Genomic DNA, 223134 nt, shown 5'->3' with positions numbered 1-223134 from the left:
CGAAGTTCTCGTGGTTGTTGGCGATGACCTTGTTGTTGTACACGCGGATGTTGCCGCCCTGCTGGGACAGGCCCGGCATGTTGAACACCAGGATGCCGCCGGTGTTGCCGGTGGCGACGTTTTCGTAGACGTCCGCGTTGATCGTGTTCTCGACCTCGATGCCGGCGACGTTCTGTTCGGCGCGGCTGCGGCGCACGATCACCCCGTCGGACTGGCCCACGTAGATCCCTGCATCGGACGCACCGATGGACACCGTGTCCTCGATCAGCACGTTCTTCGTCAGCACCGGGTAGATGCCGTAGGCACCGTTCTTGGTGCTCGGCCCACCGGTCCACTGCACTTTCACGCCCCGGATGGTGATGTTCGCGGACTCGCTGATCTTCAGGCCGTCGCCCTTGGAATCCTCGATGGTGAGGTTCTCGATGGTGAAGTCGTTGCCGTTCACCAGCAGGCCTTCCGCGCCCGCCTTCTGCCCCTTGAAGCTCAGCACGCTCTTGTCCATGCCGGCGCCCCGGATCGTCACGCCATCGGCGCGCAGGCTCAGGCTGCGGTCGAAGCTGTGGCGGCCGGCCGGGATTTCGATGACATCACCCCGCTTGGCATCCAGCAGGCGCTCCTGCAGGGTGGCGGCGAAGCCTGTATCGGCGGCCGCGACGGTGTCGGTCCCGGATGTCCCGGGCTGGCAGCCCACCGCCAGCAGCGCCAGCGCGCCGGCTATCGCCAAGGAAATGCTGCGTTGCATGAGTCTCCCCTCCCATACGCCTGCGTAGTGCAGGCCAGTCTGGTGTGCGGGCACGTATGACACGGAGGGCGGGAGCGGCATACTAAGGGGGGCAAAGCGGACAAGCTGGAGGGGCTTCGATGCGCTGGAAAACCGGACTGGGCAATCCCCTGTCGATCGCCAATCTGCCCACCAACATGCTGTGCGGGCTGGTGCTGCTGGCCGGCGAATTCGGTGTGAATGCCGAGAGCTGGTTCGCCGGCATGCGCTTGAACGTGCAGGAAATCCACGACCCGCAGGCCCGCGTGTCCTACCGCCAGGCCAGCGAGATCATCCGCCGCGCCCTGCCCACCTTGCCCATCGATGGCGTCGGCCTGGCCATGGGCGGCAAGCAGAACGGCGGCAACTTCGGCCTGCTCGGGCTGGCGATGAAGACCGCGCCCACGTTCGGCGATGCGGTGCAGATCGGCCTCGAGTACCAGCGCAACCTGGGGCCGCTGATGGATCTGGAACTGGAAGACCGTGATGAAGGCGCGTTGGCCGTGATCGCGACGGCACCGGAAGAGGCCACCGACCTGCTGCCGTTCCTGTGCGAGGAAATGTTCGCCAGCACGCTGATGCTGGCGCGCGAACTGGCGGGCCCGGACTTCCGTCCGTTGCGGCTGGAACTCGGCTATCCCGCACCGCGCTACGCTGCCCGCTACGACGACCTGTTCGGTTGCGAGGTCCGCTTCAACCAGCCGCGGCACGCCATGGTGGTGGACCGTCGCTGGCTGGAGCTGCCGTTCGCCAGCTACAACCCGGTGACGTCACGGCAGGCGCTCGCGCTGTGCCAGGCACAGCTGACGGCGATGTCGTTGCGTGGCGAGACCACGGCGGCGGTGGAGCGGCAGTTGCGTCCGCGCCTGCGCGAGAATCCGCAGATGACCGACGTGGCCACCGCGCTGCACCTCAGCGAACGCACGCTGCGCCGCCAGCTCGCCGAGGAAGGCACCAGCTTCAGCGCGGTGCACGACCGCGTCCGCACGGAGCGTGCACTGGAACTTCTGCACGACGAAGAAACCACCATTGCCACCGTCGGTAGCCAGATAGGATTCAACGATGTGCGGGAGTTCCGCCGCGCGTTCAAACGCTGGACCGGGCACACACCCAGCGACACGCGACGGCGCCCCGCGTAGAGCGCAGATTGCTCCACTGCCCCTCTGCCGACGGGATACAGGATGTCCGTGCAGCGCAGAGAAAATTCAGCGCTGCGCGGACACCGCGGTCACTCCAGCACCATCACCGCATCGACTTCGAAAGCCGCACCCTTCGGCAGGCCGGACACTTCAATCGTCGAACGTGCGGGGTAAGGCGCGGCGAAATATTCCTGCATCACCGCATTGACCGCCGCGAACTGCGACAGGTCGGTCAGATACAGACCCAGGCGCACGATGCGGTCCAGCGAGCCGCCCGCCGCTTCGGTGACCGCCTTGAGGTTGTCGAAAGCACGGTGGGCCTGCGCGCCGATGTCGCCTTCCACCAGGTTGCCGGTGGCCGGGTCCAGCGGAATCTGCCCGGAGAAGTACACGGTATTGCCCGCGCGCACGGCCTGCGAATACGGACCGATGGCAGCGGGGGCGTGATCGGTGTGGATGATCTGCTTGGTCATGGGCGACTCCTCAGTGGATAGCCGATTCTACGTAGGGCGGGCCCAGGCCCGCCATCGCGCGCGACCCGATCACCTTCGCATTGATGAAAACAGGCAACCCAAGCAGATCGCCAACACTGCGAACATGGGCGCCACGACGGCGGGCCTGGGCCCGCCCTACTTCACTGCCGGCGCACGCCGTGCACGACGTTGAGGCGCCGCAGCCGCCGCATCACTTCCGCCAGGTGGTTGCGGTCGCGGACCTGGATCGAGAAGCGCAGCACGGCGACGTTGATGTCGCGCTCCAGATATTCCACGCGCTCGATGTTCGACTGGCTCTTGGCGACCGCCGCGGCGACCTGCGCCAGCACGCCGGGACGATTCTCCACGTCGATCAGCAGGGCGGCGTCGTAGTCGCCGGTGACGCGCGCATCCCAGGCGATCGGCACCCAGCGTTCCGGCGACTTGCGGAACTCGGTGACATTGGGGCAATCCAGCCGGTGCACCACGATGCCCTTGCCGGCCGTGTGGTAACCCATGATCTCGTCGCCCGGGATGGGTTGGCAGCATTGCGCGAAGCTGACCACGCCGCGCTCGCCACCGGTGATCAGTATCTTTTCCTGCGAGTGCTTGGAGTGGCCGCCGGCACGCAGCTCGGCGAACGCGGTCAGCGCCTGCGCCGCCTGCGCCGGCATCCAGTTGCCCAGCGCCACGTCCGCCAGGAAGGCTTCCAGGCGCGGATACTTGTGCTCGGCCAGGAAGGCTTCCAGGCGCTGCTGCGGCAGGCGCTCGAGCGAACTGTCGAGGTCCTCCAGCGCGCGGTCCAGCATGCGGTGGCCGAGCTGCACGGCATCCTCGTGCTCCAGTTGCTTGAGCTGGTGCCGGATCGCGGTACGTGCCTTGCTGGTGACGACGAACTCCAGCCACTGCGGCTTGGGCGCGGCCGACTTGGCGGTGATGATCTCCACGCTCTGCCCGCTGGCGAGCTTGGTGCGCAGCGGCACCAGTTTCTTGTCCACGCGCGAGGCCACGGCCTGGTTGCCCACGTCCGTGTGCACGGCATAGGCGAAATCCAGCGCGGTGGAATTGCGCGGCAGCGACAGGATCTTCCCCTTCGGCGTGAACAGGTAGACCTCGTCCGGGAACAGGTCGACCTTGACGTTCTCCAGGAACTCCAGCGACGAGCCCGCCGCGTGCTGGTTGTCGATCAGCTCGACGATCCAGGCGTGCGCGCGGTTCTGCGCGCTGTTGGGCGTATCGGTACCGAACTTGTAGGTCCAGTGCGCCGCGATGCCGCGTTCGGCGATCAGGTCCATCTCGGTGGTGCGGATCTGCACTTCGATCGGCGAGCCGTAGGGTCCGAACAGCACCGTGTGCAGCGACTGGTATCCGTTGGCCTTGGGGATGGCGATGAAGTCGCGGAAGCGACCATCCAACGGCTTGTACTGCGCATGCACGGCGCCGAGCGCGTGGTAGCACGACGGCACGGAATCGACCACGACGCGGAACCCGAACACGTCCATCACCTGGTCGAAGCTTTTTCCTTCGCCCTGCATCTTGTTGTAGATGCTCCAGGGCGTCTTGACCCGACTGACCAGGCGATGCTCGAGGCCTTCCTTCGCCAGCCGCTGCGACAGGTGCGCCTCTATCTGCGCCATCGATTCGCGACGCATCACCGGCTGGCTGCGGATGTGCTTCTCGATCACGGCGTGCCGCCAGGGATGCAGCGCGCGGAATCCCAGGTCCTGCAGCTCGGACTTGACCAGGTTCATGCCCAGCCGCTGGGCAATGGGCGCGTAGATCTCCAGGGTCTCGCGCGCGATGCGGCCACGCGCCTCGGCACTCTGCGCGCCGAGGGTCCGCATGTTGTGCAGGCGGTCGGCCAGCTTGATCATAATCACGCGCAGGTCGCGCGACATGGCCAGCAGCATCTTGCGGAAGCTCTCCGCCGCCGCCTCCTGCCGGTCGCGGAACTTCAGCTTGTCCAGCTTGGTGACGCCTTCCACCAGTTCGGCCACCGACTCGCCGAACTCGGCCGCGATCTCCGCACCGGTCAGCGGCGTGTCCTCGATGGTGTCGTGCAGGATGGCCGCGATCAGCGTTTCCGCGTCCATGCCCAGTTCGGCCAGCACACCGGCCACCGCCACCGGATGGGTGATATAGGGCTCGCCCGACTTGCGGGTCTGGCCGACATGCGCGGCGGCACCGACCTCCCAGGCGCGCCGCAGCAACGGCAGCTGGTCCTTCGGCAGGTAGCGCGCGGTCTTCTCGAACTGCGCGACGTACTCCGGCACCGTTTCGTCGTGCGGCGAAGCGGGGGTGCGGACTGCCTTGGCGATGCGACCTGAACTCATGCCGCCAGCCTATGCCAGTCACGTCGCAACGGCAACGCGCGCGCGCCTGCCTGAAACGCAGAAAGCCCGCTTGCGCGGGCTTTCCGGTCATCGCGGGTTTCGGTGGAAACCCGAGGCGGGATCGATCTCAGTCGTCGCCCTTGGACAGGTCGTCGTCGGCGACCACTTCGGCGGCGGCCCATTCCAGCGCCTCGCGCTCGGCGCGCTCGCGCTCGGCCTTCTCGACGCGGTCGATCAGGTCGTTGTCGATCCTGCGGGCGGCGATTTCACGCAGCGCCAGTACGGTGGGCTTGTCCTGGTGTTCGCTGTTGTCGATGGTCGGCTCCACGCCGTTCGCCAGCTGGCGGGCGCGCTTGGCAGCCATCGTGACCAGGTCGAAACGGTTATCGACGACTTCCAGGCAATCTTCAACGGTGATGCGGGCCATGCGGGCTCCCGGCAGCCTGTTGGCCGCCCAGTGAATGGGGAAAGGGGCGGCGATTGTAGGTTGGCGGCCCAGGCAATGCAAGCCTTTCCTTGAAAATCAGTTAGTTAGAAGCCAATCCCTTGCAGGCGGAGGCTTCAGCCCCGACCAGCGGCCAGCGGCCAGCGGCCAGCGGCCAGCGGCCAGCGAACACCATTGCCTTGCGGTTGGGGCTGACGCCCCTCCTGCAGCTGGACCGCTACTCGGCCAGAAGGGTGGCAATCAGGCCGGCGTGCCGGACATCCTGGGCCTCCCGGCGCAGGCGGCTGGCGGTGAAGATCGCGTGCATCTGCTCGACGGCGGTCTCGAACACATCATTGACGATCACGTAGTCGAACTCCGCGTAGTGCGACATCTCCTCGCGGGCGGCGGCCAGCCGGCGCTGGATGACTTCCTCGCTGTCCTGGCCCCGTGCACGCATGCGCTGCTCCAGCGCATCGCGCGACGGCGGCAGGATGAACACGCTGACCGCGTCCGGCACCTTCTCGCGCACCTGGCGGGCGCCCTGCCAGTCGATTTCAAGCAGCACGTCCTTGCCGGCGTCGAGCTGAGGCTCCACCGACTGGCGCGCCGTGCCCTTCCAGTCACCATGCACCTCGGCGTACTCGAAGAAGTCGCCGGCGCGGATCATCGCCTTGAACTCGTCGGCGCTGATGAAGTGGTAATGCTGCGCATGGCGCTCGCCCGGACGCGCGCCGCGCGAGGTGAACGAGATCGACAGCGCGATGTCCGCGTCCCGCGCCAGCACGGCGTTGACGATGCTGCTCTTGCCCGCGCCCGACGGCGCCGCGACGATGTAGAGGGTTCCGCGCTTCATTCGATGTTCTGCGCCTGCTCGCGGATCTGGTCGATCAGCACCTTCAGTTCCACCGCGATGTTGGTGGTGCGGATGTCGACGGACTTGGAGCCGAGGGTGTTCGCTTCGCGGTTGAATTCCTGCAACAGGAAGTCCAGCCGCCGGCCCTGCGGCTCCTTCTGGGTGAACACGCGGCGGATTTCCTTGACGTGGCTGTCGAGGCGGTCGAGCTCCTCGTCCACGTCGAGCTTCTGCAGCCACAGCACCAGTTCCTGCTCCAGCCGTCCCTGCTCCATGTTCTGCGCCACATCGGCGAGCCGCACTTCCAGCTTCTGCCGCTGGCCCGCGCGGATCTGCGGAATCAGGGTCCGTACTTCGGCCGCCAGCGCGGCGATGCCGTCCACGCGCTCCAGGATCGCCGCCACCAGCTTGCCGCCCTCGCGTTCGCGCGCCGCGACGAACTGGTCCAGCACCGCGTCAAGCAAGGCCAGGGCCTCGGCCTGAAGCGCGTCCATGTCCACGCCCTTGCTCTGCAGCACGCCAGGGAACTGCAGCAGGTCGGTCAGCTCGGTACGCAGGTTGGGCAGGCGCGAAGACAGTTCCAGCGCCAGTTCCGACAGGTGTGCGATGACGCGGGGATTGATCTGCAGCGCACCCTCGCCTTCGGGCGCCCGCAGGCGCAACGTCAGGTCCAGCTTGCCGCGCGAGACGCGCGAGGCCACCCGTTCGCGCAGCGCCGGTTCGAGCACGCGCAGTTCATCCGGCAGGCGGACACCCAGTTCCAGGAAGCGGTGGTTGACCGCGCGCAGTTCGGCGGCAAGCGAGCCGCCATCGGTGGCGCGCTCGGCGGTGGCGAACGCCGTCATGCTGCGGATCATGCAGGAGCCCATCGGACCAGTGAGCGGCGCATCTTAGCAGTACGCGTGGCGCGGACCGGGGCCGGCGGGACCAACCGGGCCAAACGGCTTGGACTGCTAGACTTCGCCCCCCTCATCGCGGATGCCCCCATGTCCTTCTCCCGCCCCAGCGCCCGCCTTCCCGACCAGATGCGTGACGTCGGCATCCAGCGCAACTACACCCGCCATGCCGAAGGCTCGGTGCTGGTCAGCTTCGGCCACACGCGCGTGCTGTGCACCGCGACCGTGGAGAACAAGGTGCCGGGCTTCCTGCGCGGCAAGGGCGAAGGCTGGGTGACCGCCGAATACGGCATGCTGCCGCGCTCCACCCATACCCGCAGCGACCGCGAAGCCTCGCGCGGCAAGCAGGGCGGGCGCACGCTGGAGATCCAGCGCCTGATCGGCCGCACCCTGCGCGCCTGCGTGGACCGTGGCGCCCTGGGCGAACGCACCATCACCCTGGACTGCGACGTGCTGCAGGCCGACGGCGGCACCCGCACCGCCGCCATCACCGGCGCCTACGTGGCGCTGGTGGACGCGGTGAACTGGCTGAAGTCGCGCAACGAGATCAAGCGCGACCCGATCCATGGCGCGGTGGCTGCGGTGTCGGTGGGCATCTACCGCGGCGTGCCGGTGCTGGACTTGGATTATGCCGAGGACAGCGACTGCGACACCGACATGAACCTGGTGATGAACGACGGCGGCGGCTTCATCGAGCTGCAGGGCACGGCCGAAGGCCACGCGTTCCGCCGCGATGAACTGGATGCGCTGCTCGCCCTGGGCGAGAAGGGCATCGGCGAGTTGTTCGCCGCGCAGCGGGCGGCGCTGGCGGGCTGAGATCCGCGGTGGGAGCGACGTCAGTCACGACGAGGCTTCACCGATAGACCTTCGCGACTGACGTCGCTCCCACAACCGGGCACCACCACGGAAGCCGACATGAAACAACGCCTCAGCCTGGTCACCCTGCTGGTCGACGATTACGACCGCGCCATCGCGCATTACTGTGGCGCGCTGGGCTTCGAACTGCGCGAGGACACGGATCAGGGCCGCAAGCGCTGGGTGCATGTCGCCCCGCCGGGCAGCACCGAAACCGGCCTGCTGCTGGCCGTGGCCAGCACCGACGAACAGCGCGCGCGCATCGGCGACCAGACCGGTGGGCGCGTGGGTTTCTTCCTGCAGACCGATGACTTCTGGCGCGACCACGCACGCATGGTCGCCGCCGGCATCGAGTTCCTCGAAATCCCGCGCGAGGAGAGTTACGCCACCGTCGCCGTGTTCCGCGATGCCTACGGCAACCGCTGGGACCTGCTGCAACCCAAGGACTGATCCGACATGAAGCTCGTTCTCGCCTCGTCCAACCACGGCAAGCTGGAAGAACTGCGCAGCCTGCTGGCCGACACCGGCATCGAACTCATCGCGCAGTCCGACCTGGGCGTGGAGGATGCCGACGAAACCGGCGCCACGTTCATCGAAAACGCCCTGATCAAGGCGCGCCATGCCAGCCTGCAGACCGGGCTGCCCGCACTGGCTGATGATTCCGGCATCTGCGTGGACGCGCTGAACGGTGCGCCCGGCCTGTATTCGGCTCGCTACGCCGGCGAGCACGGCCATGCCGACCGCAACATCGACAAGTTGCTGGACGCCCTGAAGGACACGCCTGGCGAACAACGTGGCGCGCACTTCTATTGCGTCCTGGTGCTGCTGCGCCATGCGCACGATCCGCAACCGCTGATCGTCGAAGGCGAGTGGCAGGGCCGCATCCTGCATGAGCGCCGCGGCACCGGCGGACATGGCTATGACCCGGTGTTCTTCGACCCCCAGTTCGGCCAGTCGGCAGCGGAAATGCCGCTGGACGAGAAGAACCGCATCAGCCATCGCGGCAAGGCGCTGGCCGGATTGAAGCAGCGGCTGCGGACGATCCTGTAGGCGCGCCCTTCATGCCCCATCGGGGTATTCATGCCCCATCGGGGCAAATGGGCGCGATGTATTGCCCTGCGGCCACGCACGAAGCGTCTCTGGCATGTACCCCATGCGGGGCATGAAGCCCGCTCCTACAATAGACCCATGCTGATCCCGCCTCCCCTGTCGCTGTACGTCCACATGCCGTGGTGCGTGCGCAAATGCCCTTACTGCGATTTCAACTCGCACCAGGGCAAGGGCGAGCTACCGTTCGATGCCTATGTCGACGCCTTGCTGCGCGACCTGGACCACGACCTGCCGCTGGTCTGGGGGCGCACGGTGCACAGCGTCTTTTTCGGCGGTGGCACGCCCAGCCTGTTCCCGCCGGAGGCCATCGACCGCTTCCTGCAGGCCGCCAGCAGCCGGTTGCGCTTCGCACCGGGGCTGGAAGTGACGCTGGAGACCAATCCGGGCACCGCCGAGCATGGCCGTTTCGAGAGCTACCGCGCGGCCGGCGTGAACCGCATCAGCTTCGGCATCCAGAGCTTCGACGACGGGAGCCTGGAGAAGCTGGGCCGCATCCACGACAGCCGCGAGGCCGAGCAGGCCGTGAAGCTGGCGCAGGATGCCGGCTTCGACAACATCAACCTCGACCTGATGTACGCCCTGCCCGGCCAGACCCTGGCCATGGCCGAACATGACCTGCAACGCGCCTTCGCGCTGCGACCCGCGCACATCTCCCACTACCAGCTGACGCTGGAGCCGAACACGGTGTTCTTCTCGCGGCCGCCCCAGGGCATACCCGACGACGACCACGCCTGGGACATGCAGGAACACTGCCAGGCACTGCTTGCCGCTGCCGGCTATGGCCACTACGAAGTCAGCGCCTACGCGCAGCCCGGCCGTCGCTGCGCGCACAACATGAACTACTGGCGTTACGGCGATTACATCGGCATCGGCGCCGGCGCGCACGGCAAGATCACCGTGGGCGCCACCGCGCAGATCCTGCGTCGCTGGAAGGTGAAGCACCCCACGAGCTACCTGGCGACCGCTGGCACGCCGCAGGCCATCGGCGGCGATGACGACATCACGCCGGAGCGCCGCCCGTTCGAGTTCATGCTCAATGCACTGCGGCTGCAGGAAGGCTTTGCGCTGGCGGATTTCACCGCCACCACCGGACTGCCCGTGGCAACGATCGAGGCGGCGCTGGAACAGGCCAGGCGGCATGGCTGGCTAGACCTGTCCGACACCCACGTGCGGCCCACGGCTCTGGGCCGCCGGTTCACCAACGACGTGATCGAACTGTTCCTCGACGCCTGAAGCCCACGTCCTCTCCGCGTGGCGACGGATGGATGCGCAGGCAACGCAGGGTGTGATAATGATGGGGCTACAGGGGAGCTCACTGCACCGATGACCGCGCCACGATCGCCTTCGCCTGCCGCCGCGCCGACCACCATCGCATCGGCCGCGCTGCCGCCGCGCGTGCGCCGCGTGCTGCAGAACCTGTTCGACCATGTCTCGCCGGACTTCATCACCGCGTTGAATGCAATGCTGGTGGAGTTCGAGCAGCAGCTGTTCAAGCAGGCGGAGCACGCCCGCAGCAACCACCTGCAGACACAGATCTTCGTCGACCTGCGCGCCCTGCAGAAGCACCGCACCGAACTGGTCCCGCATTACATGTTCGGCCTGGAAGGCGAACTGGCGGGCCTCCGCGCGCCGCGCGCCGAAGCGAATGCGTCGACGGCGCCCCGCCTTGACTACCAGACACTGACGCTGGTGGAAGATGCGGTGATGGACCAGGAGATCGTGCTGCGCGAAGTCGCGCGGCGGCATGAGCAGCGCGGCAACGCACAGATCCTGATGCTGGGCCAGCGCTTTGGCGTCCTCGCCCGCGCGCCCGCCTACGACGCGGACACCCTGCCGCTCGGGCCGAACCGCCTCTGCCACGTGCTGAAGGACGCTGCGACGTGCCTGGAACTGTCGCTGGATGCGCAGCTGGTGCTTTACCGCACCTTCGACCACAAGGTGATGCTGAACTACAGCGAGTGGGCCAGCACGGTGAACCAGTTCCTGTCGCGCGAGGGCATCCTGCCGGGGCTGGTCTACATGCCGCGCCGGGGCCGCGTGCAGGAAGCGATACGGCGGCACCCGCTCGACGAGGGCAGTGCTGAACCACGCCCGATGACCGCCTGGCAGGGCCAGGCCGGTGCCTCGCACTGGGCCACGCTGACGCCGGACCAGCTGCAGGCTGTCGCCGGCGCCATGACCGACGGCAGGGCACCCGAACCGGGCCACGGCGGGTCATCGCCGCCGGCACCGTCGAGCGCCGCCGCGACACCGGCTGCGGCGGAAACACCGGCGGCCGACAACACCGCAGGTTCGTTCGAAGTGCTGCAGAAGCTGCTCGCCATCCGGCGCGGCGGTCTGCAAGCCGATGCCCATGCCCTCGCGACCTCCGGCGGATACGGAAGCGCGGGTGGCCTCGGCGGCCTGGGTGGCCACGAAGGACAGGGTGGCCAGGGAAGGGGCACTGGCACCGGAGAAGGCAGTGACCAGGGCGGCGGCCAGGGCAGCGCCCCGACGGGCGATGCCACCGGCGCGACCGCACCGGCCGCACCGACCCACCGGCTGCTGCCCACGCCCGATGTGTTGAGCACGTTGCAGGCCCTGCAGACGGCACCGCTTCCACCGCGTGCGCCCGACCAGCCGCGCCGCACCGTGGCCGACCTGCAGCAGGCCATGCTGGCCGAAGTACGTGCCAAGCACGGCCCCAACGCCACCCTGGCCAGCGCGGATTCGGACACCTTCGAACTGCTGGACCTGCTCTACAACGAAATCGAGCGCGAGGTGCAGCACGACGCACCCGCCGCCGACATGCTGGTGCGGCTGCAGGTCCCGGTCGTGCAGGCCGCCTTGCGCGACCGCAACTTCTTCCTGCGCGCGCAGCACCCGGCGCGCGACCTGCTCAACACGGTGGCCGAATCCGGCGCCACCTGGCTGGGCGACGAGGACGTGGATCCGCAGCTGGTGCAGAAACTGCATCGCGCGGTCGAGGCGGTGGTCGAGACCTACGAAGGCGACGAAGCCGTCTTCGAGGACGCCAACCGCGATGTCCAGCAGCACCTGCAGGCCGCCGCGCGCAAGGCCGAACTGGCCGAGCGCCGGCAGATCGAGGCCGCACGCGGCAAGGACCGGCTGGAAGTCGCCAAGCAGCGTGCCGCGGAGACCATCGAATCCGCGATGGCCGAGGCCAAGCCACAGAAGTTCGTGCAGGCCCTGCTCAGCCAGGCCTGGGCCGACGTACTCACGCTCACGCAGCTGCGCAACGGCGAATCGTCCACCGAGTGGACCGACCAGCTGCAGACCACGCTGGAGATCGTCGCCGCCACCACCACCTCGCAGGAACCGAGCCCCGCGCTGGCCGACAAGATCGAGAAATCGCTGGTGCAGGTGGGCTACCACGAAGACGAAGCGGCCGCGATCGCGCGTCGCCTGTCGAGTGCCGAGGAGGATGAAACCACGTCGCGCACCGAGCTGACCGCGCGCCTCAAGGCACGTGCACGGCTGGGTGGCCAGGGCGAGATCAAGAAGAAGCCGGCGCAGCCGCGCACGCCGCAGGAACAGGAGTGCTACGACTACCTGCGCACGCTGCCGTTCGGCACCTGGTTCGAGTTCACCCGCAACCAGCAGGGCGACCTGCAGCGGCAGCGCCTGTCGTGGTTCAGCCCGGTCACCGGCAATGCGCTGTTCGTCAACCAGCGTGGCCAGCGCGTGGGCGAGCACTCGCTGGACACGCTCGCGCACCTGATGGCCAAGGGTCAGGCGCAGGTGGTCACCGAAGACCGCGGCCGCCTGATCGACCGTGCATGGAACGCCACCCTCAGTGCGCTGCGCAGCCTCACTGGCCGCCGTGGCGAGACCGAAGCCGCAGGAGACGCCGCATGATGCGCGAGTTCCGCCGTGCCCGCCGACGCAGCGTGCCCAAGTCCGTTCCCGTGTTCGACCTGATGACCGAACAGGTCATCGGCCGCCTGGGCAACCTCTCCGAGTCGGGCATGCTGCTGGTCGCCACCGAACCGGTGGTGGACGATGCGCTGTACCAGCTACGCTTCCACCTGCGCGATGAACGTGGCCAGGACGTGCCGATCGACGTGGGCGCACACCTGCTGTGGTCCGCCCAGGCCAATACGCCCGGGCAGGCCTTCGCCGGCCTGCGCTTCCTGACCATTGACCGCGAGCCGCTGGAGCGTCTGCGCCAGTGGGTCAATGCCGGGCCCGAGGCCGAGTAGGCTCCACGCCACGGCCTGCGCGGGCCGGATGCGGCAAAATGGCGGCTCTTTCGCACGAGCCGCCGCCATGAACGCCCCCGCCTCCTTCGACACCGACCTCGTCCCGCTCTACGCCGACCACCTGGCGACGATGAAGCGCCGCGCCGACGAAGCCCTGGTGCGGGGCGGTTTCGATCACCTGGTCGTACCCAGTGGTACGCAGCACTGGCAGGTCTTCGACGACCGCGACTATCCGTATGCGGTCAACCCGCAGTTCAAGGCCTGGCTGCCGTTGACGCGCGTGCCGTACAGCTGGCTGGTGTACACGCCGGGCGAACGCCCGAAGGTGATCTTCTACCAGCCGTTCGACTACTGGCATGTGGTACCGGACGCACCGAGCGGCTGGTGGGTGGACCACTTCGACATCCACATCATCCGCAAGCCCGACGAAGCGCTCGCCCTGCTGCCGCCCGCCGCGCGCAGCGCGATCCTTGGCGAGCCGCAGAGCGCGCTGGGCGCAGCTCCCGGCCCGCATTACGCACCGAACAATCCCGAGCCGGTCATCCAGTACCTGGAGTACCAGCGCTCCTACAAGACGCCGTACGAGATCACCCTGATGCGCCAGGCGCAGCGCCTGGCCGTGCGCGGCCATCGCGCCGCCGAGGCGGCGTTCCGCGCGGGCCAGAGCGAGTTCGGCATCCACATGGCCTACTGCTCCGCGGTGGGCCAGGACGCCAACGACCTGCCCTACGGCAACATCATCGGCCTGAACGAACATGCCGCGGTGCTGCACTACACCGAACTGCAGCGCGTCGCGCCCGACCCGTTGCGCAGCTTCCTGATCGATGCCGGCGCGAGTTTCCACGGCTATGCCAGCGACATCACGCGCACGCATGCCTACGACACCGGCAGCGAGTTCCAGGCGATGATCGATGCGGTCGATGCCGCGCAGCAGGCGATGTGCGCCGGCGTGCGCAGCGGCGTGGACTACAGGCAGCTGCACGTGGATGCGCACCTCACCCTGACGGGCATCCTGAAGGACTTCGGCGTGATCACCGTGTCGCCGGAAGCCGCCGTGGCCACCGGCGTGAGCGCGGCGTTCTTCCCGCATGGCCTGGGCCACCCCATCGGCCTGCAGGTGCACGATGTGGCCGGCTTCGCCGCCAGCGACCGCGGCGGCCGCATCGAACGCCCCGCCGGCCATCCCTACCTGCGCATGACCCGCGTACTGGAGCCGGGCATGGTGGTGACCATCGAACCGGGTCTCTACTTCATCGACCTGCTGCTGGACGAGGTGAAGAAGAACGGCCACGCCGCCAGCGTGGACTGGTCGCGCGTGGATGCGTTCCGCCCGTATGGCGGCATCCGCATCGAGGACGAAGTGCTGTGCACGGATGGTGATGCGGACAACCTGACCCGGCCGGCGTTCGCGGAGGCGGGCTGAGCCTGCGCACAGGCAGCTGTTTGACGGCGCTACGGTGCGGTCACAGAATCGTGCTGCCCATGGGGAATGGGCATGCCGCAAGGGAACCGCACGCATGATGTTCATGATCGGCCAGGGTGAGCGCACCGTGCCGGTGGGCGAGCCGGAACCGCAGCATTGCCCACGCTGCGATGAGATGCGCGATTTCGAGCCGCAGCTCGCATACAAGTACGGCGAGTTCGACCTGCTGTTCGGCTTCGTCTATGGCAGGCGCTATCAGCTCGCTTGTCCGGCGTGCAACCACGGCTGGCGGCTGGACCGGCGACAAGCCGAACAGCGGTATGGCAAGCCCTCCATCCCATTCCGGCTGCGCTTCGGCTTCATCATCCTGCTGGGACTGTGCGCCGCCCTCGGCGCGGCATACCTGTCCACCATGCCGGTGTAAGAGGCCATGGCCATGGATACGACCCTGCTGCTGCCGATGACGGCGCACGTCACGCTCGCGGCGTTGCTGTACGGGCTGCTGACGGTGGCGCGTGCACCGGCGATCTGGGGCATCGGCCGGCGCGCCGACGGCGGCAATCCCTTCGCGACGATGGAACCCCGCATCAGCGCCAACCTCTCCAACCAGTTCGAGTGGCCACTGTTCTTCCATGTGGCCTGTGTGCTGCTGATGCTGCTCGGCACCAGCCGCACCGCCGTCGCGCTGGCCTGGTTCTTCATCGGCGGCCGCCTGCTGCACAGTGGCGTGCAGATACTGACAGCGAACGTTCGCCTGCGCGGCCTGGTGTTCACCGTGAACTTCCTGGCGGTGCTGGGGCTGTGGGGTGTGTTGCTGGGCATGGCACTGGGACGCGCATAGCCTGTGGACCCTGGCTGCCACTCGACAAATCGATACGCGCATTGCGCTGTGACGCAATCGATCGCGAGTGGGCAGACACCCACGGAATTGTGAGACGCGCAACATTGATGGATGCATTGCACGCTGGCATCGCCGAGGACCTGCTTCGCTCTCTCACGGACTGATATGCTTCTGGCGTGCCACTACGCAGGAGCGGCACGAGGGGAGACGAGGTGATGCATGAGGACGCAAGCCTCGACCGACTGCTGTGATCCTGCGATACCTCACTTGCCATGGAAGTCGAGTCGATGTCGCTTGCCGCACCTGTATCCACCGCTTTTCCTTCCTCCGCCAACGACGATACACCTGCGCATTTCCTACAGCGCCTGGCACCGGGCTCGATCCCGCGCCCGCCCACCAAACCGCTGTACACCTTTTTCCTGTGGCTGGTCGCGTTGCTCTCCTGCCTGATGCCCTTGTTTTACCTCGGCCTGATCGTCGGCCTGGCATCACTGGGCTACCACTACTACGCAGACTGGGCACCGCGCGGACGCTTCAACCTGCTCGTGGCGATGGCATGGATCGTCCCTGGCTTCGCCATCGGGGTGATCATCCTGTTCATGCTCAAACCATTGTTCGCGCCTCGCGCACAGGAACCAGATGCCGTACCGCTCTCGCCCCACGACGACATGCAGTTCACGAGCGCGGTCCATGCACTCAGCCAGGCCATTGGCATCCCGCCACCGCGCGAGATACGACTCAGCCACCAAGCCAATGCCTGGGTGCAGTTCAGCCCCGGCTTGGCAGGCCTGTTGGGTGGACACAAGACGCTGACCATCGGCCTGCCGCTCGTGGCGGGCATGAATGCCCGGCAGTTGGTCGGCGTATTGGCGCACGAGTTCGGGCACTTTGCCCAACAGGGCGGCATGCGTGCTGCCGTGCTCATCCACGGCGTGAACCGCTGGTTGGAATCGCGCGCCTACCATCCCGATGACTGGGATGAGCGACTGCGTCGCTGGGCCGCCGACGAGAGCAACGGCGGCTACGCGCAACTGACCTGCGCGTTCACGCTTTGGTGCCTGTGGCTGACGCGGATGCTGATGCGCGGCCTGTTCCAGGTGAGCTTCCGCATGAGCCAACGGCTGTCGCGGGAAATGGAGTTCGATGCTGATCGCTACGAGGCCATCGTGGCCGGCAGCGACGGCTTCGCGGACACGGCACTGCGCCTGCGTGCGCTTGCGCGCTCGCTGCATGAAGTGGATCAACTCAATCGCAAGATCTGGCGCGAGGGCAAGCTGGTCAGCGACCTGCCAGCCACGGTGGGCCTTCGACTTGCCCAGTGGACTGACGATGACTGGCGCCTGGTGACGGAACAGCTCGATGCGGACGATGAAACGCGCTACTGGGATTCGCATCCCGCCGACCAGGCGCGTATTGCCAACGCGCAAGCATTGCGGGCGATGGGACTGTTCCGCGACGAACGCCCCGCTGCCGCGCTCTTCGCCGATTTCCCCGCCCTGTGCCGCAGCGTGACCGAACATTTTTACCGTGGGCTGGAGCTGGACTTCGGTCCGCGCAACCTGGTCGACGGCTCGCAGTTGCTGGGGCTGGGCAGGCTTCCTGAGACGTTGACGCGGGCCTGGGATCGTTACACCAACGGCATGATCGGCTTGGCACCTCTGCTCGATCCGTCGGAGGGATCGCGACTGCCAGCGTCGGCCTTCGGTTGGCAGGCCTGCGTGGATGAGCTTCGCCGTCTGGGGCCCGATGCCAGCGGCCTCTGGCAACGACTGGACCGCCGACGTGAAAAAGCTGGGCAGCTCTCCTTGTGGGTGACGTTGATCGACCTGCAGGTCGACTTCCTCATGCCCGACGGGTCGTTGCCCGATGGCGTCAAGTTGCGGGGAGACCATGCCGCCTGCGTGGCGGAAGACACGCCCGACCGCAAGCTGGCCGCCCGCATCCTAGCCGTGTCCGCACGCCGGCTGCAGCATGCCATCGCCACGCTGGACGATGCGGCACGCAGTGACGCCCAGGCACGCCTCGCCGTGCTGCAGCACCTGCACGATGCCTGGCCCCGCCTGCAACGCGTCTTCAACGAGGGACGCGTTTGCCTATGGCTGCATAGCGGCATGCGCGGCAACGATCCTTCCCTGCGCCAGCACGTCAGTCGGTTGGGCGTGCGCTATCGCGAGCAGACGGAACGGCTGCTCGCCGACCTGGACGGCATCCTGCTGCGGGAAGGACTTTCGCTGGGACAGCATCTGCGCGGACGCTGCGGACGACTCTCCAGCGCTGGCGGCGACGATATCCAGTTCATCCAGGTAACCTCGCCACTGGAAGACGCGTTCCTGGAGCTCTACCAGTTGAATATCGCGGAATTGGCCGTCATTGCCCATGCGGCCGAGCAACGGCACGGCATAACGCCGATAAGGCTTCTGGCACCGCGCCCGCAGTCACCGCCCCAGCGTCCATAAGCCCGCATAATCTGGCCTCGGCATACCTCACTCCGGATAGGCACGCCCATGACGAGCTCCGACTATCTCCTCATCTCCCGTGGCCAGTGGGACGAAACCGCATCGAAAGAAGACGTGCAGGACGCCATCGACCGCTTCTACATCTGGTATGAGCGCGGCGTGGCGGAGGGCGTGCTCAAGCCCGGCAGCCGGCTGGAAAACCGCGGCAAACAGGTATCGCGCGACGGGGTCACCGACGGACCGTTTGCCGAGGCGAAAGAACTCGTGGGCGGCTACTGGTTCATCGTCGCCGACTCGCTGGACGCCGCCGCACGGATCGCCGCCGAGAATCCCTGCCTCGCGTACGGCCTGACGCTGGAGATCCGGCCGCTGGAAGCCGCCCGTGCCCGCGCGCAGGATGTGACCAACGAGACGCCCCCGGCCTGGCGTCCGGACGAAGGCTGATCCACGCCCATGACCGCGGCACATCCCACGCTTGAAGGCGGCTGCCATTGCGGCGCGATCACCCTCGCCTTCTCCACCGCCCTGACACCGGAAACGACTTCGCCGCGCGCGTGCGACTGCAGCTTCTGCCGGGCGCACGGCGCCGCATGGATATCCGATCCCGCCGGCCAACTGGTCATCCGCGCACAGGCCGATCGCCTTCGCCGGTACCGACAGGGCTCCCTGGCGGCTCAGTTCCTGCTGTGTGGCGAGTGCGGCGTGCTGGTGGGCGTGCTGTTCCAAGAAGGCGCACACCGGTATGCCGCGGTCAACGCCGTATGTCTGGCAGCCCGCGAGGCCTTCGCCCCGTCGGTGTCCTCCTCGCCCCAGATGCTGGCGCCCGACGACAAGGCGTTCCGTTGGCGGCAGCTGTGGGTCCGTGATGTACGGGGATTGGACTGAGTCACCCCATGTCGCGCAACGGATGGCGGGGGCAGCGAGCCTGGACGCGGGTCTTTATTTGGGACCAGCCAGATTCAATGGCACACGGGCCGGTACGGACAGGTCATGCGCAAGCTTTGGACGCGTGCACGCGTGGCGTGCTTGCTCGTGAATGAGACTCGCCGGAAGAAGAGCGACACATCCGGGCAAGGAAGGGTCGCAGTGGTACACGACCTCGACGAGCATGTAGGCTTTGAGCTGGACGGTTCAATCGATGAGAGAAGTCTGCGTGAAACGTGGATATGTTAAGTACGTGATCCTCGCCGCAGCACTGCTGGGCAGCGCAGCAGTTGTCTCCCAGCTATTGAGCAATAGCGGAAACCAGTCGCTATCGGCCAAGACACAGGCAGAGCCCACTTCTCCGAGGAGTGGTTCACTTCAAGATCGCCCTAAGGATAGGGCTCACGAATCGACTACGGTCAAAACCATCGTTGCACATCAAACCACGCAAGTGCCGACTGACTACAGCGAGATAAAGTCGTGCCATTCGTACAAGCGACTGAAGGAGTTCTATGCATCGAAGATGAGCGACCCCTCATCTCCACTCGGAAACCCAGAGCTCTTCCAAAAGTTGCCAAGGGACCAGCAGGAGTTCGCCAAGAACGTCATGCAGCGTCTGGAGAGAGACGAGAGTCGGTGTTCCCATTGGGCATCAAGTACCGACGCTACCCAAGCGTCCCTGCAGATTTATGCTGCGGCGAGACGAGCGGCGTCGAATGGAGACGTGGATGCCATGACTTGTTACGCCTTGGCGGGATGGCAGACGCCGCCGGAAGATCACAAAGAGTACGAGGAGCTTGGCCAGAATTATCGCGAGGACGTGCCCAGGCTGCTCGACAGAGCAATACATCAAGGCCATTGGCGCCCCATCATCGCTCTGGCATCGAATCTCGGTGAGCAGAGAGGATTGTCAGCAAACACGGGGCTTCGGCCTGATCAGAAGTACATGATCGCCAGGCTTGCCGAGCTGGGAGCATCAGATAGTCTCAAGGCTTCGCAGTACGCGCTCCATGCCGCTGAGCAATCACGGCACCTCAAAGGCGATGAACTGAACGTCGTAGAGATGCGCGCCAACGCTCTCTATGTTGAAAAGTTCGGGCGGTCCAGATACGAACGACAAGACATCCTGGATGGATGTGTCAACTGACAAGGTGTAGATCGCCTCGTCTTCAGAACCATAGGCCGGGGTGAGCGCAGCGAAGCCCGACACCGTCAGCCTTCTTCTGCACGGAAGGTACTCCCGGACGACATAGCCCCTCTGCGGGGTTAACCGCGCTCAGCACGCCGCCACGGTGAGACCCCGACCCAAGAAGGGGCGCACGCAAGACATCGAACTTCGACGGCGAGGCTTTTTTCCTCGACCGCAAGGCACGCTGGAACGCCGCCAAGGAAAATTTCCTCGGCCGCGCACCTCGAAGGTGGGATGACAAGGAAGTTTGCCTCGGCATCGGGATGCTTTCAGGTCAGGCGAGAAGGCAGTTCGCCTTGCGGTCGATCCATTCCGGTTCGGGCGCAAGGCTTGTCGCCTCGACGTTGAACCACCGAGGTGCGGGCGCGAGGCTCAACGGCTCGGCAGCGAGGAAAATTTCCTTGGCCACGCCGTGCCCCTCACCCCGCCATCGCCGCCTCGATCTCATCGGCGCTGCGTGCCAGCGCGTCGGTCAGCACGACGGGCTCGCCGTCGGTGACCAGCACGTCGTCCTCGGTGCGGATGCCGATGCCGCGCCACTTCGGGTCAACGGTCTCGTCATCGTGGCCGACGTACAGGCCGGGCTCGATGGTGAACACCATGCCCGGCTCCAGCAGGCGCGACTCGCCCTCGATGCGGTAGTCGCCCACGTCGTGCACGTCCAGGCCCAGCCAGTGGCCGGTCTTGTGGCGGTAGAAGCGGCGATAGGTGCCTTCGGCGAGGTTCTTTTCCAGCTTGCCTTTCAGCAGGCCCAGCCTGAGCAGGCCTTCGGTGAGGGTTTCCACGGCCGCGACGTGCCCGGCCTCGTAGGGCACGCCGACGCGCGCGCACGACAACGCGGCGCGCTGGGCGTCGCCGACCAGGTCGTGCAGCGCGCGTTGCGCGGCGGTGAAGCGGCCATTGACCGGAAAGGTGCGGGTGATGTCGGCGGCATAGCCACGGTATTCGGCGCCGGCGTCGATCAGCACCAGCTCGCCATCGCGTGCCTGTGCGGTATTGGCGCGGTAATGCAGCACGCACGCATTGCGGCCGGCGCCCACGATGCTGTTGTAGGCCGGCCAGGCGTCGTGGGCTCGGAACACGCGCTCCACGTCGGCCTGCAGTTCGTACTCGCGGATGCCGGGTTTCGCGGCGCGGTAGGCGGCCTGGTGCGCCAGCACGCTGATGTCGGCGGCGCGCTGCATCAGCTTGATTTCTTCCTTGGACTTGAACAGCCGCAGGTCGTGCAGCAGGTGGCCGAGCTCGAGGAATTCGTGCGGCGGCTGCGCACCCTGCTTGACGTGCGCGCGCACGTGGCGCACCCAGCCGATCAGTTTGAGGTCGAAATCGGCATCGCGGCCGAAGTGGTAGTAGACGCGCGAGCGCCCTTCCAGCAGGCCGGGCAGGATCTCGTCCAGGTCGTCGATGGGATAGGCATCGTCCATGCCGTAATCGCTGACCGCACCCTCCTGGCCGGCACGCGGGCCGTCCCAGCCTTCGCGTTCGGGGTCGCGTTCGCGGCAGAACAGGATGGTCTCGCCGTGCTTGCGGCCCGGCACCAGCACCAGCACGGCATCCGGCTCGGGAAACCCGCACAGGTACCAGAAGTCAGAATCCTGCCGGTACGGATAGTGCGTGTCGTGGCTACGGACGCGCTCCGGCGCCGCGGGCAGGACGAGGATGGCATCGTTGCCGGCCAGCCGCATCAACTGCCTGCGGCGGCGGGCGAACTCGGCCGCGCTGATCCCGGCCAGTGCCTTCATCAGTTCAGGCTCCGGCGATGCCGGGGCCCGAGCACGCAATCGCCATGCAGCAACAGGACGGCGACGCGGACGAACTCTTCCAGTTCGGCCAGCGCGTCTTCATCTTCATCGTCGTCGCTGCTTTCGGCCGACGCCTGGGCCAGCCGCGCGAGGTCCTGCAACGCTTCCTGTCCTTCCTCGGACAGGGGCGGCGAAGCGCCCGTCGCCAGCCCGAAGGCGCCCAGGAAACCCTGGCACCACGAGAACAGCGCTTCGGCACGCTCGTCCAGCGGACGGTCGGCGGCCGGCAACAGCAGGTCGAAGGCGAAGCTGCGGTCTTCGAGCTGCGCCACGGCGGTCTGGCGCAGCTGGTCCAGGGCACTGCCGCCGGCCGGGGCAGGCAGTTGATCGTCGGCCAGCGCACGGGCCAGCCAGGTGCCGTCGGCGGCACCGCCACCGGCCAGCCAGCCACACAGTGCGCCATGCAGTTCCGGCGCCTCCATGGCCAGTCCCAACTGGCGGGAAGCGGCGGTCACGTCGGCGATATCGGGAAGGTCGGGCATAGAAGAACGCAATCCGCCAAGGGTTTCGGACAACCTCGCAAGTGTAGCAACGAAAACCCGCGTCCCGGCTTGTTGTGCGTGTGTACGCATGCCTACACTCCAGCATCGCTCAGGCTCGGCACGGTCCGTCCACCCGCATGCACGCCCTCTCTGTCGTCGCACTCCTCGCAACGGCGTCCCCGCTGTCGTCCCGGGTGCCGGTCATGCTGCTTGCCGGCGTGGTGCTGGCGGGCGTGGTGGTGATCGGCACGCGCCGCTGGTGGCAGGCCTGGCTGGCGGCCCGGCAGTTGCCGCAGGAACCGCTGCGCAGCGAATCCCTGCGCAACCGCGACGAGCGCCTGAAGCTGGCGCTATGGGCATCCGGCGAACAGTTCTGGGACTACGACCTGGTGCAGCGCAGGCTGTACCGCATGCGCGCCGACGAGACCGCCGTGCAGACGGGCGACATCACCGTGCTCACGCGGCAGGGCGAAGTGCCGACCATCCACGAGGAAGACCTGCCCCTGGTGATGGAGCGCCTGCGCCTGCACCTGCAGGGCAAGGCGCCGATCTTCACGTCCGAGCACCGCATGGACATGCACGGCAACGGCACGTGGGTGTGGGTGCGCGCACGCGGCCGGGTGGTCGATCGCGACAACGAGGGCCAGCCGATCCGCATCGCCGGCACCGCGCGCGACATCACCGCCAGCCGGAATGCCGAATACGAGCACCGTATCGCCGGCGAGGTGATGCGCAGCATGAACGAGGCCGTCGCGGTGCTGGACTGGGCGCACCAGTTCATCACCATCAACCCGGCGTTCACCCGCATCACCGGCTACGCCGAAGAAGAGATCATCGGCCAGCCGATGACCATGCTGGACAGCGACCAGCACGAGGATGCGTTCTTCGAACGGATGAACCGCGAGCTGCGGCTCACCGGACGCTGGTCCGGCGAGATCTGGAAGGTACGCAAGGACGGCGAGGAGATCCTCTGCCGCATCGAGACCAACGTGGTGCCCGATGCCAGTGGCGAACGCCCGCTGTACGTGCAGGTGCTCACCGACATCACCGAACAGAAGCGGGCCGAGCAGGAACTGCGCTACCTGGCCAACTACGACACGCTGACCAGCCTGCCGAACCGTTCGCTGCTGTCCGAACGCCTGTCGCGCGCCATCGTGCGTGCACGCCGCGAGCACGGGCACGTCGCGGTGCTGTTCATCGACCTGGACCGGTTCAAGGACATCAACGACTCGCTGGGCCACGCCACCGGCGACCGCATCCTGCGCGCCGCCGCCGCGCGCGTGCAGCAGACGGTGGGCACCCAGCACACGGTGGCGCGCCTGAGCGGCGACGAGTTCACCGTGGTGCTGGAGGACATCAACGGCATGCCCGACGCGGAGGCCGTGGCACAGCGCATCATCCAGGCGTTCCGTGCCCCGCTGAATTTCGGCGAACGGCTGGAGCTGGCGGTGTCGCCGTCGATCGGCATCAGCCTGTATCCCGAGCACGCGCAGGTGCCGACCGAACTGCTGAAGCATGCCGACACCGCCATGTACCAGGCCAAGGCGATGGGCCGGCACACGTACGAGATGTACTCCGAGTCGATGGACGAGAAGAATCGGCACCGCGCGATCCTCGCCAGCGCACTGCGCCGCGCGATCGACCGCAACGAGTTGTCGCTGGTGTTCCAGCCACGCCTGTCGATCTCGCGCCAGCGCATCACCGGCGTGGAGGCGCTGCTGCGTTGGGACAGCAAGGAATTCGGCATGGTCTCGCCGGCACAGTTCATTCCCCTGGCCGAAGAATCCGGGATGATCCTGGAGATCGGCGCCTGGGCGTTGCGGGAAGCCTGCCTGACCCTGCGCAACTGGCATGACCAAGGCCTGGAAGAACTTTCCATGGCGGTGAACGTGTCCGCCACCCAGCTCCAGCGCGGCGACCTGCAGAAGGTGGTGGCGCGCACCCTGCAGGAGACGGGCGTTCCCGCCGGCAGGCTGGAGCTGGAACTGACCGAAAGCGTGGTGATGGCCAGCCCCGAACAGAACGCGGACACGCTGCGCGCCTGTCGCCGGCTGGGCATTTCGCTGGCGATCGATGATTTCGGCACCGGCTACTCATCGCTGGCGTACCTGAAGCGCCTGCCGCTGACGACGCTCAAGATCGACCGGGAGTTCATCAGCGACCTCACCCACGATACCGACGATGAAGCAATCACCAGCACCATCATCACGATGGGCCAGTCGCTGGCGCTGAAAGTGGTGGCCGAGGGCGTGGAAACGTGGGACCAGTACGAGTTCCTGCGCAACCACGGCTGCGACGAAGTCCAAGGCCACTGGGTCTCGCAGGCGCTGAGCCCGGACCAGTGCCTGCGCTTCATCCGCGACTACTACCCCGGCTCGGGCATGCGCGTCGCCTCCTGAATTCCCTTGCGGGAGCGACGCCGGCGGCGATCAGGGTCCCGGTATCGCGACGGGCGTCGCTCCCACGCCCCCGGCCGCCCTTGACCGCCCGCCAAGCGCATGCCTAATGTGCCCGCCATGGACAACGCCGACCTCCTCGACCAGCTCCGCGCGCTCAGCACGCGCATCCAGGACCTGGCGGACCGCTGCCATCGCCTGGCGGACGAGAACCGCAGCCTGCGCCAGCAGCAGGAACAGCTGGTCGGTGAACGCTCGCAATTGCTGGCCAAGAACGAACAGGCGCGTTCGCGGGTGGAAGCGATGATCAGCCGCCTGAAATCCCTGGAGCAGCACACGTGAGCGCCAACGAACCGGTCAGCGTCCACCTCCTGGACCGCGAGTACACCGTCGGCGTCGCGCCCGATGAACGTTCCAGCCTGATGGCGGCCGCCAAGCTGCTCGACAGCCGCATGCGCGAGGTGCGCGGCAGCAACCGCATGGCCGCGGTCGACCGCATCGCCGTGCTGGCCGCGCTGAACCTGGCACACGAATTGCAACAGTTGCGCGATGAACAACACGCACGCAACCGCGATGTCGAACGCACGCTGCAGGACCTGCACCGCAAGCTCGACGGCGTGCTGGGTACGCCGTAACAGCATGTGCATGTCGCCGACCGCGCACTGAATCGGCCGACGAACGGGCTAGGCAAAAAGTCCTCAATCGCTATACTGGCCTCGCGTCCTCTGCTGTACTCGACAGTGAGCGCAAACATTCGCCTTGTCCCTTAATTACGACCACGGGATGGTGACGGTTACCGGGAGTGCAGGTCTGCCTCGCAGCGGAAAGCCCGATGGTTGCCCAACCTTCCCACTTGAACCCCGGGTTCAAGGTCGTTTCGCGAACATCGTGCATGGCGGAGGACGTATTTTTCCCGCGGCAGCGGCATCAGCCGCGACCCGGCCGGTCCTGTTGCACCCGCCCTTGAGCGGGATGACTTCGAAACGAAGCCGACTGCACTAGGGATCCGACGCCCAGGGCCGTGACTGACGCCGCTCCCGCGGTCCCACCGGCAACGCCGGTGTGCATGCCGTAAAATTCACGCATGCCCGACTCCCCGTCTTCCGCCATGGCCGCCGAGCGCAATGCGCTGCGCCGTGAACTGCGTGCGCGCCGCCGCGCCCTGCCCGCCGCCGAGCGCATCGCCGGCGCCGACGCACTGGCCACGCGCCTGTTCGCACTCCCCTTCTTCCCCGCCACAGGTTACGTCGCCGGCTATTGGGCGATGGACGGCGAAATCGGCCTCCACAGCTGGCAGCTGCGCCTGCCGCCGGGCCTGGTCTACTGCCTGCCTGTATTGGCCGACGACGAAACACTCCGCTTCGCACCCTGGCGGCCGGGCGACGAGCTGGTGACCAACCGCTACGGCATTCCCGAACCGGATGCCGATCCACGCGCCGGCCTGGTCGCCACGGACATGGCGTTGATCGTCGTGCCACTGGTGGGGTTCGACGCCGCGGGCCACCGTCTCGGCATGGGCGGCGGGTGGTACGACCGCACGCTGGCGCCACGCCTGCAACGCCCCGCGCCGCCGTGGCTGGTCGGCGTCGGCTTCGAGGCGCAGCGCATCGGCACGGTCGGCGCGCAGGCCTGGGACGTACCGCTGGATGCCATCTGCACCGAGCGCGACACGCTGCTTCCTTCCTCCTCTTTGCCGGACGCCCCACCATGACCGCCCGCAAGCGCTACTGGCTGATGAAGTCGGAACCGGATGCCTTCTCCATCGATGACCTGGAAAAGGTCGGCACCGAGCCGTGGAACGGCGTGCGCAACTACCAGGCGCGCAATTTCATGCGCAGCATGCAGGCAGGCGATGGCGTGCTGTTCTATCACTCCAACTGCAAGGAGCCGGGCATCGTCGGCACGGCCACCGTGTCCAGTACCGCCTATCCGGACGAAACGCAGTTCGATCCGAAATCCGACTACCACGACCCCAAGAGCACGCGCGAAGATCCGCGCTGGTCGCTGGTGGACGTGACGTTCGAGCGCAAGCTCAAGCGCACCATCACGCTGGAAGAGGTCAAGCAGCATGCCGATGCGCTGGGGGAAGGCTTCGCGCTGACCCAGCGCGGCAGCCGCCTTTCCGTATCGCCGGTGACGGCCGCACAGTGGAAGTTCCTGCTGGCGCTGGAGTAGCCATGCCCCTGTAGGAGCAACGTAAGTCGCGACCGCACGCCCTGCAGACCGGGGGAGAATGACAGCACCGCGCTTCCCACGTCCCCTGCCTTCCCCTGCATCCCCACCCTCCCGGTCGCGACTTACGTCGCTCCTACAACAACCCCATCCTGTACACGAGTGTTGAACCCATGAGCGAAGCAAAGCGCCTGGCCGGCGAGAAGGCCATCGAGTTCGTCGAGGACGGCATGATCGTCGGCGTGGGCACGGGCTCCACCGTGGCCTTCTTCATCGATGCGCTGGCCGGCATCAAGGACCGCATCAAGGGCGCAGTGTCCAGTTCCGAACAGAGCACGGCGCGCCTGAAGCAGCACGGCATCGAGGTGCTGGACCTCAATCACACCGGCACGCTGTCGCTGTACGTGGACGGTGCCGATGAGTGCGACCCGCACAAGCGCCTGATCAAGGGCGGCGGCGCGGCGCTGACGCGCGAGAAGATCATCGCCGAGGCCAGCAAGCAGTTCGTCTGCATCATCGACCCCAGCAAGCAGGTGCCCGTGCTGGGCAGGTTCCCGCTACCGGTGGAAGTCATCCCGATGGCGCGCAGCCTGGTGGCGCGCGAGATCCTCGCGCTGACCGGCGGCCAGCCGGTGTGGCGCGACGGCGTGACCACCGACAACGGCAACGTGGTGCTGGACATCCACAACCTGTCGATCACCGACCCGGTCGCGATGGAACGCGAGATCAACCAGATCCCCGGCGTGGTCAGCGTGGGCCTGTTCGCCCGCCGTCCGGCAGATATCGTCATCGTCGGCGGCGAACCGCCGGTCGTGCTGCGCTAGGCGACCGGCCCAGGCGGCCGAGCGCTTTTACGCCTCGTCCGCCAGCGCTTTCACCAGTTCGCCCACGAGTTCGCGCTTCTTCGGCGGCAACCGCAGGAAGGCATCGATCACCTGGCGCTCGCGGCTACCGGCGCCGGCAGGCCACGTGGCCCGCGTTTCGGCCACGCGTGAGCGCGTGCTCGTGCCGAAGCGCAGGGTATGCGGATCCGCCCCCAGCAGGTCCGCCAGCACCTGCAGCTTGTCCTGCGCGGGAATCGCGCGGCCACCGAGCCAGCGTGACGTGGTCTGGAAAGTGACAGAGCGGCCGCGATAGCGGGTGTTGAACAGATGGAACAACACCGTCGGGCGTGGCTCGTAGCCAGCCTGCTGCATGGCGTGCGCCAGTCGCTGCGAGAATTTTTCACGCTCGTTGCCCATGCGGGGAACGTTAGCGGCGGCGAATCACACTAATTAACCAATTAAGTTAATTGACGTGAACTTATCGAGTTCATAAAGTCGGTACCGATCGCGTGGCGGCGTTCCTGCCCACGGAAGCCGGGCCACGGCGAGCCTTCCCACAGACACAAGGAGATGTCGATGCCATTGATGGAAGCCAACGGGCACGAAGCGCCCGCCGCCGATACATACGATGTGGCGATGTCCGCACCGCCCCTCATCCCGCTGGATGACGCACTGCACGTACTGCAGGCCGATCCCGGCCACAGCCTGGCGGACCCGGGCCTCGCCAGGCTGCCGCCGGCCGGGCTCGACAGGCTGTTCCTCGCGGCACGCAGGCAGGCCGAACGCAACCATGACGGCATCCTGCTGCTGCTCGACCTGCTGCAGGTCGCCCAGCGCGCGGACGGCGCCCGTCATCACCAGCTGATGCCGGGCGTCGTCCGCCAACTGCGCCATCACGTGGAAGACCAGCAGCGCTGGCACGCGCTGGCGGAGAACGCCGCCTACTATCGCGACAACCGGCTCGCGGCGGAGAGGATCGCCGCGAAGCTGCGCACGGACTGAACCCGCTGCGGCGCGCGCACCCATCACCGCAGACCGACAGGCTCCGGGCACGGCGCTACACTACGGCCCTCCTCGAACAGCGGACTTCGACATGCGCCTCCCCCAGCTGACCGTGCTCGCTTTTACCCTTCTCCTCAGCGGCTGCGCCAACGGCGGGCCATGGGTCGAAGTGGGCGGCGAGCGCTTCACGGTGGAGATCGCCGACGACGATGCCGAGCGTGCGCGCGGGTTGATGTTCCGCGATGCGATGGCCGATGGCACCGGCATGCTCTTCATCCACGACGCCGAAGAGCCGCAGGCGTACTGGATGAAGAACACCCGCATCGCATTGGACATCCTCTACTTCGACAACAGCCGCAAGCTGGTGTCGCAGCAGCGCAACGTGCCGCCCTGTTCCGGCGGCAATGCCTGCCCGTCCTACCCCAGCGCCCGGCCGGCCCGTTACGTGCTTGAACTCAATGCCGGCGAAGCGGAACGGCTGAAGCTCGAGGACGGCGCGGAACTGGGCCTCGGCGATGGCATTCCGCCCGTCCGCTGAGGCTTGATTGTCGGCGCGAACGGCCGCACTCTGTGGCCATGGGGGATCGACTGACATTGCCGGAATGGAATGCGTTGGCCAGCCAGGCGGATGAAACCGTGCCGCTGCTGGAAACCGCGCTGCTGATCGCGCGCGACGAGTACCCCGACCTGGACCCGGACCTTTACGACACGCTGGTCCAGAGCCACGCCGAACACCTGCGCCATGAGATCGACACGATCGAGCCGTGGCCGCTGAAGATGGCGGCGATCAACCGGCACCTGTTCGACGAACTGGGCTATACCGGCAACCACGACGAGTACTACGACCCGCGCAACAGCTACCTCAACCAGGTGTTCGAGCGCCGGCTGGGCAACCCGGTGTCGCTGGCGATGGTGCAGATGGAAGTGGCCCACCGGCTGGGCGTGCCCCTGGACGGTGTGTCCTTCCCCGGTCATTTCCTGGTGCGCCTGCCGGTGGACGACGGCCTGCTGGTGATGGATCCCTTCAACGGTGGCCGTCCGCTGGGCGTGGACGAACTGCGCGAACGCGCCAAGCCGCATCTGGGCGGCGATGTTCCCGACGATGCAGCGCTGCTGCACATCCTCAACCCGGCTTCACCACGCGCGATCCTGGTGCGTACGCTGCGCAACCTGCACGGTGTGTACGCCGAGCGCGAGGAGTGGGACCGCGCCGCGCGCAGCGTCGATCGCGTGCTCAAGCTGACGCCCGATCAACCGGATGCCCTGCGCGACCGCGGCCTCGCGTACCTCAAGATGGATCACCGCCATGGCGCCCAGCGCGACCTGACGCGCTATCTGCAGCTGGCGCCGGAGGCGAACGACACGTCGGCGATCCGCGAGCAACTGGTGGAGCTCAGCGCGGTGCGTTCGTCGCGGATGCATTGAGCGTCAGGAGCAGGCCACTTCCTGCGTCCCCTGCAGGAGCGACGTGAGTCGCGACCGCACAACATGAACTCCATCGTCCCGGCTTTGCGCGCGTTACCTCACGCTGTTTCGCCGTAAACAACCATCCCCTGCCGGGGTCGCATTACGGACATCCGACGCCTCCGGTCGCGACTCACGTCGCTCCTACAGGGGCGCAGGAAGCATGTCAGTCCAGCTCCACCATCTCGAAATCGTCCTTGCCCACGCCGCAATCCGGGCAGGTCCAGTCGGCCGGGATATCTTCCCAGCGCGTGCCCGGGGCGATGCCTTCTTCCGGCAGGCCATCGGCCTCGTCGTAGATGAAGCCGCAGACCACGCACATCCAGGTGCGGAAGATGGTGGCGGTGGCGTCGGTCATCGGATAATGCACGCTGGAAGGAGCGGCCATTGTCCCACCGCCGCCCGTGCACCGGAAGTTCACCCATGACAGCCCTGCCGCCGTCCGTCCGCACTGCCCGCGGGCTGTACCTGATCACGCCGGAAGAGCCGGACACCGCCCGCCTGCTGGCGCGCGTGGCGGCCGTACTCCCCTATGCCACGTGGCTGCAATACCGGCAGAAGGCTGCCGGCGCTGACCGCCGGGGCGAACAGGCCACCGCGCTGCACGCGCTGTGCGTGCAGGCCGGCGTGCCGCTGATCATCAATGACGATGTCGCCCTGGCCGAAGCGGTGGGGGCAGCGGGGGTCCACCTGGGCGAGGACGACGGCGATATCGCTACCGCGCGCGCGCGACTGGGTGAAGACGCCATCGTCGGGGCCTCCTGTTACGACGAGGCCGTGCACGCACAACGCGCGGTCGCCGCAGGCGCCAGTTACGTGGCCTTCGGCGCGTTTTTCCCCACCACCAGCAAGGTGACCACTCGCCGCGCGGCATCGGCCCTGCTGACCGGTGCCGCGGCGCTGGGCGTGCCGCGGGTGGCGATAGGTGGCATTACCCCGGACAATATGGGGCCGCTGGTCGCCTCCGGCGCCGACCTGGTTGCCGTGATCGGCGGCGTGTTCGAGGCGCCCGATCCGGCGGCGGCGGCGATCGCCTATCGACGTGGCTTCGGCATCTGACCCGTGTAGGAGGGGCTTTAGCCCCGACCGCCTTCGTTGCCGAAGCTCTCGGGGCTAAAGCCCCTCCTACAGATATCCCTTACTGGAACCCCCCATGAACCACGACCAGTCCCACGCCCTCTTCACCCGAGCCAAGGCCTTGCTGCCCGGCGGCGTCAATTCGCCGGTGCGCGCGTTCAAGTCGGTGGGCGGCGAACCGTTCTTCGTGCAGCGCGCCGATGGCGCCTGGCTGCATGACGTGGATGGCAACCGCTACATCGACTACGTGGGCTCGTGGGGCCCGATGATCGTCGGCCACAACCATCCGGTCGTGCGCGAGGCGGTGCAGGCGGCGATCCAGAGCGGCCTGTCGTTCGGCGCGCCCTGCCCGGCCGAAGTGACGATGGCCGAAACGATCACGCGGCTGGTGCCTTCGTGCGAAATGGTACGCATGGTCAATTCCGGCACCGAGGCCACGCTGTCGGCGATCCGCCTGGCGCGTGGCGCCACCGGCCGCAACCGCATCGTCAAGTTCGAAGGCTGCTACCACGGGCACGGCGATTCGTTCCTGGTGAAGGCCGGCAGCGGCATGCTCACGCTCGGCGTGCCGACCTCGCCCGGCGTGCCGGCCGGCCTGAGCGAACTGACCCTGACGCTGAGCTACAACGACTTCGAGGGCGCGACCGCGCTGTTCGAGCAGTACGGCAGCGAGATCGCCTGCCTGATCATCGAACCCGTCGTCGGCAACGCCAACTGCCTGCCGCCGCGCGAAGGCTACCTGCAGCACCTGCGCGCGCTGTGCACGCAGCATGGCGCGCTGCTGATCTTTGACGAAGTGATGACCGGCTTCCGCGTGGCACTGGGCGGCGCGCAGGCGCACTACGGCATCACGCCCGATCTGACCACGTTCGGCAAGATCATCGGCGGCGGCATGCCGGTGGGCGCCTACGGTGGTCGCCGCGACCTGATGCAGCAGATCGCGCCGGCCGGTCCCATCTACCAGGCCGGTACGCTGAGCGGGAATCCGGTGGCGATGGCCGCCGGCTTGGCCATGCTGGACCTGATCCAGGCGCCGGGCTTCCATGACGCACTGGCCGCCGCGAGCGCTATGTTGTGCGAAGGCATGGAGGCCGCCGCGCGTGCTGCCGGCGTGCCGCTCACCACGACCCGCGTCGGCGCGATGTTCGGCCTGTTCTTCACCGACCAGCAGGTGGATACCTACGCACAGGCGGTGGCCTGCGACACGGCGGCGTTCAACCGCTTCTTCCACGCCATGCTGGAGCGTGGCGTGTACCTGGCACCGTCCGCATTCGAAGCCGGCTTCATGTCCAGCGCACACACACCCGAGGTGATCGAGGCCACGCTCGCCGCCGCTCGCGACGCATTCAAGGTGGTCGCGGCCGGATGAAGCCGCGCATCCGGCAGGTGCTGTTCGATTTCGATGGCGTCCTGGCGCATTACCGGCACGAAGTCCGGATCGCACACCTGGCCGCGCATGCCGGCTGCGAACACGCGCGCGTGCGCGAGGTGCTGTTCGTGTCGGGGCTGGAAACCGAGTACGACAGCGGCAGTGTCGACACGGACACTTACCTGCAGCGGCTGGGCGAAGGGATCGGCGCTGCCATTGACGAGGACGCATGGATCGCGTCGCGGATGGCCGGCAGCACGGCCATGGACGACGTGCTGACCCGCATCGCCACGCTGCACGCGGACGTGGCGATGGGCGTGCTGACCAACAATGGCGCGATGATGATGCAGGCCATCCCGCGCATCGTCGCGCCACTGGCGGCGCGGATCGAGGGTCGGATACTCACCAGCGGCGGGTTGCAGAGGCGCAAGCCGGCCCCGGCCACCTTCACGCATGCGCTGGAACTGCTCGGCTGGGATGCCGCCAGCACGCTGTTCGTCGACGACAAGTTCACCAACGTGCAGGGCGCGCGCGAAGCCGGCCTGCACGCGGAGACCGTCACCGACGGGCGCACGCTCGGCAAGGCGCTGAAACGCTACGCCTTCGGCCCCCAGACCGGCTGGTGACCGGCCTGGTTTGAAGCTTGATTGATCCGGCGACAGGACACTGGTGCCCACCCACCGGAGAACCGTCGTCATGCGCTTCATTCCACGCACGTTCCACCTGGCCTGCACACTCCTGCTGGCCACCCTCGCCACACCGCTGCACGCGGCGGATGCGGGCAGGATCCTGATCGTCGTCAGCGGCGAAGGCCGCGACCAGGGCAAGACCCGACCGGGCTACGAGTTCGACGAGCTGTCGCAGGCGTGGCTGATCTTCAAGGCGAACGGCTTCGCCATCGAGGTCGCCAGTCCGCAAGGGGGTGCCGTGGAAGCCGACAAGTACAACCCGCAGGAGTCGTTCAATGCGGCCCTGCTCGCCGATGCGGACGCCACACGCGTGCTCGCGGACACACGGAAAACCCGGGACGTGAAGGCGAGTGACTACGCCGCCATCTACGTGGTCGGCGGCAAGGGCGCGATGTTCGACCTGCCGCGCGATGCTGCGCTGGCATCGCTGCTGGCCGATGCGTACGAACACGGCGCCGTGATCGGCGCGGTCTGCCATGGACCGGCCGCGCTCGCTGACGTCCGCCTGCGCAATGGCGCGTCGCTCGTGGATGGCAAGGCCCTGACCGGCTTCACCAACGAGGAGGAAGCCCTGTTCGGCAAGCGCTGGGCGAAGGAGTTTCCCTGGTTGCTGGAAGACAGGCTGCGCGAGCGCGGTGCACGCTGGGAGGAGGCGCCGCTGATGATGCCGAAGGTCGTCGTCGACGGCCGTCTCGTCACCGGGCAGAACCCCTACTCCACCCCTGGTGTCGCCGAGGCCATCGTGCGCGCCACGGGCCGTACGCCGGTCGCGCGCACGGCGTGGCGCGACGAACTGACGATGGCACTTGCAGCGCAGGCACGCGCAGGCGACACCCGGAGCGCCGCGACCGCCCTGGCCGCCGAGACCGCGCGCTACCACGTCGACCTGCTCGGCCTGCTCGGCTACTACCAGGCGCAGGCCGCTTCCCGCGACGACGACATCCGCCACGCGCTGCAGCTGATGCAGCTGGCGATGCCGTACATGGCGCAACCGGAGCTGAAACTCGGTGCCGCCGAAGCGCACCTGCGGCTCGGCGAACATGCGCAGGCCAGGGCACTGGTGCAGCACGTGCTGGAAGGCAAGCCCGACATGGAAGAAGCTAGGGCCCTCCTGCAACGCATCGACGGTTGAACCGATGAAGGCCTCCGCGCTCCGCGTCCTGGTGATCGAGGACAACCCGTTGCTGCGCGCGCAGCTCGATGGCCTGTTCGCAGCGGAGGGGATCCGGGCCGAGTTCGCCGGAGATGGACGGAGCGGATTGCAGATGGCCCTGGACGCGCCGCCCGACGTGGTGGTGCTGGACCTGGGACTGCCGGGGCTCGACGGCGTCCGTCTCTGCGAGCGCCTGCGGGCAGAAGCCGACCGGCATGTCCCCGTGCTGATGCTGACCGCGCGCGATGCGCTGGAGGACAAGCTGCAGGGCTTCCGGGCCGGTGCCGACGACTACCTGGTAAAGCCGTTCGCGGGCGCGGAACTGCTGGCGCGCTGCATCGCACTGTCGCAACGGCATCGTGCCGGGCAGACGCATGTGCTGCAGATCGGCTCGCTGCATATCGACCGTCGCAACGGCCGGGCGCGACGGGAAGGTCACGACCTGGACCTCCACCAGACCAGCTACCAGATCCTGCTGGCGTTGGCCGAGGCCTGGCCGCGCACGCTGACGCGCAGCGAACTGATCCAGCGCCTGTGGAATGACGCGCCACCGGAGTCCGATCCGCTGCGCACGCACCTGTATCTGCTGCGGCAGGCATTGGACAAGCCCTTCACCACCCCGATGCTGAAGACCGTGCACGGCGTGGGCTTCCGCCTGCAGGCCGACGCATGAGCCGCAACGCCCACGCGCCCCGCAGGCGCCTGCGCAACCGCCTGATGCTGGCGTTCGCCACGTTCACCGTGGTGGTCGCGGCCGTGTTCGCGCTGTACGTACTGCTGTTCGTCTACACGGTCGAAGACCACCTCTTCGAGGCGATGCTCGAACGCGAGGTGGCCGCGCAGTTGCAGCATCATCGCGACCACGGGACGTGGGCGACGCCGCGCGACGGCTTCATGTCCGTGGTCACCGACATGTCCGCGCTCCCGGACGGCATGGCCGACGTCCTGCGCCAGGAAACGCGGCGGCGGGAATTCTCCGGTGCCGCGGGCCGGCACTACCACCTCCGTCCCCTCGATCCGCCCGGCGCGGCGGGTCCGCGTGCGTGGCTGGTCGCCGAAGTGAGTTCTCTGCTGGCGGTCCGGCCGATGCGGACGCAGATCCTGCACCTCCTGTTCTGGACAGGCGTCGCAGTGGTGACCCTGGCCCTGCTGCTCGGTGGCTGGCTGGCCCATCGCATCACAGCGCCCCTGTCGCGACTGGCCCAGGCGGTGGGAGACGCCACGCCGGAGCGACTGCCGCCGAATTTCGCCGCCGCATTCCCCGACGATGAAGTGGGTTTGCTCGCGCGCCGGCTGGACGACCTGATCGCGCGCGTGCGCGCCTTCGTCGAGCGCGAACGCGAGTTCACCCGCGATGCCAGCCATGAACTGAGGACGCCGCTGACGGTGATCCGCACCGCGACCGAGCGCCTGGGCACGGAGCCGGGGCTGTCGGAGGCGGCGCACCGCAGCCTGGACCACATCGCGCAATCGTCGCGGCAACTGGAACAGACGGTGATGCTGCTGCTGTCGCTGGCGCGCGAGCAGGCAGCGCCGGGGCCCGCGAACGCCACCGCGGTGCTGCCGGTCCTGGAACGCGTCGTCGTCGAGCAATCGCCGTTGCTGGACAACAAGCAGGTGGACGTCCACGTCGATGTCGCCAGCCACCACGCGACGAACCTGCCCACCACGGTGCTGAACATCCTGCTGTCCAACCTGGTCGGCAACGCGTTCGCGCATACCCGCGAAGGTCGCATCGCCATCGCCATGGACGGCGACACGCTGTGTGTCTCCAACCCGGGCGCCGGCGTGCGCGACGTGGATTTCCAGCCCTTCATCAAGCATGACGACAGTGCAGGCTTTGGCCTGGGCCTGTCGATCGTGCAGCGACTCTGCGAACGCCACGGCATCGACCTGCGGATCGAGAGTGTGCCCGGCCGTACCGTGGCGCGCCTTACCCTGCCGGCCGCCTGATCATGCCCGCCATCGGGAGGGCTGCACCGCTCAGGCAGCGAACGCCCGCAGCGCCGCATGCAGGCGCCGGAGGCCCTCGGCCACTTCCTCGTCGGTGATGTTCAGCGCGGGCACGAAGCGCAGCACGTCGGGGCCTGCCTGCAACAGCAGCAGGCCTTGCGCCGCCGCCCGGTCCAGGACCTCGCCGGCCCGGCCGGCATGCTTCGCGCCGAGCACCGCACCCAGCATCAGGCCGCGTCCACGCAGCTGCGAGAACAGACCGAGTTCCGCATTGATCGCATCCAGCCCCTTGCGCAGCGCTGCGGCCTGTCGCGCCACGTTGTTGGCGATCTGCGGGGAGGCCAGTTTGCGCAGCGCGACGCGCGCGACGGCCGCCGCCAGGGGATTGCCGCCGAAGGTGGTGCCATGTGCGCCGAACTGCATCACCTCGGCCACTTTCGGGCCGGCCAGCATCGCGCCGACCGGAAAACCGCCGCCCAGCGCCTTGGCCAGCGTCACGATGTCGGGCACCACGCTGTCCTGCCAGTGCGCGAACAGCGTACCGGTGCGCCCCATGCCCGCCTGGATTTCGTCCAGCACCAGCAGCGCCCCATGGTGATCGCACAGCGCGCGCACGCCGGCCAGGAAGCCGGGCGCGGCCGGCATCACGCCGCCCTCGCCCTGCACCGGCTCGACCATCACCGCCGCCACATCGCCGCAGGACATGGCGATCTCCAGCTGGGTCAGGTCGTTGAAATCGACGTAGCGGAACCCGGCGGGCAGCGGCTCGTAGCCTTCCTGGTACTTCGGTTGCGCCGTCGCCGTCACGGTGGCCAGCGTGCGGCCATGGAAGCTGCCACGGAACGTCACGATCACGCGCTGGTCCGGCGCGCGGCCCTGCGCGGCGGCCCACTTGCGCACCAGCTTGATCGCCGCCTCATTGGCCTCCGCGCCGGAGTTGCACAGGAAGACCCGCTCGGCAAAGCGCGACGCGGTGACCAGTTCCTCGGCCAGGCGCAGCGGCGGCTCGCTGTAGAAGACATTGCTGGTATGCCACAGCTTGCCCGCCTGCTCGGTCAGCGCCGCGACCAGGTCGGGGTCGTTGTGGCCCAGCCCGCAGACGGCGATGCCGGCGGACAGGTCGATGAATTCGCGTCCCTCGCTGTCCCAGACGCGCGCGCCCTGGCCGCGCTCCAGGATGACGTCGCGCGGACGATACACGGGCAGGTAGTAGCGCTGGCCGTTGGCCAGCAGGTCGGCGGCGGTCGTGGCGCTCATGGCAGCGGCTCTGCAGCGGAAATGGCCGTGTATTGTCGCCGATCGCGGGGTCCGCGCCAGCGGGCGCCGCAGCATCCCGCCGCTCAGGCGGTGAAGGCGATCCCGTCGGCCGGCAGCGCCCGGATGCTCACGCCGAAACTGCGGATCGCCGGCAGCGTGGCGTTGTGGTGCGTGCGGATCTGGTCGGCCGTCGCGTGCGCCTTGTCGTGGGTGGTGTGCGCGTCGGCGGCCAGCACCACGTGGTACCCATGCGCCGCCGCGCTGCGCGTGGTGGTGTCCACGCAGAACTCCGTGGCGTAACCGCACAGCACCACACCTTCCACGCCGCAGAACGACAGCACCTCGTCCAGTCCGGTGCGCAGGAACGAATCCGGCGTGCTCTTACGGATGCGGTGGTCGCCCTCGGCCACCGACAACGCGGGATGCAGCGCCCAACCGGTGGATTGCGGCTCCAGGTCGCCTGCGCGCTCATGCTGCACGAAAACAACGGGCATGCCGGCTTCGCGGGCCTTCGCCGACAGCGCGTTGATGCGCTCGATCACGCCATCGGCATCGGCCGGCGACGGTTGCGGCTCGAACAGGCCACGCTGCACATCGATCACGACCAGGGCGAGGTTCATCGGGCACCTGCATTGAGGGAACAGGCTGCCAGCTTCCCTCATCGCGCCCGCACTGCCAAGGTGCGGGCTCGGAGGTCGTTCACTTCCTCATTATCGGCGGGGCCGCCACCGTCCCTCAGCGCGCCAGCTGCGCGATGTTGCGCGCCAGCAGCGCATCGCCCGGAAGCCCCTGGCGCGCCTCGAGCGCGAGGCGCCCGGCGTCGTCGGCCCGTTCGTCCGCGCGCGCCACCAGCGCAGCGGCGAAACGCAGCGAAGCGTCCTGCGGCCGCAATGCCACGGCCTGGGCCATCCGCACGCTGCCGTCTTCGCGTGCCAGTTGCGCGCGCAACGCGGCGACATCGATCCGGCCGGTCCGCGGCATGTCATACCGCTGCAGGCGCAGCAGGTCCTGCAGGGTTTCGCGGAAGTAGCCCGCATCGAACAGCGCGAGCGCGAGCGCCGACGCGCCGGTGGCTGCGGCGACGCGCGCTTCCAGTCGCGCGGACAGGTCGCGCAGCACAGCGCCGTCGCGACTGGCGTAGATCGCCGCGCGGCGGAGCGTTTCCATCCGCGCGATGACCGGCGTGTCGGCGGCCAGCAGGCGCTGGGTGTCGGCGACGAGGCGGTCGAGGCCATAGGCCGGCGACGGCGTGTTCCACCCCGCGCCCCAGGGCAGCGATGGCGCATCCGCGGTGTCGAACGGTTCGCACAGCAATGGCGGGCCGGCATGCGCGGGCATGGACAGGGCACTGAGGCCCAGCAGGACGGCACAGGCGCGCAGGTGCAGCGGGACGATCTTCATGACGGTTCTCCGGTGATGGGGCAACGCCGTGCGGCGTGCCGCGCGACGTTGCCGCGCATGGGAAAAGACGCCACCGGTGCGCGCCGCGTTAACCCGTGCTCGTCACTCAGCGTGGTGTTTCCCGCAGCAGCGTCCTCGCGTCGGCACGCGCCTCGAACACGTCCGGCCACTGCATCCACCAGTGCTTGATGCGCGGATACGGCAACGCGTCCCACCACGGCGACAGCGCCAGCGCGCCCTGGGCGCGGATGCCGGCGCGGGTGACGCGCGCATCCGCAGGCATCCATGACGACAGGCGATCGAAGACCGGCCCGTCGGCAAGAGCGGGGTGCGCCTGCACCAGCGACAGCAGGCTGATCGCATCCTGTGGACGGGCATGCGCCAGCAGGCGCGCAACCGCTTCCTGCGTATCGCCCTCCTGCCCCTGCGCCACGCGTGCATCAACATCGCGCAAGGCCGACAGGAAAGCCGCGCTCGCGCCCAGGTCGTAGGGCATGCCGGGCCGGCCGCCCGCTTCGAAGTCGACGCGGGCGCCCTGCGGAACCAGCACTTCGCGCCACGCGTTGTCCACCTGCACCCAGCCGCTGCGCACCGTCAGTGATCCCGCGCCCTCCTGGCCCGCCTCCAGTACGAATTCGCACCCGAGGTCGAAGACCTCGCCCGCGTGCGTATCCACGCCGAAGGAGCCCGGTGGCGCCCAGATGCGCGCCCACATGCGACCGTGCTCAAGCCGGGTGCGATGGCGGCCGCTGCGTGTTTCCACCAGCCGCAGGCGCGCGCCTTCGCCCACCACCAGCTCGCCGATGCGGGCCACGCGCACGCGCGCATGCGCGCCTCGCCCGGTTTCCAGCACGCTCCCCGGACTGAAGGACGCGTGCGCGCCTGCCGTCGCACCATCGATGCGCACCTGGCCCGCAACTTCCGCGACCTGCCATGCCTGATCCACCGGCCAACGCAGGCGGCGCTCGTAACCGCCAAGCAGGCCCACCGCCAGCATCGCCAGGGTGGCAGCCATCGCCCAGCCGATACGCGCGCGCAGCGGGCGTCGGGGGGCGGACGCGGGAACACGCGCGACCCGCACGGAAGAGACGTCACGCCAGCGGTAGAGCGACAGCTGCCGCTCCAGTCTCGCAACGTCGTCGTCGATCGCGCCACTGCGATCCCACAGGTAGTCGTCGCCGGGCGAAGCGTCGTCGGTCGGGGTCATGTCGATGCTCCTCGTATAGGCGTGGACAGCGCGGCGCGCAGCAGGGCCATGCCACGATGCAGGTTCACCCGCACGCTGCCGGGCGCCAGGCCGGTGCGTTCTGCGATCTCCTGCCCCGTCAGGCCCTCCACCAGGCGCAGCAGCAGCGTCTCGCGATAGGCTTCCGGCAAGCTGCGGATGGCCTCCATCGCGCGCCGGGCTTCCACGTGGGCTTCGACGTCGGTGCCGTCGGTGAGATCGTCCATCGCGATGCCCGTCAGCGGCACGCGCCGGCGCGCGGCGTCGAGCGCCGCATGGCGGGCGATGCTGGCGATCCACCCCGGGAACGCGGCATCCTCCCGCAGGGAAGACAGGCGCGCGAGCGCGGTCTCGAATACATCCTGCGTCAGGTCATCGGCATCGGCCGGCTGCAGGCGCGCCAGCAGGATGCCGTGCACCACCGGCGCGAAACGGCGATACAGGGCCTCCAGCGCCGCGCGCTGACCGGTCCGTGCGGCCTTCACCAGTGCCGCGAGGGTCTCCGTCGCGTCCACGCCACTCCCTGCTCGTTCTTCCTGCGTAGGACGTCGTGGGCGCCGCGGGTGTTAACAGGCAGAGGGCGCGGAAGTATCCGGCGGCCGTCCCCGGCCGTCACCAGACGCCGGTATTGCCCATCGACAGCCAAGGCTCCTGCGGTGGCAGCGCGGCTCCCTTCTGCAGCAATTCGATCGAGATCAGGTCCGGCGTGCGGACGAAGGCCATGCGGCCATCGCGCGGCGGGCGGTTGATGGTGATGCCCAGCGACTGCAGGTGTGCGCAGGTCGCATGGATGTCGTCGACCTCGAACGCGAGATGGCCGAAGTTGCGCGCACTGCCATAGTCCTCGGCGGGCGATCCGTCTTCCGGCGGCCAGTTGTAGGTCAGTTCGATCTCCGTCTCCGGGTTGGCCGGCGCGCCGAAGTAGACCAGGGTGAATCGCCCCTGGGGACTGTCCATGCGCCGGGTTTCCACCAGGCCCAGGCCTTCGGTGAGGAAGCGGCCGGTGGCCTCCAGATCGTGGACGCGGATCATCGCGTGCAGGTATTTCATGACAGCCTCATGTCGGAACGGAAGAACGGGTGCGGTGCGCCCACGCATTGGCCAGCAGGCAGGCGATGATCAGCAGGCTGTACTCGGCGCCATTGCGGCCAAGGCCCACCACGAACCAGCCCGCCGGCGCGTGCACCAGCCAGATGCCGCAGGCGTAGATCGCGCTGAACACCAGCGCGATCGGCGTGATCCATCGGCCCGCCGCGAACACCGGTGCCGCGACCAGTTCGAACACCGTCACGAACCATGCGATCCCCAGTCCGAACGGAAATCCGCGCGACTCCAGGAAAACGCCGAAGGGTGCCACGCCATCGGCCAGCACGCGCGCGATGCCGTGGACGAAAAGCAGCGTGGCCAGGGCCATGCGGATGAACGCCAGCGCCTGGCGTCCTGCGGTTTCAGATGGCGACATCGTCGTGGCTCCTCTTCATGACCGGCATCGAAGACAGGTTGCGCAACGCACCTGCCCGCTATTCCAGGAACAGGTCCGGCAGCAGCGGTTGCGACGGATCAACGGCATACGGCGCGAAATCCGCGACGCCGGCTTCGCGCAGCACATCCTCATCGATCAGGAAGTGACCGTGGAAACCACGCGCATCACGGGCCAGCACGGCATGCGCGGCGTCGGCGACGATCTGCGGCGTGCGGCAGCGCGGGATCTCCACGCCGGGAATCATGTTCAACGCATCCGTGGCGATGATGGTACGCGGCCACAGCGCGTTCACGGCGATGCCCTGCGGACCGAATTCGCCTGCCAGTCCGAGAGTCACGAAGCTCATGCCCATCTTCGCCAACGTGTAACCGGTGTGCGGCGCCCACCACTTCGGGTCCAGCGTGGGCGGCGGCGCGAGCGTCAGGATGTGCGGATTGGGGGCCTGCTTCAGGTAGGGAAGCGCGGCCTGCGCGCACAGGAAGCTGCCGCGCGCGTTGACCTGCTGCATCAGGTCGAAGCGCTTCATGGGGGTTTCCAGTGCGCCGGCCAGCCAGATGGCGCTGGCATTGTTGACCAGGATGTCGATGCCGCCGAAGGCATCCGCCGTGGCCGCCATGGCGGCTTTCACGTCGTCTTCTTCGCGGATGTCGCACTTCAGTGCGAGTCCGCGTCCCCCCGCCGCGTTCACCGCCTCGGCCGCCGTGTGGATGGTGCCCGGCAGCTTGGGGTTGGGTACCGAGGACTTGGCGGCGATGGCCACGTTGGCGCCATCGCGCGCCGCGCGCAGGGCGATGGCCAGGCCGATGCCGCGCGAGGCACCGGTGATGAAGAGGGTCTTGCCGGACAGTGGATTCATGGTGCATCCCGTGGGAAAGGGGCGGAGGCGTCGCACAGCCGACGCGCGTAGCGTTGCAGCAGGTGGGGCACGATCAACCGATGGATCGGATCCACCGGCAGCATGTAGAGCCGACCCAGCCAGTTGGGGTGTTCGACCACCGTGGCGCAGTAGAGATGCGCGGCATCGTGCTGCCGTCTGACTTGCAACGACAGCGACACCCGCAGGTGCCGGTCCTGGTCACCCAGCACGATCTCGTCCGGGGCGTGGCTGAGCACGGTGAAGATGCCGACCTTCTCGCCGACCCGCACATCGGGTGCCCGGCCTGCGGCACGGATACGCCCCAGGTCCTTCATGCCCAACCACCGCATCACGCAGTTGCGTGCCGTCATCATTCCCTCGAACCAGGCGGGCACCAGATGCGCGATGTCCTGGTACACCTGCAAGGCGGACACGGGCGCGCGCGACAGTCCGATGGCGGCGCAATGCACGAAGTAGGCATCGTCGGCCGTGGCGCGCAGCGTGCTGTCCGCAGGCACCGCACAGGAGACCGCGCGTGCTCGCCGGAAGCTCACGGCTTCGGTCCCTGCCCTTCGTTGTCTTCCCACTTCAGCAACCGCCGGGTGATGAAGCGGTAGACGGGCTTGCCGGTGCGGAACCAGAGGTCACGCAGCCAGGACGTGCGCTTGAGCACCCGCTTCTCGATGGGGGTGAGCGACGCGCCGCAATACATGCGCTTGTGCTTGAGCAGATGGCGCAGGTCCTGGCGCGCCAGCAGGCGCATCCAGCGCGAGCGCGGGTCGCCGCGGGTGGCGAGCTGGAAATCGATGATCGCCGGGCGGCCGTCTTCCAGCACCAGCCAGTTCGCCTCCTTGGCGAGATCGTTGTGGGCGATGCCCCGGCGGTGCAGGTGCTGGAGCAGGCGGCGTGCGGCGCGGAAGTAGGCCAGGTCGCCGCGTGGCGGGCGCTGGTACATCGCCGCCCCCTCCATGTAGCTGCGGTCGAGCCGGCGGCCGGTCCAGTCGAGCAGCTGGGGCACGTCGGCCATCCCCGCGACCTTGCGCAACGCCAGAGCCTCGCGCCGCGCCAGCCACCAGGCGGGCAGCCGCAGCCACAGGGGCACGTGCGCGAGATCGCGGCGCACGAACGGACCCGACGGTCCCTGCATCAGGGAGATGCGACCGAAGCTGTCGGCCTTGAGTGCGGTGATTTCGGAGGGCGAGCGCAAGTCCACGACGTCATTCTACTGCCCGGGGGTGGCAGACGCGGGTCAGGAACAGCCGCCTATAATCCCGCGATGGAATCTTCCTGGTTCGACAACCTGCTGGCCTGGATCAGTGCACATCCTGTCGCCGCGGGCCTGGTGATCTTCGCCATCGCGTTCTGCGATGCGGCGATCATCATCGGCGCCATCGTGCCCGCCCTGCCGCTGCTGTTCGCGGTGGGCGTGCTGATCGGCCTGGGGGAGATTTCCGGCCCGTATGCGGTTGCCTGCGCCACGCTGGGCGCCCTGATCGGCGATGCGACCAGTTACTGGATAGGACACCGCTGGGGACAACAGCTGCGGACGGTCTGGCCGTTCCGCAAATACCCGCAATTGCTCGATCGCGGCGAACTGCTGTTCCGGCGCAATGCGTGGAAGAGCATCTTCGTCGCGCGCTTCGTCGGGCCCATCCGCCCTTTCGTGCCGGCCGTGGCCGGTATCTCGCGGATGCCGCTGCGCCGTTACCTGGTGGCCAGTGGCGCAGCCAGCGTGGCGTGGGCGGCGGCGTTCCTGCTGCCCGGCTGGGTGCTGGGCCATGCCTACGATGCCGTCGCCGCCGTGGCGGGCCGGCTGGCCCTGGTGCTGGGCCTGCTGGTACTGGTGCTGACGCTGGCCTGGGCGCTGGTGCTCTATACCTACCGCTGGTTCGCCGCGCACGCCGACGCCCTGCTGGCGCGCGCACTGGCGTGGTCGCACGCGCACCCCGTGCTGGGGCGCTACACCGCGGCCGTGTTCGACCCCTTCCGGCGCGAGTCCGTGCCGCTCGCGCTGCTGGCGATCCTGCTGCTGGCGATCGTGTGGGTGTGGTTCGCGTTTCTCATCATCGTGATCGGCCACGGCGAACCGCTCGCCATGGACCTGTGGGTCCACGAACTGATGCGTGCGCTGCGCAATCCGCTGGCGGACTATCCGCTGGCCGCAATCGCTTCGCTGGGCGACGAACAGGTGCTGGCACCGGCGTCGCTGCTGGTGCTGGTCTACCTGTGCTGGCGCAGGCGCTGGATGGCGGCCGGGCACTGGCTCGCGGCGCTCGCCTTCGGCCTGGCGCTGACCGCATGGCTCGGCGCGTCGGTGGACATCCCCAAGCCGCCCAGCGTCAGCAGCGGCTTCGGTTTTCCCTCCATCGCGGTGACGATGTCGACGATCACCTTCGGCTTCTTCGCTGTGTTGATCGCGCGCGAACTGCCGGGCCGCACGCGCGTGTGGCCTTACCTGGTCTCGGGCATCGTGGTGGCGCTGATCGGTTTCGCGCGCATCTATCTGGGCGCGCACTGGCTCAGCGACGTGGTGGGCGGCATGTTGTTCGGCCTGGTGTGGCTGCTGGTGCTGGGCATCGCGTACCGCCGCCGCATGGTGCGTTCGTTCTGGATCAAGCCCATCGCATGGTTGTTCTACGGCAGCTTCGTGCTGGCCGGACTGTGGCATGCGCCGCGCAACGTGGAGCCCATGCTGGCGCAGTTCCAGGCACCGGTGATCGAACGGACGATTGCGCTGCAGGACTGGTGGCAACGCGACTGGCAGTCACTGCCGGCGCGCCGGAACGAATTCGATGACGAACAGCGCTGGCCGCTGGACGTGCAGGTCGCCGGGCCGCTGGCGCCATTGAAGGCCAGCCTGACGGCCGCCGGTTGGCGCGAACAGCCGCAGGCCGGGTGGGAGGAAGCCCTGAACCTGCTGGACAGCGACCTGCCCGACGATGAGCAGCCGGTGCTGCCGGCCACGCTGGATACCCGCGCGGAGAGCCTGCTGATGCTGCGCGACGGCGACCAGCCCGGCGAAGTGTTCGTGCTGCGCCTGTGGCCGGCGGACACGCGGCTGCAGCCGGGCAATGTACCGCTGTGGATCGGCAGTGCGCAGGTGCTGCAGCAGCAGCGCGCCTTCAATCTGGTGCGCCTGTGGCGGCCACTGCGCGAAGCGCGCACGGCGCTCGACGCGGTGACGCAGGCCACGCCGGATCTCGCTCACGCGATCGCGCCGCATCCGGATTCCGGGCTGCCGGTGCTGCGCTTGCGCACCGGCGGCGAGGCGGTCCCGCCCTGACTCACCGGGAAGGTTCCTGCAGGAGGGGCTGACCAGCCTTGCTGGCTGTTGAAAGCCACCCCCGACGCCCTCCCGTCAGGCATCCCGAAATCCAGCATGTGCGGTCGAGGCTAAAGCCCTCCCTGCCGGGCCGGTGTCAGTCGATCCACTCCAGCAGGCGCTGCAGGCGCGCGTGCACGTCGTCTTCCTGCAGGATCGACACGCGCTGTTCCGGGGTGATCGGCAGCACCTGCGCCAATCGCCATCCCACCCAGGCGGCGTGCTCGAAGATCCGCGGCGGCAATCCATTCAGATCGCTGCCCACCTTTTCCATCATGGTCTGCAGCAAGGTGCCCAGCAGTGCGTGCTCGGGACGGATCTCCCAGTCCTCGTCGGCGCACAGCCATTCCACATCCGCCATCACCAGCCCGTTGTCGCGAACGCGCGTGCGGACCACGTGGAAACGCCGGTGGCCGCGCACGCGCAGCGACAGCAGTCCGTCCTCGCCCATGTCGAAGTTCTCGATACGCGCTTCGACGCCGTAAGCCGCGGGCGTCGCGGGCGCCCCCGCTTCGGAGCCCTCCAGGATCAGGCAGACGCCGAACCCGCTCCCGGCGCGTCCGCAATCACGCACCAGGTCCAGGTAACGCCGCTCGAAGATGCGAAGATCCATGGCGGCACCCGGCAACAGCACCTTGTGCAGTGGGAACAGCGGCAGGGATTCCAGCGAGTGCATGCAGGCAGTTTAAAGGCCGATGTTCCGCGCGGGGAAGCGGAAACGAAAGGGCCACGCCGTGACAGGCGTGGCCCTCGCGTCTGGCAGCGTGGAGGTCAGCGCATCACTGCGTGACGGCACGCTGCGCGTTCACGCGTCCCGCACCGAATGTCGCGTCGTTGCCCGGTTTGCCGAGATCGTCCGCCGATGCGCGCAGGATGCGCTCCACCGCGGCCGGCGAGAGCTCGCCACCGTGCTTGCCGATGATCAGCGCCGCGACGCCGGAGACGTGCGGTGCCGCCATGCTGGTGCCGGCGGACCAGCCGTAGCCCGAGGTGCCGGACGTGGTGCTGAACACCATGTCCCACACCCAGCACGCGCGCAGGATGCCCTTGAAGGTGCAGTTCTCGGTCCCCGGGTAGTCGTAGTTGCCGCCCGGAGCGCCGAAGTGGATGGCCGACTGGCCATAGTTGCTATAGCTGGCGCGGATGTCGAAGTCGGTGCCGGTGGGATTCTTCAGCCAGGCCAGCGGGCCGAGCGCGCTGACGGTGATGACGCCCGGCAGTTGGCCGGGGAACGAACGCAGGTTCACCGTGGTGCAGGTGCCATCGGTGTCGCAGACCCGACCGCTGTCGTGATCCAGGTCGCGGCCATCATTGCCGGCCGATGCGACCACGGTCGCGTTCTGCTTGTTGGCGTATCGCACCGCACGGGCGGTGGCGTTGACCAGTTCCGCCACCTCGCTGCCACCCACCTGCAGCCCGCCGTTCACGCCCAGGCTCATGTTGATGACATCAGCATCCGCATCGGCGGCGTGCACGATGCCCTGGATGATGGCGGCGAACGAGCCGCTGCCCGTCACCGGATTCAGTACCTTCACTGCGATCAGTTCCGCCTCCGGGGCGACGCCGATGGTACCGATGCCGTTGTCGGCCGCGCCGATGGTGCCCATCACATGCGTGCCGTGCGTGCTGCCACTGGTGTTGCAGTACGTCTGCCCCGCGACGAACGACGCCGACTTGGCGGTATTGAGATTGGGGATGATGTCCAGGTGCGCGCAGTAGACGCCGGAATCCAGCACGGCGACCGTCGCGCCAGCGCCCCGGTAACCTGCGTTCCAGGCGCCCGCAGCATCGATGGCGGCGTGGCCCCACTGGAAATCGAAGAAGCTGTCGTTGTCACCGGATGCCGGCGGATTGGCGTAGTCGGCGGTGATCTGTTCCGCCGCGGCGGGCAGGTCGTAGTGGATCGCAACATCGGCCACGGCCGAGCGCACGGCCGGAATGCGGCCCGCAAGCGAGACGAACGCGGGATTGTCCGATTCGACGATCGCCACGCCGATCTGCGGCAGCGTCGCCACGATGCGTGCGCCCGTGGCCTCCAGTTTCCTGGCGAGCTGGCCGTCGAAACTGTTCGAGTTGGCGGTCACCACGTACGTGGTCGCGTGGGCGCCGCCAGCGTAGCCGAACACACCAAGCGCCATGACGATGGCGCGGGCAATCTGCTGCATGAAATACCTCCGAGTGTGATTGGAAGCACGGCATCCACCGTGCCGCGCCACTCTAGGGTCCGCGTTCGCTTGCTGCCGCCCACGTAAAGCAAGGCAAGACCGGTCACGCACTCGTCAGGTCACACTTCATCTGGAAACCCACGCCACGGCGAAATCCGCCACGCGCCCTTTGTCGGCCGCGCCGGCATGGACGACGCTTCCGTGTTGCGCCGCCGCAGCGCCACGCGCGAGCGCGTGGCTAGCCCCGTGTCGCCGACAGCGCGGCGAGAAAGCGTCGGGGCGCACCGTCGAAGCCGCCGTTCGACATGAACACCACGTGGTCACCAGGCCGCACCTGCGTCTTCAACGCCGCGATCAGCGCATCGGCGTCGGGGACGGTGCGTGCGTCGCCGCGGATGGCGCCGACGACCTTGCCTGCATCCCACGCGAGTTCCGGCCGGTGCAGGAAGACGACCAGGTCCGCGATGTCGAGCGAGGGTGCCAGCGCCTCGGCATGCGCGCCGGAACGCATCGAGTTGCTGCGCGGCTCCATCGCCACCAGGATGCGCGCATCGCCGACACGCGCACGCAGACCTTCAAGGGTCGTGTGGATGGCGGTGGGATGGTGGGCGAAGTCGTCGTAGACGGTGATGCCGTCGTGCTGGCCGATCACTTCCAGCCGCCGCTTCACGCTGCGGAACGCCGCCAGCGCCGGCAGCACGGTGGCGACATCGACACCGACCGCATGGCAGGCGGCGAGCGCGGCCAGGCCATTCAGCACGTTGTGGCGGCCGAGCATGGGCCAGTGCACCTCGCCGATCTCGTTGCCGTGGTGGCGGACGGCGAACGCGCTGCCGTCGTCGCGGATCAGGCGCGCGCTCCACTCCAGCGCGGCATCGAAGCCGAAGCGCTCCACCGGGGTCCAGCACCCCATTGCGAGCACCTCTTCCAGCTTCCGGTCTTCGCCGTTGACGATCAGGCGACCACGGCGCGGCACGGTACGCACCAGGTGGTGGAACTGGCGCTGGATCGCCGCCACGTCCGGGAAGATGTCGGCGTGGTCGTATTCCAGATTGTTGAGGATGGCGACCAGCGGGCGGTAGTGGACGAACTTGCTGCGCTTGTCGAAGAAGGCGGTGTCGTACTCGTCGGCCTCGACGACGAACTCGCGGCCGCCACCAATGCGCGCCGATACGCCGAAGTCCTCGGCCACGCCGCCGATCAGGAAGCCCGGCGAACGCCCGGCCGCTTCCAGCAGGTAGGTCAGGATGGTCGTCGTCGTGGTCTTGCCGTGCGTGCCCGCCACGGCCAGCGTGTCGCGGCCGGGCAGCACGCGTTCGGACAGCCATTGCGCGCCGGAGATGTAGCGCCGGCCCTGGTCCAGCACCGCCTCGACCGCGGGGTTGCCGCGCGAGAGGGCATTGCCGATGACGATCTCGTCGCAGTCCGGCGCGATGTTCTGCGGCTGGTAGCCCTGCGCCAGCGCGATGCCGAGCTGCTCGAGCTGGGTCGACATGGGCGGGTAGATGGCCTGATCGCTGCCTTCGACGGTGTGGCCGAGTTCGCGGGCCAGGGCGGCCACGCCGCCCATGAAGGTGCCGGCGATGCCGAGGATGTGGATCTTCAAGACTGCGGTTCCGGAATGAGTCCGCGAACTTTAGCCGAGCGCGCCGGGTTCGGCACGTCCTGCAAGGCGTGGACGTGACGCGGGTTCAGCGGGAAAAATGCAGGGCCTGCAGATCCAGGCCATCGCTCTCGGCCTTCACTACCAGCGTGTTGCGCCCGGGTGCGAGTCGCAGCGCACGGAATCCGCGGGCGCGTTCGGCGGCCTTCACCGGTACCCCGTTGAGCACCAGCGAGACACGGCCCGTGCCGCGCCCGTCCAGCGCCAGCCGATAATGGCCGCCGGCACCGGCATCGAAGGTGTATTTGAGCCACTCGCCGCGTCGCATGCCCGCCACATGGAGTGCACCGTCGTCGCCCTTGCCCAGGTCGACACCGTCGTTGCGGTAGGTCATGGCCGGGTTCCACACCACGCGCTCGCCACCGTCGGAAATATGGTGATTGGCCGGCGTGAGATCGTGGTAGGCCACGCCGTTGCGGCCCATGTCGAAATCGACCGCCGCGATGATGCCGCCCTGCGCGCCGATCGCGTGCGCCTTGAACGGCACCGACTGGTCCGAATGCGGCGCGCGGAACAGCGCATCGACCACGTCCGGGTGCTGCACGTTGTTCTCGTAGCGCACGTCATGCGAGGCGAAGCGCATCAACGCAGCTTCGGCATCCTCCCGCGAAGGCCTGGGGCCTTCCCCCTTCCAGTACGCCAGCACCTTGCGATAGCCGTCGTTCGGCACCACCTGCAGCGGGTTGTTGTAGCGGATCTTCTTCAGCGGCCACCACGCCCAGCCGATGCCCTCGCCTTCGACAAGGGCCACGGTGCGGGCGAACCAGTCGTTGGAGTTCTCGCCGGTTTCGCCCAGCCACAGGGGCATGCGGTGCCTGTCGCGCAGCGCCAGCAGGTCGGCGATGCTCGCGCGCGTGGTGACGTTCCAGTACTTGTGGAAGCTGATCACCAGGTTGTCGTCCCACGGGCCGTCGTCCAGCACGCCGCGGTAGTTGTTGCCCCAGCAGTTGCCCTCGATGACGATGATGTGGCGTTTGTCCACCTCGCGGATCGCGCGCGTGGTGCGGACCAGCAGGTCCTTCAACGGCACGTTGCCGTCTTCCTTGCAGCCGTTGCTGTCGGCCTTGTCGGCGAAGCCCCAGTTGGGCTCGTTGATGATGTCGTACGCGGCGATGTACGGCTCGTCCCTGTAGCGCTGCGCCAGCTTCTTCCACAGTGCCTCCATCTTGTCCTGGTGGCGCGGGTCGTCCCACAGCGAGGGCTGCGTGGGATCGCGGTCGGCGATGTTGTGGTCGTTGCCCTGCCCGCCGGGCGCGGCGTGCAGGTCGAGGATCAGGTACAGATCATTGGCCTTGGCCCAGGCCAGCAGTTCGTCGGTACGGCGGAAGCCTTCTTCCACCCAGGTCTGCCGGCCGGCGACCGGCTCCTGTTCCACCGGCAGCGTGTACAGCGCGTAGTGCATCGGCAGGCGCACGGAGTTGAACCCCCAGCGCGCCATCGCGTCGATGTCGGCCTTGGTGGTGTGGTTGTCTCGCCAGGCCTGGTAGAAGGCATCGGCCTTCTCCGGCCCGATCAGCTCGGCGATGCGCGCATGGATGCTGCGCTGCGTGCCCGTGCCGTCGATGTCCAGCATGTAGCCTTCCTGCAGCATCCAGCCGCCCAGCCCCATCCCGCGCAGGATCACCGGCCTGCCCGCCTCGTTGACGATCTGCGTGCCCTGCGCGCGCAGGAAGTCCCTGGCTTCGGCGGCCGATGCGGTGAGCAGGCTGGCAAGCAGCAGGCAGGCGATGCGCTTCATCGACGACTCCGGGCGTCCCCTCGGGACCCGGACCATAACAGCCGGCCCCTGCGGCCCGCGATGCCCGCCATCACAGCCCTCAACGAAGAAGCCCCGCATGGCGGGGCTTCGTGGAGTCGCGTCCGGGAATGCGGGGACGTCAGCCCACTTCCTTGGCCGGTGCCAGCGCCTCGGTGATGCGGGTGAACACCTCGTCCAGCGAACCCACGCCGTCCACCACGGTCAGCTGGCCGTGCTGGCGGTAGTAATCGATCACCGGCGCGGTCTGGGTGGTGTATTTGTCCAGGCGGTTGCGCACCACCTCGGGCGTGTCATCGTCGCGGCCTTCGGCGGCGGCACGGCCGGCGATGCGTTCGACCAGCAGGTCGGCCGGCACTTCCAGTTGCACCGCATAGTCCATGGGCTGGCCAAGCCGGGCCAGCAACGTGCCCAGCGCATCGGCCTGGGCCTGGTTGCGCGGATAGCCGTCCAGGATGAAACCGTTGGCGGTGTCGGGGCGTGCGAAGCGGTCTTCCAGCATGCCGAGCAGGATGTCGTCGCTGACGAAGTCGCCGCGCGCCATGATTTCCTTGGCCTGCAGGCCCAGCGGGCTGCCGGCGGCCACTTCGGCGCGCAGAAGGTCGCCGGTGGAGATGTGTGGTACCTGCAGGTAGTCCTTCAGGCGCGCCGCCTGAGTGCCCTTGCCCGACCCGGGTGGGCCCAGTAGAACCAATCGCATGCTGTAACTCCCAAACTGGAATCCTGCGGGCGGTGGACCGCGCCGGGCGCCGGGCGCCGCGCTGCACCGCGTCATCTGTGTGAAGCTTACCGCATCCCGGCAACCCGGAACGAACCCCACATGGCATCTGGCACCCTACTTTATGCGCAGTCCGGCGGTGTCACCGCCGTCATCAACGCCTCCGCATCGGCGGTCATCACCGAAGCGCGGGCCCGGAAAATCAAGGTCTTGGCGGCACGCAACGGCATCCTCGGCGCCCTGCGCGAGGAGTTGATCGACACCAGCAAGGAGTCGGCCGCCGCCATCCGCGCCCTGGCCCACACGCCGGGCGGTGCCTTCGGCAGCTGCCGCGTGAAGCTGAAATCGCTGGAGGCCGACCGCGCGAAGTACGAGCGCCTGCTGGCCGTGCTGAAGGCGCACGACGTGCGCTGGTTCCTCTACAACGGCGGCAACGATTCGGCCGACACGGCGTGGAAGGTCTCGCAGCTGGCGCAGGCGTTCGACTACCCGCTGACCTGCATCGGCGTGCCGAAGACGGTCGACAACGACCTGGCTGTCACCGATACCTGCCCCGGCTTCGGCTCGGCGGCGAAGTACACGGCGGTCTCCGTGCGGGAAGCCGCGCTGGACGTGGCGGCGATGGCGGAAACCTCCACCAAGGTCTTCGTCTACGAGGCCATGGGCCGGCACGCCGGATGGCTGGCCGCGGCGGCGGGCATGGCCGGCCAGTCGCCCGACGAGGCGCCGCACATCATCCTGTTCCCGGAGCGCGCCTATGACGAGACGCAGTTCCTCGCGCAGGTGAAGAAGGTCGTCGACCGCGTGGGCTGGTGCGTGGTGGTGGCCAGCGAAGGCATCCAGCATGCCGATGGCCGCTTCGTCGCCGATGCCGGCGGGGGCAGGGACTCGTTCGGCCATACGCAGCTCGGTGGCGTGGCGTCCTACCTGGCGGGCCGGGTGAAGGACCAGTTGGGCCTGAAAGTGCACTGGACCCTGCCCGACTACCTGCAGCGGTCGGCGCGCCACATCGCCTCGAAGACCGATTGGGAGCAGGCGCAGGCGGTGGGCAAGGCCGCCGTGCAGTTCGCGCTCAAGGGACAGAACGCGGTGATGCCGGTGATCGTGCGCACGTCCGACGCACCGTTCCGCTGGAAGATCGAGGCCGCGCCGCTGTCGAAGGTGGCCAACCACGAGAAGAAATTCCCGCCGGGCTTCATCCGCAAGGACGGGTACGGCATCACGCCCGCCGCGCGGAAGTACCTGCAGCCGCTGATCCGCGGCGAAGCCTATCCGCCCTATGGCACCGACGGCCTGCCCAAGTACGTCGCGCTGAAAAACGTGGCGGTGAAGAAGAAACTGCCGGCGTGGGAAGGCTGACGGACGCGTGACGCTGCGCATCGTCCGGCTTGGCAGTCCGCGCGCGAAGGACGAAGGCCTGCGCATCGGCACGGTGCGCAGGCCGCCACGTGGCGTGCCGAAGGCGGAGTTCGCGGCGCAGGACTGGTACGACGTCTGGTATCCCAATCTCGCGCCCAGCACGGAGCTGGTGAAGCAGGCGCAGGAGGCGACGACACCCAAGGCCTGGGCTGCCTTCGCCAGGAAGTATCGCGCCGAGATGGCCGTGCCCGACAATGCCCGCACGCTGGACCTGCTCGCCGCGCTGTCGCACGGCAGCGACTTCTCGGTCGGCTGCTACTGCGAGGACGAAGCACACTGCCACCGGTCGGTGCTGCGCGCGCTGCTGGCCGAACGCGGCGCCAGCATCAAGGCAGGATGACTTCAGGCACCGTCGCGGCTTGCGCGGTGGTGCTAGCGTGGATCCGTCGCCACGCCACCGGGTGCTCCCATGTTCCGCAAAGTGCTCATCGGACTGCTTGCCGTCGCCATCGGGCTCGCTGTAGCAGGCGCCGGCTACCGTTTCGGGCAGTATCTCGCGCACAAGGACGCGGCAAGCTCCACCCTGCGCACAACGTCCTGACCGCCGTCTCCTCGCGCTAGCATGGCCCGATGGATGATCTGCTCGCCGAACTGTCGGCCCTCGAATCCGAACTCCATCACCCCGGCGTGACCTGCACGCGCGAACGGCTGGAGCGCCTGTTGCATGCCGACTTCCATGAGGTGGGCCGTTCGGGCACGCGCTACACGCGGCAGACCGTCATCGACTTTCTCGCCGATCGCCCGTCTCCGCCCCGCGTCCTCGCCTACGATCACCGCATCGAGCGGCTCTCGGACGGCGTGGCGTTGCTGCACTTCGCCTCGCACGGAATCGCTGGCGACGGCACACGGCACAGTGCCGCGCTGCGCATGTCGGTATGGCGACATACCGCGCTCGGCTGGCAGCTGTCCTATCACCAGGGTACCCCTGCCGCTTCGTAGCGGGCGCCTGCGGCACCCGGCCCTGGCCACGGAATGGCCGCTTCCCCCGCTTGGCGACCCCCTTCTGTTGCGCTAGCGTTGCCGCCAGGGGGGAACATGCTAAGACAATGGACATGCGTGGCCGCGGGCCTGCTCGCGGTACTGTGCGCCTTGCCGTGCGGCGCGCAGGACGCGCCGGTGCCACCTGCTCCCGTCAGCGGTGAAGCAGCGCAGCCTGCGTGCTGCGTACTGCCTGATGGCACGCTGCTCGTCATCGAGATACTCGACCCCATCAGTTCCGCGCACGCCCACCGCGGCGACGCCTTCCGTCTGCGCCTGAAGGAACCGGTGGTCGTGGACGATGCGGTCGTGATCCCCGCCGGCATCGAAGGCACCGGCGAGATCGTGCATGCCGAGCCCTCGCGCGGTGGAGGCAAACCCGGCGAACTCATCCTCGCGGCGCGGCGCCTCCAGATCGGCGACCACACCATCCGGCTGCGCGGCTTCAAGCTGGGAGGTGCAGGACGCGACACCAGCGGCGCCGCACTGGGCGCGTCGCTAGGCATCGGACCCTTCGCGCACTTCATCCACGGCAAGGAAATCGAAATACCCGCGCTGACGACGGCGACGGCCAAGCTCGCCGGCTCCTTTTCCACGGAAGCCACCACGAGCGGCATCGCGCCAGACGCGGCGGCCCCGACGCCCTCGACGTCCGACATCCCCTCCACCCCGAAACCACCCGACACACAGGAGTAACCCATGCGTCATCCGTTGAACCGTTCGCTGCTCTGCCTCGCCCTGCTGCTGCCGATGGCGGCCGGCCACGCCCAATCGCAGGAGGCCGCTGCGCCTGCCGCCACGGAAGCACCCGAGGCAGCGCCCGCGCCTGCGCCGGCAGCGGGCGACAGCCTGATCGGCGCACCGTCCGAAGGCATGGGCCAGATCGTGTTCTTCCGCGAGAAGAAATTCGCCGGCGCCGCGGTGAAGTACAAGGTCCGCGAAGGCGAAACGGAGCTCGGCAAGCTCAGCAGCGGCACGTACTTCGTCGCCTCCGTCGCGCCGGGCACCCATCAGTACACCGTGCACTCCGAAGCCAAGGACGTGCTGACACTGGAAGTGGAAGCAGGCGAGACCTACTACGTGCTCGGCTCGATCACGATGGGCTTCATGGCCGGTCGCCCGAACCTGTCGCCTTCCGACGAGGCCGCCTTCAACGGCATGGCGAAAGAGCTCAAGCCCGCGAAGAAGTAAGCGCGGAAGCGGACCCCGCGGCGACGGTCTCCCCCAGGGAGATCGTCGCCGTCCTTATTTGCAGGCCTTGCCTTCCACCTCAAGCTTCGCCGCATACACCGTCAGCGACGGCGCCTGTGCCGCAGCGCCTGCCTGCTGCTTCGCTTCCTGCAGGTAGATGCGCGACTGGCCCTGTCCATCCAGCGGCGGCGGCGTGGCGCTGCCGGGCTTGCGCCACACACGCACGACCGCCTGCTGCGAGGGACACGCGGCGTTCGGCACGCGGATCACGTCATTGAGTTTCCAGCCTGTCGCGACCGATGGCTTCGCTTTGTCGAAATCGATGAAGCGCGCGCGCGGCTGGCACTGCGGACTCGTTCGCACCGGGGCATAGCGATAAGGCTGCGTCGCGTCGCCGGTGAAGGCGCCTTCCAGCCGCGCGCAAGCCTCGGGGATCTGCCGCAGGCTGTGCACCGCACCGACCGCCTGCGGCGCGCCGGCAGGACGCTGGATCTCGGGCGCCGGATCGGCCGCCTGTGCGGGCAGCGCCAGTGCGAGGCAGGCGGCGAGCAACGGTAGTGCGACGGTCTGGCGCATGGCAACTCCTTGAAACGGATGCGAAAACAGGATCGGGGGCGAAAGGCTGGCATGGAATGCCTGAACCGGCCCGTCACCGCTGGCGGCACGCATCGCATCCGGTCATACTCGGGCCAGCTCCAGGGATGTCTGAACAAGGGTTTCGTGCTGCAGTCCATCGCAGCGGTCGAGTGCGCTCAATCGTTCAACAGGCTCCACCGGGATTGGGTTGCGTGTTCAAGCGTTCTGCTGGACGACATCCATCAACCTTGGGAGGGGTCATGCTGGAACAACACGGTTTGACGCTGGCGCTGATCTGCGCCGGCGTGGCGATCATCTACGGCGTGGTGGCTGCGCGCTGGATCATGAAACAGCCCGCGGGCAATGCCCGCATGCAGGAAATCGCGGCGGCCGTGCAGGAGGGCGCCAGCGCCTACCTCAACCGGCAGTACACCACCATCGGCATCGCCGGCATCGTGCTGTTCGTGCTGATCGGTTTCTTCCTTTCCTGGGCCAGCGCCATCGGCTTCCTGATCGGCGCCGTGCTGTCCGGCGCGGCAGGCTACATCGGCATGAACGTCTCGGTGCGCGCCAACGTACGCACTGCCGAAGCGGCGAGAAAGGGCATCAGCGCGGCGATGGACGTGGCCTTCAAGGGCGGCGCCATCACCGGCATGCTGGTGGTCGGCCTGGGCCTGCTGGGCGTGGTCGGCTACTTCGCGGTGCTCCACCTGCACATGGGCTACACCGAGGCCGAAGCGCTGCATGCGTTGATCGGCCTGGCCTTCGGCTCGTCGCTGATCTCGATCTTCGCCCGCCTGGGCGGCGGCATCTTCACCAAGGGCGCCGACGTCGGCGCGGACCTGGTGGGCAAGGTGGAAGCCGGCATCCCCGAGGATGATCCGCGCAACCCCGCCGTGATCGCCGACAACGTCGGCGACAACGTCGGCGACTGCGCCGGCATGGCGGCCGACCTGTTCGAGACCTACGCGGTCACCATCATCGCCACCATGCTGCTGGGCAGTCTGATGGCGGCGCAGGCCGGCGAGAACGCCGTGCTATATCCCCTGGTGCTCGGTGGCGTGTCGATCATCGCCTCGATCATCGGCGCCTTCTTCGTCAAGGTGAAGGCGGGCGGCTCCATCATGGGGGCGCTGTACAAGGGCGTGATCGTGTCGGCGGTGCTGGCGGCCGTCGCGTTCTACCCCATCACCACGCAGCTGATGGCCGATTCCAGCTACGGGGCGATGAACCTGTACTTCTGCGCGCTGGTCGGACTGGTGCTGACCGGTGTGATCGTGTGGATCACCGAGTACTACACCGGCACGCAGTACGCGCCGGTCAAGCATGTGGCCGCTGCATCCACCACCGGGCACGGCACCAACATCATCGCCGGCCTGGGCGTATCGATGCGCTCCACCGCATGGCCGGTGGTGGCGGTGTGCGCCGCCATCCTCGGTGCGTATGCGCTGGGCGGGCTGTACGGCATCGCCATCGCCGCGACGGCGATGCTGTCGATGGCCGGCATGATCGTGGCGCTGGACGCCTACGGCCCCATCACCGACAACGCCGGTGGCATCGCGGAAATGGCGGAACTGCCGCCGGAAATCCGTGCCATCACCGATCCGCTGGATGCGGTGGGCAACACCACCAAGGCGGTGACCAAGGGTTATGCGATCGGTTCTGCCGCACTGGCCGCGCTGGTGCTGTTCGCCGATTACACGCACAACCTGCAGACCGCGCACCCCGGCACGGTGTTCACCTTCGACCTGTCCAACCACCTGGTGATCGTCGGCCTGCTGATCGGCGGCCTGATCCCGTACCTGTTCGGCGCGATGGCGATGGAAGCCGTGGGCCGCGCGGCGGGCAGCGTGGTGGAGGAAGTGCGCCGGCAATTCCGCGAGATCCCCGGGATCATGGCGGGCACCGGCAAGCCGGACTACAGCAAGGCCGTGGACATGCTGACCAAGTCGGCGATCAAGGAAATGATCGTGCCGTCGCTACTGCCGGTGATCGTGCCGATCATCGTCGGCCTGCTGCTGGGACCGCAGGCGCTGGGGGGCCTGTTGATCGGCACCATCGTCACCGGCCTGTTCGTGGCCATCTCGATGACCACCGGCGGCGGCGCATGGGACAACGCCAAGAAGTACATCGAGGACGGCCACCATGGCGGCAAGGGCAGCGAGGCGCACAAGGCCGCCGTCACCGGCGACACGGTCGGTGACCCCTACAAGGACACCGCCGGCCCCGCGATCAATCCGCTGATCAAGATCATCAACATCGTCGCGCTGCTGCTGGTGCCGGTGCTGCCGGTCAACGGCTGGCTGGGCAGCGCCACGTCGACGGAGGTCGCCGCGCATGCCGCGCCGATGGCCGCCGGTGAGGTGGTGGACGGACGCAGTGCGCGCATCCTGTTCGACAGCGGATCGGCCGTGGTGCCCTCGGATACCAGCGCGCGGATGGCCGGCGTGCTGGGCACGCTCGGTGCCGATCCGGGCAAGCGTGTCCGCGTGTCCGGCTTCCACGATGCCAGTGGCGATGCCGCTGCGAACGAGGCGCTGGCGAAGCAGCGCGCCGAGGCCATCCAGCAATGGCTGGTGGTCAATGGCGTGGCGGTGGAGCGGATCGCGCTCGACAAGCCGGCGCAGACCACCGGCGGCGGCGATGCCGATGAAGCGCGGCGCGTGGATGTGCTGGTGGAATAAGCGAAGCACGATGCGTCAAGAAGAAGGGCGGCCATTGGCCGCCCTTTCTCAATCCCCTGTAGGAGCGACGCGAGTCGCGACCGCACGCTATCGGCGCACGTAAGCCGAACCCACTAAGACAAACAAAGGAACATCATCATTCGGTCTGTTCCTGCCGATTGGGCGCTTCCCGGCGCTACACCGTGCGGTCGCGACTCGCGTCGCTCCTACAGGGACCTTAATTCGCGAGGGCAATGATCGGATCAGGACGTCGGCTGCAGCGCCACCACGCGCACGTCGACATCCTTGCACGCGTCATCCTTGCAGATGCCGTTCACCCAGGCTTCGCCGTTGCCGAACATCACGCCCTTGTAGTTGACCATCAACTGCGAGTACTTCTGCCGCGTGATGGCCTCGGCGATGGCCGGCAGCATGATCCTGTCGTAGTCGCGCACGAACGCTTCGGCATCCGCCACCTTCATCGGCTGCCCTTCCCGCACGGTGGAGAACGGATAGTCCACCAGCGCGGCCACGGCCGCCGCGTCGTTCGCTGCGACCGCCTGCTGCAGTTGGCGGATCACGGCTTCATAGCGCGCGTGCTCGCCCAGCACTTCATCGATCGTCTGGTTGACCGCCGCAGGGTCGTCCGCAACCTCGGCGGGAGGTGCCGCCGTCTTGACCACCGCCGCCTGCGCGGGCGCCGCCGCGGGCGTGGCCCGGGTATCCACCTCGGGCGCAGATGGCGCACAGGCCGCGAGGCACAGCACCATCGATGCTGTCATCAGCTTGTTCATCGTTCGGATTCCTGGTCAGGTGGCAGACGCGGTGCGGTGGTCCATCCATGGCGCGACAACCCAGCTCCGGCGATGCGCCTCCATCCTAGCCAGCCGCACGCCGGCTTGCGTTCGGGAATCGTTAGCCGGAACCCGACCGCATCCACCGTCGTCCCGGCGAACGCCGGGACCCAGCTTGCCTTTGCTCGTGTTCGCAAGCCGCGGGGGGAGCCGCAACCGCCAACGGGACGCAACGAACGTTGGGCCGACGTTGCGCGGCTGCCGTCGTCAACTCAGCACGTCGGCCAGCACCTTGCGCCCCACCGCTGCCGCGGCTTCGGCCTCGGGCGCCGTCCCGGCGGCGGCGCGCGCTTCGGCCTGCTGCTTCAGGTAGACCGGGCAGTGTTCCATCATGTAGTCCACGTCGAACTTCATCCGCTCGACCAGGAAATCGACGAACGCGCGCACCTTCGGCGACTGCACGTGGCCGCGCGGGAAGACCGCGTTGAACTCGTACTCCTGCCCGGTCCAGCCAGCCAGGACACGCTGCAGGTGGCCCTGCTCCAGGTACGACTTCACCATGACATCGGCGCCCAGCATCAATCCCTCCCCGCACAGCAATGCGCCCTTGAGCGCGGCCGGGTCGTTCGCGACCAGGATGGGGTTGATCGGGTAGTCGCGCTCGCCGCTCGCATCACTGAGCGTCATCGCCCACCCGTTGCCGCGGCGGTGCTTCTGCATGGCCAGCACGCGATGGTGCTGCAGGTCGTCGGGATGCAGCGGCTCGCCATAACGCGCCAGGTACTTCGGGCTGGCATACACCTGCGTGCGCAGAGTGCTCAGCCGGCGCGCGACGAGGTTGGAATCCGGCAGGCTGCCTATGCGCAGCGCCACATCGATCTCGCCAGAGATCAGGTCGAGCGTGTCGTTGGCGAGCACCATCTCCACGCGGATCTCGGGATACTGCGCATGGAATTCGCCCAGCAGCGGCGAGATCTTGTCGATGCCGATCGAGTACGGCGCGGTGAAGCGCAACCAGCCGCGGGGACCGGCGTGCAGCTGGCTGACCGCACTCGCGGCCTCGTTCAATTCGCGCGCGATGCGCTGGCAGTGTTCGTAGTAGACGTTGCCGGCTTCGGTGAGGCCCAGCTTGCGCGTGGTCCGGTGCAGCAGTTGCGCGCCGAGGCGCGTCTCCAGCTCCTGCACCTTGCGGCTGACCGTGGTCTTGGGCAGGCGCAGCACATTGGCAGCGGCGATGAAGCTGCCCTGCTCCACCACCTTGACGAAGATCAGGGTGTCGTTGAGATCGTGGCTCATCGTATGACTCCAGAGGACGAAGGGCACATTGGCCCGCTGACGGGATGATTATTCCCCTAAATCAGGACTAATCAAGTCCTCATTGGGGGCGTAACGTGGCGCCTATCGTCCTCCACCGGGTACCGCCCCCATGCTGTTCGCCCGCCTCTTCCAATCCCTGGAACACCCCGAAGATCCGCAGGAAGCCCCGGCACCACGCGCTTTCCGTCGCGGAAAAAGCCTGTTGTTGCGGGATCTCCCGGGCCACGTGGCCGCGCCGCGGTCGCAGCGTGGTGGCGTGCTGGGTGGTGGACGCCGCATGGGCGGGTTTGCCTCGCTGGCTGGGATTATCCCGGTCGCGGGAGGATTCATCCCATGAGCGGGACACTAGCCCGTCTCCTTCCGACGAACGGCGTCGCCCCCGGTGCCGATGACCGCAGCACCCCCGCGCTGCGCCTTGGCACCTGCCAGGCGTTCGTGGCCCCCCCCCTCGAGGGCGTGCAGGATCAGGCAATCGCGCAACAGGATCCGGATATCGCGATCACCGCACCGGTCGCCAGACTGGCGCCCATGCCTTTTTCCTTTCCGAGTGCCGCCATGCGCTGGCTCCGTGCCGTTGCGCGTGCGCTGGCCGAACGCTTCCGCAGGCCGGCCGACCCGTCGTCATCCTCCCCCGCGACGGGTCGGTCCGCCGTGCGCCTGCCGTTCGCAAGCAAGGCCACCGGCTTCCGCGAATTCACGCTGCCCCGCCATCTGGCCGATGGCGGTCGTCTGCGCCTGCGGGTGAAGGCGGCCGGTGCCAGCGCGCGTATCGCACCGCTTTCGATGCGGAGCAAGCAGTGAACACGATGAAGGACACCCTCACCCCGGGCGCGCTGGTGCTGGGCGCAGGCGGCAACGTCGGATTCGGCGTGGTCGGTGCGCTGCTCGAAGCCGGCAGCCCGGTGCTGGCGGTCGGTCGCGACGGCCCGCGCATGAGTGCGCTGGCGGAACATTTCGAGGACGAGCCAGGACTGGAGCTGATCCATTCCCCGTGCATCCACGACGACCGCGATGCCGCGCGCCTGGCCGAGCAGGTGCGCGAACGTGGTCGCCCGCTGCGTGCGGTGTTCGCCAGCATGGGCACGCCGCTGCAGAGCGGACGCCTGCTGGATCGCCCGGCATCGTTCCTGCTGGAAAAGCTCGAAGCCGACCTGATCCCGCATCTCGCCGCCGCCCGCCACCTGCTGCCGGTGCTGGCCGAAAGCCAGACCGCCGCCAACTACGTGCTGATCGGCGGGCCGTATGCGGAGCGCGGCTGGTCCGGCTATGGCCATGCCTCGGTCACCGGCGCCGCGATGCGCATGCTGGCGCAGGTGCTGCACGAAGAAGCGCATGCCCTCGGCGTGCGCGTGCAGCTGCTGTCGGTGGACAAGCCGGTATGCACGCCTGAAAACGCGATCAACGCGTGCGCGGAATGGCCCGATGCGCTGGCCGTCGGACGCAGCGCGGTATCGCTGCTGACGCGCACCGGCCGCTCTTCGCAATCCATCGTCACCTGGTCCGCGCGCGACGCGAAGCCGCCGGAGCAGACCGTGGCGTGCGACTTCGAGGACGCGTTGTGGGCCGTCGCCGGCGCCCGGCGCAATGGCCGCGCATCCGCCTGACTGTCACGCCGCAACGCACCGCTCCGTCTCCGCCTGCATCGATCCGATCCGCCGCTTGACCTCAACCTGACTTCAGGTCGCAGTCTTGGCCCCCGTTTCCTCCTCTCCCCCAAGAGACCACCACCCATGAACACGAATCTCCCCACTCCCCCGCGCGCCCGCCGTCTGCTGGCGCTGGGTGCGTTCAGTGCGCTCGCCCTTGCCGTGCTGGCCGGCTGCAGCGGACAGGCCGCCGAACACGGCGCGCCGCCCCCGCCGGAGGTCAGCGTCGCGGCCGTACCCGTGAAGTCGGTCAGCCAGTGGGACGAATTCAGTGGCCGCGTCGAGGCCATCGAGCACGTCGACCTGCGTCCGCGCGTATCCGGCTACATCGATCGCGTCAACTACACCGAAGGCCAGGAAGTGAAGAAGGGCGACGTTCTCTTCACCATCGACGCGCGCAGCTACCGTGCCGAACTGGCACGCGCGCAGGCCGAACTGGCACGCGCCCGCACGCTGGCCGAACTCGGCCGCAGCGAGGCCTCGCGCGCCAAGCGCCTGTCCGACCTGCAGGCCCTGTCCACCGAGGAGTACGAACAGCGCCGCGCCAACGCCGACCAGGCACAGGCGAATGTCGCCGCCGCGCAGGCCGCGCTGGAAAGCGCGCGTCTGAACCTGGAATGGACCCAGGTGCGCGCCCCCATCAATGGCCGCGCCGGTCGTGCGCTGGTCACCGCCGGCAACCTGGTCAGCGCCGGCGATGCCGCCAGCGTGCTGACGACCGTCGTCTCGCTGGACAAGGTGCACGTGCACTTCGATGCCGACGAACGCGCCTTCCTGCGCTACGCCGAGATGGCCCGCAACGGCGAGCGTCCCAGCGAACGCGACGGCAAGGTGCCCGTGCAGGTGGCACTGGCCGACGAAACCGACTTCCCGCATGCGGGCGTGGTCGACTTCCTCGACAACCAGGTGGACCGCAGCACCGGCACCATCCGCGCCCGCGCGCTGCTGGACAACGCCGACCGCGTCTTCACCCCCGGCCTGTATGCCCGCGTACGCCTGCTGGGCAGCGGTGAATTCAAGGCCGCGCTGGTGGACGACAAGGCGGTACTGACCGATCAGGACCGCAAGTACGTCTACGTGGTGGACAAGGAAGGCAAGGCCCAGCGCCGCGACGTGCAGGTCGGCCGCATGGCCGACGGCCTGCGCATCGTGGAGAAGGGCCTGTCGGCCGGCGACCGCGTGATCGTCAGCGGCGTGCAGAAGGTCTTCTTCCCCGGCATGCCGGTGCAGGCCAAGGCCGTGGTGATGGGGGCGGCCGACGCGCCGCCGACCCAGGCCGTCGCCAAGAACTGACGCTCCGCGCATCGCCCTGATTGACCCCACGCCTGCCACTCCCCTGGCAGGCGACGGGGACGCTCTTTCTTCTTTCCAGGAAATCCACCCATGGACTTCTCAAGATTCTTCATCGACCGGCCGATCTTCGCCGCCGTGCTGTCGATCGTGATCTTCGCCGCCGGCCTGATCTCGATCCCGTTGCTGCCGATCGGCGAATACCCCGAAGTGGTACCGCCGTCGGTCGTCGTCCGTACGGTCTACCCCGGCGCCAACCCCAAGGTGATCGCCGAAACCGTCGCCACGCCGCTGGAAGAGGCCATCAACGGCGTCGAGGACATGATGTACGTCAAGTCCGTCGCCGGCTCGGATGGCGTGCTGTCGCTGACGGTGACCTTCAAGCCGGGCACCGATCCCGACGAAGCCGCCGTGCGCGTGCAGAACCGCGTGGCGCAGGCACAGGCGCGCCTGCCCGAGGACGTGCGCCGGCAGGGCGTCACCACACAGAAGCAGTCGCCCGTGTTCCTGATGGTCGTGCACCTGACCTCGAAGGACGGCAAGTACGATTCGCTGTACCTGCGCAACTACATGCGTCTGCACGTCAAGGATGAGCTGGCTCGCATCCAGGGCGTCGGCGATGCGCAGCAGTTCGGCGGCGGCGACTACGCGATGCGCCTGTGGCTGGACCCGGACAAGGTGGCCGCCCGCGGCATGACCGCCGGCGACGTGCTGCGCGCCGTGCGCGAACAGAACGTGCAGGTCTCGGCCGGCCAGCTCGGTGCCGAGCCGATGCCGAACGGCAGCGACTTCCTGCTGCCGATCAACGCCAAGGGCCGTCTGGAAACCGTCGAGGAATTCGGCAACATCGTGCTGAAGAGCGGCACCGACGGCGAGATCGTGCGCCTGGCCGATGTCGCCCGCATCGAACTGGCCGCCGGCGACTACACGCTGCGCGCCCGCCTGGACGGCAAGAACGCCTCGGCCATCGGCATCTTCCAGGCCCCCGGCGCCAACGCGCTGGAGATCCGCGACGCCGTGGTCGCCAAGATGGACGAGATCCGCCCGACGCTGCCGCCGGGCGTGGAGATCCAGTCGATCTACGACACCACCATCTTCGTCCGCGACTCCATCAAGTCCGTCGTCATGACCCTGCTGGAAGCCACCCTGCTGGTGGTGCTGGTGGTGATCCTGTTCCTGCAGACCTGGCGCGCTTCCATCATCCCGTTGCTGGCGGTACCGGTCTCGGTGGTCGGTACGTTCGCCGTGCTGTACCTGCTGGGCTACTCGATCAACACCTTGACCCTGTTCGGCCTGGTGCTGGCCATCGGCATCGTGGTGGACGACGCCATCGTGGTGGTGGAGAACGTCGAGCGCCACATCGAACTCGGCGCCACGCCGCTGGAAGCGGCCCACCTGGCAATGAAGGAAGTCTCCGGCCCGATCATCGCCATCGCGCTGGTGCTCTGTGCGGTGTTCGTGCCGATGGCCTTCCTGACCGGCGTGACCGGCCAGTTCTACAAGCAGTTCGCCGTCACCATCGCCATCTCCACGGTCATCTCGGCGATCAACTCGCTGACCCTGTCGCCGGCGCTGGCCGCCAAGCTGCTGAGATCGCACCATGCGCCGAAGGACGGCCCGTCGCGGCTGATCGACCGCCTGTTCGGCTGGCTGTTCCGTCCGTTCAACCGCTTCTTCAACCGCAGCTCGCAGCGCTACGAAGGCGCGGTGTCGCGCGCGCTCGGCAAGCGCGGTGCGGTGTTCGCGGTCTACATGGTGCTGCTGATCGGTGCGGGCCTCATGTTCAAGGCGGTGCCGGCGGGCTTCATTCCCGTGCAGGACAAGCTGTACGTGATCGCCGGCGTGAAGATGCCGGAAGGCGCCTCGATCGAACGTACCGACACCGTGCTCAAGAAGATGGCGGCACTCGCCAACGAAGTCGACGGCGTCGCCAGCGAGATCGCGTTCCCGGGCCTCAACCCGCTGCAGTTCACCAACACACCCAACAACGGTGTGATCTTCTTCACCCTCGACCCCTTCGGTGAGCGCTCGCGTTCGGCCGAGGAGATCACCGCCGAACTCAACCAGAAGTTCTCCACCATCCAGGAAGGCTTCACTTTCGCCTTCATGCCGCCGCCCATCCAGGGCCTGGGCAACGGTTCCGGCTGGTCGCTGTTCATCGAGGACCGCACCCGCCTGGGCTATGGCGAACTGCAGAACGCCGTGCAGGCGTTCCAGGGTGCGGCGTCGCAGACGCCGGGCCTGGGCTTCCCGATCAGCAGCTACCAGGCCAACGTGCCGCAGCTGGATGCCGAGGTCGACCGGGTGAAGGCGAAGGCGCAGGGCGTGCCGCTGACCGAGCTGTTCGACACGCTGCAGACCTACCTCGGTTCGGCCTACGTCAACGACTTCAACATGTTCGGCCGTACCTGGCAGGTGATCGCCCAGGCCGACGGTCCGTTCCGCGACAACGTCGAGGACATCGCCAATCTGCGTACCCGCAACGGCAATGGCGAGATGGTGCCGATCGGCAGCATGGTCAGCGTCAAGCAGACCTACGGCCCGGACCCGGTGATCCGCTTCAACGGGTATCCCGCCGCGGACCTGCTGGGCGACGCCGATCCGCGCGTGCTGTCCTCCGGCGAAGCCATGGCCAAGGTCACCGAGCTGGCGCAGCAGGTGCTGCCGACCGGCATGGGCATCGGCTGGAGCGATCTGAGCTACCAGCAGATGACGCAGGGCGGCGCCGCGCTGGTGGTGTTCCCGCTGGCAGTGCTGCTGGCGTTCCTGGTGCTGGCCGCGCTGTACGAAAGCTGGACGCTGCCGCTGGCGGTGATCCTGATCGTGCCCATGACGCTGCTGTCCGCCCTGTTCGGCGTGTGGCTGGCCGGTGGCGACAACAACGTGTTCGTGCAGGTGGGCCTGGTGGTACTGATGGGCCTGGCGTGCAAGAACGCCATCCTGATCGTCGAGTTCGCCCGCGAGCTGGAGCTGCAGGGCAAGGGCATCGTCGAATCAGCACTGGAATCCTGTCGCCTGCGCCTGCGTCCGATCATCATGACGTCGGTGGCCTTCATCGCCGGCACCGTGCCGCTGGTGCTGTCCAGCGGTGCCGGCGCCGAAGTCCGCTCGATCACCGGCATCACGGTGTTCGCCGGCATGCTGGGCGTCACCCTGTTCGGCCTGTTCCTGACGCCGGTGTTTTACGTGGCCCTGCGCAAGCTGGCCAACCGTCCGCTCGTTTCCCATGCGCCGGCCACCGATGCCACGGCATCCCACTGACGCTTCCTCTCCTCACTCACGAGGCAATGCCATGAACACTTCATCCAACAAGATCGCCCTCGTCACCGGCGCCACCCGCGGCATCGGCCGCGAAACCGTCCGCCAGCTGGCCGAAGCCGGCGTGCACACGATCCTTGCCGGCCGCAATCGCGACAAGGCCGTCGAAGCCACGCTCGACCTGCAGGCCCAGGGCCTGCCGGTGGAAGCCATCGCGCTGGACGTCACCGACGCGGCCAGCATCGCCGCGGCCGTGAAGGAAATCGAACAGCGCCACGGCAAGCTCGACATCCTGGTCAACAACGCCGGCATCATGGTCGACGACATGACCAAGGGCGTGTCCGGCCAGTCGCTGGACACCTGGCGCACCACGTTCGACACCAACGTGTTCGGCCTGATCGAAACCACGCAGGCCTTCCTGCCGCTGCTGCGCAAGTCCGACGCGGGCCGCATCGTCAACGTATCCAGCCTGCTGGGCTCGATCTCGGAGCACCAGAACCCGGCCTCCTTCATCTACGAGTTCAAGGGCGTGCCGGCCTACAACGTGTCCAAGAGCGCGGTGAACGCGTGGACCGTGCACCTGGCGCACGAGCTGAAGGACACCGGCATCAAGGTCAACACCATCCATCCGGGCTACGTGCAGACCGACATGAACAAGTCCGGCGACCAGCAGAACGGCGAACTGTCCGTGCCGGAAGGCGCGCGCACCAGCGTGCAGCTGGCCCTGATCGGCAACGACGGCCCGACCGGCGGCTACTTCTACTTCGACCAGGTGCTGCCATGGTGATCCGTTCCCTCACGCTGGGCGTGGCAGCCGCGCTGCTCGCCGGCTGCGTCACCGTGGGCCCCGACTACACAGCACCGCAGACCGCACCGGCGGCACTGCAGCATGCGGCATCGGCCGGCTACGTGGCGGACCATCCGGTCGCCACGTGGTGGGGCCAGTTCGACGACCCGGTGCTGGACCAGCTGGTGCGCGATTCGCTGCTGGCCAATCCCGACGTACGCATCGCGATATCGCGCGTCAACGAAGCGCGCGCGGTGTTCTCCGAACGCCGGCTGGACCTGGCCCCGCATGTCACTGCCGGCGTGGAAGGCACGCGCACCAAGCAGCCCGTGGAAGGACAGGGCCGCGTGGAGACCGACAGCTACTCCGCCGGCTTCGATGCCGCGTGGGAGCTGGACCTGTTCGGTCGCGTGCGCCGCAATACCGAAGCCGCGCACGCGGACCTGCAGGCGCAGCGCAATGACCTGCAGGCCGCGCAGGTGAGCGTGGCTGCGGAGGTGGCACGCAACTACTTCGAACTGCGCGGTACGCAGAAGCGGCTGGAAGTGGCGCACCGCATTCTGCAGACGCTGGGCGACACCCAGCGCCTGACCGAATCGCGTTTCGACCTGGGCGCCGGCAGCCAGCTGGAAGTGCAGAGCAGCCTGGCGCGCGTGCGTGCGGTGGAAGCCGACGTGCCCGCACTGGAAGCGAGCGAAGGCCAGTCGCGGCATCGGCTCGCCGTGCTGGTGGGCAAGCGCCCCGGTGAACTGGACGCATTGCTCGCCCCGCGCGAGGCCCCGGCGTTCGCCAAGGCCCTGCCGATCGGCGACACCACCGAACTGCTGCGCCAGCGCCCCGATGTGCGCGCGGCCGAACGTCGCCTGGCGGCGGCCACGGCCCGCGTCGGCGTGGCAACGGCCGATCTGTTTCCGCGGGTCAGCCTGCGCGGCTTCATCGGCTTCCTGTCCGGCGGCTGGGGCAACCTGGTGAGCGGCGACAACCGGGCCTGGCAGGTCACGCCCTCGATCAGCTGGGCCGCATTCGACATGGGCAGCGTGCGCGCACGCCTGCGTGCCAGCGAAGCCCAGGCCGATGGTGTGGCGGCGCAGTACGAAAAGACCGTGCTGGGTGCCCTGGAGGAAACGGAAAACGCACTGCTGTCCTATGCCAAGCAGCAGGCACAGCTGAAATTCCGGCTGGAACAATCCGTTGCCGCGCGCCGTGCAGCAGAACTGGCCGAAGTCCGGTATCGTGCCGGCTCGTCCGACTTCCTCACCCTGCTGGACGCGCAGCGTACCCAGCTGGCCGCCGATGACGCGCTGGCACAGGCAGAGGCTGGCGTGAATGTCGGGGTGGTGGCGATCTACAAATCGCTGGGCGGCTGGGGCGAACAGGACGTGGCCCCCGCGTTGGCGGCGCAGCCCTGAGCCTGACGCGTCGCCTTCACTCGCCCTGACCCAACCTGGAAAATGTACCGCCGCGCCCACGGGCGCGGCTTGTTCCCCTTGATCGAGTGTGTCCGTGTCCAACCAGAACCTTGCCGTCACCCCCTCACGCGCCCGTCGCCCCTCCCCCCTTCCCCTGCTGAGCCGCTGGTCCGTGGCCGGCCTGCTGGCGCTTGCCGCCGGTACCGCCACCGCCGCCGAGCCGCGCGCGGCCTGGTTCGTGCAGGGCGGCGTCGCCGAAGACGCGCACGCGCTGACCATCGGCGCGAGCCGCGACTGGCGCTGGGAAAAGCAGTACCGCTACGGCCACGTCAGCGGCCAGTGGCAGGGCGAGATCGGCCGCTGGCACAGCGACAGCGACAACAGCACGCAGGTCGGCTTCACGCCCGCGCTGCGCTGGCGTCCGAATGGCTGGAGCGAAGGCTGGTTCGTCGAAGGCGGCATCGGCGTGAACGTGATCTTCCCGAAGTACAACACGCGGAAGAAAGAGTTCGGCACCACCTTCAACTTCGGCGACCACATCGCCGTGGGCAAGGCCTTCGGCGCGGATCGCCAGCACGAATGGTCGCTGCGCTTCCAGCATTTTTCCAACGCACGCATCGAGAAGCCGAACCCGGGCGAGAACTTCCTGCAGTTCCGCTATACGCACAGGCTTTGACGTTTCGGCTTTTGTAGGAGCGACGTAAGTCGCGACTGCACGGTGTGATGGTCTTTGTAGCGCCAGTACCCCCGCGCTTACCGCAGGTTCCCTGGAGCCTCAGTTCTCGCGGTCGCGACTCACGTCACTCCTACAACGGCAACATGCATCCTCTATCTCAGCGGCGCTGCCATGATCAACGGGGCCAGGTCGTACCCCATCGCTTCGGCCTTCGCCTTCAGCTGCTCGAACTGCGCGCGCTCCATCGACGGCTCGCGCGACAGGATCCACAGGTAGTCGCGGCCGGGTTCGCCCACCATCGCCCACTGGTATTCCGGGTCGAGCGCGATCACCCAGTAGTCCGCCCATACCCAGGGCAGCCATGACAGCCATTCGGGGGCGAAGCGGACCTCCAGCCGACCCGGATGACCTTCCACCGGACGTGCCACGCCCTGGGCCTGGTCGATGCTGCCGTCCTTCGTCCTGCACGCATTGAGCACACCGACCTTCCCCGGCGCATCCAGCGAATAGCGCGCGGTGATGTCGCCCACGCACTGCTTCTGGAATGCCATCGGCAGGTGCGCGATCTCATGCCACTGACCGGCATAGCGCGAGATGTCCAGCTGTGGCACCGAGGTGACGGGGGCGGCAGCCTGCACGGAGAACATGCTGCACGCCAGCAGCGCGGCAGCGGTGATCGGACCCAGGTGTCGGCGGTTCATCGGTCACGCCCTCGATGGATGAGAAAGGTGGAAGGCATACGGCAGAAACAGAGGAGCGGATGCACCCTACGCTGGAGTACATCCGCTCCGTGCCACACCTCGGGACCGCGGCTTACTTCGCGGCGAGTGTCAGGCCACTGGCGTCAACCTTGGAAACGCCCTTGATCTGCTTGGCCACTGCGATGGCCTTGTCCTTCTGCGCCTGGTTGGAAACGGCGCCGGTGAGCGTCACCACGCCATTGACGGTCTCGACCTTGATGTCGAGGCCGGACACGTTTTCCGTAGCCAGCAGGTCGGCTTTCACCTTGGTGGTGATCCAGGTGTCATTGACGGGCTGCGAGGAGTCGTTCTGCGTGTTCTCCTCGGGCTCGTTGGGGGGATTGTCGGCCAGCACATGGGCGCTGGAGAACAACAGGGCCGTCGACAGAGCGGCGGTCAACATCGAACGTGTGCGTACATGGTTCATGGTTCTTTCTCCTTTCGTGGTGCGTTCGGAGTGTCGGGGCGCGGGGGTACAGCGCACGTGAAGAGGATCCGTACTGTTCAGTTAAGCGTTGCGTGACGTTCATGCAGGTGGACGCGTGATCAACGCGCGTGTTGCACCTACTATGTCCGCTGGCTCCCGGACACTGCCCGCATGACTGACTCACTCAACGTCGCGCTGGTCGGCTATGGCTTCGTGGGCAAGGTGTTCCACGCGCCCCTGATCCAGGCCACGCCCGGCCTCGCACTGCATACGGTGGTTTCGCGCGACGCCGGCAAGGTGCACGCCGACTGGCCCCGTACGCATGTCACTCCCGATGCACACGCTGCCTTCTCGGATCCCGCCGTGGACCTGGTGGTCATCGCCTCACCGAACGATTCGCACGCACCGCTGGCGATCGCGGCACTCGGCCTGGGCAAGCACGTGGTGGTGGACAAACCGTTCACCCTCACGCTGCGGGAGGCGCGGGAGGTCGTGGCGGCCGCGGCGCACGCAGGGCGCATGGTCAGCGTGTTCCAGAACCGTCGCTGGGATGCGGATTTCCTGACCGTGCAGCGTCTGATCGATGAAGGTGCGATCGGGCGCGTGGCCGAATTCCACTCGCACTTCGACCGCTTCCGCCCCGCCGTGCAGGACCGCTGGCGCGAGCGCGACGAACCCGGCGGCGGGCTGTGGTACGACCTGGGCCCGCACCTGCTGGACCAGGCAGTGCAGCTGTTCGGTCTTCCCGAGTCGATCACGGCCGACATCGCCCGCCTGCGCGACGGCGCGCGCGCACCGGACTACTTCGACGTCACGCTCCGCTATCCGCACCACCGTGCCCTCCTGCATGCGTCCGCCCTCGTCGCCGGCAACGGCCTGCGCTTCGCGGTGCACGGCACGCGCGGCAGCTACCTCAAGCACGGGCTGGACGTGCAGGAGGACCAGCTGCGTGCCGGCGTGGTGCCGGGCGCGCCGGGCTGGGGCGTGGATACGCGTGCGGGAGAACGGGTGGCCGAACGCGAAGGCCGCCTCGTCGCCGGCGTCGCGCAGGCCGAGGCCGGCGACTATCGCCGCTATTACGGCGGCATCCGCGATGCGATCCTGCTGGGCACCGCGCCCCCGGTGACGACACAGGAAGCGCTGGACGTGATGCGCCTGATCGAGTCGGGCGTGCAGAGCAGCGAGGAGCAGCGCGCGATCCCGCTGGGCTGACTGCTTCCCTGTAGGAGCGGCGCGAGTCGCGACCGCATGGCCGGATCACCCAAGGCACCAGGTGCATTGCGCTCACCCAGACGACGGGTCGGGAGCGCGCCCGGGATCCTGTGTTGCGGATGGCGTGCGGTCGCGACTTACGTCGCTCCTGCAGGAACGCAGATTCAGGCCACCGTCTTGCCGCGATACGTCCGATGGTGCGCCATCGCCAGCATGGCCTGGTCTTCAGGCGTATCGCCGTAGGCATGGATGGCGGCATACGCCCGTGGATCGCACAGCGCGTGCACGCGGCGCACCTTTTCTTCGCCGACGCATTGCGGCCCCGCATAGCCGGTAATGCGTCCATTCCGCTCGGCCAGCACCGAGCACAGCAGGTCGACGCCGTGTGTCGCGCACCACGGGGCGAGATACACGTCCAGCCCACCCGAGACGACCACGATGCGGTCGCCACGCTCGCGATGCCACGCCAGTCGCGCCATCGCTTCCGGCCGCAGCACACCGGGCAGCGCGTCATGTGCGAAGGCTGCGCCCTGCGCGCGCAGGCGTTCCGCATCCACGCCGCGCAGTCCCACCTGCACGATGCTGGCCCGCGTGGGACTGCCCGCCACCCAGCCACGCCGGTAGCCGAACACCACCGGCGCGAGCAGCACGCTGCCGACCAGCAGCCGCGAACGCGCGACGGCATGGCGCATGAAATCCGGAAACGTCTCGCGCGTGGTCAGCGTGCCATCGAAGTCGAACAGCGCAAGGTCCCGTCCGTCCGTGTGCTCAGTGGCCGCCATGCGGTGCCGTCGCCTCGGGCTCGGCCTGGGCATTCTCCAACTCCTCGGCCAGCAGCTTCTGCATCTCGGGCATCAGGCTGCCCATGCGCGACTGCATCGCCTCCATCGAGTGCTGCATGACCACCGGCATCTTGTCGACCACGGCCTGCCCGGCTGGCGTCCGGTAGAACGCGAGCATGCCCTGCACTTCGTCCTCGGTGAACGACTTGCCGTAGATGTCGACGTACATCGGCGCCAGCACCTCCCAGGACAACTCCTTCTTCATCAACGCCATCATGCGCGTGCTGAGCCGGTCGACGCGGGCCTGCTGCTCGGCCGACAACGTGCCCCCGAACGCCTGGCGCATCGAGCCGGCGTACATGGCATCCACCTGGGCATACACCTGGTCCAGCATCTGGCGCGTCTTCGTGACGTCCAGCAGCTCGCGTACCGAGGCTTCGCTGGCCGGCGCGGCGGCGGCAGTGAACGCAGGCGACACCACGACAAGCAACAAGCACAGCATCCACTTTTTCATGCGTCCTCCTTTGCGGCGCCGACCTTGGCGCCCGCGCAGGATAGGACATCTCCCGTGCCGCCTACCCGTCCGCTTCCAGCAACCGGGCGCCGGGGCCCTCCTCGCCCAGTTCGTCCCACGGATTGCGCAACGGGCACGCCTTCAACGAGAGGCAGCCGCAGCCGATGCAACCGTCGAGCTGGTCGCGCAAGCGGGTGAGGCTGGCAATGCGGGCCTCGAGTGCGGCGTGCCAGCGCGCGGAGAGCTTCTTCCAGTCGGCGGCGGTGGGCGTGCGGTTGTCGGGCAATGAGGACAACGCGGACTGGATCTCCGCCAGCGGAATGCCGGTGCGTTGCGCGACCTTGATGACGGCCACGCGGCGCAGCACCTCGCGTGGATAGCGGCGCTGGTTGCCCGCATTGCGCCAGCTGTGGATCAGCCCCTTCGCTTCGTAGAAGTGCAGGGTGGAGACGGCGACGCCGGAACGCGCGGCCACCTGGCCGACGGTGAGTTCCGTTTCGATGGGCGGATGCTGTTTTCCAGGCATGGCGGGTTGACCTCAAGATTGCTTGAGGTTCTACCCTGCCCGCCTCTCCCCTGGCAATACGTGGACCGGCATGACGCCACCCCTCAACCTCGCCCTGCTGTACGGCAGCACGCGTGAAGGCCGCTTCTGCGACACCGTGGCCGACTGGCTGCGCGGCCTGCTGGCGCAGCGCCGCGACTACGCCGTCGATGCGATCGATCCGGCCATGCTCGACCTGCCGCATCGGCACGGGGGCGCATCGAGCGTGGACCTGGTGAATCTGCAACAACGCATCTGGCGCGCAGATGCCTTCGTCGTGGTCACGCCGGAGTACAATCACGGCTACCCCGCCGCGCTCAAGCACATGATCGACCTGGTGGCCTCGCACTGGCATGCGAAGCCGGTCGGCTTCGTCGCGTATGGCGGGCTCAGCGGCGGCTCGCGTGCAGTGGAGCAGTTGCGACAGGTCTTCAGCGGGCTGCACGCTGCACCGGTCCGCGACGGTGTGTATTTCACCCAGGCCTGGAGCCGCTTCGACGCCGGCGGCCGACCGCACGACGCCGATGCCAGCGAGCGTGCGGCGCGACGCATGCTCGACCAGCTGGCGTGGTACGGGCATGCGCTGCGCCAGGCACGCGCGGCCTGGCCGTATCCCGCGGGCTGAGCACGCAAACCCCACTCACCGGTGCGCCGTGACGGCGGCACCTGCCATGGACCGACCCGATGTTCCGATTCTTCGAAACCCGCATCAATCCGTACCCCAAGGGCGAACCCGCCACCCCGCCCCGCAAGCTGCTGCCGTTCCTGCTGCACTATTCGCGGCCGCTGCTGCCGTGGCTGATCGCGATGTCGGTGCTGACGGGCGTGATCTCCGCGCTGGAGATCACCTTCTTCGACTACATGGGGCAGCTGGTCGACTGGATGGGCAGCACCGGCCGCGACAGCTTCCTGCAGGTGCATGGGCAGAAGCTGCTGTGGATGGGCCTGCTGGTGGTGGTGGCCTACCCGCTGCTGGTGCTGGTGCAATCGCTGATCATCCACCAGACCATCTTTGGCAACTACCCGATGATCGCCCGCTGGCTGTCGCACCGTTATCTGCTGCGGCAGAGCGTGGGCTTCTTCCAGGACGAGTTCGCCGGCCGCATTTCGCAGAAGGTCATGCAGACCGCGCTGTCGATCCGCGAGACGGTGATGAAGCTGATGGACGTGTTCGTCTACGTCGTCGTCTACTTCGTCGGCACCGTGGTGCTGGTGGCGCAGGCCGACGTGTGGCTGGTGCTGCCGCTGGTCGTCTGGCTGGTCAGCTACCTGCTGCTGGTGTTCCACTTCGTGCCGCGCCTGCAGAAGGTGTCGATGGCGCAGTCGGACGCGCGCGCGCAGATGACCGGCCGCATCGTCGACAGCTACACCAACATCCAGACCATCAAGCTGTTCGCCCACACCATGCGCGAGCAGGACTACGCGCGCGGCGCGATGGACGAGTTCATGGTCACCGTGCACGCGCAGATGCGGCTGGTCACCCAGCTGACCGTCGCCCTGCACACGCTCAACGCCTTCCTGCTGGCCAGCATCGCCGGTGTGGCGATCTGGGCATGGCTGCAGTCGTCGATCTCGATGGGCGCGATCGCCGTCGCCATCGCGCTGGTGATGCGCATCCGCTCGATGTCGGACTGGATCCTGTGGGAAGTGGCCGGGCTGTTCGAGAACATCGGCACCGTCGAGGACGGCATGGGCACATTGGCGCAGCCGCTGGCGATCGCCGATGCGAAGGACGCGAAGGACCTGGACGTCACGCACGGCGAGATCCGCTTCGACCATGTGAAGTTCCACTACGGCCGCGAAGCTAGGGTGATCGACGACCTGTCGCTGGTCATCAAGCCGGGCGAGAAGGTCGGCATCGTCGGCCGCTCGGGCGCGGGCAAGTCGACGCTGGTGAACCTGCTGCTGCGCTTCTACGACGTGGAGGGTGGGCGCATCCTCATCGACGGCCAGGACGTGGCGCACGTCACCCAGGAGTCGCTGCGCCGGAACATCGGCATGGTCACCCAGGACACCTCGCTGCTGCACCGTTCGATCCGCGACAACATCCGCTACGGCCGTCCGGACGCCACCGAGGAAGAGCTACTGCAGGCGTCCGAGCGCGCGCACGCCGACGAGTTCATCCGCGGCCTGACCGATGCCAAGGGCCGCAGCGGTTACGACACTCAGGTGGGCGAGCGCGGCGTGAAGCTGTCCGGCGGGCAGCGCCAACGCGTGGCCATCGCGCGCGTGCTGTTGAAGGACGCACCGATCCTGGTACTGGACGAAGCCACCTCGGCGCTGGACTCGGAAGTCGAGGCCGCCATCCAGGAGCAGTTGTACGCACTGATGGAAGGCAAGACCGTCATCGCCATCGCGCACCGCCTGTCCACCATCGCCGTGCTCGACCGCCTGGTGGTGATGGATGGTGGCCGCGTGATCGAGAGCGGCAGCCACGAGGAATTGCTCCAGCAAGACGGCCTGTATGCCGCGCTGTGGCGCCGCCAGTCGGGCGGCTTCATCGGCGTGGATCTGGAGGATGTCGAGGCTTGATGTCCTTTTCCCCGCACGGCGGGGAGAAGGTGGCCGAAGGCCGGATGAGGGGCGAGCGCGGCGCCGAATCGCTTCGCGTCTTGAATCCGATCTTGGATACGATCCGTCGGCATCAAGAGCACGGGCTTCGTCGCCCCTCACCCGCCTTCGGCACCCTCTCCCCGCCGCGCAGGGAGAGGGGAAAACACGTCACGACAGCCAGCCGCGCGCCTTCACCGTGTCGGCGTACCGCCACAGGAACAGCGCGATCACCAGCAGCACCGCCGGCATCACCAGTCCCACCGGCCCGTAGGCCGCCCAGGCCGGCGTCACCACGTAGGCGCCGATCATCTGCACCAGGAGGGCGATCAGCGACAGCAGGAACATCGTGACTGCCCAGCGCTTCTTCAGCAGCAGTCCCAGCGCGCCCAGCACGCCGGCGAACACCGCCACGGCGAAGGCGATGTTGAGCCAGCCGGGTGTCGCTTCGTAGACCTGGCGTTGCGGCTCGGTCATCGCCGCCAACTGCTCGGCGGACATGTTCACCTGCAGGTACCACATGGCCACGCCGATCAGGTTCCAGACCAGCGCGAACGCGCCGATGATCCAGAAGCCGAGCGGACGCTTGGATGCAGCGGTGTTGGTCGTGTTCATCTCCCCTCCCCAGGGTTGGTTGTCTGACCGAGGCGGAGCATACGCCCGCCCGTCGCGATACGCGCGTTACGGTCGCGCGGCCGGGGCCACGCGCCAGACCATGTTGCCTACGTCGTCGGCCAGCAGCACACCGCCGCGCGCATCCACGGCGACGCCCACGGGCCGGCCACGCGCATTGCCGTTGGCGTCGAGGAAGCCGGTCAGCACGTCGGCCGGTGCGCCCTGCGGGCGTCCGTTGGCGAAACGCACGAACACCAGCCGGTAACCGGCCGGCTCGCGCCGGTTCCAGGACCCGTGCTCGCCGATGAAGGCACCGCCCTGCAGCGCCGCCGGCCAGCCGGCCCCATCGTGGAAGGCCAGTCCCAGCGCGGCGACGTGCGCGCCCAGCGCGTAGTCCGGCGCGATCGCCCGTGCCACGAGGTCCGGGCGCGGCGGCTGCACGCGCGCGTCGACGTGGTCGCCGTAGTAGCTGTAAGGCCAACCGTAGAACGCGCCCTCGCGCACGGACGTCAGGTAGTCCGGCACCAGCGCGTCGCCGAGTTCGTCGCGCTCGTTGACGACGGTCCACAGCGCGCCGCCTTGCGGTTCCCACGCCAGGCCCACCGGATTGCGCAGGCCCGAGGCGAACACGCGGCGCGCGCCGGTCGCCACGTCCACCTGCAGGATCGCGGCGCGGTCGGTTTCCATCGCCATGCCGTTCTCGCCGACATTGCTGTTGGAGCCCACGCCGACATACAGGTCGCGCCCGTCCACGCGGGCCAGCAGGCTCTTGGTCCAGTGATGGTTGAGCGGGCCGCCGGGCAGGTCGACGAGTTTCACCGGCGTCGCGTCGCTGACCGTCTGTCCCTCGCGGTACGGCACGCTGACGATGGCATCGGCGTTGGCGATGTAGAGCCGTCCATCGACGAGCGCCATGCCGAACGGCGAGAACAGGCCGGTGAGAAAGGCCATGCGCAGCTCCGCCGCGCCATCGCCGTCGGCATCGCGCAGCAGGGTGATGCGGTTGGCGCTGGGCGCGGCCGCACCTGCCTTCTTCATGGCGCGCTGCATGAACCAGGTGCGCAGGCCCTGCTTCTGCGCCGGCTTGGGCGGCGCATTCGTCTCTGCAACCAGCACGTCGCCGTTCGGCAGTACGTAGAGCCAGCGCGGATGGTCCAGTCCACGCGCGAACGCGGTGACGTCCAGGCCGGGCGCGGCCGTTGGCGCAGTACCCTCCGGCCAGCCCACGGCCGGGGCCACGTTCACCGTGGGAATCCAGCGCTCCTTCGGTGCCGGCAGCGTGGGCTGCGGCCCGGTTTCGGCCGGCGATTGCGCGCGCCCGGTGCAGGAGAGGCAGCCCAGCAGCAGCACCGGCAACAGGCAGCGGATCGGCACCATGGCACGCGCTCCCGACGGAATGCTGCGAGCCTAGGCGCGGCGGTGCGAACACCGCGTCAACGGCTCAGGCCTCGTCCTGTCCCCACGCGTCCACCTCGGCCATTCCGTCCGCATCGATGGTCACCCGCACCTCGATGGGCTTGCAGCAGACATGGCAGTCCTCGACATAGCGCTGGTCGCCGGCCGAATCATCCACGACCAGCGTGATGACTTCTCCGCAGTACGGGCAGGTGATGTCGGCGGACGGCAGGTGCGGCATCAGGCCGAGCCCAGCGCCGTCACCGACGCGATACGGTCCAGCCACAGGAAGTGCGCCACGTGCGGGCGCGCGCCATCGTCGATGCGGACCACGGCATTGAAGCCTTCATGGCCTTCGGCATCACGGAACACCTGCACGCTGGGCCGCACCGGCACGATGCCGGTGATGGAGCCGCCATCGATGAGCTTCAACTCCACCATCGCCTCGTCCGGCAATTGCAGGATCAGCGCCTCCATGCGGGCGATGTCGTCCTGGCGGGTGTAGAGATGCTGTGGCGCGTGCGTCATGGCTCGGCTCCGTGCGGATGGCCCACCCTAGTCCCGGCGCGGTAAGCGGCCGTGAACACATCAACGCAACAGGCGCAGCACGTCCTCGGCCGCGGCTTCGGACGAGGCGGGATTCTGTCCCGTCACCAGCCTGCCATCGGTCACTACATACGACTGCCACACGGCGCCGCGCTCGTAGTGCCCGCCGTTCTTCTTCAGCACGTCTTCCAGCGAGAACGGCACCACGTCGGCCAGACCGACCGCCGCTTCCTCTTCGTTGGAGAAGCCGGTCACGCGCTTGTCCTTCACCAGCGGTTCGCCCAGGGCGCCGCGCGTGTGCCGGAACACCGCCGGCCCATGGCACACCGCCGCCACCGGCTTGCCGGCGGAGAACGCCTGCTCGATGAGCCGGATGGAATCGGCATCCTCGGCCAGGTCCCACAGCGGACCATGCCCGCCCGGATAGAACACGGCATCGAACTCGCCATCCACCACGTCCTTCAGGCGCAGCGTGCCGGCCAGTGCGGACAGTGCGTCCGCATCCTCGTTGAAGCGCACGGTGGCGGCGGTCTGCGCATCGGGTGCGTCGCTTTTCGGGTCCAGCGGGGGCTGCCCGCCCTTCGGCGACGCCAGCACGACCTCCGCGCCCGCATCCTTGAACACGTAGTACGGCGCGGCGAATTCCTCCAGCCAGAAGCCGGTCTTGTGCCCGGTATCGCCCAGGCGATCGTGGGACGTCAGTACCATCAGGATCTTCATCGGCGTTTCCCTCGTGTCGATGCGGCCAGACTAGCCTCGCCTGCGATAAGGCCAGGTGAGCCTAACCCTGCTTCACCGCATGCCCGCCGAACTCGTTTCGCATCGCCGCCAGCAGCTTGTCGGCATAGGAATCGTCATCGCGCGAGCGCAGGCGTTCCAGCAGCGACAGCGTGATCACCGGCGCGGAGACATTGAGGTCGATGGCCTCGGCCACGGTCCAGCGGCCTTCGCCGGAATCGGCCACGTAAGGCGCGATGCCCTGCATCTCCGGATTCTTCTTCAGCGCATCGGCCGTCAGGTCCAGCAACCACGAGCGCACCACGCTGCCATCGCGCCAGATGTCGGCCAGCGCCCCCAGGTCGAACGCCATCTCCTGCTTTTTCTTCAGGATGGCGAAGCCCTCGGCGTACGCCTGCATCATTCCGTATTCGATGCCGTTGTGGACCATCTTGGCGAAGTGGCCCGCACCGCTCGGACCCACCCGGCCCCAGCCACTGTCCGGCGCAGGCGCCAGCGTGGCAAACACGGCGCGCAGCTGCTCCACCGCGCCGGCGTCGCCGCCGATCATCAGGCTGTAGCCTTCCGCCAGGCCCCACACGCCACCGCTGGTGCCGCAGTCGAGATAGTGGATGCCGGCGTCGCCCAGCTGTGCGGCACGGCGCTGGCTGTCCTTGTAGTTGGAGTTGCCGCCATCGATCACCGTGTCGCCCGTCGACAGCAGCGGACGCAACTGGTCCAGGGTGTCATCGACCACGTGCCCCGCCGGCACCATCAGCCACACCACGCGCGGCGTGGGCAGCGCCGACACTGCGTTCTGCAGGCTGGCGTGCGCGACGATGCCGCGCGCCTCCGCCTGCTGGCGCGCGGCATCGCCCGGATCGTAGCCGCGCACCGCGTGGCCGCCGCGTACCAGCCGCTCGGCCATGTTGGCGCCCATGCGCCCCAGCCCGATCATCGCCAGTTCCATGTGTACTCCCGTGTGGTCAGTCAAGAAGAAGAGGTTCCCGCGCATTGTCCGCCCTGCGCACGGCCATGGCGTGCATGCGCGTGCGGCGGCTCATGCGGCCAGCAGCCAGTCGCGCAGGACCGTCGAGGTTTCCTGCGGGACTTCCATCGGAGGCAGGTGTCCGCAGCGCGCGAACACATGCAGCCGCGCGCCCGGAATGCGCTCGTGCAGGATCCGGGATTCTTCCGGCAGCGTCATGCGGTCGTCCTCGCCCACGCCGACCAGCGTCGGCACGGCGAGGGTGGGCAGCAGCGGCAGGGAATCCGGACGATCGATGATGGCGCGCTGCTGGCGCAGGAACGCATCGCGGCCGACACGCTGCGCCATGGCCATCACCTCCGCGCCCACGGCGTCGTCCACCCGGCTCTCGTGCACCAGCTGCGGCAGCAGCTTGCGGGTGACCCCCGCGAAACGCCCGGACTCGGCCATCGCCAGCCCCGCCCGCCGCACGGCGAGCCGCTTCGGCGGATCCAGGCGCGCACTGGTGTCCAGCAACGCCAGCCGCGCAACGCGCTGCGGCGCCTGGCGCAGGATCTCGAACGCGACATAGCCGCCCATCGACAATCCCGCCAATGCGAACACCGGCGGCGCCGTGGCCAGCACGCGCGCGGCCATGCCGGCGACGCTGTCGTCCCGGGTCAGGTCGGCGTGATGCACCGCCGCGACGTCGGCCAGGGCTTCAGCGGGCGCATGCCACAAGCGCTCATCGCACAGCAGACCGGGGAGCAGGAGCAGGGGTAGCGAAGCCATGCCGACAGTGTAATCACCCGCATGCCGGACCATCGCCGATCACCGTCGACGGTCCGTTCCACATCCGCAACACGCACACCTGCGTAAGCTGGAGGCATCCCTCACGAGTCCCGCCGCATGCGCGTCCTGATCACCGGCGGTACCGGCTTCATCGGCCAGGCCCTCTGCGCCCGCCTGCTGCAGGCCGGCCACACCGTCAGCGTGCTGACGCGCGACCCTGCCCGCGCCCGCGCGCAGCTGCCGGGCGTGGACGCGATCGCCACGCTGGAGGAGGCCAGCGGAGTGGAAGCGGTCGTGAACCTGGCCGGGGAGCCGCTCATGGCCGGGCGATGGAACGCGGAGCGCAAGGCGGCATTCCGGGCTTCGCGCATCGGTACCACGCAGGCGCTGATCGCGTGGATGGCACGCCAGGCCGCGCGCCCGCGCGTGCTGGTATCCGGCTCGGCGATCGGCTACTACGGCCCGCGCGACGACGTGGCGCTTGACGAATCCGCCGCCCCCGGCGACGACTTCGCCGCACGCCTGTGCCTGGACTGGGAAACCGAAGCGATGCAGGCCGAAAGCCTGGATGTCCGCACCTGCCGCGTGCGGACCGGCATCGTGCTCGGCACCGAGGGCGGCGCACTGGCGAAGATGCTGCCGCCGTTCCGCATGGGAGTGGGCGGACCGATGGGCGATGGCCGGCAATGGATGAGCTGGATCCATCGCGACGACCTGGTCAGCCTGGTCCAGTGGCTACTGGAACGCGATCAGGCCGGCGGCGCCTACAACGGCACCGCACCCGCGCCGGTGACCAACCGCGACTTCGCACGCGCGCTGGGCAAGGCCCTGCATCGCCCCGCCGTACTGCCCACGCCGGCCTTCGCGCTGACCCTCGGCTTCGGTGAAATGGCCCAGCTTCTGCTCACCGGCCAGCGCGTGCTGCCCGCACATGCACTGGCAGAGGGGTTCACGTTCCGCTTTCCCACGCTGGAGACGGCGCTTGAGGACCTGCTGCGGAGCCCGGCGAGGTGACCGCGGCCGCCCGCGAGACGTTTTGCCTGAGCCACCAGCCCATGTGTGAGTGGAACGAGGCTATTCGCCTCGTGCGCCAGCCCGGATGAGAGAAGCGCCAGGCTTTTCGGCTGCCACGTCAGGCTATGTGTGAGTAGAGAGAGGCTGTTCGGCTGGCGCGTCAGGCTTGATGTGAGAAGAACGAGGCTTTTCGCCTCATGCGCCAGCCCGGATGAGAGAAGCGCCAGGCTTTTTGGCTGTCGCGTCAGGCTATGTGTGAGTAGAGAGAGGCTGTTCGGCTGGCACGCCAGGCTTGATGAGAGAAGAACGAGGCTTTTCGCCTCATGCGCCAGCCCGAGTGAGAGCAGCGCCAGGCTTTTTTTGCGCACGCGCTAGCCTTGACGTGAGAAGCGCCGGCCTTCTCCACGGACACGCCCGGTCATCGGTGACGCGAGTCCGGTTTCCGGATGCCCAGGGCAAGCGCAGCGTGAATGTCGCGTGCCCCCACGGCGGCAGCGATCACGACGATCTTCATCGCCTGCCGACGGAGGCGTAACGTCCGCGCACTTACGGTCGGGACGTTCCTTCCAGGAGTGCGTCATGCCCACCAAGAAGCGCGTCAACCGTCCGCAGACCCAGCGCCGCCAGCCCGGCCGCCAACCACGGATGCAGCCCGAACCCGAAACCATCCGCCCCGGCTACCGCGGCAGCGGCCGGCTGGAGGGCAAGGTGGCGCTGGTGACCGGTGGCGACAGCGGCATCGGACGGGCGGTGGCGGTGCATTTCGCCCACGAGGGTGCCGATGTCGCGATTGCCTACCTGGAAGAAGATCGCGATGCACGGGAAACGCAGCGCTTGATCGAGGCCACGGGTCGCCGCGCCCTGGTCGTGCGCGGCGACCTGGCCACGCCGGCCCGCTGCCGCCGCGTGGTCGCACGTACGGTGAAGCAGTTCGGTGCGCTGGACGTACTGGTCAACAACCACGCGCAGCAGTACCCCGTGGATGCGCCGGAAGAACTGACGCCCGCGCGCCTGCGGCATACCTTCGAGACCAACCTGTTCTCGTTCTTCCACCTGGTCGACGCTGCGCTGGAACACCTGCCGGAGAAGACCGGCTGCATCATCAACACCGGCTCGGTGACCGGCGTGCGCGGCCACGACACGCTGCTGGACTATGCCGCGACCAAGGGCGCGATCCATGCGATGACGTTCTCGCTGGCCAAGTCGCTGGCGGACCGGGGTATCCGCGTCAACGCGGTCGCACCGGGTCCCATCTGGACGCCGCTGATCCCGGCCTCGTTCACCCGCAAGCAGGTGGCGGAATTCGGTTCGGACACGCTGATGAAGCGCCCCGGCCAGCCGTCGGAAGTCGCGCCGGCATTTGTATTCCTGGCCAGCGAGGATGCGCGCTACATCACCGGCCAGCTGATCCACATCAACGGGGGCGGGCATATCTCGGCGTGAGCCGAGGCGCGGCATACTGAGGAGCCGCCCCGGTGTCCTCGTCCTCGTTCCCGTCCATGCCGACGCTTCGCCCCTACCGTCCCGACGACGCTTCCACGCTGGCCGATCTGTACGCCCGATCCGTCATGCACTACGGGCCGCGCGCCTACACCGCGGCGCAGGTGTCCGCCTGGGCGGCGACGGCGACCCTCGAGGGGACGGCCGCCCGTTGCACCGACGGGCGCCACGTACTGGTCGCGCAGGATGCCGACGGATCGGTGCTGGGCTTCGGCGACATGGAAGACGACGGGCACCTCGACTTCCTCTACATCGCACCGGAAGCCGAAGGCATGCGCGTGGGTTCGCTGCTGTACGCCGCACTGGAGGCGCATGCGCTGCACTTGCACGTGCCGCGCATCTTCGTGGAAGCCAGCGAGCTGTCGCGGCCGCTGTTCGAGCGCCGCGGCTTCCTGATGCTGGGCCGCAACGATCTGTCGCTCGGCGGCGTGGCCATCCACAACTACCGGATGGAGAAGCGATTGCCGGCGTGATGGACCATCACGCCGGGATTCCACTCACCCGAAGGCCGGGATGGAACCAAGCGCAATCGCGGCATCCATGGGCTACCTGCGATCCGCCTTCGCCTGCTGCGCCTCGCGCGCCTGCCGCGCCATGTCCTCGTAGCGGGCGCGCAGGGCGTCGAGCTCTTTCTCTTCCATTTCCTCCAGGTCGAGCAACGCGTTGTTGGCGTTGCGCGAGACACGGATCAGCTCGTCCAGCTTGATCTGCATGGCTTCGGTGTCGCGGTTCTGGGTGTTCTGGATCAGGAACACCATCAGGAAGGTGATGATGGTGGTGCCGGTATTGATGACGAGTTGCCAGGTGTCGCTGAAACCGAACATCGGCCCGCTGATCGCCCAAGCCAGCAGCACCGCCAGCGCCAGCGCGAAACACGTGGGCCTGCCGGTGAACGTGGAGGCCGCCTTGGCCACGCGGGTGAACAGGGAGGGGGACGACATGGCGGGCGATCCTGTGCATGGCAAGGCACGCAAGGTAATCCGTTGCACGAAGGCGGGTGTGAACATCGTCGTCTCGCGGACAGCCGCTGCCCTCGACCGTGTCGGGGCCGGCGCTTCGCCCGCCGTGGCGGCGTTAGCATGCCTGCATGGATGTCGCCGCCCTCAAACGCCATTGCAGGTCCCTGCCCGGCGCCGTCGAACAACGGTACGACGCACCGGCCAACATCCTGGTGTATGCGGTGGGCGGCAAGCGCTTCGCCTATTTCAAGACCAGCGAACCGGAGCAGTGGCGTTTCAGTTTCAAGGTGCCACCGGAGCGCTTCCTTGAACTGACCGACCAGCCCGGCATCAAGCCTGCGCGCTGGCTGGGGCACCACCGCTGGGTCACGGTGGTGGACGTTTCCAGCGTGCCGGCCGATTACCTGAAGGACCTGGTGGCGTGGTCATACCGGTACGCCTGGGACAGGTTGAGCCGGCGGCAGCGTGCCGAGATCCGGGAAGGGGCGACGGCCCCGGACGAAAAGGTCCGCTGAGCGGCGTGCGCCCCGCATGAAGAAGACCGGCCTGGCATGTCGATTCCGGGCACGCCGGTTCGTCGAAGGAAAGAAGCAGGGCTGGCCAGGCCCGTACCCATCACCCCAAGGAGCGCACCATGAACGTCAATCCCTACCTGATCCTCAATGGCGACTGCGAAGCCGCCTTCACCTTCTACGCGCAGGCCACGGGCGGCACGCTGGGGCCGATGATGCGCTTCGAGGGCACCGAAGGCTGCGAGGACATGCCGGACGAGTACAAGCAGAAGATCATGCATACGCATGTGATGTTCGGCCAGACCGTGCTGATGGGGTCGGACAACCACCCGTCCTATCCGTACGAAGGCGTGAAGGGCTGTTCGGTGTCGCTGTCGGTGGACAGCATCGCCGACGCGGAACGCATCTTCGCCGCGCTCTCCGATGGCGGCCAGGTGACCATGCCGCTGGCGCAGACCTTCTGGGCGGTACGCTTCGGCATGCTGGTCGACACGTTCGGCGTGCCGTGGATGATCAACTGCGAGAAGGATGCCTGATGCCCGTGCGGGAACGTCGTGCACACCGTGATGCCCCTGTTCGCTGCGCTGCGACTTTCACCGGTCGCGGCGCCGTGGTGTGATGCGCGGCATGTCGACCTCCCCTACCCATCGCGCGATCGATGCCGTCTGGCGCATCGAATCCGCGCGCGTGATCGCCGGTCTCGCCCGCATGCTGCGCGACCTGGACTTGGCCGAAGAACTGGCGCAGGACGCGCTGGTGTCCGCCCTGGAAACCTGGCCCCGTGACGGCGTGCCGGACAACCCGGGGGCGTGGCTGATGACCACCGCCAAGCGCCGTGCGATCGACCGGTTGCGGCGGCTCCAGTTGCTGGACCGCAAGCACGAGGAACTGGCGCGCGAGCTGGAGGATGTGCAGGAGGAACGGCGCGCGCGTGACGAAGACGCGCTGGATCACGACATCGACGACGACCTGCTGCGGCTGGTCTTCGTGTCGTGCCATCCGGTGCTGTCGATGGAGGCCCGCGTGGCGCTGACGCTGCGCCTGCTGTGCGGGCTGACGACGGACGAGATCGCGCGCGCGTTCCTGACCTCCGAACCTACTGTCGCCCAGCGCATCGTGCGTGCCAAGCGCACCCTGGCCGACGCCGACGTGGCGTTCGAGGTGCCACGCGGGGAAGAGCTGCAGGAGCGCCTTTTGTCGGTGCTCGGCGTGGTGTACCTGGTCTTCAACGAAGGGTATTCGGCCACCAGCGGTGACGGCTGGATGCGGCCCGCGCTGTGCGAGGAAGCGCTGCGTCTGGGCCGCATGCTGGCCGCACTGGCGCCGCGCGAACCGGAAGTGCACGGGCTGGTCGCGCTGATGGAGATCCAGGCCTCGCGCCTGCACGCGCGCACCGGCAAGGACGGTGAGCCGGTGTTGCTGCTGGACCAGGATCGCGGCCGTTGGGACCACCTGCTCATCCGGCGCGGCCTGGCCGCGCTGGAGCGCACCGAGCAGCTGGGCGGTGCATTCGGCCCGTATGCGCTGCAGGCCGCCATCGCCGCCTGCCATGCCCGCGCCGGCACGGCGGACGCGACGGACTGGGCGCGGATCGCGACGCTGTACGCGGCACTGGCGCAGGTGAATCCGTCACCGGTGGTCGAACTGAACCGTGCGGTCGCCGTGTCGATGGCCGCCGGTCCGGCCAGTGCGTTGCCGCTGGTGGACCGGCTGCGCGACGAACCGGCGATGAAGCAGTACCACCTGCTGCCCAGCGTGCGCGGCGATCTGCTGTTCAAGCTGGACCGCCGCGACGAAGCACGTGCGGAGTTCGAGCGCGCGGCGGCGATGACCCGCAACGCGCGCGAGCAGGCCCTGCTGCTGGCGCGCGCGCGCGAGTGCGCCGCCGGGTAAGCCCCGCTACATCCAGCGCGACAGGCGGATCTCGGGCCCGGCCAGGGCGGCAGTCTGGTCGTAGTCCAGTTCGCGCAGTTCCTGCGAGGTGTGTTTCACCAGATCGCTGACCTTCAACCGCCGCCGGTCCCCATGGCCCCCGGCCAGCATGCGGCGCATGTTCTTCACCAGCGCATAGGTGAACGCGCCATGCTGGACCGCGCCGTGCTCGTATTCGTAGGCGAATTCGCCTTCCTGGCACGCGTACAGCAGCAGCGGCATGTACGGTCCCTTGTGGCCGAGCTTCTTGCGCATCTGGCGCGCTTCACCCAGCGGCAGCGTGCGTACCGGCAATGCGTAGCCCAGGCGGCCGCTCATGTCGCCCAGCGGCATGGTGTCCTGGTCGACCGCCAGCTGCTTGCGCTCGTTGAGTTCCAGTTCGCGCGGTACCCACATCTCCCGGGCGGCGTTCCACTTCATCGCCCGATGGCGGATGTCGTCCGGCGGATTGAGTCCGCGCATGCGCGCCGGACCACCCTTGGCCATGCCGCCGGAATGGCAGCAGTCCAGCAGGATGCTGAAGTCCACGTCGTATGGCAGCTGCACGTAGCGCTCGAAAAGCCAGTCGTCGGTGAGCGCGGTGTCCTCCGTCCAGTCGAAGTCGTAGGGCACCAGCGTTTCATCCATGCGGTCGACGCGGTCCCCCAGGCCGTAGCTGGGCAGCTGGGCGCCGTGCCCGCTGTAGTACAGGATGCGCTGGTCGCCACTGCGCACGCCTTCGAGCAGCCAGTCCACGCGCTCGCGGATGCCATCGGCGGTGGCGCGCTCGTTCAGCACCACGCGGATGTCGCCGGCATCGAAGCCCTGTTCCTGCAGCATCGCGCTCATCAGGAAGACATCGTTGACGCAACCGCCCAGGCGCTGGTCCGGGTCGGGATAGTCGTTGATGCCGATCAGCAGCGCACGCTTGCGCGGCGTCGCCACGCGGCAGGCGACCGGCGTCTGTTCGCGCAGGGCGCGGGTGATGCGCGTGGTTTCATCGTTGAGTACATCGAACCAGAACGTGCTGATAGCCTGCGGATGGCGCAGGTACTCCTCGGCCGCATGGTCGGCGTTGCCGGGAATGTCGAAATGCGTGTCGACCTGGCGGAAGTTGTCGGCAGCAATGGAGACACGCGCCGTGAACACCGAATCGAAACGGTTGTAGAGGTGGTACCAGAAGCGCGCCTTCTCGATCGCGCTGAGGCGACCGGCCTGGTATTCACCACGCACGAAGGGATTGCCGATCTGCGAGCCGAGCGATGCGAAGTAGCGGCCATTCGCGGTGGCGCGCGTTTCTTCATGGGTGAAGGTGTCGTAGCAGACCAGCGACCCGAGGCTGTGGCCGAGCACCACGTGCGGCTTCATCGCCTCGATGCGCTGTACCAGCCGCGCCCGGGTCTGCTTGCGGAACGTCGCGCTCTCGACCCACTTCACCACCATGCCGGCGGTGTGGCGCAGCTTAGAATCGTCGCCGCGCGCACGCCTGAACGGAGCAGTGATGCCGTTCGCCAGCAGCCGCGCCAGCGCTTCGAGCGTGTCCCCGAGGCTGACCTTGTGCTGGGCGAAGATATCGTCGTAGTGGCAGTATTGGATGTCGAGCGCGCGCTCGGCATCGACTTGCCGACAGGCGTCGTGGATCGCCGCCTCCCATTGCTGCTGCCATGCCCCGCCCGGCGGATGCTGGCCCACGCCATGCACGCACAGGATACGTAGTGCCGTTGCCATCGCTGCTTCCTCCCTGATGTGGTCCCGGCGTCCGCGCAGGCGAGGTGGCCTCGCATGGCGTGGATGCCCGGCCGACAGTATCGGAGCAGCGGGTCGCATGCCGTGACACGGGCAGCAATCCGTCGCCGCAGGGCAACCGGCTCCTCAGGGAAGCCACCGCACGGCAGGGAGCGCGCGGTTCACTCCTGACAACGCCATGCGGTGGTGGCGGAGGACACCGCTCAGGCGGCGGGGCCGAGGTAGTCCAGCTTGCCCAGCGGCACACCGTTGTGGCGCAGGATGGCGTAGGCGGTGGTCACGTGGAAGAACAGGTTGGGCAGGGCGAAGCCGAGCAGATAGCCACTGCCATTGAACGTCAGGTCGCCGCGCGTGCGCGAAGAGAGCGTGACCACGCGATCTTCGCTGCCTTCGAGGGCTTTCTGGTCGAACGTGCCGAGATACGCGGCCACCGCATCGAGTCGCGCAAACAGTTCGGCGAACGTGGTCTCCACGTCCTCGAAGCGTGGCGATTCCACCCCCGCCAGACGCGCCGCACCGAACTTCGCGGTATCGGTGGCGATCTGCACCTGCCGGACCAGGGGCAGCATGTCCGGATACAGCCGCGACTGCAGCAGTACGGCAGGTTCATATCCCTGTTCGCGCGCATGCGCCTCACCCTTCTCCAGGACCTGGCGCAGGTTGCCCAGCGCACGCAGGAAGACGGGAATGGAAGCCTGGTACATCGACAGCGCTGCGCTCATGGCGGAGTTCCGGAGAAAGAAGAGCGCGAGGATAGTCGGGCGCGTGGTGGTTGATTAGCCACGGTTCGCGGGAGAGTGCATCCCATCGCGCCGGTTCCGTGCGCGATGCGCCGGAACGCGCTGCGTGATGCAGGAAGGAAGCAGGCCCGCGTGTGTTCCATCCGCGGGAAAGTGCGTCGCCATCATCGACCTTGGACGCCATCCCGCCACGCCCATCTTCTCCGTGCAACGACAGCTGCCCTGGCATTCCGCCCGGACCTGTCGCTGGCGACACCGCTCTCCCTCCCCCCGCGGTGTTCCTGCTGGAGTTGATAGCAATGAAGAAGAACAAGATCCTGTCCCGCACTCTCCTCGCCATGCTTGTCGGCGCTGCCGCGTTCGGTGCGCAAGCCGCCGACAAGGGATTCCATGTCGGCGCAGGCGTGGGCCAGTCGCTGGTGGACGAAGCCGGGTACGACGACGAGGACACCGCGTTCTCCGTGTTCGGTGGTTACCAGTTCAATCGCTGGTTCGGTCTTGCAGGTGGCTACGCCGATCTCGGCAAACTGGAAACGGACGGCATCGGCCGCGACATCGAGGCCAGCTCGGTCTACCTGACCGCGGTGGGCACGGTGCCCTTTACCGACAAGTTTTCCGGCTACGCCAAAGCCGGCTTCCAGCGTTGGGACCTGGATACTGCGTTGCCGGGCGTGACCGGCACGACAGACGACAACGGCACCGACCCGGTCTACGGCGTCGGCCTGCAGTACCGGCTCAATGACACGGTCGCCCTGCGCGGCGAGTACAGCCGCTTCGAAGTGGAAGATGCCGATCTGGACCTGGCGCAGCTCCAGGTCCGTTACGACTTCTGAGCAGCACCCGACCGCAAGCCACGAGCCGCTGGCCCTGCCAGCGGCTCTTCTTTTTTCTGCGGATGACGCGACTGCGTTAGCATCGGCGGCCTCCCTGGATCCGAGCTCCCCATGCCCGCCTGGACCGATCACATCCGCGACGTGCCCGACTTCCCCAAGCCCGGCATCCTGTTCAAGGACATCACGCCCGTACTGGCGCACGCGGTTGCCTTCGCCGATGCGATCACCTCGATGGCCGAACCCTGGCGTGACGCAGGCATCGGCGCGGTGGTGGGCGTGGAAGCGCGCGGCTTCATCCTGGGCGCCGCGGTGGCGCGCGAACTGGGAGTCGGCTTCGTGCCCGTGCGCAAGCCGGGCAAGCTGCCGGCGCACACGCTGGCGCTGGACTACGGACTGGAGTACGGGCGTGATCGTCTCGAGATCCACGCCGATGCCATGCCTGCGGGCGCACGCGTCATCGTGGTGGACGACGTGCTGGCGACAGGGGGCACGCTCAAGGCGGCCGTGCAGCTGGTCGAACAGCAGGGCGCCACGGTGGTCGGGACAGGCGTGCTGGTCGAACTCGGCTTCCTGGGAGCGCGCAGCGCCTGGACCCATCCCGCGCCGCTGTACGCGTCGGTGGTGTTCTGACATCCATCGCACCGCCTGGCGCGGACACCGCGCTCACTCGATGACGCGGCTCACATAGGCCCCCGTGCCGACGACCAGGAAGGTGTCGTTGTCGATGCGGCGTACGCGGCTCCCATCCTCCAGCACATACCTCGGCATGGCGGGAGCGTCGCCATGCGTCGCATCGCCTGCGTTGCCACGATGTACCTCGATACGGCAGCGACGACCCTCGGCATCCTGCGCCGTGAAGACATGGGTGCTCATGCGGGTGCTCCTGACAGCAGGGTGCCCAAGCATAGGCGGCGAACCGTTAAGCGGACTGAAGCGGAATGTAATCAATCCGTGTGTGCGCAAAGAACGAGGGGGAGGCATTGCACCTCCCCCTCAGGCGCCGAAGCGCGATACCCGTCATGTGTCGGGCATGACGGGCTGCGAGCCGGTTCCTTGGGGATCGGGCCGGCCCACCTAGCTGTCGGGCGGGGAGCGCCGACAGATAGCCTTCGGAAAGAGGCGATGTCGCGCAGGCAGCTGCGCCTGCAGAAGCATTCCCCCCAACCATGTGATGAATCCGCAGATGCATGTCGCGCGATGACGCCGGGCCACCATGCGAAGCAGCGCGGGCTACCGCACCCAGGGGAGGCTTTCCTCCGGGCGCCCTGCTTTCCACTTCCCGTACATGCCGCGCGAAACGCGTCTCACGATGCGCGCATTGCCCGGCTGAGATGCTTGGTGTTGTTGCGATGGAGATAGCGTTCGACCAGGGCCTGGAGGTCTCGCCCACGCTGGTCCTGCCGATCGAACCGCGCAAGTACCTCGTTCCAGTTGCCGTCCTGTGCCCAACGGATGAACCGCACATAGATGCCATGCCAGGAGCCGAATTCGCGCGGCAGATCCGACCAGTACGCGCCGGTCTGCGCCACCCAGAGAACCGCTTCGATAAACCGGCGCGCATTGCCGCCATGGCGCGCACGCGCGCCAACCCGGCCCGGGAGCGCCTGCATCAGGAAATTCCATTCCTCCGCACTGAGCCGCTGCGTAATCGGCCATTGGCTGATGGCACGCGGACCCAGCCCCTGGGGCAGAGGCCAGGACTGCGGCCCTGCGACGAGGGGATGCTGACGTGTCACGAGTTCGTCGCCTTCTTCACGCAACGTGCCCATCAATGCCTCATGCCGCATGCGGAACCCCTCGGGCCGCCGCGAGGGAAAACCCCCGCGTCATGGCCAGATTGGCTGGAAGACCCCTACCACAGACTCTTTTCGCGCTATGCATGACACCCCTCTTGCTGGTCGACCGTTCGCCCGGAAACACCCAGGCCCCCCCACTTCCCACCCCTTTGCAGGGATGCCTTCTCCACTGCGACATGACCCGCGAATGCGCCGTTACGGCTTGCATGTCCAAGCGCAGCCGGGTCATATATGGGACGAGATCGTGATGAAAGGCACAGTCCGGACATGAGAGAGAAGAGGGACCCGGATGGCGCTGGACCTGATACGAGCGGCATGCTGCACCCCCGAGGCAACGAGGATCTGGCCCCGCCGGACCCGGATTCGGTCACCCAACTGCTGCGCAACGTGGAGAACGGGCAGCCCGGGGCCTGGAACCAGATCTACGCGTTGCTGTACCGGGACCTGCACCAGATTGCCCGGTCGCAGATCCGCCAGCAGCGCCGCAGTCATGTGAGGTCTCCTACCTCGCTGATCAGCGAGACCTGGCTCAAGCTCGCCAGCGCCGATTTCAGCGTCGAGAATCGTGCCCATCTGGTCGCACTGGTGGCGCGCGCGATGCGCTTCGTGCTGTTGGACGAAGTGCGGCGTGCGCTGGCGGAAAAGCGCGGCGAAGGCATGGACCTGTTGCCGCTGGACGAGAACACGGAGCCGGGGCAGGGTTCACGGCTGGAGCAACTGCTGATCCTCGATCAGGCGTTGAACGACCTTGCCAAGCTGGACGAGCGGCTGGCGCAGGTGGTGGAGATGCGCTATTTCGGGGGCCTCAGTGAGCTTGAGATCGCCGGCGTGCTGAAGGTGACCGAGCGCACCGTGCGCCGGGATTGGCGCAAGGCGCGCGCGTTCCTGTTCAGTCACCTTGGCGACGGTGAGCTGCCTGAACCGTTCTGACCGGGCAGCACGCGTATCTTTCATTACGCCGGGCGTCCGGGATTGCGGCCGGAAGGCGAATGATCCCGATGTGAGCGAAAACCTTCCCCTTCCTCAAAGGTTCACGGCCCCGGAAGCGGAGCCGTTCCCGCCGTCTGACAGGGCGGCGATGGGATGAGGGCCTGCCTGACGCTCGCGCTGGAACTGTTCGACGCCTATTCCGACATGGGCGATGAAGAGCAGGCTGCGGCCCTGGCCGTCCTGAGACGGTCCGATCCAGCGCTGCATGACGCGCTGGTCCAACTGCTGGTCACCGATGCCCTGGACCATGAAATGGACGTGCCGCCCTGGGTCGGCCACGCGGGCGCCGGCGATGCCATGCCAATGGACGAACTGCCGGATGGCGCGACGGCTGAACCGGCGGGCGGGCGCGCCCAGCGCGCCTGATGACGGCGCCACGCTGCGGCCCGTCGCGCACGCCGATGCAATGCGGGGAAGGCCTGCGGCGCGATGCTGCCGCTTCGGACCACTGTCCGCGTCATGAGGACACGCTGCCATGTCTCCCATGCAGGGCTATCCCGCCGGGCGTACCGCGCTGCTCTTCGTAGACCCTTACAACGACTTCCTCGCGGAAGACGGAAAACTCTGGCCGCTGGTGGCCGACATTGCGCGCAGCGTGGACCTGCACGCCCACCTGCGCAGCGTGGTGTCCTGCGTCAGGCAGGCAGGATTGCCCGTGTTCATCGTGCCGCACCATCGCTCGGAGCCGGATGATTTCAAGGGCTGGGACCATCCGACGCCGTACCAGTTGGGCGCGGCACGCGTGCAGCCCTTCGCAAAGGACAGCTGGGGCGGCGAGTGGCACCCGGATTTCGCGCCTCAACCCGGCGACATCATCGCCAAGGAACACTGGGGAGGCAGTGGCTTCTCCAACACCGACCTCGACTATCTGCTGAAACAGCACCGCATCACCCACGTGATCCTGGTGGGCCTGATCGCCAACACCTGCATCGAAACCACGGGCCGGTTCGCCTCTGAGCTGGGCTACCACGTGACCCTTGTGCGCGATGCCACCGCAGCCGCCAGCGCGGCCGCGATGCATGCCGCGCATGAGATCAACGCCCCCACCTACGCGCACGCCATCCTGACCACCCAGGGCCTTGTCGATGCGCTGACGGCACGTGCGCGTGCCTGATCGGCTCCGCGCAAACCTACTTCCGCGATGACCAGGTTGCGTAATCCGTCGGCGCGATGCGGGCGGCGCCCGTGGGCAGCAACGTGTCGTCGTCCAGCGATACGCCGAAATACAGGGCCCCGGCGGTGGCCCTGACTTCGCGCTTGTCACCGCAGGTTCGCAGGTGGTCCGCAACGAATGTCGCCATCGGGCGCGCCTCCGGCCCGGCGATCTCCACGATGCCCTCCACCGGCGTCGAATCGACCACGCCCGCCAGCATGGCGGCCACGTCGTCGGCCGCCATCGGTTGCATGCGCGCCATCGGCAGCAGGATGTCTTCACCCTGCACGCCGGACTGCGCGATGCCATCCAAGAACTCGAAGAACTGGGTCGCGCGCACAAGGGTGTAAGGCACCCCACCCGCCCGAATGCGCTGCTCCTGCGCCCACTTGGCACGGAAATAGCCACTTCCCTGCAGGCGCTCTGTACCGACCACCGACAACGCCACGTAGTGACGCACACCGGCGTGCGCTGCGGCAGCCAGCAGGTGTCCGGTGGAGGCTTCGAAGAACGCCTTCACCGCCGCATCCTCGAACGAAGGCGCATTGGCGACATCGACCACCACATCGGCGCCCGCGAGTGCGGCCGCCACGCCTTCTCCGGTCACGGCGTTCACACCGGTGGACGGCGCTGCGACCACCACTGCATGCCCCTCGGCCGTGAGTAGCGCGACCAGGCGCTTCCCGATCAGACCGGTACCTCCCACAACGACGACTTTCATGGATCGACTCCCTTGGACTGGATGGAATGACAGCGCTTCGAGCCGCCATGCCATCCAGGACGCCGTACCGCGCCACGGCGTGACAGCCCGCCGGTCGCGGCCGCTGCGCGCGTTTCCCGCCCGCATGCTGAGGCATGCGTCGCAATCCGGCTCACAGTCACGCCGAACGCCTGCCGCGCTGCCCCGTTCATCATCACGACGGAATGTGGAAGTGCGACGGTGTTAGCAACCGGCCACCCGGGGGTTGTCGCTAGCATGGCGTGGTCGGGCCGTCACCGGCCCGGTTCTCGCGCAAGGAGCGCACATGACCACACATGCGGCCGCCGGATTCGCCGGCACCTGGCACCTGCTACCCGAGCAGTGCGACTACCAACTCGGGCGCCCTCCGCGGAGGGCGCTGTATCAACTCGACTGCGCCGCCGACGGTGCGCTGTCGATCGCGTCGGAATGGCTGGGCAAGAACGGCAAGCGGCATCGGGCCGCCTTCGACGGCCGTGTCGACGGCACCCCGTATCCGTACCACAGCACGCCGCATGCCGATGCGCTGAGCTTCGAGTCCGTATCTCCCACGCAACTGCACTCCACCACCTGGCACGACGGCCGCGAAGTGCAATGGTCCGAGCGCGAGCTGGTCGATCCGGACACCCTCGTGATCCGCATGCGCGGCCATCTCAGTGATGGCCGCTGCTATACCAATGTCGGCGTCTACCGTCGCCAGGACAGCTGACGCCACGGCGGAACGCCACGCCTGCCACGCACCCCCTCAGCAACTGACACAAGAAGGGCGCCCATGGGGCGCCCTTCCTTTGCGCGTCGTTCCCGGCCGTTCACGTCCGGGACCGGATGCGGGTCATCGCGTCTGCACGCAGTTCTGCAGCCACAGTACGCGCTTGAAATCGTCATAGCGCAGGAACTGGCCCTTGAACGTCACCTTGTCGCCCTTGCGGAACGTCAGCACGTTGGCCAGCTGGTTGGGACGGAACAGGCACGCCACGCCCACGCGCGGCTCGTTGTCGCCCGGCACCTGGATCAGCATCTTGCTCTGGTCGGGGATCTCGAAGGACACGTTGTAGTCCTCGCCATCTTCCTGCACGTAGTCCACCCGGCCACGCAACGCGTAGTTGCGGCCCTTGTGGCGCGCGGTGACGGCCACGGCATTGCCCTTGGCTTCACGCGCGATCTCGCGCGAGAAAATGAAGACGTCCTTCACCGTGACATCGGCGTTGTTCTGCGTCTTCGCGCCCTGGGCCGCGGCGGCACGGCCTTCCTTGCCCCCCTTCAACTTGGCGAACAGCGTGCACATGTAGGGACGCATGGCATCAGCCTTGGCGATCTGGCCCTTCTCGGTCTTGACCGTCATCTGCACGATCGCATCCTTGCCCTCGGCGCTCACGTTGATCAGGGTGGGAATGGCGCGCGTGGTGCCGGTGGAACGCTGTTCGACCAGCATGGAACCGGTCTCCGCATCCTCGGTGATCACGTCCATCTTCTCGGCGATCATGATGCCGCGCAGCTGGCCCATCGCATCCTTGACGGTCGAGTCCGGCACGGTGACGCGGCTGCTGAAATCGGTGCCGGAGAAAATGCTGCCGGACTTGCTGAAGTTGTCCTCGCATTCACCCGCGATGGCCGCGGGCGCCACGCTCGACAGGGCGAGCGCGATGGCGGCAAGTAGCTTGTAGGTCATGTGGTCCTCACATAGTGGAAGTGTCTGGGGTCCGGATACGACGGGCGGCGCTTCCTGCCCGCGCCAGACCCGGCCCCACGGCATTCTTGCAAGGGGGACCGTGCATCACAAGCAGCCCGTGCCTTCGCGCGCTGCACCTGCCGTACCGGACCCACGATCCACCTGCCATAGAATGCGCAACCAAACTTCAAACGCGCATCAAATCCATGACCGCAGGACCCTGCCGTTCCCACCGCCCTGGGGTTCTCCACATTCCGGCGCTGGCAGCGTTGTCGCTGGTGGCGGGCATGGCCTGCGGCGGCGAGCCGGCCGCCCCGCGTGAACTCCCTCCGGACGTCCAGGCCGATGTCACCGCGATCGCCGGGCACCTGGCGCAGGTGAGCGACACCTCGCCGGCCCTGTCATGCGACAAGGCCGTGGAGAACGCCCGCTGGGGCGTGGAGACCATGCTGGAGGTCGGCGAGAAGAACCTGCGCGCCGGCTACATGAGCCAGCCCGCCTACGATGCGGCCACCCCGGCGCTGAAGCGCCTGCTGGCTGCACTGACCGCGGAAGACTGTGCGGCCGCCACCGGCGCGCGGCGCGACTTCTACCAGTGCATGTCCAGCGACTACAACCACGTCTACGCATGCGGCAAGGCCCATGCCTTCGACCCATGATGCGCGCGGTTGACCATCCGCGAGGCGCGGGCCACCCTTCCAGCATGAACATCCAACTCTCACTGGCAAAGGCGCCGACGGCGCGTCATGCATCGCGGCAGGAAGGCTGATGGCGTCGCTGCGACTTCCCGACTGGTTGCAGGAATGGGCGAGCCTCGCGATTCCCGTCGCGCAGGCGCTCGGGATCCTGCTTGCCGCCTGGCTGCTGTTGCGCCTGCTGCGCATCGTGGTGCGCCGGATCTGCGATCACTACCGGTTGCCCGCGCAGGTCGCCGTGAGTGCGCGCCGGTTGCTCGGCGTGCTGCTCTACGTTTCGGCGTTCATGCTCGCATTGGGACGGCTCGGCGTATCGGGCAGCGTGCTGTGGACCGCACTGACGGGCTTCACCGCGGTCGCCGCAGTCGCGTTCTTCGCCGCATGGAGCGTGCTGTCCAACATCTTCTGCAGCGTGCTGATCCTGACCACGCGTCCGTTCCGCGTGCACGACCACATCGAAGTGCTGGAGAACGGCGACAAGCCCGGCCTGCGCGGGCGCGTGATCGACATCAATCTGCTCTACACCACCCTGCTGGAAGAAGACGCGCTACGCGGCGACACCGTGCTGCAGATCCCCAACAGCCACTTCTTCCAGCGCACCACGCGGCGCTGGCGGTCGGGTTCGCCGCCCCCGACCACCTCGCCCGAATAATCCGCCAGCGCCGGTACCCGACTAGGCAGCGGCCAGTGCGCGTACACGGCCAGGGGCGAGACCAGGCGACGCACGCGGATCCAGCACGAACACATTCACCGCCCCGATGAGTTCTCGCGCCTGATCTTCCATCGAGCGGGCGGCGGCCGATGCCTCTTCCACCAGCGCGGCGTTCTGCTGGGTGGTTTCGTCCATCTGCACGATGGCCTGGTTGACCTGCTCGATCCCGGCACTCTGCTCCTGCGAAGCAGCCGAAATCTCCGCCATGATGTCGGTCACCCGCTGCACGGCGGTGACGATTTCGCCCATCGTCGCACCGGCCTGGTTCACCAGCGCCGAGCCATCGGCCACCTTGTCCACCGAGGTCTCGATCAGGCCCTTGATCTCCCTGGCGGCATTGGCGCTGCGCTGGGCCAGCGTCCGCACTTCGGAGGCGACCACGGCGAAGCCACGGCCCTGCTCGCCGGCCCGCGCCGCTTCCACTGCCGCATTGAGGGCCAGGATGTTGGTCTGGAAGGCGATGCCGTCGATGACCGAGATGATCTCGGCGATCTTCCGGGAAGACTGCTCGATCTCGGTCATCGTCGTGACCACGCGTGCGACCGTCGCACCGCCTTCCGATGCCACGCTGGCCGCACCGATCGCCAGCTGGTTCGCCTGGCGTGCGGATTCGGCGTTCTGGCGCACCGTGGAGGTCAGTTCTTCCATCGAAGCGGCGGTTTCTTCCAGATTGGCCGCCTGCTGCTCGGTGCGACGCGACAGGTCGCTGTTGCCCGCTGCGATCTCCCCCGCCGCCGTGTTGATCGACGATGACGCGCCCTGGATCTGGCGCACGATGGTGCGCAGTTGCGCCACCGTGGCATTGGCATCGTCCCGCATGGTGGCGAACACGCCGTGGAAGTCGCCTTCCATGCGCGCCGTCAGGTCGCCGCGCGCGATGGCCTGCAGCAACGACGACACATCCGCCAGGTTGCCATCCGTGGTTTCCATCAGGCGATTCAGGCCGTCCACCATGTCGCGGAAATCGTGCTGGTATCGCTGCGTGTCGCCGCGACGGCTGAAGTCGCCCGACGCCGCCGCCAGTGCCAGCTGCCTGATTTCGGCGTTGATCGCAGAGAGATTCGCCTTGGTGGTGCGCATGGCGTCCGTCAATGCGGCTTTCTCACCGGGCAGCGCCTCCATGTCGATGGACAGGTCGCCGACCGCGTAGCACTGCATGATCTCCACCAGCCGCTGCATCACCGCGATGTGCGACGCCACCAGCGCGTTGGTGTCACGCACCATGCGCCCGTATTCGCCGGGGAAGCGCGAATCGTCCATGCGGAAGCTGATGCTGCCTTCGTCGTGGCGCAATGCCATTTCGCCCTGCTCGGCGATGACGCCCTGCAGGGTCGCGGTCATGTCGGCCATCGCCGTGCCCAACTGGCCGATCTCGTCGCCACTGCGCACGTCGACCCGCTTGTCCAGGCGCCCGGCCGCGACCGCCCGCGCGGCAGCGGCGGCCTCGACCACGGGACGGATCACCGACCGCCGTATCCACCACGCCAGTACCAGTACCAGCACGATCGCCGCCACCACCGACAGGGCCGCGCACCCCACCAGCATGCGACGCGCGTCCTGCGAGCGCGCCACCACTGCCGCATCGGCAATCGTCTTGGTGCGCGCCACCAGGGCTTCGAGCGTCTCGCCCAACTGGCGGTCCATGCCCTTCACCAGGCGATCGCCTTCCTGCGTGTCGTAGCCCCCCGCCGCGAACTGCACCAGTGCGGCGCGGTAGTTGCCTTCCAACGCGTGATGCTGGGTGGCGAAATCGGCCGCCAGCCTGCGCGCCTGCGGATCGGCGATCCCGCTGGACAGGGTCTTCGCCAGGGCGGCCACCTCGCGCCCCTTCCGATCGAAGGCGCCGACGTACTTCGCCCGCTGCTCCTCGTCGTGTCCGCGGATGAGGATGTTCTTCCACTCCTGCACCTGCACGCGGAAGTCGCGGCTCAGGCGCTCACCCTCCGCGGCCTGGGCCACCTCTTCGGGCACCTCGGTGGAAAGACTGAGCCACGCCGAACCCAGGCCGGCCAGCGCGCACAACAGGATGACGGCAAGCCCCAGGGTCAGGGCGCCCAGCAGCTTGGTCTGCAGGCTGAGGGGGCGGGAAGCGGAATAGGACGACATGGCGGTACGACGTTGGGAAGGAATACACCTTCCTTAGCGGCGCGCGGCACGGCGAATTGACGCGCCACCGCCCTGCATTCCGCAATCCACGACCGCCATCTCTTTGTTTCAGTTTGATGACACGCATGTTGCCGCACGACAGCGCGCGTAGCTCAGCGCGTCAGCTCGCAGGCGAGCGCCGTCGCCTCGGCGCGGGCGGTATGCCGCGCCCATGCATAGACCAGCAGGCCCACCACGGCGGTCGCCGCACCGACGTAGCCGGTCGATGTCCAGCCCAGGCCGGCAGTGATCGCCATGCCGCCCAGCCAGGGGCCGAGTGCATTCGCGGTATTGAAGGCCGCGTGGTGTGACGCGGCGGCAAGCGTCTGCGCATCGCCCGCCACATCCATCAGGTGCGACTGCAGGATCGGCCCCAGCGCGCCCATCAGGCCGATGGCGACGGTGGCCAGCAGGATCGTCGGCAACGTGGTCGCCAGCCACGGAAACAGCAGCAGCGCCACGATCGCCCACGCCAGCACCATCCACGCGCCGCGCAGCTGGAAACGGTCGAACAGCCAGCCACCGACGAAGTTGCCGATCACGCCGCCCACGCCGAAACCGGCCAGGCCCAGCGGGATCCAGGCCGGCGATACGCGCGTCACGTCCAGCATCGTCGGCGCGAGGTAGCTGAAGACGCAGAACATGCCCGCGAAACCGATCGCGCCGATGCCCAGCGCCTGCCAGACCGGCACGCGGTTGAAGGCACGCAGCTCATCCAGTGGCTTGGCCTTCGGGCCATCGATGCCGACCGGCAGCCAGACCGCCAGCAACACGCCCGTCACCAGCGCGATGATCGCGACGAAGGCGAACACCCAGCGCCAGTCGATCATCTGGCCCAGCCAGGTCGCCAGCGGATTGCCGATCAGGATGGCCAGCGTCAGGCCCAGCATCACCAGGCTGATCGCACGGCCGCGCTTGTTGGGCGGGCTGATCGCCACCGCCGTCAGTGCGGCCACGCCGAAGTACGCGCCATGCGGCAGCCCGGCGATGAAGCGGAACACCAGCAGGCTTTCGTAGGTCGGCCCGAGCGCGCTGGCCAGGTTGCCCAGCGCATAGAAGCCCATCAGGGCGAGCAGCAGCGTCTTGCGCTTCCAGCCCGCACCGAGGATGGCCAGCAGCGGCGCGCCCACCACCACGCCCAGCGCGTAGGCGCTGATCAGATGGCCGACCTGCGGCTCGGTCACGCCGAGCGAGGCCACCATGTTCGGCATCAGCCCCATGCTGGCGAATTCGCTGGTGCCGATGGCGAAGCCCCCCAGCGTCAGCGCGAACAGGATCAGGCCGATCTGGCGCGCGGTGAGCTGGTCGGCGACGGAAGGGAAGGAAATCGGGGGCGTAACGTCCATGACGCATTATGCTGCGATGCAGCACCCGCAGTCGACCCCACGACTGGAACGCTGTCCGCCGTCAGCTCCCGCACTGCCTCACTTGGCGACGAACTTCAGCGGTCCCGCATACTGCGGCCAGGCGATCGAGGCGGGGCCACGCGTGTTGAGCGCGGTTTCCGGCGTTTCGCCGGCCTCGGTCATGACGCGCGTCATCAGTGTGGGCATCCAGAAATTGACCGCGAAGGTCGCGTCGCGACGGATCACCGGATTCACCGACAGCGTGGTGGTCTTGCCCGGCTCGATCCGGAACGTCACCACGTCCTCGTTCACGAATGCGCCCCGTTCCAGCACCTTCTTCACGCTGAAGGCGGTGGTCATCTCCAGGCCGATGCCGGTGACGCGGTAGTCGCCCGCCGGCAACGAAAGGGTCTCCTGCTGGCCGTAGCGGGTCATGTGGTTGAGCGGGAAATCGATGAATTGCTTGTTGACCAGCGAGAACACCACCTGGCCATCGCGCACGCCCCATTCCAGCGCGCCGCTCTTCAGCTGCTCGTCGACCTTCTTCGGCAGTTCCTTCTCACTGGTGAACGGCTTGACGTCCACCACCAGCGTACCGGTCTCCACCACCGCCGCCTGCGGCGCCTGCTCCTGCGCCGACACGGACACCGCCACGCCCGCCTGCAGCAGCAGGCCCATCATCAAGTTCCGCATCAAGTTCCCCTGGAGGCGCCCCCCGGCGCGCATGCGCCATTCCATCGCAGTCCGGCCGGGCGCGCAATCCTGCGGCTCGGCTCAGCGTTCCGTCACGCGGAACGGCAGGTTGGCGTATGCGGCATGGCCCTGCCCATCGAGCACGTCCACGAACAGCCGGTACGCACCGGGCTTGCCGGGGGCAGCGAAACGCACCCCGCCCTCGCCGTCGTCCTGCATCGCCAACACCACCTCCGGCGGCACGTCCTCGCGATCGCCGCCGATGCTGGTGGCGGTGGTTTCGTGCAGCACCGTCCAGCGATAGCGCAGCGGGTCGCCGTCGGCGTCGCGCGCATCGACCTGCGCGGTGTATTCCCTGCCCGGCTTCAGCGTGATGCTGTCGATGGCGCGCCGACCGTCCAGCGTCAACGGCTGGACCGATGGCGCACGGTTGGACGGCCACGCGCCGGTCCAGACGTACTGCATCGCATCCACCGCCGGCGTGCTCTCCCCGCTCGGCAGGAACAGGCCGTACCACGTGGGCGTGCGCTCCTGCTTGTTGCCCCACAGGAACACGTACGAACCCAGTCCCTGTTCCGTATCCGCCGCGATCACCTGTTCGTAGCGCTGTTGCAACAGCATCGCCTTGCGCGAGGCATCGTCCTCGATCGGCGCCTTCCACGCCGTCAGCGGGCTTTCCCAGTGCCCGGTCGGGCCCCATTCGGTGACCACGTACGGACCGGTCCAGCCGCTGGTCGCCAGCTTCTCCGGCAATGCGCCGATGTCGCCGTAAAGCTGGATGCCGATCAGGTCCAGCGACGGCGCGCGCGCCTTCAACAGGTCGATCAGCTTCCGGTCGAAACCGGCCAGCGTGGTCATCACCGGGTGGTGCGGGTCCTCGCGATGGATCATGTCCGCGATCTGCCCGACCGCATTCCACACCTTCGGGTTGCTGTAATGCAGGTTCAGTTCGTTGCCCACCACCCACATCAGCACGGCGGGATGGTCGCTGTAGAGGCCCACTTCCCGGCGGATGCGTTCGAGCTGTTCCGCCACCGCGGCGTCGTTGTCGTAGTCGAAGCCATGACGCTCGTTGCCCACCTCGATGCCCATCGCCACCTTCAGCCCGTTGCGCTGCGCGCGGTCCAGCATCGCGCGCACGTCGACGTGATCGGTTCCCGTGCTCCAGGTGCGGAAGCTGTTGCCGCCTCGCGCGGCCAGCGCCTCCTGACCGGCACCGGCCATGCCGGCCCCTTTCACGTGGAAGGGCTGTCCGTCCACCAGCAATACGTATGCGCCCTCCTGCTGCACGATGCGGACCTGCGACGGCGCCGCGACTGCCCACGCGGGCACGGCCAGGGCAAGGATCGACACGAACAGGCGCTGCAGCATGCGGGCGTTCTCCGGCCATATGGACGACGGGGCATCATGCCACGCAGCCCGTCGCGGCACGGACGGGCGCTAGAATGCCGGCATGAATACCATCCTGATCCCCGTCTCCATCGGCGAACTGGCCGACAAACTCTCCATCCTCGAAATCAAGGCCGAGCGCATCGACGATGCCGGCAAGCGCGCGCACGTGCAGGTGGAGCTGGATGGCCTGAACGCCCTGTGGAGCGGGCTGGCGGCCGCGCAGCCGGAACTGGCGGGACTGAAGGTGGATCTGCGCACCATCAACGAATTGATGTGGGACGTGCAGGACGCCTTGCGCGCCAAGGAAGCGGCACAGGCCTTCGACGCCGACTTCATCGCCCTGGCACGCGCGGTGGCGCAGCACAACGGCAAGCGCATCGAAGTGAAGAACACGATCAACCGCCTGGCCGGCTCGCGCTTCATCGAAGAGAAGCAGTACCAGGCCTGACGGCAGCGCTCACGCCGCGCCGTGGCGCTCGCGGATCACCTGCAGCCGTTCGCGGTAGTACAGCGCATCGGCGGCGATCTTCGGCGGATTGTCCGCCAGCCACTCCAGCGCGTCACGCAGGATCGCCGCCTTGTCGGCTTCGGGGGCTTCCAGCGCGGTGTCCACGCGGTCCAGCTGCAGGATGACGTCTTCGCGGGTGGTCTGTGCCATGGCCATGCTCCTCCGGGATGGGTCACAGCGTAGGACGGCGCGCGTCATCACCACGTCATGGCGTGCTCCGCGCGCGTCCGCAGAGGCCGGTTCCCTCGTCTCTGCCGTCCGGCTCACGCCCTGAGACACGAATCCTGATCATGTCCCGATTGATCCGGAGTCCTGTCCCATGTGCGGCTACTGCACGGAACACAGCGCGTTCGCCGCGCACCTGGTCGCGCTGGAAGCGCGCGTACCGCTTGCGCCCGATCCCCTCCTCCTGCCCGTCCACCTGCAGGAAGCCACGGACTGGCAGCAGACCTGGTTGCGCGCGGCGGCGCCGGACGATCCCGTCGCCGCCATCGTGATGCTGTGTCGCGCGTGGACCGACCGGCTGGACGGGAAGACCGGGACGCCGCTGCGCGATGTCCTGGGACCTGCGTTGCACGAGCGCCTGCAACAATGGCTCGCCGCGTGCGACCTGCCCGATGCCTGGGCGTGGCTCCGGCACACGGAGGGCGAACCGCCCCATCCCCTGCCCCTCGACGACGCGCGCGATGCGCTGGATGCGTACCTGGCCGGCTGGCTGCTCGCGCAGGAAGGAACGTCTCCGGCATGGGACGAAGCCCTGCTGCACGAACGACTGCCGCAACTCTCGGTGGCACTGGACATCCTCCGGCGCGATGCGCCCGACGACGACCGCATCCACCGGCTCGCACTCTCGTCACCCGGCACCGGATCGCCCTTCAGCGCCATCGACCTGTGGCTGCAGCGCCGTGCCGTGCGTGCGCTGGTCGCACGCCAGGGCATGGCATCCGTCGCCACTCTGGTGGACCGTCTGCGCAGCCCCACCCTTCTCGCCGCCGTGCTGCACGGCGAGATGGACCACCATGATCTTCTGCATCTGCAAGCCGCACTGCAGGGCCATCCGGACACCGGATCGGAAGGCGCGCACAACCTGCATGCGGCGGTTTCCCTGCTGCTGGAATCGGGAATGGCTGTGCAGTAAGGGCGCCACATGCGAGGCGTACCACTGCGCCTGGTCATGCCGATGGAATGGAGAACCTGACGCGAGCGTAAGCTACCCACCGCACGTCGCCGGAGTTCCGCCATGGCTCTCATCCCGTCCCTGCCGGGCATCGACCTTCCGCTCATCCAGGCGCCCATGGCGGGTGTGCAGGATGAAGCGCTCGCACTGGCCGTGGCCCACGCGGGCGGCCTCGGTTCGCTGCCATGCGCGCTGCTCAGCGCAACGCAGCTGGAAGCGGCCCTGCAGACGTTCGCCACGCTGGACCGCCCCATCAACCTCAACTTCTTCTGCCACGCGATGGCGGATCCCGACCCGGCGGATGAGCAGCACTGGCGGAACGCGCTCGCGCCGTACTTCGACGCGTTCGGCGTCGAACCTCCGCCGCCCTCCACGGCCGGTGCACGCCGGCCTATCGATGCGGCCACCGTGGATCTGCTGGAACCGTTCCAGCCGAAGGTCCTCAGCTTCCACTTCGGCCTGCCCGACGCCGCCCTGCTGGCGCGCATGAAGGCGTGGGGCGCACGGGTGATGGCGTCCGCCACCACGGTGGAGGAAGGCCGCTGGCTGCAGCAACGCGGTGTCGACCTGGTGATCGCGCAGGGGATCGAAGCGGGCGGCCATCGCGGGCATTTCCTTGCCGACGACCTCACCGCGCAACCGACCACCCTCGACCTCGTCACCGCGCTGTCGAAGGTGCTGACGGTGCCGGTCATCGCGGCAGGCGGCATCGGCGACCGGACCGATGTGCAGCGGCTGCTGGCGGCGGGCGCCAGCGCGGTGCAGGCCGGCACCGCCTATCTGTTGTGCCCGGAAGCCACCACCTCGGCCGTGCATCGCGCCGCGCTCCAGCAGGAGGGCCGCGACAGCGCGATCACCAACCTGTTCAGTGGTCGCCCCGCGCGCGGCCTGGTCAATCGCCTGATGCGCGACCTCGGCGCGATCTCCACGCTGCCGCCCGCCTTCCCCTGGGCATCGCAGGCCCTCGCCCCCCTGCGTGCGGCGGCGGAAGCGCGCGGGCGGGATGACTTCTCGCCGCTGTGGTCAGGCACGCGTCCCGGCCGGTTCCCCGGCGTGGGCGCTGCGGCGGTGACGCGGGCGTTGATGGGGATGGACTGAGGGGTGCCGCAGGCGGGGCGACCCGACCTCCCACCTCCGTCGGCCTGCCTCAATGACGGTGGGTGTGAAACGGGATCGCGGTGCACCGCCAGTACGGAATCAGCTTGCTGCGGATGCCCTTGAACGAAGACACATCGAAGCGCCGGGTGGCAAAGGTGCCGGTGGGCGTGTGGCGCAGCATGACCTCCACCTCGCGCGCATTTTCCAGCGCGTCCATCAGGTTCTCGTCGCTGTACCAGACCTCCCAGTTGATCGCGATGGCATGGTCGCGGCCCGGCGAGCCCTGCACATCGAAGCGACCGGGGAAGGGTTTGCCATCCAGCATCACACGCACGGCGTCGGTGTCCCAGGTGCGTGGACGGGTGCGGTCCTTGAGCTCGTCACGGAACTGCAGGCTGGACGTCATCAGGTCCGACAATGAACGGTGGTCGGGGGGACGCAGGTCGTGCGATTCATCCGAGGCAGCGTGACTGAAGGAAATGCCGAGGGTGAAGGTCTCGTTCGGCCCGGCATTGGGCGACGCGATGGAATAGCGCGCGGTCCCCACGATGACGCCACCCAGTTCACTCCGGTGCCAGCCTTCGATCTCGGTATCCGGCAGCGCCGGCTTCGTGCACTGCTGCGACCAGGCGGTGGCAGGCAGCACGGCGAACAGAAGGGCCAGCCAGCCCGGACATCTGGACATCGAATTCCCCTGGTGGATGGCGCCCTCCCCAGGGCGCGACAGGGCTACTAAAGCACGCTTCCGGCGAAGGCGCCATGGTGGCGGAGGGCATGCGCGTGCATCGCATGGGAACCGTCAGAAACGCGCCGGAAACGTCCTGACACTCCACTCCGCGTTCTTCTCGTCCAGCGTCGCGGCCAGCAGGGTCTCGCCATCCGTGCGCACGTTGACCAGACCATAGACCAGGCCCGACACCACGTAGGCCCCCCGTGCCTTGCGGGATCCCTTCTTCGGGCGCAGATCGCCCGCCTTGGTGGTGCGGTAATGCAGCGTGGTGCGGGCAAGATCGTCGCCCTCGACGGCCGCACCGCCGGGCACCTCGATCCTGTCCAGCTTGCCGACCGCGTAGGAGCGGGCGAGTTCGGTGGAGTACACCAGCGGCGTCACGATCTCGTCCTTCACCACCGTCAGGTGGCCCGTCGCGCCGCTGGCGGCCACGATGGCCGGCCGCGGGTGGTCGTGTCCCTCCGCGTCCCCCGATGAAATGATGGTCGCCGAGGGCGCCATCGCCTGGAGGAAGGCCAGCGACACATCCGCGCTTCCATGGTGGCAGGCCTTGGCCACGTCGCACTGCAGTTCCAGCAGGCTGCCGGCCATCGCGTGCAGGATGTCCTGCTGCGCACCCTTGTTCAGATCGCCCGTCAACAGGGTGCGCGTGCGCCCGTAGTCGACGCGCAGCAGGATGCTGTGGCCGTTGGTGTTGAGCTCGCTCCGGCCGAGATTGCGCAGCGCCGCGCGCCCCTGCACCTCGGCCTCGATGGGGGCCAGCACGCGGATGGATACCTCGCTGGTATCGGGATCGAAGCCGGGGAGCCAGGGCGTCTCGTCGCTGAGCCTGGCGAACACGCAATGGCCACCATCGGCGGTGGTGGTATCGGCCACGCGCCGGACGAACTTCGCCCACTCGCCCTGCAACGGCCGGGGGCTTGCGGCATCCAGGCCCTGCAGCGCGGAATCGCGGTCATCCAGCAGGTCGACCAGGTAGCGTTCGCCGTCGTGTTCCACCACCTCGCCGAGCGAGCGCTTCCCACCCAGCGTCCACCACGAAACACCGGCGTGATAGAAGCGGTCGACGTGGATGGCCTCGGCATCCAGTTCCTCGGTCACATCGACGCCCAGCAGATCGGAAAGTCCGCCGTAGTGGTCCTCGTCGTTGTGCGACGAGATCAGGGCGTCCAGCTCCACGCTCGACAGCCCGTAATCCTTCACGAACTTCCAGTCGATGAAATCCGCCGCCGATTTTCCGCTGGGCTGCTTGTCGCGCGGAAACCCACCGTCGATGAGGATGTGCTGGAACGAGGGGGTCTTCACCAGCACGCCATCGCCCTGCCCCACATCGATGAAGTAGAACTCCAGCAGCGATGTCCCATCGAGCGCGGAGGCCAGCACCCATCCCGTCCTGCCGCGCGCGGTGACCTTGCGCCGGCTGCCGGTGCCCGGCGCGCCTTCGAATTTCACCCCGTCGCCCCACAGCAGGTACGCGAAGGCCTTCCCTTCCTCGGCCGCGTCGTACATCGGCACGGGCTTTCTGGATCCAACGAACGCGTCGAACGGATTGTCGATCATGGGGTTCCTCACGGGACCGTGGCGAAGGAGGGACGCGACCCGGGCAATGGCCATGTTCGCGCTCCTCCATGCCAACGCCATGACCATGCACACAAGGTCATCCATCGGTCGGGCGGCTTCGCTCGAAGCATCCCGGGTGTCGGCGCATCCCTGCCGGCGGGCTTGAGCCCGCCCTACACCGCCCTACACCGGCCTGCGCAGGCCGCGGATGCCGAACCAGACCAGGACAGCGGCCAACGAGAGGAAGGTCGCGGCGATCGCAGCTTCGCCTCCCGCCAGCGGTAGTCCCAGCGCGCGCGTGGGCAGGGAGGCATCGTAGAGACTGATGGTGGCGAGCACCGCGCCGCCGATGATGAGCAGGGTGGATCGTAGTTTCTTCATGCGATTGCTCCGTTGCGGGCTGATGGCGGGGAGCAGGGTCGTGCGCGCGCCGGGGCACACGCAACCCGCGCGCGACCAAGCCACCGGAGGTCCGACGAAACGGGGTATCGGATGACGGGCTTCACCCGCGTGGACCGGCCGTGGAAGTGGTAGCGTTGCACCCGCAACGCTGCAGGCCGTCATCCGGGGGGATGCCACGATGAAACTGTTCTTGCCGGGTCCGATGACACTGCTGCTCTCCCTGCTGATCAGCTTTTTCCTGCTGAGGTCGGACACCCTGCGGGCGGTGCAGGCGTCCGGGGTGCACGCACCTGCCGTTTCCCACGAGGTGGCCCGATGGAAGGCGCCGCCCGTTGCCGATGCGACCCAGGCGCCCCCCGTGCATCACGTCCAGGCAGGCGGGACGACAGCCCCGCCCGTGGTGGTGGCGCCGCCGTCGCAGACCGACCCGTTCGCGCCGGTGTACATCGTGACCTCGCGCGACACCTGGCAGGGGATCCGCGGCCTGGCCCGTGATGCGGTCGCGCGGCGCGACAGCACCGGCACGCCGCTGGTGATTTCCGAAACCCGGGCCGACCGCCTCGGCGAGATCAGCCGCTATGTGCATGTCAGCGAGCGCCGCTGCGGCGGCTATTTCGCATTCCCCAGCCGCGCGCAGGCCCAGGCCTTCGTCACTGCGGATCGCGCGAAGCAGGCGATGACGAAATCGCTGGCCGCCGGCTACACGCTCGACAACCAGACCACCGTGAGCCGCTGGTTGCCGCAGGTGCAGGAACAGCGCCTCTACGACACCATCAACCACCTCTCCAGCTATCGCAACCGCTACTTCGCCAGCAGCCACGGCAGGACATCGGCCGAATGGATCCGGGACCACTGGCAATCGCTCGCCGCCGGCCGCAGCGATGTCACCACCGAGTTGTTCACCGCCTGCGCGAACTGCAGCACGCAGCCTTCGGTCATCCTCACCCTCCAGGGTCGGGACCTGCCCAACGACGTCGTCGTACTGGGCGCGCACCTGGACTCGATCAACGGCAGCAATCCCTACGATCCCAACCAGCATGCGCCGGGCGCCGACGACGATGCATCGGGCATCGCCACGCTCACCGAAACGCTGCGCATCGCACTGGCCGACGGCTGGCAGCCGCGGCGCACGGTGAAGTTCATGGGGTATGCCGCCGAGGAAGTCGGCCTGCGCGGCTCGCATGCCATCGCGCAGTCGTTCCGCGCCAGCGGCGTCAACGTGGTCAGCGTGCTGCAGGTGGACATGACCAACTACAAGTCGGGCGCGGTGACGGACATGAAACTGATCAGCGACTACTCCAACACCGATCTGAAGAATTTCTTCATCACCCTGTTCGATACCTACCTGGCGCCGATGGGCCTGACGCGCAGCAGCGTGGCCTGTGGTTACGCGTGCTCCGACCATGCGTCATGGACGAACGCCGGCTATCCCGCGGCGATGATGTTCGAGGCCGGCGGGCCGAACGGCAGCTTCCCCTACATCCACACGCCCCAGGACACACTGGCGACGATGGGGGAATCGGCGCAGCACAGTGTCAAGTTCACCCAGTTCGCCCTGGCCTATCTCGGCGAGACCGCCAAGACGCGCGGGAAGGTCACCGGCGGGCCGGCGCAGGTGTTGCCGGTGCCGTAGGGTGGGCCCTGGCCCACCGTTGGATGGAGGCGGATACCGTGCGAAGGTGGGCTTGAGCCCACCCGACAGGCCGCCTTGGGAGATCGACATGAGACACGCATTCGCGAACATCGCCTTCACCCCCGCGGTACGCGACGTGCAGGCACGCGACGGCAGCCGCGCGCAGTACGCGCGGGCCTTCGAATCCGGCGACGAGGTACGCAATGCCGAACTCGGCGCCGACGAAGCCGCCTTCATCCACGCGCAGCGCAGCTTCTACATGGCGACGGTGTCGGAAACCGGCTGGCCGTACGTGCAGCATCGCGGCGGCGCGCCGGGTTTCCTGCGCGTGGTCGATGCGAAGACGCTGACGTTCACCGACCTGCCCGGCAACCGGCAGTTCATCAGCGTGGGCAACGTGGCACAGGACGATCGCGTGGCATTGATCCTGATGGATTACACGCATCGCCAGCGCCTGAAGCTGCTGGGCCGATTGAACGTGGAAGAGTCACCGGGCACGGGACGTACCGAGCGCACGATGACGATCCACGTGGAAGCCTTCGACTGGAATTGTCCGAAGTACATCCCGGTGCGGTTCGAAGCGGAAGACGTGCAGCGCGCACTTGCCGAGCGCGATGCGCGCATCGCTGAGTTGGAGGCGCAGGTGGCCGAACTGCGCCGGACGCCGTAGGGCGGGCCCCGGCCCGCCGTTCGACGTGTGTGGATCGCGTGCGATGGCGGGCTTGAGCCCGCCCTACGACTGCGTGGATCAGGTGCCCAGCAATTCCACGTCGAACTTCAGCGTGGCGTTCGGCGGGATGACGCCGCCGGCACCGCGCGCGCCGTAGCCCAGGTTGGCGGGGATGATGAGGGTGCGCTGGCCGCCGACCTTCATGCCCTGCACGCCTTCGTCCCAGCCCTGGATGACCATGCCGCCGCCGAGGGGAAAGATGAAGGGTTCGCCACGGTCCTTGCTGGAATCGAACTTGGCGCCCTGCGCGCCGTTGTCGTACAGCCAGCCGGTGTAGTGCACGGTGACGTTGCTGCCGGGCTTGGCTTCGACGCCGCTGCCGACGACGGTGTCTTCGAATTGCAGGCCGGAGGTTGTGGTGGTGAATGCCATGGGGTGTTCCTTGTGGGGATCGGGAGGTTGGTGGCCGTAGTTTATCCACCGTGCGGCCGAGAAGCGTCGCGCAGCCCGGCTGAGGCCGAAGGTCGCACCCGGGGCGTCGGACACACGACGTGTCCTGCATGCAGCCTCCGGGTTCGCTTCGCTTACCCGGCCTGCGCTGGCTCACCCCAACGCGGGCCTGGCACTCGCCCGCTCGTCAGATACATGCATTAACCAAACGATTCATGGCCGTCGCATTCGAACAGCGGCGTTCTGCGTGGTGAGATCGCTTCCTGGACAGTAGCTTGGGCTCAGCGCCAAGGGCACTGTCTACCGACGGGACATGACGACGGTCACCCTACCTTTTATTTGCCTCTGAGTTGCTGACACGCATTCGTACGCTCGCCCGATCTACCTGCTGCAGTTGGTAGCCATCGCCGTCCAGGTCCCGCCCCTTTGCGATCTGGCGAACCCGCCTCGCCTGTCCCCAGCCATCAAGGAACACCACCATGTCGATTGCATCCGTGATCCACGCACACGGCAAGCTGGCTACCGTCTCCTTCACCAGTTGCTCCAAGCGCAGTAGCCCGTCGAGCGCCGAGTCGCCATGTATCCATGCAACGCCACCAAGACACCAGAGGCCGCAGGCCTTCAGCAGAGCCAATGCCTTGCAGGATTCTGACAGAGAAGATCCTCCGGGGAGGAAATCATGATGACGTGCATCCGATCCGCGTACTCGTCTTCCGGCACCGCGGCAACGTTTCGGTACCTCGCGTTGCTGGGCGTGCTGGCTCTGGCCTCTACGCTCGCCAGCTGCGACTCGCAAGGCAAAGACAGTAAACAAGCGACGGCCACCTCCGAAGCGATCAACGACAAGGATCCACGCTGGATTCATCGCGCGGAACCGCAGAAGAGGGTCGCGGTGGTATTCGTCCACGGCATCTTCGGCGACACCATCACCACTTGGACGCACCCCAGCGGGACGACGTTCTTCGACCTACTCAAGGCATCGCCGCGAGTCGGAGAAGAGGTCGATGTATTCGCATTCGGATTCACGTCCCGGATGTTCAAGGACGGCTCGCTGAGCGTGAGCGAGGCGGCGCGCAGCCTGCATCAGTACCTCCAGTTCAACGATGTGTGGGAGTACGACAATGTGGTATTCGTCACCCACAGCATGGGTGGGCTGGTCACGATGCGTCAGCTGACTGCACAACGCGACCTCGCTCACAAGGTCCCGCTGATCGTGCAGTTCGCCACGCCGCAAGGAGGCTCGCAGATCACCGGGATCGCCCAACACGTGGTCAATAACGAGGCCATCAGGCAGATGCTGCTGGTCGACCACAACGAGTTCCTGCGTGAGCTCAACAACGATTGGGTCGAGATGCGCCGTGCCGGCCAAGCGCCGACGGTAATCTGCGCCTACGAGACCAAACCGACCAAAGGCGTGCTGATCGTTCCATGGTCGAGCAGCACCCGTTTATGCGACGAGGCTGCCCCTGCGATCCAGGATGCCGACCACCTGTCCATCGTCAAACCCGATCGCGCCACGCATCCGTCCGTGGTTGTGCTGGTGAACGCACTGCGCAACTACGTGATGCCGCGCTTGGATGCGAATGCATGGCAGACGCCGAACTTCGAGGTCGACCAGGACCGCTGGACGTTCCAGCTTGGTGACGTCAACAACTTCAGCGTCGCCAAGATCGAGAACAAGAGCAACCTGTGGTTGGACTACCGGATCCACCGCCCCGGCGGACTGACGCTGTACATCGCTCCCGAGGGCGAACGACGCAAGGTGGGCCCTTCGTCCAGCGATGACCTCCGGATGTTCCCGATTGGCGTGCTCAAGCAGGAGTACGAGTTCGAACTGCAGCTCGGATCGACGCCACCGCGCAAGGTCCGTGCATTCCTGCCCAGTATCGAGGTTGCGCAGGAGCAGCGCGCGGCCCGTATGCGTGGACTGGCCCAGGCAATCAACAACGACATGGGATCCGGCGATGACCTGGTCGCTTTCCAGGCGCTGCCAGAGGACGCCAAAGCCGAGCGTATTGCCGGCGTCGCGCGCCGTACGCTGGCCGACGACCTGTCCGGACTGCCCGAGGGCACGGCGTGGCTCGTGGTCGCCGACAATCTCTCGCAGCTCAACCTCTCGCCTGCCGCAGCGGTCGCGATCCGCCGGCTCGAGGAGCAGTCGCCGGAAACCGCGCAAGTCCCGGCCGTGCGCAGCCTCGCCACGGTGATCTCCGACCAGTCCGGCAACGGCACCATTTTCCGGCACAGCCCGACGCCCGACACCACAGGCGTGAAGTTGCCGTTTCTGCCCGCCGAGACCCGGCTGACGACCGCACAGGACCAGAAGCTCTGGACCGAACTTGCCGCAAAAATGACTTCCGATCCCGACCTCAAACGCGAAGGGCTTCTGATCCAGGGCGACCTGCTACGTGAGCAGGGCAACTATGAGGAGGCGATCCGGCGCTATCAGGAGGTGCGCGCCGGTCACGAATCGAAGGTGCTGGATGCGCGACTGCAAGCGCTGAAGAAGTTCGATGAAACCCAAGGCTGACAACAAACGGGGTGAGCATATGACGTTCCGTACCGTGATCGGGCGTGTGCGACACGCCAACGCCACAATCGATTCAGCGTTCTGCGCCCCGGCACGGCACAACAGCCCAGCGCGGCGTGGCTTCGATCCCCGGAGATTCGACGTCGCCACGCCGGATCCGAGGGGCCGCGGCATGGCACGACGCATTCTGCGGGCAGTGGCCGCACTGACCGTCGGCGCCACGTTGGCGGCATGTTCCGCCAACCAGCATTCCATTTTCCGGCACCAGCTGGTGCGCGGGGACCAGCCCGCCATCACCGTGGTCGACGCCAAGCAGCGCGTCATCCTGTCGTCGCCGCATGTGATCCATACCGCGCCTTACTATCGTACTTTGCCGTCGGGCGCGCTTGAACTGGTGCCGCCCTCGAGCGAGGAGATCCGGCGCGTCTGCACCGAACCCAGCCCGGATGTGTTCGCCGTCGTCGCCCAGGCCCTGTCGACCGGTGCCAGCTGGGGCAAGTCGGTCGATCCGAAGGCCATCGAGGCGGCGCTCACTGCGGCATTCAGCTCCTCGGAGCAGGGATCGACGATTCCGCGCACCCAGACTGTCAACATGCTGCGCGAACTCATGTTCCGCACCTGCGAGCGGCACATCAACGGCGGAATCGGCAGCCTCGAACTGCCGCTGCAGGCAATCCGCGACCAGCGACTGATGGTCTCTATCCTCGCGATCGAACAGCTGACCGGCGCCATTGCTCCCCGACCGGTGGTGATCGGCGCTTCTGCAGAAGCGGCCGCCGGTGCGTCCGGCGCCGAGGCGGCGGTGCGCATCGACGATGCCTACCGTGACCTGCAGACGAAGACGGCTGCGCAACGGAAGCGCGAGACCGAGTTCAGCGAACTCAACACGGATGGCAAGGACTGCGAACAGATCGCCGACGCGGTCGCCAAGGGGAGCGAGGACAGCTTGTCCGATGCGCTCAAGGGCAAGCGCGCCAAATGCGAGTCCGCGGCAAGCGAGTTGGCCAAGGCCAGGACGGAACGCGCGGAATCAGCCACGCATTACGGCAAGCTTGTCGACGCCGCCGCCGCCGGCGGCATCCCGGTATCCGCGAAGACGGCGCTGATGCAACCCAGTGCTCCCGGCGGGTTCGACCAGGCCGGTAACGAAGCCGTCACCAATGTCGCCCTCGCGATCCGCGAAATCGTGGCGCATAACTTCGAGCAGGACGAATTCAAGTTCCTCTGCCTGAAACTGCTGAGTCCAGGCACGGACCAGAGCAAGCTGTCGGACATCTCCAACGCCTGCATCAGCTATCTGGTGTCCGGGCTTGAGCTGGAGCGCGACAAGAACCTGCAGCTTTCTCGCGAACTGGTTACGACGAAGGCACTGCGCGACAGCGCGGCAAGCGCCTACTTCGAGCTGTTCTGGGACAAGGTCTCCACAAACGGCACCACGGCGGATGCCAAGTTGGTCGCGCCGCTGAGGACCAGGCTCAGGCGGTGGCCTACCTGCTTCGTCGACAACGGCAGCCGAGCCGTCTATCAGGCGTGCTTCAACGGTCTGGTGGCGCACAACCAGATCATCCTCTCAAAGTGAGGTGATTTCATGGCCAGAAACTACCGTGTAATCGTGGCACAGACCGAAGGCGGGCTCGATGCCGTCGCTGGCCCTAACTGGCAGGTGATACGCAGCACAATCCGCCAGTTTGTGGAGCTCGACAGCGATCACGACCACAGTTACGGAGACATCGGCGGCATTGAGGTCTTCGAGGCGGGTTTCGTGGCGCTCGCATCCCAGCGAGCCAAAAGCCCCTGACACCGTCGTGAGCTAGCAAGTTACTGCGATATGCCGGTCCGCATGGACGGCCGAGGCGCTTCATGCCTGCATTCTCGACCATCTTCTGCGTCACGCCTTGTCACCAAGCGGCCACGTCCGCTCAACATGTCTGATGACAATTTGTAGATGCTTCCAATAACAGTAAAGGAGTGAATATGTTGAAGCTCAACATGCTCCTGGCCGGAGCCGCTTTATCGACCGCGACATTGTGTGCATGGGCAACTCCGCCCAATGTGCGAAGCTCAGACGTGCGGACGAACGTAGATATCGAGGACCTTCCGGCGGATGCGCTTCGGAAGCGACTACGCTCGCATGAGCGCGAGCTGGAGGATCTCCAGTCCGGCCTGGGAATTATGAAATCCACGCTAGCCGAGATTGAAAGCCTCGAGGTTTCTGCGAGTAGCGCGGATGAAGATCCGGACACTATTGAACGGATGTCTACCGTTGCAGGACTTGGTCGTGCCGCAAGAATTGATATGAGTGAGGCGATAGCCAACATCGACCTGCAAAGCCTCAAGTCACAGGAGGCTAAATCACTCTATATCGCCATTCGCCAAGTTGATATTCCAAAGGAATGCACAACAAAACCGGCCCGCCCGGAGAGTCCGGCCGAAGATTCCATAAGCGGACGCGGAACTGCATCGGCTTCAGATGAGGAAATTCGAGCTTGCGCTGCAGCTTTCAGCCAGAGGGTGAAAGAGATCAGAGCCAACACTTCGGAGAAAATACTTGTAGTAAAAAACAGGATCACCGCCGACATTAAAGCGATCGAGATGAAGATATTTTCACTAGAATCCGCCATCGAGGAGCTTGAGAGCGCGGTAGCGGCGGGAGACAAACTTACAACAACCATCGTTAGATGGACCATACCAACGGTCGGCTTGTTGCTTATCGCGATATTTCTGGGTCCAAAGCTATACAGCGACAGCATTCAAGCGGAGATCTTCTCGAACAAGCTCAACCTTGAGCTGATAACCGTATACATCCTGGTTTCAACCATACTTATTCTTGGATTGGCAAACAGAATTGACAACGAGGTCCTCGGGACGCTTCTCGGAGGCATATCCGGGTATGTCCTTGGCCGAACTCTTCCCAAGAATCATCGTGATAATCCTCCTGCCAATCCTGCCCCCGCAAAGAAGAAGCATGACGAAGAAAGGGACGATGGCAGAAACGAAGAGAAAGCCGAGGAGAAACATGAAGAACAAGAAAAAATGGACAAGTGAGCGTATCTTTCAGAGTGATACATCTATTGCGTATTCTTTACTTGGCCTTCCGATGTGATCTCCGAGGCCTACCTCAACGAGGGCTGAGGAGCAAAAAGTAGGTATTTGGATCAGTGATGGAGGCTCACCAGCACACTGTCAAAGCAGGGAGCCAGGAGGGACGAGGCAAGATTGACTCTCCGACTCAAGAGTCCAATGGCCGTTCCCGCTGGAGTGGACACGCACTTGCCGACTGCGACGGCGCTCGCTGGCCCGCGTAGCGCCGTACTTGCGGGTAGGTGGTTCGTCAATGCACGTGCATCCCCCTAGAAGAAAAGGCGAGCCGAAGCCCGCCTTTCTTTTGCATGGCGCTGCGCTCACGCCGCCGGCTCAGACTCCTGCCGACGCTTGCGGTTGAACCTGGCGCCCAGGGCTTCCTTCAACGTGTCCAGGCCGTCGCCTTGCCCGGCCACCTTGAGGTGGGCGTAGCCTTCCAGGGAGGCGACCATCAGGTCGCTGCCGAGGGCCATTTCGCTGTCGACCATGCGGTCGTACACGCGTTGCAGGCGGGTGAGCAGTGGACGCAGGGTGTCGAGGGCGGCCAGGTCGGCGCGGTATTCGTCCACGTCGAAGTTGCGCGGCAGTACGTCAGCGTGTTTGCCCAGGGTGATGACGGCCTGGCGGCAAAAGGCTTCGGACTTGTCGCCCATCTTGGTGAGTTCGCGGCGCTCGTCGGGGGTCAGGCCGACCAGGCCGGTGAGGCGCTGCTCCAGGGTGGTGATGGCGTCTTCGGCGGCGACGATGTCTTCGCCGGTGAGGCGCAGGGAGATGCGGTTCTGGGTCATGTTCACTCCATTGATCACATTGAAAGGACACGTCGGCGTTCATCGCCGACGACCGCAGCCTAGCGCGCATGCGTTCGCAAAACCTCTCACAAATGCAGGGCGCTCATGGAATGAGATGGAGCCCGGAATGCCAACGGCCGAGCGCGGAAAGCGATCGATGGCATTCGGAATGTGAGGTCTGGAGCTCGAAGCCTTGCAGATGGCTTTCGGAAAGCCAGGGCATGGCTTTCGGAGGGCCATCGATGGGTCTTTGAAAGCGATCGATGGCTTTCAATGTGAGAGCGACGGGGCTCGGAATGCCATCGATGGGTTTGGGAGAGCGATCGATGGCTTTCGGAAAGCCATCGATGGCACCGGGGAGCCCGGCGCTTGGGAATCCGAGCTCGATCGATGGGGCTCAGGGCTCCGTCGATGGGGCTCAATGTGAGAGCGATGGGGCTTGGAGGGCTATCTCGTGGGGAGGGTAGGCTTTGGCCCGCCTTCAGGTCGCCTAGCTTGCAGGGAGGTGGGCTGAAGCACGCCCTATGAGCTGTCCCGAAGCGGAATTAGCACAAGATCAGGACGCCTTGCGCTCTCAACTGGGGAGATTAGGTTAATACGTTTACTTTTATATTCTTGCTCAGTTGTTTTCCAGATGACCTGCACCCCAATGACCGCTCGTTGGCATGTTTGCGATTGCCTTGCTCCAAGGGGCAATGCGACGCCGGGTTAACACCCGCTGCAACTTCATTAGCGCCCAAGACGAGGAAGTTTTTATGAAGAAGCACCTCTCTATAACCGCCACCAATGACTTCGCAAAGATGGTCGTTAGCGATCTTAAGCTCCCGTATGTCGTCGTGGATAAGAAGACACCATTTGACGAATCGCTCTCAAAAAATGGCCCATCCCCTGACTCAGACGTCCCCGAAGCTACAAAAATCATAGCTGCGTCGAACAAGGACAAGTGGCTAAGTAAGCTAGAAAAGGAAGTAGATGAGGATACCGAGATAGCAAGCAATCTCGCCGCTCTCTCCGCCCAGCTTGAAGAGTACGCTCACATCATTCGTTCAGCTCGGGACGAAGCTCTTAAATCTGGGATCCCTTGGGAAGGCCCCACGGACCAAGAGCTTTCCGCATTTTCATCGCGAGGCGACTGGGATGCGGCAGCCCACTGCTCTTGGATCAAGGTAGTGCTGAAGAAGGCACCCTCGATCTCCATTGATTCGCCTCTTACCCTAATCAAGGACGTTAAAGTGGAGGTATCCGCAACTGGTGAAGCCTGGGTAAAGCACTGGTATCCGAAATGCGTGAGGCGCTGCCCAAAGCCATTGCACAAGCTGTGCTGCAAATGGAAGTCGTCATCGAAGTGGACAAAGGTGGGCAGCTTAACCGTTAGCGGCCTTGATCTCGCGGCAGATGCACGCATCAGTTTCGGCATCGAAGGATCAACTTCTGTTGTTGGTAGACCACTCTTCGATAGACTTCGTCTTGACTATCCGATCCTTCGGGAGATTCAGCTGGAAGAGATAGTCAACTGGGTACTTCGAAAGAACGACCAGAAATTCTCTGTACTTGAGCGCGAAGACATCGAAATAGAGATTGAGTTTGTAGGAAAGACCTATACGCCTGAGCAGTTGGATCTTCCGAAGACTAACGGCGGAATTACAATGGTCGCTCAATTGCGACCACTCTGAACTGTTCAGTCTGACTGCGCGATGGCCGCCCCTCTAGTGCGGCCATCACGTTCTCGTCGCTCTAACAACGCCGACCGTCTGAGACGCGGAACATTTCGACTGCGTGCATCCTAAGTCTTCTATGTTCGGAGTGGCCGCTTTCGCTGCACTTTCACCCGGTCACATGACGCCTGCGTCAGGTGGTCACGGCGGCGACGAGGTTGTCGGGGTGTTGGTGTTCGGGGGTGCTGAGCTGGGCCAGCAGGTGCAGGTGGTCGCGCAGGGCCTGCAGTTCGGCGTGGGCTTCGGGGGGCAGGTGGTAGCCGGGGTCGGTGAGCGTTCCGTGCTTCATGGCGGTGTCCTTCCGCGTGCGGGGTGCAAGGCGTGCCTGCGGGCGCGGCGTGCGCCCGCAGGGTGTCGGGAGGTTCGAAGCCGAGTACAGACGGCCGGGCGTATTTCCCCTAAGGGTGTTCTATTCCGCCACCCTCCCGACGTAGAACGGACTGCGTCGGAAGTGCCCTATGTCTTGGGCATAAAAAACCCACCAAGTTGTCGTAGGTGGGTACCGCTGTACTTCGGAGATTCGACGCTCCTTGGAGGCAAGTTTGCGTCGGGGATGGCGGGGTGTCTATTTACATTTGCGAACCGCGTATCAGCAAACGCGCTAAATTGTGGCGGGGAGTTTCGCAAGAACGTCATCGGCCCAAGCCCTACAGCGGGCACGACGCCTCTCCTCAGGCCGCGAGCACGATGCAACTTCTGGTCCGCTGAACTTGCTCATGAGCGCCCGGCTGGACGTATGCCATGCACGAATCACTTGCACGCCGTCAGCCTCAAGCACGGAGCCGAGAAGCCGCGCTTTAACGCCACATAGGATCAACATGCTGCAGTCGCCAACCTCCTGCTGAATGCGACGCACATTGCTATCAGCAAGAATCAACGCATTGGGCGCCTCAGACATGCGATCACCCAATGATCTTGCAATCGGTAGGTCGTAGGCATTCGTGAGCGTGTAGTCGTAAACCTCAACAGAGGGGAAGATCTCAGGCCTCTTTGAATGGAGGACCATCAAGGCTTCCCTCAAGTTGACTCCCGTTGCACCAGACAAAGGACGCCCTTCATCAAGTTCGCGCTTCCCGGGCACACTAAAAACAAAAGCAACAGGAAGGAACCCACGATAGTAATGTGGCCGATTCGGCTTCTGACGATCAGCCCCCAGCAAATCCAGCCTCTTCTTCAACCTTCGACCAAATTCTGGGGAAACGAGGAAGCTGCACGCTCGTCGGCGAATATCACTAGACCTATTCTCCAGGCACCTTCGTCTGAAAAGTTCGAGCATACCGTTCTGCTCGTGTAGGTTCGCCTGAGCAATCGCCTCCGATCGCTCTTCACAAATTCGGATGCTAGGTCATTGATTCTCGCGGTCAGGATATCCAGCTTCTCTCGGGCCTCTTTCTTTTCGATGAAAAGCTGATTCTTCTGTTTGTAGTCTGCGGTTGCGAAGAAAACGAATGCGCAGAACTGATACGACGAATTCTTGTTGGCTGTAAGCGTGCGCGTCAGTCGCTCAAAGTCGCCCCTGAACAACGCCGTGTTCATGACCCTCACACCATTCTTTACCTCAATCGCGACCCTTGGTCGTTCATCGGCCCAGTAGTGGACCAAGTCATACCGGCCTTTCATCCGATCCCGCTTACTGGGCTTCCCGCAACGGATTGCACCAGCCTCCTGTCGGCATGCGGATACGGGCACTTCCAGATGGGTCGCACCCTTGCATTTTGACAAAGCCTCAAAGATGCCCGCAGTCAAGAAATGTTCACTGGCATCACTGAGGCGGCAACCTCCGGTTGCGTGATCGAATACTCTTGCTGAGCGGAGAGCACCGGCAAAAATCTGCTTGACGATCTTTCTCGCTGCATCCCTTCCTACCGTGCTTCCCATTAGCTAGCTCTCCTTCAGTAAGATCCATTCTTTGAAGGGTCAAGGCGCAAGCTCATATCGACTAATGCGCGATGCGTTCGCCCTTAAGCTCTTCCCAATACAGGCAACGGAGTTGCGCTGGATTAGTGCTCCACCGGCCACGGCGGCAAGCCCACCTCACGCACCTTCATCACGCCCTGCCTGACGATCTCGTAGGCCTCTTGCACGGGAATGCCCTTGAGGCAGCGCACTTGGCCGTCCGTGATGCGGTAGGTGTCGGCACGCTCCTTCCACCAAGGCAGCATTCGATCCCACACTTCCTGCGTTACTACCTCACGCCGGGCGATGGGCTCAGCGAACGTCAGTGGTTTCGCGCGATGGGATAGCGCCTTGTCGACGCCCCTGCGGTCCACTTCGCCGCAGGCCGCCCACTGACCTTCGCCAGTGCGGTGCATGGGAACGCCCTGGTACTTGTGCAGCCAGTTGCCGTCATCGGTGACGGCGACGAACAGCAAGGCATGCGGGGTGTTGGCGAAGGCGGGGAAGCCGTAGTGATCGGCCACCTGGAACGTGACCTCGGTGTTCGCCGTCGTGCGCGCCACGGGCTGCACGACGCGATAACGGGCGCGGTAGAGGTCGTCCATGAAGATGCAGCCCGGCGTGCCGGTGCGCTTGCGCTCTTCCTCGCAGGGATTGGCCATGGGCTCCATGGAGATCAGCTCTCCCACGAAGACCATGGTCTCGACGGTCCGCTCATCGGCAGGGTTGGCGACAGCCGGCAGAGCCGCGCCGAACACCGCGAGCATGCCGATGAGCACGCCCGCATTGCATGGCTTAAGTATCAGGCTCCGCCGTAGCACTTCAGAAATTCGATGAGTCATGGCTTTCCTTCGCATGGTGGACCCGTCCAGAGCGATGGGTATCGCTTCGCTCAACCCATCCTACGTGCTAGATCTTCGTCTCCCGCATGACTCTTGCCGCCTCCATTGCCCTCTCAAGCTCATCCATCGCAAGCTTGGTGCCTCCTAGAAGAAGCTTGAAGCCGAGGCTAAACTTCTCTCTGCACTCGTCATCAGCAAAAGTTGGCTCCAGCACCTCGCCAGTAACAACATCGTACCGAGTCCCTGGAGAGTCTTCAGCCGCCTCATTCGCTGCTACTCGACGCAGATGCTTGCTAACCCCAAGCAACTGAGCCAATGAATCGCCCAGCGCATTTGGCAGCACGCCCAGTCGGCCCCTACTCTCCACCGTTTCGGGAAACGAAAAGCCGTTTAGCTTTTGAGAAATGTACTCCCTCGCCTGACGTCTAGAGGAGAACGCATCGAAACTTCCCTCGGCACTCAAGACATGATGAACGGTTGCGGCGATTAGACTCATCGCCTGTAATTCCGGAGATAGGTAGTGCAAAAGAATTCTCCCCTCATTGAACTCTTTTGATCGCTTCTCATCATGCGAACTTCGCACCAGCTTGTTTGCCTGGTAGCCAATGAAGCCAAGGGCGACTGCGCTTGACGCAGCGATGACAACATTCAAACCTTCGAAGAGATTTCCCTTCTCCAAAGTCGAATCACCAAAGACAAGCCAGCCCAAGTAGCCCCCCATCAGAAAGCAGGCTAAACCACTAAGAAATGCCTGACTGTTTGTCATCTATGCCTCGCTTCGCCTCTGGACGAGCAAGATTAGGAGTGCGGCAGGCGGTGAGACGGAACTTCGAGTCCTGCATGTAGCTCAACCCCATCCAACGGGCTCTGATGGGTATCGCTTCGCTCAACCCATCCTACGATCTACCTTTTCTCGTTACCTTGCAGCCCTTTTAACGTCTCAAAGTAGCGTCGATGAGTCTTTCTTAGATGCTCCTCATTGGGGGCCTGGAGCAGAACCACCTCATGTACGGACTCGCTACCCAACAACGAAATCTCTAGCTCTAGCTTCGATGCGGAAGCTTCCTCGCGCTGACCATCCTCGTAAGAGATCATTGAGATGAGCTTCGCAGCAGTTCTATCGTACTGAATCAGAAATATCATTAGCTGCCGCCTCAGTACTTTCCTGAAAAAAGAGCTCTGATTGCCCTCAGTTGATTCCTCTCAAGCTCGCTCAGTCGCTTACCTTCTACAACGAGTTCTTTTGTCCTTCCTCGCACGGATCGCTGCGCGGTAACAACGCGCTTGTAGTGCCTAGTCATCTCAAGCTCAGCTGTGACTTCCGATAGCTTGCCAAGAAAGCGCAAGGCGTCTTCATCGCCCGATCCATACTTGATGGAATGCCCGAGCCCGTCCGCCAGCTTTTCGGAGATCTCCGCCCAAGCGTGCTGAAGTCCCGTTCTAATCTGAATCTCTACTGGCCTGCCAAATTTTTTGGCAACTATGTGTACTGCCCTGTACCCATTGGTCGGCGACTTACGCTTGTCGTCTATCTCTATATCGGAGTCAGAAAGGAAGACCATCATGTTCTCCACAAGATGATCTTGATCTGCGAGATCGCGCACCAAGACCCGGCAACCCGCAATATCTTGGATTTGATTGAGGCGAATCGTCTCGCGCTTTAGTTTTTCAACAATAGCAACGGTGGACTTAAAGGGCCGGCCCGTGATCGACAGGCCCATCTTGTTTACCAGCGTATCCTCTACGTGCTTGTAGGCGTCGACATACAAGGCTCTAAAGACTTCCAGACTTCTTAAGCAGTCCGCATCTACTTCATCAGCCTTCAGCTTCTGACCGATCCGATCAATCTGACTATTCGACAGCACCAAGCAGCATCCCTCGGGAGATGGTGAACATTCTTCCTAGCTGTGATCACCCGCACTTCGAATACCCACAATTCAAACACGTCGCGCACCCGTCCATGATGACGAGGGCCTTGGTGCTGCACTTGTGGCAGAGGGTCGCAGAGGGCGGGAAGCTGGCGCCATCGCCGGTGACGGCGATGTCTTCCGAAGAACCGGGCATGACGGCAGAAGCGCCCTCATCCGCCCTTCGGGCACCTTCTCCCGCCGGGGCGGGAGAAGGAACAACGCTCACGTCAGAGTTTTTTTTTGCGCGATCTTCGTACTGCTTGCGCTTCTCGGCCAGGATGGCGCGCTGGTGCGCGCTCATTTCCGGGTCGTGGATCAGGCCGATCGACTTCATGTGCTCTTCCACGATGGCGCCCAGCTCGGCCACCAGCGACGGCATGTACACGCCACCGGCCTTGAAGTAGCCGCCGCGCGGATCGAACACGGCCTTCATCTCGTCCACCAGGAACGTCACGTCGCCACCCTTGCGGAACACCGCCGACATGATGCGCGTCAGCGCGACGATCCACTGGAAGTGCTCCATGGACTTGCTGTTGACGAAGATCTCGAACGGACGGCGCAGCTCGTGCTCCGTGCCGGCGTTCAACACGATGTCGTTGATGGTCACGTACATGGCGTGCTCCACCAGCGGCGACTTGATCTTGTAGGTGCTGCCGATGAGGACTTCCGGGCGCTCGATGCGCTCGTGCATCTGGATGATGTTGTCCTGCGGCACTTCCTTTTCCACCGTCTCGCGCGGCACCGACGCCGTGGGAATCAGCGCAGCGGCTTCGCGCGCCTTGTCTTCCGGGGTGAGCACGCTGTAGCCCTTGATTTTCTTGTCGATCTTGACGGCCATGACGGTGGAATCCTGTTCGTGTTCTGAAAGTTGTCATCGATGGGCGGGGCCTGGCCTTCCGGGCCGGCGACCGCCCCAACCCTCCCCCGGACCCGGGGGAGGAGGGGTGCATCAGGTCTTACTTACGGGCCGCTTTTTTTGCTGCTTTCTTTGCGGCTTTCTTCGGGGCTGCCTTGCGCACGGCCTTCTTGGCCGCTTTCTTCGGAGCGGCCTTCTTCGCCGCCTTCTTCACGGGCGCCTTGCGGGCGACCTTCTTTGCTGCTTTCTTCACCGACTTCTTGGCTACGGCCTTCTTGGCCGTAGCCTTCCTGGCGACCTTCTTCACGGCCTTCTTGGCAGCCGTCTTCCTGGTGGCTTTCTTCGCGGCCTTCTTCGCCGTCTTCTTGGCGGCCTTCTTGCCGGTCACCTTCTTCTGCAGGCTGGCGGCTTCGGCCTTGGCGGCGGAACTGGCGGCGGCCAGCTTCTTCTTCGCCTTGGCGACGGTCTTCTTCACCGCCTTGGTGGCCTTGTCGGTGCGCTTGGCCACGGCCTTCTTCGCCTTGGCGATGTCGGCGGTGACCGTCTTGCGCGCCTTCTTGGCCGCCTTCTTCGCCTTGGCGACCGTTTCGCTGGCGGTGGTGGCCACCGCTTCGCCGATGCCTGCCACTGTTTCCTTCACGCTTTCGGCCGCGCCGGAAAGCGTCGCCGTGACACCATTGCCGTTGCTCATGTTGCCCTCCTTGTGGGCGAGGTTCGTGACGCTGCCGATGCTATACCCGATTGCGCGGGGTGAAACGGTGAAGCCGATGAATCGAAGCCTGCCGTGATGCGCCCCTTCCCTCGCGTGCGGGGGAAGGGTGGGATGGGGGCGCGTTTCGCGAAGAGCAAAAGCAGCTCGCTGCGCTCGCTCCCCCTCACCTGCCCTCCGGGCATCCTCTCCCCGCAGGCGGGGAGAGGGGTACAGCCGATCTCCTTCTTTTCCTTCTCCCCGCAAGCGGGGAGGAGTTCCCTCTTTCCTTCTCCCCGCAAGCGGGGAGAAGGTGCCGAAGGCGGATGAGGGGCCGCTTTTCGCGAAGAGCAACAGCAACTCGCTGCGCTCGCTCCCCCTCACCTGCCCCCGTATCAAGTACGGGGCAGGCTCTTCGGGCATCCTCTCCCCGCAGGCGGGGAGAGGGGTAGAGCGTCAGAACTTGCCGTAATACCCTTCCTTCAACGCATCGAACAGATTGGCGGCGGTGTGCATCTCGCCGTCGTACTCGATCTGCTCGTTGCCCTTCACCTCGACCACGTTGCCGTCTTCCAGCTCGAAGCGGTAGGTGGTGTTCTCCAGGTCGGCTTCCTTCACCAGCACGCCCTGGAAGGCGGCCGGGTTGAAGCGGAACGTGGTGCAGCCCTTCAGGCCCTGCTGGTGGGCGTAACGGTAGATGTCCTTGAACTGCTCGTACGGGTAGTCCGTGGGCACGTTGGCGGTCTTGGAGATGGAGCTGTCCACCCACTTCTGCGCGGCGGCCTGCACGTCCACGTGCTCCTTCGGGCTGATGTCGTCGGCGGCGATGAAGTACTCCGGCAACTTCGCATCGGCGTCGTCCGAGAACGGCATGGCCTTCGGGTTGACCAGTTCGCGGTAGGCCAGCAGCTCGTACGACCAGACGTCGACCTTTTCCTTCGACTTCTTGCCTTCGCGGATCACGTTGCGGCTGTAGTGATGCGCGAACGAGGGCTCGATGCCGTTGCTGGCGTTGTTGGCCAGCGACAGGCTGATGGTGCCGGTGGGAGCGATGGAGCTGTGGTGGGTGAAGCGGCTGCCCACTTCGGCCAGTTCGTCCACCAGCTCCGGGGCCACGCTGGCCACGCGCTGCATGTAGCGGCTGTACTTGGCGTGCAGCACCTTGCCGGGGATCTCCTGGCCGACCTTCCAGCCGTCCTTCGCCATTTCCGGGCGCTGGCGCAGCATGGCGGCGGTGACGGTGAACAGTTCGTCCATGATGGGCGCGGCGCCCTTTTCCTTCGCCAGCGCCAGGCCCATTTCCCAGCCGGCCACGGCCATCTCGCGGGCGATGGCTTCGGTGAACTCGCAGGACGCCGGGCTGCCGTACTTGTGCTTGAGCATGGTCAGGGTGCTGCCCAGGCCCAGGAAGCCCATGCCGTGGCGGCGCTTGCGCAGGATCTCGGCGCGCTGCTGTTCCAGCGGCAGGCCGTTCACTTCGACCACGTTGTCGAGCATGCGGGTGAACACGCGCACGACTTCCTTGTATTCCTCCCAGTCGAAGCTGGCCTGGTCGGTGAACGGGTTGCGCACGAAGGTGGTCAGGTTGACCGAGCCCAGCAGGCAGGCGCCGTAGGGCGGCAGGGGCTGCTCGCCGCACGGGTTGGTGGCGCGGATGGTCTCGCACCACCAGTTGTTGTTCATCTCGTTGACGCGGTCGATCAGGATGAAACCCGGCTCGGCGTAGTCGTACGTGGACACCATGATCATGTCCCACAGGTGCCGCGCGCGGATGTGGCCGTAGATCTTGCAGGCCACCAGGCCGTCGTCGCGGACGATGTAGTTCTTGTGGGTGGGCCACTCGCGCCAGACCACCTGGGCGGCGTCCTCGACGTCGATGTCGCCCTTCTCCTTGATGTTCACCGGGAACACCAGCGGCCAGTCGGCGTCGGTGTCCACGGCTTCCATGAAGCCGTCGGTGATCAGCAGCGACAGGTTGAACTGACGCAGGCGGCCGTCTTCGCGCTTGGCGCGAATGAAGTCCTTGACGTCGGGGTGGGAGATTTCGAATGTGCCCATCTGCGCGCCGCGGCGGCCGCCGGCGCTGGAGACGGTGAAGCACATCTTGTCGTAGATATCCATGAAGGACATCGGGCCGGAGGTGTAGGCGCCGGCACCGGCGACGAAGGCGCCCTTCGGGCGCAGGGTGCTGAACTCGTAGCCGATGCCGCAGCCGGCCTTGAGGGTCAGGCCGGCTTCGTGGACCTTGTCCAGAATGCCGTCCATGGAGTCCTCAATGGTGCCGGACACGGTGCAGTTGATGGTGCTGGTGGCCGGCTTGTGCTGCTGGGCGCCGGCATTGGAGGTGATGCGGCCGGCGGGAATGGCCCCGCGGCGCAGCGCCCACACGAAGCGCTCGTACCAGTAGGCGCGCTTTTCCGGGGTGCCTTCGGCGTCGGCCAGAGCACGGGCCACGCGCTGGTAGGTGCCATCGATGTCGGCGTCCAGGGCGTCGCCCTGCTTCGTCTTCAGCCGGTACTTCTTGTCCCAGATGTCCTGGGATGCTGGTTGCATGGGAATCAGGGCAGGCTGTTCCGTCTTGATCGCCTCGAGGCGCACCGTACTCATGGTTATGTTGTTCTCCTAAAAACGACTGGAACGTGTGTTGGCTGTGGCGGGTGGGCGGTGGGCCCACCCCCGCGATTCACTGCGGGATGTTCATGGCGGACCCGGACGACGGGGACGGCGCCGCGGGCAGCCGCACAGGATGCGCCGCCCGGGTTGCCGGATTGTGGAAGTGGGACCTGCCATCGCCATGGTGCCCACTGCTTCCCTCGCCCTCATGCGCCAATCCCCAAAGGCGCCCGATTTCCCAAGCGCAAAGCCCGAAAAAACACCAGTGCTTGGGTCCGCTTCGTGCTGGACCGCAACATCTTGTGTCCGCGCGAAGCCGTCAAACTACGCCCGGGGGTGACCCCTGTCAACCGGATTGACATGACAATTGCATGGCATCCACCCCACCGTCCGTCATCACGCGCCGGGGCCGGATCAGGGGCCGCGGAGGCCGGACTTCATTGCAGGTTTAGGGGTCCGTCAGCAGACTCATTCAGGTTGAACGGGCGCCCTTCCGGCCCCACTCCCTTCCCGACGCAACGACCTGCCGACCGACCATGAAGAAAGCGCTGCGCCCGTTTCCCACCATGCTGGCCCTGACCGCCGCCGCCGCGTTCGGCGGTTTCGCCGCCACCGGCCTGAACGATCTGCTGCAGAAGCCGGCCCAGGCGGCCCCTGTCGCCGCAGCCGCCGTCCCGGCCGCCGCCGCCCTGCCCGCCACCGCGGACGGCCAGGCGCTGCCTTCGCTGGCCCCCATGCTCAAGCGGGTCACCCCGGCGGTGGTCAGCGTGTACAGCCGGCAGACCGTCCGGGTGGCCAGCCCGCTGGGGCCGTTCGGCGATGATCCGGTGTTCCGCCGCCTGTTCGGCATCCCCGACATGCCGCGCGAGCGCGTGGAGCGCGCACTGGGCTCGGGCGTGATCGTCGATGCCACCCGGGGCTACGTGCTGACCAACCACCATGTGGTGGAGAACGCCGACGGCGTGTCGGTCACGCTGAGCGATGGCCGCCAGGTGGAGGCCGAGTTCATCGGTTCGGACCCGGATACCGACATCGCGCTGATCCGCATCCCCACCCAGGGCCTCACCGCCGTGCCGATGGCCGACAGCGACCAGCTGCAGGTGGGCGACTTCGTGGTGGCGATGGGCAACCCCTACGGCCTGGGCCAGACGGTGACGTCGGGCATCGTGTCGGCGGTGGGCCGCAGCGGCATCCCGGTGGCCGGCTACCAGAACTTCATCCAGACCGATGCCTCGATCAACCCGGGCAACTCGGGCGGCGCATTGGTCGACTTGCAGGGCCGGCTGGTGGGCATCAACACCGCCAGCTTCAATCCACGCGGCAGCATGGCCGGCAACATCGGCCTGGGCTTCGCCATCCCGATCAACATGGCGCGCGGGATCATGGACCAGTTGATCGCCAACAACGGCGTGGTGCGCCGGGGCACGTTCGGGGTGGAATCGCAGGACGTGGACGAACGCGTCGCCCGCGGGCTCGGCCTGGAGGCCCCGCGTGGCGCCCTGCTCACGCGCGTGTATGCGGGCTCGGCTGGCGCCGCGGCAGGTCTGCAACCCGGCGACGTGGTGGTGGCCGCCAACGGCCAGCGCATCGACAACCGCGCCGCCCTGCACAACTTCGAAGGCCTGCAGCCGGTGGGCGCACGCGTGGCATTGGAAGTGCGCCGCGACGGCAAGCCGCTGCAACTCAACGTGGCGCTGAAGGAAGGCGTGCGCAGTGCGGAAGGCGCCAGCCTCGATGCACGCCTGACCGGCGCCACGCTGAAGGAACTGGACGAATCGGCACGCCAGATACTGCGCAGCCAGGGCGCCAACGGTGGCGTGCAGGTCAGCAACGTGGTGCGCAACAGCCGCGCCTGGAACAGCGGCCTGCGCGCGGGCGACATCATCGTGGCCGGCAGCAGTGGCGAGTTCGGCGACCTGCCGGGTTTCCGCGCCAGCTTCGAACGCAAACCCGAGCAGCTGGTGCTGCAGATCCTGCGTGGACGCGGCACCGGCCGCCTGCTGATGCAGTGACCGGCGATCACGGTGGACGGGCATAACAGCCCGTTCACCGCCGTGCATTAGAGTGGCCCCATCCCCCGCCCACAGGAGCCGACCATGACCATGCCCACCAACACCGATGCGCTGAAGTCCAACCTGGGCGAAGCCGGTTCGCATCTCGCGTCCGCCGCCGCCGCTGCCGGCGAAGCGATCAAGGGCGCCGCGAGTGCCGCCGGCGATGAACTCCGCCTGGGCAAGGCCAACGTGAAGGCGGAACTGGCCGACACCGCGCTGTCCGGCATCGCGGCCGCCGAAGCCGGCGGGGGTGCTGCGCGCGAACAGGTGGACGCGCTGATGGACAAGGGCCGCGACCTGATCGACAGCGCCGCGGACCTGATCCGCGAACGCCCACTGGCTTCGTTCGGCGTGGCCTTCGCGGCCGGCTGGATCATCGCCAAGCTGGCGCGCAGCGGCGGCGGCGACAAGTAAGCCCACCGCGTGAGCGACGCGCCCCGCGAATCCGGCGATGCCGGCACGTCCGGCGATGTTCCGCCGCCGGATTTCGCCGACAGCCTGAAGCAGGTCGGCGCCGCCGGCCGCGCGGCCTATGGCTCGGCCAAGGGCACCGGCCGTGCACTGCGCGGGCTGGTATCGGCGGATTTCGCGCTGGCGCGCAGCGCGTTCGGGCGCGCACTGGCGTGGGCATGCGTGGCCATCGTGTTCGGCGCCTCGGCCTGGCTGCTGGTGACCGGCGCACTGATCGCACTGATGCAGCGCCTGGGGTTCTCCTGGCTGCAGTCGCTGTCGCTGACCGCCTTCATCAGTCTGGCCATGACCGCGTTCGCGGCGTGGAAGGTGGGTCGCTACTTCGACTACACCGGCATGCATGCCACCCGTCGCCAATTGGCGAAGCTGGGGCTGTTCGATGAGGACGAGGTGGTCGACGACGATCCCCCGCCCGGTACCGCGCATGATCCGCGCGCGGCCGACCACGGGGGCGCGTGATGCGCTTCGAACAGTTGCTGCAGCACGTGCAGCGCGCGGAACAGCGCGTCGAACTGCGCGCCACGCACACGCAGTTGCAATGGATCACGCTGAAGCAGGCATGGCGCGCAGGCTGGACGCCGGGGCGCATCGTCATCGCGGGCGTGGTGAGCGGCTTCCTGGTGGGGCGTGCCGAACCGCTGCGCACGCTGACCGGTGCGCGCTGGATGCAGATGTTCACCGCCGTCTCCAGTTTCCTGGCCACCGCGCAGGCGGCCGCCGCCGCCGAGACCGCCGAGCAGGCCGCCGACACGGCGCAGGATGCGCAGGAGCAGGCCGAGGGCCTGGCCGACGACGAACCGATGGTGGACGAGGCGTTCGACGAGGATGAGATCGTGGTGACCGCGCCGCGCCCGGCTGAAGCAGCCACGGAACTCTCCGAGCGCTGAGGCGCCTGCACGTTTGCGGGCGTTTGCAGGAGCGACGTGAGTCGCGACCGCACGAATCAAGCCTTCCTTGCACCGAACTTCGCCGGAAAAGGCAGCGGCCTGTCCGAAGCCTCCCCGACCTCTGCCTCTTCCGGTCGCGACTCACGTCGCTCCTACAGGGTTCACTGCACAATCGCGCATCCACCCTGGCGGCCGACTGCCCATGAGTACACCCGCTCCAACCGACGCACCTGCCGCCCCCACTCCTCCCCCGCCGCGCCCCCGCGCCTCCACGCCGATGCTGGTGCTGGCCACGCTGGCCGTGGGCTACACGCTATGGGCCGCGCAGGATGTGTTGCTGCCCGTGCTGCTGGCCATGTTCTTCGCGCTGGTGGGCAATCCGATCATCCGCGTGCTGCGCCGGTTGTACGTGCCGCGCTTCCTGGGCGCGCTGGTCGTGCTGCTGGGCGGCATGGCCGCGACCGGACTGCTGGCGCACAAGATGCTGCCTTCGGCGATGGAATGGGCACAGCAGGCGCCGCGCGAGATGCGCCAGCTCGCGCCCAAGCTGCGCGAACTGACCAAGCCGGTGCAGGACGCCAACAAGGCGGCGGAGAACTTCGCCCGGGCCGCTGGCGGACAGACCGGCAAGCAGCCGCAGGTGGTGCACACCGCACCCCAGGACGAGCCCTACCGGAAACTGCTGGCAACGCCGCGTTTCCTCGCATCGCTGCTGGCGGTGGTGCTGCTGACGTTCTTCTTCATGGTCTACGGCGAGAACCTGCAGCGCAACGCGATTGCGCTGTTGCCGGGGCGGCAGCAGAAGAAATTCACGGTGGACATCCTGCACTCGATCGAGCGCGAGGTATCGCGCTACGTGCTGACCATCAGCATCATCAACACCGTGGTGGGGCTGGTGTTCGCCGGGGTGCTCTACCTGCTGGGGCTGCCCTTGGCCGAGGCGCTGCTGTGGGGCACGATGGCGGCGCTGTTGAACTTCGCGCCGTACGTGGGCCCGCTGATCGGGATCGTGGCGATGCTGCTGGTGGGGTTCATCAGTTTCGAGGAGCCGTTCCAGTCGATGCTGCCGGCGGCGGCCTACCTGGTGCTGCACACGATCGAGGGCCAGATCATCACGCCGATCATCCTGGGCCGGAGGATGGCGCTGTCGCCGCTGGTGCTGATCCTGGCGCTGATGCTGTTCGGCTGGCTGTGGGGGATCATCGGGCTGTTGCTGGCGGTGCCGCTGCTGGTGTGCGTGAAGCTGGTGCTGGCGCGGGTGGAAGGGATGGAAGGCTGGGCGCGGCTGCTGGAGTGATCGCGGTGCCTTCGAGGCCTTGAACCCCTCTCCCGCAGGGAGAGGGGCTCAGTCCGGGCTTGAACCGCATCGGGTGAAGGTGGGTGCGGAACCGCGTGTAAAATCGCCCCGATGAGCTTCCCCGTCCGCGCCATCACCCTCGACCTCGACGACACCCTCTGGCCGTTCGCCCCCATCGGCGCCCGGATCGAACGCGTGCTCGACGACTGGCTGCGCGAACACAGCCCCGCCACTGCCGCCATGTTCCCCGTCGAACGCATGCGTGCCGTGCGCGAAGAAGTCTTCGCCGCCCATCCGCAGCACAAGCACGACCTCAGCCTCCTGCGCCGGATGACGCTGGAGCGCGCCCTGCGCGAGAGCGGCGCCGACATGGCCCTGCTGGAACCGGCCTACGAGACCTTCTATGCCGCGCGCAACCAGGTGGAGTACTACCCCGACAGCCTGGATGCGTTGCAGCGCATCGCCGCCCGCCTCCCGGTCGCGGCCGTGACCAACGGCAATGCGGACCTGCAGCGGATCGGCCTGGACCACCTGTTCGTACACAAGATCCACTCGCGCGAGCACGGCGCCGCCAAGCCCGAGGCCAGCATCTTCCACGCTGCATGCGACCTGCTCGGCGTACCGCCCGCCGAGGTGCTGCATGTCGGCGACCATATCGAGATGGATGTCGTCGGTGCCGTGCGCGCCGGGCTGCGCAGTTGCTGGATCAACCGGCCGGAAGACCACGACGGCCGCCCCCAGTCCTGGCCCCACGAGGCGCTGCGCCCCGACCTGGAATTCGACACCCTTGCCGCGTTGGCCGACTGGCTGGACGCCCACCCTTCTTTCGCCACGGAACACGCCGCCGCATGAGCGCTGCCCTCGCCTACACCGATTCTTCCGCCAGTGCCCGTCCGCTGCATGTACTGGAACGCGCGCAGCTGGTCGCGTGGCGTACGACCCAATCGGCGGCGGTCAACGCCTGGATCGATGCGCAGAACTTCACCGCATCGCCCGGCGCGCTGCTGGCGTTGCCTGGCGAACAGGGCCTGGCCGGCGCCGTGATGGGCATCGGCGACGCGCTCGATCCGTATGCCTACGCGCATGCGCCGTTCGGCCTGCCGGCGGGCGACTGGGAGATCGCAGGCGAGTTGCCCGCCGATGCGCGCACCGCGCTGCAGCTCGGCTGGGGCCTGGGCAGCTACAAGTTCGACCGCTACAAACAGCCGGCGCGCAAGCCGGCGCGCCTGGTACTGCCGCAGGCCGATGCCGAAGCGCTCGACCTGCTGGCCGCCAGCGTGCAGGTGCGCGACCTGGTCAACACGCCCACCGAGCACATGGGCCCGGACGATCTGGAAGCCGTCGTCCGCGCACTGGCGGACGTGCATGGTGCCGACGTCGACGTGATCGCGGGCGACGCACTGCTGGCGCAGAACTTCCCCGCCATCCACGCGGTGGGCCGCGCCTCGCACCGCGCGCCGCGCCTGATCGCGCTGCGCTGGGGCGACGCATCGCGGCCGCACGTGGCGCTGGTGGGCAAGGGCGTGTGCTTCGACACCGGCGGCCTGGACATCAAGCCCGCCGACGGCATGCGCCACATGAAGAAGGACATGGGCGGCGCGGCGCATGCCATCGCGCTGGCGCAGCTGGTGATGGCGCGCAGGCTGCCGGTGCGGCTGACGCTGCTGGTGCCGGCGGTGGAGAACAGCATCGGCCCCAACGCGTTCCGTCCCGGCGAAGTGATCGCCACGCGCAAGGGCGTCAGCGTCGAGATCGACAACACCGATGCCGAAGGCCGCGTGATCCTGTGCGATGCGCTGACCTATGCCGGCGAGCAGTCGCCCGACCTGCTGCTGGATTTCGCCACCCTGACCGGTGCCGCACGCATCGCACTGGGACCGGACCTGCCCGCGCTGTTCGCCAACGACGACGCCGTGGCCAATGACTGGATCGCCGCCGGCGAGCGCATGCGCGACCCGGTATGGCGCATGCCGTTGTGGCGTCCGTACCTGCGCTACCTGACCAGCGGCATCGCCGACCTGGCCAATGCCGGCTCGCGCATGGCCGGCGCGGTCACCGCCGCGCTGTACCTGGAGCGCTTCGTGCCGGACGGAATGAAGTGGGCGCACCTGGACGTGTACGCATGGAACGACAGCGACCGCGCCGGTCGCCCCGCCGGTGGCGAAGCGCTCGCGCTGCGCAGCGCATACGCGATGCTGAAGGCGCGCTACGGCGGTTGACGTCGCCCCCGCTGTAGGAGCGACGTAAGTCGCGACCGCACGCTGTCAGCGCTCCCGTTCTTCCGCATTGCCGCGTAGCGTCACGAAGCGCTTCGTGTCTGCCGGATAGGAGCGTGTGGATTCCCGGGTCTGCGGTCGCGACTTACGTCGCTCCTACAGAAGGCACTTCATTTCCTACAACCACCCCCGCTGCCGCGCCATCCGATAGGCCTCGATGCGGTTGGCGACACCGAGCTTGCCGATGGCTTCGGACAGGTAGTTGCGCACGGTGCCCTGGGAGAGATTGAGCTGCTTTGCGATGTCGCCGGCCGATTGCCCCTCGCCTGCCAGCCGCAATACCTGGCGTTCGCGGTCGTTGAGCGGATCGGCATCGGACCATGCCTCGAGCGCGAGTTGGGGATCGATGGCACGGCCGCCGCGGTGCACCTTGCGCAGCGCCTCCGCGAGATCCTCGGCCGGCGCATCCTTCAGCAGGTAACCCGAAACGCCCGCGTCCAGCGCGCGCCGCAGGAAGCCGCCGCGCGCGAACGTGGTGACGATGACCACCTTGCACGCAAGCCCGTGCCGCTGGATGCGCTGCGCCAGTTCCAACCCGCTCAGGCCCGGCATTTCGATGTCGGTGACCAGCAGGTCGGGTTCGAGCCGCTGCAGGTCTCGCCATGCGGTCTCGCCATCCGCCGCGCTGCCCACCACGTCGATGTCGCTCTCCATGCCCAGCAGGGCGGTGAGTGCGCCACGCACCATGGCCTGGTCTTCAGCTAGGAGCACGCGGATCATCGGGAGGCCGGCAAGGAAAAGTCGGACGACACGCTAGCAAATCAATCAAGGGAAGTGGGCCGGTTTCTGTAGGAGCGACGTAAGTCGCGACCGCAAGAGGAAGACCCCAGTGAGCATTGGCGCGCGTGCCGGCCGTGCGGTTGCGACTTACGTCGCTCCTACAGGGGTTTTCGTGGGGGCTGCCACGGCGTCATCGCTCGACGGGAGCGGCAACATGATCTCCACGCACGTCCCCTGCCGCAGCGTGGAGTCGATGCGCAGGCGCCCGCCGCGCGACTCGACGCGCTCGCGCATGCCGCTCAGGCCGTTTCCGGGCACGGCGGCGCTGCCGACGCCGTTGTCGCGGATGCGCAGTTGCACGTGCCCGTCGCTGCAGGCCAGGGTGACCTCGGCGATCGTGGCGCGCGCGTGACGCTGGATGTTGGTCACCGCCTCGCGCAGGCTCAGCGCAAGCACCGTCTCCAGATCGGCCGGCAACGCCACGTCCTGCGCTTCGTAGCGCAGGGTGACGCCGTCGGACTCGAGCAGCAGGCGGGCGGAGGCGAGTTCGGCCGCCAGCCCCGCCGCCCGGATGCCGGTCACCGCGCGGCGTACCTGCGCCAGCGCGTCGCGGGCGACGCGGCTGACTTCGTTGATCTCGTTGCGGGCGGCCTGCGGGTCGCGGTCGACCAGCCGGCCGGCCAGGTCCGACTTCAGTGCCACCAGCGACAGCGTGTGCCCGAGCAGGTCGTGCAGGTCGCGGCCGATGCGCTCGCGCTCGGCCAGCGCGGCGAGCCGACGCACTTCCTCGTGCGACAGTTTCAGCTCGGCACGCTTGCGCACCGTCTCGGCCTGGAAGTAGTTGCCCGTGAACACCGCCACCGACACGATCGCGGTCACGGCCGGCACGAACACCGGGAACCCCAGCCAGACCGCCATGCCGCAGTAAGCGATGATCAGCAGGGCGAAGACTTCGAGCCGGATCCACATCGATCCCGGCATCAGCGCCACGAAGGCCGCCGCGTAGATGACGTAGGTGTTGGAGAACGCGTTGAACGGCATCAGTCCGTAGCCCAGCGCCGCGATGCCCAGCGTGCACAGCACGCGCGCCAGCGCGCTGCCGCGATAGGCCAGGAAGTACATCGGCAGGAACACGGCGATGGATGCCAGCGTCGGCCAGAGGTACCAGCGCACGCCCTCGCCCCAGTCGGCGTTGGACGGCACCAGCACCGGGACGAACAGGAACACCAGGTAGCCCAGCAGGAAGATGGGCATCCAGCCCAGGCCCAGCGCTTCGGGTACCAGGCGGTCGCGCAGGCGCGTCAGCGTGGACAGCAGGGGCGACGAAAGATGCTTCATGGACGACTCCTTGCGCCGGTGCTCCGGCTCACTGCACCAGGCGGCGGCGGGCCAGTACGAAGAACACGGCGGTGATGGCGGCCAGCACGGCCACGTGCAGCCCCAGCGGACGCCCCGTGCCCACGCCGACGGCCTGTTGCGCGATGTGCGCCAGATGATACGCCGGCCATACCGGCGCGGTGGTCTGCAGCACCGGCGGCAGCATCGTCAGCGGCACCCACAGGCCCGACAGGAACGCCATGGGCAGATAGATGAGATTGATCAGCGCGGGGGCGCCGCGTCCGCTGACCAGCGTGCCCAGCCACAGGCCCAGCGCGCTGAAGGGCAGCACGCCGACCAGGCAGGCGGTGACCCACGCGATCCACTGCGTGGCCGACAACTGCACGCCGGCCACGCCCGCCGCGAGCACGGCCAGCAGCGACAGGATGATCGCGGCGAACAGCAGGGCCATCGCCATCTTCGCCACCAGATAGGCGCCCGGCGGCATCGGCTGCGCGCGCTTGAGTGTCAGCAGGCCCTGTTCGCGATCCATCGCGACGGTCACGCCGAAGCCGAACAGCGCCACACCGATCACGCCGAACACGCCGTAGCCCGCCAGCATGTACTGCGCGGCGACCGGGCCGCCCTTCCCCCCCAGCAGCACGCCGAACAGCAGGTAGAACACCGGCGGGAACAGCAGGCATGGCAGCGAGAACGACGGCGTGCGCAGCAGGCGCAGGAATTCATAGCGCGCTTCGAGCAGATAGGCGCGTGTGGAAGAGAATGGCGGGGCAACGAGGGTGCTCATCAGGCGGATTCCTTCTGGGTGGCATCGCGGGTGAGGGCGAGGAAGGCGTCCGCCAGGCCGGCGCGTTGCACTTCCAGGTCGGACAGGGTGGCGTCTTCGGCCAGCAGGCGGCGCACGATGGGCTCGGCGAATTCGGCCACGATCTCCAGCCGCTCGCCGTCGCATTGCGCAAGTTGCACGCCCGGCCACTCCTGCACGTGCGCGGCCGACAGCGAACTGCTGCAGCGGATGCGACGCTGGGACACGCGCGCGCGGATCTGCGCCACGGTGCCCTCGGCCACTGCGCGGCCGTGGTTCACCACCACCACGCGATCGGCCAGCGCTTCGGCTTCTTCCAGGTAATGCGTGGTCAGCAGTACCGCGCAGCCCTGCGCGCTGAGTTCGCGGATCGCCTTCCAAAGCGTCTGCCGCGCATCGATGTCCAGCCCCGTGGTGGGCTCGTCGAGGAACAGCAGTGCCGGCCGGCCGCATACCGCCAGCGCGAACTGCACGCGGCGCTGCTGGCCGCCCGACAATTGCCCGTAGCGGCGCTCCATCAGACCATCCAGTCCGGCCAGCGCCACGCAGTCGGCCACGCTGCGGGGCTGCGGGTAATAGCTGCGCGTCAGGTCGATCAGTTCGCGCACCTTGAGGGTGTCGGGCACCGCCGCGCTCTGCAGCATCACGCCCACGCGGCGGCGTGCTTCCAGCGCCTGCGGCGGCAGGCCGAACAGGTCGGCACTCCCCGCATCCGCGCGCTGCAGGCCCAGCAGCAGGCTGATCGCGGTGGTCTTGCCCGCGCCGTTGGGACCGAGCAATGCCAGCACCTGGCCTGAGGGCAGGCTCAGATCCAGCCCATCCAGCGCCAGGGTCTTGCCGTAGAGATGGCGGACGCCGCGCAGGCGGGCCAGGGGTGCGGAGGTGAAGCTTGCCACGTTCATGCGACGCCCTCGTCAGTAAGTGGGGGCATCGTGCCCGCATGCGGCACCCGTGATGAGTGCAGCCCCTCAGGCGAATCAGGTGACAGTTGTCACTGGGATCGCGGAGGGCGCTGCCCCAGGATGCCTCCGGTGGACGGCCCGAGCCGCTCGCCTGCGCAGGAAGTGACTTCCGGCAACTAGGCTTCCGTTACTCTTGCTGGTCACACTTCCCCGCATTCACCGTCTGGATACGCATGAACACGTCTGCCGACCTGCTGAAGGAACTCCGCATCGACCGCAAGGCGCCGCCGCCGGCCCCGCCGTCGCGCCGTGGCCTGTGGATCACGCTGGGCGTGGTTGTCGCGCTGCTGGTGCTGGCGGCCGCAGGCTGGGCGTTCTTCGGCCGGGAGAAGCCGATCGAAGTACGCACCGCGCCGACGGTCGCGCTGGGCAACGGCGGTGCGGCGGCTTCGGTGCTGGATGCTTCCGGTTATGTGGTCGCCCGGCGCATGGCCACGGTGTCGGCGAAGATCACCGGCAAGGTGCGCGAGGTGCTGATCGAGGAAGGCATGAAGGTCGAGGCGGGCCAGGTGATGGCCACGCTGGACCCGGTCGATGCCGACGCCAGCCGAGCGCTGTCGCAGGCGCAGGTCGAATCGGCGCGTTCGCAGGTGGCCAACGTGCAGGCGCAGCTGACCGATGCCGAGGCCAACGCACGCCGCCTGTCCACCCTGGTGCAGCAACAGCTGGTGGCGCGTTCGCAATACGACCAGGCGATCGCCGGGCGCGATGCCCTGCGCGCGCAGCTGCAGGCTGCGCAGCGCAACGTCACCGTCGCCAGCCGCAGCCTGACCATCTCCGACAACGGCGTGGACAACACCATCGTGCGTGCGCCGTTCGCCGGCGTGGTCATCGCCAAGGCCGCGCAGCCGGGCGAGATCGTCTCGCCGCTGGCAACGGGTGGGTTCACCCGCACCGGTATCGGCACCATCGTCGACATGGAATCGCTGGAAGTGGAAGTGGAGGTCAACGAATCCTTCATTGGCCGCGTGCAGCCGAAGATGCCGATCCAGGCCACGCTGAATGCCTACCCGGACTGGCAGATCCCCGGCGAGGTGATCGCCATCATTCCCACCGCCGACCGCAGCAAGGCCACGGTGAAGGTGCGCGTGGCGCTGAACGTCAAGGATCCCCGCATCGTGCCCGACATGGGCGTGCGCGTGAGCTTCCTGGAATCGGCCAAGCCGCAGGCAACGCAGGCACCGAAGGGCGTGCGCGCCCCGGCCGCCGCCATCAGCGAACGCGACGGCGCCCAGGTGGCGTTCGTGGTGGGCGATGAAGACACGGTGGAACAGCGCACGGTGAAGGTCGGCGGCAAGCTCGGCGACGACGTCCAGGTGACCGACGGCCTGATCGCCGGCGAAACCGTCGTCATCGACGCCCCGGCCGAACTGAAGGACGGCGCCAAGGTGAAGCTGGCCGAGGACGCCGAGTAAGGCCCCGCTGCAACGGCGCGCGTGAGGAAACCCACGCCGCGACGAATCACCGGATAGTTGCTTTCGCTTTCGCTTTTGATCTTGCTCTACCCGGACCCCTTGAGGTCCGGCAGGCACGGCAGGTCAAACCCCGCAGGGGCAGCGCACAGGACGTGCGCCGTTTCCGGATGACACAGGAAGTGTCTTCCGGAAATTCCTGCCGGGACTGCGCACCCGTCGCAACGCGACGGGCGGACCGCCGGGGGGTGTTTCTTTGGTCCTTTCTTTGCACAAGCAAAGAAAGGACGCCCCGCGGCGAGCGCGTGGAAATCGATCGTCACCCGCATTTGATTCACAACCCGCGTCAATCACGTCCAGCGAACAACCGCCAACGTGTCGAAAGCCGGCTCTCCGCTTCGTCGTACGAAAGACTTCGCACCTTCCGACCATCAGGTCAGAACCCGCCCTGATTGTCCGCAAAGATCGCAGTCCCGCACACGCCATATTCCCGAACACCACCGAAGGAAAACGCCCATGTCCTCCCTGGTCTCCCTCCGCAATCTCACCAAGACCTACCAGCGCGGCCCCGAAAAGGTCCAGGTGCTGCACGGCATCGACCTGGACATCCCGCACGGCGACTTCGTCGCCCTGATGGGCCCGTCCGGTTCCGGCAAGACCACGCTGCTCAACCTGATCGGCGGCCTGGATACACCCAGCGGCGGCGAGATCGAGATCGAGGGCCAGCGCATCGACCGCATGAACGATGCCCAGCTTGCGCAGTGGCGCAGCCACCATGTCGGCTTCGTGTTCCAGTTCTACAACCTGATGCCCACGCTGACCGCGCAGAAGAACGTCGAACTGCCGCTGCTGCTGACCAAGCTGGGTGCCAGCCAGCGCAAGCGCAACGCCGAGATCGCCCTGCAGCTGGTGGGCCTGGCCGAACGCGGCGCGCACCGGCCCAACGAACTCTCCGGCGGCCAGCAGCAGCGCGTGGCGATCGCCCGCGCCATCGTCTCCGACCCCACGTTCCTGATCTGCGACGAGCCCACCGGCGACCTGGACCGTCATTCGGCCGAGGAAATCCTCAACCTGCTGCAGATGCTCAACAAGGAACACGGCAAGACCATCATCATGGTCACCCATGACCCGAAGGCCGCCGAGTACGCCACCCACACCATCCACCTGGACAAGGGCGAGCTGGCCGATACACCGGCCGCGCACTGACGGAGGCGGTCATGAAATATTTCTCGCTGATATGGGCCGCGCTGTTCCGCAGCAAGACACGCACCGCGCTGACGCTGTTGTCGGTGGTGGCCGCGTTCCTGCTGTTCGGGCTGCTGGACTCGGTGCGGGTGGCATTCACCTCGGGCGGCGGCGTCGCCGGTGCTGATCGCCTGGTGGTGTCCTCGCGCCTGTCGCTGACGCAGATGCTGCCACTGAACCTGGAGCAGAAGATCGCTTCCACCCCCGGAGTCAAGAAAGTGGCCTACGCCGCGTGGTTCGGCGGCATCTACAAGGACCCGCGGAATTTCTTCCCCAACTTCTCCGTCAGCGACAACTACCTGTCGCTGTACCCGGAGTACGTGGTGTCCGACGCGCAGATGAAAGCGTGGCAGAACGACCGCACCGGCGCGATCGTCGGCGAGTCGCTGGCGAAGAAGTTCGGCTGGAAAGTCGGCGACACCATCCCGCTGCAGGCCACCATCTTTCCGCAGAAGGACGGCAGCAACGCGTGGCCGCTGACGCTGCGTGGCACGTTCGTCGTCGCCGACGACAAGAAGAAGGGCGAGGAAAACCAGCTGCTGTTCCACTGGAAGTATTTCGACGAAGCCAACCAGTACGTCAACGGCCAGGTCGGCTGGTACATGGTCAAGCTGGACAACGTGGACCATGCCACGCGGGTGGCGAAGGCCATCGATGCGATCTCGGAGAACTCCGACCGCGAGACCAAGTCACAGACCGAGCAGGCGTTCAACCAGTCCTTCCTCAAGCAGTTCGCCGACATCGGCTTCATCGTCACCGCCATCATGGGCGCGGTGTTCTTCACCCTGCTGCTGCTGACCGGCAACACCATGGCGCAGGCCGTGCGTGACCGCGTGCCGGAGCTGGCCATCCTGAAGACGCTGGGCTTCACCAACGGCAGCGTGCTGGCGCTGGTACTGGCCGAGTCGGTGCTGCTGGTGGTGCTGGGCGGACTGATCGGCATGGGACTGGCGGCCATCATGGTCCCGGTGCTGGCGGCGCTGACGGGCGGAGCACTGCCGATCGGCGCCATTCCTGTCGAGACATGGGTGATGGGGCTGGCGCTGATGGTGGGCATCGGCCTGGTGGTGGGGGCGTTGCCTTCACTGCGCGCGATGCGCCTGAAGATCGTCGATGCACTGGCCGGCCGCTGAGGAGAGAACGCGATGAAGAAGAATTTCTGGATCGGAAACCTGATCGCGGTGGTCTGCATCGTGCTGGGACTGGTGGCGTGGATCATGTTGCCCTGGCAGGGCGTGCTGGGCGTCGTCGTGCTGCTGGGCCTGTGGCTGGCCTTCACCCGCACCGGCCGCGTCGCACTGGCGGCGACCCGCATCGGCATCGCCAGCCTGCCGCAGCGCTGGGGCGCATCGTCGGTGATCATCGTGGGCATTGCCGGCGTGGTCGGCGTGCTGGTGGCGATGCTGGCGATGGGCGCGGGCTTCGAGGCCACGCTCAAGCAGACCGGCAACGAGACCACCGCCATCCTGCTGCGCGGCGGTTCGCAGGCGGAAACCAATTCCGTCATCACCCGCGACCAGTCGCCGCTGATCGGCAGCCTGCCCGGCATCGCCAAGGACGCGCAGGGCCGTGCGGTGGTGTCGGGCGAGCTGTCGCAGGTGGTCAACCTGCCCACCGCCAGCACCGGTGAGGACGCCAACGCGCAGTTCCGCGGCGTCAGCGATGCGGCATGGGCCATCCGGCCGAACATCAGGATCATCGAGGGCCGCAAGTTCAACGTGGGCGTGCGCGAGATCGTGGTGGGCCAGGGCGCGAAAGGGCAGTACCGCGGGCTGGATGTAGGCAAGACCATCAAGCTGGGCAACCAGGACTGGACGGTGGTGGGCGTGTTCGCCGCCGGCGATGCCTTCGACTCGGAACTGTGGACGGACATCGAAACGCTCTCGTCGGCGTACGACCGGCGTGCCTTCCAGTCCGTCACCGTGGGACTGGACGGCAAGGAGGGTTTCGCGAAGCTGAAAGCCGCCCTGGACGACGACCCGCGGCTGAAGCTGGACGTGCAGACCACGCAGGACTATTACTCCAAGCAGACCCGGCAGCTGACCACGATCATCACCTGGCTCAGCATCGTCATCGGCGCGATCATGGCGGTGGGTGCCGTGTTCGGCGCGTTGAACACGATGTACGCGGCCGTCGCCGGACGCGCACGCGAGATCGCCACCATGCGCGCGATCGGCTTCCGCGGACTGCCGGTGGTGATGGCGGTGATGCTGGAAACGATGCTGCTGGCCCTGCTGGGCGGCGTACTGGGCGGACTGATCGCCTGGGCCATCTTCAATGGCTACAGCGTGGCGACGTTGGGGTCGAACTTCAGCCAGGTGGTGTTCCAGTTCAAGGTGACGCCGGAGCTGTTGTGGAGCGGCCTGAAGTGGGCGCTGGGTATCGGCCTGGTGGGCGGCCTGTTCCCCGCGCTGCGCGCGGCACGGCTGCCGATCACGCAGGCGTTGCGCGCGATCTGACCCCGCCATGACAGGCACCGGCCTGCGCCGGTGCCTGTTCCTTCATCACGCATCCACCGGGTCCAGCCACCCCTTCGCCACGGCGACCGCCACATCATCGGGCGTGTCGATGTCGTGCTCCAGGCCGGGAGCGTCGCAGGCCGCGACCCCCGCATCCGTGGCGCTGAGCACGTCGCGCAATCCGCGATCGCCATCCGGCAATGTCCGCGCCTGACGCAGCATGGCAGGCGATACGAGCGCCGGAATACCGAGCCGGTCGCCGAACCGCGTTGCCGCCGATCCTGCATCCGCGCGTTGCGCGGCCTCCCGCAATCCACGCAGATGCGTGGCCTCCAGCGCAGGCTGATCGCAGGCGAGCAGGAAGGTGGCGCCCGCATGTGTCGCCAGCGTTTCCGCCGCCACGCGCACGCTGCCCGCCATGCCGGATGACCAAGCGGGGTTGACCACGCATTCGACCGGCAGGTCCGCCAACGCGGCACGCATGTCGTCCGCCCGTGCACCGATGATGACGAGCACACGCGACGCACCGGACTCCAGTGCAAGCCGGGCCACGCGATGCACCAGTGCTTCTCCGTCACGCGTAAGCAGCTGCTTCGGCCGCCCGAGCCGACGGCTGCCGCCTGCGGCCAGCACGACCGCCGCGTGCAACGCGCTCATGCCGATTCGCCGTGATGCCAGGCCTGCAGCTGCGCGGCGATGCTCAATGCGATCGCCTCCGGTCCCTGGCCACCCAGTTTCAGGCCGATCGGCGAACGCAGTCGCTGCGACAGCACGCCATGCAGGTGCGCGGGAATCACCCGCAGCAGGTCTTCGCGCCGGCGCACCGGGCCGAGCAGACCAATGAACGGAATGGGGGCTTGCGCCAGCGCCACCAGCGCTTCGCGATCATGTTCGAAATGGTGATGCATCACCAGCGCTGCATGCGGCGCGGGCCGCAGCACGCGAAGCGCTTCGTCGGGCGCGCGCATCAGCCATGCATCCGCGATATCGGTATCGGGAATCCAGCGCGCGCGCCGCTCCACCACGGTGACGTGCCAACCGAGCTGGCGCAGCCAGCCCACCAGCGGTGACGTTTCGGGACCGGCGCCGAAGATCGCCACGCGCGGCGGCGGTGAAACGACCACATCGCCCGCGGTGTTCCCGATCGCCCCGGACGCTGCCAGTGGCAAGCGCCAGTCCAGGCAGATGTCGCCCACCCGCGCCTGCACCTCGCCCCCGGCGGATACGCGGAGCGAAAGCGGCCCCTCTCCCTGCCACCACGCCTGCACCGCACGCGACCAGCCCGGCATGCGGTCCAGCGGCAGCAGCGCCAGATGCAGGCGACCACGACAGCCGACGGCGGAGCCTGCCAGCAGGTCCTCGTCATCGCGCGTGTCGATCTCCATCGCATCGAGGTGCCCTTCGGCGACCGCATGGCGGGCACGCCGCGCGATCTCCGGTTCCAGGCAGCCTCCGCTCAGCCAGCCGGTCTGCGCATCGTCCGCCGCGAACACCGCCATCGCACCCTGGCGGACATAGGTGGAGCCTTCGGTGGCGGTCACGACCACCAAGGCGCTGCCATCGGCGGCCTCGCTGGCGCGCGCGGATACTTCCAGCGGGTGGCGGTGGACGGACATGCCGGCCACGATGGCGCAAGCACGGGGCCGAAGGCAACGCCTCCCGCGGCGATCCGCGCATCGGGCAATGATCCCGCAGGATCATGCAAGCATCGGCCCCCGCCTTCACTGGCACGGCACGTTTCCGCGGAGTATCGTCAGCCGGTCCCACGCCGCCGCCAGGGAGACACCATGAAGTTGAACGTCAACGGTTCCGAGCGCGACATCGATGCGCCGGATGACATGCCGCTGTTGTGGGTCCTGCGCGACCTGATGGGATTGACCGGCACCAAGTTCGGTTGCGGCATCGCACAGTGCGGCGCCTGCACGGTGCATGTCGATGGCTCGCCGCTCCGTGCCTGCATCACGCCCGCTTCCGCCGTCGCCGGCAAGAAGATCACCACCATCGAAGGCCTGTCGGCCGACGGCTCGCATCCGGTGCAGAAGGCGTGGGCGGAACTGGACGTGGTGCAGTGCGGTTACTGCCAGTCCGGCCAGATCATGTCGGCGGTGGCGTTGCTGGCAGTGGTGCCCGCGCCCACCGACAGCGACATCGACCAGGCGCTCTCCGGCAACCTGTGCCGCTGCGGCACGTACCAGCGCATCCGCGCCGCCGTGCATCGCGCGGCGGAACTGGGCAAGGCCTGATCCCCATGCATCCACGGCGCTCCTTGCGCCGTGGCCCCGATCCGATGTTCGACGGAGGTCGTGTCCGTGAACCTTGAACTGAAATCGTCGCGCCGCGACTTCCTGCGCTCCACCGCCCTCGTCGGCGGCGGACTGGTCGTCGGCATCGCCGTTCCCGGCGCCCACCGCTTCGCCTGGGCGCAGGAGGGCCAGCCCGCTGCCGCCGCTGCGTTCGTGCCCAATGCGTTCCTGCGCATCGCCGCGGACGATTCGATCACCGTGCTGCTCGCGCATGCCGAAATGGGCCAGGGCATCTGGACCACCCTGCCGATGCTGATCGCGGAGGAACTGGACGCGGACTGGTCGAAGGTCCGTGTCGAACACGGTCCGGCCGACAAGGCCTACACCAGCCCCGTGTTCGGCATGCAGGGCACGGGCGGATCGACCACCACGTGGTCGGAGTTCGACCGTTACCGCCAGGCCGGCGCCGTCGCCCGGGCGATGCTGCTGCAGGCGGCCGCGACCCGCCTCAACGTGCCGGTGGCGCAATTGCGTACCGAGAACGGCGCCGTGGTCTCCGGCAACCAGCGCCTGCGCTATGGCGAACTCGCCGATGCCGCCGGCAAGCTCACCGCGCCCGATCCTGCGTCGCTGAAACTGCGCGACCCGAAGGACTGGCGCCTGATCGGCAAGGCGACCAAGCGGCTGGATACGCCGGAGAAGATCACCGGGCGTGCGGTGTTCGGCATGGACGTGCAGTTCGACGGCCTGCTGACCGCCGTGGTGCTGCGTTCGCCGGTGTTCGGCGGCAAGGTCAAGACCTTCGATGCCACCGCCGCGCGCGCCGTGCCCGGCGTGCGCGACGTGGTGCAGGTGCCCAGCGGCGTGGCCGTGGTGGCGAACCACTTCTGGGCGGCGAAACTGGGCCGCGACGCATTGCAGGTGGTGTGGGAAGCCGGCGACGGCGCCAAGCTCGACAGCGCGACGCTGCGTCAGGAGTTCTCCCAACTGGCGACCACCGACGGCCCGACCGCCGTGCGCGCCGGTGATGTCATTGCCGAACTCGGCAAGGCCGCGAAGACGGTCGATGCCGAATACGCCGTGCCGTACCTCGCACACGCGGCGATGGAACCCTTGAACTGCACCGTCAAGATCGGCGACGGCGAGTGCGACATCTGGTGCGGCACGCAGTTCCCCACCCTGGACCAGAACAGCACCGCGAAGATCCTCGGCATCCCCCCCGAGAAAGTCCGCATCCACACGCCTTTCCTGGGCGGCGGCTTCGGGCGTCGCGCCACGCCCGACTCGGACGTGGTGTCCGAAGCCGTGCACGTGGCCAAGGCCGCGAAAGCGCCGGTCAAGACGGTATGGACGCGCGAGGACGACACGCGCGGCGGTTACTACCGGTCCGCGTTCGTCGAAAAGATCAAGGTGGGCCTGGGCGAAGACGGCACGCCTGTCGCATGGCACCAGGTGATGGTGGGCCAATCCATCATGGCCGGCACCTTCATGGAAGCGATGATGGTCAAGGACGGCATCGATGCCACCTCGACCGAAGGCGTCGCCAACTCGCCCTACGTGCTCGGCACGCCCGCGCACAGGGTGGACCTGCATTCGCCGAAGACCGGCATCCCCGTGCTGTGGTGGCGCTCGGTAGGCCACAGCGTCAACGGCTTCGTGATGGAGAGTTTCGTCGACGAACTGGCGCATGCGGCCGGCAAGGATCCGGTGGAGTACCGGCGTGCCCTGCTGAAGGACCATCCGCGCCATCTGGCCGCACTGAACCTGGCCGCGGAAAAGGCCGGCTGGGCGACGCCCGCCACCCAAGGACGCGGACGCGGCATCGCCGTGCACGAATCGTTCGGCAGCTACGTCGCGCAGGTCGCCGAGGTGTCGGTGGAGGATGGCCGGATCCGCGTGCACCGCGTGGTCTGCGCAATCGACTGCGGCGTGGCGGTCAATCCCGCCGCCGTCGCGGCGCAGATGGAATCCGGCATCGTCTTCGGGCTCGGCGCCACGCTGCATTCCGCGCTGACACTCAAGGAGGGCCAGGTGCAGGAATCCAACTACCACGACTATCGCGTGCTGCGCATGCACGAGATGCCGAAGATCGAGGTCCACATCGTGCCGAGCACCGACAGGATGGGCGGCGTGGGCGAGCCCGGTACGCCGCCGATCGCACCCGCCGTGGCCAACGCCGTGTTCGCCCTGACCGGACAGCGTTTGCGCGAACTTCCCCTGCAACTGCCCGTTGCTGCCACCCCCGCACCGGCCGCCTGAGGAGACCGCCATGCGCATCGCGCTGATGTCGTTGACCGTTCTCCTGCTCACCGCCTGCGACCCCCGCATCAGCGAGGAGCAGAAGGCGCAGGCGCTGACCGCCTTCGCCACCATCGAGAAGGTGTTCCAGCACCCCCGCTGCAGCAACTGCCATATTCCGGGCGACCAGCCGTTGCAGTTCGACGCGCAGACACCGCACGCGATGAACGTGGTGCGCGGTCCGGAAGGCAAGGGCGCGCCCGGGCAACCGTGCTCGACCTGCCACAACGAAGCCAATCCGCCAGCCAGCTACGGGCCGCATGCACCGCCGGGGGCGCCGCACTGGTCGCTGCCGCCGCCGGACCACAAGATGGCCTGGATCGGCCTGCCCGCCGATCAGCTGTGCGCGATGATCCAGGACAAGAAGCGCAATGGCGGCCGCGACTTCGCTGCGCTCACCAAGCACGTGGCGGAAGACAAGCTGGTGCTCTGGGGTTGGAATCCCGGTGGCGAACGCGCACCCGTGCCGGTGCCGCACGACCAGTTCGTCGCCGCATTCAAGACCTGGGCCGATGCAGGCGGGCCTTGCCCCGCCCCCGCCGCGAAGACGTCGGGCTGAACTACTTGCCCGGGGTCGCCGTCGCGAGCACATCGCGACGGCGTGCGCGCCACAGTCCATCGCTGGCGAAGATCAGCAGGCCCGTCCAGATGGCTGCAAAGCCGATCGCACGCTCCACGCCGAAGGCTTCCTCGAACACCAGCACGCCGATCAGGAACTGGATGCTGGGCGCGATGTACTGCAGCAGGCCCACCACCGACAACGGAATGCGCCGCACGCCGTAGGCGAACCCGATCAGCGGCACCGCCGTCACCACGCCGCCGAACACCAGCAGCAGATCGTTCTTCCAGCCATAGCCGCTGACGAAGCCGCCACCGTAGCCGAACTCGCCCCAGGCCACGTAGGCCAGCGCGGGCAGGAACAGGTAGAGGCTCTCGACGCCCAGCCCGGCGACCGGGTCCACCGCCACCAGCTTGCGCACCAGCCCATACAGACCGAACGAGAACGCCAGACCCAGCGCGATCCAGGGCGGTGAACCGGACTGCAGCGTGAGCCACGCCACGCCGACAAGCGCAAAACCCACCGCGATCCATTGCGCGGGCGACAGGCGCTCACGCAATACCAGCACGCCCAGCACCACGTTGATCAGCGGATTGATGAAGTACCCCAGGCTGGTCTCGACCACATGGCCTGCGTTCACCGCCCAGATGTACAGGCCCCAGTTGAACGCGATCAGCAGGCTGCTGACGCCCAGCCACGGCACGGCGCGCGGTTGCGCACGCACCTGCTTCCACCAGTTGCGTCCGTTCTTGAGCAACAGCCAGCCGATCACCAGCACCGCGCTCCACACGATGCGGTGCGCGATGATCTGGAACGATGGCACCGCCTTGAGCAGATGCCAGTACAGCGGCACCACGCCCCAGATCAGGAACGTGCCGGCGGTGATCGCCAGCCCTCTGCGGTCGATGGCTGCCGCACTCATTTCGCTTGCCGCGCGCGCGCCAGGGTGATGACCACCACGCCCGCCAGGATCACCACCATGGCGCCGATATCGTGCGAAGTGAACGTCTCGCCGGCAATGAAGGCACCCAGCGCCACCGCGATCACCGGATTGACGTAGGCATAGCTGCCCACCAGCACGGGGCGCGCATGGTGAAGCAGCCAGACGTAGGCCGTGAACGCGATGATGGAACCGAACACCGCCAGGTAGGCAACGGCCAGCGCGCCCGTCACTGTCCACTCCGCCGTGTTGAAACGCTCACCATGCAGCAGCCCGGCGAGCACCAGCATCACGCCCGCCGCCAGCATCTGCGCAGCGGCGGTCATGAAAGGCGACGGCAGGTCGCGGCCGCGCGACCACACCGAGCCATAGGCCCATGCGATCGGCGCGATCAGCAACAGCACCAGGCCGACCGGCGACCCTGTCAGCGAACTGCCCGCATTGAGCCACACCACGCCGGCGAACCCGATGATGATCCCCAGCCATTCCCCGCGCGTCGGATGTTGCCCGCGCATCGCACCGAACAGGCCCATCCACAACGGCATCGAGGCCACCGCGACGGCGGCCAGGCCGGACGACACCGTCTGTTCGGCCAGCACCACCATGCCGTTGCCCATCAGCAGCAGCAACGCGCCCATCACCAGCAGGTTCTTCCACTGCGCGCGCGTCGGCGCCGTGACGCCGCGCCAGCGAAGGAACAGGAACAGCACCAGGCCGGCAACGACGAAGCGGCTGCCCGACACCATCAGCAACGGCGGGAAACCACCTTCCAGCGCGAAGCGGATGCCCAGGTAGGTCGAACCCCAGACCACGTAGACGATGGCCAGGGCGGCAGCGACGGCCAACCCGCCACGTGCAGGCGCGGCGGTGGAAACGGAAGAGGTCATGGGAACCGTGGGGGAGTTCGGCGTCATGCAATTCTAGGCCACTCGCGGGCACACGGCGTGGCGCCGATGTCCTCGACTGCTTGAAACGTTTCCGACCCGGCTTGAATCCCGCTCAAGCCTGTATCTCCGTTGTCGCAGGAACAGAATCCGTCGCCGTTCAACCGCGCTCCCGCGCGAGCAACTCCTGCTTGCGGGGCAGCCCCCAGCGATAGCCACCCAGCGAGCCATCGCCCCGGATCACCCGATGGCAAGGCACCACCACCGCGATGCGGTTGTGTGCGCAGGCGCTGGCAACCGCGCGCGCCGCGCGGGGTGCCCCCAGCGTGCGGGCCAGTCCGGCATAGCTGACCGTCTCGCCTGCGGGAATCTTCATCAGCGCCTCCCACACGCGCTGCTGGAACCCCGTGCCCAGCAGGTCCACCGGCACCGCCGTATCGCGCCCCGCCAGGCGTTCGGCAACGGCGCGCAGGCGGGGAGCGAGGAATTCGTCGCGACCGGCTTCGACGCCTTCCAGCTGCGCCTGCGGAAACTCTGCGCGCAGCCGTTGCTCCAGTGCCGCGTCGTCGTCACCCAGTTCCACCGCGCAGATGCCGCGCTCGGTGGCCGCCACCAGCGCACGACCGAGGACGGTATCGACAATGGCCCAGCGGATCGTCATGCCGCGGCCGCCAGCGCGATACGTGGCCGGGGTCATGCCCAGCTTCGCCGCGCCCTGTTCGTACAGCCGCGAGGGCGAGCCATAGCCGGCGTCATACAACGCGGTGGTGACGTCACTGCCTTCCCGCAACGCATGCTTCAGCGTCCCCAGCTTTTTCCTCGCCAGGTATTCGGCCGGACTCAGTCCGAAGCGCGCACGGAAGCGCCGCTGCAGATGCGAAGCACTGAGACCGGTATGCGCCGCCAGTTCGGCCAGCGAGGGATCGCCTTGGTCGAGAAGGCGACGCGCCGCCTCCAGGGGATCGGCGAGGCCGGCGCGGGCGGGTTCGGGAAGCGATCGGCGTGACATGGTGTCCATGCGCCCAGACTACGGCGCACGCTAGGGGGGCGCTATCCGGATCTTGTGCCTGGCGTGCCTTCAGCCCCGAAGATCTTCCACGGGAAGGGCTGGCCAGTGGGCCGGCTGAAAACCAGCCCCAAACACACCTCCAGGACCGCGCGACACCGATCGAAGGGCATCGGGGGCCAAAGCCCCTCCTACAGAGCGATCATTCGGCCCAGCGACCCGGACCCGGCGAATCCGGCAACACCTGCGCGGAGAGCTTGCGGTCCTGGCCGAGGATGCCGATGGCGTCGGAGAGGATCGCGGCGGATTCGCGCAGCAACGGGTCCGGACGCTTGTCGGCCAGCTTCTCGCGCTGCGCATCCTTCACGATGTCGCGCTCGGAAGCGCCCAGCCCGTCATCGGCGAGGTCTTCGGCCAACGGATCCAATGCCAGGCCCAATGCCTTGCGTTCGGCCTGCCGCTGCTTGCGCTGCACTTCCTGGCGGTCACGCTCTGCGCGGCGCTCGGCCTCGTTGAGCGAAACATATTTCTTCGCCGCTTCGGCACGGAACTGGGCCACGTCTTCCGACCACCACTGGAACTCCTTGTCCTTGGCCGACCGCGCCGCGTGCAAAGCCTCCAGACGGGGCAGCAGCGGCGCGAAGTTGCCGTACTGCGTGTGCGGCACGGCGGCGATGCGGGTCCACGGCAATGCGTTGTCGTAGGTGCTCTCGCCGTACTCGCTGGCGTCCACGCTCACCGGGAACGCGATGTCCGGCACCACGCCCTTGTGCTGGGTGCTGCCACCGGCCACGCGGAAGAACTGGGCGATGGTCAGCTTCACCGAGCCGAAGCGCGGCGCTTCGTTGGCAGGCCAGCGGTCCAGGTCCACCATGTTCTGCACGGTGCCCTTGCCGAAGCTGGTTTCGCCGATCACCAGGCCACGCCCGTAATCCTGGATGGCGCCCGCGAAGATTTCCGACGCCGAGGCCGAACCACGGTTGATCAGCACCGCCAGCGGACCTTCCCAGGCCACTCCGGTCTTGCGGTCGCTGTTGACCGTCACGCGGCCGCCCGACTCGCGCACCTGCACGACCGGGCCCTTGTCGATGAACAGGCCGGTGAGTTCCACCGCCTCGTCCAGCGAGCCGCCGCCGTTGTTGCGCAGATCCATGATCACGCCATCCACGCCCTGTGCCTTGAACTGCACCAGCAGCTTGGCGATGTCGCGGGTAGCGGAATTGAAATCGTTGGGGTTGCGGCGACGGCCTTCGAAGTCCTGGTAGAACGCCGGCAGCTTGATCACGCCGATGCGTCGCTCGGCCTCGCCCCCGCTGGCCGGCAGGGTGATGGTTTCCGCCTTCGCCGCCTGCTCTTCCAGCTTGACCTTCTGGCGCGTGATGGTGACCTGCGCATGCTTGCCGTCGATGCCGGCCTCGACCGGGATGTACTCGATGCGGACCTGGGTGTCCTTCTTGCCACGGATCTGCGCCACGACATCGTCGATGCGCCAGCCGATCACGTCGGTCAGCGGCCCCGACTTGCCCTGCCCGACGGCGACGATGCGGTCGCCCACCTTGAGCTTGCCACTCAGGTCGGCCGGACCACCCGGTACGATCTCGCGGACGGCGACTAGATCGTCCTGCCGCTGCAGCACGGCGCCGATGCCTTCCAGCGAGAGCGACATTGACTGGTTGAAGTTCTCCGCCGTGCGCGGCGTGAAGTAATCCGTGTGCGGATCGATCGCGCTGGTGTAGGCGTTGAGGAAGGTCTGGAAGACATCCTCGGTCTTCAGCTCGTTGATGCTCCGCTGCAGGTTGGCGTAGCGCTTGTCCAGCGTCTTGCGGATGTCGTCGGGCTTCTTGCCGGCCAGCTTCAGCCGCAGCCAGTCGTTCATCACCGATTTCTTCCAGATCGCATCCAGGGCCTTGCCATCGGCGGCCCACGGCGCATCCTCGCGGTCGTAGTCCCAGCGTTCGTCGCCGTTGAAGTCGAAGTCCTGCTTCAGCAGCGCACGTGCAAATGCCACGCGCTGGCCGACCCGCTGCTTGTAGACGGTGAAGATCTCGTAGGCCGGCGCAAGATCGCCGCTGCGGATCGCATCATCCATCTTGGTCCTGTAGGGCGCGAAGCGCTCCACGTCGGCAGCGGTGAAGAACTGCTTGCCGCCATCCAGCGCTTCGAAATAGCGCTTGAAGACATCCTGCGACAGGGTGTCGTCCAGCGGGCGCGGACGGTACGCGTAGCGGCTGTCGGACAGCAGGCCGTAGACCAGCTTGGACGTATTGGACTGGTCGGTGGTGGGTGCCACCGCGACCGCGTCCCCGTCGCCGCGCGCAAGTAGCGCCAGCGGGGTCGAGAGGGCCAGGGCCAACAGCAGGAGGGGGGCTTTCTTCAGTGTCATTGCGTACTCATGGCCCGGAGGCCCGTCAGGCTGGAACGGATTGCGGATTCGACACGCCGACAGTGCACAAAGTTGCGCGCATTGTCATCTGCCTTTGGGCAGCCTAAAGGCCGGAGCGTAGGAAAAGGTGAACCGTGGCCGTGCCATGGCCGGGAGGCGGACATGGCGACGCCGACGGGGTGGTCCGGCGTCACGGTCCGGAACGGGATTCAGCCCGCGTGTTGCGCAGCGTGGGCCGCCTGCGCCGCCTGCTGGTCGGCGTGGTAGGACGAACGCACCAGCGGGCCGGACGCCACGTGGCTGAAGCCCAGTGCGTTGCCGTAGAGCTCCAGTTCCTTGAACTCTTCCGGGGTCCAGTAACGCAGCACCGGGTGGTGGTGGGCCGTGGGCTGCAGGTACTGGCCGATGGTCACCATGTCCACGTCGTGCGCGCGCAGGTCGCGCAGCGTGGCCTGCACCTGCTCCATGGTTTCACCCAGGCCCAGCATGATGCCGGACTTGGTGGGCAGGTGCGGGTGCTGCTGCTTGAATCGCTGCAGCAACGTCAGCGACCACTGGTAGTCGGCACCGGGGCGGACATTCGGGTACAGGTCCGGCACGGTTTCGATGTTGTGGTTGAACACGTCCGGCGGATTGACCGCCAGGATCTCCAGCGCGCGGTCCATGCGGCCCTTGCCGCGGAAGTCCGGGGTCAGGATCTCGATGCGGGTGGCGGGCGAGTGTTCGCGGATGGCGGCGATGCAGTCGACGAAATGCTGGGCACCGCCGTCGCGCAGGTCGTCGCGATCCACACTGGTCACCACCACGTACTTCAGTCCCATGTCGGCGACGGTGTGGGCAAGGCTCAGCGGTTCGGACGCGTCCGGCGGCTTCGGGCGGCCGTGGGCGACGTCGCAGAACGAGCAGCGCCGCGTGCAGACCTCGCCCAGGATCATGAAGGTGGCCGTGCCGTGGCCGAAGCACTCATGGATGTTCGGGCAGCTGGCTTCTTCGCAGACGGTGACCAGGCGGTTCTCGCGCAGCTTGGCCTTCAGCTTGGCCACCGACCCGTCGGAGGGAATGCGTACCCGGATCCAGGACGGCTTGCGCAGTACCGGCGCGTCCGCGAACTGCACCGGCGAACGCCCGATCTTGTCGCCCCCCAGCTGTTTGGCGCCCGTCTCCAGGGGAGCGGGCGAAGAACTGACGACCTGGAGCGGAATCACGCGTGCGGGGGTATCGGCCATGGGCCAATTCTAGCCGCTTTCGCCTGGGGCCCTGCGGTCGACAAAGGTCTTGCACCACGCCGCGCGCTGGAATGCTGCGGGGCAAAGCCCCTGAGTCAGGGCGGGGGACGACGGCAGTACGGTCATGGGCCGGGATTCGCGCAGGGGATCCCGGGCTTCCACTCCTGCTGCTGCAGGCATAAAAAAGCCCGCAATGGCTAGGCCACTGCGGGCTTGCTCCCTCCCCCACGTCGGGATGCGGGGCCATCGTGAAGGGTCCGTTACGCGTCTTGCACGCTGCACTGCAAAACAGAACCGGACGGTTCAGCGCGCGGCTGCGTCGAGTCACAAATATGAACGTGCGCCAAACCCGCGCCCCTGCTGCGTGTTACCGATATCAGACCAATTCGGGGGCAGCGGGCCGGAATCCCGGTTACGTTCTTCACTGCATTTACCTGAACAGGTGACGCCGTTTCCAGACGCGCGACGACTGCGCAAACCTGGCTATTCCAGGTAGTGGGGACGACCGTCGTACCAGGCCCCGGCACGGACGAGGTGGAACTTGCGCTGGGTACCCTGCAATTCCACGCCGACGCTCAACGCCCGCCATTTGGCGTAGAGATCGCCCTGCCGCCGGGCACCCTGCAGCCGCATCCGTGCCCGCATTTCGTAACGGTCGTTGCGCGCCTGCAGGCGATCCAGGACCAGCACGTCGTCCTGCCATTGCACGCGACCATCGACACGCGCCTGGCCTGCATCGATCAGTCGGTAGACCCAGGCCGGGTACTCCTTCTTGCGGGAGAACAGGGCCAGCAGGAAGCCCACGTCCTTCATCGTCACGTCGGCAAGTCCGCCCGCGCTGAGCGGACGATCGATGTCCAGCCGCGCGCGCCCCAGCGTCGCGCGGGCCCACCAGCCCGCGCGGGTCCCGCCATCGGGTTCGCGGAAGCTGACATTGCGCACCTGCAGCGTGCTGCCGTCGGCCACGAACAGATGGCGCTTCAGGTCGGCCCGGCGCAGGCGCAGCGCCAGATCGACATCGCCCCGAAGCTGGATGCCGGCAAGGAACATGCGCGTGCCCCGCCCGGCGATACGCAGCGAACCATGCCCGACCTCACCGGCGGCATCCAGCGACAGGTCGCCACTGAGGTAGCCGGCACCGCCGTCGAACCGCATGTGACGCCGCGGCAGGAACGGGTTGTAGACGCGCAGATCAGGCACCGTGGCATCGTCGAACACCACACGCGCCTTCAGCGTCTCGCGCATGCGCGTGCCATCGTCCGCATTCACCGACAGGCGCAGGTTGCGCCCGCGCACGTACGGCTTATCGGGCGCTTTCACCGCCGCGACGTCGAACGTCTCCATCACCGCCTTGAGCCGCGGCAGCAGTTCGCCGCCAGCGCCGGCATCAAGCCGGATGTCCGCGCGGGCGCGCCCACGGATGCGGTTGCCCATCACGTCGACGACCGCGTCCACGCCCGGCACCTCGATGCGACTGCCGGGCGCGAGCCTGCCGTCCACCACCTGCACGTCGGCGCTGATCGCACCGGCGCCATCGAGCTTCAGCCATGGCGCCTGCGGGAAAAGCCCGGACAACCACCGCAGCGAATCGAAATGCCAGGTCCCGGCCACATGTCCGGATGCGCGCGGCAGGACACCGGCGAAGTCGCGCAAAGGCACGCGTCGGCCACGCAGGCGCATATCCGCCTCCACCGCCAGCCTGCCATCGGCCTGCGGCGGCACGGTCGCCTTGATCGCGATGTCCTGGTCCACGGCCACATCGATGCCCAGGATGTCGTGGCGCACGGCGCCCGTGATGTCGTTGCCGGCGACGGCCATCGTCCATTGCGCGCGGCCGCCCGGCGCGAGCAGGCCACGCTCGAAGGCCAGGGCGATGTCCGCCCTGCCCTCGCCCGGCACCAGCTTGACCGCGACCTCTCCGCGCGGACTGACGGCCACGTTCAATCCTGAGGTGCGGCCGCCAAGCCGCAGGTCCAGCCGCGTCTTGAGCAGCTTGTCGAGCCCGGCGGCCTGCTCGCGCCGATGGCGATCAAGGGCGAACCCTGCATGCAGGGTCGCCTCGCGCAGCACCTCGGCGCCCTCGCGCGTCACCCGTGCGCCGGTCATGTCGAATGTCGACGGCATCAGTTCCATTGGTCCTCCGCGCAACTGCTTGTAGAACCCGACCTGCGCGCGGCCTTCGCCTTCGAGCACCCATGCATCGAATGCGGCACGGCGGACCGAATCGCTGGCGATGCGGTCGAACTGGAGCTCCCAACCGCCCGCGCGCGGCGGTGGCGGCGCCAACTCGCTTGCCACACGCCGGACCCCGCCATGGACCTGGTCCGCGCGCACCTCGGGCACATGCAACCGTCGCGAAAGCAGCGGCCACAACGCGATGCGGCCCTCCACGCGTGTGGCGTGTGCGTCCCAGGCGATGCGCCGCGCCTGACCCTGGAGGGTGACATCGGTCAGGCTGACCCGCCCCGGCCACCAGGTACTGCCGGACGCCCATTGCATCCGGAAACGCTCCGGTTTGCGGTTCAGGGTGGCTTCGCCCAGTGCCGTGTTGAGGAACACGTTGCCTGCGAGCAGATAGAGCGCATAGAGGGCGACGAGGGCCAGCAGCCCTCGCCGCAGCCAGCGCAGGGGGGTGCCGCGACGGGATGTCCTTTCCATCCGCACAGGATGCCGCATCCACGTCCCGGCAAGAACAGCCGCATGGGATCAAGCGGCGGCGAAGTGGCCATGGAAGCCCAGCGGCACGGTGTACGGCAGCCACGCCTGGGCAACAGGACCCGCTTCCACGCGGCCCGCGTCGAGCACCGCGATGCCGCTGCGGCCACGCGCGGCGTCCAGCAGCGTGCCGACCAGCCAGCCGTCGTCGGGGCGTGTGCTGCCGGGACGTGGCACGAACAGGTGCTCTTCCACCAGCACATCGCGACCGTAGTCATGTACCTGGCGCCGGTCACGCGCCACATCGAAAGCGCCGACGCCATTGAAGTACGGTGCAACCGAAGCGCTCGCGTGCAGGGGCGCATACAGCCGCGCGGGACCGGCAGACCGCGTGCGCGCATCGAACACGGGGAACTCGATGCCCGCGATGCCCGTCTCTTCCCAGCGGGCATCGCCGCGGCGCAGATCGAGCACGAGTTCACGCAATGGCCCGTTTCCGCCATGCACATCGCCGTCGCCGTTCATTGCCGCCTTCAGGGGCGAGCGTGCCTCTTCCACATCCAGATGCTGCACGGCGCGCAGCACGATGCGGCCATCGCGCTCGTACGCATCGCCGAAATGATAGATCGCGGCGAAATCGGCTTCGAACCAGCGCGCCTGCGCGGGTGCATGCTTGTCCACGACGGCGATGCGCAGCGGCTGGTCCTGCCGGAAGCGCAGGCGCTCGAAGAACGCACCGGCACCGTCCAGGTAGCGGAACGGGATCAGGACGAACACCAGGTGGCGATCGGTCATCGCGAAACTGTGCAGATAGCCGGGCACGGGTGTCTCCAGCACGTCGGCCGACGCCAGCGTACCGTCGCGGCCGATGTGCCACACCACCAGGCCATTGCCGCCCATCATCGAGATGGAGCCGAAATTCCACACCGAACCGTCGCGATCCACCAGCGGATGTGCCGAGAACGGGATCGCCGCCAGGTCGTGACGCCAGGTCACCGGCCCGAGCGTGGCCAGCTGGTCGGGATCGAGCTCGAACGCCGAGCCCGCCTCGCACAGCGCGAACAGGCGGCCGTTGATCATCGTCACCGAGGTGTTGGCCGCGTTCGCATCGTCGTTGTTGCGGATCGGCTGCATGTCCGGAACGGACGTGCCGGCGACGGGGTACAGGAAACGCCCTGCCTCCTGCTCGCGGGTGAACTTGGGCGTGGCCACCATGCGGGCACGGTGGGTCAGCGTGCCGTCGCCGTTGAAGCGCCATCCGTGGACCATGCCGTCGCCGTCGAACCAGTGCTCGTAGCGGAACCCCGCACGCTCGGTCCATGCAGGGCCGTTGCGGTACAGCGTGCCACCAAAGCCCGCCGGCAGCCGTCCTTCGATCCGCACGTTTTCCGGGCCCAGGGTTTCGGACTGCACCGACTTCCAGCCGGCCAGCCACGGGCGTTCGCGCAGGCCGGCGGCGAAGCGGGCGGGATCGCCGGCCAAGGCGTCCTGGCCGCGCAGCAAGGCGGGGGCGACGGCCAGCGCGGTGGCGCCGGACAGGAGGTTGTGCAGGAAGCGGCGGCGGTCCATGGCATCGCTCCTCAGTGCAGCGCGATGTCGATGGCGGCATCCTGCGCGCCGATGTCGAAGCGGGCTTCGTCCCACGTCGGCTTGCGCATCACGCGCGGATTGTTGCTGAAGCCGTAGCCTTCGGTCGGCATGCCGATCATGTTGCTGTCGAGCTTGCCGTTGCCGTTCTCGTCGTGGGTGACCATGACGGCGTATGTGCCGGGCTCCAGGTCCTTGAAGACGAAGGTGGAGGTGTCGCCGCGCGGCGGCGCGCCATCGCCCTGCACCGGGGGCGCCTGGCCGTCCCAGCCGGCCTGGCTGTCGACGACCGCCAGCTTGATGAATCCTGTCTGCGCGCGTACGCCGCGCAGGGTGACGGTGAGGTCGGCGGCCTGCGCCGGTGCGATGGTGGCGATCAGCAGCGCGACGAGGCAGAGCGGACGACAGACGGAACGGTGCATGGCGGACTCCGGTGCATGGCAGGAACGTGCTGCCAGTGTCGCCACCGCCCTGCGACCGGTCAGTTGCCAGCCGTCATCTCTTCGACCTGCCGGAAGTCACTTCCGGGGAGCCCGCACTCAGGCTGCTGCGGATACCTCGCGCTGTGCACGTCGCCGGCGCACGGCGATGGCGAGGCTTTCCAGTACCTGCACGGATGCCTCCCATCCCAGGCATCCATCGGTGATGCTCTGCCCGTACGTCAGCGGCTGGCCATCGACCAGGTCCTGGCGCCCACCCGCCAGGTGGCTCTCCACCATCACGCCGACGATGCGCTGCTCGCCCGCCTGCAGCTGCGCGGCGATGTCATCGACGACCGCAGGCTGGTTGTCCGGGTTCTTGCCGCTGTTGGCGTGACTGGCGTCGACCATCAGGCGTGCCGGCAGGCCCGCCTTCGCCAGCACCTGGCTCGCCGCCTCGATGCTGGCCGCGTCGAAGTTCGGCGTCTTCCCGCCGCGCAGGATCACGTGGCAGTCGGGATTGCCCGCCGTGGCCGCGATCGCCGAACGCCCCTCCTTGGTCACGGCCAGGAAATGATGCGGATGCGAGGCCGCACCCACCGCATCGACCGCGATCTTCACGTTGCCGTCGGTGCCGTTCTTGAACCCGACAGGGCACGACAGCCCGCTGGCCATCTCGCGATGCACCTGGCTTTCGGTGGTGCGCGCCCCGATCGCGCCCCATGCCACCAGGTCGCTGATGTACTGCGGCGAAATGGTGTCCAGGTATTCGCACCCCGCCGGCAACCCCAGCGCATTGATGTCGCGCAACAGCCGGCGCGCCAGGCGCAGGCCGCGGTTGATGTCGAAGCTGCCGTCCAGCGCCGGGTCGTTGATCAGCCCCTTCCAGCCGACGGTGGTGCGCGGCTTTTCGAAATAGACGCGCATGACGATCTCCAGTTCGCCGGCCAACGCGTCGCGCAACGGCTTCAGCCGGCTCGCGTACTCCATCGCCGAGGCAGGATCGTGGATCGAGCAGGGACCGATCACCACGATGAGGCGATCATCGCGGCCATGCAGGATGTCGTGCAGCGCGCCGCGTGCATCGGACACGGTCTGCGACACCACGTCGTCGCAAGGCAGTTCGCCGATCACGGCGGCGGGCGTCACCAGCTCATCGAGTTTGCGGATGCGCAGGTCGTCGGTATGGGGGGCCATCGGGTTTCTCCGGGTCAACAAAAAAGCCGCCAGGGTGGCTGGCGGCTTCAAGGGGATTCTTCTGGTGTCTTGCCTAGAATGAATGCAACCTCGCCTCCGCCGCTGGCATCGGAAAGCCGTAATACCAAAACCAGAAGCGGGCGCGGGTAGTGTTCATTCGCGGCTAGAGATAACACGCCATGCCGGCGATGGCGAATGTTTCATCTGCAACGTGGAGCGTGTTCCCCCAGACCCGCCGCCCAGCGGCGGTGGCCGCCCGGCCACGGGCGCCGCGTTTGCCAGCATGTCCGCTTCGAGGACGACACCCGCGCAGGTGTTCCATGGAACTGACTCGCCGACAGTTGCTCGCGGCGCCCGCCGCGCTCGCCGCCACGTTGGTGCCCGGGCGCCTGCTGGCGGCAGTGACGGCGCAGACCCCCGCCCTGCCCGACCTCTCCACCTGGGAATCGGTACGCGCGCAGTTCGCGCTGGACCCGGCGTACCGCCACTTCGCCTCGTTCTTCATCGCCAGTCATCCGGCACCTGTGCGTGAAGCGCTGGAAGGCTACCGGCGCGCGATGGACGCCAACCCGTTCCTGTTCGTGGAGCGCGCGATGTTCGAGGACGACGCGCACAATCTTCCGCTGCACGTCTGCGCGCAGGTGGCCGAGTACCTGGGTGGTCGAGGCCAGGATGTCTGCACGACGCGAAGCACCACCGAAGGCCTGGCCCTGGTCTATCACGGCCTGCCGCTGAAAGCCGGCGACGAGGTGCTGACCACGGTGCACGACCATTACTCGCACCATGAATCGATCCGGCTTGCGACGGCGCGCTGCGGCGCGTCGATGCGCAAGGTGGCCCTGTTCCGGACATCGCGCGACGCCAGCGTGGACGAGATCGTCGGCAACCTGAAAGCGGCCATCCGCCCGCAGACGAAGGTGGTGGGCGTGACGTGGGTGCATTCCAGCACCGGCATCCGTCTGCCGATCCGCGAGATCAGCGCGATGCTGCGCGGCCTGCCGCAGGCCCCATGGCTGGTGGTCGATGGCGTGCATGGACTGGGCGCCGCGGACGAGACCATCGCCGAGATGGGCGCCGACTACTTCTGCGCCGGCACGCACAAGTGGATGTTCGGGCCACGCGGCACCGGCATCGTGTGGGCGAACGCCGCGAACTGGGCACGCCTGCAGCCGTTGGTACCCAACTTCACCGAACTCGAGAGCTATGTCGCCTGGACCAAAGACCGGGCACCGGCCGGCCCGTGCAATGCCGCGCGGATGACGCCCGGCGGGTTCCACGCCTTCGAGCACCAGTGGGCGCTGGCGGCCGCATTCCGCATGCATGGGCAGATGGGGCGCCAGCGCGTGGCGGCGCGCATCCGCGCACTGAACGATCAACTGAAGCAGGGCCTGGCCGATCTACCAAAGGTGAACGTGCACACGCCTCGCTCCGCAGCGTTGTCGGTGGGGCTGGTCGCGTTCGAAATCGAGGGTGTGCGGCCCAACGACATCGTGAAGCAGTTGCTCGCGCGACGCATCATCGCCAGCACCAGCCCTTACGCCGTGAGCTACGCGCGACTGGCGCCGAGTCTGGTCAACACGCCCGCGGAGGTCGACGAGGCGGTGCGCGCGGTGCGTGCGATCGCGGGCTGAACGCGCCCGACGATCGGTATCCGCCGGGCGGTGGCCCGTGCGCCGGGATTTGCGCGTTGGTTCCTGGTGCCGGTCGTTGCAAGGCGACGACCCGTTGTCCCTTCCGCCATATCCGGATCGTCATGCCCCCGAACGACGCTTCCCCCCGCCCGCTGGACGACATGTTCGGCGAGGTCTACCAAGAGTTGCGCCGACTGGCGCACAAGCAACGATTTCCCCGCGATGGCGCCACGCTGGACACCACGGCGCTGGTGCACGAGCTGTACCTGCAGATGAGCCACCAGCAGCCCCAATTCACCCATACGCGGCAGTTCTATGCGTATGCGGCGCGCGCCATGCGGCACATGCTGGTCGACCGCGCGCGTGAACGCGCACGCATCAAGCACGGTGGCGACCTGCGTCGCACCGACTATCGCGACACGCTGGCCGGCCAGGTGACGATCGATCCGCAACACGCATTGGAACTGGACCAGGCGCTGCGCCGCCTCGCGCTGGACGATGCGCGTGCCGCCGAAGTCGTCGAACTGCACTACTTCGCCGGCCTGCCGCTGGAGCGCATCGCCGAGCTCTGCGAACTGAGCGTGCGCACCGTCTACCGCGACTGGCAGTACGCCCGGGCGTTCCTCGGCGCCCAGCTGGCCGCGTAAGCGCGCCGGCGTGTCAGGGTCCGGCCCCGAAAGTCGCTTGGTGGCAGACCCTTTCCCGCAGACACACGCCATGCCTTCCCTGCGCCAATCGTTCGATGCGGTCGTGGACCTGCCCCCGCAGGCACGGCGCGACTGGATGGACCGGCACTGCCCCGACCCGACCGACCGCCGCCACCTGGAAGCGCTGCTCGCCGCCCACGCACGCACCGAACCCGTCCTGCTCGACACACCCGTCGCCGCTCTGATCGAGGCGTTGAAGGCGGAAGACATCCGCCCACCGCAGGCGTGGATCGGCGAGCGCATCGGTGACTTCCGGCTGATCAGTCCACTGGGCCAGGGCGGCATGGCCACCGTGTTCCTCGCCGAACGCGAGGATGTCGATTTCCAGCAACGCGTCGCGGTCAAACTGCTGCGGCGCGGACCGTATTCCGAACTGCAGCAGCAGCTGTTCCGCCGCGAACGGCAGACGCTGGCGGCGCTCACGCACCCGGCCATCGCGCGCCTGATCGACGGCGGCGTCACCGACGAAGGCGTGCCCTATCTCGTCATGGACCACGTGGACGGGCTACCGATCACCCGCCACGCGGAACTCCGCAACCTGGACCGGACTGCACGACTGCAGCTGCTGTGCGACGTCTGCCGCGCGGTGGACGCTGCGCACCGGCAACTGGTCGTCCATTGCGACCTCAAGCCCTCCAACATCCTGGTCACGACCGACGGCTCGCCGCGGCTGCTGGATTTCGGTGTCGCGCGCCTGATCGACGCCACCGGCGACGGCGAAGGCGCAACCGCCATCGGGCTGACGCCGGGGTACGCAGCACCCGAGCAGTACACCGGCGCTGCCGTGACCACCGCCACGGACGTGTACGCGCTGGGCGTGCTGATGCGGGAGTTGCTGAGCGGCGAGCGCCCCGATGAAAGTGCGCGCCAGGATGCGTTGCCGAAGGGCGATCTGGGCGCGATCCTGTCGAAGGCTACCGCGGCCGAGCCCGCCCGTCGCTACGCATCGGCAGGCGACCTGGCCGAGGATCTCGAACACCACCTGCGCCACGAGCCTGTCCGCGCGCGGACGCCGTCGCCGCTCCATCGCATGAGCCTGTTCGCCCGCCGCCATCGCGGTGGCGTCGCCGTCGCGGCCATGCTGATGGTCGCCGTGCTCGCCAGTCTGTCGGCTGCACTCTGGCAGGCGCACACCGCGCGCATGGCCGCGGCCGAAGCGCAGGAGCAAGCTTGGCGTGCGCGCAATGAAGCACAGCGTGCGAATGCCGTGCGCGACCTGCTCGTGCAGTTGTTCGAGAATGAAGCCCCCCGAGGTCCGCGCGCGTCGCTGCCGGATACCGCCACCCTGCTGCAGCGTGGGGCCGAACGCGCACGCACCGATCTGGTGGCCTCGCCAGCGTTGCAGGTCGAGATGCTGGTGGTGATCGCACGGATCTACGACGAGATGTCCCGCTACGACGACGCACGTCCGCTGCTGGCACGCGCCGTCGCCATCGCGCGCGCACTGCCCGCGCGCGACCACGCCGCGCTCGGGATGGCGCTCAGCCAGCAGGGACAACTCGCGTCCAGCGAGAAGGACTATCCCGCGGCGCTCGCGTTGTTGAACGAAGCGCTCGCGGTCCAGCGCAGCGTCGATCCGCAGGGGCTCGCCGCCTCCCTCACCTACCACCGCCGCGCGATCGTGCGCAGCGAGATGGACGAGCACCAGGCCGCCATCGCCGACCACTTGGCCGCCATCACGATCCAGCAGGCACGCCTGCCGCCACGCGATCCCCGCCTGGTCCGCAGCTACGGCGCGCTGGGTACCGCGTACACGCGCGCGCACCGGGCCGACCAGGCCGTGCGCTGGCAACGGCATGCCCTGGCGTTGACGCGCGCGGCATACGGCAATGAACATCCGGAGACGTCGCGACGGCTCAGCAACTACGGCATCGCGCTGATGGCGGTTGGACAGATGGCGGAAGCCGAGGCGCCGCTCCGTGAAGCCGTCGGCATCGCGCGCCGCATCTATCGCGAACCGAACGCGGACGTCGCGCCGCGTGTGCACAATCTCGGCGGCGTGTACCTTGCGCTGGGTCGCCTCGACGAGGCCGAACCGCTGCTGCGCGAAGCCATGGCCATCGAGCATGCGATCGGCCGCGAGCGCGCGCCGGGCATCGGGTTCTCGCTGGCGAAGCTGTCCCGCATCCAGGAACTGCGCGGCGACTTGACCGGTGCGCGCACATTGGCCGATGAGGCGCGGGCCCAGTTGGACAGAGTGCTGCCACCCACGCACGAACAGCGTCTCGACGCCGAACTGCGCGTCCTCCGCCTGCAGTTGGTGGCTGGCCTCGATCATGACCTGCGGGAACACGCGATCGACCTGCAGCGGCGCGTCGACGCACAACACGAGCCGTATCTGTCGGCGAACGCCCTGTACGTGCGCGCCCTTGCGCATGCGCGGCAGGGGGAGGACGCGGCGGCGATCGCCATGATCGATCAAGCGTTGCGGATCGGCGACCGTCCGCGCTCGTTCCCGCACGACCTGCTCGCGTGGTACGCCACGCTGGCGCAGCTGCATGCGCGCAATGGGCGTCCCGAGGCAGCCGCACGCACGCGCCGGGAGGGCCTGGCGTTTGCGGACCTTATGGACATTCCTGCCAACCATCCTGCCCGCATTGCGTTGGCGACCGCCTCCTTCGTCACGATGGCCAACGCGCCCTGAATCGTTTCGCCCCGCATCGTCGGGACGTGTCAGTGAGCACGGCAGGAAAGCGCTTGTCTCTGTGAACCCTCACGCAGAGACCGGACTTCCATGCTGCTTTCACGCCACGCCACGCACGCCGCCGAACCGCTGACCGACGTTCCCTCCCCGTCCGCCGCCGCTCCACGCGGCGGCGATACCGAACCCAGGCCTCCGACCCCCTTCAACCCGTGGACGCGTGCGGTGCAATGTCTCATCGGCCTGCTCGCACCGCGCCACGCCGCACGCAGGGGGTTGCTGCAGCTCGATGACGAGACCGGCTTCGCCGGCTGTCCGCGATACGTAGAAGGCTGCCCGGAACGCCGTGAAACACTGGCGTTGCGCGGCCGGTGCCTGCAGGTAGTGTCCTGGGGCGATCCGCACCGGCAGCCGTATGTGCTGCTACCGCCGCTTGACGCGACGGGCCGTGAGGCGATGGCCGGCTGGGTGCGCGCGCTGACGGCGCACGGGTACGCCGTCGTCGCCTTCGCCCGCGAGGGCCGTACGGTGGCCACGCAAACGTCCACCTTGCTGGAGACCGCGGGCGACATGCTCGAGGTCGGCCGCCGCTGCGGCGAAGCGGCCGCGGTCATCGGCCATTCGCTGGGCGCCATGTCGGTGGTGCTCGCGCTGCACCAGGGCCTGCGCGCGAAGCGGGCGATCCTGGTCTCCGCGCAGGCCGATCCTCGCGCGGCGTTGCAGCGCTTCGTGGATCGTTCCGGCATGGGACCGCGCGTGGGCGCGCGCATCCTGGCGCTGCTCGAATCCCGCATTGGCCAAGGATTGGATGCGCTGCAGGCGCACCGCATCGCACCGGCCATCGGCATCCCGGTGCTGGTCGTGCACGATCTGCTCGACGACGAAGTGCCCTGGGATGAAGGCGAGCGTTTCGCCCGGCACCTCACTGCTGCGCGCCTGCTGACCACGCTCGACCTCGGCCACCACGGCGTCCTCAACGACCCGACGGTGCTGCGCGACTGCGTGCGTTTCCTGGAAGGCGAAGCGATCGGCGACAAGGTCGTGTCATCGCCCAATCTTCCTTACGGCTTCAGCTGACATGGTGCCGGCGCGCCGCCACGACGTGGCGCCTGCCTGCATCATGCGATTCCGCCACGCGCGCAGGAGTTCCGGCCACGATGCCGGCGACGCCATGACGGGCCTCTGCCTGCGCGGTGGCCGCGGGATGCATGCGCCGCCCGCGTGCAGCGGCTGCACGCTGGTCATCGCGCTGCGCGGCGAGGCGGACGTCGAGACCGACGACGGGGTATTCCGGCTGGCCGGCCGCCGGTTCCTGGCGCTGCCGGGCGACGCGCCCAGGCGCCTGCTCGCCGGGCCCGGCGCGGACTGGGTGCTCGTGCACGCGCCCAGCCACTGGGCACAGGCGCTGTCCGAGCCTGCAGAGCGTCGCGGCCTGGCGACGCCACTGCTGCTACCCGCCGTACTGCCCATGGACCGCCCGATGCTGCAGCGACTCTCCGCATTGCTGCGATGCGCGCCGCATCCTTGCGACCGCGAATCGGGGCGCGAACTGGCCGCCGTGATGCTGGCAGCGCGCAACGCGCAGGCACGCGCCGCGGACTGGGTGGAGCGCGCCTACGGTCGCAGCGAACGGCATCGGCGCGCGGTCGTGGCACGCCTGCTGACCGCGCGCAACCGCATCCTCAACGCCCCGTTCGATGCGCACGACCTTCGCGCCCTGGCCGAGGCTGCGCGCTACTCGCCCTCGCATTTCCTGCGTTCGTTCCGTGACGTGTTCGGGATGACGCCCCACGACCTGCTCACCCAGACCCGCCTGCTGCGTGCCTGCGCACTGATCCAGGATGGCCGGCTGGCGATCTGCGAGATCGCCGCGAGCGTAGGCTACGAGAGTCGGCATGCGTTCTCGCGTTCGTTCAAACGCGCCACCGGGGTCACCGCGACCCGCTTCCGTACCGCGGGCGGCGCCCGCTGAGCCATCACCATCCCGAAGCGCGACAGGCGTACCCGCACATCACGACGGCGGACACCGCCACCCACGTGCATCGCGCAACACGGGCGGCACGACATGCGTCGCACGCGACTGCGCACCGGGTCTCTCTCCCCGGTGCGCTTTTTTCGCACGTGGAAAGGCCGCGCCCTCATGGACGCGGCCGGCCGAACCGCTGCGGACGGCTCAGAACTTCTGCTGGTACTTCAGGTAGACGAACCGTCCAATGTCGTAACCACCGTAATACGAGTAGCCCGAGCTAGGCTGCGAGTACATCGGCGGCCCATAGCGCTCGAACACGTTGTTGGCCCCGAACGAGATCGTCGCGTTCCAGGGCGCCTGGTAGCGGACCTGCACGTCGTGGAAGGTCGTGGAAGGTCGCTCGTGCATCCGCAGTATCTCGCCGCCCGTCCAGGGCGCGCGGTAGTTCGGCAGGCTGCAGATGTCGTCGAAGACGCAGCGCTCCTTCACCCCCGCGTAGTACCGCATCCCCCAGGACACGCCCCATGCCCCGTGCTCCCAGCCCAGATTGAGGTTGGAGCGGATGCGGAAGTTGCTGCCTATGCTCGTCGCGATGCCATTCAACTGCTGCGGCGGATTGTCCTCCAGGTCGTCGGTCTTCAGTTCGAGCTTGCTGATGTACGTGCTCAGCCAGCTGGCACTGAAGATGCCCCACGGTGTCGTACGGCGGTAGTTGACATCGAAATCGAAACCCTCGGTCTCGACATGGCCCACGTTGATCGGCGTAGTGGTGAACGAAAGGATCTCGCCGGTGGCCGCATCACGTTCGAAGCGCGAGCCCGTCGATGCGTTGCAACGCGCCTCGATCCCCCGCAGGTAGCAATCGTCCAGCACCTGGGTCTCGGTGTCGGCCACGATGGTGTTCTCGATGCGGATCGTCCACCAGTCCAGCGACACGTTCAGCCCCGGCGCGAACGATGGACTGAATACCACGCCCAGCGTCGTCGATTCGGACGTTTCCGGAGTGAGGTCGGGATTCGAACCCGATACGAAGGGGATCGGCGTCTGCGTCCCGGGACCGTCCGCGATGCCGTCGGCGTCATTGGCGGGCTGGCGGAAGTCGACCGGCACGTCCTGCAGGCAACGCGCGTTGCCGCGCGCGGCGCCGAACGAGGTGTCGCAGGGATCGGTGTAGAACGAGAACGTCTGCGAAGCGCCGCCGTACAAGTTGCTGACGTCCGGCGCACGGAAACCCTCGGCCCAGGTGCTGCGGACCAGCAACGAATCCACCGGCTTCCACTTCAGGCCCAGCTTGCTGTTGGTGGTGTCGCCGAACGTGTCGTAGTCCGAGTACCGCGTCGCCGCACTGAACGTCAGCTCGCGGGCCAGCGGCACCTCGGACAGCAGCGGCACCTGCACCTCGGCGTAGATTTCGTCGAGGCTGTAGCCGCCCGCCGTCGGCCCGGCCGCGAGATCGGTGGAACCGCCCGACTGGGCCAACGCATCGGGCGAGAATTCGCCGTATTCCTTGCGGTGCTCCACGCCCAGCGCGACCGCCAGGTCGCCGGCCGGCAGCGTCGCCAGCGTGCCGGTGATGTTGGCGAAATAGTCCTGCGTCTTCGTCATCGAAACGGCCTGACCGACCGGGAAGATGAACTGCCTGACGGCCGGGTCCGTCGCCGAGCCGTCACCCGGACCGCCATAACCGAATGGCAACAGCGGATTCCACGGCGTGCATTCGCCCTGGCTGGTGCCCAGCGGAACCGGGTTGTCCGGCGTGCCGCACTGGACCACGCCCTGGCTGTTGAGGAACGAAGGGCCCACCGCCATCCGCACGGCGGCAAGGTTGAGGTTGCCGGTGCCGACCTGCACGCCCTTGTTCTGGTTGTAGAGGTAGCCCACGTCCCAGTCCCAACTGCGGCCGGCCAGGTCGAAGTACCCCGACAGCGTGCCGCTGAAGCGATAGGTGGTCAGCGAAAGTCGGTTCTCGCGCGGCACTTCCCAGCCGCGACGGGTGAAGTGCACCGCGGTGGGATCCGCGTCGCCGCTCTGGTTGCCGACGGGGTTGTAGTAGCTGTCGATCGACATCGGCGTATCGAACGCCTGCGACGAGTATGGATAGCCCGCATTGCGCGAGAACGAGGCGCGGTCGGTGTAGAGCATGTCGCCGGCGAAGCGGATGCGGTCGCCGAGCGCGTGGTCGAGGTTGACGAACACCGACTTGCGTTCGATGCCCGCCAGCAGCGTGGACTGCTGGACCGGCAGCGAGAAGTCGGTGTCGTCCAGCGCGCGGTAGCTGTCCAGGTCGCGCGGATCGAGTCCGGGCGTCTCGCGCCGGAGCGTGAAGTTGCCGCGCCCGGGGACGATCAGGCGACCGTACTGCGTGGTTCCGCTTTCACCACCCGGCCTCGGTACCCTGCCCTCGCCCATCGGGAAGCGGCTCGCCGAGAACCAGCGATCGGTGGCCCACACCGGATCTTCTTCCGTGTACTCCGCGCCGACGGTCACCGAACCACGGTCGCCACTGAAACCGGCGATCAGGTCCAGTACCGTGCGCTGGCCGTCGCCCTGCGAGTATTGGCCGCCATAGACGCTGGCCTGCATGCCGTCCATGTTGCGCCGGGTGATGAGGTTGACGACGCCGGCGATCGCATCGGAGCCGTACAGCGTCGATGCGCCGTCCTTCAACACTTCGATCCGTTCGATCATCGCCGCCGGAATCTGCGAGAGGTCCTGGAAGCCGCCGGTGGTGATGCCCAGCCGCTTCCCGTTGACCAGCACCAGGGTGCGGTTGGGGCCGAGGTTGCGCAGGTCGATGTACGCGCCGCCCACCGCCTCGCCCGCGGCAAGCGGCGTGATGCGGCTCACCGCCGGACTGCCCGCGCTGGTGATGTTCTGCAGGATATCGGCGACGGAATTGAAGCCCTGCTTCTGGATCTCCTCGCGCGAAATCACCAGCACCGGAGCGGCCGTCTCCACATCCACCTGTCGGATGCGCGACCCGGTCACCTCGATGCGATCCAATGTGGTGGGCGCCGGCGCCTCCTGCGCGTGGGCCGCCGCTGCGGTGGCCGCGCACGCGACCAGGGCGACGCGGATCGCGTCGCGCAATGCATGTCGTTTCATTCGAATCCCTCTCCTCCGATGGCTGTCGTTCGCGTCGTGTTCGGTGAAAACATCGTTAAGCACCGAAGTTCGTACGCTACGGAGCCGGCCCGGCAGAGAGGTGTCCCGCGCGCGGCTTTGCCGGAACGCTTGTTGCGGTGTCGCGGTGCGCATATCGCGGAAAAACAAAAAGGCCCCGCATCGCTGCGGGGCCCTTCCTGGAACGGTGACGCGGGAAGCGGGACTTAGAAGTCCATGCCGCCCATGCCGCCCATGCCACCGCCGGCCGGCATCGCCGGCTCGTCCTTCTTCGGAGCCTCGGCCACCATCGCTTCGGTGGTGATCATCAGGCCTGCGATCGAAGCGGCGTTCTGCAGCGCGGAGCGCGTGACCTTGGTCGGGTCCAGGATGCCGAACTCGATCATGTCGCCGAACTCGCCGTTGGCGGCGTTGTAGCCGAAGTTGCCCGAACCGTCCTTGACGCGGTTGACGATCACCGACGGCTCTTCACCGGCGTTGGTGACGATCTCGCGCAGCGGGGCTTCCATCGCGCGCAGGGCGATCTGGATGCCGTGGTTCTGGTCTTCGTTGGCGCCCTTCAGGTTGCCGATGGTCTGCAGCGCGCGGATCAGCGCGACGCCGCCGCCCGGGACCACGCCTTCTTCCACCGCCGCACGCGTGGCGTGCAGGGCGTCTTCGACGCGGGCCTTCTTTTCCTTCATTTCGATCTCGGTCGAGGCACCGACCTTGATCACGGCCACGCCGCCGGCCAGCTTGGCCACGCGTTCCTGCAGCTTCTCGCGGTCGTAGTCCGACGAGGTCTCTTCGATCTGCGCCTTGATCTGCTTGATGCGCGACTGGATGCGCTCGGCATCGCCGGCGCCGTCGATGATGGTGGTGTTCTCCTTCGAGATCACGACCTTCTTCGCACGACCCAGGTCGTTGATGGTGGCCTTCTCCAGCTGCAGGCCGACTTCCTCGGAGATCACCGTGCCGTTAGTCAGCGTGGCGATGTCTTCCAGGATGGCCTTGCGGCGGTCACCGAAGCCCGGCGCCTTGACGGCGGCGACCTTCACGATGCCGCGGATGGTGTTGACCACCAGCGTGGCGAGGGCTTCGCCTTCCACTTCTTCGGCCACGATCAGCAGCGGCTTGCCGGCCTTGGCGACGCCTTCCAGCACCGGCAGCAGTTCGCGGACGTTGGAGACCTTCTTGTCGTGGATGAGGATGAAGGGGTCGTCGAATTCGACCTGCTGCGACTGCTGGTTGTTGATGAAGTACGGCGACAAGTAGCCGCGGTCGAACTGCATGCCCTCGACGACGTCGAGTTCGTTCTCCAGGCCGGAGCCTTCTTCAACCGTGATCACGCCTTCCTTGCCGACCTTCTTCATGGCCTCGGCGATGATGTCGCCGATGTTGCTGTCGGAGTTGGCCGAGATGGTGCCGACCTGGGCGATGGCCTTGTCGTCGGCGGTGGGCTTGGAGAGCTTCTTCAGCTCTTCGACGGCAGCCTTCACGGCCTGGTCGATGCCGCGCTTCAGGTCCATCGGGTTCATGCCGGCGGCGACGGCCTTGGAGCCTTCGCGGATGAACGCCTGCGCCAGCACGGTGGCGGTGGTGGTGCCGTCACCGGCATTGTCGGAGGTCTTGGAAGCGACTTCCTTGACCATCTGCGCGCCCATGTTCTCGAACTTGTCGGCCAGTTCGATTTCCTTGGCGACGGACACGCCATCCTTGGTGATGGTGGGGGCGCCGAAGCTCTTCTCGAGCACGACGTTGCGGCCCTTCGGGCCGAGGGTGGCCTTGACGGCATTGGCGAGGATGTTCACGCCGCGCACCATGCGCGTACGGGCGTCTTCACCGAAACGGATATCTTTGGCTGCCATGTGCAACTCCAGGAGTATTGAGTGTGGTTCGTGAGGCGGGCAGGCCCGCCATCAGGAGGAATGCGGTGACGTGGGCGGCGGCGCGGAGCCGCCACGCGCGATCAGCCGAGGATCGCGAGGACGTCGTCTTCCTTGATGATCTTGTACTCGACGCCTTCGTACTTGTAGGGCGAACCCGAGTACTGGCCGTAGATCACCTTGTCGCCGACCTTCACCTTCGGGGCGCGCACGCCGCCGGTGGCGTCGATGAACTTGCCTTCGCCGACGGCGACGACTTCACCCTTGGTGGGCTTTTCCTTGGCGGCGTCGGGGATGATGATGCCGCCGACGGAGGTTTCTTCGGCTTCGATCGGCTTGACCACCAGGCGGTCGTACAGCGGCTTGATATTGCTCATGTCAATCCTCTTAAGTGATTGATTGGACTGGGAAAGGGGCGGCGATTTTAGCACTCCCCACGGGAGACTGCCAACGCCAGGGGCACAAAAACCCGACAGGGCCGGGATGCGAGGGATATCGGGGTGCCCGGCGCGGTTTCAAGGGGTGGGTGTACATATCGGTCGCAGGGGCGCCCGGACCGGGTCTGCGATAATCGATACCCCATGCCCGTCTTCCTGATCCTGTCGACCTGTCCCGACGCCGACACCGCCCAGCGGTTGGCACGGGCGCTGGTGGACGAGCGCCTGGCCGCCTGCGTCAGCGTGCTGCCCGGCATGGTGTCGACCTACCGCTGGCAGGGCCAGGTGGAACAGGCCAGCGAGGTCCAGCTGCTGGCCAAGACTCCCGCCGACCGGCGCGACGCCCTGATGGCGCGGCTGGCCGAACTGCACCCGTATGAACTGCCGGAGATCCTGGCGGTCGAAGCCGCCACCGGCCTGCCCGCCTACCTGGCGTGGGTCGCCGCTGAAACCCGGGCCGATGGCGCCCCCTCGAGTTGAAGACCCAGACCCGATGACGCTGATCCGCATGCTGTTCGCCTTCCTGGCCGTATCCCTGCTCGCCGTGGTGGCACCCGCTGCATCGGCGGCGATCACCCAGGACGACCTGCTGCCGGTGGACGAGGCCTTCGTGCTGACGGCCACTGCACCGGCGCGGGACCGTATCGAGATCCGCTGGAAGATCACCGACGGCTACTACCTCTATCGTCACCGCACCAGCGTGGAGGCGGGCGCCGGCTTCGCGGCGCAGCCGTTGCAGCTGCCCAAGGGGAAGGCGTATCGCGACGAATTCTTCGGCGACGTCGAGACGTATCGTGGCGAACTGATCGCCGCCCTGCCCGGCCAGCCTGCGTCCGACGCCGACAGCGTTACCTTGAAGATCAAGTATCAGGGCTGCGCCGACGCCGGCATCTGCTACCCGCCGCAGACACGCACAGTGAAGGTCGCGCTGCCGGCCGCTGCGGGCGAGGCGTTCGTACCGCTCGGTGCGGGTGCGCTGACGGGTGGACTGCTGGGGCAGAGACCGCAGGCGGGCATGGATACCCTGCCGCTGCCGGCCGAACAAGCATTCGGCTTCGAAGCGATCGCCTTCAATGGCAACGAGCTGCTGTTGCGCTTCACGCCGGCACGCGGCTATTACGTCTACCGCGACCGTACCTCGATGGCGCTGGAAGGCGCCGCTGGCGTCTCGCTGCAGGCACCGCGCTGGCCGGCCGGCAAGGCCCACCGCGATGAGCACTTCGGCGATGTCACGGTCTACTTCGAGCAGGCCGAAGTGCCGGTGCCGCTGCGAAGGGAGCACCCCAAGGCCGTGCAGGCCACGCTGCGCGTGACCTTCCAGGGCTGCCAGACCGACGGCATCTGCTACCCGCCGATGACGCGACGGGTGACGCTGTCGATCCCGGCCGGCGCGGCCACGCCGGCCAGCACACCCGACGTGCCCGCACCCGCCGCCGTCGCACCGCTGCCAGCAACGGCGATACCGGGCGATGCGACCGCCAGCGCGCCGGCTACGCCCGCAACGACCGCAGCCGACGTGGAACGCACCCGTCCTCCCGAAGAGGTTCTGGCACGCAACCAGCGCGGCGCCACATCCCTGCTCGCGGCGCTGGCGCTGGCCCTGTTCGGCGGATTGATCCTCAACCTGATGCCCTGCGTACTGCCCATCCTGTCGCTGAAAGCGCTGTCACTGGCCGACAGCGGACGCAGCGGCGGACAGGCGCGCCGCAGCGCGCTCTGGTACACCGCCGGCGTGCTGGTGAGTTTCGTGGCGGTCGGTGCGCTGGCGATAGCCTTGCGCGCGGCTGGCCAGGCGCTGGGCTGGGGATTCCAGTTGCAGCAGCCGTGGGTGGTCGGGCTGCTGGCCTATGTGATGTTCGCCGTCGGCCTGAGCCTGTCGGGCGTGTTCGCCATCGGCCATCGGCTGGCGGGCGCCGGGCACGGCCTGGCGTCGCGCAGTGGCGCGGCAGGCGATTTCTTCACCGGCGTGCTGGCGGTGGTGGTCGCCAGCCCGTGCACCGCACCGTTCATGGGCGTCGCGCTGGCGTACGCCTTCACAGCGCCGACACCGCTGGCACTGCTGGTGTTCGCGGTGCTGGGACTGGGGCTGGCGCTGCCGTTCCTGCTGATCGGCTTCGTGCCCGCGCTGGCCAATCGCCTTCCAAAGCCCGGCGCCTGGATGGAAACACTGAAGCAGGTGCTGGCGTTCCCGATGTACCTCACCTCCGTGTGGTTGCTGTGGGTACTGGGAAATCAGCGCGGCATCGACGCGGTCGGCCTGGCGCTCACCGGCCTGGTGCTGCTGGCACTGGGGCTGTGGTGGTTCCAGCGTGTGCGCTTCGCCGCAGCGCCGTTGCAGCGTGTGTCGGCGCTCGTGCTCACTGTCGCCGCACTGGTGCCGCTGGCGATGGTGCACCGGCTGCCGGCGGAGGCTGCGGCGGCACCGACCGCCGACGGCCACGTGGCCTATTCGGCGGAACGTCTGGCAGCGTTGCGTGCCGAGCGCCGCATCGTGTTCGTCGACATGACCGCCGACTGGTGCGTCACCTGCAAGGCCAACGAAAAAGCCGTGCTGAATACCGGCGCATTCCGCGACCTGCTGGCAAGGCACGACGCAGTGATGATGACCGGCGACTGGACCAACGTGGACCCTGCGATCACCGCGTTCCTCGAGCAGCACGCGGCCGTCGGCGTACCGCTGTACGTGATGTATCCGCGCAACGGTGGCGAGGGCGAGGTGTTGCCCACCGTGCTGACCCACGACACGATGCGCCAGGCGTTCGAACGGGCGGCACGATGAAGGTCACCACGCCGCGCATCCTGGCCGTCGCCCTCGTCGCCGGTGGCCTGGGCCTGGTGGCCAGCTTGTGGTTCAACGGCAATCCGCTGTGGCGGACCGGACCCGGCGAGCGCGCCCTGCACGCCGCGGTGAATGCGACCGCCCCCAGGCCTCCGGAAGGCGTCACGCCTGCCGGCATCGGCGATCCCATGCCGGCGCTCGCGCTGCCGGGGCTGGATGGAAAGATCGTCGATCTCGCGGCCACCTATCGGGGCAAGCGCCTGCTGATCAACGTCTGGGCCAGCTGGTGCGGGCCCTGCATCGAGGAGATGCCCGAGTTGCAGCGCTTCGCCACGTCCCAGGGAACCGGGGGCGTCCAGGTGGTGGGTCTGGCGCTGGACACGCCTGAGGGCGTGCAGGACTTCCTGTCGCGCGTGCCGGTCGGCTATCCCATCGTGCTGGACACGCCCGGTCCGGCCGACGCCAGCGTCTGGCTGGGCAACGCCAAGGGCGTGCTGCCGTACACCGTGCTGGTGGGCGCAGACGGGAGGATCGAGCGGCAGAAGGTCGGGCCCTTCCAGCACGGCGAGATCAGCGGGTGGGTGGACTAGGCTCCCGCCGGGAAGTTCATCGAACCTGCTGCCATCGTGGCGTGACCACCGTTCGGCACGCGCGCCGTCGCGGTTTGCTCCCCCTTGCAAGTCCTTGATCCGAGATGGGTAGCCCCGAAATCAAACAATCGCTTAAAACAAGGCAAACTTCGGCGAACTGGACAGCATCGCCGGCTTCAAGCAGACTGCCGCCCTTCCGCTGGAGGCGTCGATGGCGAAGCTGCTGGTCCTGCATGGCCCCAACCTCAACCTGCTCGGCACCCGCGAGCCGGAGGTCTATGGCCACGCGACGCTGGCCGACATCGACCTGGCACTGACGGCACAGGCGCAGGCCGCCGGGCATGAACTCGCGACGTTCCAGTCCAATGCGGAACACGCGCTGGTCGACCGCATCCAGGCGGCCCGCACCGACGGCACCGCCTTCATCCTGATCAACCCCGCCGCCTTCACCCACACCTCGGTCGCGATCCGCGATGCCCTGGCGGCCGTGGCCCTGCCCTACATCGAAGTCCACCTGTCCAATCCGCACACCCGCGAGCCGTTCCGCCACACCAGCTACGTCAGCGACAAGGCGGTCGGCGTGGTCTGCGGCTTCGGGGCGGACAGCTACCGCTACGCGCTGGATGCCGCCCTGCTGCGGCTGCCCGCCTGACTTTCCTCTGTTCCCCGCGGGGAACGACGTTCAACCACGAGGCTCCCATGGATCTCCGCAAAATCAAGAAACTGATCGACCTGCTGGAAGAGTCGAACCTGGCCGAAATCGAGATCAAGGAAGGCGAAGAATCCGTGCGCCTGGCGCGCACGCCCAAGGGCGGCTATGCCGTGCCGGCACCGGCCCCCGCCGCCTACGCCGAACCGCGCCCCGCCGCACCGATGCCGATGAGCTCGCCCACCGAAGCCTCCACCGGCGGCACGGCCAAGGCCGGCAACGCCCTGCCGGACGGCCACGTGGTGCGTGCGCCGATGGTCGGCACCTTCTATGCGTCGCCGTCGCCGGACAAGCCCGCGTTCGTCGCCGTCGGCCAGTCGGTGAAGGCCGGCGAGACGCTGGCGATCATCGAAGCCATGAAGATGTTCAACCCCATCGAAGCCGACGTCTCCGGCACCGTGCTGTCGATCCTGGCCGAAAGCGGCCAGCCGATCGAATTCGATCAGCCGCTGTTCGTGATCGGCTGAGGTCCGCGCCATGCTGGACAAAGTCGTCATCGCCAACCGGGGTGAGATCGCGCTGCGCATCCTGCGCGCCTGCCACACCCTGGGCATCCGCACGGTCGCCGTGCATTCCACCGTCGACCGCAACCTCAAGCACGTGGCCATGGCGGACGAGTCCGTCTGCATCGGCCCTGCTGCATCGAAGGACAGCTACCTCAACATCCCGGCGATCATCGCCGCCGCCGAGGTGACCGACGCGCAGGCCATCCACCCGGGCTACGGCTTCCTGTCGGAGAACGCCGACTTCGCCGAGCGCGTGGAGCAGTCCGGTTTCATCTTCATCGGCCCCAAGGCCGACACCATCCGCATGATGGGCGACAAGGTGGAGGCGATCCGCGCGATGAAGGCGGCGGGCGTGCCGTGCGTGCCCGGCAGCGGTGGGCCGCTGGGCGAGGACATCGTGGCCAACACCAAGATCGCGCGCGAGATCGGCTATCCGGTGATCATCAAGGCCGCGGGCGGCGGCGGCGGCCGCGGCATGCGCGTGGTGCATGTCGAGGGCGCGCTGAAGGCCGCCATCGAGACCACCAAGTCCGAAGCCAAGGCCGCGTTCGGCAACGGCGAGGTCTACATGGAGAAGTTCCTGGAGAATCCGCGTCACGTGGAGATCCAGGTGCTGGCCGATGGCCAGGGCAACGCGATCCACCTGGGCGAGCGCGACTGCTCGATGCAGCGCCGCCACCAGAAGGTGGTGGAGGAAGCGCCCGCTCCCGGCATCACCGACGAACAGCGCGCGGAGATCGGCAAGGTCTGCGTGGAAGCCTGCCTGCGCATCGGCTACCGGGGTGCCGGCACGTTCGAGTTCCTGTACGAGGACGGCCGCTTCTACTTCATCGAGATGAACACCCGCATCCAGGTGGAGCATCCGGTGACCGAACGCATCACCGGCATCGACCTGGTCTGCGAACAGCTGCGCATCGCGGCTGGGCAGAAGCTGACCATCAAGCAGTCCGACATCGTGCTGCGCGGGCATGCGATCGAGTGCCGCATCAATGCGGAAGACCCGGACACCTTCATGCCGCACCCGGGCCTGATCCAGCACTTCCATCCGCCGGGTGGACCGGGCGTGCGCGTGGATACGCATATCTACGAAGGCTACCGCGTGCCGCCGAACTACGATTCGATGATCGCCAAGCTCATCGTGCACGGTCCTGACCGCGAAACCGCCATCGCCCGCATGCGCGTGGCGTTGAGCGAGATGGTCATCGACGGCATCAAGACCAACATCCCGCTGCAGCAGCGCATCATGCGCGACCAGGGATTCCAGGCCGGCGGCCAGAACATCCACTACCTGGAAAAGCGCCTGGCCGAACGCAAGAACAAGACGATCTCGCTGGTCTGAGCAGAGGATGGATCAGCCCCGCGCGTCCGCGCGGGGCCTTCCATGTGGCGGAAGCCGGCGGGTCGCCGGCTGCAGGCCAGCATCGCGGAATGGCGCGCACGCACACGAAAGAGAAGGGCCGGGATGTCGCCATCCCGGCCCTTCTGTCGTCTGCAGCCATCTGCGGGGACGCTCAACGATCGGCAGGCACCCGCTGCGTGCCGGGCACCGTCCGCACGCCGAGTGGCGAGGATGGATCGGTGATCCGCACCAGTTCCGAAGAGCCGTCCGCCCATACCACCCGGATCGTGCTGCCGGGCGCCAGCGTGGAGAACGGCGTGCCGCTGCGCGCCCGGTAGAGCGCGGCGACCTGGCTGGCGCCAAGCCGGCGCGCATCGTCCGGCGCATGGATCGTCATGTGGCCCACGCGCGTGAGATCCCGGTACTCGGGATCCCGTGTCTCGATGACGATCGTGGCGGCAGCGGCGGCATACGCCACCACTACCAGGCCCCAGACCAGGAAATTGGCTCCCGGTCGCGTGTGCTTGTACTTCATCCGTCAGCTCCCGGGTGGGACAGCAAGGTGCCCACCATCTCGTCAACATTGCCGGCACCCTGGCGCGGCACGCCCGCATCGCGCGCGAAGGTGGTGAAATCCTGTGATTCATCCTGCGAACATATGCCGCCGTTCACGCAGTAGTTCGTCATCATCGCGCCGTCCGGACTGCAATCCATGCCCAGCTCGCATGACGCGATGCGCCAGGCGATCTCGCTGAGTTCACTGCCCGATACCTCGCCCAGCGTGTCGCGCCGACCACTCGCACTGGTGCCCATGACCGGGGCGATGGCGAAGAAGGCGAACGGATCATCCGAATCGAGCACGCGCTGGACCAGTTCGCGCCGATAGTCATCGTCGTCGCGCAATGGCTGCTCCATCGCCAGCAGTGCCGCCTCGGCCGCCAGGCTGCCCGCGCGCGCGGCCTGCTGGCGCTGGGTGAGGATGGTCGGCAACGACAGTCCGTCCTGCGGCACGAACCTGGCGCATCGCTGCTGCACGCGCTGGCGTGCGGAGAGCATCGCGCCGCCGTTGGACAATCCCAGCGTTGCAATGACGCGCGAGTCCTGCGCATAACCGGCCGGGTCTGCGGCAAATCCCGCGCAGTAGTCCTGTACCAGGCTCAGCAGCCACATGGCATCGGCATCGCCGGCTGCGGACAGGGCGAGCAGTTCGCGCGAATAGGCGAACAGGTCGGTGCTGTCCTCGAATGCGCGCCGCAGCGGCGACAGCATGGGCGTCGAATGCGCAGCGACAGGGCGCAGGACAGCGGGTGTGGTGGACGGCAGGAGCGCTGTCGTCCCGGCCGGGGCGGAAGCCGCATCGTCCGTCGGCATCGCGAACGGCGCCAGCCCCGCCTGGCGCAGCGGCATCCACGCCAGCGCCCCCAGCAGGCCCACCAGCATCATCGGCAGTAGCAGCTTCCGGGGCACCCCCGCATTATCCCGGTGCATCCCAAGCTGTTCAACGCGAAAACGCCGCGTTCAGCACGCCCGCCACGCCTTCCGTCGCCCGCCTTGCCGGGCCTTCGCCTGAACGCATGAGACAATGCACGCCTTCTCCGCTTCCCGCCCCCTTGTGCCATGCCCTATCTGGAGCTCTCCCTGCGCTGCACCGAAACCGAGCAGCCGCGCTATGAGACCGCCCTGGAGGACGTCGGCGCGCTCTCGGTCACGCTGCTGGATGCGGACGCCGATACCGGGCACGAACGGGCCATCCTGGAGCCCGGTGTCGGCGAGACTCCCTTGTGGAAATCGCTGGTGCTGACCGCACTGTTCGATGCGGATATCGATGGGCTCGCGCTGCTCGCCGCACTGGAGTCGTTCGATCCGGGACTCGACTGGACCCAGGCGGGGTTCCGCAAGGTCGAGGACGAGGACTGGGAACGCGCGTGGCTGGACCAGTTCAAGCCCATGCGCTTCGGCGCCCGTACCTTCATCGTGCCCTGGAACCACGAAGTGCCCGCAGAAGCCGGCGACGATGCCGCCATCGTGCGACTCGATCCGGGCCTGGCGTTCGGATCCGGCACGCACCCCACCACGGCACTGTGCCTGCGTTGGCTCGACGGGCTCGCCGATGACGGTGCACTGGAGGGCCAGCGCGTGCTCGACTTCGGTTGTGGTTCCGGCATCCTCGCGCTCGCCGCCTTGAAACTCGGCGCCGCGCAGGCCGTGGGCGTGGACAACGATCCGCAGGCATTGCTGGCCAGCGCCGACAACGCGCAGCGCAACCAGGTGGATGCGAACTTCAACGTCTACCTGCCCGAGGACGAACCGGTAATGACCTATCCGGTGGTGGTGGCCAACATCCTGGCCTCGGCGCTGGACGCACTGGCCGACATCCTCGCCGCGCGCGTCGCGCCCGGTGGCCGCATCGCACTGTCGGGCATCCTCAGGGGACAGGAAGACGAACTGCTGGCCCGCTACGCGACGTGGTTCGATGCCCTGGTGGCCACGCAGGACGGCGACTGGATGCGTATCGACGGCATCCGTCGCTGACACCGCTCTCCGCCGCGTCCGCGATCACAACACGCGCGCGGGCGTGCATGGTTGAATAGGGGCCATGTTCACGGCCTGTCCGCATTGCCAGTTCCTTGTCGCCCGCGACCGGCATACCGATGCCGTGCCCGCAGACTGTCCCCGCTGCGGCAGACCATTGGCCACGGCGGACGAAGCGGCGGTGGCCGCATCGCCCAGCCTCGCGACCTTCCTGAATCCTGCAGCAGCTGGCGCGGAAGCATCGCCGGGTGCGCCACCGGACGACACGCCCGCGGCACCATTCCTGGCAGAGGAAGAGGCGGCTTCGCGAGACACCATGCCTGATGCGGCGGACGTGGCGATACCCATCGATGACACCCCCGACATCACCGCGCACGCGGCAGACGCTGCAGCACCGGAAGACGCGACGCCTGTCGATGTCATCACGGTCCATGCAATGCCCGAGGACGCAGCGGCTTCCGCCATCGAGCCGGCGCCCGTCATCACCGCCACGCCCACGCGCAAGGCAACGGGTCCCCGGTTCCTGCAACGCACACGCACCATGCCGGTGCATGCAGCCCGCGCACGCTGGCAATGGGTTGCCGTGGGCGCACTTGCAACACTGCTGTGTGTACAGATCGTACTGGCCGACCGCGCCCGCCTGGCGACACAGGCAGGGTGGCGCCCCCTGGTGATGATGCTGTGCGGCGCACTCCGCTGCGACGTACCGATGTGGCACGAGCCCAGCGCCTTCACCATGCTGAGTCGCGATGTGCGGCCGGTCACCGGCCAGGCGGGAACACTGCAGGCACAAGCGACGTTCCGCAACGAAGCACGCTGGGAACAGGGTTGGCCGGTGATCCTGCTGACGCTGAAGGATGCCGATGGCCGCACCCTGGGCGCGCGTGCGCTGGCACCACGCGACTACCTGCCACAGGACGCGGTGTCCTCATCGATCAGCCCCGGACAGAGCGCCCAGATGGCCGTGCTTGTGCGCGAGCCGAGTGCGAACGTCGTCGCGTTCTCCTTCGACTTCCGTTAAGCGCGCCGGATTCATCAAAAAGCGGATGCGCGCGCCGCGATCAGGCGCTAGACTCGTCCCCCCGCCGAATACCCACAAGCACATGGCGGGCATCCGCATCCGTTGCACCAGGGGATCCGATTGAACGCTGCCTCCACCCGTCAGGACACGCCACGCGCCACGTCGCGCCCGCCGCTGCGCGAGCATGTCGCCGTGTCCGTCCGCCGCTACCTGCGTGACCTGGATGGCTGCGAGGCGGACGACGTGTACGAGATCGTGCTGCGCGAGATGGAAATCCCGCTGTTCGTGGAGGTGCTCAACCATTGCGAAGGCAACCAGAGCCGCGCCGCCGCCATGCTGGGCATCCATCGCGCCACGCTGCGCAAGAAGCTCAAGGACTACGGGCTGGCCTGACGGAGCGCCTGGCAACGGGTCGGGCGCGATGCTGCGGCGCGTTATAATTCGCGCCCCGCTCCGTACTGCCCTCCCCATGACCCTCGATTTACAGCCCGTGCGCCGGGCGCTGCTGTCCGTATCCGACAAGACCGGCCTGCTCGACCTGGCCCGCGCGCTCGCCGCCCGCAATGTCGAACTGCTGTCCACCGGCGGTACTGCCAGGACATTGCGTGACGCCGGCCTGTCCGTGCGCGACGTGGCCGAGGTCACCGGATTCCCGGAAATGATGGATGGCCGCGTCAAGACGCTGCACCCGATGGTCCACGGTGGCCTGCTAGGCCGTGCGGGTACCGACGACGCCGTGATGACCGAGCACGGCATCGGCGCCATCGACCTGCTGGTGCTCAATCTCTATCCGTTCGAACAGATCACCGCGAAGGCGGACTGCACGCTGGCCGACGCGGTGGAGAACATCGACATCGGCGGCCCGGCGATGCTGCGTTCGGCCGCGAAGAACTTCGCGCGCGTGGCGGTGGCCACGGACCCGTCGCAATACGATGGCATCGTGCGCGAACTCGACGCGAATGACGGCGCCCTTTCCGCGCAGACGCGCTTCGCGCTGTCGGTGGCCGCGTTCAATCGCGTGGCCCAGTACGACGCCGCCATCAGCAACTACCTGTCCGCCGTCACCGACACGTCGGGCGACGTGCCGGTGCGCGCGGCGTTCTCGGCGCAGGCCAACGGCAGCTTCGTCAAGGTCATGGATCTGCGCTACGGCGAGAACCCGCACCAGCAGGCCGCGTTCTACCGCGACCTGCATCCGGCACCCGGCTCGCTGGCGACCTTCACCCAGCTGCAGGGCAAGGAACTGAGCTACAACAACATCGCCGACAGCGATGCGGCGTGGGAATGCGTGCGCCAGTTCGATGCGCCGGCCTGCGTGATCGTCAAGCACGCCAATCCCTGCGGCGTGGCGGTCGGCGTGGCCTGCGGCGATGCGTATGAACTGGCCTACGCCACCGATCCGACCAGCGCGTTCGGCGGCATCATCGCCTTCAACCGCACGCTGGATGCCGCGACGGCGAAGGTCATCCTGGACCGCCAGTTCGTCGAGGTGCTGATCGCGCCGGACTACGAGCCGGCCGCGCTCGACTACGCGACAAAGAAGGCCAACGTGCGCGTGCTGCGCATTCCGCTGGCGCCGGCGTCGACCGGCTTCATCGATACCAAGCGTGTCGGTTCCGGCCTGCTGCTGCAGACCGCCGACGACCGCGTGGTCACGCGCGACGAACTGAAGGTGGTGACCAAGCTCGCGCCGACCGACGCGCAGTTCACCGACCTGCTGTTCGCGTGGAAGGTGGCCAAGTTCGTCAAGTCCAACGCTATCGTCTATGCGAAGGACCATCGCACCATCGGCGTCGGCGCCGGGCAGATGAGCCGCGTGTATTCGGCGCGCATCGCCGGCATCAAGGCCGCGGATGCGAACCTCGTGGTCGAAGGCTCGGTGATGGCCAGCGATGCATTCTTCCCGTTCCGCGACGGCATCGACGCCGCCGCAGCCGCCGGCATCAAGGCGGTGATCCAGCCGGGCGGTTCCATGCGCGATGGCGACGTCATTGCCGCCGCCGACGAGCACGGCATCGCCATGGTGTTCACCGGTGTGCGCCACTTCCGGCACTGACCGCCGTGCCCGATGATGCCGCCAACGGCGGTCGTCATCTGCGCGGCAGCTTTCTCCGCTCGTTGTCCAGCACGGGAGCACCACCACGGCCATGAAGATCGTTCGCACGCTTTCCGCCATGCTCGTCCCGGCATTCGTGGTCCTCGCATTCACCGGCTGTACGGACACGCAGGCCCGCCTGCATGAGGCGCATGCGAAGGTCGCTGCCACGTTGCCCGCTCCCCACTTCGAGGATCTGGTGACCGAGTCGGTCGCCATCGAGGGTGACCGGCTGGTGCTGCTGATACGCAGCCCCGAGGGCAACGCTGCCAAGACACGCAAAGCCCCGGGCTTCGAGACGCTGAAGGAAAGCGAGCAGTACGCGCTGCGCGAGCTGTGCGCGCAGCCCGCGATCACGCCACTGATCGACACCGATGCCATCCTGGTGCGGCGCTTCGTCGACCGTCACGGCGCCGTTTTCTTCGACGTCGAACTTCCGGCACGCGCGTGCCTGACTCCGCCGGCCGACGCGCCGGTCCAGCCATGAGGAATACCCCTTGAAAGTCCTGGTCATCGGTTCCGGCGGTCGCGAGCACGCCCTCGCGTGGAAGCTGGCGCAGTCGCCGCGGGTGGACGAGGTGATCGTGGCGCCCGGCAACGCCGGCACCGCGACGGAGGCGAAGTGCCGCAACGTCGCGGTCAAGGTCACCGACATCGACGGTCTGCTGGCCTTGGCACAGGAGGCAGGCGTGGGCCTGACCGTGGTCGGTCCCGAAGTGCCGCTCGTGGCTGGCGTGGTGGACCGCTTCCGTCTGGCGGGATTGCGCGTTTTCGGTCCCACCGCCGCTGCGGCGCAGCTGGAGGGCAGCAAGGCATTCGCCAAGGATTTCCTGGCGCGCCACGGCATCCCGACCGCGTTCTACGCCGTGCATACCGATGTGGACGCCGCGCTCGCCTATCTCCGCGAGAAAGGCGCGCCGATCGTGGTCAAGGCCGACGGCCTGGCCGCCGGCAAGGGCGTGATCGTGGCGATGACGCTGGCCGAAGCCGAAGCCGCGGTGCGCGACATGCTGTCGGGCAATGCGTTCGGTGATGCCGGTGCACGCGTGGTGATCGAGGAATTCCTGGAAGGCGAGGAAGCCAGCTTCATCTCGATGGTCGATGGCACCACCGCGCTGCCGATGGCGACCAGCCAGGACCACAAGCGGGTCGGCGACGGCGACACGGGCCCCAACACCGGCGGCATGGGGGCGTATTCGCCCGCCCCGGTGGTCACGCCCGAAGTGCATGCGCGCGTGATGCGCGAGGTGGTCAACCCCACGGTGCAGGGCATGATCGCCGACGGCGTGCCGTTCACCGGTTTCCTGTATGCCGGGCTGATGATCGACGACAGCGGCGCCCCGAAGGTAATCGAGTTCAACGTGCGCTTCGGCGACCCCGAGACGCAACCGGTGATGCTGCGCCTGCAATCCGACCTGGTGGATCTGGTCGAAGCGGCCATCGACGGACGCCTCGATGTCACCGAAGCGCGCTGGGATCCGCGCCCGTCGCTCGGCGTCGTGATGGCCGCGGCGCCTTATCCCGAAACACCGGTCACCGGCGACGTGATCGCCGGGCTGGACGACGTGCCTGCGACCGCCAAGGTGTTCCATGCCGGCACCGCGCTTGACGCGGAAGGCCACGTGGTCAGCGCCGGAGGCCGCGTCCTGTGCGTGGCGGCGCTGGGCGATTCGGTCTCGGATGCGCAACGCAATGCGTACGCCGGCGTGGACCGGATCCGCTGGACCAACGAGTTCCACCGCGCCGACATCGGCTGGCGCGCGATCGCGCGCGAACGCGCGGACACCTGATCGGCTATCGCGCCTGCACGAAGTTCGCCGCGTGCTCGCGCGGCGCGCTGCGCAGGTACTGCGGCGCGACCGCGATCTTCGCGTCCAGCGCCACGGCCGCATGCCATGGCCAGCGCGGGTCGTAGAGGATGCCGCGTGCGAGCCCGATGGCATCGGCCCGATCCTGCTGCAGAATGTCTTCGGCATGTCGCGGCTCGGTGATCAGGCCTACCGCGATCACCGGCATCGCGACATGCTGCTTGATGGCGGCGGCGAACGGCACCTGGTAGCCCGGCTCCAGGGTGATCTTCTGCGCGGGATGCAGGCCGCCGCTGGAGACATGGATGAAGTGGCAACCCCGTGCGTCGAGCGCCTGCGCCAGGGCGATGCTCTGGGCAGGATCCCAGCCACCCTCGACCCAATCGGTGGCGGAAATGCGGATGCCGACCGCCATCGACGCGGGTACGGCCGCCTTGATCGCATCGAACACCTGCAGCACCAGCCGCATGCGGTTTTCCAGCGAACCGCCATACGCATCTTCGCGATGATTGCTGAGCGGCGACAGGAACTGGTGCAACAGATAGCCGTGCGCCGCATGGATCTCGATCAGGTCCAGACCCAGCCGCACCGCACGCCGCGCGCTGTCGGCGAACGCAGCGACGACCGCATCGATGCCCGCCTGGTCCAGCGCAACCGGCGGAGGATGCCCTTCGGCATAGGGCATGGCCGATGCCGATACGGTCTGCCATCCGTGTTCGGCACCGGGCGCGATGGCGGCACCGTGGTGCTCCCACGGGCGGTGCGTCGACGCCTTGCGTCCGGCATGGGCGAGCTGCACGCCGATCGCCATGGAGGAATATCGACGCGTGGCGGCGAGCGCCGTGGCGAATGCCGCTTCGGTAACGTCATCCCACAAGCCGAGATCGGCCCAGCTGATGCGTCCTCGCGGCTCGACTGCCGTCGCTTCGACGATCGCGAGCCCGGCACCGGACTGGGCGAGGTTCGGCCAATGGAAGGCATGCCACTCGGTGGCGCGCCCCGCTTCGGCGGAGTACTGGCACATCGGCGCGATCACGATGCGGTTGGGCAGGCGCAATGGCCCCAGATCCAGGGGTGAGAACAGACGGCTCATGAGGGAAGGTGTCGACGACGTGGGGGCGCCACTATCCCCCTGCCCCTGTGGCCCATCAATGCCACGGGCGGAACACTGTCGGGCGCACCGGCTCGCGGAGCCATCGTGATTTGCTAGGCTGCGCGCAACCCACGGAGGGCGCATGTCCAGCCACAGCCAGTTCTCGCTGCTGAAACAACGACGGTTCCTGCCGTACTTCACCGTCCAGGCGCTGGGCGCCTTCAACGACAATGTCTACCGTCAGGCGATCATCGCGCTGCTGTTCTTCCTGGGCGCCAGCGATGGCGAACTTTCGCTGTACGCCACGCTGGCGCCGGCGATCTTCATCCTCCCCTACTTCCTGTTCTCCGCCATCGCGGGCCAGTTCGCCGAGAAGCTGGAGAAGCACAGGCTGATCGTCATCACCACGACGATGGAAATCGCCATCATGTCGCTGGCGGCGGTCGGTTTCCTGCTGCAGAACATGCCGGTCCTGCTGGTCGCGCTGTTCTGCACCGGCGTGCAGTCCACCCTGTTCGGGCCGGTGAAGTATTCGGTGCTGCCTTCGATCCTGAAGCCGGAGGAACTGACCGGCGGCAATGGCCTGGTCGAGATGGGCACCTCGATCTCGATCCTGTGCGGCATGATCGCCGGCGGCATGATCTTCCAGGTGGCCGGAGTTTACGGCCCGCAGGCGGCCGCCATCGCCATCGTGTTGCTGGCGGTGCTGGGCAACGCCGTGTCACGCCTGATCCCGCGCATGGACGCGGGTGCGCCCGACCTGGTCATCCGCTGGAACCCGATCCCGGAATCGCTCGCCGTGCTGCGCATGGCCAAGCAGCAACTCGCCGTGCGCAACGCCATCCTCGGCGTGTCGTGGTTCTGGTTCTTCGGCACGCTGCTGACTTCGCAGCTGCCTGCCTACGCGAAGCTGCACCTCGGCGCGGCCGACGGTTCGTCGACGCTGTACGTGTTCGCACTGGCGCTGTTCTCGGTGGGCACGGGCGTGGGTTCGCTGCTGTGCGAGAAGCTGTCGGGGCGCACTGTCGAGATCGGCCTGGTACCGGTGGGCGCGTTCGGCATGACGGCGTTCCTGCTCGATCTCTACTTCGCCAGGCCGGGCGCCGCGCCCGCCACCGGGCTGGGGGTAGCCGAGTTCGTCCGCCAGGCCGGCAGCGTGCGGATCATGATCGACCTGGTCGGCATCGGCATGTTCGCGGGCATCTTCGTGGTGCCGCTGTTCGCACTGATCCAGAGCCGCACGGACAATTCGCGGATGGCACGGGTGTTCGCCGCACTCAACATCCAGAACTCGGGCTTCATCGTACTGGCCGCGCTGGTCGGTCTGGGCCTGCATGCGCTGGGCTGGAGCGGCCCGCAGATCTTCCTCGCGCTGGCCATCGCCAACGCACTGGTGGCGATCTGGATCTTCACCATCGTGCCCGAGTTCCTGATGCGCTTCCTCAGCTGGCTGCTGGTGCGCGGCCTGTACCGGCTGCGCCTGCACGGCATCGAGAAGCACGTGCCGGACGAGGGCCCGGCATTGATCGTGTGCAACCACGTCAGCTACATGGACGCGCTGATCCTGGCCGCGACGATCCCGCGTCCGGTGCGCTTCGTCATGTACTACCGGATCTTCAACATCCCGGTGATGAGCTGGATCTTCCGCACGGCCAAGGCCATCCCGATCGCCGGCGCGCGGGAGAACCCGGACCTGATGCGGCGCGCATTCGAGGAAATCGACGCGGCCCTGGCGGCGGGCGAGATCGTCGGCATCTTCCCCGAAGGCGCGTTGACGAAGGATGGCGAGATCGCTGCGTTCAAGTCCGGCGTGGAGAAGATACTCGAGCGCCGCCCGGTGCCCGTCGTGCCCATGGCGCTGAAGGGAATGTGGACCAGCATGTGGAGCCACCGCGATACCCGGATGGGGCGCATGCGCGTGCCCCGTCGTTTCCGCGCGCACGTTGACGTGGTGGCCAGCGAACCGCTGGATGGCACCGCCGTGACCGCCGAGGTCCTGGAGGCGCGGGTGCGCGCGCTGCGCGGTGATGCGGCGTGACGGTTTCGCCGGCCCTGCCGCTCGGTTAGTCTATCGGGGGGAGTGCAGGGGCATGACGTTGTCGCCTGCCGAGAACATCAACGCCGTTTCACTTGCCTTCGGAAGACCACCATGAGTGCCACGCCGCCGCTGCCGTCGCAGCACGCGCCCTATGTGCCCAATCATCTGGTGTGGGCCATCTTGAGCACGCTGTTCTGCTGCCTGCCGCTGGGCATCGTCTCCATCGTGTTCGCCGCGCAGGTGGACGGCAAGCGCGCCGCAGGCGATCTGGCAGGCGCGCTGGATGCGTCGAGCAAAGCCAAGCTATGGGCACTGGTGTCCGCGGCCTGCGCGCTGGTGCCGTTGGTCCTGTATCTGTTGTTCGTTTTCTTCATTGGCGGTGTCAGTCTGCTGGGCGGACTGAGCGGCTGAAGCCCACAGGAATCTCCAGATGAATGCGATGCCTCCTCTTCCAGACGCCGCTCCCCAGAACATCCCGAACCATCTGGGCTGGTCGATTGCCGTCACCGTGATCGCCGCCTTCGCGACGTTCTGCACGTGTTGCGGTCTGGGCGCCATTCCGGGCGTCATTGCCATCTTTTTTTCCACGCAGGTCAACAGCAAGCTGCGTCAGGGCGACCTGGCCGGCGCGCGCAGCGCTGCCACCGTGGCAAAGATCCTTTGCTGGGTGACGGTGGGGTTTGCCCTGCTGTGCGTCGTGTATCTGGCCTGGAGCATCCACAGTGCCGGCGGCATCGACCAGTTCGAAGTGATGTTCCGGGAAGCTGTTGAGCAGGCACAGCGGCAGCGTTGACGCCATGACGAGTGCGTCCTTACAGCGTGCCGGCATCGCCATTGCCAGTCTGGCAGGCGTGGCGGCATTGGTGGCTGGCGTCTGGCTGCTGCGTACATTCGACCCCAACGCGGTCGGCAATCCTTTTCCTGCCTGCCTGTTCAGAACCCTCACCGGCTTCTACTGCGCGGGCTGCGGCGCCACCCGCGCGCTCCACGCCCTGGTGCACGGCGACGTAGGCAAGGCGTTCTCCATGAACCCCCTGCTGGTGTCCGTGCTGCCGCTCCTTCCGGTGCTTGCGGCCTGGTCGCTGGGCTGGCGTCCCGCGTGGCTCCATCCGTTCGTGCAGCGCGTCTCTTCCCCTGTCCTGTGGCTGCTTTTGCTCTCGGGATTCTGGGTTTTCCGCAACCTGCCCTGGGTACCGTTCACCTGGTTGGCGCCGGGCTGACACCTGTTGCACGCTGGCCTTGCGCTCACCGTCCACTTACGCTTCCACCGCCCCAAACCTTCAACATCCTCAAGGAGCCAAGCACATGAACACGAATTCGCAGTACGTCCCCAACCATCTGGTGTGGGCGATCCTCTCCACCCTGTTCTGCTGCCTGCCCCTTGGCATCGTTTCGATCGTGTTCGCCGCCCAAGTCAACGGCAAATTGGCCGTGGGCGACATGGCGGGCGCGCAGGAGGCATCGGACAAGGCGAAGAAGTGGGCCATGTGGTCCGCGATCGCAGGCGTGTCGCTGGCGGTGCTCTACATCATCTTCATCTTCGCGATGGGCGGCATGGCAGCAATGTCCCAGTAAGGGACACCACGTCAAAGCGCGAAAAAGCCCGCTCCCGCGGGCTTTTTCATTCGCGACCGTCAGCTGACCCAGCCACCGATCACGAACACGGCAAGCAGTGCCAGCCACAGCAACAGGATGCGCCAGACCAGGCTCATCGCGTCGCGCAATTCGGGCAGTTCGCGCATGGCCTGGACCATGCCCTCCTCGGCGTATTCCTCCGCTTCCTCGGCCAGTTCGCAGCGCACGCTGGCGCGTGCGGCGTGGCCAAGGAATCCGGTGTCCAGCCGGAAGCGCGTGCCGCCGGCTTCGCGCCAGGCGGTGAACACCGTATCGAAGTTGCCGACCAGCGCCATCGCCAACGTCATCAACTGGGCGACGGGCCAGTCCAGTGCGGTCTTCACCGCACGCGCGCCAAGGCGATTCTCTTCGGGCAAGGTCGAGGCCCATTCGTCCTGCGTCGCCAGTACCGACAGGCGATAGAGCACCGCGCCGACCGGGCCCAGCAGCAGGAACCAGAACAGCACGCCGAACCAGCGTTGCAGCGCGTTGACGAACACCGCTTCCACCAACGCCGGCCCATCCAGCGCCGCTGCTTCACCGGTCAGTCCGAGCCGGGCGATCGCGGTGCGACGGGCAGGCGCATCATGCGCGTCGATGACGGCCTCGACATCCACGTCCAGGTCGCGCGGCCCCCAGGCGTAGACCAGCACCGCGATATCGAACAGCAGGCCGGGCAACCCGTACAGGGGACCATCGAGCATCCATTGCAGCAGCGCGACCATCAGCAACACCGGCACCATGGCCAACGCGATGCCGTAGCGCGCCTGCCAGACGCCCGCGCCGCCGGAGCGCTCGCCCAGCCAGCGCAACCATGCCCCATACCATGCGTACTGGCGGAACGATGCGACCAGCGCGGGTGCGACATGCCCCAGCACCAGCGCAAGCACGACGGCGACGAGCGTGATCGACATGCAATTCCTCCGAGCCGGGATTCTAGCGCGGCTGTCTGTTAATGCCCGGTCTTGTCAGGGATCTTCGAGTCGCGCGTCGCGCGCATGCCGGCATGCCAGTGTTCTATCAGCGAGCGCGCGATGGAGATGGACGGCGACAGCAGCAGCCCGTCGCCCGTGTTGTCGTCTCCACGCGCGAGTGCGGCATCGATCTCGTCGAAGGTGAACCAGCGCGCGTCCTCGAGTTCGCCGTCCACCTGGGGCGGATCCGGCTCGGCATCGGCGCAGAATCCCAGCATCAACGCGCCCGGGAACGGCCACGGTTGCGCGCCGAGGTAGCGGCAATCGCGCACCCGCACCTGCGTTTCTTCGAGCACTTCGCGCGCAACGGTCTGCTCCAGCGTCTCGCCGGGTTCCACGAAGCCCGCGATGACCGAGTAGCGGCGTGGTGGCCACGATGCCTGCCGCCCCAGCAGCAGGCGCTCGCCATCGCTGGCCGCAACGATGACGGCAGGGTCCACGCGCGGATAATGATCCTTGCCGCACTGCGTGCAATGGGCGATGTAACCCGCGCGGCGGAACGTGATGGCGCCGCCGCAGGCGCTGCAGAAGCGCGTGGACGATTGCCAGTGCAGGAGCGCTCGCGCCATGGCGAACACGCCGGACATGAAGGCAGGCCATGTCGCGGCCGCGCGCCGCAGGTCCAGCCACGATGGCGCCTGCACCGCATGGTGCCGGGCATGCGCCGCGAACCATGCCACGCCATCCTTCAGCCCCAGGAACAGGCTCGCCCCCGGCCCACCGCCGAGCGACGCGCCTTCCGGTGCCAGCAGCGCACCGTCGGCTTCCACCATCGCGCGCCCGTCGTCGTCCAGCAGCATCACGCGGGCGGCCGGCCACAAGGCGGTCAACGCGTCGGTGTCGTCGCGCAGCGCGTCGGCGCGATCCAGCGTATCGCCCGCGAAGGCGAAACCGGTGAGCGACACGGTGGAGGAGACGGGACCTGTCACGGAACGCGGCAGGCCGGCATTCACATGCTGAAACTGCTGCCGCAGCCGCAGGTGGTCTTGGCGTTGGGGTTGCGGATGACGAACTGCGCACCCTGCAGGCTTTCGCTGTAGTCCACTTCCGCGCCCATCAGGTACTGCAGGCTCAGCGGGTCGACCAGCAGCGACACGCCATCGGTATCCACGGCCACGTCGTCTTCGGCACGGTTCTCGTCGAACTCGAACCCGTACTGGAAGCCGGAACAGCCGCCGCCCTGGATGTAGACGCGCAAGGCCAGGGCTTCGTTGCCTTCCTCCTGCACCAGCTCGCGCACCTTGGCCGCCGCGGCAGGCGTGAAGTTCAGCGGCCGGTCGATGGACTGGTAGTCCGGAGCGGCGGCTGCGGTCGGCAGGGAAACGACGGTAGTCATGGCGAAAGGATGGGGGCTGGCGGGAGGCAGTTCAAGCTCAACGTGTGCCGGTGCTGCCTTCGCCCGCGCCTTCCTTGGCCGCCGCCTGCGCCCACGGGAACGATTGCTCGACGGCTGCGCCACTTTGCGGCACCACGCGGGCGATCACGCGGACAGGCTTGAAACCCGGCGGCAGCAGCAGGTCGCCTTCGACCTGCTGGAAGTACTTGAACGAATACGGCACGCCGGGCGCATTGGGCTGCTGCCGCAGATCGGCCCACCCCAGGCGGCGCAGCTTGCCCGCCTCGGTGCCCTCCACCGATACCAGCAGGCGGCCGGCGTTGACGGCGCCGCGATTGAGGTTCTGCGTGAGCGTGGCGGTGAAGTGCCACGCCTGCTCGTCCTGCGGCTGCAGGGTGAGCTCGTGCACCGACAGGCCACGGCGCTGTGCGGTGGCACCGACGAAACGCTCGTAGAAGGCCACGTCGGCGCGCAGGCCGGCGATTTCCTCGTCGCGTTCGGACAGCGTGGCCTGCAGGTCGCGGTTGGCGTCACGGGTGATCTGGTCCGAGCGCGCCAGCGTGGCGCTGCGCTGCTCCAGGATCTCGATGCGCTGCTGCTGCTCGCGCGACTGGGCGGCCGTGGGGGCCTCGCCCACATGGCGCGCGAACATCTGCCAGAGACCCCAACCGCCAAACGAAAGCGCCACCGCCAACACGGCGATCAACACGGGCCAGCCCACCAGCCTGGGGGGCGGGACACTGGGCGGTACGGGCTGGGGACTCATGGCCGCAGGATAGCGCGGCCGATCCCAGCGGGCTCTGAATGCCCCAATCAGGCGTCGGCGGTGGCCCACGCTTCCGGCAAGGCAGCACCGTCATGCGACGGCGACCCCGCAGGCACGGCATCCGCATGCACCAGGCGCCCGGTCAACTGCGCGCCCGCGCTCATCTCGACGACCTTGTAATGCAGGTTGCCCTGTACGCGCGCCTTGGCGGCCAGCTCGATCCGGTCGAAGGCATGCACGTCGCCGGTCATGCGGCCGTTGATGACCACCACGGGCACCTGCACTTCGCCTTCGATGCTGCCCTGCTCGGCCAGCGTCAGGACGGCGCGCTCGCCGGCTTCGGCGATGACCTTGCCCTGGATATGGCCTTCCACGTACAGGCCGCCACTGAACACCACGTCGCCACGGATGGTGACCTGTGGCCCGATGAGCGTGTCGATGGCGCCCACGTCGGGACGGATGGGCTTGGTCTTGAACATCTCACTTGCCTCCTGCGGCTGTGGCGGTCTTCCAGTCGAAGGCCTGCTCCACCGCTGCGTCTGCGCCATTCAGCGTCACTTTGACGCGCTGTGGCGTGAACCCGGGCGGCAGCATCACGTTGCCATCCAACTGCTGGAAATAACGGAATGAATAGGTCTGCCCCGGCGCGCTGCGCTGCTGGTGCAGTTCGTCCCACTGCACCGCGGCCAGCTTGCCTTCGCGCACGCCCTCCACGGTGAAGCGCATCTGGCCCTGGCTGATCGCGCCGCGGTTGAGCGTCTGCGTCAGCATGATCTGGTAACGCCAGGTGCCGCCGGCCTCCGGTGCGAACTCGGCCACGTGCACGCTCAGGCCCTTGCGCTGGCTGGTCGAACCGACCAGGCGCTCATAGAACGCCACATCGGCACGCAGCGCAGCGATCTCTTCGTCGCGCTCGGCCAGCGCATCCTGCACCTCGGCATTGGCCGCGCGGCTGATCTGATCGGAGCGGGAGAGCGTGGACTCGCGCTGGCGCAGGTTGCGCAGTTCGCCGCGCACCACGGCCAGCTCACGTTCCGCCTGTATACGATTGGCATCGGCCTTCGCCAATCGCGGCGCGGCGGTGTAGCTGGCGGCGAACCACATGGCCGCCAGGCTGCCTGCCCACGCCAGACCGAACAGCAAGGAGGCTCCACGACGACGCACAGCCGCGTCACGCGGCACGATCCTGAAGCGGGATGGAGCAGGCGCAGACATGACGGACAAGCGGCATGCGGCACTCAGCCGGCAGCCAGACGGGACCCCTATACTCGCCGCAGTGGCGCGAGCCCATGAGTCTAACGGGAGTAGCCGGCATGTCCGAAGCGCATCTTTTCGTAATTGGGATCCTGTTGGCATGGATGGCCGGGATCCGCGTCTATCTCACCGTTTTCGGATTGGGCCTCGCCGGGGCGCTGGGCTGGCTGGATCTGCCGCCCGCCTTGCAGGTGACCGAGTCCTGGTGGGTGCTGGGGACGTCCGGGGCGCTCGCGTTGACCGAATTCTTCGCCGACAAGATCCCGGGCGTGGACTCTGGCTGGGACCTGCTGCAGACCCTGGCCCGCGTGCCGGCAGGTGCGTTCCTCGCAGCCGCCACCCTGTCGCCGGACGGCCAGCTCAGTGGCGGCGCGCTGGCGGCGGGTGCCGGCGTGGCGCTCACCAGCCACCTGCTGAAGAGCGGGTCGCGCGCCCTGATGAACACCTCGCCCGAGCCGGTCAGCAACTGGACCGCCTCGGTGGCGGAAGACGCCGTGGTCGTGGGCGGCCTTGCGATGGCCTTTGCGCACCCCTGGATTGCGTTGTTCCTTGTGATCGGAGTGTCGCTGCTCATCGCGCTGGCGGTCTGGTGGGTCTGGCGCAGCGTGTCGCGCGGACTGAAACGCTTGTTGCAGACAGCGCCTTCAGCTCCCGTGTCGCCCCCGACCTCCGGCCCGTGACAGGCGTCGGCGCATCGGGGATCATGGGTCTGCCTCACCCGTGAACTTCATCGCATAATGGGGCTCAGCTTGGGGAAGCCTGATGTCCGCCATCGATTCCACATCCCGCCCGCAGGATGAGCCTTCACGCTCGCGCCTGCGCGCAGAAACCCCGCCGGCGCACCATTGGCGCCGCTGGGTGGACGATGCCACCCCCGAAGACGCGGCCGAACCCGGCGCCGGAGAGCCCGTCGAGATGACCAGCCAGCCCCCCACGCCTACCGAGCCCCCCGCGAGGTCCACGCCCCCGCCGGCACCGGCTGCCGCGACGCCGGCTGGACCCCGTGAACCCGTCGATCCGGAATCGCCCTATCGCGTGCTGATCGTCGAAGACGACCGCGGCCAGGCCCTGTTCGCCCAGAGCGTGCTGCATGGCGCCGGCATGCAGGCCGACGTGCAGATGCAGTCCGATGGCCTGCTCGATGCCATGCGCCGCTTCCGTCCCGACCTGGTGCTGATGGACCTGCACATGCCCGGCAGGGACGGCATGTCGCTGACCATGCTGCTGCGGCAACAGCCCGAGTACCTGCACCTGCCGATCGTGTTCCTGACCGGCGATCCGGACCCGGAACGCCAGTTCGAAGTCCTGGAGAGCGGCGCGGACGACTTCCTCAACAAGCCGATCCGGCCCCGCCACCTGATCGCGGCGGTGTCCAACCGCATTCAGCGCGCGCGCCAGCGCAGCCAGGCCCAGCAGGCGCCGCGGCCCTCGCTCAACACCGATACCGGCCTGCCCACCCGTACCTTCGTGCTGCAGCAGCTAGGCGAGTCGCTGCAGCGGCAGGGGCGCGGCGGGCTGTTCTTCGTCGAGGTCAACAGCGCGCTGAGCCTGCGTGAACGCTATGGCTATGCGGTGTTCGAGCACCTGATGAGCCAGGCCGGGCGCCAGCTGGCTGCCGCTGCGTCGCCGCACCCGGTGGCGCGATTGAACGACAACAGCTTCCTGATGCTGGCCGACAGCGTCGACGAGGCGACCCTGGCCGCCCTGGCGCAGCAGTTGCGCGACGGACTGGCCGGGCATGACTTCGAAACCCGCCCCAGCGAAGTGCTCAAGCTTCGCGGCTCGATCGGCTACACCGCGCTGTCCCTCGGCTTCGCCGACGCCGGCAGCGCGCTGGAGGCCATCGAGCGTGCCGTGCTGCAGGCCCGCCTGAAGTCCGACAGCCTGGCCGAGTACATACCGGCCCAGGTCGACGACGACGCCCCGCGCATCTCGCTGGAGGATGGCCAGTTCGAACTGGCCTACCAGCCGATCGTGGCGGTGGCTGGCAACGACCAGGCGCAATACCAGGTGCTGCTGCGCATGCGCCAGCCCGATGGCTCGCTGCTGCCCGCGTCACAGGTGATCCCGGCGGCCGAACTCGCCGGAGGCATCGCGCAGATCGATCACTGGGTGCTGGAGCACGCACTGTTCGTGCTGGCCGAGCGACAGGCCATGGGACCGTCGCTGCGCCTGTTCGTCTCGCAGTCGCCACGCTCGCTGGCGCGCGAGTCGCATGCTCCCTGGCTGCTGGATGCGCTGCGCGCGCGCGGCATCGAGGGCACGTCGCTGGTCATCGACCTGCGCCTGTCCGACGCCCTGATCCACACCGTCACCCTGCGGCAGTTCTGCCAGCAGCTGATGCCGGCCGGCGTGCAGTTCTGCCTCAGCCAGTTCGAGCCCGGAGTGGAAGCCGACGCCCTGCTGACGCAGCTGCCGCTCGGTTTCGTACGTGTTTCCAGCAAGTACGCCAGCGCCCACGCCGATCCGGTCCTGCGCGACCAGTTGCGCGGGATCATCGACAACGCCCACCGCCAGGGCCTGCAGGTGATCGGACAGCAGATCGAAGATCCCCAGGCCGCAGCGGCCATGTGGATGGGCGGTGTCGACTTCATCCAGGGCAACCTGGTGCAGGCAGTCGGCAGCGAGCTCGGTTTCGACTTCCACAACGCGGTGCTGTAACGATGCCCACCACCGGACGGACGCCGGTGATGCCGTGGGTGACGGTGGCGCTGGCTGCGTCGTCGGTGGCGTCGATGGGCCTGCACTGGGCGGGCATCGCGGGCCCCTGGATACCCGTCGCACTCGGAACAGGCGCGGCGGGGCTGGCCGCGGCCGTCGCCGCCGGGCTGCAATCGCGCAGCGAAGCCCATCAGCGCGCCGGTGTGCAGGCGCGTGCGGCGATGGCCGAATCCGAGCGCGACAGCCTGCAACGCGATCTGCAGCGGCACGACCGGCTTGAACAGGAATTGATGCGCGCCAAGCAGGCCGCCGAATCCGCCGCGATGGCCAAGGGCGAATTCCTGGCCACGATGAGCCATGAAATCCGCACCCCGCTCAACGGCATCGTGCCGATGCTGGAGATGCTGTCGCGTGCACCGCTGGCACCGGACCAGCGCGAGATGCTGAGCACGGCCACCGCATCCTCGCACCAGCTGCTGCGGATCGTGGACGACATCCTCGACTACTCCAAGCTCGAGGCGAACAAGCTGGATCTGGAGATCACCGGATTCAACCTGCGCGAACTGCTCGACAGCGTGCTGCAGCTCATGTATCGCCCCGCGGAAAACAAGGGGCTGCGGCTGAGCCTGCAACTGGATCCTGCGGTGCGCCTGCCGGTCCGTGGCGACCCTGTGCGGTTGCGCCAGGTGCTCACCAACCTGGTCGGCAACGCGATCAAGTTCACCGATCGCGGCTCGGTCACGCTGGTGGTGCGACGGCTCGGCGAAACCGCCGCGCAGCATCTACTGCGCTTCGAGGTGCGGGATACCGGCATCGGCATCGAAGAAGATGCACGCCATCGCCTGTTCCATTCCTTCAGCCAGGCCGATGCGTCCACCACCCGACTGTACGGCGGCACCGGGCTCGGCCTGGCGATCTGCCGGCGCATCGTCGACCTGATGGGCGGCCGCATCGACGTGGTCTCGGAGATCGGGCGCGGCTCCACGTTCTGGTTCGAAGTGCCGCTGATGAAGGTCATCGGCGACCTGCGCCAGCGCGACAACGGCGCGCTGGACCATGGCCGCGTGCTCATCGTCTCCCCCGATGCCCGGCTGCGGCAGCGACTCACGCTGCTGGCCACCAACTGGGGCATGCAACCGGTGGCGGTGGAAACCACGCAGGAAGCGCTGGACCGGCTGCGCCTGGTCAGCGAACAGGCGCAGCAGGATTATCTGGCCGTCCTCGCCGACATCGGTGGCATCCGCAGCACCGCCCTGGCGCTGCATCGCGCCATCGCGCGGCGTCCTTCACCGGATCCGCTGCGCCTGGTCTGGCTGTACGGGGACGAGACCGTCCCGACCGAGCTGCACCCGCGCAGCACCCTGCTGTCGCGGCAGTCACCGGATGCGGACCTCCGTGCAGCGCTGACCGGTGCGGCGCCGGAGCCTGACCAGGAAGCGGGTGCCGCCGCGATGGAAGAGATATTTCCGGAAGCCAGGACCACTGCTTTGCCGCTCGATCCCGCGCCGCCCAGCCTGACCGAGGCACGTGAGGCGCAGACACCGGTCGTCCCTGCCGTTCGTGAGGCGGAGGCGCCCGCTGCGGGCCCGGAACCTGCCGTTATCAGCGCCATGCGCACCGAGCCCCGCCTGCTGCTGGTGGAAGACAACCCGGTCAACCTGCTGGTGGCGCAGAAGCTGCTGTCGGCACTCGGCTTCAACTGCGAGACCGCGGCCAATGGCGACATCGCCATCAAGCGCATGCAGGTGGAGCACTTCGATCTGATCCTGATGGACTGCCAGATGCCGGTCCTGGACGGCTACGCCGCGACGCGACGCTGGCGCGACCTGGAGGCGCAGCGCGCCGATGGCGTCCGCCTGCCCATCGTCGCGATGACCGCCAATGCGATGGCCGGGGACCGCCAGCGCTGCCTGGATGCCGGCATGGACGACTATCTCGCCAAGCCGGTGTCGCGCGAGCAACTGGAAAGCTGCCTGCACCGCTGGCTGCCGGACCGCATGAACTTCGTGCTGCGCAACGCCGCGCTCGTGCCCGCCGCGGAACCGGCACCGCCGGTCCCGGCTGTCGCCACCGCGCGCGCGCCGGCGCCGAGTTTCCCGGTGCTGGACCAGACCATGCTGGAAGAACTGCGCGAGATCGCCGGCGACGAAACCACGCGCATCATCACCATCTTCCTGGAAGACGCGCCGCGCCTGATCGGCACGCTGGAGAAGGCGGCTGCCGTGCCCGATCTGGATGCCATGCGCGATGCGGCGCATACGCTCAAATCATCCAGCGCCAACGTGGGCGCGATGGCGTTGTCGGCCGCCGCCAAGCGTGTGGAACTGGGCGCACGCGCCCGCAAGCTGGAGCGCCCGGCCGTCGCCGTGGCGCTGGTCATCGCCGAATACGCGCGTGCGCGCATGGCGCTGCAGGGCTACGCCGCGCAACAGCTCGGCAGGCCGCTGTTGCCGCCGGCAGCGGCGAACGGTCAGTCGTCGCCTTCGAGCTTGGTCAGCAGGTAATTCGGCTCGCCGATGCGGTCGATCACCGACAACTGCGTTTCCAGCCAGTCGATGTGCTCTTCCTCGGAATCGAGGATGTTGGCGAACAGCTGCCGGCTGACGTAGTCGGCCACCGATTCACAATAGGCGATCGCTTCGCGCAGCGGCGGCAGCGCTTCCTGTTCCAGCGCCAGGTCGCACTCGAGGATCTCGCGCGGCGTTTCGCCGATGCGCAGTTTGCCCAGCGCCTGGAAGTTGGGCAGACCATCGAGGAACAGGATGCGTTCCGACAGCTTGTCGGCATGCTTCATCTCGTCGATGGATTCCTTGTACTCGTGTTCGGCCAGTTCCTTGAAGCCCCAGTTCTTCAGCATCTTGGCGTGCAGGAAGTACTGGTTGATGGCGGTCAGCTCGTTGTAGAGCGCCTTGTTGAGGTATTCGATGACCTTGGCGTCGCCTTTCATGGCCATGCTCCGTGGGCGGAAGGACGGCAAAGGTTAGCCCGTGCACGCGCGCCGTGACGGAACGCGAATCGTGATCATTCTGGAAGGATGCCGCACCGCCGACGGGCGGTCGCGTGGACGTCAGGCTGCGTGCGAGAGCGTCAGGATGGGGAACAGCGGCTCGCGCGATGCGGGTTGCGCGGCCTGAAGCACGTCCATCGCCATGTCCAGGCAGCTGCCGCAGTTGGCGCCCGCGCCCGTACGCATGGTCAGCTCGGCCACGGTGGTGCATCCCGCGGTGGCGGCTTCACGTATCTGGCGGTCGGTCACGCCGTTGCAGATGCAGACGTACACGGTGGCGGTGGCAGTGCGGCGGGCACGGGATGGCCCGCCACCATTTCACCCAAGATGAGAATGATTGTCAATTCTTGGCAGGCTCACCGGTACCACCCCGTTTACGTGCCGGCCGGTCACGACCACGCCAGCGGGATCCTTCCACCGAAGCCCGGGGGTCGGGCAGCTGTGGCGGGATCGCCTGCGGGCCCGCGACGCCGCGGGCAAACGAGGCCAGGTGCCCCAGCGCGCTGGCGTACACGCGGCGCTTGAACATGACCACGTGCTCGAGCGGATACCAGAAATCCACCCAGCGCCAGTGGTCGAATTCCGGGCTCTCGGTCAGGTCCAGGCGGACGTGGGCTTCGTCGCCGACCAGACGCAGCAGGAACCACACCTGTTTCTGGCCGATGCAGACCTGGCGTTCGTTGCGCCGGATGGCGCGGGGGGGCAGACGATAGCGAAGCCACCCGGGCGTGACGCCCAGAACTTCCACATGTTCGGGCAACAGGCCGGTTTCTTCGCGCAACTCGCGGTACATGGCCTCGACCGGTGTCTCGTCCGTGTTCATGCCGCCTTGCGGGAACTGCCAGCCATCCCGGCGCACGCGTCGCGCCCAGAACACCCGGCCGTCCGGCCGCATCAACACGATGCCGACGTTGGGTCGGTAGCCGTCCGGATCGATCACGATGCGGACTCCATAAATCTACTGTGCCCGACTCTGCCACGCCCCGCCGCAGGCGACAAGCGCGGCGCCCCGGCTTGACAGGCAGGGGGTCGAAATGAAGAATACGCGGTTCACGCGGCTATGTAGCTCAGCCGGTTAGAGCACAGCACTCATAATGCTGGGGTCGGTGGTTCGAGTCCACCCATAGCCACCACGCGGTAGTACAAGCAAGTCCAACGAAGGCCGGAAAGCCCAGTAAAACCAAGGCTTCCGGCCTTTTTTATGCCCGATGTAGTCCGAGGGAATCCATTGCAAGCCGGCGGTAAGGGGCGGTAACTTTGACGGTAAGCGACCTACCGCCAAAACTGTTACCGCCAAGGCCCTTTCGGCATGCCTCTGACCGACACCGCGATTCGCAAAACGAAACCTGAACAGAAGCCGCTTAAGTTGCGCGATGGCGGCGGTCTTTACCTGATTCTCAGGCCCGATGGCGCGCGCTGGTGGCGGCTGGACTACCGCCGTCCGGTCTCCGGAAAGCGAAATACTCTCAGCCTGGGGACCTATCCCGATACAAGCCTCGCCGAGGCGCGCAGTGAGCGGGATCTGGCGCGCAAGCAACTCGCCAAGGGGATCGATCCTGGCGAACACCGAAAGGCAGAGCAGTCGGCTGGGATCGAGCGAGCAGGTAACAGCTTTGAGGTCATCTCACGCGAATGGTTGGCCATAAAGGCTCATGGCTGGACCAACAGCCACCATGTCAAGCAGCAGATGCGTCTTGAAGGCCATGTCTTCCCCTGGATCGGCAAGAAACCGATCGCGGAAGTAGGCGTGTCCGATCTTCGCCCCTTACTCGCCCGCATGGTTGAGCGCAGTCATCATGAGCAAGCTCACCGGGTCATGGCGGCCATAAGCAGCGTATTTAGATACGCGGTGGCTACCGAGCGCGCCGAACGCAATCCGGCTGCGGACTTGGGTGCTGCCCTACCTTCCCGCAGGAAGCGCAGCTTTCCAACCATTACGGACCCGAAGCTGGTGGGGGGACTTTTGCGAGCCATGGATGGATATCGTGGCGAGGCCGTAACGGCGGCCGCACTGAAGTTGGCGCCGATGACCTTCGTTCGTCCGGGCGAACTGCGCGGCGCTCGCTGGGCTGAGTTCGACCTGGATCATCCCGATGGCGCGCGCTGGGTTATCCCTCCCGCCCGCAGGAAGCTGCCCAAGGCAGAAAAAGAGAACCCGAGCGCCGAGCCGCATGTGGTACCGCTTGCTGAGCAGGCCGTAGCCATCCTCCGAGACCTACAGCCACTCACCGGCCACAGGGAATACGTCTTCCCCGGTGTCCGCGACCCCAAGCGCTGTATGTCGGAAAATACCGTAAATGCGGCCTTGAGAAACCTTGGCTACGATGGCGACACTATTGTCGGGCACGGCTTCCGCCACATGGCTTCCACTCTGCTCAATGAGCTTGGATTCAACCCCGACGCGATCGAGCGCCAACTTGCCCACAAGGGCCAGGGTGTACGAGCGATCTATAACCTTGCGAAGCACCTTCCCGAGCGGAAAAAGATGATGCAGGCTTGGGCTGACTATCTGGATGCATGCAAGCAAATGGGAGTTGACCAGCAACTCAACTCCCGAGCGGCCTGATACCGTCTAGAGAGCCGGAAATTTCCCTGCAAGAAGTGGATATAGACGACTAGGCGAACTGAGAGTAGTGCAACGAACAGGTCTAGCTCTGGACAAATGTCTAGGCTTTGCGATCGGTGCGAGGAAGTACCGGACTAATCGGCTCCCGATGCTTAGGGGCAAGAAAAACTGATAGTCGCTTCCCGATTTCACTATCGAGCTCAATTAGCTTCTCTCGATAATGCCTCATTAGCTCGATGTACGAGGCCTCATCGTTCCGGACAGAATCATCACTGCCAGGCGAAGCCACCCTACGGCGAAGATCGAGGATTATGTCAGTAAGCAGAGCGGCGTAGTCGCGAAGCAAGTCAAGGTGCTCTAAGCGTACGGCACGGATGATCAGTAGCTCTTCTCTTGCCGATAGAAACTTTTCACGTGCCGCCAACGCCTGCGCAAGAACATTGACGAGAGACTCCGTTGAGTCTTCGGCTGCGAGCCGAAATGTGGTGAGAGCCCGGAACGCTCTTGTAGTCTTGAGCAAAGCCCCTGAAAGCTCAACTAGAGCCTTGTCGCGACGCTCTCGCTTTCTAAAGTCTTCTTGATACTCAAGCTCCGCGAAGTGAGTCGCAGAATCCACCGCCGCCCCGAATTCTCGAAGCCTCGTCTCAACCGCCTCTCTAAATTGCTCGCTCACATATCCGGAAACAACGTTAGCAAGAACTTCATGCGTGCTCTCTATCATTGCGCTCCTATCCTTGAGCGTCGCCTCATGCTCACGCGCGCCAACATCCATGACTCTATTGAAGACCAATGCAAATAGTGCACCCAAACCGGACAGCAGCATAACAACGATGGTCCCCACAAACTCAAGCTTTGTACTCCATGAGCTCAAGCGGTAAACATTTACAGCATGAAGGGCCGCAACTGCAGTGATAGTGAATGCGATTGCAAAGAGAAGATATGGCAACAGTCTCCGAACAGACATACGAAATTCCTCTGAGAGCCCTATTGATCCCCGACCTATTTCAGTTCTGACGAAGCGCTATCTTATTGGCACAGAGGTGCGACCCACTGAAGATATTGCATGCTAATTGAGGCTAATCAATGAGCCGTGCACCTGTAAAAACCCCACCCACAAGAACAATCAGCATCAACAACGTGATAAATCCCGACGCGAACATCATCTGCAATAGCAGCGTCCATCTGATCTTCCATGCTTCTATAAATGTAACGATGATTCTCTTTCCCAGTGCTGTTCGATTAGGCTCTGCCGTTGCATCAGTTAACTGAGCTCCACAATCTTTGCATGCCTCTATGCTGCATGACGAACTGGCTTGGACCTCACCCAATCTCTCCTTCACAGCTTTATCCAGTTCGTCAAGGCTAGTGCAAAATTCTAGGCCGAAATTAATTGAGTTTGCGACGATACTTAGTACCGCAGTGGCCAACAGAGCGAAGAAGAACAGTGTCACCCCCCAGTTGGATAGATCCCACTCCCTGAAGTTAAGTCGAGTGCTGATGAAGAATGCCAATGAGAGAATCGCAATCTGTGGCGTTAGGTTGCGAAGAAATTCAAGAAAAGGCTTTCGTCCTTCATCAAACAAATGCATCAAGTTTCTCCAGTTTGCGTAGCTACGCAATAGTCGAACAGATCCCGCTGACAACTTACTTAGCCCCCCCCTAATGGCGGGCCTTCCCAGCTTGATATTAGGGTCGCCAGGGCCGACAAACAAGCTGACGGAAGCCGGTTTCGCTAGTCCGGAAAGTCGATACACTGAGGCTAGCGCTGATGCAGACCTGTGCACGGCTCTGCTCGGAAAAAGTCGAGCGCCAAGAATCAAAGCTAAGACAAGGTAGCTAGCCCGCGCGTCGCGGGTCTTGGGTCGTGAACGGCGCAATGTAGGCAAGAATCAAAGCCGCGATGCACTGCACCTGAAAGACGCCGGAGCACGTCAGCATTCGATAAACTTGGACACCGCTCATCTTCAACGCAATCTACGCAGCGCGCGAAGTCACCAGTATCGAGATCGTTCTGGGCCCCATCTAGCTTGCGAGATGGGGAGCACTTATGCGCGCAGCAACGCAGTCTTTGAAACTCAATATGCGGTTGTCGTCAGTAGACCAGCATGGCACCAGCTCCGCCGCCTCCTTGTACCGAAAGATATGGGCTTTCTCGCTTGCGGTACCCGCTTCCGTCACGATGTAGATCACGTAATGCGACCGAATCTCGGCGCAGTTCACCTGTTCGTACTCGTTGGGAGTCAGTTCCGCAGCGGGATGCCGGCCAGACGTGCCTTTCACCTCGATATATAGAATTTCCCCGCTACGTTGGCGTACTTCCAAGTCCCAGCCTCGCGCTAGGTGCTCGACGGACGTGACGCAGGTGCGATCACGCATGGCCGTCCGGTAGTAAGCAGTCGCATGGGCGATCGCTGCCTTCTCAATTCGGCGGCGCTCCGCCAAATCAGCCTGCCTTCCACCGCCAGCTCTTTTGCTTTCCTTGCGCTTCTTACGCGTCGCCCCCTGCCATGTCCCATCAGAGTCGATGAACTTGCGAACGACAGGATTGAGCTCGTCATTTCCGTAGTAGATGACACTTCGCCCAAAGCCGATCTGCGGCAAATCAGGTGACGGAAAGGTACGCAGCTCGCGCGGGACAAGCTTTGAGCCTGCCTCCGGGGCAGTGATCTGGCAGAAGATGTGCTCTGATCCCAGCCGCCAAGCGCTGGCTTGGGGTAACTTGAAGATTGTTGCATCGCGGTACCAGCCCACGATCACATAACGCCCGTTTTCCGGATGACGTGCCACCCAAACTACGGTTATGCCCGTTGCGAGGTCACGTGTGTGGTGAGCGAAGTTTCGGATGCGAATGTTGTTGCGACCCGGAACGTAGCCATAGTACAGGCCGCGCTTAGGCTTGAAGTTGAAAGCCTCATGACCCTCACCGTTCTTGCGAATGTAACCGTGGCCGCCCCGAATCGGGTCACGCCCGATGTCTCCTCGGTACTCGACCATCCACCCAATGTTGATGAAAACAATATCCTGCATCGCGCCCTCCCCCACCGTGGCTAACGCCATAATGCCTCAACGTTAACGGCATATGGGTCTGGTGGCGCCGACAGGATGGGAATGAGTCCCTTGTTACGAGAGGAGGTTAATGTCCGTCCAGGCTCGAAGTCGGACGCTCTCGATATAGGACAGTAACTGTCCGCGGCAATCTCGGCGTTGGTTGTTGTCCGGCGTTCCGGGGAGTAGCGTTGTCTGCCTGCCTGAGATCGGATCCATGACTAGCCTGGCATCATTGGCCATTCCCGAAGTACTGCTCACCAGCGCCGATAGGAGCTGGTCGCGTATGGAGGCGCATCTCATGCGCTTTCCAAAGGGTCTTTCTCATGCCCCGAGCGCGGATGTTCATCGCTTGGGCATGCACGTAGGCCCACCGGTCAATGCCCGCTGTGCGTGCGATGGACGCCGTGCGCGCCGCGTACAGAAGTCGGGGGATATCGATATCGTTCCCGCCGGGATGGATGGCACCTGGGAGGACGAGGCCGACGTCCATGTGCTGCAGCTGAGCCTGGACCCCAGGCTGCTGACTGAGGTGGCGGGCGAGTTGGGGGTGGATGACCGGGCCGCCGAGCTGCTACCTCGCTTCCAGATGCGTGATACCCGCATCGAGACCATTGGCTGGGCAATCAAGGCAGACCTTGAGGCCGAAACCCCCTCGGATCCTCTTTACGTGGATCTGCTGGCCAATGCCTTGGCCGTGCGCCTGATCGAGACGATTGACCGACAGCCTGCGCCCAATACCGGGCGCACCCAGAAGTTCTCTGATCGCCAGCTCAAGCTGCTGACCGAGTTCATTGAAACCAACCTGGATCGCAAGCTCTACCTGTCGGACTTGGCCGATGCCGTCGGCATCAGCGGCACCCGCCTGAAGACGCTGTTTCGCAACAGCACAGGCATCCCGGTCCATCAGTACGTGATCCGGCGCCGGGTCGACTATGCCAAGGCGTTGCTGACCACCACGGCCATGCCAGCGAGTGAGGTGGCGGTAGCCGCCGGCTTCTCCCACCAGAGCCATATGGCCTCGACCATGCGTCGCATCACCGGCCAAGCCCCCAGTGACATCGCCCGGCTGACCTCTTTCGGTCCGAAGCTGCAACGGCGCGTCTGATCCTGCGCGACGCCGCCTCAGGTGGCATCCACCCTGTGGTCTCCCCCTTCCGCAGGAGAGACCCATGTCCATTGATGCACGCGATGATCAGACCCAGGGCGCCATTGCCCTGGTACGTGAGTACTTCGATTCGGTAGGCCCGACCGCCGAGCAGTTCTGGCGCTCCTTCGACGCCTACTTCGACGAGAACACCGTCTGGGAGAACGTGGGCGTCTCGCGCACCGTGGGTCGGGACCAGGCCATCGCCTTTGCCAAGGCCTTCCCGGTGAGATTCGATCACATGAGGATCGAGGACGTGTCGCTGGCCGGCGCGGGCAACCGGGTGTACGTCGAGCGCATGGACCATTTCTGCAAGGCAGACGGGACCATCGTGTCCTCGATCAAAGCCTTGGGTGTGTTTGAGATCAACGGCAACAAGATCGCCAGCTGGCGCGACTACTTCGACACCGCCGGCTTTGCTCGCTCGGCGCCCACTGGCCTCTACACCGAGGCCTGACGCGCTGTCCGTTGTTGCCAAGGCCGGTCCGATCCTGCGCGACGGCCGCCACCGGTGCTGGCGATAGTCGCTGGCCCATACTTAGGAACCAAGAAGCATGTTTGCAATCGTAGGTGCCGCCGGCAAGGTGGGTACGTCCACCGCCATGGTGTTGCGTCAGGCGGGTCATCCGGTTCGCGCGATCGTGCGCGACGTCGCCAAGGCCGGTCCACTGCAGGCTATCGGCTGTGAGATCGTGCAGGCTGACTTGCAGTACCCCGACGCGCTGACACAGGCCATCACCGGGGCCACCGCCGTGCAGATCATCGTCCCGCCCATTCCCACGGCGCAGGACATCGTGGATGACATGCACACCTCCATCAACAGCCTGATTGAGGCACTGAGTCGGGCTCAGCCGCAGTTGGTGGTGGCCATCTCCGACTACGGCGCGCATGTCGAAGAAGACATCGGCATGCCCAGTGTCTTTCGCAACTTCGAGGCCCGCTTGCAGGAATTGCCGATCCCCCGCGTGATCCTGCGCTCAGCCGAGCACATGGAAGGGTGGGCACCGTTGATTCCCGTGGCCATCGCCACCGGGACACTGCCAAGCCTGCACCATCCGCTCACCGCCAGGTTCCCCACGATCTCGGCGCACGATCTGGGCATCATCTCGGCCGACCTGTTGCGCCGGCCCAACCTCACCGAAGGCGAGCAACTGGTCCAGGCCGAAGGTCCGCGCCGCTACAGCGCCAATGACGTCGCCATGGCGCTGGGCGCGCTGGTCGGCAAGCCGATTGCAGCCGTCGAGCTGCCTCGCCCAGCATGGCAGGAGACGTTGGAGAAGATCGCCAGCCCCAGCACCGCCACCCTGCTGGTGGATCTCTACGACGCCCACAACCGAGGACAGGTGGACGCCGAGCCCAACGTCGGCGAGATGCGCTATGGCACCACGACACTGATCGACGCCTTGCGCCCCCTCATCCCCGTGGCATGACGAAGGCGGACGGATCCATGGAAAGCTCAACGACAAGGCGCACGATCGTCGTCCTGGGGGCCACGGGCCAGCAGGGCGGCGCGGTGGCCCAGGCCCTGGTGACCGATGGTCGTTGGCAGGTTCGTGCGCTGAGCCGGGATCCGGCCTCCCACGCTGCGCGCCTGCTCAGCGTTGCCGGCATGGAGGTCGTGCGGGCAGACATGGATGACCTGGATTCGCTGCAGCACGCCATGGCCGGGGCCTACGGCGTGTTCTCGGTCCAGGGCACTGACCGCGGCGGGGACATCGAGACCGCGCGTGGCATTGATGTGGCCGAGGCCGCACGCTTTGCCGGGGTGAAGCACTTCATCTACAGCTCGGTGGGCGGTGCGGAGCGTGGTTCTGGCATTGCTCACTTTGAGAGCAAATGGCGCGTAGAGGAATACATCAGGGCCATTGGCCTGCCGGCCAGCATCGTTCGACCCACGTTCTTCATGGATAACTTCGCCAAGCCCTCAATGCGCTGGATCGTATTGGCGATGTTGCGCAGCTACCTGCCAGCGAACACGGCACTGCAGATGGTGGCGACGCAGGACATTGGACGCTGGGTCGCCAACGCCTTTGCACACCCCGAGGCCCATATCGGCCGGACCGAGGAACTGGCAGGCGATGAACTCACCTATGCGCAGATCGTCAAAGCGTTCAAGCGACAACGTCGATGGGTAGGTCTGCCGGTTCCGGTTCCCCGCGTACTGCTACTCGCGCTGCCCATTGAGGTGCGGCGCATGTTCGCCTGGTTCGGGACCGCCGGATATCAAGCCGATCTGGCGGCACTGCGATCCCGTGATCCCAGGCTGCGGCGCATGGATGATTGGCTGATTGCCGATGGCGCTCAGCAGTGCTCTGAATCGGCGGTCGGGTAACGACATCAGGTCCCCTGTGGATTGGCTAGACCCCAGGCCAATCTAGGCCGTCACGACTGGACGGCCCGACTGTCGTGATGACAGCCCGTGCGCAGAGGAGGACGCCTCCTCTGCGCAAGTTCTCAATCCCCAACGCTAGTCAGTCCCAAAGACAAAGGGGAAGACGATGTCCTGGACGATCAGCACTTCGGTCGTTGGCGAAGGCGATCCCACGCAGGCGCATTGGAAGGATGTTTACGGCCCGGGCGAGAGGGTTCCGGTGTCCGGCATCTATCGTTGCCCGGGATGCCGACGAGAAGTTGCGGCCAACCAGCGAGACCCATTCCCTCCACAGAACCATCATCAACACAAGGCGAATGAAGGTGACATCCGCTGGAGGCTCAACGTACGTGCCAATACGGCGGGAAAGAGTTGAGAGAGGCAGATGGAGCGCAACGCCCAGCTCGCATCAGTTGCGAGCTGGCCATTTGCCCGCATTCATGGCTGCATGACGCCGCCATTTTCAACCACGGCGGCACGAACAAGCTCTCGGACCCCGCGCATGAACTCAATCGCCGACGATGTGTTGACAGTGCCAGGGATTGGCGCCGCCAGTTCATAGATCCCACGGATATCAATGGCGCGACGCGACGCTGAGCCCTTGCCTTTGTGCTCCAGGCCACGGCGCCACTCCGTCAGATGTTCATCGACCAGCCGTTTCAGTGCAAGCTCATGCAAATGCCTGAATACAATCTGGCGAATCGGCGCGATGGCCTGCTGAGCTTCATGGGCGTCGACCGGCGGCCGGGACCAGCCGATTGGGTTATCAAGGAAGTTCGCAACCTCTTCGATGATGCGACCAACGAGATCGGCAACGGGTCGCAGCGAGTCGTACTCGATCCCGGTCTCGTTCGAAATCTTCCGATTGAGCGCCTTGATGCGGGTCCAGTGCTCGGCTGGCAGCGTGGCACCGATCGCCAAGCCCAAACGTGCCGCCCACGCCTTCTGGAAACTGTCGGCTGCGCGCTGGACAGCAAAGCCGAGCCCGGAGGCGTCGTAGTGCGGCTTGGCATCCGGTGCCGGCAACGGCTCGACCAGCTTCTCGATGCACGCAACCAAATTGTTGAGCTGCGCCTTCACGCCCGGCGGGAGCTTCGTGCTCGGGCCATCGAGCGCACCCAGCATGAAGCTCTGGTCGTCGATCGTCCGTTCCATCGCCGCCACAATGGGGGGGTTCAGCACTTCCTTGAGCTTTGAAAGGTAGTTGTGAACAGAGCCCAGGACATGCGAACGCTTGTCGGCGAAGGTTGGGAGGTTGAGACCCTTGACCTGGTCAAAGTGTGTGAATGCCAGCAACAACTTGTTGTAATTGCCGCTAGAGGCGACAGCGCGAAGAACCGATTGGGCTGCCGCCTGCACGGGCTGCTCGGCGTTGTCTACCAGCAGGATGGCATCGACTTCCGAGAAGCGCCGCGTGATGTGCGTCGTCACGCTCGTTGACGAGTCCGGCGTGTGACCGAGTCCTTGGCCATCCAGCAACACGACCTTGGCCTGATGGTCCGTGAAAGTCGGAAACAGAGGACCCATGACACGGATCCCGTCGACCAGCGGCGTTAGCAGCTTCCCGAATGACGGCGCGAAGTTGCTCGAGAACCAGCGCACCTGCTTGAGGAACTCAGTCCGATCATTTGTACTGTACGTCCACATGAGCGGCCATCGCGAGCTGGCGCTGCGGTAGGTTCGCTCGCCGCTCTGCATGGCATCGAAGCGCTGCAGTGCTTCGTCGATCACGTCATGGACGATGTCGTGGAACTGCTCGTCGGCAAACAGCTCGCTTTGGAAGATTTCAAGGGCCGCCTCGCGATCTTCGGCGTTCGCCGAGTGCGGATCGGGGAGCAGCTCCTTGGTGATGGCCTCCGCCTTCGCCGCGGCCAAGCTCGTGATGCGGCCAACATAGTCGACCAGCCGGGCCTGCTGGGCTTCGGCGTCAGCGCTGGAAACGGCTTCGTCACTGCTCGCCGCAGCCGTGGCCGCCGTGTCGGGTTCGCCGAAATCCCAGTCGTCGCCGGCAGGCTCGGCGGCCAAGTTCTTGCCCCATGAACCCAGCAGATAGCTCAGCCTAAAGCGCTGGTCCGGGTGATGCAGAAAACGATCCGCCACCTTGTCCTCGGGCAGCTTGTCCCACACGGCGGCACAAGCGTTGAGCACGCAGTCTTCAACGTTTGCCTGGATGACGTTCTCGGAGAAGAATGTCACCGCCGCCCGGAACTCGCCAGCGGCCGGGATCACCTCAATGTCCGAAACAGTGGTTTTGGCCGTGGAAGTGGACGGGAAGCGATCCAACTCAGGGTCCGAGCCGATCAGGTGCCGCAGCAACGAAGTTTTGCCCGCGCCCGTCGTGCCGACGAACAGCGTCCTTGCATAGCCCTCCTCCCTGCCCGGCAGGGGGATGACGCTGTTGCGGGTTTCAAAGGAATCGGCAACGCCGGCTTGGATACCGTCATAGAAGGCATCGACGATGCGCTGGTCAAAGGCATGGAGGGCCTCATGATGCTTCGCCGCCGTCCACCAGATCTCATCTTGGAGCAGCAGGTTCATCTGGGCGACCAAGGCTTCAGCCTTGGCCTTTTCGTTGGTACCCAGGCCGCGCCGCATCTTCAAGCCGGGCTTGCCCTTAGAGTCGAGCTTCAGAGGATGCCGGAAGCTGATGCTGAAACCCGGGCGGCCGGGAGTGGTCGATAGAGATGCGGTGTAGCCCATAGCCTTCGCCCCTTGTTGTTCCATGTTGTACCTGAAAAATACTCTATGCCTGATTCTGATTGCCGTCAAGCGATCTGGAACAACACGGAACAACGAAACGTGGCATTGGCTTGGATGGGCGGGCGACGACCAGCAATGGCCGCGGACTGAAGAGACAGAAGCAAGGCGCAACAAGCCGAATGGCAGCGATGGGTCGGAGGCGGACCTCCGACAATCATCGGCGCGAAGCTCAGCGCCCGTCGGAACTGTGGTCGAAGTTTCCTCGCGCAGGCATCGCGATGATCGCGCTGGTGATGCGCCACAGGCCTCAGCGAGAGCACCGCGCTGTATGCACGCGCGCGAACCAAATCGCCCAAGGCCCGTCATGGCCTGCAACGCCACAAAACGCCGCGCTCACGCCGTCGGCCTCTCTGTGCGTAGCTTCGCCAGCAACGCTACGAGGTGGTGACGATATTGAGCGCTACCTGATCGGCGGTCGACAGCATCCGACGGTTCCCGATGAGCTCATATCGAGTTACGCGAACTGGCTGCGGGAAGATGATCCGCGTCTCGTGCAAGATTGCGTTGTCTGGCGGCCGCACCTTGCTCACATCGATCTGCAGGTGGGCTTCGCCAGCATGCTGCAGGACCTCGTGTACCGAGTGCTCGAAGCGCTGAACCTGCGTGGAGCGCAGTGGTCGTGTCGTGCCTGGGGCATCCACGAGCGCGGTATACGTGCAGGAAGCCCCTCGAGTCACAAGATGGCCAACGTAGCCACACCGAACTAAGGTTAACGGGATGCCGTCGATCGTGTAGCCACTAGGATCAAGTTCGCATGTTCGCATCTGCTTAGGATTCGCTTCGATGTCGTCACGCAAGGAGTCCTGCACAGCAGCGAAGCCATCCTGGACGCCACGTAAGAACACGGTACCAGCCGGATCCGGGTTGAGACGAGCTTCGGATCCGACTTCAATGCCAGCAACGATGTCCAGCAGCGAGAATTGGACGAAGACGGATTCGACTCGCACCGCGCCACCCCAAGACGCGATCTCAGCGTCGCTCAACTGGTCAAAGTCGTACAGCACGATGCCGTAACGCTCCGCCTTGGTTCGTGCTAGGGCGGAGAATCCTTTTACCGACACGGCGATCATGCCGTCGAGGCCAAGGCTAAGCTTGCGCCTGATCAGCTCCTCGATCCACATGACACATTGCGCGCCGCCGCGCTCGCGGCATTCAACTGAAGTGCGCTTTCCATCGGCGCCGATGATTAGCACGTCGATCTGGCGCGAATCGCCGGAGCTGTCCGGGTCCTGGATGTGAGCGTCCCATTGCACGATCGCGTCCGAGCCCTGGAGCAATTGGGAGATTCGCTGGTTCAGTTGCTCAAATGCATCAGATTCGGCGGTCACGGCTGGGTCCTTTTATCGATGAGTGTACAAACACTATCACCGCCCGTCATCGCTAGAAGGCGCGCCATGTGTTGACCGCGCGTTTCACCTCGGGCTGACCTTCGGCTGATGTTTACCGCAATCGCCGCACGTCGAACGCCCGCTCTCGGCGACAGTTTCATACGATCAGTGCAACACCTGACCGTCCGCTTCCGGCCAGAAGCGGACATAAGCGCACTCGGCCGGTCGTCTGCCTAGAACGTGGCTAGTTTTCGGTGAACATCACTAGGCTGTTGCGCGGTCCAAGCGACTCGCTGAGGCCATTGGGATCGTCAATGCGCCCGAGCCGCGTATAGGCGTAAGGCGAACGAAATGTCTTGTAGAAGATGACCACCGTATTGGAGCCATAGAGCATCAGATCGCCGTTGTGGATCGTGCCTGGGCGCTCCGCCTTGGTTGGAAGCGCTTGAGGCAGATCAACGTGCTTCTCATTGCCGTTGAGTTCTGCCATATCAAGCGTCAACGGAAGCTTGGCCATGAACGCGCGTGCTGCCACGGTATCAGCCAAGGTGATGGCGAAACGGCGTTCTCCTATGGTCATCCACATGCGAGCATCCTCCGGAGTGGTGGATGCGCGACGCGCATCCTGGGCGACGATGACGGGTGCCTCGAACTGGCTGGCCTTGCAGCCCCCCAGGATCGTCAGGCCGAGCAGCACGCCCAACCCGCGCAGGCATCCACGTTTCGACAAGCGGTTTTGAGTGAGGTCCCCAGTATCTGAGCTCATGGCACGATTCCTCGAAGGATGGACCGCTTATACCGAGGGCTGCGCGCACGATCGTGCGACCGCCCGTGTCAGAAAGGCGGCAAACAGCAGTACGGCAGCGCTCATTGCAAAGGTAGCCTGGTAGCCGGCGTGGTCGAACAGCATCCCGCCTGCGGTTGAGCCCAGGGCGATGGCCAGTTGGACCACTGCCACCATTAATCCGCCGCCAGCTTCGGCGTCCTTCGGCAACTCCTGCGCAATCCAGCTCCACCAGCCGACGGGGGCGGCAGTGGCCATCAGCCCCCAAAGACCAAACAGGATCGCTACGCCAGTCACCCAGGCGCCCAGCGGGATAAGCGCAAGTGCGATGAAGGCCATCAACAGCGGGATGGCAATCAGGGTTCGATACAGGCCACGCTTCAGGAAGGTGCCGATGACGGCGGTGCCGATGAAACCGGCCACACCGATGACCAGAAGGATGAGCGAAAGTGTGGACACCTCTACGTGCGTGACCGTTTCAAGGAAGGGTCGGACGTAGGTGAACAATGCGAACTGCCCCATGAAGAACGCACCACAGGCGGCCATACCCAGCGCGACGGATCGGCGTTGAAGCAACCGGAGTGCACTGGCAGATGCGGACGCATTCGCGGAGGGCATGGTAGGCAAGCTGATCCATTGCCATACCAGTGCGATGACCGCCACGGGCACGAGGCAGTAGAACGCGCCGCGCCAGCCGATGATCGAGCCCAGATAGCTGCCCAGTGGCGCCGCAATCACGGTTGCCAGCGCGTTCCCTCCGTTGAAGATGGCCAACGCGCGCGGCACTTTTGAAGGCGGCACCAGGCGCATGGCCGTGGCGGCGGACATCGACCAGAAACCGCCGACCACCACCCCCAGGAGCGCGCGGCCCAGCATGTAAATCGGGTAGTTGGGTGCCAATGCCACGACAGCACCTGAAACTGCCATCAGGCCCGTCAGCACCAGCAACAGCGTCTTGCGGTTGATGCTGCCGGCCACGGTGGAGATCGACAGGCTGGTCAGCACCGCGAATGCGCCGGAGATCGCGATGCCGTAGCCCGCCGACCCCTTGCTGACCGCCAGGTCAGCGGCGATTGGCGTAAGAAGGCTGACAGGCATGAACTCGGACGCAATCAATGCAAACACGCACAGTGTCATGGCGAAGACACCACCCCAGCTTGCGGGTTGTGCCTTCGTCACCTCTTCCATGCCGTCAGCCGGCAGCGTTGTTGGAGCGCCAGTCATGCCGGGACCCACGGTCGTTTGGCGCGCTGATGACGGCAAGGGACGGTTTGCATATCAATTGGCACCTGTTGCCCGTGTCGCGTTGGACAGTGCGTGCCGAGCACGGTGCGCAGGTTCACTCTCCACGTGATCAGCCAGTACTTCAGCAAGTTGGCGCAGTTGGTCGGCGGTGATACCGACATTCATGCTGATGCGCATATGCGCCTGCAACTGGGATTCCGCACCCGGCAGCACGGACAGCATGCTGACCGTGGCGATCTCCCGGCTCTTCCAGTCGAGGTTGTCGCGCTCGAAGATGTCGCCGAACAGATGTGTCTTGAGGTACTCGTCAATGGCCGGGGCGAAGTCGAACAGCGGCCCCTCTGCAGGGCCGCCCAACAACCTGGTCTGGTTGGAAGCGCCCGCAGCCAAGAGCGCATCACCTTGCGGAATCGCCTTGCCTGGTCCGCGACCAGGCGCATCCTCGATGCCGCGCTGCCGGCGCGCATCCAGAACGGCCATGAACTCTCCAAGTGCGTTGAGACTTCTGGGAAAGCCCGCGTAGGCGTACACCTGCACCAGGACTTCCTTGACATCGCTCACCGTCAGTCCCGTATCCAGGCCCTGATTGAGGGCGGTGCCGAGCTTGTGCATCTCTCCCGACGCAGCGAATGCCGCGATGGGTACGATCACACGCTGCCGATCCGAGAGCGTGTCGGATGAAGCTTGAACGCTGCGTATTGTCGGGCCGTCCTGCGGATTGGGCGCCGCCCGACAGACCGCCGTGACACAGCAGAGAACCCCAGCAAGGAAGCCAAGCCTGGCTTGGGGACGGATCGCTTCAACGAGCGTTGTACTGGACATCGCTGACCTTCTCCATCCACTCCACATTCTTGCCATCCACCGTGCCTGTGACCGCTAGGTGGCTCATCGCCGTGGTGGGCGCAGCACCATGCCAATGCTTGATCCCGGGTGGACACACGACCACGTCACCAGGATGCAACTCCTGCACGCTTTTTCCCCATTGCTGCGTAAGCCCCACGCCAGAGACGATCATCAAGCGCTGGCCTGCGGGATGGGTGTGCCACGCGGAACGCGCGCCAGGCTCGAATGTCACCATGGCGCCCGAGGTATTCAGGTGATCGTCCGCCTGCCAGACGTGGTCAACCCGCACGCGGCCGGTGAAGTAGTCAGCCGGGCCAGTCTGTGATGACTGGCTTCCCACCCGCCTGATCTGTTGGGCGTCAGCCGGCCCGACGGCCTCGGTCGCCTCGACCGAAGCGATGGGCAGCATCGCTGCCAGTAGGTTGGCTCCAAGAAGAGAGGTATTCATTCAAAGGTTCCTCGGAAGTGATGGCAGCAGACCGAGCTGCGGTCGCCATGGACAGGTCCTACCGGAGGTTCTGCTTGAAAAAGGAAGCCAGCTTCTCGAACGGGATCAAGTCGGTTCTGTCGTAGAGATCCACGTGCCCCGCGCCTTTCACCCAATGGAGTTCCTTGGGTTGACCGGCCAGGCGATAGGCTTCTTCGCTGAACTCCTTCGAGTGCGCCTGATCGCCAGTGATGAACAGCATGGGCCGTGGCGAGACGGTCTCGATGTCGTTGAACGGGTAGAAGTTCATGAACTTGACGTTGCTGGTGACGGTCGGCTTCGTGGTTCTCTGGTCCGAGGCGCCAGCAGGGGTGAACTCGCCGCGCGAGGTGCGATAGAAATCGTAGAACTCGCGCTGGATGGAATGGGTATCCTCGGTCAGTTCCAAGTCCGTGCCGCCCGACACCGCAACTTCCCCACCTTCGAACTCGGCGTAGCGTTGTTCCGACGCCGCAGCGATGATCTGCTTGCGCTGTTCGAGCGTCAGTGAGTGGTTGAGCGCGTTGCGGTTGGCGGCCCCCATGTCGTACATGCTCACGGTGGCGATGGCCTTCATGCGCGGATCGATCTTTGCCGCACTGATGACGAAGCTGCCACTGCCGCAGATGCCCAGCACGCCAATCCGCTCGCGGTCCACGAACGTATGGGTACCCAGGTAGTCCACGGCTGCACTGAATGCTTCCGCATAGAGATCCGGCGCTACCGCGTTGCGTGGCTGCCCCTCGCTCTCGCCCCAGAACGGCAAGTCGATCGCCAGGGTAATGAAACCCTGCTCGGCCAACTTCTGCGCGTACAGATTGGAGCTTTGCTCCTTCACCGCGCCCATCGGATGGCCCACGATGATTGCCGGATACCGGACGCCCGGTTTGCGGTCCTTGGGCAGGAACAGGTTGCCGGCGACTCTCATCCGGTACTGGTTGTCGAAAGCGACCTTCTCCGCGACCAGCCGATCACTCTTGTAGAAGTTGTTTGCACCATTTGACATGTCTTGCCCCAACGCAGTGAATGAGCTGGCCAGCAGGGCCAGTGACAGCAATGTCTTCTTCATGTTTTTTCCTCGATTACGCGGACAACGTGGCGTTGTCGATGACGAAGCGATACTTGACATCGCCCTTGAGCATCCGCTCGTACGCATCGTTGATTTCATCGGCGCGGATGAGCTCGATATCCGCGACGATGCCGTGGTCGGCACAGAAATCGAGCATCTGCTGGGTTTCAGGGATGCCACCGATGGCCGAGCCCGCAATCGAACGGCGCTTCAGGATCAGGTTGAAGACCCCGGGCGACGGGTGCGGGGTGGCAGGCGCACCGACAAGGGTCATCGTCCCATCGCGCTTGAGCAGCAACAGGAAGGCATCCAGGTCGTGCGGTGCGGCCACGGTGTTGACGATCAGGTCGAAGCTGTTGGCGTGCTTTGCCATTTCCTCAGCATTACGCGAAACCACCACCTCGTCGGCGCCGAGATCCAGGGCGGCCTGGCGCTTGGAATCGGAGGTGGTGAAGGCCACGACATGGGCGCCCATTGCATGGGCCAGCTTCACACCCATGTGGCCCAGGCCACCAATACCGACGATTCCCACCTTCTTGCCCGGACCGGCGTTCCAATGACGCAGAGGCGAGTAGGTCGTGATGCCTGCACAGAGCAGCGGAGCGACCGCGGCCAATTGCTCCTCCGGATGACGCACGTGCAGCACATATCGCTCGTGCACCACGATCTGCTCGGAGTAACCCCCCAGCGTGTGGCCAGGCGCATCGGCGGAAGGCGAGTTGTAGGTCAGCACCGTGTTGTCGCAGTAGTTCTCCAGCCCGCTCTCGCAGTCCTCGCAGTGCTGGCAGCTGTCGACCAGGCAGCCCACGCCGACCAGGTCGCCGACGGCGAAGCCCGACACCTGCGCACCGACGGCGGACACCCGGCCCACGATCTCGTGGCCCGGCACGCAGGGGAACAGGGTGCCGGCCCATTCAGCGCGGACCTGGTGCAGGTCGGAATGGCAGATGCCGCAGTAGGCGATGTCGATCTGGACGTCGTGGAGACCAGGGGCTCGGCGGGTAATCTCGATGGGTTCCAGCGGCTTGTCGCCTGCGTGGGCGCCATAGGCGTTGACAGTCATGTCGGCTCCGGAGGGATGGCGTGCCTGGTGGCACGGGTATCGGAGGTCATTCTGTCGGGCGCGCGCCGCTTTGATTAGATAATAAATACTGATTTACCCTATAAGCTCACCTAATCAATAGTGGTGGCAGACTAGCCTCATGGCTAAGCGCAACCTCAATGATCTTGTCGCCTTCGTGACCGTGGCCCGGGAAGGCAGCTTCACCCGCGCCGCTGCGATCCTGGGGGTTACCCAGTCGGCGTTGAGCCAGGCGATCAAGGCGTTGGAGGCCAGGCTTGAGATCCGGCTGCTGACGCGGACTACACGCAGCGTCTCTCCCACGGCCGCGGGCGAGCGCCTGCTCAAGGCAATCGGCCATCGTTTCGATGAAATTGAAGCCGAACTGGACGCCATCACTGAGCTGCGGGACAAGCCCGCCGGCTCGGTGCGGATCACCTCAGGCGATCAGGTCCTCAAGTCGGTGCTTCTGCCCAAGCTGGTTCCGCTGATGAGGGAGTATCCCGACATCAACATCGAATTCGATGTCTGCTACGGCTTTCGCGACATCGTGGCCGACCGTTTCGATGCGGGCGTTCGTCTTGGCGAGGCCATCGACCAGGACATGATCGCCGTGCCGATCACCCCGCCGCTGCGGATGGCCGCCGTGGCCGCGCCGGCCTACTTCGCCACGCGTGCGCTACCCAAGAAGCCACAGGATCTGGTCGATCACAACTGCATCAACATCCGCCAGCCCACACGCGGTGGGGTTTACGTCTGGGAATTCGAGAAGAAGGCGCGAGAGCTCAATTTCAGGGCCAGCGGACAGGCCATCTTCAATACCTCGCCCCATATCGTGGAGGCCGCAGTGATGGGCTTGGGTATCGCCTTTCTGCCCGAGGGTGAGTTCGCGCCTCATCTGGAAGACGGCAGGCTGATCCGGGTGTTGGAGGACTGGTGCCCTCCGTTCCCGGGATACCACCTGTACTACCCCAGCCGTCGGCAGCCGTCTCCTGCCTTCACGCTTGTCGTTGAAGCCCTTCGGC

The 223134-nt window shown here is 66.6% G+C and carries 224 protein-coding genes, 1 tRNA gene, 1 other RNA gene and 1 pseudogene (2 of these 227 cut by a window edge); 119 read left to right on the top strand and 108 right to left on the bottom strand.

Features of this window, described 5'->3' with window-relative positions:
• Positions 1-742 carry the 5' portion of a parallel beta-helix domain-containing protein gene (locus AC3DET_RS13720; protein WP_488391982.1) on the bottom strand. The gene continues 494 nt to the left of window position 1, outside the view, so only the first 742 of its 1236 coding nucleotides appear in the window; the start codon lies at positions 740-742; the stop codon falls past the left edge of the window.
• 119 nt (positions 743-861) lie between these two features.
• Between AC3DET_RS13720 and AC3DET_RS13715 the strand changes: the two genes are divergently transcribed.
• Positions 862-1899: an AraC family transcriptional regulator gene (locus AC3DET_RS13715; protein WP_337731595.1), complete on the top strand. Its 1038-nt coding sequence runs from the start codon at positions 862-864 to the stop codon at positions 1897-1899.
• Positions 1900-1988: 89 nt separating this feature from the next.
• Here AC3DET_RS13715 and AC3DET_RS13710 read toward each other — a convergent pair whose 3' ends face one another.
• The 5 genes from AC3DET_RS13710 to AC3DET_RS13690 form a co-directional block, all read right to left on the bottom strand.
• The gene (locus AC3DET_RS13710; RefSeq protein WP_488391981.1) at positions 1989-2372 is read right to left on the bottom strand and encodes a RidA family protein; all 384 of its coding nucleotides are present in this window, start codon (positions 2370-2372) and stop codon (positions 1989-1991) included.
• Positions 2373-2533: 161 nt separating this feature from the next.
• Positions 2534-4705 carry a RelA/SpoT family protein gene (locus tag AC3DET_RS13705; protein ID WP_446538216.1) on the bottom strand — a complete coding sequence of 724 codons (2172 nt, stop codon included), beginning with the start codon at positions 4703-4705 and terminating at the stop codon, positions 2534-2536.
• Positions 4706-4832: 127 nt separating this feature from the next.
• Complete coding sequence (gene rpoZ, locus AC3DET_RS13700) at positions 4833-5132, bottom strand: DNA-directed RNA polymerase subunit omega (protein ID WP_142125611.1); 300 nt, start codon at positions 5130-5132, stop codon at positions 4833-4835.
• A gap of 235 nt (positions 5133-5367) precedes the next feature.
• On the bottom strand, positions 5368-5985 hold the full coding sequence (gmk, locus tag AC3DET_RS13695) for a guanylate kinase (RefSeq protein WP_192202121.1): 618 nt from the start codon (positions 5983-5985) through the stop codon (positions 5368-5370).
• Entirely contained in the window at positions 5982-6842 is an 861-nt protein-coding gene (locus tag AC3DET_RS13690) for a YicC/YloC family endoribonuclease (RefSeq protein WP_337731598.1), read from the bottom strand. Before AC3DET_RS13690 ends, gmk begins: the two co-directional genes overlap by 4 nt.
• Positions 6843-6971: 129 nt before the next feature.
• On the opposite strand from AC3DET_RS13690, the gene rph reads away from it, so the two are divergent.
• The 13 genes from rph (at position 6972) to AC3DET_RS13625 (ending at position 19839) form a co-directional block, all read left to right on the top strand.
• Entirely contained in the window at positions 6972-7697 is a 726-nt protein-coding gene (rph, locus tag AC3DET_RS13685) for a ribonuclease PH (RefSeq protein WP_488391980.1), read from the top strand.
• A gap of 99 nt (positions 7698-7796) precedes the next feature.
• A complete protein-coding gene (locus AC3DET_RS13680) occupies positions 7797-8186 on the top strand; it encodes a VOC family protein (protein WP_337731600.1) in 390 nt (129 codons plus the stop codon).
• Positions 8187-8192: 6 nt separating this feature from the next.
• Positions 8193-8786, top strand: a complete 594-nt coding sequence (gene rdgB / locus AC3DET_RS13675) for an RdgB/HAM1 family non-canonical purine NTP pyrophosphatase (protein WP_337731601.1) — start codon at positions 8193-8195, stop codon at positions 8784-8786.
• A gap of 138 nt (positions 8787-8924) precedes the next feature.
• The gene (gene hemW / locus AC3DET_RS13670) at positions 8925-10079 is read left to right on the top strand and encodes a radical SAM family heme chaperone HemW (RefSeq protein WP_488391979.1); all 1155 of its coding nucleotides are present in this window, start codon (positions 8925-8927) and stop codon (positions 10077-10079) included.
• A 90-nt stretch (positions 10080-10169) separates the two neighbouring features.
• Positions 10170-12704 (top strand): DUF1631 domain-containing protein, encoded by a 2535-nt coding sequence (locus AC3DET_RS13665; protein WP_488391978.1) that lies wholly within the window; start codon positions 10170-10172, stop codon positions 12702-12704.
• Positions 12701-13048, top strand: a complete 348-nt coding sequence (locus AC3DET_RS13660) for a PilZ domain-containing protein (protein WP_192202128.1) — start codon at positions 12701-12703, stop codon at positions 13046-13048. Before AC3DET_RS13665 ends, AC3DET_RS13660 begins: the two co-directional genes overlap by 4 nt.
• Positions 13049-13115: 67 nt before the next feature.
• Positions 13116-14471 (top strand): Xaa-Pro dipeptidase, encoded by a 1356-nt coding sequence (gene pepQ, locus AC3DET_RS13655; RefSeq protein WP_488391977.1) that lies wholly within the window; start codon positions 13116-13118, stop codon positions 14469-14471.
• 94 nt (positions 14472-14565) lie between these two features.
• The gene (locus tag AC3DET_RS13650) at positions 14566-14895 is read left to right on the top strand and encodes a hypothetical protein (protein WP_337731605.1); all 330 of its coding nucleotides are present in this window, start codon (positions 14566-14568) and stop codon (positions 14893-14895) included.
• Between the two features lie 12 nt (positions 14896-14907).
• Positions 14908-15312, top strand: coding sequence for an MAPEG family protein (locus AC3DET_RS13645; RefSeq protein WP_488391976.1), 405 nt, complete (start codon positions 14908-14910; stop codon positions 15310-15312).
• Between the two features lie 272 nt (positions 15313-15584).
• Positions 15585-17768: a M48 family metallopeptidase gene (locus tag AC3DET_RS13640; protein ID WP_488391975.1), complete on the top strand. Its 2184-nt coding sequence runs from the start codon at positions 15585-15587 to the stop codon at positions 17766-17768.
• A gap of 48 nt (positions 17769-17816) precedes the next feature.
• Positions 17817-18212 (top strand): YciI family protein, encoded by a 396-nt coding sequence (locus AC3DET_RS13635; protein ID WP_488391974.1) that lies wholly within the window; start codon positions 17817-17819, stop codon positions 18210-18212.
• Between the two features lie 9 nt (positions 18213-18221).
• Entirely contained in the window at positions 18222-18653 is a 432-nt protein-coding gene (locus tag AC3DET_RS13630) for a GFA family protein (protein ID WP_337731609.1), read from the top strand.
• A gap of 268 nt (positions 18654-18921) precedes the next feature.
• Positions 18922-19839: a hypothetical protein gene (locus tag AC3DET_RS13625; RefSeq protein WP_488391973.1), complete on the top strand. Its 918-nt coding sequence runs from the start codon at positions 18922-18924 to the stop codon at positions 19837-19839.
• A gap of 316 nt (positions 19840-20155) precedes the next feature.
• On the opposite strand, the gene AC3DET_RS13620 is transcribed toward AC3DET_RS13625, so the two are convergent.
• Genes AC3DET_RS13620 through AC3DET_RS13610 form a run of 3 tightly spaced genes read right to left on the bottom strand, consistent with a single transcriptional unit; the run spans position 20156 to position 22165 of the window.
• Positions 20156-20290, bottom strand: a complete 135-nt coding sequence (locus AC3DET_RS13620; RefSeq protein ID WP_488391972.1) for a hypothetical protein — start codon at positions 20288-20290, stop codon at positions 20156-20158.
• 10 nt (positions 20291-20300) lie between these two features.
• Positions 20301-21623 carry an aminopeptidase P N-terminal domain-containing protein gene (locus AC3DET_RS13615; RefSeq protein ID WP_192202137.1) on the bottom strand — a complete coding sequence of 441 codons (1323 nt, stop codon included), beginning with the start codon at positions 21621-21623 and terminating at the stop codon, positions 20301-20303.
• On the bottom strand, positions 21623-22165 hold the full coding sequence (locus AC3DET_RS13610; RefSeq protein WP_488391971.1) for a UPF0149 family protein: 543 nt from the start codon (positions 22163-22165) through the stop codon (positions 21623-21625). Before AC3DET_RS13610 ends, AC3DET_RS13615 begins: the two co-directional genes overlap by 1 nt.
• A 137-nt stretch (positions 22166-22302) precedes the next feature.
• On the opposite strand from AC3DET_RS13610, the gene AC3DET_RS13605 reads away from it, so the two are divergent.
• The 7 genes from AC3DET_RS13605 (at position 22303) to rpiA (ending at position 27557) form a co-directional block, all read left to right on the top strand.
• The gene (locus AC3DET_RS13605) at positions 22303-24564 is read left to right on the top strand and encodes a putative bifunctional diguanylate cyclase/phosphodiesterase (RefSeq protein ID WP_488391970.1); all 2262 of its coding nucleotides are present in this window, start codon (positions 22303-22305) and stop codon (positions 24562-24564) included.
• 117 nt (positions 24565-24681) lie between these two features.
• Positions 24682-24903, top strand: coding sequence for a TIGR02449 family protein (locus AC3DET_RS13600; protein ID WP_142125592.1), 222 nt, complete (start codon positions 24682-24684; stop codon positions 24901-24903).
• Entirely contained in the window at positions 24900-25196 is a 297-nt protein-coding gene (locus tag AC3DET_RS13595; RefSeq protein ID WP_142125591.1) for a cell division protein ZapA, read from the top strand. Before AC3DET_RS13600 ends, AC3DET_RS13595 begins: the two co-directional genes overlap by 4 nt.
• A gap of 84 nt (positions 25197-25280) precedes the next feature.
• Positions 25281-25467: non-coding RNA, 6S RNA (gene ssrS, locus AC3DET_RS13590), on the top strand.
• A 178-nt stretch (positions 25468-25645) separates the two neighbouring features.
• A complete protein-coding gene (locus tag AC3DET_RS13585) occupies positions 25646-26272 on the top strand; it encodes a 5-formyltetrahydrofolate cyclo-ligase (RefSeq protein WP_488391969.1) in 627 nt (208 codons plus the stop codon).
• On the top strand, positions 26269-26736 hold the full coding sequence (locus tag AC3DET_RS13580; protein WP_488391968.1) for an EVE domain-containing protein: 468 nt from the start codon (positions 26269-26271) through the stop codon (positions 26734-26736). The genes AC3DET_RS13585 and AC3DET_RS13580 overlap by 4 nt, the downstream gene beginning before the upstream one ends.
• A 170-nt stretch (positions 26737-26906) precedes the next feature.
• The gene (rpiA, locus tag AC3DET_RS13575; RefSeq protein WP_337731615.1) at positions 26907-27557 is read left to right on the top strand and encodes a ribose-5-phosphate isomerase RpiA; all 651 of its coding nucleotides are present in this window, start codon (positions 26907-26909) and stop codon (positions 27555-27557) included.
• Positions 27558-27584: 27 nt separating this feature from the next.
• On the opposite strand, the gene AC3DET_RS13570 is transcribed toward rpiA, so the two are convergent.
• Complete coding sequence (locus AC3DET_RS13570; protein WP_192202140.1) at positions 27585-27974, bottom strand: transcriptional regulator; 390 nt, start codon at positions 27972-27974, stop codon at positions 27585-27587.
• 159 nt (positions 27975-28133) lie between these two features.
• Between AC3DET_RS13570 and AC3DET_RS13565 the strand changes: the two genes are divergently transcribed.
• From AC3DET_RS13565 to AC3DET_RS13555, 3 genes are all read left to right on the top strand, one after another.
• Positions 28134-28559: a hypothetical protein gene (locus AC3DET_RS13565; protein ID WP_488391967.1), complete on the top strand. Its 426-nt coding sequence runs from the start codon at positions 28134-28136 to the stop codon at positions 28557-28559.
• A 91-nt stretch (positions 28560-28650) separates the two neighbouring features.
• Positions 28651-29097, top strand: coding sequence for a DUF192 domain-containing protein (locus tag AC3DET_RS13560; protein WP_337731617.1), 447 nt, complete (start codon positions 28651-28653; stop codon positions 29095-29097).
• Between the two features lie 38 nt (positions 29098-29135).
• Positions 29136-29984 (top strand): SirB1 family protein, encoded by an 849-nt coding sequence (locus tag AC3DET_RS13555; protein WP_192202143.1) that lies wholly within the window; start codon positions 29136-29138, stop codon positions 29982-29984.
• Positions 29985-30189: 205 nt separating this feature from the next.
• Here AC3DET_RS13555 and AC3DET_RS13550 read toward each other — a convergent pair whose 3' ends face one another.
• Complete coding sequence (locus tag AC3DET_RS13550) at positions 30190-30381, bottom strand: rubredoxin (RefSeq protein WP_225591031.1); 192 nt, start codon at positions 30379-30381, stop codon at positions 30190-30192.
• A gap of 65 nt (positions 30382-30446) precedes the next feature.
• On the opposite strand from AC3DET_RS13550, the gene thiE reads away from it, so the two are divergent.
• The 6 genes from thiE to AC3DET_RS13520 all read left to right on the top strand — a co-directional run bounded on the left by thiE (position 30447) and on the right by AC3DET_RS13520 (position 36264).
• On the top strand, positions 30447-31082 hold the full coding sequence (thiE, locus tag AC3DET_RS13545) for a thiamine phosphate synthase (RefSeq protein ID WP_488391966.1): 636 nt from the start codon (positions 30447-30449) through the stop codon (positions 31080-31082).
• 94 nt (positions 31083-31176) lie between these two features.
• Entirely contained in the window at positions 31177-32469 is a 1293-nt protein-coding gene (gene hemL / locus AC3DET_RS13540; RefSeq protein WP_488391965.1) for a glutamate-1-semialdehyde 2,1-aminomutase, read from the top strand.
• Positions 32466-33095, top strand: a complete 630-nt coding sequence (locus tag AC3DET_RS13535; protein ID WP_337731622.1) for an HAD-IA family hydrolase — start codon at positions 32466-32468, stop codon at positions 33093-33095. The genes hemL and AC3DET_RS13535 overlap by 4 nt, the downstream gene beginning before the upstream one ends.
• Positions 33096-33165: 70 nt before the next feature.
• Complete coding sequence (locus tag AC3DET_RS13530; RefSeq protein WP_488391964.1) at positions 33166-34290, top strand: DJ-1/PfpI family protein; 1125 nt, start codon at positions 33166-33168, stop codon at positions 34288-34290.
• A gap of 4 nt (positions 34291-34294) precedes the next feature.
• Complete coding sequence (locus AC3DET_RS13525) at positions 34295-34984, top strand: response regulator transcription factor (RefSeq protein ID WP_488391963.1); 690 nt, start codon at positions 34295-34297, stop codon at positions 34982-34984.
• Positions 34981-36264, top strand: a complete 1284-nt coding sequence (locus AC3DET_RS13520; RefSeq protein WP_488391962.1) for a sensor histidine kinase — start codon at positions 34981-34983, stop codon at positions 36262-36264. The genes AC3DET_RS13525 and AC3DET_RS13520 overlap by 4 nt, the downstream gene beginning before the upstream one ends.
• Before the next feature lie 30 nt (positions 36265-36294).
• On the opposite strand, the gene AC3DET_RS13515 is transcribed toward AC3DET_RS13520, so the two are convergent.
• The 10 genes from AC3DET_RS13515 to AC3DET_RS13470 all read right to left on the bottom strand — a co-directional run bounded on the left by AC3DET_RS13515 (position 36295) and on the right by AC3DET_RS13470 (position 43633).
• Positions 36295-37521, bottom strand: a complete 1227-nt coding sequence (locus AC3DET_RS13515; protein ID WP_488391961.1) for an acetylornithine transaminase — start codon at positions 37519-37521, stop codon at positions 36295-36297.
• Between the two features lie 83 nt (positions 37522-37604).
• Positions 37605-38141 (bottom strand): cysteine hydrolase family protein, encoded by a 537-nt coding sequence (locus tag AC3DET_RS13510; protein WP_337731627.1) that lies wholly within the window; start codon positions 38139-38141, stop codon positions 37605-37607.
• 115 nt (positions 38142-38256) lie between these two features.
• Complete coding sequence (locus AC3DET_RS13505; RefSeq protein WP_488391960.1) at positions 38257-38922, bottom strand: hypothetical protein; 666 nt, start codon at positions 38920-38922, stop codon at positions 38257-38259.
• Between the two features lie 106 nt (positions 38923-39028).
• The gene (locus tag AC3DET_RS13500; RefSeq protein ID WP_488391959.1) at positions 39029-40129 is read right to left on the bottom strand and encodes a hypothetical protein; all 1101 of its coding nucleotides are present in this window, start codon (positions 40127-40129) and stop codon (positions 39029-39031) included.
• Positions 40126-40662: an RNA polymerase sigma factor gene (locus AC3DET_RS13495; RefSeq protein WP_337731630.1), complete on the bottom strand. Its 537-nt coding sequence runs from the start codon at positions 40660-40662 to the stop codon at positions 40126-40128. The genes AC3DET_RS13500 and AC3DET_RS13495 overlap by 4 nt, the downstream gene beginning before the upstream one ends.
• A gap of 97 nt (positions 40663-40759) precedes the next feature.
• Positions 40760-41197 carry a VOC family protein gene (locus tag AC3DET_RS13490; RefSeq protein WP_488391958.1) on the bottom strand — a complete coding sequence of 146 codons (438 nt, stop codon included), beginning with the start codon at positions 41195-41197 and terminating at the stop codon, positions 40760-40762.
• Positions 41198-41204: 7 nt separating this feature from the next.
• A complete protein-coding gene (locus AC3DET_RS13485) occupies positions 41205-41609 on the bottom strand; it encodes a DoxX family protein (RefSeq protein WP_488391957.1) in 405 nt (134 codons plus the stop codon).
• A gap of 58 nt (positions 41610-41667) precedes the next feature.
• Positions 41668-42486, bottom strand: a complete 819-nt coding sequence (locus AC3DET_RS13480) for an SDR family oxidoreductase (protein WP_446538304.1) — start codon at positions 42484-42486, stop codon at positions 41668-41670.
• On the bottom strand, positions 42483-43040 hold the full coding sequence (locus AC3DET_RS13475) for a DUF2867 domain-containing protein (protein ID WP_446538305.1): 558 nt from the start codon (positions 43038-43040) through the stop codon (positions 42483-42485). The genes AC3DET_RS13480 and AC3DET_RS13475 overlap by 4 nt, the downstream gene beginning before the upstream one ends.
• Complete coding sequence (locus AC3DET_RS13470) at positions 43037-43633, bottom strand: phosphotransferase (RefSeq protein ID WP_255431487.1); 597 nt, start codon at positions 43631-43633, stop codon at positions 43037-43039. Before AC3DET_RS13470 ends, AC3DET_RS13475 begins: the two co-directional genes overlap by 4 nt.
• Positions 43634-43762: 129 nt before the next feature.
• Here AC3DET_RS13470 and AC3DET_RS13465 point away from each other — a divergent pair, with 129 nt between their 5' ends.
• Positions 43763-45769, top strand: coding sequence for a bifunctional DedA family/phosphatase PAP2 family protein (locus AC3DET_RS13465; RefSeq protein ID WP_488391956.1), 2007 nt, complete (start codon positions 43763-43765; stop codon positions 45767-45769).
• 136 nt (positions 45770-45905) lie between these two features.
• Here AC3DET_RS13465 and AC3DET_RS13460 read toward each other — a convergent pair whose 3' ends face one another.
• The 5 genes from AC3DET_RS13460 to AC3DET_RS13440 all read right to left on the bottom strand — a co-directional run bounded on the left by AC3DET_RS13460 (position 45906) and on the right by AC3DET_RS13440 (position 52092).
• Entirely contained in the window at positions 45906-46484 is a 579-nt protein-coding gene (locus AC3DET_RS13460) for an LON peptidase substrate-binding domain-containing protein (protein WP_446538306.1), read from the bottom strand.
• Positions 46485-46587: 103 nt separating this feature from the next.
• Positions 46588-47973 carry a S8 family peptidase gene (locus tag AC3DET_RS13455; protein ID WP_488391955.1) on the bottom strand — a complete coding sequence of 462 codons (1386 nt, stop codon included), beginning with the start codon at positions 47971-47973 and terminating at the stop codon, positions 46588-46590.
• Between the two features lie 238 nt (positions 47974-48211).
• On the bottom strand, positions 48212-49543 hold the full coding sequence (gene mpl / locus AC3DET_RS13450; protein WP_446538451.1) for a UDP-N-acetylmuramate:L-alanyl-gamma-D-glutamyl-meso-diaminopimelate ligase: 1332 nt from the start codon (positions 49541-49543) through the stop codon (positions 48212-48214).
• 121 nt (positions 49544-49664) lie between these two features.
• A complete protein-coding gene (locus AC3DET_RS13445; RefSeq protein WP_488391954.1) occupies positions 49665-51374 on the bottom strand; it encodes a cellulase family glycosylhydrolase in 1710 nt (569 codons plus the stop codon).
• Between the two features lie 139 nt (positions 51375-51513).
• Positions 51514-52092 (bottom strand): adenylate kinase, encoded by a 579-nt coding sequence (locus AC3DET_RS13440; RefSeq protein ID WP_142125568.1) that lies wholly within the window; start codon positions 52090-52092, stop codon positions 51514-51516.
• Between the two features lie 120 nt (positions 52093-52212).
• Here AC3DET_RS13440 and AC3DET_RS13435 point away from each other — a divergent pair, with 120 nt between their 5' ends.
• From AC3DET_RS13435 to AC3DET_RS13410, 6 genes are all read left to right on the top strand, one after another.
• A complete protein-coding gene (locus tag AC3DET_RS13435) occupies positions 52213-53469 on the top strand; it encodes a 6-phosphofructokinase (RefSeq protein ID WP_488391953.1) in 1257 nt (418 codons plus the stop codon).
• A gap of 7 nt (positions 53470-53476) precedes the next feature.
• Entirely contained in the window at positions 53477-53869 is a 393-nt protein-coding gene (locus AC3DET_RS13430; protein ID WP_446538310.1) for a DUF488 domain-containing protein, read from the top strand.
• Between the two features lie 69 nt (positions 53870-53938).
• Entirely contained in the window at positions 53939-54070 is a 132-nt protein-coding gene (locus AC3DET_RS13425; RefSeq protein ID WP_446538311.1) for a hypothetical protein, read from the top strand.
• A 29-nt stretch (positions 54071-54099) separates the two neighbouring features.
• Complete coding sequence (locus tag AC3DET_RS13420; protein ID WP_337731642.1) at positions 54100-54468, top strand: nuclear transport factor 2 family protein; 369 nt, start codon at positions 54100-54102, stop codon at positions 54466-54468.
• A 117-nt stretch (positions 54469-54585) separates the two neighbouring features.
• Positions 54586-55203 (top strand): hypothetical protein, encoded by a 618-nt coding sequence (locus AC3DET_RS13415; RefSeq protein ID WP_488391952.1) that lies wholly within the window; start codon positions 54586-54588, stop codon positions 55201-55203.
• A gap of 3 nt (positions 55204-55206) precedes the next feature.
• Positions 55207-55698, top strand: a complete 492-nt coding sequence (locus AC3DET_RS13410) for a DUF2846 domain-containing protein (protein ID WP_192202167.1) — start codon at positions 55207-55209, stop codon at positions 55696-55698.
• 54 nt (positions 55699-55752) lie between these two features.
• Here AC3DET_RS13410 and AC3DET_RS13405 read toward each other — a convergent pair whose 3' ends face one another.
• Positions 55753-56274, bottom strand: coding sequence for a hypothetical protein (locus tag AC3DET_RS13405; protein ID WP_337731645.1), 522 nt, complete (start codon positions 56272-56274; stop codon positions 55753-55755).
• A gap of 260 nt (positions 56275-56534) precedes the next feature.
• Here AC3DET_RS13405 and AC3DET_RS13400 point away from each other — a divergent pair.
• Together AC3DET_RS13400 and AC3DET_RS13395 are read left to right on the top strand one after the other, a co-directional pair.
• A pseudogene (locus tag AC3DET_RS13400) lies at positions 56535-58562 on the top strand (sodium-translocating pyrophosphatase); the annotation flags it as partial.
• Positions 58563-58622: 60 nt separating this feature from the next.
• Positions 58623-58958 (top strand): OmpA family protein, encoded by a 336-nt coding sequence (locus tag AC3DET_RS13395; protein ID WP_446538452.1) that lies wholly within the window; start codon positions 58623-58625, stop codon positions 58956-58958.
• Positions 58959-59200: 242 nt separating this feature from the next.
• Here AC3DET_RS13395 and AC3DET_RS13390 read toward each other — a convergent pair whose 3' ends face one another.
• Both AC3DET_RS13390 and AC3DET_RS13385 read right to left on the bottom strand, forming a co-directional pair.
• Entirely contained in the window at positions 59201-59731 is a 531-nt protein-coding gene (locus tag AC3DET_RS13390) for a hypothetical protein (RefSeq protein WP_192202170.1), read from the bottom strand.
• Positions 59732-59998: 267 nt separating this feature from the next.
• A complete protein-coding gene (locus AC3DET_RS13385; RefSeq protein WP_337731646.1) occupies positions 59999-61027 on the bottom strand; it encodes a LysR family transcriptional regulator in 1029 nt (342 codons plus the stop codon).
• Between the two features lie 354 nt (positions 61028-61381).
• On the opposite strand from AC3DET_RS13385, the gene AC3DET_RS13380 reads away from it, so the two are divergent.
• The 7 genes from AC3DET_RS13380 to AC3DET_RS13350 all read left to right on the top strand — a co-directional run bounded on the left by AC3DET_RS13380 (position 61382) and on the right by AC3DET_RS13350 (position 70114).
• Positions 61382-61849, top strand: coding sequence for a hypothetical protein (locus AC3DET_RS13380; RefSeq protein WP_488391951.1), 468 nt, complete (start codon positions 61382-61384; stop codon positions 61847-61849).
• A 5-nt stretch (positions 61850-61854) separates the two neighbouring features.
• Positions 61855-62652, top strand: a complete 798-nt coding sequence (locus AC3DET_RS13375) for an SDR family NAD(P)-dependent oxidoreductase (RefSeq protein WP_192202434.1) — start codon at positions 61855-61857, stop codon at positions 62650-62652.
• A 126-nt stretch (positions 62653-62778) separates the two neighbouring features.
• Positions 62779-63987 carry an efflux RND transporter periplasmic adaptor subunit gene (locus AC3DET_RS13370; RefSeq protein WP_446538317.1) on the top strand — a complete coding sequence of 403 codons (1209 nt, stop codon included), beginning with the start codon at positions 62779-62781 and terminating at the stop codon, positions 63985-63987.
• 90 nt (positions 63988-64077) lie between these two features.
• Positions 64078-67245 (top strand): efflux RND transporter permease subunit, encoded by a 3168-nt coding sequence (locus AC3DET_RS13365; RefSeq protein WP_446538318.1) that lies wholly within the window; start codon positions 64078-64080, stop codon positions 67243-67245.
• A gap of 31 nt (positions 67246-67276) precedes the next feature.
• On the top strand, positions 67277-68029 hold the full coding sequence (locus AC3DET_RS13360) for an SDR family oxidoreductase (RefSeq protein WP_488391950.1): 753 nt from the start codon (positions 67277-67279) through the stop codon (positions 68027-68029).
• Positions 68023-69438 carry an efflux transporter outer membrane subunit gene (locus tag AC3DET_RS13355; protein ID WP_488391949.1) on the top strand — a complete coding sequence of 472 codons (1416 nt, stop codon included), beginning with the start codon at positions 68023-68025 and terminating at the stop codon, positions 69436-69438. Before AC3DET_RS13360 ends, AC3DET_RS13355 begins: the two co-directional genes overlap by 7 nt.
• 94 nt (positions 69439-69532) lie before the next feature.
• Positions 69533-70114 (top strand): acyloxyacyl hydrolase, encoded by a 582-nt coding sequence (locus AC3DET_RS13350; protein ID WP_488391948.1) that lies wholly within the window; start codon positions 69533-69535, stop codon positions 70112-70114.
• A 152-nt stretch (positions 70115-70266) separates the two neighbouring features.
• Here AC3DET_RS13350 and AC3DET_RS13345 read toward each other — a convergent pair whose 3' ends face one another.
• Both AC3DET_RS13345 and AC3DET_RS13340 read right to left on the bottom strand, forming a co-directional pair.
• Positions 70267-70815, bottom strand: coding sequence for a lipocalin family protein (locus AC3DET_RS13345; RefSeq protein WP_488391947.1), 549 nt, complete (start codon positions 70813-70815; stop codon positions 70267-70269).
• A 112-nt stretch (positions 70816-70927) separates the two neighbouring features.
• Positions 70928-71281, bottom strand: coding sequence for a BON domain-containing protein (locus AC3DET_RS13340; RefSeq protein ID WP_337731655.1), 354 nt, complete (start codon positions 71279-71281; stop codon positions 70928-70930).
• Positions 71282-71452: 171 nt separating this feature from the next.
• On the opposite strand from AC3DET_RS13340, the gene AC3DET_RS13335 reads away from it, so the two are divergent.
• Positions 71453-72493 (top strand): oxidoreductase, encoded by a 1041-nt coding sequence (locus AC3DET_RS13335; RefSeq protein WP_488391946.1) that lies wholly within the window; start codon positions 71453-71455, stop codon positions 72491-72493.
• A 164-nt stretch (positions 72494-72657) separates the two neighbouring features.
• On the opposite strand, the gene AC3DET_RS13330 is transcribed toward AC3DET_RS13335, so the two are convergent.
• The 3 genes from AC3DET_RS13330 to soxR all read right to left on the bottom strand — a co-directional run bounded on the left by AC3DET_RS13330 (position 72658) and on the right by soxR (position 74315).
• Positions 72658-73275: an HAD family hydrolase gene (locus AC3DET_RS13330; protein WP_488391945.1), complete on the bottom strand. Its 618-nt coding sequence runs from the start codon at positions 73273-73275 to the stop codon at positions 72658-72660.
• Positions 73262-73789 carry a DUF2059 domain-containing protein gene (locus AC3DET_RS13325; RefSeq protein WP_488391944.1) on the bottom strand — a complete coding sequence of 176 codons (528 nt, stop codon included), beginning with the start codon at positions 73787-73789 and terminating at the stop codon, positions 73262-73264. The genes AC3DET_RS13330 and AC3DET_RS13325 overlap by 14 nt, the downstream gene beginning before the upstream one ends.
• A 61-nt stretch (positions 73790-73850) precedes the next feature.
• Complete coding sequence (gene soxR, locus AC3DET_RS13320; RefSeq protein ID WP_192202184.1) at positions 73851-74315, bottom strand: redox-sensitive transcriptional activator SoxR; 465 nt, start codon at positions 74313-74315, stop codon at positions 73851-73853.
• 70 nt (positions 74316-74385) lie between these two features.
• On the opposite strand from soxR, the gene AC3DET_RS13315 reads away from it, so the two are divergent.
• Positions 74386-74958, top strand: a complete 573-nt coding sequence (locus tag AC3DET_RS13315; protein ID WP_337731659.1) for an NADPH-dependent FMN reductase — start codon at positions 74386-74388, stop codon at positions 74956-74958.
• Between the two features lie 59 nt (positions 74959-75017).
• Complete coding sequence (locus tag AC3DET_RS13310; RefSeq protein ID WP_488391943.1) at positions 75018-76865, top strand: ABC transporter ATP-binding protein; 1848 nt, start codon at positions 75018-75020, stop codon at positions 76863-76865.
• Between the two features lie 189 nt (positions 76866-77054).
• Here the strand turns inward: AC3DET_RS13310 and AC3DET_RS13305 are convergent, their stop codons facing one another.
• The 7 genes from AC3DET_RS13305 to AC3DET_RS13275 all read right to left on the bottom strand — a co-directional run bounded on the left by AC3DET_RS13305 (position 77055) and on the right by AC3DET_RS13275 (position 81915).
• Positions 77055-77498, bottom strand: a complete 444-nt coding sequence (locus AC3DET_RS13305) for a hypothetical protein (protein ID WP_488391942.1) — start codon at positions 77496-77498, stop codon at positions 77055-77057.
• Between the two features lie 66 nt (positions 77499-77564).
• Positions 77565-78875 (bottom strand): PQQ-dependent sugar dehydrogenase, encoded by a 1311-nt coding sequence (locus AC3DET_RS13300; protein WP_488391941.1) that lies wholly within the window; start codon positions 78873-78875, stop codon positions 77565-77567.
• 64 nt (positions 78876-78939) lie between these two features.
• Positions 78940-79134, bottom strand: a complete 195-nt coding sequence (locus AC3DET_RS13295; RefSeq protein WP_337731663.1) for a CPXCG motif-containing cysteine-rich protein — start codon at positions 79132-79134, stop codon at positions 78940-78942.
• Positions 79134-79421, bottom strand: coding sequence for a DUF3247 family protein (locus AC3DET_RS13290; RefSeq protein ID WP_488391940.1), 288 nt, complete (start codon positions 79419-79421; stop codon positions 79134-79136). Before AC3DET_RS13290 ends, AC3DET_RS13295 begins: the two co-directional genes overlap by 1 nt.
• 60 nt (positions 79422-79481) lie before the next feature.
• Positions 79482-80159: a type 1 glutamine amidotransferase domain-containing protein gene (locus tag AC3DET_RS13285; protein WP_446538325.1), complete on the bottom strand. Its 678-nt coding sequence runs from the start codon at positions 80157-80159 to the stop codon at positions 79482-79484.
• A 61-nt stretch (positions 80160-80220) separates the two neighbouring features.
• Positions 80221-81126 carry a phosphogluconate dehydrogenase (NAD(+)-dependent, decarboxylating) gene (gnd, locus tag AC3DET_RS13280; protein WP_488391939.1) on the bottom strand — a complete coding sequence of 302 codons (906 nt, stop codon included), beginning with the start codon at positions 81124-81126 and terminating at the stop codon, positions 80221-80223.
• Positions 81127-81216: 90 nt separating this feature from the next.
• Positions 81217-81915 carry an alpha/beta fold hydrolase gene (locus tag AC3DET_RS13275; protein ID WP_192202193.1) on the bottom strand — a complete coding sequence of 233 codons (699 nt, stop codon included), beginning with the start codon at positions 81913-81915 and terminating at the stop codon, positions 81217-81219.
• Positions 81916-82032: 117 nt separating this feature from the next.
• Between AC3DET_RS13275 and AC3DET_RS13270 the strand changes: the two genes are divergently transcribed.
• From AC3DET_RS13270 to AC3DET_RS13260, 3 genes are all read left to right on the top strand, one after another.
• A complete protein-coding gene (locus AC3DET_RS13270) occupies positions 82033-82929 on the top strand; it encodes a TIGR01777 family oxidoreductase (RefSeq protein WP_488391938.1) in 897 nt (298 codons plus the stop codon).
• A gap of 579 nt (positions 82930-83508) precedes the next feature.
• Positions 83509-84372: an SDR family oxidoreductase gene (locus AC3DET_RS13265; protein ID WP_488391937.1), complete on the top strand. Its 864-nt coding sequence runs from the start codon at positions 83509-83511 to the stop codon at positions 84370-84372.
• A 56-nt stretch (positions 84373-84428) separates the two neighbouring features.
• Entirely contained in the window at positions 84429-84902 is a 474-nt protein-coding gene (locus AC3DET_RS13260) for a GNAT family N-acetyltransferase (RefSeq protein WP_446538329.1), read from the top strand.
• 72 nt (positions 84903-84974) lie between these two features.
• Here AC3DET_RS13260 and AC3DET_RS13255 read toward each other — a convergent pair whose 3' ends face one another.
• Entirely contained in the window at positions 84975-85370 is a 396-nt protein-coding gene (locus AC3DET_RS13255) for a low affinity iron permease family protein (protein WP_337731671.1), read from the bottom strand.
• A 146-nt stretch (positions 85371-85516) separates the two neighbouring features.
• Here AC3DET_RS13255 and AC3DET_RS13250 point away from each other — a divergent pair, with 146 nt between their 5' ends.
• The 3 genes from AC3DET_RS13250 to AC3DET_RS13240 all read left to right on the top strand — a co-directional run bounded on the left by AC3DET_RS13250 (position 85517) and on the right by AC3DET_RS13240 (position 87793).
• Positions 85517-85903, top strand: coding sequence for an MmcQ/YjbR family DNA-binding protein (locus AC3DET_RS13250; RefSeq protein ID WP_488391936.1), 387 nt, complete (start codon positions 85517-85519; stop codon positions 85901-85903).
• A gap of 119 nt (positions 85904-86022) precedes the next feature.
• Positions 86023-86436 (top strand): VOC family protein, encoded by a 414-nt coding sequence (locus AC3DET_RS13245; RefSeq protein WP_488391935.1) that lies wholly within the window; start codon positions 86023-86025, stop codon positions 86434-86436.
• A 91-nt stretch (positions 86437-86527) separates the two neighbouring features.
• On the top strand, positions 86528-87793 hold the full coding sequence (locus tag AC3DET_RS13240) for an RNA polymerase sigma factor (protein ID WP_488391934.1): 1266 nt from the start codon (positions 86528-86530) through the stop codon (positions 87791-87793).
• A gap of 6 nt (positions 87794-87799) precedes the next feature.
• Here the strand turns inward: AC3DET_RS13240 and AC3DET_RS13235 are convergent, their stop codons facing one another.
• Together AC3DET_RS13235 and AC3DET_RS13230 are read right to left on the bottom strand one after the other, a co-directional pair.
• Positions 87800-89539 carry a caspase family protein gene (locus tag AC3DET_RS13235; protein WP_488391933.1) on the bottom strand — a complete coding sequence of 580 codons (1740 nt, stop codon included), beginning with the start codon at positions 89537-89539 and terminating at the stop codon, positions 87800-87802.
• 221 nt (positions 89540-89760) lie between these two features.
• Positions 89761-90279: a DUF1993 domain-containing protein gene (locus tag AC3DET_RS13230; protein ID WP_337731676.1), complete on the bottom strand. Its 519-nt coding sequence runs from the start codon at positions 90277-90279 to the stop codon at positions 89761-89763.
• Positions 90280-90596: 317 nt separating this feature from the next.
• Between AC3DET_RS13230 and AC3DET_RS13225 the strand changes: the two genes are divergently transcribed.
• Positions 90597-91130, top strand: coding sequence for an outer membrane beta-barrel protein (locus tag AC3DET_RS13225; protein ID WP_488391932.1), 534 nt, complete (start codon positions 90597-90599; stop codon positions 91128-91130).
• A gap of 111 nt (positions 91131-91241) precedes the next feature.
• Entirely contained in the window at positions 91242-91760 is a 519-nt protein-coding gene (locus tag AC3DET_RS13220) for an adenine phosphoribosyltransferase (RefSeq protein WP_337731677.1), read from the top strand.
• 33 nt (positions 91761-91793) lie between these two features.
• Here the strand turns inward: AC3DET_RS13220 and AC3DET_RS13215 are convergent, their stop codons facing one another.
• Positions 91794-92003 carry a hypothetical protein gene (locus tag AC3DET_RS13215; protein WP_337731678.1) on the bottom strand — a complete coding sequence of 70 codons (210 nt, stop codon included), beginning with the start codon at positions 92001-92003 and terminating at the stop codon, positions 91794-91796.
• Positions 92004-92434: 431 nt separating this feature from the next.
• The gene (locus AC3DET_RS13210) at positions 92435-92899 is read right to left on the bottom strand and encodes a transposase (RefSeq protein ID WP_337731679.1); all 465 of its coding nucleotides are present in this window, start codon (positions 92897-92899) and stop codon (positions 92435-92437) included.
• Positions 92900-93241: 342 nt separating this feature from the next.
• On the opposite strand from AC3DET_RS13210, the gene AC3DET_RS13205 reads away from it, so the two are divergent.
• The 3 genes from AC3DET_RS13205 to AC3DET_RS13195 all read left to right on the top strand — a co-directional run bounded on the left by AC3DET_RS13205 (position 93242) and on the right by AC3DET_RS13195 (position 95030).
• Positions 93242-93856, top strand: coding sequence for an ECF-type sigma factor (locus AC3DET_RS13205; RefSeq protein ID WP_337731680.1), 615 nt, complete (start codon positions 93242-93244; stop codon positions 93854-93856).
• Positions 93857-94009: 153 nt separating this feature from the next.
• Entirely contained in the window at positions 94010-94282 is a 273-nt protein-coding gene (locus AC3DET_RS13200) for a hypothetical protein (protein ID WP_488391931.1), read from the top strand.
• A gap of 109 nt (positions 94283-94391) precedes the next feature.
• Positions 94392-95030 carry a cysteine hydrolase family protein gene (locus AC3DET_RS13195; RefSeq protein ID WP_488391930.1) on the top strand — a complete coding sequence of 213 codons (639 nt, stop codon included), beginning with the start codon at positions 94392-94394 and terminating at the stop codon, positions 95028-95030.
• Between the two features lie 16 nt (positions 95031-95046).
• On the opposite strand, the gene AC3DET_RS13190 is transcribed toward AC3DET_RS13195, so the two are convergent.
• Positions 95047-95790 carry an SDR family oxidoreductase gene (locus tag AC3DET_RS13190; protein WP_488391929.1) on the bottom strand — a complete coding sequence of 248 codons (744 nt, stop codon included), beginning with the start codon at positions 95788-95790 and terminating at the stop codon, positions 95047-95049.
• Positions 95791-96094: 304 nt separating this feature from the next.
• On the opposite strand from AC3DET_RS13190, the gene AC3DET_RS13185 reads away from it, so the two are divergent.
• Positions 96095-96517 (top strand): hypothetical protein, encoded by a 423-nt coding sequence (locus AC3DET_RS13185; RefSeq protein ID WP_337731684.1) that lies wholly within the window; start codon positions 96095-96097, stop codon positions 96515-96517.
• Positions 96518-96640: 123 nt separating this feature from the next.
• Here AC3DET_RS13185 and AC3DET_RS13180 read toward each other — a convergent pair whose 3' ends face one another.
• Positions 96641-97477, bottom strand: a complete 837-nt coding sequence (locus tag AC3DET_RS13180) for a hypothetical protein (RefSeq protein WP_192202211.1) — start codon at positions 97475-97477, stop codon at positions 96641-96643.
• Between the two features lie 206 nt (positions 97478-97683).
• Here AC3DET_RS13180 and AC3DET_RS13175 point away from each other — a divergent pair, with 206 nt between their 5' ends.
• Both AC3DET_RS13175 and AC3DET_RS13170 read left to right on the top strand, forming a co-directional pair.
• Positions 97684-98136, top strand: a complete 453-nt coding sequence (locus AC3DET_RS13175) for a hypothetical protein (protein ID WP_488391928.1) — start codon at positions 97684-97686, stop codon at positions 98134-98136.
• 109 nt (positions 98137-98245) lie between these two features.
• Positions 98246-98824 carry a mechanosensitive ion channel domain-containing protein gene (locus AC3DET_RS13170; RefSeq protein WP_488391927.1) on the top strand — a complete coding sequence of 193 codons (579 nt, stop codon included), beginning with the start codon at positions 98246-98248 and terminating at the stop codon, positions 98822-98824.
• A 21-nt stretch (positions 98825-98845) separates the two neighbouring features.
• Here AC3DET_RS13170 and AC3DET_RS13165 read toward each other — a convergent pair whose 3' ends face one another.
• From AC3DET_RS13165 to AC3DET_RS13150, 4 genes are all read right to left on the bottom strand, one after another.
• Positions 98846-100990, bottom strand: coding sequence for a methyl-accepting chemotaxis protein (locus tag AC3DET_RS13165; protein WP_488391926.1), 2145 nt, complete (start codon positions 100988-100990; stop codon positions 98846-98848).
• Between the two features lie 152 nt (positions 100991-101142).
• Complete coding sequence (locus tag AC3DET_RS13160; RefSeq protein WP_337731688.1) at positions 101143-102375, bottom strand: MFS transporter; 1233 nt, start codon at positions 102373-102375, stop codon at positions 101143-101145.
• A gap of 78 nt (positions 102376-102453) precedes the next feature.
• Positions 102454-103068 (bottom strand): hypothetical protein, encoded by a 615-nt coding sequence (locus tag AC3DET_RS13155; protein ID WP_488391925.1) that lies wholly within the window; start codon positions 103066-103068, stop codon positions 102454-102456.
• 81 nt (positions 103069-103149) lie between these two features.
• The gene (locus AC3DET_RS13150; protein ID WP_488391924.1) at positions 103150-104439 is read right to left on the bottom strand and encodes a glycoside hydrolase family 2 TIM barrel-domain containing protein; all 1290 of its coding nucleotides are present in this window, start codon (positions 104437-104439) and stop codon (positions 103150-103152) included.
• 82 nt (positions 104440-104521) lie between these two features.
• On the opposite strand from AC3DET_RS13150, the gene AC3DET_RS13145 reads away from it, so the two are divergent.
• Positions 104522-104908, top strand: a complete 387-nt coding sequence (locus AC3DET_RS13145) for a DUF6165 family protein (RefSeq protein ID WP_192202218.1) — start codon at positions 104522-104524, stop codon at positions 104906-104908.
• A gap of 9 nt (positions 104909-104917) precedes the next feature.
• Here the strand turns inward: AC3DET_RS13145 and AC3DET_RS13140 are convergent, their stop codons facing one another.
• A complete protein-coding gene (locus tag AC3DET_RS13140) occupies positions 104918-105118 on the bottom strand; it encodes a hypothetical protein (RefSeq protein WP_337731691.1) in 201 nt (66 codons plus the stop codon).
• A 169-nt stretch (positions 105119-105287) separates the two neighbouring features.
• Here AC3DET_RS13140 and AC3DET_RS13135 point away from each other — a divergent pair, with 169 nt between their 5' ends.
• Both AC3DET_RS13135 and AC3DET_RS13130 read left to right on the top strand, forming a co-directional pair.
• Positions 105288-106106 carry a hypothetical protein gene (locus tag AC3DET_RS13135; protein WP_488391923.1) on the top strand — a complete coding sequence of 273 codons (819 nt, stop codon included), beginning with the start codon at positions 105288-105290 and terminating at the stop codon, positions 106104-106106.
• A 102-nt stretch (positions 106107-106208) separates the two neighbouring features.
• A complete protein-coding gene (locus AC3DET_RS13130; protein WP_488391922.1) occupies positions 106209-107243 on the top strand; it encodes an NAD(P)H-dependent flavin oxidoreductase in 1035 nt (344 codons plus the stop codon).
• Between the two features lie 49 nt (positions 107244-107292).
• On the opposite strand, the gene AC3DET_RS13125 is transcribed toward AC3DET_RS13130, so the two are convergent.
• The 3 genes from AC3DET_RS13125 to AC3DET_RS13115 all read right to left on the bottom strand — a co-directional run bounded on the left by AC3DET_RS13125 (position 107293) and on the right by AC3DET_RS13115 (position 109914).
• Positions 107293-107928, bottom strand: a complete 636-nt coding sequence (locus tag AC3DET_RS13125) for a hypothetical protein (protein ID WP_488391921.1) — start codon at positions 107926-107928, stop codon at positions 107293-107295.
• Positions 107929-108042: 114 nt separating this feature from the next.
• Positions 108043-109533: a ComEC/Rec2 family competence protein gene (locus AC3DET_RS13120; RefSeq protein ID WP_488391920.1), complete on the bottom strand. Its 1491-nt coding sequence runs from the start codon at positions 109531-109533 to the stop codon at positions 108043-108045.
• A 183-nt stretch (positions 109534-109716) separates the two neighbouring features.
• Positions 109717-109914: a hypothetical protein gene (locus AC3DET_RS13115; RefSeq protein ID WP_488391919.1), complete on the bottom strand. Its 198-nt coding sequence runs from the start codon at positions 109912-109914 to the stop codon at positions 109717-109719.
• A 199-nt stretch (positions 109915-110113) separates the two neighbouring features.
• Between AC3DET_RS13115 and AC3DET_RS13110 the strand changes: the two genes are divergently transcribed.
• On the top strand, positions 110114-111568 hold the full coding sequence (locus AC3DET_RS13110; protein ID WP_488391918.1) for a M20/M25/M40 family metallo-hydrolase: 1455 nt from the start codon (positions 110114-110116) through the stop codon (positions 111566-111568).
• A gap of 88 nt (positions 111569-111656) precedes the next feature.
• Positions 111657-112238, top strand: a complete 582-nt coding sequence (locus AC3DET_RS13105) for a pyridoxamine 5'-phosphate oxidase family protein (RefSeq protein ID WP_488391917.1) — start codon at positions 111657-111659, stop codon at positions 112236-112238.
• 78 nt (positions 112239-112316) lie between these two features.
• Here the strand turns inward: AC3DET_RS13105 and AC3DET_RS13100 are convergent, their stop codons facing one another.
• Positions 112317-112670, bottom strand: coding sequence for an FKBP-type peptidyl-prolyl cis-trans isomerase (locus AC3DET_RS13100; RefSeq protein ID WP_446538353.1), 354 nt, complete (start codon positions 112668-112670; stop codon positions 112317-112319).
• A gap of 697 nt (positions 112671-113367) precedes the next feature.
• On the opposite strand from AC3DET_RS13100, the gene AC3DET_RS13095 reads away from it, so the two are divergent.
• The 4 genes from AC3DET_RS13095 (at position 113368) to AC3DET_RS13080 (ending at position 118263) form a co-directional block, all read left to right on the top strand.
• The gene (locus AC3DET_RS13095) at positions 113368-115218 is read left to right on the top strand and encodes an esterase/lipase family protein (RefSeq protein ID WP_488391916.1); all 1851 of its coding nucleotides are present in this window, start codon (positions 113368-113370) and stop codon (positions 115216-115218) included.
• Positions 115202-116797 carry a hypothetical protein gene (locus AC3DET_RS13090; protein WP_488391915.1) on the top strand — a complete coding sequence of 532 codons (1596 nt, stop codon included), beginning with the start codon at positions 115202-115204 and terminating at the stop codon, positions 116795-116797. Before AC3DET_RS13095 ends, AC3DET_RS13090 begins: the two co-directional genes overlap by 17 nt.
• A 9-nt stretch (positions 116798-116806) precedes the next feature.
• A complete protein-coding gene (locus AC3DET_RS13085; RefSeq protein WP_488391914.1) occupies positions 116807-117016 on the top strand; it encodes a hypothetical protein in 210 nt (69 codons plus the stop codon).
• Positions 117017-117192: 176 nt separating this feature from the next.
• The gene (locus AC3DET_RS13080) at positions 117193-118263 is read left to right on the top strand and encodes a hypothetical protein (protein ID WP_488391913.1); all 1071 of its coding nucleotides are present in this window, start codon (positions 117193-117195) and stop codon (positions 118261-118263) included.
• A gap of 356 nt (positions 118264-118619) precedes the next feature.
• Here the strand turns inward: AC3DET_RS13080 and AC3DET_RS13075 are convergent, their stop codons facing one another.
• Positions 118620-119087: a hypothetical protein gene (locus AC3DET_RS13075; protein ID WP_488391912.1), complete on the bottom strand. Its 468-nt coding sequence runs from the start codon at positions 119085-119087 to the stop codon at positions 118620-118622.
• A 755-nt stretch (positions 119088-119842) separates the two neighbouring features.
• Between AC3DET_RS13075 and AC3DET_RS13070 the strand changes: the two genes are divergently transcribed.
• Positions 119843-120760, top strand: coding sequence for a hypothetical protein (locus tag AC3DET_RS13070; protein WP_488391911.1), 918 nt, complete (start codon positions 119843-119845; stop codon positions 120758-120760).
• 175 nt (positions 120761-120935) lie between these two features.
• On the opposite strand, the gene AC3DET_RS13065 is transcribed toward AC3DET_RS13070, so the two are convergent.
• The 9 genes from AC3DET_RS13065 to AC3DET_RS13025 all read right to left on the bottom strand — a co-directional run bounded on the left by AC3DET_RS13065 (position 120936) and on the right by AC3DET_RS13025 (position 129601).
• On the bottom strand, positions 120936-121091 hold the full coding sequence (locus tag AC3DET_RS13065) for an XAC0095 family protein (RefSeq protein ID WP_488391910.1): 156 nt from the start codon (positions 121089-121091) through the stop codon (positions 120936-120938).
• Between the two features lie 312 nt (positions 121092-121403).
• Complete coding sequence (locus AC3DET_RS13060; RefSeq protein ID WP_488391909.1) at positions 121404-121979, bottom strand: hypothetical protein; 576 nt, start codon at positions 121977-121979, stop codon at positions 121404-121406.
• On the bottom strand, positions 121976-122680 hold the full coding sequence (locus AC3DET_RS13055; protein ID WP_488391908.1) for a hypothetical protein: 705 nt from the start codon (positions 122678-122680) through the stop codon (positions 121976-121978). Before AC3DET_RS13055 ends, AC3DET_RS13060 begins: the two co-directional genes overlap by 4 nt.
• Before the next feature lie 122 nt (positions 122681-122802).
• Entirely contained in the window at positions 122803-123594 is a 792-nt protein-coding gene (locus tag AC3DET_RS13050; RefSeq protein ID WP_488391907.1) for a hypothetical protein, read from the bottom strand.
• A 13-nt stretch (positions 123595-123607) separates the two neighbouring features.
• Positions 123608-124306, bottom strand: coding sequence for a hypothetical protein (locus AC3DET_RS13045; RefSeq protein ID WP_488391906.1), 699 nt, complete (start codon positions 124304-124306; stop codon positions 123608-123610).
• 388 nt (positions 124307-124694) lie between these two features.
• Positions 124695-125405: a hypothetical protein gene (locus AC3DET_RS13040; RefSeq protein WP_488392156.1), complete on the bottom strand. Its 711-nt coding sequence runs from the start codon at positions 125403-125405 to the stop codon at positions 124695-124697.
• Between the two features lie 46 nt (positions 125406-125451).
• Positions 125452-126288 carry a TSCPD domain-containing protein gene (locus tag AC3DET_RS13035; protein WP_446538362.1) on the bottom strand — a complete coding sequence of 279 codons (837 nt, stop codon included), beginning with the start codon at positions 126286-126288 and terminating at the stop codon, positions 125452-125454.
• Positions 126289-126406: 118 nt separating this feature from the next.
• On the bottom strand, positions 126407-127354 hold the full coding sequence (locus AC3DET_RS13030; protein WP_488391905.1) for a hypothetical protein: 948 nt from the start codon (positions 127352-127354) through the stop codon (positions 126407-126409).
• A 96-nt stretch (positions 127355-127450) separates the two neighbouring features.
• Positions 127451-129601, bottom strand: a complete 2151-nt coding sequence (locus AC3DET_RS13025; protein WP_337731717.1) for an adenosylcobalamin-dependent ribonucleoside-diphosphate reductase — start codon at positions 129599-129601, stop codon at positions 127451-127453.
• A gap of 554 nt (positions 129602-130155) precedes the next feature.
• On the opposite strand from AC3DET_RS13025, the gene AC3DET_RS13020 reads away from it, so the two are divergent.
• The 7 genes from AC3DET_RS13020 (at position 130156) to AC3DET_RS12990 (ending at position 136535) form a co-directional block, all read left to right on the top strand.
• A complete protein-coding gene (locus AC3DET_RS13020; protein ID WP_488392155.1) occupies positions 130156-131619 on the top strand; it encodes a Do family serine endopeptidase in 1464 nt (487 codons plus the stop codon).
• A 90-nt stretch (positions 131620-131709) separates the two neighbouring features.
• A complete protein-coding gene (locus AC3DET_RS13015; protein ID WP_192202439.1) occupies positions 131710-132075 on the top strand; it encodes a hypothetical protein in 366 nt (121 codons plus the stop codon).
• 9 nt (positions 132076-132084) lie between these two features.
• Positions 132085-132591, top strand: a complete 507-nt coding sequence (locus AC3DET_RS13010) for a phage holin family protein (RefSeq protein ID WP_488391904.1) — start codon at positions 132085-132087, stop codon at positions 132589-132591.
• Positions 132591-133019: a protein sip-5 gene (locus AC3DET_RS13005; protein WP_488391903.1), complete on the top strand. Its 429-nt coding sequence runs from the start codon at positions 132591-132593 to the stop codon at positions 133017-133019. Before AC3DET_RS13010 ends, AC3DET_RS13005 begins: the two co-directional genes overlap by 1 nt.
• A 202-nt stretch (positions 133020-133221) precedes the next feature.
• Positions 133222-134316 (top strand): AI-2E family transporter, encoded by a 1095-nt coding sequence (locus tag AC3DET_RS13000; RefSeq protein ID WP_488391902.1) that lies wholly within the window; start codon positions 133222-133224, stop codon positions 134314-134316.
• Positions 134317-134427: 111 nt separating this feature from the next.
• On the top strand, positions 134428-135168 hold the full coding sequence (locus AC3DET_RS12995; RefSeq protein ID WP_488391901.1) for an HAD family hydrolase: 741 nt from the start codon (positions 134428-134430) through the stop codon (positions 135166-135168).
• A complete protein-coding gene (locus tag AC3DET_RS12990; protein WP_488391900.1) occupies positions 135165-136535 on the top strand; it encodes a leucyl aminopeptidase family protein in 1371 nt (456 codons plus the stop codon). Before AC3DET_RS12995 ends, AC3DET_RS12990 begins: the two co-directional genes overlap by 4 nt.
• A gap of 174 nt (positions 136536-136709) precedes the next feature.
• On the opposite strand, the gene AC3DET_RS12985 is transcribed toward AC3DET_RS12990, so the two are convergent.
• From AC3DET_RS12985 to AC3DET_RS12970, 4 genes are all read right to left on the bottom strand, one after another.
• Entirely contained in the window at positions 136710-137312 is a 603-nt protein-coding gene (locus AC3DET_RS12985) for a response regulator transcription factor (RefSeq protein WP_488391899.1), read from the bottom strand.
• A gap of 147 nt (positions 137313-137459) precedes the next feature.
• Positions 137460-138650, bottom strand: coding sequence for a sensor histidine kinase (locus AC3DET_RS12980; protein ID WP_488391898.1), 1191 nt, complete (start codon positions 138648-138650; stop codon positions 137460-137462).
• Positions 138651-138678: 28 nt separating this feature from the next.
• The gene (locus AC3DET_RS12975) at positions 138679-139437 is read right to left on the bottom strand and encodes an ABC transporter permease (protein WP_488391897.1); all 759 of its coding nucleotides are present in this window, start codon (positions 139435-139437) and stop codon (positions 138679-138681) included.
• Positions 139437-140357, bottom strand: a complete 921-nt coding sequence (locus tag AC3DET_RS12970; RefSeq protein WP_488391896.1) for an ABC transporter ATP-binding protein — start codon at positions 140355-140357, stop codon at positions 139437-139439. Before AC3DET_RS12970 ends, AC3DET_RS12975 begins: the two co-directional genes overlap by 1 nt.
• 233 nt (positions 140358-140590) lie before the next feature.
• Between AC3DET_RS12970 and AC3DET_RS12965 the strand changes: the two genes are divergently transcribed.
• The 4 genes from AC3DET_RS12965 (at position 140591) to AC3DET_RS12950 (ending at position 145533) form a co-directional block, all read left to right on the top strand.
• A complete protein-coding gene (locus AC3DET_RS12965; RefSeq protein ID WP_488391895.1) occupies positions 140591-141832 on the top strand; it encodes an efflux RND transporter periplasmic adaptor subunit in 1242 nt (413 codons plus the stop codon).
• Between the two features lie 513 nt (positions 141833-142345).
• A complete protein-coding gene (locus AC3DET_RS12960; protein ID WP_337731727.1) occupies positions 142346-143035 on the top strand; it encodes an ABC transporter ATP-binding protein in 690 nt (229 codons plus the stop codon).
• An 11-nt stretch (positions 143036-143046) separates the two neighbouring features.
• Positions 143047-144207, top strand: a complete 1161-nt coding sequence (locus tag AC3DET_RS12955) for an ABC transporter permease (RefSeq protein ID WP_337731728.1) — start codon at positions 143047-143049, stop codon at positions 144205-144207.
• A gap of 12 nt (positions 144208-144219) precedes the next feature.
• Positions 144220-145533: an ABC transporter permease gene (locus tag AC3DET_RS12950; protein ID WP_337731729.1), complete on the top strand. Its 1314-nt coding sequence runs from the start codon at positions 144220-144222 to the stop codon at positions 145531-145533.
• A gap of 45 nt (positions 145534-145578) precedes the next feature.
• Here AC3DET_RS12950 and AC3DET_RS12945 read toward each other — a convergent pair whose 3' ends face one another.
• Both AC3DET_RS12945 and AC3DET_RS12940 read right to left on the bottom strand, forming a co-directional pair.
• Positions 145579-146190: a nucleotidyltransferase family protein gene (locus AC3DET_RS12945; RefSeq protein ID WP_488391894.1), complete on the bottom strand. Its 612-nt coding sequence runs from the start codon at positions 146188-146190 to the stop codon at positions 145579-145581.
• Complete coding sequence (locus AC3DET_RS12940; RefSeq protein ID WP_488391893.1) at positions 146187-147149, bottom strand: XdhC family protein; 963 nt, start codon at positions 147147-147149, stop codon at positions 146187-146189. The genes AC3DET_RS12945 and AC3DET_RS12940 overlap by 4 nt, the downstream gene beginning before the upstream one ends.
• Before the next feature lie 171 nt (positions 147150-147320).
• Here AC3DET_RS12940 and AC3DET_RS12935 point away from each other — a divergent pair, with 171 nt between their 5' ends.
• The 3 genes from AC3DET_RS12935 to AC3DET_RS12925 all read left to right on the top strand — a co-directional run bounded on the left by AC3DET_RS12935 (position 147321) and on the right by AC3DET_RS12925 (position 150633).
• The gene (locus tag AC3DET_RS12935) at positions 147321-147776 is read left to right on the top strand and encodes a (2Fe-2S)-binding protein (protein WP_488391892.1); all 456 of its coding nucleotides are present in this window, start codon (positions 147321-147323) and stop codon (positions 147774-147776) included.
• Between the two features lie 66 nt (positions 147777-147842).
• The gene (locus tag AC3DET_RS12930) at positions 147843-150035 is read left to right on the top strand and encodes a xanthine dehydrogenase family protein molybdopterin-binding subunit (protein ID WP_488391891.1); all 2193 of its coding nucleotides are present in this window, start codon (positions 147843-147845) and stop codon (positions 150033-150035) included.
• A gap of 10 nt (positions 150036-150045) precedes the next feature.
• Positions 150046-150633: a hypothetical protein gene (locus AC3DET_RS12925; protein ID WP_488391890.1), complete on the top strand. Its 588-nt coding sequence runs from the start codon at positions 150046-150048 to the stop codon at positions 150631-150633.
• 1 nt (position 150634) lies between these two features.
• On the opposite strand, the gene rarD is transcribed toward AC3DET_RS12925, so the two are convergent.
• The 9 genes from rarD to AC3DET_RS12880 form a co-directional block, all read right to left on the bottom strand.
• Positions 150635-151555, bottom strand: a complete 921-nt coding sequence (gene rarD / locus AC3DET_RS12920; protein WP_488391889.1) for an EamA family transporter RarD — start codon at positions 151553-151555, stop codon at positions 150635-150637.
• Positions 151552-152460: a drug/metabolite exporter YedA gene (gene yedA, locus AC3DET_RS12915; protein WP_337731735.1), complete on the bottom strand. Its 909-nt coding sequence runs from the start codon at positions 152458-152460 to the stop codon at positions 151552-151554. The genes rarD and yedA overlap by 4 nt, the downstream gene beginning before the upstream one ends.
• Before the next feature lie 157 nt (positions 152461-152617).
• The gene (locus AC3DET_RS12910) at positions 152618-153466 is read right to left on the bottom strand and encodes a methylated-DNA--[protein]-cysteine S-methyltransferase (protein WP_488391888.1); all 849 of its coding nucleotides are present in this window, start codon (positions 153464-153466) and stop codon (positions 152618-152620) included.
• A 199-nt stretch (positions 153467-153665) separates the two neighbouring features.
• On the bottom strand, positions 153666-155846 hold the full coding sequence (locus AC3DET_RS12905; protein ID WP_446538378.1) for a carboxy terminal-processing peptidase: 2181 nt from the start codon (positions 155844-155846) through the stop codon (positions 153666-153668).
• A gap of 209 nt (positions 155847-156055) precedes the next feature.
• Positions 156056-157072, bottom strand: coding sequence for a lipoyl synthase (lipA, locus tag AC3DET_RS12900; protein ID WP_446538379.1), 1017 nt, complete (start codon positions 157070-157072; stop codon positions 156056-156058).
• A 483-nt stretch (positions 157073-157555) separates the two neighbouring features.
• Complete coding sequence (locus AC3DET_RS12895) at positions 157556-159730, bottom strand: translocation/assembly module TamB domain-containing protein (RefSeq protein ID WP_488391887.1); 2175 nt, start codon at positions 159728-159730, stop codon at positions 157556-157558.
• 48 nt (positions 159731-159778) lie between these two features.
• Positions 159779-161296 carry a carotenoid oxygenase family protein gene (locus AC3DET_RS12890; RefSeq protein ID WP_488391886.1) on the bottom strand — a complete coding sequence of 506 codons (1518 nt, stop codon included), beginning with the start codon at positions 161294-161296 and terminating at the stop codon, positions 159779-159781.
• Between the two features lie 11 nt (positions 161297-161307).
• The gene (locus AC3DET_RS12885) at positions 161308-161736 is read right to left on the bottom strand and encodes a DUF2141 domain-containing protein (RefSeq protein WP_488391885.1); all 429 of its coding nucleotides are present in this window, start codon (positions 161734-161736) and stop codon (positions 161308-161310) included.
• Positions 161737-161853: 117 nt separating this feature from the next.
• Positions 161854-162930, bottom strand: a complete 1077-nt coding sequence (locus AC3DET_RS12880) for a 3-deoxy-7-phosphoheptulonate synthase (RefSeq protein WP_446538383.1) — start codon at positions 162928-162930, stop codon at positions 161854-161856.
• 320 nt (positions 162931-163250) lie between these two features.
• On the opposite strand from AC3DET_RS12880, the gene AC3DET_RS12875 reads away from it, so the two are divergent.
• From AC3DET_RS12875 to AC3DET_RS12855, 5 genes are all read left to right on the top strand, one after another.
• Complete coding sequence (locus tag AC3DET_RS12875) at positions 163251-164561, top strand: aminotransferase class V-fold PLP-dependent enzyme (protein WP_488391884.1); 1311 nt, start codon at positions 163251-163253, stop codon at positions 164559-164561.
• Between the two features lie 122 nt (positions 164562-164683).
• Positions 164684-165208 (top strand): ECF-type sigma factor, encoded by a 525-nt coding sequence (locus AC3DET_RS12870; RefSeq protein ID WP_093301688.1) that lies wholly within the window; start codon positions 164684-164686, stop codon positions 165206-165208.
• 70 nt (positions 165209-165278) lie between these two features.
• On the top strand, positions 165279-167912 hold the full coding sequence (locus AC3DET_RS12865) for a tetratricopeptide repeat protein (RefSeq protein ID WP_488391883.1): 2634 nt from the start codon (positions 165279-165281) through the stop codon (positions 167910-167912).
• Between the two features lie 90 nt (positions 167913-168002).
• Complete coding sequence (locus tag AC3DET_RS12860) at positions 168003-168986, top strand: alpha/beta fold hydrolase (protein ID WP_337731746.1); 984 nt, start codon at positions 168003-168005, stop codon at positions 168984-168986.
• 94 nt (positions 168987-169080) lie between these two features.
• Positions 169081-169881 carry a helix-turn-helix transcriptional regulator gene (locus tag AC3DET_RS12855; RefSeq protein WP_488391882.1) on the top strand — a complete coding sequence of 267 codons (801 nt, stop codon included), beginning with the start codon at positions 169081-169083 and terminating at the stop codon, positions 169879-169881.
• Positions 169882-170082: 201 nt separating this feature from the next.
• Here the strand turns inward: AC3DET_RS12855 and AC3DET_RS12850 are convergent, their stop codons facing one another.
• The 3 genes from AC3DET_RS12850 to AC3DET_RS12840 all read right to left on the bottom strand — a co-directional run bounded on the left by AC3DET_RS12850 (position 170083) and on the right by AC3DET_RS12840 (position 175243).
• The gene (locus AC3DET_RS12850) at positions 170083-172989 is read right to left on the bottom strand and encodes a TonB-dependent receptor plug domain-containing protein (RefSeq protein ID WP_488392154.1); all 2907 of its coding nucleotides are present in this window, start codon (positions 172987-172989) and stop codon (positions 170083-170085) included.
• Between the two features lie 218 nt (positions 172990-173207).
• Entirely contained in the window at positions 173208-174848 is a 1641-nt protein-coding gene (gene groL / locus AC3DET_RS12845; RefSeq protein ID WP_142126166.1) for a chaperonin GroEL, read from the bottom strand.
• 101 nt (positions 174849-174949) lie between these two features.
• A complete protein-coding gene (locus AC3DET_RS12840; RefSeq protein ID WP_142126167.1) occupies positions 174950-175243 on the bottom strand; it encodes a co-chaperone GroES in 294 nt (97 codons plus the stop codon).
• A 204-nt stretch (positions 175244-175447) separates the two neighbouring features.
• Here AC3DET_RS12840 and cutA point away from each other — a divergent pair, with 204 nt between their 5' ends.
• From cutA to accC, 6 genes are all read left to right on the top strand, one after another.
• A complete protein-coding gene (cutA, locus tag AC3DET_RS12835) occupies positions 175448-175783 on the top strand; it encodes a divalent-cation tolerance protein CutA (protein WP_488391881.1) in 336 nt (111 codons plus the stop codon).
• A gap of 13 nt (positions 175784-175796) precedes the next feature.
• Positions 175797-178082 carry a protein-disulfide reductase DsbD family protein gene (locus AC3DET_RS12830; RefSeq protein WP_488391880.1) on the top strand — a complete coding sequence of 762 codons (2286 nt, stop codon included), beginning with the start codon at positions 175797-175799 and terminating at the stop codon, positions 178080-178082.
• Positions 178079-178672: a TlpA family protein disulfide reductase gene (locus AC3DET_RS12825; protein WP_488391879.1), complete on the top strand. Its 594-nt coding sequence runs from the start codon at positions 178079-178081 to the stop codon at positions 178670-178672. Before AC3DET_RS12830 ends, AC3DET_RS12825 begins: the two co-directional genes overlap by 4 nt.
• 211 nt (positions 178673-178883) lie before the next feature.
• Positions 178884-179324: a type II 3-dehydroquinate dehydratase gene (aroQ, locus tag AC3DET_RS12820; protein WP_488391878.1), complete on the top strand. Its 441-nt coding sequence runs from the start codon at positions 178884-178886 to the stop codon at positions 179322-179324.
• A 47-nt stretch (positions 179325-179371) separates the two neighbouring features.
• The gene (gene accB, locus AC3DET_RS12815; RefSeq protein WP_277727522.1) at positions 179372-179848 is read left to right on the top strand and encodes an acetyl-CoA carboxylase biotin carboxyl carrier protein; all 477 of its coding nucleotides are present in this window, start codon (positions 179372-179374) and stop codon (positions 179846-179848) included.
• A gap of 10 nt (positions 179849-179858) precedes the next feature.
• Entirely contained in the window at positions 179859-181226 is a 1368-nt protein-coding gene (gene accC / locus AC3DET_RS12810; protein WP_337731752.1) for an acetyl-CoA carboxylase biotin carboxylase subunit, read from the top strand.
• Between the two features lie 172 nt (positions 181227-181398).
• Here the strand turns inward: accC and AC3DET_RS12805 are convergent, their stop codons facing one another.
• Together AC3DET_RS12805 and AC3DET_RS12800 are read right to left on the bottom strand one after the other, a co-directional pair.
• Positions 181399-181761, bottom strand: a complete 363-nt coding sequence (locus AC3DET_RS12805) for a hypothetical protein (RefSeq protein WP_488391877.1) — start codon at positions 181759-181761, stop codon at positions 181399-181401.
• Positions 181758-182669: a hypothetical protein gene (locus AC3DET_RS12800; RefSeq protein ID WP_488392153.1), complete on the bottom strand. Its 912-nt coding sequence runs from the start codon at positions 182667-182669 to the stop codon at positions 181758-181760. The genes AC3DET_RS12805 and AC3DET_RS12800 overlap by 4 nt, the downstream gene beginning before the upstream one ends.
• A 174-nt stretch (positions 182670-182843) precedes the next feature.
• Here AC3DET_RS12800 and prmA point away from each other — a divergent pair, with 174 nt between their 5' ends.
• The 6 genes from prmA (at position 182844) to purD (ending at position 188664) form a co-directional block, all read left to right on the top strand.
• Entirely contained in the window at positions 182844-183758 is a 915-nt protein-coding gene (gene prmA, locus AC3DET_RS12795; protein ID WP_488391876.1) for a 50S ribosomal protein L11 methyltransferase, read from the top strand.
• A 64-nt stretch (positions 183759-183822) separates the two neighbouring features.
• Complete coding sequence (locus AC3DET_RS12790; RefSeq protein ID WP_488391875.1) at positions 183823-184779, top strand: DUF3426 domain-containing protein; 957 nt, start codon at positions 183823-183825, stop codon at positions 184777-184779.
• Positions 184780-184899: 120 nt separating this feature from the next.
• Complete coding sequence (gene fis, locus AC3DET_RS12785; RefSeq protein WP_142126177.1) at positions 184900-185172, top strand: DNA-binding transcriptional regulator Fis; 273 nt, start codon at positions 184900-184902, stop codon at positions 185170-185172.
• A gap of 76 nt (positions 185173-185248) precedes the next feature.
• A complete protein-coding gene (purH, locus tag AC3DET_RS12780) occupies positions 185249-186835 on the top strand; it encodes a bifunctional phosphoribosylaminoimidazolecarboxamide formyltransferase/IMP cyclohydrolase (protein WP_488391874.1) in 1587 nt (528 codons plus the stop codon).
• 91 nt (positions 186836-186926) lie between these two features.
• Positions 186927-187361, top strand: coding sequence for a hypothetical protein (locus AC3DET_RS12775; protein ID WP_488391873.1), 435 nt, complete (start codon positions 186927-186929; stop codon positions 187359-187361).
• A 10-nt stretch (positions 187362-187371) separates the two neighbouring features.
• On the top strand, positions 187372-188664 hold the full coding sequence (gene purD, locus AC3DET_RS12770; protein WP_337731760.1) for a phosphoribosylamine--glycine ligase: 1293 nt from the start codon (positions 187372-187374) through the stop codon (positions 188662-188664).
• Positions 188665-188668: 4 nt separating this feature from the next.
• Here purD and AC3DET_RS12765 read toward each other — a convergent pair whose 3' ends face one another.
• The gene (locus tag AC3DET_RS12765; protein ID WP_446538397.1) at positions 188669-189775 is read right to left on the bottom strand and encodes an NADH:flavin oxidoreductase/NADH oxidase; all 1107 of its coding nucleotides are present in this window, start codon (positions 189773-189775) and stop codon (positions 188669-188671) included.
• A gap of 142 nt (positions 189776-189917) precedes the next feature.
• Between AC3DET_RS12765 and AC3DET_RS12760 the strand changes: the two genes are divergently transcribed.
• The 5 genes from AC3DET_RS12760 (at position 189918) to AC3DET_RS12740 (ending at position 193388) form a co-directional block, all read left to right on the top strand.
• On the top strand, positions 189918-191813 hold the full coding sequence (locus tag AC3DET_RS12760) for an MFS transporter (protein WP_446538398.1): 1896 nt from the start codon (positions 189918-189920) through the stop codon (positions 191811-191813).
• 111 nt (positions 191814-191924) lie between these two features.
• Complete coding sequence (locus AC3DET_RS12755) at positions 191925-192224, top strand: CD225/dispanin family protein (protein WP_142126183.1); 300 nt, start codon at positions 191925-191927, stop codon at positions 192222-192224.
• A gap of 19 nt (positions 192225-192243) precedes the next feature.
• Positions 192244-192606, top strand: coding sequence for a CD225/dispanin family protein (locus AC3DET_RS12750; RefSeq protein ID WP_298120400.1), 363 nt, complete (start codon positions 192244-192246; stop codon positions 192604-192606).
• Positions 192607-192610: 4 nt separating this feature from the next.
• Complete coding sequence (locus AC3DET_RS12745; protein ID WP_488391872.1) at positions 192611-193033, top strand: DUF2752 domain-containing protein; 423 nt, start codon at positions 192611-192613, stop codon at positions 193031-193033.
• A gap of 85 nt (positions 193034-193118) precedes the next feature.
• Entirely contained in the window at positions 193119-193388 is a 270-nt protein-coding gene (locus AC3DET_RS12740; RefSeq protein WP_142126186.1) for a CD225/dispanin family protein, read from the top strand.
• 59 nt (positions 193389-193447) lie between these two features.
• Here AC3DET_RS12740 and AC3DET_RS12735 read toward each other — a convergent pair whose 3' ends face one another.
• The 6 genes from AC3DET_RS12735 to AC3DET_RS12710 are packed head-to-tail and all read right to left on the bottom strand — an operon-like array spanning position 193448 to position 197718.
• On the bottom strand, positions 193448-194341 hold the full coding sequence (locus AC3DET_RS12735; protein ID WP_488391871.1) for a hypothetical protein: 894 nt from the start codon (positions 194339-194341) through the stop codon (positions 193448-193450).
• Between the two features lie 38 nt (positions 194342-194379).
• The gene (gene nudC, locus AC3DET_RS12730; protein ID WP_488391870.1) at positions 194380-195330 is read right to left on the bottom strand and encodes an NAD(+) diphosphatase; all 951 of its coding nucleotides are present in this window, start codon (positions 195328-195330) and stop codon (positions 194380-194382) included.
• 20 nt (positions 195331-195350) lie between these two features.
• Positions 195351-195737 carry an iron-sulfur cluster insertion protein ErpA gene (gene erpA / locus AC3DET_RS12725; RefSeq protein ID WP_337731766.1) on the bottom strand — a complete coding sequence of 129 codons (387 nt, stop codon included), beginning with the start codon at positions 195735-195737 and terminating at the stop codon, positions 195351-195353.
• A 37-nt stretch (positions 195738-195774) separates the two neighbouring features.
• The gene (locus AC3DET_RS12720; RefSeq protein ID WP_488391869.1) at positions 195775-196503 is read right to left on the bottom strand and encodes a DUF6776 family protein; all 729 of its coding nucleotides are present in this window, start codon (positions 196501-196503) and stop codon (positions 195775-195777) included.
• 47 nt (positions 196504-196550) lie between these two features.
• Positions 196551-196982, bottom strand: a complete 432-nt coding sequence (locus tag AC3DET_RS12715; protein ID WP_192202291.1) for a bactofilin family protein — start codon at positions 196980-196982, stop codon at positions 196551-196553.
• A gap of 1 nt (position 196983) precedes the next feature.
• A complete protein-coding gene (locus tag AC3DET_RS12710) occupies positions 196984-197718 on the bottom strand; it encodes a DUF6776 family protein (protein WP_488391868.1) in 735 nt (244 codons plus the stop codon).
• Between the two features lie 98 nt (positions 197719-197816).
• Between AC3DET_RS12710 and AC3DET_RS12705 the strand changes: the two genes are divergently transcribed.
• From AC3DET_RS12705 to AC3DET_RS12695, 3 genes are all read left to right on the top strand, one after another.
• Positions 197817-198437: a DUF4126 domain-containing protein gene (locus tag AC3DET_RS12705; protein WP_142126192.1), complete on the top strand. Its 621-nt coding sequence runs from the start codon at positions 197817-197819 to the stop codon at positions 198435-198437.
• 82 nt (positions 198438-198519) lie between these two features.
• Positions 198520-200418, top strand: coding sequence for an EAL domain-containing protein (locus tag AC3DET_RS12700; protein WP_488391867.1), 1899 nt, complete (start codon positions 198520-198522; stop codon positions 200416-200418).
• 38 nt (positions 200419-200456) lie between these two features.
• Complete coding sequence (locus AC3DET_RS12695; RefSeq protein WP_488392152.1) at positions 200457-202922, top strand: hybrid sensor histidine kinase/response regulator; 2466 nt, start codon at positions 200457-200459, stop codon at positions 202920-202922.
• Here the strand turns inward: AC3DET_RS12695 and bfr are convergent.
• The 3 genes from bfr to AC3DET_RS12680 all read right to left on the bottom strand — a co-directional run bounded on the left by bfr (position 202889) and on the right by AC3DET_RS12680 (position 204365).
• Complete coding sequence (gene bfr / locus AC3DET_RS12690; protein ID WP_337731770.1) at positions 202889-203365, bottom strand: bacterioferritin; 477 nt, start codon at positions 203363-203365, stop codon at positions 202889-202891. The two genes, AC3DET_RS12695 and bfr, sit on opposite strands and share 34 nt — an antisense overlap.
• Before the next feature lie 120 nt (positions 203366-203485).
• Positions 203486-203698, bottom strand: coding sequence for a (2Fe-2S)-binding protein (locus tag AC3DET_RS12685; protein ID WP_337731771.1), 213 nt, complete (start codon positions 203696-203698; stop codon positions 203486-203488).
• 67 nt (positions 203699-203765) lie between these two features.
• Positions 203766-204365, bottom strand: a complete 600-nt coding sequence (locus AC3DET_RS12680; RefSeq protein WP_337731772.1) for an RNA pyrophosphohydrolase — start codon at positions 204363-204365, stop codon at positions 203766-203768.
• Positions 204366-204481: 116 nt separating this feature from the next.
• Between AC3DET_RS12680 and AC3DET_RS12675 the strand changes: the two genes are divergently transcribed.
• Positions 204482-204558 (top strand) — tRNA-Met (locus tag AC3DET_RS12675).
• 176 nt (positions 204559-204734) lie between these two features.
• Positions 204735-205991 (top strand): tyrosine-type recombinase/integrase, encoded by a 1257-nt coding sequence (locus AC3DET_RS12670; RefSeq protein ID WP_488391866.1) that lies wholly within the window; start codon positions 204735-204737, stop codon positions 205989-205991.
• A 100-nt stretch (positions 205992-206091) separates the two neighbouring features.
• Here the strand turns inward: AC3DET_RS12670 and AC3DET_RS12665 are convergent, their stop codons facing one another.
• The 3 genes from AC3DET_RS12665 to AC3DET_RS12655 all read right to left on the bottom strand — a co-directional run bounded on the left by AC3DET_RS12665 (position 206092) and on the right by AC3DET_RS12655 (position 209018).
• Positions 206092-206937, bottom strand: a complete 846-nt coding sequence (locus tag AC3DET_RS12665; RefSeq protein WP_488391865.1) for a hypothetical protein — start codon at positions 206935-206937, stop codon at positions 206092-206094.
• Between the two features lie 130 nt (positions 206938-207067).
• Positions 207068-207580 (bottom strand): hypothetical protein, encoded by a 513-nt coding sequence (locus AC3DET_RS12660; RefSeq protein WP_488391864.1) that lies wholly within the window; start codon positions 207578-207580, stop codon positions 207068-207070.
• Positions 207581-208013: 433 nt separating this feature from the next.
• On the bottom strand, positions 208014-209018 hold the full coding sequence (locus AC3DET_RS12655) for a protein NO VEIN domain-containing protein (protein WP_488391863.1): 1005 nt from the start codon (positions 209016-209018) through the stop codon (positions 208014-208016).
• Positions 209019-209253: 235 nt separating this feature from the next.
• Here AC3DET_RS12655 and AC3DET_RS12650 point away from each other — a divergent pair, with 235 nt between their 5' ends.
• The 4 genes from AC3DET_RS12650 to AC3DET_RS12635 all read left to right on the top strand — a co-directional run bounded on the left by AC3DET_RS12650 (position 209254) and on the right by AC3DET_RS12635 (position 212515).
• Positions 209254-210144 carry a helix-turn-helix transcriptional regulator gene (locus AC3DET_RS12650; RefSeq protein ID WP_488391862.1) on the top strand — a complete coding sequence of 297 codons (891 nt, stop codon included), beginning with the start codon at positions 209254-209256 and terminating at the stop codon, positions 210142-210144.
• Positions 210145-210208: 64 nt separating this feature from the next.
• The gene (locus AC3DET_RS12645) at positions 210209-210640 is read left to right on the top strand and encodes a limonene-1,2-epoxide hydrolase family protein (RefSeq protein WP_488391861.1); all 432 of its coding nucleotides are present in this window, start codon (positions 210209-210211) and stop codon (positions 210638-210640) included.
• Positions 210641-210737: 97 nt separating this feature from the next.
• On the top strand, positions 210738-211613 hold the full coding sequence (locus AC3DET_RS12640) for an NmrA family NAD(P)-binding protein (RefSeq protein WP_488391860.1): 876 nt from the start codon (positions 210738-210740) through the stop codon (positions 211611-211613).
• Between the two features lie 17 nt (positions 211614-211630).
• Complete coding sequence (locus tag AC3DET_RS12635; RefSeq protein ID WP_488391859.1) at positions 211631-212515, top strand: NmrA/HSCARG family protein; 885 nt, start codon at positions 211631-211633, stop codon at positions 212513-212515.
• Positions 212516-212992: 477 nt separating this feature from the next.
• Here the strand turns inward: AC3DET_RS12635 and AC3DET_RS12630 are convergent, their stop codons facing one another.
• The 8 genes from AC3DET_RS12630 to AC3DET_RS12595 all read right to left on the bottom strand — a co-directional run bounded on the left by AC3DET_RS12630 (position 212993) and on the right by AC3DET_RS12595 (position 222112).
• Entirely contained in the window at positions 212993-215278 is a 2286-nt protein-coding gene (locus AC3DET_RS12630; RefSeq protein ID WP_488391858.1) for a hypothetical protein, read from the bottom strand.
• Positions 215279-215688: 410 nt separating this feature from the next.
• Positions 215689-216642: a hypothetical protein gene (locus AC3DET_RS12625; protein ID WP_488391857.1), complete on the bottom strand. Its 954-nt coding sequence runs from the start codon at positions 216640-216642 to the stop codon at positions 215689-215691.
• 244 nt (positions 216643-216886) lie between these two features.
• Entirely contained in the window at positions 216887-217408 is a 522-nt protein-coding gene (locus AC3DET_RS12620; RefSeq protein WP_488391856.1) for a cyclophilin-like fold protein, read from the bottom strand.
• Positions 217409-217435: 27 nt separating this feature from the next.
• Positions 217436-218614: an MFS transporter gene (locus tag AC3DET_RS12615; protein WP_488391855.1), complete on the bottom strand. Its 1179-nt coding sequence runs from the start codon at positions 218612-218614 to the stop codon at positions 217436-217438.
• A gap of 90 nt (positions 218615-218704) precedes the next feature.
• The gene (locus tag AC3DET_RS12610; RefSeq protein ID WP_488391854.1) at positions 218705-219493 is read right to left on the bottom strand and encodes a carboxymuconolactone decarboxylase family protein; all 789 of its coding nucleotides are present in this window, start codon (positions 219491-219493) and stop codon (positions 218705-218707) included.
• Positions 219471-219962, bottom strand: coding sequence for a (R)-mandelonitrile lyase (locus AC3DET_RS12605; protein ID WP_488391853.1), 492 nt, complete (start codon positions 219960-219962; stop codon positions 219471-219473). Before AC3DET_RS12605 ends, AC3DET_RS12610 begins: the two co-directional genes overlap by 23 nt.
• A 58-nt stretch (positions 219963-220020) precedes the next feature.
• Entirely contained in the window at positions 220021-221049 is a 1029-nt protein-coding gene (locus tag AC3DET_RS12600) for an alpha/beta hydrolase (protein ID WP_488391852.1), read from the bottom strand.
• Between the two features lie 13 nt (positions 221050-221062).
• Positions 221063-222112 carry an NAD(P)-dependent alcohol dehydrogenase gene (locus AC3DET_RS12595; RefSeq protein WP_488391851.1) on the bottom strand — a complete coding sequence of 350 codons (1050 nt, stop codon included), beginning with the start codon at positions 222110-222112 and terminating at the stop codon, positions 221063-221065.
• A gap of 139 nt (positions 222113-222251) precedes the next feature.
• Here AC3DET_RS12595 and AC3DET_RS12590 point away from each other — a divergent pair, with 139 nt between their 5' ends.
• A protein-coding gene (locus AC3DET_RS12590) for a LysR family transcriptional regulator (protein ID WP_241045677.1) crosses the window boundary here: on the top strand, positions 222252-223134 show its 5' portion. 5 nt of this gene lie beyond the right edge of the window; 883 of the gene's 888 nt are visible here — the first part of the coding sequence; the start codon lies at positions 222252-222254; its stop codon lies beyond the right edge, outside the window.

This window comes from Pseudoxanthomonas sp. 97-1-1 (genome assembly GCF_057773125.1).
Note: the sequence above shows the minus strand (reverse complement) of the source record. Positions and strands in the feature narration are given on the sequence as shown.

What these genes read in the sequence shown, in the direction of transcription:
- AC3DET_RS13715 (WP_337731595.1), top strand. Translation starts at nt 862, where the DNA reads ATGCGCTGGAAAACCGGACTGGGCAATCCCCTGTCGATCGCCAATCTG.
- AC3DET_RS13710 (WP_488391981.1), bottom strand. Translation starts at nt 2,372, where the DNA reads ATGACCAAGCAGATCATCCACACCGATCACGCCCCCGCTGCCATCGGT.
- AC3DET_RS13705 (WP_446538216.1), bottom strand. Translation starts at nt 4,705, where the DNA reads ATGAGTTCAGGTCGCATCGCCAAGGCAGTCCGCACCCCCGCTTCGCCG.
- rpoZ (WP_142125611.1), bottom strand. Translation starts at nt 5,132, where the DNA reads ATGGCCCGCATCACCGTTGAAGATTGCCTGGAAGTCGTCGATAACCGT.
- gmk (WP_192202121.1), bottom strand. Translation starts at nt 5,985, where the DNA reads ATGAAGCGCGGAACCCTCTACATCGTCGCGGCGCCGTCGGGCGCGGGC.
- AC3DET_RS13690 (WP_337731598.1), bottom strand. Translation starts at nt 6,842, where the DNA reads ATGATCCGCAGCATGACGGCGTTCGCCACCGCCGAGCGCGCCACCGAT.
- rph (WP_488391980.1), top strand. Translation starts at nt 6,972, where the DNA reads ATGTCCTTCTCCCGCCCCAGCGCCCGCCTTCCCGACCAGATGCGTGAC.
- AC3DET_RS13680 (WP_337731600.1), top strand. Translation starts at nt 7,797, where the DNA reads ATGAAACAACGCCTCAGCCTGGTCACCCTGCTGGTCGACGATTACGAC.
- rdgB (WP_337731601.1), top strand. Translation starts at nt 8,193, where the DNA reads ATGAAGCTCGTTCTCGCCTCGTCCAACCACGGCAAGCTGGAAGAACTG.
- hemW (WP_488391979.1), top strand. Translation starts at nt 8,925, where the DNA reads ATGCTGATCCCGCCTCCCCTGTCGCTGTACGTCCACATGCCGTGGTGC.
- AC3DET_RS13665 (WP_488391978.1), top strand. Translation starts at nt 10,170, where the DNA reads ATGACCGCGCCACGATCGCCTTCGCCTGCCGCCGCGCCGACCACCATC.
- AC3DET_RS13660 (WP_192202128.1), top strand. Translation starts at nt 12,701, where the DNA reads ATGATGCGCGAGTTCCGCCGTGCCCGCCGACGCAGCGTGCCCAAGTCC.
- pepQ (WP_488391977.1), top strand. Translation starts at nt 13,116, where the DNA reads ATGAACGCCCCCGCCTCCTTCGACACCGACCTCGTCCCGCTCTACGCC.
- AC3DET_RS13650 (WP_337731605.1), top strand. Translation starts at nt 14,566, where the DNA reads ATGATGTTCATGATCGGCCAGGGTGAGCGCACCGTGCCGGTGGGCGAG.
- AC3DET_RS13645 (WP_488391976.1), top strand. Translation starts at nt 14,908, where the DNA reads ATGGATACGACCCTGCTGCTGCCGATGACGGCGCACGTCACGCTCGCG.
- AC3DET_RS13640 (WP_488391975.1), top strand. Translation starts at nt 15,585, where the DNA reads ATGGAAGTCGAGTCGATGTCGCTTGCCGCACCTGTATCCACCGCTTTT.
- AC3DET_RS13635 (WP_488391974.1), top strand. Translation starts at nt 17,817, where the DNA reads ATGACGAGCTCCGACTATCTCCTCATCTCCCGTGGCCAGTGGGACGAA.
- AC3DET_RS13630 (WP_337731609.1), top strand. Translation starts at nt 18,222, where the DNA reads ATGACCGCGGCACATCCCACGCTTGAAGGCGGCTGCCATTGCGGCGCG.
- AC3DET_RS13615 (WP_192202137.1), bottom strand. Translation starts at nt 21,623, where the DNA reads ATGAAGGCACTGGCCGGGATCAGCGCGGCCGAGTTCGCCCGCCGCCGC.
- AC3DET_RS13610 (WP_488391971.1), bottom strand. Translation starts at nt 22,165, where the DNA reads ATGCCCGACCTTCCCGATATCGCCGACGTGACCGCCGCTTCCCGCCAG.
- AC3DET_RS13605 (WP_488391970.1), top strand. Translation starts at nt 22,303, where the DNA reads ATGCACGCCCTCTCTGTCGTCGCACTCCTCGCAACGGCGTCCCCGCTG.
- AC3DET_RS13600 (WP_142125592.1), top strand. Translation starts at nt 24,682, where the DNA reads ATGGACAACGCCGACCTCCTCGACCAGCTCCGCGCGCTCAGCACGCGC.
- AC3DET_RS13585 (WP_488391969.1), top strand. Translation starts at nt 25,646, where the DNA reads ATGCCCGACTCCCCGTCTTCCGCCATGGCCGCCGAGCGCAATGCGCTG.
- AC3DET_RS13580 (WP_488391968.1), top strand. Translation starts at nt 26,269, where the DNA reads ATGACCGCCCGCAAGCGCTACTGGCTGATGAAGTCGGAACCGGATGCC.
- rpiA (WP_337731615.1), top strand. Translation starts at nt 26,907, where the DNA reads ATGAGCGAAGCAAAGCGCCTGGCCGGCGAGAAGGCCATCGAGTTCGTC.
- AC3DET_RS13570 (WP_192202140.1), bottom strand. Translation starts at nt 27,974, where the DNA reads ATGGGCAACGAGCGTGAAAAATTCTCGCAGCGACTGGCGCACGCCATG.
- AC3DET_RS13565 (WP_488391967.1), top strand. Translation starts at nt 28,134, where the DNA reads ATGCCATTGATGGAAGCCAACGGGCACGAAGCGCCCGCCGCCGATACA.
- AC3DET_RS13560 (WP_337731617.1), top strand. Translation starts at nt 28,651, where the DNA reads ATGCGCCTCCCCCAGCTGACCGTGCTCGCTTTTACCCTTCTCCTCAGC.
- AC3DET_RS13555 (WP_192202143.1), top strand. Translation starts at nt 29,136, where the DNA reads ATGGGGGATCGACTGACATTGCCGGAATGGAATGCGTTGGCCAGCCAG.
- AC3DET_RS13550 (WP_225591031.1), bottom strand. Translation starts at nt 30,381, where the DNA reads ATGACCGACGCCACCGCCACCATCTTCCGCACCTGGATGTGCGTGGTC.
- thiE (WP_488391966.1), top strand. Translation starts at nt 30,447, where the DNA reads ATGACAGCCCTGCCGCCGTCCGTCCGCACTGCCCGCGGGCTGTACCTG.
- hemL (WP_488391965.1), top strand. Translation starts at nt 31,177, where the DNA reads ATGAACCACGACCAGTCCCACGCCCTCTTCACCCGAGCCAAGGCCTTG.
- AC3DET_RS13535 (WP_337731622.1), top strand. Translation starts at nt 32,466, where the DNA reads ATGAAGCCGCGCATCCGGCAGGTGCTGTTCGATTTCGATGGCGTCCTG.
- AC3DET_RS13530 (WP_488391964.1), top strand. Translation starts at nt 33,166, where the DNA reads ATGCGCTTCATTCCACGCACGTTCCACCTGGCCTGCACACTCCTGCTG.
- AC3DET_RS13525 (WP_488391963.1), top strand. Translation starts at nt 34,295, where the DNA reads ATGAAGGCCTCCGCGCTCCGCGTCCTGGTGATCGAGGACAACCCGTTG.
- AC3DET_RS13520 (WP_488391962.1), top strand. Translation starts at nt 34,981, where the DNA reads ATGAGCCGCAACGCCCACGCGCCCCGCAGGCGCCTGCGCAACCGCCTG.
- AC3DET_RS13515 (WP_488391961.1), bottom strand. Translation starts at nt 37,521, where the DNA reads ATGAGCGCCACGACCGCCGCCGACCTGCTGGCCAACGGCCAGCGCTAC.
- AC3DET_RS13510 (WP_337731627.1), bottom strand. Translation starts at nt 38,141, where the DNA reads ATGAACCTCGCCCTGGTCGTGATCGATGTGCAGCGTGGCCTGTTCGAG.
- AC3DET_RS13505 (WP_488391960.1), bottom strand. Translation starts at nt 38,922, where the DNA reads ATGAAGATCGTCCCGCTGCACCTGCGCGCCTGTGCCGTCCTGCTGGGC.
- AC3DET_RS13500 (WP_488391959.1), bottom strand. Translation starts at nt 40,129, where the DNA reads ATGACCCCGACCGACGACGCTTCGCCCGGCGACGACTACCTGTGGGAT.
- AC3DET_RS13490 (WP_488391958.1), bottom strand. Translation starts at nt 41,197, where the DNA reads ATGAAATACCTGCACGCGATGATCCGCGTCCACGATCTGGAGGCCACC.
- AC3DET_RS13485 (WP_488391957.1), bottom strand. Translation starts at nt 41,609, where the DNA reads ATGTCGCCATCTGAAACCGCAGGACGCCAGGCGCTGGCGTTCATCCGC.
- AC3DET_RS13480 (WP_446538304.1), bottom strand. Translation starts at nt 42,486, where the DNA reads ATGAATCCACTGTCCGGCAAGACCCTCTTCATCACCGGTGCCTCGCGC.
- AC3DET_RS13470 (WP_255431487.1), bottom strand. Translation starts at nt 43,633, where the DNA reads ATGCAGGGACCGTCGGGTCCGTTCGTGCGCCGCGATCTCGCGCACGTG.
- AC3DET_RS13465 (WP_488391956.1), top strand. Translation starts at nt 43,763, where the DNA reads ATGGAATCTTCCTGGTTCGACAACCTGCTGGCCTGGATCAGTGCACAT.
- AC3DET_RS13460 (WP_446538306.1), bottom strand. Translation starts at nt 46,484, where the DNA reads ATGCACTCGCTGGAATCCCTGCCGCTGTTCCCACTGCACAAGGTGCTG.
- AC3DET_RS13455 (WP_488391955.1), bottom strand. Translation starts at nt 47,973, where the DNA reads ATGCAGCAGATTGCCCGCGCCATCGTCATGGCGCTTGGTGTGTTCGGC.
- mpl (WP_446538451.1), bottom strand. Translation starts at nt 49,543, where the DNA reads ATGGGCGGCGTGGCCGCCCTGGCCCGCGAACTCGGCCACACCGTCGAA.
- AC3DET_RS13445 (WP_488391954.1), bottom strand. Translation starts at nt 51,374, where the DNA reads ATGAAGCGCATCGCCTGCCTGCTGCTTGCCAGCCTGCTCACCGCATCG.
- AC3DET_RS13440 (WP_142125568.1), bottom strand. Translation starts at nt 52,092, where the DNA reads ATGCGATTGGTTCTACTGGGCCCACCCGGGTCGGGCAAGGGCACTCAG.
- AC3DET_RS13435 (WP_488391953.1), top strand. Translation starts at nt 52,213, where the DNA reads ATGGCATCTGGCACCCTACTTTATGCGCAGTCCGGCGGTGTCACCGCC.
- AC3DET_RS13425 (WP_446538311.1), top strand. Translation starts at nt 53,939, where the DNA reads ATGTTCCGCAAAGTGCTCATCGGACTGCTTGCCGTCGCCATCGGGCTC.
- AC3DET_RS13420 (WP_337731642.1), top strand. Translation starts at nt 54,100, where the DNA reads ATGGATGATCTGCTCGCCGAACTGTCGGCCCTCGAATCCGAACTCCAT.
- AC3DET_RS13410 (WP_192202167.1), top strand. Translation starts at nt 55,207, where the DNA reads ATGCGTCATCCGTTGAACCGTTCGCTGCTCTGCCTCGCCCTGCTGCTG.
- AC3DET_RS13405 (WP_337731645.1), bottom strand. Translation starts at nt 56,274, where the DNA reads ATGCGCCAGACCGTCGCACTACCGTTGCTCGCCGCCTGCCTCGCACTG.
- AC3DET_RS13395 (WP_446538452.1), top strand. Translation starts at nt 58,623, where the DNA reads ATGGCCGCCGGTGAGGTGGTGGACGGACGCAGTGCGCGCATCCTGTTC.
- AC3DET_RS13390 (WP_192202170.1), bottom strand. Translation starts at nt 59,731, where the DNA reads ATGAACAAGCTGATGACAGCATCGATGGTGCTGTGCCTCGCGGCCTGT.
- AC3DET_RS13385 (WP_337731646.1), bottom strand. Translation starts at nt 61,027, where the DNA reads ATGAGCCACGATCTCAACGACACCCTGATCTTCGTCAAGGTGGTGGAG.
- AC3DET_RS13380 (WP_488391951.1), top strand. Translation starts at nt 61,382, where the DNA reads ATGAGCGGGACACTAGCCCGTCTCCTTCCGACGAACGGCGTCGCCCCC.
- AC3DET_RS13375 (WP_192202434.1), top strand. Translation starts at nt 61,855, where the DNA reads ATGAAGGACACCCTCACCCCGGGCGCGCTGGTGCTGGGCGCAGGCGGC.
- AC3DET_RS13370 (WP_446538317.1), top strand. Translation starts at nt 62,779, where the DNA reads ATGAACACGAATCTCCCCACTCCCCCGCGCGCCCGCCGTCTGCTGGCG.
- AC3DET_RS13365 (WP_446538318.1), top strand. Translation starts at nt 64,078, where the DNA reads ATGGACTTCTCAAGATTCTTCATCGACCGGCCGATCTTCGCCGCCGTG.
- AC3DET_RS13360 (WP_488391950.1), top strand. Translation starts at nt 67,277, where the DNA reads ATGAACACTTCATCCAACAAGATCGCCCTCGTCACCGGCGCCACCCGC.
- AC3DET_RS13355 (WP_488391949.1), top strand. Translation starts at nt 68,023, where the DNA reads ATGGTGATCCGTTCCCTCACGCTGGGCGTGGCAGCCGCGCTGCTCGCC.
- AC3DET_RS13345 (WP_488391947.1), bottom strand. Translation starts at nt 70,815, where the DNA reads ATGAACCGCCGACACCTGGGTCCGATCACCGCTGCCGCGCTGCTGGCG.
- AC3DET_RS13340 (WP_337731655.1), bottom strand. Translation starts at nt 71,281, where the DNA reads ATGAACCATGTACGCACACGTTCGATGTTGACCGCCGCTCTGTCGACG.
- AC3DET_RS13335 (WP_488391946.1), top strand. Translation starts at nt 71,453, where the DNA reads ATGACTGACTCACTCAACGTCGCGCTGGTCGGCTATGGCTTCGTGGGC.
- AC3DET_RS13330 (WP_488391945.1), bottom strand. Translation starts at nt 73,275, where the DNA reads ATGGCGGCCACTGAGCACACGGACGGACGGGACCTTGCGCTGTTCGAC.
- AC3DET_RS13325 (WP_488391944.1), bottom strand. Translation starts at nt 73,789, where the DNA reads ATGAAAAAGTGGATGCTGTGCTTGTTGCTTGTCGTGGTGTCGCCTGCG.
- soxR (WP_192202184.1), bottom strand. Translation starts at nt 74,315, where the DNA reads ATGCCTGGAAAACAGCATCCGCCCATCGAAACGGAACTCACCGTCGGC.
- AC3DET_RS13315 (WP_337731659.1), top strand. Translation starts at nt 74,386, where the DNA reads ATGACGCCACCCCTCAACCTCGCCCTGCTGTACGGCAGCACGCGTGAA.
- AC3DET_RS13310 (WP_488391943.1), top strand. Translation starts at nt 75,018, where the DNA reads ATGTTCCGATTCTTCGAAACCCGCATCAATCCGTACCCCAAGGGCGAA.
- AC3DET_RS13305 (WP_488391942.1), bottom strand. Translation starts at nt 77,498, where the DNA reads ATGAACACGACCAACACCGCTGCATCCAAGCGTCCGCTCGGCTTCTGG.
- AC3DET_RS13300 (WP_488391941.1), bottom strand. Translation starts at nt 78,875, where the DNA reads ATGGTGCCGATCCGCTGCCTGTTGCCGGTGCTGCTGCTGGGCTGCCTC.
- AC3DET_RS13295 (WP_337731663.1), bottom strand. Translation starts at nt 79,134, where the DNA reads ATGCCGCACCTGCCGTCCGCCGACATCACCTGCCCGTACTGCGGAGAA.
- AC3DET_RS13290 (WP_488391940.1), bottom strand. Translation starts at nt 79,421, where the DNA reads ATGACGCACGCGCCACAGCATCTCTACACCCGCCAGGACGACATCGCC.
- AC3DET_RS13285 (WP_446538325.1), bottom strand. Translation starts at nt 80,159, where the DNA reads ATGAAGATCCTGATGGTACTGACGTCCCACGATCGCCTGGGCGATACC.
- gnd (WP_488391939.1), bottom strand. Translation starts at nt 81,126, where the DNA reads ATGGAACTGGCGATGATCGGGCTGGGGCGCATGGGCGCCAACATGGCC.
- AC3DET_RS13275 (WP_192202193.1), bottom strand. Translation starts at nt 81,915, where the DNA reads ATGGCTTCGCTACCCCTGCTCCTGCTCCCCGGTCTGCTGTGCGATGAG.
- AC3DET_RS13270 (WP_488391938.1), top strand. Translation starts at nt 82,033, where the DNA reads ATGCGCGTCCTGATCACCGGCGGTACCGGCTTCATCGGCCAGGCCCTC.
- AC3DET_RS13265 (WP_488391937.1), top strand. Translation starts at nt 83,509, where the DNA reads ATGCCCACCAAGAAGCGCGTCAACCGTCCGCAGACCCAGCGCCGCCAG.
- AC3DET_RS13260 (WP_446538329.1), top strand. Translation starts at nt 84,429, where the DNA reads ATGCCGACGCTTCGCCCCTACCGTCCCGACGACGCTTCCACGCTGGCC.
- AC3DET_RS13255 (WP_337731671.1), bottom strand. Translation starts at nt 85,370, where the DNA reads ATGTCGTCCCCCTCCCTGTTCACCCGCGTGGCCAAGGCGGCCTCCACG.
- AC3DET_RS13250 (WP_488391936.1), top strand. Translation starts at nt 85,517, where the DNA reads ATGGATGTCGCCGCCCTCAAACGCCATTGCAGGTCCCTGCCCGGCGCC.
- AC3DET_RS13245 (WP_488391935.1), top strand. Translation starts at nt 86,023, where the DNA reads ATGAACGTCAATCCCTACCTGATCCTCAATGGCGACTGCGAAGCCGCC.
- AC3DET_RS13240 (WP_488391934.1), top strand. Translation starts at nt 86,528, where the DNA reads ATGTCGACCTCCCCTACCCATCGCGCGATCGATGCCGTCTGGCGCATC.
- AC3DET_RS13235 (WP_488391933.1), bottom strand. Translation starts at nt 89,539, where the DNA reads ATGGCAACGGCACTACGTATCCTGTGCGTGCATGGCGTGGGCCAGCAT.
- AC3DET_RS13230 (WP_337731676.1), bottom strand. Translation starts at nt 90,279, where the DNA reads ATGAGCGCAGCGCTGTCGATGTACCAGGCTTCCATTCCCGTCTTCCTG.
- AC3DET_RS13225 (WP_488391932.1), top strand. Translation starts at nt 90,597, where the DNA reads ATGAAGAAGAACAAGATCCTGTCCCGCACTCTCCTCGCCATGCTTGTC.
- AC3DET_RS13220 (WP_337731677.1), top strand. Translation starts at nt 91,242, where the DNA reads ATGCCCGCCTGGACCGATCACATCCGCGACGTGCCCGACTTCCCCAAG.
- AC3DET_RS13215 (WP_337731678.1), bottom strand. Translation starts at nt 92,003, where the DNA reads ATGAGCACCCATGTCTTCACGGCGCAGGATGCCGAGGGTCGTCGCTGC.
- AC3DET_RS13210 (WP_337731679.1), bottom strand. Translation starts at nt 92,899, where the DNA reads ATGGGCACGTTGCGTGAAGAAGGCGACGAACTCGTGACACGTCAGCAT.
- AC3DET_RS13205 (WP_337731680.1), top strand. Translation starts at nt 93,242, where the DNA reads ATGCTGCACCCCCGAGGCAACGAGGATCTGGCCCCGCCGGACCCGGAT.
- AC3DET_RS13200 (WP_488391931.1), top strand. Translation starts at nt 94,010, where the DNA reads ATGAGGGCCTGCCTGACGCTCGCGCTGGAACTGTTCGACGCCTATTCC.
- AC3DET_RS13195 (WP_488391930.1), top strand. Translation starts at nt 94,392, where the DNA reads ATGTCTCCCATGCAGGGCTATCCCGCCGGGCGTACCGCGCTGCTCTTC.
- AC3DET_RS13190 (WP_488391929.1), bottom strand. Translation starts at nt 95,790, where the DNA reads ATGAAAGTCGTCGTTGTGGGAGGTACCGGTCTGATCGGGAAGCGCCTG.
- AC3DET_RS13185 (WP_337731684.1), top strand. Translation starts at nt 96,095, where the DNA reads ATGACCACACATGCGGCCGCCGGATTCGCCGGCACCTGGCACCTGCTA.
- AC3DET_RS13180 (WP_192202211.1), bottom strand. Translation starts at nt 97,477, where the DNA reads ATGACCTACAAGCTACTTGCCGCCATCGCGCTCGCCCTGTCGAGCGTG.
- AC3DET_RS13175 (WP_488391928.1), top strand. Translation starts at nt 97,684, where the DNA reads ATGACCGCAGGACCCTGCCGTTCCCACCGCCCTGGGGTTCTCCACATT.
- AC3DET_RS13170 (WP_488391927.1), top strand. Translation starts at nt 98,246, where the DNA reads ATGGCGTCGCTGCGACTTCCCGACTGGTTGCAGGAATGGGCGAGCCTC.
- AC3DET_RS13165 (WP_488391926.1), bottom strand. Translation starts at nt 100,990, where the DNA reads ATGTCGTCCTATTCCGCTTCCCGCCCCCTCAGCCTGCAGACCAAGCTG.
- AC3DET_RS13160 (WP_337731688.1), bottom strand. Translation starts at nt 102,375, where the DNA reads ATGGACGTTACGCCCCCGATTTCCTTCCCTTCCGTCGCCGACCAGCTC.
- AC3DET_RS13155 (WP_488391925.1), bottom strand. Translation starts at nt 103,068, where the DNA reads ATGCGGAACTTGATGATGGGCCTGCTGCTGCAGGCGGGCGTGGCGGTG.
- AC3DET_RS13150 (WP_488391924.1), bottom strand. Translation starts at nt 104,439, where the DNA reads ATGCTGCAGCGCCTGTTCGTGTCGATCCTTGCCCTGGCCGTGCCCGCG.
- AC3DET_RS13145 (WP_192202218.1), top strand. Translation starts at nt 104,522, where the DNA reads ATGAATACCATCCTGATCCCCGTCTCCATCGGCGAACTGGCCGACAAA.
- AC3DET_RS13140 (WP_337731691.1), bottom strand. Translation starts at nt 105,118, where the DNA reads ATGGCACAGACCACCCGCGAAGACGTCATCCTGCAGCTGGACCGCGTG.
- AC3DET_RS13135 (WP_488391923.1), top strand. Translation starts at nt 105,288, where the DNA reads ATGTGCGGCTACTGCACGGAACACAGCGCGTTCGCCGCGCACCTGGTC.
- AC3DET_RS13130 (WP_488391922.1), top strand. Translation starts at nt 106,209, where the DNA reads ATGGCTCTCATCCCGTCCCTGCCGGGCATCGACCTTCCGCTCATCCAG.
- AC3DET_RS13125 (WP_488391921.1), bottom strand. Translation starts at nt 107,928, where the DNA reads ATGTCCAGATGTCCGGGCTGGCTGGCCCTTCTGTTCGCCGTGCTGCCT.
- AC3DET_RS13120 (WP_488391920.1), bottom strand. Translation starts at nt 109,533, where the DNA reads ATGATCGACAATCCGTTCGACGCGTTCGTTGGATCCAGAAAGCCCGTG.
- AC3DET_RS13115 (WP_488391919.1), bottom strand. Translation starts at nt 109,914, where the DNA reads ATGAAGAAACTACGATCCACCCTGCTCATCATCGGCGGCGCGGTGCTC.
- AC3DET_RS13110 (WP_488391918.1), top strand. Translation starts at nt 110,114, where the DNA reads ATGAAACTGTTCTTGCCGGGTCCGATGACACTGCTGCTCTCCCTGCTG.
- AC3DET_RS13105 (WP_488391917.1), top strand. Translation starts at nt 111,657, where the DNA reads ATGAGACACGCATTCGCGAACATCGCCTTCACCCCCGCGGTACGCGAC.
- AC3DET_RS13100 (WP_446538353.1), bottom strand. Translation starts at nt 112,670, where the DNA reads ATGGCATTCACCACCACAACCTCCGGCCTGCAATTCGAAGACACCGTC.
- AC3DET_RS13095 (WP_488391916.1), top strand. Translation starts at nt 113,368, where the DNA reads ATGATGACGTGCATCCGATCCGCGTACTCGTCTTCCGGCACCGCGGCA.
- AC3DET_RS13090 (WP_488391915.1), top strand. Translation starts at nt 115,202, where the DNA reads ATGAAACCCAAGGCTGACAACAAACGGGGTGAGCATATGACGTTCCGT.
- AC3DET_RS13085 (WP_488391914.1), top strand. Translation starts at nt 116,807, where the DNA reads ATGGCCAGAAACTACCGTGTAATCGTGGCACAGACCGAAGGCGGGCTC.
- AC3DET_RS13080 (WP_488391913.1), top strand. Translation starts at nt 117,193, where the DNA reads ATGTTGAAGCTCAACATGCTCCTGGCCGGAGCCGCTTTATCGACCGCG.
- AC3DET_RS13075 (WP_488391912.1), bottom strand. Translation starts at nt 119,087, where the DNA reads ATGACCCAGAACCGCATCTCCCTGCGCCTCACCGGCGAAGACATCGTC.
- AC3DET_RS13070 (WP_488391911.1), top strand. Translation starts at nt 119,843, where the DNA reads ATGAAGAAGCACCTCTCTATAACCGCCACCAATGACTTCGCAAAGATG.
- AC3DET_RS13065 (WP_488391910.1), bottom strand. Translation starts at nt 121,091, where the DNA reads ATGAAGCACGGAACGCTCACCGACCCCGGCTACCACCTGCCCCCCGAA.
- AC3DET_RS13055 (WP_488391908.1), bottom strand. Translation starts at nt 122,680, where the DNA reads ATGGGAAGCACGGTAGGAAGGGATGCAGCGAGAAAGATCGTCAAGCAG.
- AC3DET_RS13045 (WP_488391906.1), bottom strand. Translation starts at nt 124,306, where the DNA reads ATGACAAACAGTCAGGCATTTCTTAGTGGTTTAGCCTGCTTTCTGATG.
- AC3DET_RS13035 (WP_446538362.1), bottom strand. Translation starts at nt 126,288, where the DNA reads ATGGCCGTCAAGATCGACAAGAAAATCAAGGGCTACAGCGTGCTCACC.
- AC3DET_RS13025 (WP_337731717.1), bottom strand. Translation starts at nt 129,601, where the DNA reads ATGAGTACGGTGCGCCTCGAGGCGATCAAGACGGAACAGCCTGCCCTG.
- AC3DET_RS13015 (WP_192202439.1), top strand. Translation starts at nt 131,710, where the DNA reads ATGCCCACCAACACCGATGCGCTGAAGTCCAACCTGGGCGAAGCCGGT.
- AC3DET_RS13005 (WP_488391903.1), top strand. Translation starts at nt 132,591, where the DNA reads ATGCGCTTCGAACAGTTGCTGCAGCACGTGCAGCGCGCGGAACAGCGC.
- AC3DET_RS13000 (WP_488391902.1), top strand. Translation starts at nt 133,222, where the DNA reads ATGAGTACACCCGCTCCAACCGACGCACCTGCCGCCCCCACTCCTCCC.
- AC3DET_RS12995 (WP_488391901.1), top strand. Translation starts at nt 134,428, where the DNA reads ATGAGCTTCCCCGTCCGCGCCATCACCCTCGACCTCGACGACACCCTC.
- AC3DET_RS12990 (WP_488391900.1), top strand. Translation starts at nt 135,165, where the DNA reads ATGAGCGCTGCCCTCGCCTACACCGATTCTTCCGCCAGTGCCCGTCCG.
- AC3DET_RS12985 (WP_488391899.1), bottom strand. Translation starts at nt 137,312, where the DNA reads ATGATCCGCGTGCTCCTAGCTGAAGACCAGGCCATGGTGCGTGGCGCA.
- AC3DET_RS12980 (WP_488391898.1), bottom strand. Translation starts at nt 138,650, where the DNA reads ATGAAGCATCTTTCGTCGCCCCTGCTGTCCACGCTGACGCGCCTGCGC.
- AC3DET_RS12975 (WP_488391897.1), bottom strand. Translation starts at nt 139,437, where the DNA reads ATGAGCACCCTCGTTGCCCCGCCATTCTCTTCCACACGCGCCTATCTG.
- AC3DET_RS12970 (WP_488391896.1), bottom strand. Translation starts at nt 140,357, where the DNA reads ATGAACGTGGCAAGCTTCACCTCCGCACCCCTGGCCCGCCTGCGCGGC.
- AC3DET_RS12965 (WP_488391895.1), top strand. Translation starts at nt 140,591, where the DNA reads ATGAACACGTCTGCCGACCTGCTGAAGGAACTCCGCATCGACCGCAAG.
- AC3DET_RS12960 (WP_337731727.1), top strand. Translation starts at nt 142,346, where the DNA reads ATGTCCTCCCTGGTCTCCCTCCGCAATCTCACCAAGACCTACCAGCGC.
- AC3DET_RS12955 (WP_337731728.1), top strand. Translation starts at nt 143,047, where the DNA reads ATGAAATATTTCTCGCTGATATGGGCCGCGCTGTTCCGCAGCAAGACA.
- AC3DET_RS12950 (WP_337731729.1), top strand. Translation starts at nt 144,220, where the DNA reads ATGAAGAAGAATTTCTGGATCGGAAACCTGATCGCGGTGGTCTGCATC.
- AC3DET_RS12945 (WP_488391894.1), bottom strand. Translation starts at nt 146,190, where the DNA reads ATGAGCGCGTTGCACGCGGCGGTCGTGCTGGCCGCAGGCGGCAGCCGT.
- AC3DET_RS12940 (WP_488391893.1), bottom strand. Translation starts at nt 147,149, where the DNA reads ATGTCCGTCCACCGCCACCCGCTGGAAGTATCCGCGCGCGCCAGCGAG.
- AC3DET_RS12935 (WP_488391892.1), top strand. Translation starts at nt 147,321, where the DNA reads ATGAAGTTGAACGTCAACGGTTCCGAGCGCGACATCGATGCGCCGGAT.
- AC3DET_RS12925 (WP_488391890.1), top strand. Translation starts at nt 150,046, where the DNA reads ATGCGCATCGCGCTGATGTCGTTGACCGTTCTCCTGCTCACCGCCTGC.
- rarD (WP_488391889.1), bottom strand. Translation starts at nt 151,555, where the DNA reads ATGAGTGCGGCAGCCATCGACCGCAGAGGGCTGGCGATCACCGCCGGC.
- yedA (WP_337731735.1), bottom strand. Translation starts at nt 152,460, where the DNA reads ATGACCTCTTCCGTTTCCACCGCCGCGCCTGCACGTGGCGGGTTGGCC.
- AC3DET_RS12910 (WP_488391888.1), bottom strand. Translation starts at nt 153,466, where the DNA reads ATGTCACGCCGATCGCTTCCCGAACCCGCCCGCGCCGGCCTCGCCGAT.
- AC3DET_RS12905 (WP_446538378.1), bottom strand. Translation starts at nt 155,846, where the DNA reads ATGACACTGAAGAAAGCCCCCCTCCTGCTGTTGGCCCTGGCCCTCTCG.
- lipA (WP_446538379.1), bottom strand. Translation starts at nt 157,072, where the DNA reads ATGGCCGATACCCCCGCACGCGTGATTCCGCTCCAGGTCGTCAGTTCT.
- AC3DET_RS12895 (WP_488391887.1), bottom strand. Translation starts at nt 159,730, where the DNA reads ATGGAAAGGACATCCCGTCGCGGCACCCCCCTGCGCTGGCTGCGGCGA.
- AC3DET_RS12890 (WP_488391886.1), bottom strand. Translation starts at nt 161,296, where the DNA reads ATGGACCGCCGCCGCTTCCTGCACAACCTCCTGTCCGGCGCCACCGCG.
- AC3DET_RS12885 (WP_488391885.1), bottom strand. Translation starts at nt 161,736, where the DNA reads ATGCACCGTTCCGTCTGTCGTCCGCTCTGCCTCGTCGCGCTGCTGATC.
- AC3DET_RS12880 (WP_446538383.1), bottom strand. Translation starts at nt 162,930, where the DNA reads ATGGCCCCCCATACCGACGACCTGCGCATCCGCAAACTCGATGAGCTG.
- AC3DET_RS12875 (WP_488391884.1), top strand. Translation starts at nt 163,251, where the DNA reads ATGGAACTGACTCGCCGACAGTTGCTCGCGGCGCCCGCCGCGCTCGCC.
- AC3DET_RS12870 (WP_093301688.1), top strand. Translation starts at nt 164,684, where the DNA reads ATGCCCCCGAACGACGCTTCCCCCCGCCCGCTGGACGACATGTTCGGC.
- AC3DET_RS12865 (WP_488391883.1), top strand. Translation starts at nt 165,279, where the DNA reads ATGCCTTCCCTGCGCCAATCGTTCGATGCGGTCGTGGACCTGCCCCCG.
- AC3DET_RS12860 (WP_337731746.1), top strand. Translation starts at nt 168,003, where the DNA reads ATGCTGCTTTCACGCCACGCCACGCACGCCGCCGAACCGCTGACCGAC.
- AC3DET_RS12855 (WP_488391882.1), top strand. Translation starts at nt 169,081, where the DNA reads ATGACGGGCCTCTGCCTGCGCGGTGGCCGCGGGATGCATGCGCCGCCC.
- groL (WP_142126166.1), bottom strand. Translation starts at nt 174,848, where the DNA reads ATGGCAGCCAAAGATATCCGTTTCGGTGAAGACGCCCGTACGCGCATG.
- AC3DET_RS12840 (WP_142126167.1), bottom strand. Translation starts at nt 175,243, where the DNA reads ATGAGCAATATCAAGCCGCTGTACGACCGCCTGGTGGTCAAGCCGATC.
- cutA (WP_488391881.1), top strand. Translation starts at nt 175,448, where the DNA reads ATGCCCGTCTTCCTGATCCTGTCGACCTGTCCCGACGCCGACACCGCC.
- AC3DET_RS12830 (WP_488391880.1), top strand. Translation starts at nt 175,797, where the DNA reads ATGACGCTGATCCGCATGCTGTTCGCCTTCCTGGCCGTATCCCTGCTC.
- AC3DET_RS12825 (WP_488391879.1), top strand. Translation starts at nt 178,079, where the DNA reads ATGAAGGTCACCACGCCGCGCATCCTGGCCGTCGCCCTCGTCGCCGGT.
- aroQ (WP_488391878.1), top strand. Translation starts at nt 178,884, where the DNA reads ATGGCGAAGCTGCTGGTCCTGCATGGCCCCAACCTCAACCTGCTCGGC.
- accB (WP_277727522.1), top strand. Translation starts at nt 179,372, where the DNA reads ATGGATCTCCGCAAAATCAAGAAACTGATCGACCTGCTGGAAGAGTCG.
- accC (WP_337731752.1), top strand. Translation starts at nt 179,859, where the DNA reads ATGCTGGACAAAGTCGTCATCGCCAACCGGGGTGAGATCGCGCTGCGC.
- AC3DET_RS12805 (WP_488391877.1), bottom strand. Translation starts at nt 181,761, where the DNA reads ATGAAGTACAAGCACACGCGACCGGGAGCCAATTTCCTGGTCTGGGGC.
- AC3DET_RS12800 (WP_488392153.1), bottom strand. Translation starts at nt 182,669, where the DNA reads ATGATGCTGGTGGGCCTGCTGGGGGCGCTGGCGTGGATGCCGCTGCGC.
- prmA (WP_488391876.1), top strand. Translation starts at nt 182,844, where the DNA reads ATGCCCTATCTGGAGCTCTCCCTGCGCTGCACCGAAACCGAGCAGCCG.
- AC3DET_RS12790 (WP_488391875.1), top strand. Translation starts at nt 183,823, where the DNA reads ATGTTCACGGCCTGTCCGCATTGCCAGTTCCTTGTCGCCCGCGACCGG.
- purH (WP_488391874.1), top strand. Translation starts at nt 185,249, where the DNA reads ATGACCCTCGATTTACAGCCCGTGCGCCGGGCGCTGCTGTCCGTATCC.
- AC3DET_RS12775 (WP_488391873.1), top strand. Translation starts at nt 186,927, where the DNA reads ATGAAGATCGTTCGCACGCTTTCCGCCATGCTCGTCCCGGCATTCGTG.
- AC3DET_RS12765 (WP_446538397.1), bottom strand. Translation starts at nt 189,775, where the DNA reads ATGAGCCGTCTGTTCTCACCCCTGGATCTGGGGCCATTGCGCCTGCCC.
- AC3DET_RS12760 (WP_446538398.1), top strand. Translation starts at nt 189,918, where the DNA reads ATGTCCAGCCACAGCCAGTTCTCGCTGCTGAAACAACGACGGTTCCTG.
- AC3DET_RS12755 (WP_142126183.1), top strand. Translation starts at nt 191,925, where the DNA reads ATGAGTGCCACGCCGCCGCTGCCGTCGCAGCACGCGCCCTATGTGCCC.
- AC3DET_RS12750 (WP_298120400.1), top strand. Translation starts at nt 192,244, where the DNA reads ATGAATGCGATGCCTCCTCTTCCAGACGCCGCTCCCCAGAACATCCCG.
- AC3DET_RS12745 (WP_488391872.1), top strand. Translation starts at nt 192,611, where the DNA reads ATGACGAGTGCGTCCTTACAGCGTGCCGGCATCGCCATTGCCAGTCTG.
- AC3DET_RS12740 (WP_142126186.1), top strand. Translation starts at nt 193,119, where the DNA reads ATGAACACGAATTCGCAGTACGTCCCCAACCATCTGGTGTGGGCGATC.
- AC3DET_RS12735 (WP_488391871.1), bottom strand. Translation starts at nt 194,341, where the DNA reads ATGTCGATCACGCTCGTCGCCGTCGTGCTTGCGCTGGTGCTGGGGCAT.
- erpA (WP_337731766.1), bottom strand. Translation starts at nt 195,737, where the DNA reads ATGACTACCGTCGTTTCCCTGCCGACCGCAGCCGCCGCTCCGGACTAC.
- AC3DET_RS12720 (WP_488391869.1), bottom strand. Translation starts at nt 196,503, where the DNA reads ATGAGTCCCCAGCCCGTACCGCCCAGTGTCCCGCCCCCCAGGCTGGTG.
- AC3DET_RS12715 (WP_192202291.1), bottom strand. Translation starts at nt 196,982, where the DNA reads ATGTTCAAGACCAAGCCCATCCGTCCCGACGTGGGCGCCATCGACACG.
- AC3DET_RS12710 (WP_488391868.1), bottom strand. Translation starts at nt 197,718, where the DNA reads ATGTCTGCGCCTGCTCCATCCCGCTTCAGGATCGTGCCGCGTGACGCG.
- AC3DET_RS12705 (WP_142126192.1), top strand. Translation starts at nt 197,817, where the DNA reads ATGTCCGAAGCGCATCTTTTCGTAATTGGGATCCTGTTGGCATGGATG.
- AC3DET_RS12700 (WP_488391867.1), top strand. Translation starts at nt 198,520, where the DNA reads ATGTCCGCCATCGATTCCACATCCCGCCCGCAGGATGAGCCTTCACGC.
- bfr (WP_337731770.1), bottom strand. Translation starts at nt 203,365, where the DNA reads ATGAAAGGCGACGCCAAGGTCATCGAATACCTCAACAAGGCGCTCTAC.
- AC3DET_RS12670 (WP_488391866.1), top strand. Translation starts at nt 204,735, where the DNA reads ATGCCTCTGACCGACACCGCGATTCGCAAAACGAAACCTGAACAGAAG.
- AC3DET_RS12660 (WP_488391864.1), bottom strand. Translation starts at nt 207,580, where the DNA reads ATGCATTTGTTTGATGAAGGACGAAAGCCTTTTCTTGAATTTCTTCGC.
- AC3DET_RS12655 (WP_488391863.1), bottom strand. Translation starts at nt 209,018, where the DNA reads ATGCAGGATATTGTTTTCATCAACATTGGGTGGATGGTCGAGTACCGA.
- AC3DET_RS12650 (WP_488391862.1), top strand. Translation starts at nt 209,254, where the DNA reads ATGACTAGCCTGGCATCATTGGCCATTCCCGAAGTACTGCTCACCAGC.
- AC3DET_RS12645 (WP_488391861.1), top strand. Translation starts at nt 210,209, where the DNA reads ATGTCCATTGATGCACGCGATGATCAGACCCAGGGCGCCATTGCCCTG.
- AC3DET_RS12640 (WP_488391860.1), top strand. Translation starts at nt 210,738, where the DNA reads ATGTTTGCAATCGTAGGTGCCGCCGGCAAGGTGGGTACGTCCACCGCC.
- AC3DET_RS12635 (WP_488391859.1), top strand. Translation starts at nt 211,631, where the DNA reads ATGGAAAGCTCAACGACAAGGCGCACGATCGTCGTCCTGGGGGCCACG.
- AC3DET_RS12630 (WP_488391858.1), bottom strand. Translation starts at nt 215,278, where the DNA reads ATGGAACAACAAGGGGCGAAGGCTATGGGCTACACCGCATCTCTATCG.
- AC3DET_RS12620 (WP_488391856.1), bottom strand. Translation starts at nt 217,408, where the DNA reads ATGAGCTCAGATACTGGGGACCTCACTCAAAACCGCTTGTCGAAACGT.
- AC3DET_RS12615 (WP_488391855.1), bottom strand. Translation starts at nt 218,614, where the DNA reads ATGGAAGAGGTGACGAAGGCACAACCCGCAAGCTGGGGTGGTGTCTTC.
- AC3DET_RS12610 (WP_488391854.1), bottom strand. Translation starts at nt 219,493, where the DNA reads ATGTCCAGTACAACGCTCGTTGAAGCGATCCGTCCCCAAGCCAGGCTT.
- AC3DET_RS12605 (WP_488391853.1), bottom strand. Translation starts at nt 219,962, where the DNA reads ATGAATACCTCTCTTCTTGGAGCCAACCTACTGGCAGCGATGCTGCCC.
- AC3DET_RS12600 (WP_488391852.1), bottom strand. Translation starts at nt 221,049, where the DNA reads ATGAAGAAGACATTGCTGTCACTGGCCCTGCTGGCCAGCTCATTCACT.
- AC3DET_RS12595 (WP_488391851.1), bottom strand. Translation starts at nt 222,112, where the DNA reads ATGACTGTCAACGCCTATGGCGCCCACGCAGGCGACAAGCCGCTGGAA.